General features: G+C 73.6%; 190 protein-coding genes and 6 pseudogenes (1 of these 196 cut by a window edge). 98 read left to right on the forward strand and 98 right to left on the reverse strand.

Features of this window, described 5'->3' with window-relative positions:
• Together ACFV9M_RS13120 and ACFV9M_RS13125 are read left to right on the forward strand one after the other, a co-directional pair.
• Positions 1–288, forward strand: a 288-nt coding sequence (locus ACFV9M_RS13120) for an FMN-binding protein (RefSeq protein ID WP_385102418.1), incomplete at its 5' end; no start/stop codon positions are given.
• Between the two features lies 1 nt (position 289).
• Positions 290–1,027: an FAD:protein FMN transferase gene (locus ACFV9M_RS13125; RefSeq protein ID WP_385073765.1), complete on the forward strand. Its 738-nt coding sequence runs from the start codon at positions 290–292 to the stop codon at positions 1,025–1,027.
• 163 nt (positions 1,028–1,190) lie between these two features.
• Here the strand turns inward: ACFV9M_RS13125 and ACFV9M_RS13130 are convergent, their stop codons facing one another.
• Positions 1,191–3,398, reverse strand: a complete 2,208-nt coding sequence (locus tag ACFV9M_RS13130) for an ArnT family glycosyltransferase (RefSeq protein WP_385073762.1) — start codon at positions 3,396–3,398, stop codon at positions 1,191–1,193.
• A 308-nt stretch (positions 3,399–3,706) separates the two neighbouring features.
• Here ACFV9M_RS13130 and ACFV9M_RS13135 point away from each other — a divergent pair, with 308 nt between their 5' ends.
• The 3 genes from ACFV9M_RS13135 to ACFV9M_RS13145 are packed head-to-tail and all read left to right on the forward strand — an operon-like array spanning position 3,707 to position 6,191.
• Positions 3,707–4,840 (forward strand): ABC transporter ATP-binding protein, encoded by a 1,134-nt coding sequence (locus ACFV9M_RS13135; RefSeq protein WP_385073759.1) that lies wholly within the window; start codon positions 3,707–3,709, stop codon positions 4,838–4,840.
• Positions 4,837–5,523, forward strand: coding sequence for an ABC transporter permease (locus ACFV9M_RS13140; protein ID WP_385073757.1), 687 nt, complete (start codon positions 4,837–4,839; stop codon positions 5,521–5,523). Before ACFV9M_RS13135 ends, ACFV9M_RS13140 begins: the two co-directional genes overlap by 4 nt.
• Entirely contained in the window at positions 5,520–6,191 is a 672-nt protein-coding gene (locus ACFV9M_RS13145) for an ABC transporter permease (RefSeq protein WP_385073754.1), read from the forward strand. The genes ACFV9M_RS13140 and ACFV9M_RS13145 overlap by 4 nt, the downstream gene beginning before the upstream one ends.
• Before the next feature lie 145 nt (positions 6,192–6,336).
• On the opposite strand, the gene ACFV9M_RS13150 is transcribed toward ACFV9M_RS13145, so the two are convergent.
• From ACFV9M_RS13150 to ACFV9M_RS13165, 4 genes are read right to left on the reverse strand one after another with little or no spacing between them, the layout of a single operon-like run.
• Entirely contained in the window at positions 6,337–6,936 is a 600-nt protein-coding gene (locus tag ACFV9M_RS13150; protein ID WP_385073752.1) for an ATP/GTP-binding protein, read from the reverse strand.
• Entirely contained in the window at positions 6,923–7,363 is a 441-nt protein-coding gene (locus tag ACFV9M_RS13155; RefSeq protein ID WP_385073749.1) for a DUF742 domain-containing protein, read from the reverse strand. The genes ACFV9M_RS13150 and ACFV9M_RS13155 overlap by 14 nt, the downstream gene beginning before the upstream one ends.
• Positions 7,364–7,412: 49 nt before the next feature.
• The gene (locus ACFV9M_RS13160; protein WP_385073746.1) at positions 7,413–7,889 is read right to left on the reverse strand and encodes a roadblock/LC7 domain-containing protein; all 477 of its coding nucleotides are present in this window, start codon (positions 7,887–7,889) and stop codon (positions 7,413–7,415) included.
• Entirely contained in the window at positions 7,886–10,879 is a 2,994-nt protein-coding gene (locus ACFV9M_RS13165) for an ATP-binding protein (RefSeq protein WP_385073743.1), read from the reverse strand. Before ACFV9M_RS13165 ends, ACFV9M_RS13160 begins: the two co-directional genes overlap by 4 nt.
• 331 nt (positions 10,880–11,210) lie before the next feature.
• On the opposite strand from ACFV9M_RS13165, the gene ACFV9M_RS13170 reads away from it, so the two are divergent.
• The 3 genes from ACFV9M_RS13170 to ACFV9M_RS13180 all read left to right on the forward strand — a co-directional run bounded on the left by ACFV9M_RS13170 (position 11,211) and on the right by ACFV9M_RS13180 (position 14,408).
• Positions 11,211–12,167, forward strand: coding sequence for an ABC transporter substrate-binding protein (locus tag ACFV9M_RS13170; RefSeq protein ID WP_385073741.1), 957 nt, complete (start codon positions 11,211–11,213; stop codon positions 12,165–12,167).
• Between the two features lie 10 nt (positions 12,168–12,177).
• A complete protein-coding gene (locus ACFV9M_RS13175; RefSeq protein WP_385073738.1) occupies positions 12,178–13,863 on the forward strand; it encodes an aromatic amino acid lyase in 1,686 nt (561 codons plus the stop codon).
• A 128-nt stretch (positions 13,864–13,991) separates the two neighbouring features.
• Positions 13,992–14,408 (forward strand): ankyrin repeat domain-containing protein, encoded by a 417-nt coding sequence (locus ACFV9M_RS13180; protein WP_385073735.1) that lies wholly within the window; start codon positions 13,992–13,994, stop codon positions 14,406–14,408.
• Positions 14,409–14,414: 6 nt separating this feature from the next.
• Here the strand turns inward: ACFV9M_RS13180 and ACFV9M_RS13185 are convergent, their stop codons facing one another.
• The 7 genes from ACFV9M_RS13185 to ACFV9M_RS13215 all read right to left on the reverse strand — a co-directional run bounded on the left by ACFV9M_RS13185 (position 14,415) and on the right by ACFV9M_RS13215 (position 21,108).
• Positions 14,415–15,044, reverse strand: coding sequence for an ATP/GTP-binding protein (locus tag ACFV9M_RS13185; RefSeq protein WP_385073733.1), 630 nt, complete (start codon positions 15,042–15,044; stop codon positions 14,415–14,417).
• The gene (locus ACFV9M_RS13190) at positions 15,031–15,387 is read right to left on the reverse strand and encodes a DUF742 domain-containing protein (protein ID WP_385073731.1); all 357 of its coding nucleotides are present in this window, start codon (positions 15,385–15,387) and stop codon (positions 15,031–15,033) included. The genes ACFV9M_RS13185 and ACFV9M_RS13190 overlap by 14 nt, the downstream gene beginning before the upstream one ends.
• A 1-nt stretch (position 15,388) precedes the next feature.
• Positions 15,389–15,823: a roadblock/LC7 domain-containing protein gene (locus ACFV9M_RS13195; protein ID WP_385073728.1), complete on the reverse strand. Its 435-nt coding sequence runs from the start codon at positions 15,821–15,823 to the stop codon at positions 15,389–15,391.
• A gap of 14 nt (positions 15,824–15,837) precedes the next feature.
• On the reverse strand, positions 15,838–18,417 hold the full coding sequence (locus ACFV9M_RS13200; protein ID WP_385102421.1) for a nitrate- and nitrite sensing domain-containing protein: 2,580 nt from the start codon (positions 18,415–18,417) through the stop codon (positions 15,838–15,840).
• A gap of 74 nt (positions 18,418–18,491) precedes the next feature.
• A complete protein-coding gene (locus tag ACFV9M_RS13205) occupies positions 18,492–19,496 on the reverse strand; it encodes a substrate-binding domain-containing protein (RefSeq protein ID WP_385066545.1) in 1,005 nt (334 codons plus the stop codon).
• A gap of 503 nt (positions 19,497–19,999) precedes the next feature.
• Entirely contained in the window at positions 20,000–20,443 is a 444-nt protein-coding gene (locus ACFV9M_RS13210) for a DUF6114 domain-containing protein (protein WP_385066563.1), read from the reverse strand.
• Complete coding sequence (locus tag ACFV9M_RS13215) at positions 20,440–21,108, reverse strand: DUF6230 family protein (RefSeq protein WP_385066543.1); 669 nt, start codon at positions 21,106–21,108, stop codon at positions 20,440–20,442. Before ACFV9M_RS13215 ends, ACFV9M_RS13210 begins: the two co-directional genes overlap by 4 nt.
• 701 nt (positions 21,109–21,809) lie before the next feature.
• Here ACFV9M_RS13215 and ACFV9M_RS13220 point away from each other — a divergent pair.
• Positions 21,810–22,445 carry a Tat pathway signal sequence domain protein gene (locus ACFV9M_RS13220; protein WP_385066541.1) on the forward strand — a complete coding sequence of 212 codons (636 nt, stop codon included), beginning with the start codon at positions 21,810–21,812 and terminating at the stop codon, positions 22,443–22,445.
• A gap of 431 nt (positions 22,446–22,876) precedes the next feature.
• On the opposite strand, the gene ACFV9M_RS13225 is transcribed toward ACFV9M_RS13220, so the two are convergent.
• Positions 22,877–23,524, reverse strand: coding sequence for a ScbR family autoregulator-binding transcription factor (locus tag ACFV9M_RS13225; protein WP_385066539.1), 648 nt, complete (start codon positions 23,522–23,524; stop codon positions 22,877–22,879).
• 179 nt (positions 23,525–23,703) lie between these two features.
• Here ACFV9M_RS13225 and ACFV9M_RS13230 point away from each other — a divergent pair, with 179 nt between their 5' ends.
• The 4 genes from ACFV9M_RS13230 to cyc2 all read left to right on the forward strand — a co-directional run bounded on the left by ACFV9M_RS13230 (position 23,704) and on the right by cyc2 (position 29,119).
• Positions 23,704–24,600 carry a ScbA/BarX family gamma-butyrolactone biosynthesis protein gene (locus ACFV9M_RS13230; protein ID WP_385066537.1) on the forward strand — a complete coding sequence of 299 codons (897 nt, stop codon included), beginning with the start codon at positions 23,704–23,706 and terminating at the stop codon, positions 24,598–24,600.
• 76 nt (positions 24,601–24,676) lie between these two features.
• Positions 24,677–25,327 (forward strand): ScbR family autoregulator-binding transcription factor, encoded by a 651-nt coding sequence (locus tag ACFV9M_RS13235; RefSeq protein ID WP_385066534.1) that lies wholly within the window; start codon positions 24,677–24,679, stop codon positions 25,325–25,327.
• A gap of 154 nt (positions 25,328–25,481) precedes the next feature.
• Positions 25,482–26,666: a damage-control phosphatase ARMT1 family protein gene (locus tag ACFV9M_RS13240; protein ID WP_385066531.1), complete on the forward strand. Its 1,185-nt coding sequence runs from the start codon at positions 25,482–25,484 to the stop codon at positions 26,664–26,666.
• Positions 26,667–26,863: 197 nt separating this feature from the next.
• Entirely contained in the window at positions 26,864–29,119 is a 2,256-nt protein-coding gene (cyc2, locus tag ACFV9M_RS13245) for a germacradienol/geosmin synthase Cyc2 (protein WP_385066528.1), read from the forward strand.
• Between the two features lie 89 nt (positions 29,120–29,208).
• On the opposite strand, the gene ACFV9M_RS13250 is transcribed toward cyc2, so the two are convergent.
• A complete protein-coding gene (locus ACFV9M_RS13250; RefSeq protein WP_385066525.1) occupies positions 29,209–29,946 on the reverse strand; it encodes a hypothetical protein in 738 nt (245 codons plus the stop codon).
• 97 nt (positions 29,947–30,043) lie between these two features.
• On the opposite strand from ACFV9M_RS13250, the gene ACFV9M_RS13255 reads away from it, so the two are divergent.
• Both ACFV9M_RS13255 and ACFV9M_RS13260 read left to right on the forward strand, forming a co-directional pair.
• A complete protein-coding gene (locus ACFV9M_RS13255) occupies positions 30,044–30,910 on the forward strand; it encodes a LysR family transcriptional regulator (protein WP_385066523.1) in 867 nt (288 codons plus the stop codon).
• Between the two features lie 112 nt (positions 30,911–31,022).
• Complete coding sequence (locus tag ACFV9M_RS13260) at positions 31,023–31,616, forward strand: PDZ domain-containing protein (RefSeq protein ID WP_385066520.1); 594 nt, start codon at positions 31,023–31,025, stop codon at positions 31,614–31,616.
• Between the two features lie 120 nt (positions 31,617–31,736).
• Here the strand turns inward: ACFV9M_RS13260 and ACFV9M_RS13265 are convergent, their stop codons facing one another.
• Positions 31,737–32,492, reverse strand: a complete 756-nt coding sequence (locus ACFV9M_RS13265) for a phosphodiesterase (protein WP_385066517.1) — start codon at positions 32,490–32,492, stop codon at positions 31,737–31,739.
• Positions 32,493–32,682: 190 nt separating this feature from the next.
• On the opposite strand from ACFV9M_RS13265, the gene ACFV9M_RS13270 reads away from it, so the two are divergent.
• On the forward strand, positions 32,683–33,810 hold the full coding sequence (locus ACFV9M_RS13270; protein ID WP_385066514.1) for an aminopeptidase P family protein: 1,128 nt from the start codon (positions 32,683–32,685) through the stop codon (positions 33,808–33,810).
• A 49-nt stretch (positions 33,811–33,859) separates the two neighbouring features.
• On the forward strand, positions 33,860–34,825 hold the full coding sequence (locus ACFV9M_RS13275) for an aminoglycoside phosphotransferase family protein (protein WP_385066512.1): 966 nt from the start codon (positions 33,860–33,862) through the stop codon (positions 34,823–34,825).
• Positions 34,826–35,468: 643 nt separating this feature from the next.
• Here ACFV9M_RS13275 and treZ read toward each other — a convergent pair.
• Complete coding sequence (treZ, locus tag ACFV9M_RS13280; RefSeq protein ID WP_385066510.1) at positions 35,469–37,214, reverse strand: malto-oligosyltrehalose trehalohydrolase; 1,746 nt, start codon at positions 37,212–37,214, stop codon at positions 35,469–35,471.
• Between the two features lie 156 nt (positions 37,215–37,370).
• Between treZ and ACFV9M_RS13285 the strand changes: the two genes are divergently transcribed.
• From ACFV9M_RS13285 to ACFV9M_RS13295, 3 genes are all read left to right on the forward strand, one after another.
• Positions 37,371–37,922, forward strand: a complete 552-nt coding sequence (locus tag ACFV9M_RS13285) for an FHA domain-containing protein (RefSeq protein WP_385066508.1) — start codon at positions 37,371–37,373, stop codon at positions 37,920–37,922.
• A 169-nt stretch (positions 37,923–38,091) separates the two neighbouring features.
• A complete protein-coding gene (locus ACFV9M_RS13290; protein WP_385066505.1) occupies positions 38,092–39,414 on the forward strand; it encodes a M14 family zinc carboxypeptidase in 1,323 nt (440 codons plus the stop codon).
• Positions 39,411–39,896, forward strand: a complete 486-nt coding sequence (locus ACFV9M_RS13295; protein ID WP_385066502.1) for an SSI family serine proteinase inhibitor — start codon at positions 39,411–39,413, stop codon at positions 39,894–39,896. Before ACFV9M_RS13290 ends, ACFV9M_RS13295 begins: the two co-directional genes overlap by 4 nt.
• Before the next feature lie 149 nt (positions 39,897–40,045).
• Here the strand turns inward: ACFV9M_RS13295 and ACFV9M_RS13300 are convergent, their stop codons facing one another.
• From ACFV9M_RS13300 to glgX, 3 genes are all read right to left on the reverse strand, one after another.
• Positions 40,046–41,287 carry a M14 family zinc carboxypeptidase gene (locus ACFV9M_RS13300; RefSeq protein WP_385066499.1) on the reverse strand — a complete coding sequence of 414 codons (1,242 nt, stop codon included), beginning with the start codon at positions 41,285–41,287 and terminating at the stop codon, positions 40,046–40,048.
• Between the two features lie 198 nt (positions 41,288–41,485).
• The gene (treY, locus tag ACFV9M_RS13305; protein ID WP_385066496.1) at positions 41,486–43,834 is read right to left on the reverse strand and encodes a malto-oligosyltrehalose synthase; all 2,349 of its coding nucleotides are present in this window, start codon (positions 43,832–43,834) and stop codon (positions 41,486–41,488) included.
• 129 nt (positions 43,835–43,963) lie between these two features.
• Complete coding sequence (gene glgX, locus ACFV9M_RS13310) at positions 43,964–46,084, reverse strand: glycogen debranching protein GlgX (protein ID WP_385066493.1); 2,121 nt, start codon at positions 46,082–46,084, stop codon at positions 43,964–43,966.
• A 193-nt stretch (positions 46,085–46,277) separates the two neighbouring features.
• On the opposite strand from glgX, the gene ACFV9M_RS13315 reads away from it, so the two are divergent.
• The 4 genes from ACFV9M_RS13315 to ACFV9M_RS13330 all read left to right on the forward strand — a co-directional run bounded on the left by ACFV9M_RS13315 (position 46,278) and on the right by ACFV9M_RS13330 (position 50,796).
• Positions 46,278–47,141 carry a Tat pathway signal sequence domain protein gene (locus ACFV9M_RS13315; protein ID WP_385066490.1) on the forward strand — a complete coding sequence of 288 codons (864 nt, stop codon included), beginning with the start codon at positions 46,278–46,280 and terminating at the stop codon, positions 47,139–47,141.
• Between the two features lie 114 nt (positions 47,142–47,255).
• Positions 47,256–48,608: a copper amine oxidase gene (locus tag ACFV9M_RS13320; protein WP_385066488.1), complete on the forward strand. Its 1,353-nt coding sequence runs from the start codon at positions 47,256–47,258 to the stop codon at positions 48,606–48,608.
• Between the two features lie 102 nt (positions 48,609–48,710).
• Positions 48,711–49,949 carry an SAV2148 family HEPN domain-containing protein gene (locus ACFV9M_RS13325; RefSeq protein ID WP_385066486.1) on the forward strand — a complete coding sequence of 413 codons (1,239 nt, stop codon included), beginning with the start codon at positions 48,711–48,713 and terminating at the stop codon, positions 49,947–49,949.
• Between the two features lie 124 nt (positions 49,950–50,073).
• Entirely contained in the window at positions 50,074–50,796 is a 723-nt protein-coding gene (locus tag ACFV9M_RS13330; protein WP_385066484.1) for a 3'-5' exonuclease, read from the forward strand.
• Between the two features lie 9 nt (positions 50,797–50,805).
• Here the strand turns inward: ACFV9M_RS13330 and ACFV9M_RS13335 are convergent, their stop codons facing one another.
• Positions 50,806–51,675: a phosphotransferase enzyme family protein gene (locus ACFV9M_RS13335; RefSeq protein ID WP_385066482.1), complete on the reverse strand. Its 870-nt coding sequence runs from the start codon at positions 51,673–51,675 to the stop codon at positions 50,806–50,808.
• 193 nt (positions 51,676–51,868) lie between these two features.
• Here ACFV9M_RS13335 and ACFV9M_RS13340 point away from each other — a divergent pair, with 193 nt between their 5' ends.
• The 4 genes and pseudogenes from ACFV9M_RS13340 to mgt all read left to right on the forward strand — a co-directional run bounded on the left by ACFV9M_RS13340 (position 51,869) and on the right by mgt (position 56,276).
• Positions 51,869–52,849 carry a carbohydrate ABC transporter permease gene (locus tag ACFV9M_RS13340; protein WP_385102424.1) on the forward strand — a complete coding sequence of 327 codons (981 nt, stop codon included), beginning with the start codon at positions 51,869–51,871 and terminating at the stop codon, positions 52,847–52,849.
• Positions 52,846–53,679 (forward strand): carbohydrate ABC transporter permease, encoded by an 834-nt coding sequence (locus ACFV9M_RS13345; protein WP_385066478.1) that lies wholly within the window; start codon positions 52,846–52,848, stop codon positions 53,677–53,679. Before ACFV9M_RS13340 ends, ACFV9M_RS13345 begins: the two co-directional genes overlap by 4 nt.
• Positions 53,679–54,965, forward strand: coding sequence for an ABC transporter substrate-binding protein (locus tag ACFV9M_RS13350; protein ID WP_385066475.1), 1,287 nt, complete (start codon positions 53,679–53,681; stop codon positions 54,963–54,965). The genes ACFV9M_RS13345 and ACFV9M_RS13350 overlap by 1 nt, the downstream gene beginning before the upstream one ends.
• Positions 54,966–55,042: 77 nt before the next feature.
• Positions 55,043–56,276 (forward strand): annotated as a pseudogene (gene mgt, locus ACFV9M_RS13355) (macrolide-inactivating glycosyltransferase).
• 105 nt (positions 56,277–56,381) lie between these two features.
• On the opposite strand, the gene ACFV9M_RS13360 reads toward mgt, so the two are convergent.
• Complete coding sequence (locus ACFV9M_RS13360) at positions 56,382–58,631, reverse strand: MMPL family transporter (protein WP_385066474.1); 2,250 nt, start codon at positions 58,629–58,631, stop codon at positions 56,382–56,384.
• A gap of 485 nt (positions 58,632–59,116) precedes the next feature.
• On the opposite strand from ACFV9M_RS13360, the gene ACFV9M_RS13365 reads away from it, so the two are divergent.
• Together ACFV9M_RS13365 and ACFV9M_RS13370 are read left to right on the forward strand one after the other, a co-directional pair.
• Entirely contained in the window at positions 59,117–59,665 is a 549-nt protein-coding gene (locus tag ACFV9M_RS13365) for a DUF1697 domain-containing protein (protein WP_385066471.1), read from the forward strand.
• A gap of 77 nt (positions 59,666–59,742) precedes the next feature.
• The gene (locus ACFV9M_RS13370) at positions 59,743–60,741 is read left to right on the forward strand and encodes a ketopantoate reductase family protein (RefSeq protein ID WP_385066469.1); all 999 of its coding nucleotides are present in this window, start codon (positions 59,743–59,745) and stop codon (positions 60,739–60,741) included.
• Between the two features lie 12 nt (positions 60,742–60,753).
• Here the strand turns inward: ACFV9M_RS13370 and ACFV9M_RS13375 are convergent, their stop codons facing one another.
• The 3 genes from ACFV9M_RS13375 to ACFV9M_RS13385 all read right to left on the reverse strand — a co-directional run bounded on the left by ACFV9M_RS13375 (position 60,754) and on the right by ACFV9M_RS13385 (position 67,006).
• Positions 60,754–61,563, reverse strand: coding sequence for a serine peptidase (locus ACFV9M_RS13375; RefSeq protein WP_385066466.1), 810 nt, complete (start codon positions 61,561–61,563; stop codon positions 60,754–60,756).
• A complete protein-coding gene (locus tag ACFV9M_RS13380) occupies positions 61,560–65,534 on the reverse strand; it encodes a hypothetical protein (protein ID WP_385066464.1) in 3,975 nt (1,324 codons plus the stop codon). The genes ACFV9M_RS13375 and ACFV9M_RS13380 overlap by 4 nt, the downstream gene beginning before the upstream one ends.
• 89 nt (positions 65,535–65,623) lie before the next feature.
• Positions 65,624–67,006: an MFS transporter gene (locus ACFV9M_RS13385; protein ID WP_385066461.1), complete on the reverse strand. Its 1,383-nt coding sequence runs from the start codon at positions 67,004–67,006 to the stop codon at positions 65,624–65,626.
• Between the two features lie 56 nt (positions 67,007–67,062).
• Between ACFV9M_RS13385 and ACFV9M_RS13390 the strand changes: the two genes are divergently transcribed.
• On the forward strand, positions 67,063–68,052 hold the full coding sequence (locus ACFV9M_RS13390) for an ArsR family transcriptional regulator (RefSeq protein ID WP_385066457.1): 990 nt from the start codon (positions 67,063–67,065) through the stop codon (positions 68,050–68,052).
• A 246-nt stretch (positions 68,053–68,298) separates the two neighbouring features.
• Here ACFV9M_RS13390 and ACFV9M_RS13395 read toward each other — a convergent pair whose 3' ends face one another.
• The 15 genes from ACFV9M_RS13395 to ACFV9M_RS13465 form a co-directional block, all read right to left on the reverse strand.
• Entirely contained in the window at positions 68,299–69,039 is a 741-nt protein-coding gene (locus ACFV9M_RS13395) for a sirohydrochlorin chelatase (protein WP_385066455.1), read from the reverse strand.
• Between the two features lie 6 nt (positions 69,040–69,045).
• Positions 69,046–69,951, reverse strand: a complete 906-nt coding sequence (locus tag ACFV9M_RS13400; RefSeq protein WP_385066452.1) for an ABC transporter permease — start codon at positions 69,949–69,951, stop codon at positions 69,046–69,048.
• Positions 69,938–70,747 (reverse strand): ABC transporter ATP-binding protein, encoded by an 810-nt coding sequence (locus tag ACFV9M_RS13405; protein ID WP_385066449.1) that lies wholly within the window; start codon positions 70,745–70,747, stop codon positions 69,938–69,940. Before ACFV9M_RS13405 ends, ACFV9M_RS13400 begins: the two co-directional genes overlap by 14 nt.
• A 12-nt stretch (positions 70,748–70,759) precedes the next feature.
• The gene (locus ACFV9M_RS13410) at positions 70,760–71,866 is read right to left on the reverse strand and encodes an aliphatic sulfonate ABC transporter substrate-binding protein (RefSeq protein WP_385066447.1); all 1,107 of its coding nucleotides are present in this window, start codon (positions 71,864–71,866) and stop codon (positions 70,760–70,762) included.
• Between the two features lie 233 nt (positions 71,867–72,099).
• On the reverse strand, positions 72,100–73,434 hold the full coding sequence (locus ACFV9M_RS13415; RefSeq protein ID WP_385066444.1) for a sulfate adenylyltransferase subunit 1: 1,335 nt from the start codon (positions 73,432–73,434) through the stop codon (positions 72,100–72,102).
• 2 nt (positions 73,435–73,436) lie between these two features.
• Positions 73,437–74,381 (reverse strand): sulfate adenylyltransferase subunit CysD, encoded by a 945-nt coding sequence (cysD, locus tag ACFV9M_RS13420; RefSeq protein WP_385066441.1) that lies wholly within the window; start codon positions 74,379–74,381, stop codon positions 73,437–73,439.
• The gene (gene cysC / locus ACFV9M_RS13425) at positions 74,378–74,938 is read right to left on the reverse strand and encodes an adenylyl-sulfate kinase (protein WP_385066560.1); all 561 of its coding nucleotides are present in this window, start codon (positions 74,936–74,938) and stop codon (positions 74,378–74,380) included. Before cysC ends, cysD begins: the two co-directional genes overlap by 4 nt.
• Positions 74,939–75,000: 62 nt before the next feature.
• Positions 75,001–75,711 (reverse strand): phosphoadenylyl-sulfate reductase, encoded by a 711-nt coding sequence (locus ACFV9M_RS13430; protein WP_385066439.1) that lies wholly within the window; start codon positions 75,709–75,711, stop codon positions 75,001–75,003.
• Entirely contained in the window at positions 75,708–75,890 is a 183-nt protein-coding gene (locus tag ACFV9M_RS13435; RefSeq protein WP_385066436.1) for a hypothetical protein, read from the reverse strand. The genes ACFV9M_RS13430 and ACFV9M_RS13435 overlap by 4 nt, the downstream gene beginning before the upstream one ends.
• Positions 75,887–77,584, reverse strand: coding sequence for a nitrite/sulfite reductase (locus ACFV9M_RS13440; protein WP_385066433.1), 1,698 nt, complete (start codon positions 77,582–77,584; stop codon positions 75,887–75,889). The genes ACFV9M_RS13435 and ACFV9M_RS13440 overlap by 4 nt, the downstream gene beginning before the upstream one ends.
• Before the next feature lie 129 nt (positions 77,585–77,713).
• On the reverse strand, positions 77,714–77,797 hold the full coding sequence (locus ACFV9M_RS13445; protein ID WP_309486338.1) for a putative leader peptide: 84 nt from the start codon (positions 77,795–77,797) through the stop codon (positions 77,714–77,716).
• 127 nt (positions 77,798–77,924) lie between these two features.
• Positions 77,925–78,497, reverse strand: a complete 573-nt coding sequence (locus ACFV9M_RS13450) for a GNAT family N-acetyltransferase (RefSeq protein WP_385066430.1) — start codon at positions 78,495–78,497, stop codon at positions 77,925–77,927.
• 46 nt (positions 78,498–78,543) lie between these two features.
• On the reverse strand, positions 78,544–79,836 hold the full coding sequence (locus ACFV9M_RS13455) for a hypothetical protein (RefSeq protein WP_385066428.1): 1,293 nt from the start codon (positions 79,834–79,836) through the stop codon (positions 78,544–78,546).
• Between the two features lie 767 nt (positions 79,837–80,603).
• Entirely contained in the window at positions 80,604–81,887 is a 1,284-nt protein-coding gene (locus ACFV9M_RS13460) for a GAF domain-containing protein (RefSeq protein ID WP_385066557.1), read from the reverse strand.
• Between the two features lie 302 nt (positions 81,888–82,189).
• Positions 82,190–83,824, reverse strand: a complete 1,635-nt coding sequence (locus tag ACFV9M_RS13465; RefSeq protein ID WP_385066426.1) for an acyl-CoA dehydrogenase family protein — start codon at positions 83,822–83,824, stop codon at positions 82,190–82,192.
• Positions 83,825–84,083: 259 nt separating this feature from the next.
• Between ACFV9M_RS13465 and ACFV9M_RS13470 the strand changes: the two genes are divergently transcribed.
• Positions 84,084–85,250 (forward strand): YihY/virulence factor BrkB family protein, encoded by a 1,167-nt coding sequence (locus tag ACFV9M_RS13470; protein ID WP_385066425.1) that lies wholly within the window; start codon positions 84,084–84,086, stop codon positions 85,248–85,250.
• Between the two features lie 10 nt (positions 85,251–85,260).
• Here the strand turns inward: ACFV9M_RS13470 and ACFV9M_RS13475 are convergent.
• Positions 85,261–85,437: pseudogene (locus tag ACFV9M_RS13475) on the reverse strand (NmrA family transcriptional regulator); the annotation flags it as partial.
• 185 nt (positions 85,438–85,622) lie between these two features.
• On the opposite strand from ACFV9M_RS13475, the pseudogene ACFV9M_RS13480 reads away from it, so the two are divergent.
• Positions 85,623–86,306 (forward strand): annotated as a pseudogene (locus ACFV9M_RS13480) (helix-turn-helix domain-containing protein); the annotation flags it as partial.
• Here the strand turns inward: ACFV9M_RS13480 and ACFV9M_RS13485 are convergent.
• The 3 genes from ACFV9M_RS13485 to ACFV9M_RS13495 form a co-directional block, all read right to left on the reverse strand.
• Positions 86,298–86,693, reverse strand: a complete 396-nt coding sequence (locus ACFV9M_RS13485) for a VOC family protein (protein WP_385066422.1) — start codon at positions 86,691–86,693, stop codon at positions 86,298–86,300. The pseudogene ACFV9M_RS13480 and the gene ACFV9M_RS13485 sit on opposite strands and share 9 nt — an antisense overlap.
• Positions 86,694–86,779: 86 nt before the next feature.
• Complete coding sequence (locus tag ACFV9M_RS13490; RefSeq protein WP_385066419.1) at positions 86,780–87,412, reverse strand: VOC family protein; 633 nt, start codon at positions 87,410–87,412, stop codon at positions 86,780–86,782.
• Between the two features lie 146 nt (positions 87,413–87,558).
• Entirely contained in the window at positions 87,559–88,602 is a 1,044-nt protein-coding gene (locus ACFV9M_RS13495; RefSeq protein ID WP_385066416.1) for a LacI family DNA-binding transcriptional regulator, read from the reverse strand.
• A 499-nt stretch (positions 88,603–89,101) separates the two neighbouring features.
• Here ACFV9M_RS13495 and ACFV9M_RS13500 point away from each other — a divergent pair, with 499 nt between their 5' ends.
• Together ACFV9M_RS13500 and ACFV9M_RS13505 are read left to right on the forward strand one after the other, a co-directional pair.
• Positions 89,102–90,718 (forward strand): carboxylesterase/lipase family protein, encoded by a 1,617-nt coding sequence (locus ACFV9M_RS13500; RefSeq protein WP_385066415.1) that lies wholly within the window; start codon positions 89,102–89,104, stop codon positions 90,716–90,718.
• A 239-nt stretch (positions 90,719–90,957) separates the two neighbouring features.
• Positions 90,958–91,269: a hypothetical protein gene (locus tag ACFV9M_RS13505; protein ID WP_385066412.1), complete on the forward strand. Its 312-nt coding sequence runs from the start codon at positions 90,958–90,960 to the stop codon at positions 91,267–91,269.
• Positions 91,270–91,422: 153 nt separating this feature from the next.
• On the opposite strand, the gene mmuM is transcribed toward ACFV9M_RS13505, so the two are convergent.
• On the reverse strand, positions 91,423–92,358 hold the full coding sequence (mmuM, locus tag ACFV9M_RS13510) for a homocysteine S-methyltransferase (RefSeq protein ID WP_385066410.1): 936 nt from the start codon (positions 92,356–92,358) through the stop codon (positions 91,423–91,425).
• A gap of 354 nt (positions 92,359–92,712) precedes the next feature.
• Between mmuM and ACFV9M_RS13515 the strand changes: the two genes are divergently transcribed.
• Positions 92,713–93,720 (forward strand): family 43 glycosylhydrolase, encoded by a 1,008-nt coding sequence (locus ACFV9M_RS13515; protein WP_385066408.1) that lies wholly within the window; start codon positions 92,713–92,715, stop codon positions 93,718–93,720.
• Position 93,721: 1 nt separating this feature from the next.
• The gene (locus tag ACFV9M_RS13520; RefSeq protein ID WP_385066406.1) at positions 93,722–95,134 is read left to right on the forward strand and encodes an RICIN domain-containing protein; all 1,413 of its coding nucleotides are present in this window, start codon (positions 93,722–93,724) and stop codon (positions 95,132–95,134) included.
• A gap of 12 nt (positions 95,135–95,146) precedes the next feature.
• Here ACFV9M_RS13520 and ACFV9M_RS13525 read toward each other — a convergent pair whose 3' ends face one another.
• Positions 95,147–96,838 carry a rhamnogalacturonan lyase B N-terminal domain-containing protein gene (locus ACFV9M_RS13525; protein ID WP_385066404.1) on the reverse strand — a complete coding sequence of 564 codons (1,692 nt, stop codon included), beginning with the start codon at positions 96,836–96,838 and terminating at the stop codon, positions 95,147–95,149.
• A 200-nt stretch (positions 96,839–97,038) separates the two neighbouring features.
• Between ACFV9M_RS13525 and ACFV9M_RS13530 the strand changes: the two genes are divergently transcribed.
• The 3 genes from ACFV9M_RS13530 (at position 97,039) to ACFV9M_RS13540 (ending at position 100,553) form a co-directional block, all read left to right on the forward strand.
• The gene (locus ACFV9M_RS13530; RefSeq protein WP_385066398.1) at positions 97,039–98,124 is read left to right on the forward strand and encodes a rhamnogalacturonan acetylesterase; all 1,086 of its coding nucleotides are present in this window, start codon (positions 97,039–97,041) and stop codon (positions 98,122–98,124) included.
• 283 nt (positions 98,125–98,407) lie between these two features.
• The gene (locus ACFV9M_RS13535) at positions 98,408–100,141 is read left to right on the forward strand and encodes a DUF2264 domain-containing protein (protein WP_385066395.1); all 1,734 of its coding nucleotides are present in this window, start codon (positions 98,408–98,410) and stop codon (positions 100,139–100,141) included.
• A gap of 40 nt (positions 100,142–100,181) precedes the next feature.
• Positions 100,182–100,553 carry a VOC family protein gene (locus ACFV9M_RS13540; protein WP_385066392.1) on the forward strand — a complete coding sequence of 124 codons (372 nt, stop codon included), beginning with the start codon at positions 100,182–100,184 and terminating at the stop codon, positions 100,551–100,553.
• Between the two features lie 483 nt (positions 100,554–101,036).
• Here ACFV9M_RS13540 and ACFV9M_RS13545 read toward each other — a convergent pair.
• From ACFV9M_RS13545 to ACFV9M_RS13555, 3 genes and pseudogenes are all read right to left on the reverse strand, one after another.
• Positions 101,037–101,492: pseudogene (locus ACFV9M_RS13545) on the reverse strand (helix-turn-helix domain-containing protein); the annotation flags it as partial.
• A 3-nt stretch (positions 101,493–101,495) separates the two neighbouring features.
• Positions 101,496–101,762 carry a DUF6879 family protein gene (locus ACFV9M_RS13550; RefSeq protein ID WP_385066389.1) on the reverse strand — a complete coding sequence of 89 codons (267 nt, stop codon included), beginning with the start codon at positions 101,760–101,762 and terminating at the stop codon, positions 101,496–101,498.
• Between the two features lie 308 nt (positions 101,763–102,070).
• A complete protein-coding gene (locus ACFV9M_RS13555; RefSeq protein ID WP_385066386.1) occupies positions 102,071–102,673 on the reverse strand; it encodes a TetR/AcrR family transcriptional regulator in 603 nt (200 codons plus the stop codon).
• Positions 102,674–102,984: 311 nt separating this feature from the next.
• Between ACFV9M_RS13555 and ACFV9M_RS13560 the strand changes: the two genes are divergently transcribed.
• Entirely contained in the window at positions 102,985–104,112 is a 1,128-nt protein-coding gene (locus tag ACFV9M_RS13560) for a hypothetical protein (protein WP_385066383.1), read from the forward strand.
• Positions 104,113–104,192: 80 nt separating this feature from the next.
• On the opposite strand, the gene ACFV9M_RS13565 is transcribed toward ACFV9M_RS13560, so the two are convergent.
• Positions 104,193–105,515 (reverse strand): jacalin-like lectin, encoded by a 1,323-nt coding sequence (locus ACFV9M_RS13565; protein ID WP_385066381.1) that lies wholly within the window; start codon positions 105,513–105,515, stop codon positions 104,193–104,195.
• Between the two features lie 250 nt (positions 105,516–105,765).
• Between ACFV9M_RS13565 and ACFV9M_RS13570 the strand changes: the two genes are divergently transcribed.
• Positions 105,766–107,484, forward strand: a complete 1,719-nt coding sequence (locus tag ACFV9M_RS13570) for a PHP domain-containing protein (RefSeq protein ID WP_385066378.1) — start codon at positions 105,766–105,768, stop codon at positions 107,482–107,484.
• The gene (locus tag ACFV9M_RS13575; protein WP_385066375.1) at positions 107,481–107,993 is read left to right on the forward strand and encodes a hypothetical protein; all 513 of its coding nucleotides are present in this window, start codon (positions 107,481–107,483) and stop codon (positions 107,991–107,993) included. Before ACFV9M_RS13570 ends, ACFV9M_RS13575 begins: the two co-directional genes overlap by 4 nt.
• Positions 107,994–108,007: 14 nt before the next feature.
• Here the strand turns inward: ACFV9M_RS13575 and ACFV9M_RS13580 are convergent, their stop codons facing one another.
• The 5 genes from ACFV9M_RS13580 to ACFV9M_RS13600 all read right to left on the reverse strand — a co-directional run bounded on the left by ACFV9M_RS13580 (position 108,008) and on the right by ACFV9M_RS13600 (position 115,905).
• Positions 108,008–108,535: a hypothetical protein gene (locus ACFV9M_RS13580; RefSeq protein WP_385066372.1), complete on the reverse strand. Its 528-nt coding sequence runs from the start codon at positions 108,533–108,535 to the stop codon at positions 108,008–108,010.
• Positions 108,536–108,732: 197 nt separating this feature from the next.
• A complete protein-coding gene (locus ACFV9M_RS13585; RefSeq protein WP_385066369.1) occupies positions 108,733–111,621 on the reverse strand; it encodes a glycoside hydrolase family 2 TIM barrel-domain containing protein in 2,889 nt (962 codons plus the stop codon).
• Positions 111,622–111,746: 125 nt separating this feature from the next.
• Positions 111,747–113,045 (reverse strand): extracellular solute-binding protein, encoded by a 1,299-nt coding sequence (locus tag ACFV9M_RS13590; protein ID WP_385066367.1) that lies wholly within the window; start codon positions 113,043–113,045, stop codon positions 111,747–111,749.
• Positions 113,046–113,227: 182 nt separating this feature from the next.
• Complete coding sequence (locus ACFV9M_RS13595; RefSeq protein ID WP_385066364.1) at positions 113,228–114,517, reverse strand: ROK family protein; 1,290 nt, start codon at positions 114,515–114,517, stop codon at positions 113,228–113,230.
• Between the two features lie 143 nt (positions 114,518–114,660).
• Complete coding sequence (locus ACFV9M_RS13600) at positions 114,661–115,905, reverse strand: FAD-binding protein (protein ID WP_385066362.1); 1,245 nt, start codon at positions 115,903–115,905, stop codon at positions 114,661–114,663.
• Between the two features lie 144 nt (positions 115,906–116,049).
• On the opposite strand from ACFV9M_RS13600, the gene ACFV9M_RS13605 reads away from it, so the two are divergent.
• Positions 116,050–117,372 carry a radical SAM protein gene (locus ACFV9M_RS13605; protein ID WP_385066359.1) on the forward strand — a complete coding sequence of 441 codons (1,323 nt, stop codon included), beginning with the start codon at positions 116,050–116,052 and terminating at the stop codon, positions 117,370–117,372.
• A 177-nt stretch (positions 117,373–117,549) separates the two neighbouring features.
• The gene (locus ACFV9M_RS13610; RefSeq protein ID WP_385066356.1) at positions 117,550–119,067 is read left to right on the forward strand and encodes a cellulose binding domain-containing protein; all 1,518 of its coding nucleotides are present in this window, start codon (positions 117,550–117,552) and stop codon (positions 119,065–119,067) included.
• Positions 119,068–119,083: 16 nt separating this feature from the next.
• Here ACFV9M_RS13610 and ACFV9M_RS13615 read toward each other — a convergent pair whose 3' ends face one another.
• The 3 genes from ACFV9M_RS13615 to ACFV9M_RS13625 all read right to left on the reverse strand — a co-directional run bounded on the left by ACFV9M_RS13615 (position 119,084) and on the right by ACFV9M_RS13625 (position 122,465).
• A complete protein-coding gene (locus ACFV9M_RS13615; RefSeq protein WP_385066554.1) occupies positions 119,084–120,730 on the reverse strand; it encodes an alkaline phosphatase D family protein in 1,647 nt (548 codons plus the stop codon).
• A 515-nt stretch (positions 120,731–121,245) separates the two neighbouring features.
• On the reverse strand, positions 121,246–122,175 hold the full coding sequence (locus ACFV9M_RS13620) for an anti-sigma factor RsbA family regulatory protein (RefSeq protein WP_385066353.1): 930 nt from the start codon (positions 122,173–122,175) through the stop codon (positions 121,246–121,248).
• The gene (locus ACFV9M_RS13625) at positions 122,172–122,465 is read right to left on the reverse strand and encodes an STAS domain-containing protein (RefSeq protein WP_385066551.1); all 294 of its coding nucleotides are present in this window, start codon (positions 122,463–122,465) and stop codon (positions 122,172–122,174) included. The genes ACFV9M_RS13620 and ACFV9M_RS13625 overlap by 4 nt, the downstream gene beginning before the upstream one ends.
• A gap of 493 nt (positions 122,466–122,958) precedes the next feature.
• Here ACFV9M_RS13625 and rsgA point away from each other — a divergent pair, with 493 nt between their 5' ends.
• The 4 genes from rsgA to ACFV9M_RS13645 all read left to right on the forward strand — a co-directional run bounded on the left by rsgA (position 122,959) and on the right by ACFV9M_RS13645 (position 128,439).
• Complete coding sequence (gene rsgA, locus ACFV9M_RS13630) at positions 122,959–124,068, forward strand: ribosome small subunit-dependent GTPase A (protein ID WP_385066350.1); 1,110 nt, start codon at positions 122,959–122,961, stop codon at positions 124,066–124,068.
• A gap of 239 nt (positions 124,069–124,307) precedes the next feature.
• Positions 124,308–125,696: a DNA-3-methyladenine glycosylase 2 family protein gene (locus ACFV9M_RS13635; RefSeq protein ID WP_385066347.1), complete on the forward strand. Its 1,389-nt coding sequence runs from the start codon at positions 124,308–124,310 to the stop codon at positions 125,694–125,696.
• A complete protein-coding gene (locus ACFV9M_RS13640; RefSeq protein ID WP_385066344.1) occupies positions 125,683–126,159 on the forward strand; it encodes a methylated-DNA--[protein]-cysteine S-methyltransferase in 477 nt (158 codons plus the stop codon). Before ACFV9M_RS13635 ends, ACFV9M_RS13640 begins: the two co-directional genes overlap by 14 nt.
• A gap of 156 nt (positions 126,160–126,315) precedes the next feature.
• Positions 126,316–128,439 carry a LamG domain-containing protein gene (locus ACFV9M_RS13645; protein WP_385066341.1) on the forward strand — a complete coding sequence of 708 codons (2,124 nt, stop codon included), beginning with the start codon at positions 126,316–126,318 and terminating at the stop codon, positions 128,437–128,439.
• A gap of 104 nt (positions 128,440–128,543) precedes the next feature.
• Here the strand turns inward: ACFV9M_RS13645 and ACFV9M_RS13650 are convergent, their stop codons facing one another.
• Together ACFV9M_RS13650 and ACFV9M_RS13655 are read right to left on the reverse strand one after the other, a co-directional pair.
• On the reverse strand, positions 128,544–129,026 hold the full coding sequence (locus tag ACFV9M_RS13650; RefSeq protein ID WP_385066338.1) for a DUF456 domain-containing protein: 483 nt from the start codon (positions 129,024–129,026) through the stop codon (positions 128,544–128,546).
• A 58-nt stretch (positions 129,027–129,084) separates the two neighbouring features.
• Positions 129,085–130,086, reverse strand: a complete 1,002-nt coding sequence (locus ACFV9M_RS13655; RefSeq protein ID WP_385066335.1) for a winged helix-turn-helix transcriptional regulator — start codon at positions 130,084–130,086, stop codon at positions 129,085–129,087.
• A 455-nt stretch (positions 130,087–130,541) separates the two neighbouring features.
• Here ACFV9M_RS13655 and ACFV9M_RS13660 point away from each other — a divergent pair, with 455 nt between their 5' ends.
• A complete protein-coding gene (locus ACFV9M_RS13660) occupies positions 130,542–132,560 on the forward strand; it encodes a protein phosphatase 2C domain-containing protein (RefSeq protein WP_385102428.1) in 2,019 nt (672 codons plus the stop codon).
• A 91-nt stretch (positions 132,561–132,651) separates the two neighbouring features.
• Positions 132,652–134,394, forward strand: a complete 1,743-nt coding sequence (locus ACFV9M_RS13665) for a pyruvate dehydrogenase (protein WP_385079601.1) — start codon at positions 132,652–132,654, stop codon at positions 134,392–134,394.
• A 29-nt stretch (positions 134,395–134,423) separates the two neighbouring features.
• Here ACFV9M_RS13665 and ACFV9M_RS13670 read toward each other — a convergent pair whose 3' ends face one another.
• Positions 134,424–135,734 carry a helix-turn-helix domain-containing protein gene (locus tag ACFV9M_RS13670; RefSeq protein ID WP_385079599.1) on the reverse strand — a complete coding sequence of 437 codons (1,311 nt, stop codon included), beginning with the start codon at positions 135,732–135,734 and terminating at the stop codon, positions 134,424–134,426.
• Between the two features lie 238 nt (positions 135,735–135,972).
• On the opposite strand from ACFV9M_RS13670, the gene ACFV9M_RS13675 reads away from it, so the two are divergent.
• Positions 135,973–136,593, forward strand: coding sequence for a hypothetical protein (locus ACFV9M_RS13675; protein ID WP_385079596.1), 621 nt, complete (start codon positions 135,973–135,975; stop codon positions 136,591–136,593).
• A 1,059-nt stretch (positions 136,594–137,652) separates the two neighbouring features.
• The gene (locus ACFV9M_RS13680; protein WP_385079921.1) at positions 137,653–138,138 is read left to right on the forward strand and encodes an ATP-binding protein; all 486 of its coding nucleotides are present in this window, start codon (positions 137,653–137,655) and stop codon (positions 138,136–138,138) included.
• A 144-nt stretch (positions 138,139–138,282) separates the two neighbouring features.
• Here the strand turns inward: ACFV9M_RS13680 and ACFV9M_RS13685 are convergent, their stop codons facing one another.
• Both ACFV9M_RS13685 and ACFV9M_RS13690 read right to left on the reverse strand, forming a co-directional pair.
• On the reverse strand, positions 138,283–139,347 hold the full coding sequence (locus tag ACFV9M_RS13685; RefSeq protein WP_385077824.1) for a DUF2637 domain-containing protein: 1,065 nt from the start codon (positions 139,345–139,347) through the stop codon (positions 138,283–138,285).
• Between the two features lie 326 nt (positions 139,348–139,673).
• Positions 139,674–140,531 (reverse strand): (2Fe-2S)-binding protein, encoded by an 858-nt coding sequence (locus ACFV9M_RS13690; RefSeq protein ID WP_385077821.1) that lies wholly within the window; start codon positions 140,529–140,531, stop codon positions 139,674–139,676.
• 159 nt (positions 140,532–140,690) lie between these two features.
• Here ACFV9M_RS13690 and ACFV9M_RS13695 point away from each other — a divergent pair, with 159 nt between their 5' ends.
• A complete protein-coding gene (locus tag ACFV9M_RS13695) occupies positions 140,691–141,509 on the forward strand; it encodes a GntR family transcriptional regulator (protein WP_385077819.1) in 819 nt (272 codons plus the stop codon).
• Between the two features lie 397 nt (positions 141,510–141,906).
• On the opposite strand, the gene ACFV9M_RS13700 is transcribed toward ACFV9M_RS13695, so the two are convergent.
• The 3 genes from ACFV9M_RS13700 to ACFV9M_RS13710 form a co-directional block, all read right to left on the reverse strand.
• A complete protein-coding gene (locus ACFV9M_RS13700; RefSeq protein WP_385077816.1) occupies positions 141,907–142,680 on the reverse strand; it encodes a hypothetical protein in 774 nt (257 codons plus the stop codon).
• 350 nt (positions 142,681–143,030) lie between these two features.
• The gene (locus tag ACFV9M_RS13705) at positions 143,031–144,704 is read right to left on the reverse strand and encodes a PucR family transcriptional regulator (RefSeq protein WP_385077813.1); all 1,674 of its coding nucleotides are present in this window, start codon (positions 144,702–144,704) and stop codon (positions 143,031–143,033) included.
• Positions 144,614–144,838, reverse strand: coding sequence for a hypothetical protein (locus ACFV9M_RS13710; RefSeq protein ID WP_385077811.1), 225 nt, complete (start codon positions 144,836–144,838; stop codon positions 144,614–144,616). The genes ACFV9M_RS13705 and ACFV9M_RS13710 overlap by 91 nt, the downstream gene beginning before the upstream one ends.
• 340 nt (positions 144,839–145,178) lie before the next feature.
• On the opposite strand from ACFV9M_RS13710, the gene ACFV9M_RS13715 reads away from it, so the two are divergent.
• The 4 genes from ACFV9M_RS13715 to ACFV9M_RS13730 all read left to right on the forward strand — a co-directional run bounded on the left by ACFV9M_RS13715 (position 145,179) and on the right by ACFV9M_RS13730 (position 150,311).
• Complete coding sequence (locus tag ACFV9M_RS13715; protein ID WP_385077809.1) at positions 145,179–146,069, forward strand: FAD binding domain-containing protein; 891 nt, start codon at positions 145,179–145,181, stop codon at positions 146,067–146,069.
• The gene (locus ACFV9M_RS13720; protein WP_385077807.1) at positions 146,069–146,647 is read left to right on the forward strand and encodes a (2Fe-2S)-binding protein; all 579 of its coding nucleotides are present in this window, start codon (positions 146,069–146,071) and stop codon (positions 146,645–146,647) included. The genes ACFV9M_RS13715 and ACFV9M_RS13720 overlap by 1 nt, the downstream gene beginning before the upstream one ends.
• Positions 146,648–146,649: 2 nt before the next feature.
• Entirely contained in the window at positions 146,650–149,082 is a 2,433-nt protein-coding gene (locus ACFV9M_RS13725; RefSeq protein WP_385077804.1) for a xanthine dehydrogenase family protein molybdopterin-binding subunit, read from the forward strand.
• Between the two features lie 77 nt (positions 149,083–149,159).
• On the forward strand, positions 149,160–150,311 hold the full coding sequence (locus ACFV9M_RS13730; RefSeq protein ID WP_385077801.1) for an XdhC family protein: 1,152 nt from the start codon (positions 149,160–149,162) through the stop codon (positions 150,309–150,311).
• Here ACFV9M_RS13730 and ACFV9M_RS13735 read toward each other — a convergent pair.
• Both ACFV9M_RS13735 and ACFV9M_RS13740 read right to left on the reverse strand, forming a co-directional pair.
• Complete coding sequence (locus tag ACFV9M_RS13735; protein ID WP_385077798.1) at positions 150,263–151,612, reverse strand: lanthionine synthetase LanC family protein; 1,350 nt, start codon at positions 151,610–151,612, stop codon at positions 150,263–150,265. The genes ACFV9M_RS13730 and ACFV9M_RS13735 overlap by 49 nt on opposite strands.
• A 276-nt stretch (positions 151,613–151,888) precedes the next feature.
• On the reverse strand, positions 151,889–152,329 hold the full coding sequence (locus ACFV9M_RS13740) for an SRPBCC family protein (RefSeq protein WP_385077795.1): 441 nt from the start codon (positions 152,327–152,329) through the stop codon (positions 151,889–151,891).
• 257 nt (positions 152,330–152,586) lie between these two features.
• Here ACFV9M_RS13740 and ACFV9M_RS13745 point away from each other — a divergent pair, with 257 nt between their 5' ends.
• Both ACFV9M_RS13745 and ACFV9M_RS13750 read left to right on the forward strand, forming a co-directional pair.
• The gene (locus tag ACFV9M_RS13745; protein ID WP_385077793.1) at positions 152,587–153,582 is read left to right on the forward strand and encodes a glycosyltransferase family 2 protein; all 996 of its coding nucleotides are present in this window, start codon (positions 152,587–152,589) and stop codon (positions 153,580–153,582) included.
• On the forward strand, positions 153,579–154,178 hold the full coding sequence (locus tag ACFV9M_RS13750; protein ID WP_385077790.1) for an HAD-IIIA family hydrolase: 600 nt from the start codon (positions 153,579–153,581) through the stop codon (positions 154,176–154,178). The genes ACFV9M_RS13745 and ACFV9M_RS13750 overlap by 4 nt, the downstream gene beginning before the upstream one ends.
• Before the next feature lie 18 nt (positions 154,179–154,196).
• Here ACFV9M_RS13750 and ACFV9M_RS13755 read toward each other — a convergent pair whose 3' ends face one another.
• The 5 genes from ACFV9M_RS13755 to ACFV9M_RS13775 all read right to left on the reverse strand — a co-directional run bounded on the left by ACFV9M_RS13755 (position 154,197) and on the right by ACFV9M_RS13775 (position 162,564).
• Positions 154,197–155,645: a family 43 glycosylhydrolase gene (locus tag ACFV9M_RS13755; protein WP_385077787.1), complete on the reverse strand. Its 1,449-nt coding sequence runs from the start codon at positions 155,643–155,645 to the stop codon at positions 154,197–154,199.
• 317 nt (positions 155,646–155,962) lie between these two features.
• Positions 155,963–156,859 (reverse strand): PaaX family transcriptional regulator C-terminal domain-containing protein, encoded by an 897-nt coding sequence (locus ACFV9M_RS13760; RefSeq protein WP_385077784.1) that lies wholly within the window; start codon positions 156,857–156,859, stop codon positions 155,963–155,965.
• A gap of 53 nt (positions 156,860–156,912) precedes the next feature.
• Entirely contained in the window at positions 156,913–158,307 is a 1,395-nt protein-coding gene (locus ACFV9M_RS13765) for an MFS transporter (RefSeq protein ID WP_385077782.1), read from the reverse strand.
• A gap of 308 nt (positions 158,308–158,615) precedes the next feature.
• Positions 158,616–159,407, reverse strand: coding sequence for a S1 family peptidase (locus ACFV9M_RS13770; RefSeq protein WP_385066318.1), 792 nt, complete (start codon positions 159,405–159,407; stop codon positions 158,616–158,618).
• 343 nt (positions 159,408–159,750) lie between these two features.
• Entirely contained in the window at positions 159,751–162,564 is a 2,814-nt protein-coding gene (locus ACFV9M_RS13775) for an AAA family ATPase (protein WP_385066316.1), read from the reverse strand.
• 513 nt (positions 162,565–163,077) lie between these two features.
• Here ACFV9M_RS13775 and ACFV9M_RS13780 point away from each other — a divergent pair.
• The 3 genes and pseudogenes from ACFV9M_RS13780 to ACFV9M_RS13790 all read left to right on the forward strand — a co-directional run.
• A complete protein-coding gene (locus tag ACFV9M_RS13780) occupies positions 163,078–164,748 on the forward strand; it encodes an AMP-binding protein (protein ID WP_385066315.1) in 1,671 nt (556 codons plus the stop codon).
• Positions 164,745–164,987: pseudogene (locus ACFV9M_RS13785) on the forward strand (AMP-binding protein); the annotation flags it as partial. The gene ACFV9M_RS13780 and the pseudogene ACFV9M_RS13785, both read left to right, overlap by 4 nt.
• A 232-nt stretch (positions 164,988–165,219) precedes the next feature.
• Positions 165,220–165,993: pseudogene (locus ACFV9M_RS13790) on the forward strand (glycosyl hydrolase family 5); the annotation flags it as partial.
• Positions 165,994–166,283: 290 nt separating this feature from the next.
• Here ACFV9M_RS13790 and ACFV9M_RS13795 read toward each other — a convergent pair.
• Together ACFV9M_RS13795 and ACFV9M_RS13800 are read right to left on the reverse strand one after the other, a co-directional pair.
• Positions 166,284–167,297 carry an HNH endonuclease gene (locus tag ACFV9M_RS13795; RefSeq protein WP_385066314.1) on the reverse strand — a complete coding sequence of 338 codons (1,014 nt, stop codon included), beginning with the start codon at positions 167,295–167,297 and terminating at the stop codon, positions 166,284–166,286.
• Entirely contained in the window at positions 167,294–167,932 is a 639-nt protein-coding gene (locus ACFV9M_RS13800) for a class I SAM-dependent methyltransferase (RefSeq protein ID WP_385066311.1), read from the reverse strand. Before ACFV9M_RS13800 ends, ACFV9M_RS13795 begins: the two co-directional genes overlap by 4 nt.
• A 351-nt stretch (positions 167,933–168,283) precedes the next feature.
• Between ACFV9M_RS13800 and gcl the strand changes: the two genes are divergently transcribed.
• The gene (gcl, locus tag ACFV9M_RS13805; RefSeq protein WP_385066309.1) at positions 168,284–170,068 is read left to right on the forward strand and encodes a glyoxylate carboligase; all 1,785 of its coding nucleotides are present in this window, start codon (positions 168,284–168,286) and stop codon (positions 170,066–170,068) included.
• Positions 170,069–170,416: 348 nt separating this feature from the next.
• Here gcl and ACFV9M_RS13810 read toward each other — a convergent pair whose 3' ends face one another.
• The 4 genes from ACFV9M_RS13810 to ACFV9M_RS13825 all read right to left on the reverse strand — a co-directional run bounded on the left by ACFV9M_RS13810 (position 170,417) and on the right by ACFV9M_RS13825 (position 173,720).
• Positions 170,417–171,037 (reverse strand): TIGR04222 domain-containing membrane protein, encoded by a 621-nt coding sequence (locus tag ACFV9M_RS13810; RefSeq protein WP_385066307.1) that lies wholly within the window; start codon positions 171,035–171,037, stop codon positions 170,417–170,419.
• A gap of 149 nt (positions 171,038–171,186) precedes the next feature.
• On the reverse strand, positions 171,187–171,435 hold the full coding sequence (locus ACFV9M_RS13815; protein WP_385066305.1) for a hypothetical protein: 249 nt from the start codon (positions 171,433–171,435) through the stop codon (positions 171,187–171,189).
• A gap of 497 nt (positions 171,436–171,932) precedes the next feature.
• Positions 171,933–172,850 carry a 2-hydroxy-3-oxopropionate reductase gene (locus ACFV9M_RS13820; protein WP_385066303.1) on the reverse strand — a complete coding sequence of 306 codons (918 nt, stop codon included), beginning with the start codon at positions 172,848–172,850 and terminating at the stop codon, positions 171,933–171,935.
• Between the two features lie 30 nt (positions 172,851–172,880).
• Positions 172,881–173,720 carry a TIM barrel protein gene (locus tag ACFV9M_RS13825; RefSeq protein ID WP_385066300.1) on the reverse strand — a complete coding sequence of 280 codons (840 nt, stop codon included), beginning with the start codon at positions 173,718–173,720 and terminating at the stop codon, positions 172,881–172,883.
• Positions 173,721–174,080: 360 nt separating this feature from the next.
• Here ACFV9M_RS13825 and ACFV9M_RS13830 point away from each other — a divergent pair, with 360 nt between their 5' ends.
• The 8 genes from ACFV9M_RS13830 to ACFV9M_RS13865 all read left to right on the forward strand — a co-directional run bounded on the left by ACFV9M_RS13830 (position 174,081) and on the right by ACFV9M_RS13865 (position 181,357).
• Positions 174,081–174,332, forward strand: a complete 252-nt coding sequence (locus ACFV9M_RS13830) for a hypothetical protein (RefSeq protein ID WP_385066297.1) — start codon at positions 174,081–174,083, stop codon at positions 174,330–174,332.
• Positions 174,329–174,697, forward strand: coding sequence for a helix-turn-helix domain-containing protein (locus ACFV9M_RS13835; protein WP_385066295.1), 369 nt, complete (start codon positions 174,329–174,331; stop codon positions 174,695–174,697). Before ACFV9M_RS13830 ends, ACFV9M_RS13835 begins: the two co-directional genes overlap by 4 nt.
• A 316-nt stretch (positions 174,698–175,013) precedes the next feature.
• Positions 175,014–175,526: a 2-oxo-4-hydroxy-4-carboxy-5-ureidoimidazoline decarboxylase gene (gene uraD, locus ACFV9M_RS13840; protein ID WP_385066293.1), complete on the forward strand. Its 513-nt coding sequence runs from the start codon at positions 175,014–175,016 to the stop codon at positions 175,524–175,526.
• Positions 175,527–175,528: 2 nt separating this feature from the next.
• Positions 175,529–175,924 (forward strand): hydroxyisourate hydrolase, encoded by a 396-nt coding sequence (uraH, locus tag ACFV9M_RS13845; RefSeq protein WP_385066290.1) that lies wholly within the window; start codon positions 175,529–175,531, stop codon positions 175,922–175,924.
• Positions 175,925–175,928: 4 nt separating this feature from the next.
• A complete protein-coding gene (pucL, locus tag ACFV9M_RS13850; RefSeq protein ID WP_385066288.1) occupies positions 175,929–176,876 on the forward strand; it encodes a factor-independent urate hydroxylase in 948 nt (315 codons plus the stop codon).
• A 116-nt stretch (positions 176,877–176,992) separates the two neighbouring features.
• A complete protein-coding gene (locus tag ACFV9M_RS13855; protein WP_385066285.1) occupies positions 176,993–178,372 on the forward strand; it encodes an 8-oxoguanine deaminase in 1,380 nt (459 codons plus the stop codon).
• A gap of 570 nt (positions 178,373–178,942) precedes the next feature.
• Entirely contained in the window at positions 178,943–180,322 is a 1,380-nt protein-coding gene (locus ACFV9M_RS13860) for a nucleobase:cation symporter-2 family protein (protein ID WP_385066283.1), read from the forward strand.
• A 207-nt stretch (positions 180,323–180,529) separates the two neighbouring features.
• Positions 180,530–181,357: a glycoside hydrolase domain-containing protein gene (locus tag ACFV9M_RS13865; protein ID WP_385066281.1), complete on the forward strand. Its 828-nt coding sequence runs from the start codon at positions 180,530–180,532 to the stop codon at positions 181,355–181,357.
• A gap of 136 nt (positions 181,358–181,493) precedes the next feature.
• Here the strand turns inward: ACFV9M_RS13865 and ACFV9M_RS13870 are convergent, their stop codons facing one another.
• Complete coding sequence (locus tag ACFV9M_RS13870; RefSeq protein WP_385066279.1) at positions 181,494–182,930, reverse strand: MFS transporter; 1,437 nt, start codon at positions 182,928–182,930, stop codon at positions 181,494–181,496.
• Between the two features lie 110 nt (positions 182,931–183,040).
• On the opposite strand from ACFV9M_RS13870, the gene ACFV9M_RS13875 reads away from it, so the two are divergent.
• Positions 183,041–183,475 (forward strand): winged helix-turn-helix transcriptional regulator, encoded by a 435-nt coding sequence (locus ACFV9M_RS13875; RefSeq protein WP_385066276.1) that lies wholly within the window; start codon positions 183,041–183,043, stop codon positions 183,473–183,475.
• 1 nt (position 183,476) lies between these two features.
• On the opposite strand, the gene ACFV9M_RS13880 is transcribed toward ACFV9M_RS13875, so the two are convergent.
• The 4 genes from ACFV9M_RS13880 to ACFV9M_RS13895 are packed head-to-tail and all read right to left on the reverse strand — an operon-like array spanning position 183,477 to position 185,864.
• Positions 183,477–184,160: a hypothetical protein gene (locus ACFV9M_RS13880; RefSeq protein WP_385066273.1), complete on the reverse strand. Its 684-nt coding sequence runs from the start codon at positions 184,158–184,160 to the stop codon at positions 183,477–183,479.
• Between the two features lie 46 nt (positions 184,161–184,206).
• Positions 184,207–184,806, reverse strand: coding sequence for a histidine phosphatase family protein (locus ACFV9M_RS13885; protein WP_385066270.1), 600 nt, complete (start codon positions 184,804–184,806; stop codon positions 184,207–184,209).
• 3 nt (positions 184,807–184,809) lie between these two features.
• A complete protein-coding gene (locus tag ACFV9M_RS13890) occupies positions 184,810–185,016 on the reverse strand; it encodes a DUF397 domain-containing protein (RefSeq protein ID WP_385066267.1) in 207 nt (68 codons plus the stop codon).
• Entirely contained in the window at positions 185,013–185,864 is an 852-nt protein-coding gene (locus ACFV9M_RS13895; protein WP_385066266.1) for a helix-turn-helix transcriptional regulator, read from the reverse strand. Before ACFV9M_RS13895 ends, ACFV9M_RS13890 begins: the two co-directional genes overlap by 4 nt.
• 156 nt (positions 185,865–186,020) lie before the next feature.
• Between ACFV9M_RS13895 and ACFV9M_RS13900 the strand changes: the two genes are divergently transcribed.
• Positions 186,021–186,467: an ATP-binding protein gene (locus ACFV9M_RS13900; RefSeq protein WP_385066264.1), complete on the forward strand. Its 447-nt coding sequence runs from the start codon at positions 186,021–186,023 to the stop codon at positions 186,465–186,467.
• 17 nt (positions 186,468–186,484) lie between these two features.
• Here ACFV9M_RS13900 and ACFV9M_RS13905 read toward each other — a convergent pair whose 3' ends face one another.
• The gene (locus ACFV9M_RS13905) at positions 186,485–187,693 is read right to left on the reverse strand and encodes a pyridoxal phosphate-dependent aminotransferase (RefSeq protein WP_385066260.1); all 1,209 of its coding nucleotides are present in this window, start codon (positions 187,691–187,693) and stop codon (positions 186,485–186,487) included.
• A gap of 81 nt (positions 187,694–187,774) precedes the next feature.
• Between ACFV9M_RS13905 and ACFV9M_RS13910 the strand changes: the two genes are divergently transcribed.
• On the forward strand, positions 187,775–188,407 hold the full coding sequence (locus ACFV9M_RS13910; protein ID WP_385066257.1) for a winged helix-turn-helix transcriptional regulator: 633 nt from the start codon (positions 187,775–187,777) through the stop codon (positions 188,405–188,407).
• A 56-nt stretch (positions 188,408–188,463) separates the two neighbouring features.
• Here the strand turns inward: ACFV9M_RS13910 and ACFV9M_RS13915 are convergent, their stop codons facing one another.
• The 3 genes from ACFV9M_RS13915 to ACFV9M_RS13925 are packed head-to-tail and all read right to left on the reverse strand — an operon-like array spanning position 188,464 to position 192,299.
• Positions 188,464–189,315 (reverse strand): hypothetical protein, encoded by an 852-nt coding sequence (locus ACFV9M_RS13915; protein WP_385066255.1) that lies wholly within the window; start codon positions 189,313–189,315, stop codon positions 188,464–188,466.
• Positions 189,315–190,577, reverse strand: coding sequence for a VWA domain-containing protein (locus ACFV9M_RS13920; RefSeq protein ID WP_385066254.1), 1,263 nt, complete (start codon positions 190,575–190,577; stop codon positions 189,315–189,317). Before ACFV9M_RS13920 ends, ACFV9M_RS13915 begins: the two co-directional genes overlap by 1 nt.
• 54 nt (positions 190,578–190,631) lie before the next feature.
• Complete coding sequence (locus ACFV9M_RS13925; protein ID WP_385066253.1) at positions 190,632–192,299, reverse strand: IucA/IucC family protein; 1,668 nt, start codon at positions 192,297–192,299, stop codon at positions 190,632–190,634.
• Positions 192,300–192,372: 73 nt separating this feature from the next.
• On the opposite strand from ACFV9M_RS13925, the gene ACFV9M_RS13930 reads away from it, so the two are divergent.
• Entirely contained in the window at positions 192,373–193,950 is a 1,578-nt protein-coding gene (locus ACFV9M_RS13930; protein WP_385066252.1) for an IucA/IucC family protein, read from the forward strand.
• Between the two features lie 81 nt (positions 193,951–194,031).
• Here ACFV9M_RS13930 and ACFV9M_RS13935 read toward each other — a convergent pair whose 3' ends face one another.
• Positions 194,032–195,066, reverse strand: a complete 1,035-nt coding sequence (locus ACFV9M_RS13935) for a hypothetical protein (protein WP_385066250.1) — start codon at positions 195,064–195,066, stop codon at positions 194,032–194,034.
• Positions 195,067–195,082: 16 nt separating this feature from the next.
• On the opposite strand from ACFV9M_RS13935, the gene ACFV9M_RS13940 reads away from it, so the two are divergent.
• Positions 195,083–195,889 (forward strand): LacI family DNA-binding transcriptional regulator, encoded by an 807-nt coding sequence (locus ACFV9M_RS13940; protein ID WP_385066248.1) that lies wholly within the window; start codon positions 195,083–195,085, stop codon positions 195,887–195,889.
• A 168-nt stretch (positions 195,890–196,057) separates the two neighbouring features.
• Here ACFV9M_RS13940 and ACFV9M_RS13945 read toward each other — a convergent pair whose 3' ends face one another.
• A complete protein-coding gene (locus tag ACFV9M_RS13945) occupies positions 196,058–196,234 on the reverse strand; it encodes a hypothetical protein (protein ID WP_385066246.1) in 177 nt (58 codons plus the stop codon).
• A 201-nt stretch (positions 196,235–196,435) separates the two neighbouring features.
• On the opposite strand from ACFV9M_RS13945, the gene ACFV9M_RS13950 reads away from it, so the two are divergent.
• From ACFV9M_RS13950 to ACFV9M_RS13960, 3 genes are all read left to right on the forward strand, one after another.
• The gene (locus ACFV9M_RS13950) at positions 196,436–197,581 is read left to right on the forward strand and encodes a serine hydrolase domain-containing protein (protein ID WP_385066243.1); all 1,146 of its coding nucleotides are present in this window, start codon (positions 196,436–196,438) and stop codon (positions 197,579–197,581) included.
• Between the two features lie 275 nt (positions 197,582–197,856).
• The gene (locus ACFV9M_RS13955; RefSeq protein ID WP_385066241.1) at positions 197,857–198,771 is read left to right on the forward strand and encodes a HipA family kinase; all 915 of its coding nucleotides are present in this window, start codon (positions 197,857–197,859) and stop codon (positions 198,769–198,771) included.
• An 8-nt stretch (positions 198,772–198,779) separates the two neighbouring features.
• A complete protein-coding gene (locus ACFV9M_RS13960) occupies positions 198,780–199,064 on the forward strand; it encodes a SelT/SelW/SelH family protein (protein WP_385066239.1) in 285 nt (94 codons plus the stop codon).
• Positions 199,065–199,067: 3 nt separating this feature from the next.
• On the opposite strand, the gene aceB is transcribed toward ACFV9M_RS13960, so the two are convergent.
• Positions 199,068–200,693, reverse strand: a complete 1,626-nt coding sequence (gene aceB, locus ACFV9M_RS13965; RefSeq protein WP_385066236.1) for a malate synthase A — start codon at positions 200,691–200,693, stop codon at positions 199,068–199,070.
• Between the two features lie 267 nt (positions 200,694–200,960).
• Positions 200,961–201,560 (reverse strand): NTP transferase domain-containing protein, encoded by a 600-nt coding sequence (locus ACFV9M_RS13970; protein ID WP_385066332.1) that lies wholly within the window; start codon positions 201,558–201,560, stop codon positions 200,961–200,963.
• A 200-nt stretch (positions 201,561–201,760) separates the two neighbouring features.
• On the opposite strand from ACFV9M_RS13970, the gene ACFV9M_RS13975 reads away from it, so the two are divergent.
• Complete coding sequence (locus ACFV9M_RS13975) at positions 201,761–202,075, forward strand: DUF5955 family protein (protein WP_385066234.1); 315 nt, start codon at positions 201,761–201,763, stop codon at positions 202,073–202,075.
• A 210-nt stretch (positions 202,076–202,285) separates the two neighbouring features.
• On the opposite strand, the gene ACFV9M_RS13980 is transcribed toward ACFV9M_RS13975, so the two are convergent.
• Entirely contained in the window at positions 202,286–203,083 is a 798-nt protein-coding gene (locus tag ACFV9M_RS13980; RefSeq protein WP_385066231.1) for an IclR family transcriptional regulator, read from the reverse strand.
• A 283-nt stretch (positions 203,084–203,366) separates the two neighbouring features.
• Here ACFV9M_RS13980 and allB point away from each other — a divergent pair, with 283 nt between their 5' ends.
• From allB to ACFV9M_RS14045, 13 genes are all read left to right on the forward strand, one after another.
• Entirely contained in the window at positions 203,367–204,704 is a 1,338-nt protein-coding gene (gene allB / locus ACFV9M_RS13985) for an allantoinase AllB (protein WP_385066229.1), read from the forward strand.
• An 80-nt stretch (positions 204,705–204,784) separates the two neighbouring features.
• A complete protein-coding gene (alc, locus tag ACFV9M_RS13990) occupies positions 204,785–205,900 on the forward strand; it encodes an allantoicase (protein ID WP_385066225.1) in 1,116 nt (371 codons plus the stop codon).
• Between the two features lie 263 nt (positions 205,901–206,163).
• Positions 206,164–206,796 carry a dihydrofolate reductase family protein gene (locus tag ACFV9M_RS13995; RefSeq protein WP_385066222.1) on the forward strand — a complete coding sequence of 211 codons (633 nt, stop codon included), beginning with the start codon at positions 206,164–206,166 and terminating at the stop codon, positions 206,794–206,796.
• Between the two features lie 169 nt (positions 206,797–206,965).
• Entirely contained in the window at positions 206,966–208,150 is a 1,185-nt protein-coding gene (locus ACFV9M_RS14000) for a cytochrome P450 (protein ID WP_385066220.1), read from the forward strand.
• 124 nt (positions 208,151–208,274) lie between these two features.
• Positions 208,275–209,012: a GntR family transcriptional regulator gene (locus ACFV9M_RS14005; protein WP_385066329.1), complete on the forward strand. Its 738-nt coding sequence runs from the start codon at positions 208,275–208,277 to the stop codon at positions 209,010–209,012.
• Positions 209,013–209,379: 367 nt separating this feature from the next.
• On the forward strand, positions 209,380–210,384 hold the full coding sequence (locus ACFV9M_RS14010) for a sugar ABC transporter substrate-binding protein (RefSeq protein WP_385066217.1): 1,005 nt from the start codon (positions 209,380–209,382) through the stop codon (positions 210,382–210,384).
• Positions 210,381–211,409 (forward strand): ABC transporter permease, encoded by a 1,029-nt coding sequence (locus tag ACFV9M_RS14015; protein WP_385066215.1) that lies wholly within the window; start codon positions 210,381–210,383, stop codon positions 211,407–211,409. The genes ACFV9M_RS14010 and ACFV9M_RS14015 overlap by 4 nt, the downstream gene beginning before the upstream one ends.
• The gene (locus ACFV9M_RS14020; protein ID WP_385066212.1) at positions 211,406–212,230 is read left to right on the forward strand and encodes an ATP-binding cassette domain-containing protein; all 825 of its coding nucleotides are present in this window, start codon (positions 211,406–211,408) and stop codon (positions 212,228–212,230) included. Before ACFV9M_RS14015 ends, ACFV9M_RS14020 begins: the two co-directional genes overlap by 4 nt.
• Before the next feature lie 86 nt (positions 212,231–212,316).
• Positions 212,317–213,465: an ROK family glucokinase gene (locus ACFV9M_RS14025; protein WP_385066327.1), complete on the forward strand. Its 1,149-nt coding sequence runs from the start codon at positions 212,317–212,319 to the stop codon at positions 213,463–213,465.
• Entirely contained in the window at positions 213,462–214,055 is a 594-nt protein-coding gene (locus ACFV9M_RS14030) for a sugar kinase (protein WP_385066209.1), read from the forward strand. The genes ACFV9M_RS14025 and ACFV9M_RS14030 overlap by 4 nt, the downstream gene beginning before the upstream one ends.
• A 117-nt stretch (positions 214,056–214,172) precedes the next feature.
• A complete protein-coding gene (locus tag ACFV9M_RS14035) occupies positions 214,173–217,016 on the forward strand; it encodes a DEAD/DEAH box helicase (RefSeq protein WP_385066206.1) in 2,844 nt (947 codons plus the stop codon).
• Complete coding sequence (locus ACFV9M_RS14040) at positions 217,016–219,121, forward strand: SWIM zinc finger family protein (protein ID WP_385066203.1); 2,106 nt, start codon at positions 217,016–217,018, stop codon at positions 219,119–219,121. The genes ACFV9M_RS14035 and ACFV9M_RS14040 overlap by 1 nt, the downstream gene beginning before the upstream one ends.
• A 421-nt stretch (positions 219,122–219,542) precedes the next feature.
• Positions 219,543–220,772 carry a cytochrome P450 gene (locus ACFV9M_RS14045; RefSeq protein WP_385066201.1) on the forward strand — a complete coding sequence of 410 codons (1,230 nt, stop codon included), beginning with the start codon at positions 219,543–219,545 and terminating at the stop codon, positions 220,770–220,772.
• A 144-nt stretch (positions 220,773–220,916) separates the two neighbouring features.
• Here the strand turns inward: ACFV9M_RS14045 and ACFV9M_RS14050 are convergent, their stop codons facing one another.
• The 5 genes from ACFV9M_RS14050 to ACFV9M_RS14070 form a co-directional block, all read right to left on the reverse strand.
• A complete protein-coding gene (locus ACFV9M_RS14050) occupies positions 220,917–222,179 on the reverse strand; it encodes a cytochrome P450 (protein ID WP_385066199.1) in 1,263 nt (420 codons plus the stop codon).
• A complete protein-coding gene (locus ACFV9M_RS14055; RefSeq protein WP_385066196.1) occupies positions 222,176–222,793 on the reverse strand; it encodes an ATP/GTP-binding protein in 618 nt (205 codons plus the stop codon). The genes ACFV9M_RS14050 and ACFV9M_RS14055 overlap by 4 nt, the downstream gene beginning before the upstream one ends.
• Positions 222,774–223,133, reverse strand: coding sequence for a DUF742 domain-containing protein (locus tag ACFV9M_RS14060; protein ID WP_385066193.1), 360 nt, complete (start codon positions 223,131–223,133; stop codon positions 222,774–222,776). The genes ACFV9M_RS14055 and ACFV9M_RS14060 overlap by 20 nt, the downstream gene beginning before the upstream one ends.
• Positions 223,130–223,549 (reverse strand): roadblock/LC7 domain-containing protein, encoded by a 420-nt coding sequence (locus ACFV9M_RS14065; protein ID WP_385066191.1) that lies wholly within the window; start codon positions 223,547–223,549, stop codon positions 223,130–223,132. Before ACFV9M_RS14065 ends, ACFV9M_RS14060 begins: the two co-directional genes overlap by 4 nt.
• 116 nt (positions 223,550–223,665) lie before the next feature.
• Entirely contained in the window at positions 223,666–225,543 is a 1,878-nt protein-coding gene (locus tag ACFV9M_RS14070; RefSeq protein WP_385066189.1) for an ATP-binding protein, read from the reverse strand.
• Positions 225,544–226,228: 685 nt separating this feature from the next.
• On the opposite strand from ACFV9M_RS14070, the gene pcaC reads away from it, so the two are divergent.
• The 4 genes from pcaC to ACFV9M_RS14090 all read left to right on the forward strand — a co-directional run bounded on the left by pcaC (position 226,229) and on the right by ACFV9M_RS14090 (position 229,635).
• Positions 226,229–227,530 carry a 4-carboxymuconolactone decarboxylase gene (pcaC, locus tag ACFV9M_RS14075; RefSeq protein WP_385066187.1) on the forward strand — a complete coding sequence of 434 codons (1,302 nt, stop codon included), beginning with the start codon at positions 226,229–226,231 and terminating at the stop codon, positions 227,528–227,530.
• 58 nt (positions 227,531–227,588) lie between these two features.
• Positions 227,589–228,224: an MBL fold metallo-hydrolase gene (locus tag ACFV9M_RS14080; RefSeq protein WP_385066325.1), complete on the forward strand. Its 636-nt coding sequence runs from the start codon at positions 227,589–227,591 to the stop codon at positions 228,222–228,224.
• 38 nt (positions 228,225–228,262) lie between these two features.
• A complete protein-coding gene (locus ACFV9M_RS14085; protein WP_385066185.1) occupies positions 228,263–229,042 on the forward strand; it encodes an exodeoxyribonuclease III in 780 nt (259 codons plus the stop codon).
• Between the two features lie 152 nt (positions 229,043–229,194).
• On the forward strand, positions 229,195–229,635 hold the full coding sequence (locus tag ACFV9M_RS14090; RefSeq protein WP_385066183.1) for a DUF6278 family protein: 441 nt from the start codon (positions 229,195–229,197) through the stop codon (positions 229,633–229,635).
• A gap of 452 nt (positions 229,636–230,087) precedes the next feature.
• Here the strand turns inward: ACFV9M_RS14090 and ACFV9M_RS14095 are convergent, their stop codons facing one another.
• Positions 230,088–230,686: the 3' portion of a hypothetical protein gene (locus ACFV9M_RS14095; RefSeq protein ID WP_385066180.1), read on the reverse strand. The gene runs 163 nt beyond the window's last position; only the last 599 of its 762 coding nucleotides appear in the window; its start codon lies beyond the right edge, outside the window; the stop codon is at positions 230,088–230,090.

A 230,686-nucleotide genomic window follows, 5' to 3' on the forward strand; every position in this document is an offset into this window, starting at 1 on the left:
TCCACGGCCCCCGCGTCCGGCTCCTCGGGGCTGGTCGTGAAGGGCACGACCGTCGCCACCGAGAAGGGTGACGTGCAGGTCGAGGTGACCTTCGAGGGCGACACGATCACCGCGGTGCGGATGCTGAAGCAGCCGAATCACCCGCAGACGACGGCCGCGGTGCCGACGCTGGTCGAGGAGACGCTGCAGGCGCAGAGCGCGGACATCGACACGGTGTCCGGCGCGACCGTCACCAGCGACGGCTACCGGGAGTCCCTCCAGGCCGCGATCGACGCGAAGGGCGCCTGACGTGCACCGCGTGGAACACGTCATGGGATTCCCGGTCTCCCTGCGCGTCGACGACGCGGGCGACCACGACGGCCCGGCGGACGCCGTCTTCGCCTGGCTGCGGGAGGTCGACGAGCGGTTCAGCCCGTTCAGGCCCGGCAGCGAGGTGTCCCGGTACGGCCGGGGCGAGCTGCCGGCCGAGAGGATCGGCGCCGACCTGGCCGAGGTGATCGGCCTGTGCGAGCGGTACCGGGCGGCGACCGGCGGCGCCTTCGACGCCCGGCTGCCCGGCCGGGGGTTCGATCCCTGCGCCGTCGTCAAGGGCTGGTCGGTGCAGCGGGCGGCGGAGCTGCTGGCCGCGGCCGGGGTACGGCGGTTCTGCCTCAACGCCGGCGGTGACGTGGTCGCCGCCGGCGGCCCGTGGCGGGTCGGCGTACGCCACCCCGAGATCGCCGACCGGCTCTGCACGGTGCTGGAGCTGGCCGACGGCGCGGTCGCGACCTCCGCCCGCTACGAGCGCGGCGACCACATCCTCGACGCGCGCACGGGGGCGCCGGCGACCGGACTGCTCAGTGTCACGGTCGTCGCGCCGACGCTGACGGTGGCGGACGCGGTGGCGACGGCCGCCTTCGCGCTGGGCGCGGAGGGCGTCGAGTGGGCGGCCGGGCAGGAGGGCTGCCAGGTCTACGCGGTGGACGCGCGGCGGCGGGTCCTGCGCACGCCGGGGTTCCCGGCGGCGGGGGTGGAGGCGGCCGCGTGAGTACCGGGGCGGGGGTGTCGGCGGTGACGCTGTGGCTGCTGGGGTGGGGCGCGGCCGTGGTCGCCTGGGTGCGGCCCCGGCCCCGGCCCCGGCCCCGGCCCCGGCGCCGGGGCCGGGAGGGGCGGTACGGGGTCGCCGTACCGCCCTCGCGGGGGAGGCGGGCTCAGCCGACGTCGGAGGCGTCCAGCCGGTACAGCCCGCTGTAGTCGCCCACGGCGGTGCCGTGCTTCTCCACCCAGGCCGTGATCTCGCTGCTCGCGGAGTTCTGCCCGCTGTCGCCGACCACGACGTAGTGCAGCTTGCCCGCCTTCACCAGGCTCTTGAGCTTGGCGAGGGTCATGGCCTCGTCGGTGCCCGACCAGCCGCCCATGGAGATCACGGGCTCGCCGGACTCCAGGATGACCGAGGCCGCGGTCTGGTCGGTGGCGACCGCCACGAGCCAGGTGGCGCCGTCCTGGTGCTTCTTCAGGTAGGTGATCATCGCCGAGGACACCTGGGTGCCGCCGCCCATGCCGCCGCCCATGCCGCCGCCCATGCCGCCGCCCATGCCGCCGCCCATGCCGCCGTCCGTGCCGCCGCCCATGCCGCCGTCCGTGCCGCCGTCCGTACCGCCGTCCGTGCCCCCGCCGGTGGACCCGGTCTCGCCCGTGGACCCGGCCTCGGTGGACCCGGTCTCGCCGGTGGACCCGGTCTCGGTGCCGGAGGACGGACCGCCGCCGCCCGACGGGGGCTGACCCGGCTGCTGCCCGTCGCCCGTGCCGCTGCCCGTGCCCGTCGGCGCCTCGCCGCCGGGCCGCTGTCCGCCGCCCCCGCCGCCCATGCCGCCACCGGTGGTGGGGCCGGCCGTCGGATTGGTGCCGTTGGGGGTGGAGGCGGCCGCGGACGCCGCGTACGCGGCCGGACCGGCCAGCAGGGCCACGACCGCCGCGAGAGAGGCGACGGCCGTCAGCCGCTGCCGCCGGGTGAACCGTCCGACCAGCAGCCCGATCACCGCCGCCGCGCCCGCGACCCCGGCCACGACCTCGGCGACCGTGTACGCCGTCCCCGAGCCGGAGACCCGCTGGAGCAGGACGACCGCCCAGACGGTGCTCGCCGCGACCGCCGCCGGCAGCACCCATCCCCACTTCGCCGCCGGGCCCTCGCGGAAGGCGCGGAACAGCATGACCGCTCCGATGCCGGCCAGCGCCGCGATGCCCGGGGCCATGGCGGTCACGTAGTACGGGTGGAAGGTGCCCTCGGCGAGCGAGAACGTCAGGTAGTGCAGGACGAACCAGCCGCCCCAGAGCATGAGGGCCGCCCGCCGGGCGTCGGTGCGCGGGGCGCGCCCGCGCAGCACCAGGCCGCCGATCAGGGCGACCGCGGCGAACGGGATCAGCCAGGAGATCTGGCCGCCCATCGTCTCGTTGAACATCCGGTACAGGCCCGCCTCGCCGCCGAAGCTCGCGCCGTTGCCCTGCGAGCCCGCCGACGAACTCGCCCCGAGGATCCGGCCGAGGCCGTTGTAGCCGACGACCAGGTCCCAGACCGTGTTGTCGGTGGAACCGCCGATGTAGGGGCGCGACGACGCCGGGATCAGGTCGACGACCACCATCCACCAGGCGCTGGAGACGGCGAGGGCGAGCGTGCCGGCGGCGAGGTTGCGGATCCGCCTGCCCAGCGGGGCCCGTGCCGCCCACAGGTACACCAGGAAGAACGCGGGCAGCACGACGTAGGCCTGCATCATCTTCGTGTTGAACGCGAAGCCGATCGCGACGCCCGACCACACCAGCGGCGCCGCCTTCCCGGTGCGCACGGCCTTCAGGAGGGCGGCCGCGCCGAGCAGCATGAGGAAGACCAGGACGGGGTCGGGGTTGGTGTCCCGGGTGATGGCGACCGTGATGGGCGTCAGGGTGAGCGCCAGGGCGGCGATCGTCGCCGCGACCGGGCCGAAGTCCCGCTTCACCATCCGGTACAGCAGAGCCACCGAGCCCACGCCGGCCGCGACCATGGGCAGCGCCAACTGCCAGGTGCCGTAACCGGACACACGGGCCGACAGGCCCATCACCCACAGCGCGAAGGGGGGTTTGTCGACGGTGATGAAACTGCCCGCGTCCAACGCGCCGAAGAAGAACGCCTTCCAGCTCCTGGTGCCGCTGTAGACGGCCGCGTTGTAGAAGGAGTTGCCGGTGACGGAGGTCAGGTTCCAGGCGTACAGGGCCGTGGCCAGCGCCAGGACCGCCCACAGGGCGGGGCGGGCCCAGCGCGGGTCGTCCGGGGCGCCGGTGAACAGCCGGCGCGTACGGGCCGCGAGTCCGCGGGCGGCGGGCGGTCCGGCCCGGTGGCGGTCACCGTCCTCCCGGGCGGGGGCGGGCGGCGGGGCGAGGGTCGTCATGACGCGTACTCCAGGGGGTGTTCGCCCGGGCCGGGCAGGACGGAGGGACGAGGGAACCGGACGCCTCCCGCGTCCGCACCCTCATGGCAGTGACGATCGGGGGCGCGTCTGGGGGATCCCTGAGCCGGCTCTGAGGGGAGGGTGAGAACCAGCGAACTCACAGGAGGGCCACAGGGGGGAGCCGGTGCGGCTCGTGCGGCTCGTCAAAACCCCCGCAACACAAGAGGTCTAGACTCTCCCCGCAACGGCCCGAGCTCACCCGGTCGAGAGCGGGCGGAACTTGCCAGACCCGAAGGGTATTCGGCGTTTTGATACGGATAGATTCAGTCACCAAGCGGTATCCGGACGGCACGGTGGCGGTCGACCGCCTCTCCCTGGACATCCCGGACCGTTCGATCACGGTCCTGGTCGGCCCCTCCGGATGCGGCAAGACGACGACCCTGCGGATGATCAACCGGATGGTCGAGCCCAGCGAGGGCAGGATCCTGCTCGACGGCCAGGACATCCAGCAGCAGCCGGTCGACACCCTGCGCCGCTCGATGGGATACGTCATCCAGAACGCCGGACTCTTCCAGCACCGCACGATCGTCGACAACATCGCCACCGTGCCGCGGCTGCTCGGCTGGAGCAAGGACAAGGCCCGGTCCCGGGCGCGGGAGCTGATGGAGCGGGTGGGACTCGACCCCTCGCTCGCCCGGCGCTACCCCTACCAGCTCTCCGGCGGACAGCAGCAGCGCGTCGGCGTGGCGCGGGCACTCGCCGCCGATCCGCCGGTGCTGCTGATGGACGAGCCGTTCTCGGCCGTCGACCCCGTCGTCCGCAAGGGACTCCAGGACGAACTCCTGCGCATCCAGGGCGAGCTGGGCAAGACGATCGTCTTCGTCACCCACGACATCGACGAGGCCGTCAAACTCGGCACGATGGTCGCCGTCCTGCGCACCGGCGGCCGGCTCGCCCAGTTCGCCCCGCCCGCCGAGCTGCTGTCCGACCCGGCCGACGCGTTCGTCGAGGACTTCCTCGGCGCCGACCGGGGTATCCGCCGGCTGTCGTTCTTCTCCTCCGCCGGCCTCGCCCTGCTCACCGCGCCGATCGTCGCGATCGACGCGAGCGCCGAGACGATCGCCTCCCGGGGGGCCGCGGACGACGTCCCCTACCTCCTCGTCACCGGCGTCGACGGCAAGCCCCTCGGCTGGGGCGAGCCGCGCGACCTGACCGCCGGGAGCATCGACGCCGGCCGACTGCTGCCCTACGGGCGGCCGTTCACGGCCGGCACGGACTCGCTGCGGTCCGCGCTGGACTGCGCCGTGCTCTCGCCCACCGGCTGGGCCGTCGCCGTGGACGCCGAGGGCCGGGCCGCCGGGGTCGTCTCCCAGCAGGCCATCGCCGAGGCGATCCGCGGCGCCCACGCGGAGGGCCGTGACGACGCCAAGGCCCTGCGATGAACCGCTTCTTCGACATCCCCAGCGACCTCCAGCACAGCTGGATCGGCCTCGTCGGGCTGCACCTGCGCGAGGCGCTGCTGCCGGTCCTCGCGGGCCTGCTGCTCGCGCTGCCGCTGGCCCAGCTGTGCGTGCGGCAGCGCTGGCTGTACCCGCCCGTGCTGTGGGTGACGACCGTGCTGTACGCGATCCCCTCGCTGGCCTTCTTCGTCGTCCTCATCGACTACACCGGCCAGACCGAGCTGACCGTGATGATCCCGCTCACCGTGTACAGCCTGGTGGTGCTCGTGCCGGCGATCGTCGACGGCGTCCGCTCGGTGCCGCAGGAGACGCTGGCCGCCGCGACCGCCATGGGCTTCGGGCCCGTTCGCCGCTACCTCCAGGTGCAGTTGCCGATCGCCGTGCCCGCGATCATCGCCGGGCTGCGGGTGGCGACCGTGTCGAGCATCTCCCTCGTCAGCGTCGGCACCCTCATCGGCAACCAGGGCGCCCTCGGCAACCTGCTCCACGACGCCACCATCTACAACCGGCCGGAACTCGCCTGGAACGCGGTCCTCACCATGGGCGTCCTGGCGATGCTCGCCGACGCCCTCCTGGTCGCCGTACGCGCCCTGCTCACCCCCTGGATGCCGAGCGGCACCCGCCGCCCGAGGTCCGAGCCCGCTGTGAAGGACGCAGCCCGGTGAACGTACTCCACTTCGTCAACGCCTTCTTCAGCGACGGCGCCCACTGGAACGGCTACGACGGCATCCCCACCCGGGTGGGGGAGCACGTCCGGTACACGCTCCAGGCGCTCGCCCTCGCCGCCCTCATCGGGCTGCCGGTCGGCCTGGTCACCGGCCACTACGGGCGCGGCGGCACGGTCCTCTCCCTCATCGCCACCGCCGGGCGCGCCCTGCCCACCTTCGGCCTGCTGGTGCTGATGACCATGCTGCTGGGGTTCGGCCTGCTGCCGGTGATGATCCCGCTCGTCGTCCTCGCCGTCCCGCCGATCCTGGTGACGACGTACGAGGCCGTGCGCACCGTCGACCCCTCACCGGTGGACGCCGCGCGCGGCATGGGCATGCGCGAGGCCGGCATCCTGTTCCGCGTCGAACTGCCCGTCGCGCTCCCGCTGATCCTCGGCGGCCTGCGCTCGGCGGCGATCCAGATCGTCTCCACGGCCACCATCGCCGCCTACGTCAGCCTCGGCGGCCTCGGCCGCTACATCGTCGACGGCCTCTACCAGCGCGACTACGAGAAGGTGATCGGCGGCGCCACCCTGGTCGCCGTCCTGGCCCTCGTGACGCTCGCGGTGTTCTGGGCGGTGAGCAGGGCGGCGGTGTCGCCGGGGGTGCGGAGGGGGGCCCAGTAGGCTTTTTGGGCGCTCCCGGGCCCCGGCCTCGTCCGGGGGCCCGCCGCACCCCGGGGTCGCGGCCTCGTCCGGGGTCCCGCCGCACCCCGGGGTCCCGCCGCACCCCGGGGTCGCGCCGCCCCCGGGGTGCCGGCTTTTCGGGCCGTCACCCCTCCGTGCGTGCCAGTGCCTGTTCCAGGACCACCAGCAGGGCGTCCCGGACCGAGCCGCGTTCACGGGCGTCGAAGACCAGGACCGGGACGCCGTCGGAGACGTCGAGGGCCCAGCGGACCTCCTCCAGCGCGTGCTCGACGCGGCCGTCGAAGGCGTTGACGGCCACCGCGAACGGGATCCGCCTGTGCTCGAAGTAGTCGACGGCGGCGTAGCAGTCGTCGAGGCGGCGGGTGTCGACGATGACGAGTCCGCCGACCGCGCCCTCCACGATGTCGTCCCACATGAACCCGAACCGCTCCTGGCCCGGCGTGCCGAACAGGTACAGCTTCAGGGTCGGGTCGATGGTGATGCAGCCGAAGTCCATCGCGACCGTGGTGGTCGTCTTGCGCGGGGTGTGGCTGAGGTCGTCCACGCCCGCCGCGACCTCGGTGATGGCCGCCTCGGTGGTGAGCGGCTCGATCTCGGAGATCGCGCCGACGGCCGTGGTCTTGCCCACGCCGAAGCCGCCCGCGATCACCAGTTTCACCGGCAGCGGCGGCTGTACGGAAGTCTGGCCGGCGGTGTGCCGGACCAGCGGTTCAGTCGGAGTCACGGAGTACCCCCCGGGAGTCGGGGATGGCGCGGAGGCCATCGATGAGCCTGCGCAGGACGGAAGCGTCGTGGGTGGCGCCGGAGTCGGGCACGTGCACCGACAGCTGCCCCGCCGCGCGCAGGTCCTCGGCGAGGACCCGCACCACGTTCAGGTGCAGCCGCAGCCGGGCCGCGATCTCGGCGATCGACTGCGGCACCCGGCAGGCGGCGACGATGTCGTGCTGTTCGAAGGAGAGCAGGTCGAGGGCGTCGAGCCCGGTGGTGGTGGCCACCAGCTGGGTCTCGACGGGCATGGTCCGCCCGGACGACGCCTCACCCGCGCCCGCCACCCGGCCGGCCGTGACCAGGAAGGGCCGGACGGCGGGGGCGGGGCCGACGGGTACGACGCCGTCCTCGCCGGCGCCGCGCGGAGTGCGGCCGTCCGCCATCGGTGGTTCGCTTCCTCTCTGGACCGGCGGTTCTCGCGGTGCCGGCCGGTCAGCGCGACCTGGTGACGCCGACGCTGTTCTTCAGCTCCAGGACCAGCTGGGGGCTGAGCGCGCTGCCGGCGCGGTTGGCGAACACGGTCATCTCGTAGGCGATGTTGCCCAGCTTGGCCTCCTTGTCGGTGACCACGCCGAGCACGGCGCCCGAGCCGATCGCGGAGACCAGCACATGGCCGCCCTCCAGATCGATGATGACCTTGTTCAGACCGCCCAGGCCGTAGTTGCCGGAGGCGCCCGCCGCCAGGCTGGTGATGCCGGACACGATCGCGGCCAGCCGCTCGGAGTCGGCGTGCTCACGCAGCTCCGACACGGCGATCAGCAGGCCGTCGGAGGACACCGCGATGGCGTCCACCACCCCCGCGGTCTCGGTGGCGAAACGGTTGAGCAGCCAGGTGAAGTCGGCTGCGGCGGCCCGCAGGTCGGTCGGGGTGGCGGCTCCGGAGGGAGTCTCACCTGTCGACGTGCTCACTGCTCGGCTCCTTCCGGAGTGTGGTTCTGGTGGTACCCGGGGGTGCGGTGGTGGTCCGCGTGGTCGCTCCGGCCGTTCGGGACGGGCCGGTGGTTCGAGGCGCTCCGGTCGTTCGGGGCGGCCGTCCGGTCGTTCTCTTCGTTCTCTTCGTTCTCTTCGGTGGTGCGCGGGGCGGGGAGACGGTGGTGCTCTCCCGTGCCGCCGCCGCTGTCGCGGTGGGCGCGTTCGACGGCCGCCTCGAACTCCTCCAGCGCGCTGCGGACGGCGTCCGCGTCGGCGAGGGGCACGGTGCGGCGCGCGGCCTGCTGCGCGGCCGCGTCGACGGTCGTCCGGAGCGTGGCCCCCCGGACACGGCGCCGCAGCGGCCGCGCGCCGCCGACGGCATCGGCGGCCTCCGCGGTTCCGGCGGTCTCCGCGCGGCGGGCCGGGGTCCCGCTGCCCTGGCTCTGGGCCACGGACTCGTGCGCGTAAGTGTCCGTGGCCGTGGCCGTGGCCGTGCCCGTGTCTCTGTCCGTGTCCGCGTCCGTCTTGGGGCGGGTCTGGGTCCCGGTCCCGCCCGGGTCCGCACCCGTGCGGGCGTGGACCGGCGGTTCGTCCGCGTGCGGCCCGCGGCCGGTCGCGGGGCCGGGCGCCGGCCGGTGCGGTTCCTCGGCCGTGGCCGCCTCGCGGCGGGGGACCCGGCGTGGGAGGGCGCCCGGTTCGCGGTCGTCCGCCGTCGCGGGCGGCACCGCGAGCGCCGGGGACGGTCCGGCGGACGGGGAGGCGACCGGGGGCGAGGGGACAGCCGGGGACGAGGGGACGGCCGGAGACGAGGGGACAGCCGGGGACGAGGGGGCGGACGACGGGGACGAGGGGGCGGACGACGGGGACGAGGAGGTGGACGACGGGGACGAGGAGGTGGACGACGGGGACGCGGGCGGCTTCTTCGTCGCCGCCGCGTCCACGGCGGACGCGGCGGTCTCCGCCGCCCCCGCGGGTGCCGCCTCCGCTCCGCTCGGCGCGAGCAGCAGCGGGGAGGGGAGTGCCACCTCCGCCGTCACACCGCCGCCGGGAGTGCGGGAGAGGGTGACGTCGATGTCCCAGCGGCGGGCCAGGGCGCCGACCACGAACAGGCCGAGCACCTTCGTCGGGACGAGGTCGAGACGCTCACGGCGGACCAGGCGGGCGTTCTCCTCGGCGAGGCGCTCGGCGCTCATGCCCAGGCCGTGGTCGGCGATGGTGACCGTCGCCCCGTCGTCGTCGGAGTCGACCCCCACCTCGACCGGGCTGCCCTCGGGGGAGAACGACACCGCGTTCTCCAGGAGTTCGGCGATCATCAGCGTCAGGTCGCCGATGATGTCCGGTTCCACCATGGCCTCAGTACCGGCGTGCAGCCGTACCCGCTGGAAGCCCTCGATCTGGCCGAGCGCGGCGCGCACCACGTTGGTGAGCGCGGCCGGGCCGGAGTCGAGGACGGTCTCGCGGATGCCGGCCAGCAGCATCAGGCTGTCGGCGTTGCGGCGCAGACGGACCGCGATGTGGTCGATGGAGTAGAGGCGTTCGAGCAGCGCCGGGTCGGTCTCCCCGCGCTCCACGGCGTCGATCAACGACAGCTGACGTGACGTCAGGTTACTGACGCGGCGTCCGACGTTGCCGAACATCTCGGCGACGTTGCGCCGGCTCAGCACCTGGCGCTCCAGCAGCGCGGCCGCCGTGGTCTGGACGTTGTTGAAGGCCTCGGCGAGCTCACCGATCTCGTCGTCGGCGGTGACCGGCAGCTCGCGCAGCCGCGGCGGCCCGCCCTCCTCGGCGTCGTCGTCCGCCACCCGCGCGAGCTCGCGCCCGGCGACGTCGGCGACCTCCTGCGCGGCGCCGGTCAGCGCCCGCACCGGCCGGATCACCGAGCGGCGCACCAGCACCGCGAAGGCGATCCAGACGGCGAAGCCGAGCAGCGCCAGGCTCAGCAGCAGACCCGCGCGCCACTGTGCGTCGGAGGCGGTGGCGTCGGCGCGGTCGGCGATCTGGTGGATGAGCGAACCGGTGACCTTCAGCCGGGTCTCGGCCTGCTCGTTGTAGAGGTGGTAGGAGTCCAGCGCCTGCCGCAGCGCCGCGCGGATCTCCGCCTTCGAGCCGGCCTGCAGCGCGCTGGGGTCGACGGCCATCTCGGCGTAGTTCTGGCTGATGGTCGCCATCGCGGTGTTGTGCTCGATACCGCCGAACTCGTCGGTCTGCGCCTCGCTCGCGAACCGGGTGAACCGCTCGGCCTGGTAGGCGTACACCTCCTGGGAGCCGACCGCGCCGGTGAACTCGATGAGGGCGTTGCTGTCGCCGGTGCGCGCGGAGAAGACGCCGGTCTCGAAGGCGCCGTGCGCGGCGTCGGCGCGCAGCAGCGAGTCGAGCAGGTTGCCGGTGAAGGTGGTGGCGAGCGCGGAGTTGCGGTCCAGGCCGAGGCCGTCGATGAGGCCGTCGGCGGCTCCCGAGTACGCCGGGTCGATGTTGTCGGCGGGCAGATAGCCCTGCTCGATGGTGCTCCGCAGGCCGGCGAGGCCCTCGATCACCCTCAGGGCCTGCGCCTCACCGGCCGGCAGCCGGTCGGCGAAGGTGTCGCGCACCTGTTGGATCTGGGTGTCGACGTCGAGCTGGGCGACCCGGTAGGCGGAGGTGGAGGGCGTGCCCCCGTCGAAGGACGCCTCGTGCCGTACGGAGAGAAGGACGGCCTGCTGGTGCTCGGCCTGCACCGCGGCGACCAGTTCGGCGACCTGGGAGCTGTCCCGCACCAGTTGGGCGGCGGTCTCGGCGCGGTCGGACTCCTGCACCAGGTCGACGATGAGGTAGCTCAGCAGCAGGGCGATCACCGTCAGCGGCACGCCGACGAGGACGTTGAGCTTGCGCTGGAAGGGCCACCGGTCGGTGACACCCCGCAGGCCTCGGCGGACGGACGAGGATGCCGGGGGTGCCGAGGACGCCGGGGATGCCGAGCCGGCGGGCGCGTCCACCGTGTTCGTGGACACCGGGCCTCCTTCGTGGGGTCGTGCAAGGCGTGCGCGCCGCTGTGGCAGGCGTCAACGTCGGTGACACTATCGCTTCTCTGTGCGAAGGGGTGTGGCCGCACGTCAAGAATCCATTACGAAGGACAGCCCGATCGGGCCACAACTGGCCATGAATCGAAGCCATTCGGTGACCCGAACGCTCTTGACTGATCGAGAAGAGGGTGGATTGGATCGAGTCAGGAGGGGCTCGGCTTCCACTCCTCCCCCTCCTTCTGCTCCTTTTCCCCACAGATTCCCCCGCAGATTCCCCCACTGACTTCCCCATCGACCTCCAGAGCCCGGAACGGGAACCGTGACTTCCAACGCCCACAGCAGCAGGTCCCTCAGGAACCACCCCGGTGCGGCGGCCGTCGCGCTCGCCGCGACGACGGTCCTGCTGGCGGGATGTTCCTCCTCCGACGACACGTCCGACCCGCTCGCCGAGGAGAAGGCCGACGGCAACACCGTCGTCGTCGGTTCCAACAACTTCGCCGAGAGCATCCTGCTCGCCGACATCTACGGCGAGGCCCTCAAGGCCAAGGGCATCAAGGTGTCCTACAAGCCGAACATCGGCAGCCGCGAGACCACCTACGGTCTGCTCAAGAACGGCTCCATCACCGTCCTGCCGGAGTACAACGGCTCCCTGCTGGCCTACCTCGACGCGAAGGCCGAGCAGACGTCTCTGGAGGCGGTCAACGCCGCCGCCAAGGCCAAGCTCGACCCCAAGCTGACGCTGCTGGAGTCCTCGCCCGCCGAGGACAAGGACTCCGTCACCGTCAACCAGGAGACCGCGGAGAAATACGACCTGACGGCGGAGTCGACCCTCGCCGACCTCAAGGACATCGCCCCCGAGCTGGTCCTCGGCGGTTCCCCCGAGTTCCAGACCCGCCAGCAGGGCATGGTCGGCCTGGAGGAGGTGTACGGCCTGACGTTCAAGTCCTTCAAGGCGCTCGACGCCGGCGGTCCGCTGACCCAGGCCGCGCTGAAGAAGAACACGGTGCAGGCCGCGGACATCTTCACCACGGACCCGACCATCACCAAGGAGAAGTTCGTCGTCCTCCAGGACCCGGAGAACCTCTTCGGCTTCGCGAACGTGACCCCGCTCGTCTACAAGAGCGGGCTCTCCGACGAGGGCGTCGACGCGCTGAACGCGGTCTCCGCCAAGCTGGACACCAAGACCCTGCTGGACCTGGACTCCCAGGTGCAGCTGGAGAGCAAGGACCCGCTGGACGTCGCCAAGGCGTGGCTCAAGTCGGTCGGCCTGGGCTGACGTACGCGGATTGGACACGACGGCACCCGGACCGGCCCGGGTCCCTCCCGCACCGGAGGACACCCGGGTCGTCCTGAACGGCACCACCCTCACCGTCGGCGGGCTGATCGCGCTCGCCGACGGCGCGGCCGTGCCCGCGGTGGCCCCCGAGGCCCGCGAGCGGGCCGCCCGTTCCTGGCACACGGCCCAGCGCCTGGCCGCCGCAGGCCGGCTCTACGGCCGCGGCACCGGCGTCGGCGCCCACCGGGCGGTGACCGTCGACGCCGACGACGAGTCGGCGCACGGCCTGCGCCTCCTGCGCAGCCACGCCGGCGGCGCGGGCGCCCTCCTGCCCGCCCGCCAGGTCCGCGCGATGCTCGCGATCCGCGCCAACCAGCTCCTGGCCGGCGGCTCCGGCATCCACCCCTCCTTCGTCGACGCGCTCACCGAGGCGCTCCGCCTGGGCGTCCACCCGGCCGTCAACGAGTACGGCGCCGTCGGCACCGGAGACCTCACGGCCCTGGCCCAGACGGGCCTGACCCTCATCGGCGAACGGCCCTGGCCGGCCGGCCGGCCGGAGAGCCGGCGGCACGGCGTACCGGGCGGCGGCCCGGCGGACGCCCCGGACGGTCTCCTCGACGGCCGCCCCACCGCGGGCCTGTACGACTGGCTGGACAGCCGCCCGGCCGACCGCCGGGCCCCCGGCCCCACCGGCCGGACGCACGACCCGGCGGCCGGAGAGCCGGACGCGGGCAGCGGGGGCGCACCGGACCGGCTCCCCGCCCCCGTCACCCTGCGCCCCGGAGACGCCCTCGCCCTCCTCAGCAGCAACGCCCTGGCGCTGGCGCAGGCGGCACTCGGCCGGCACGCGCTCGACGTGCTGCTGCGGGCCACGCACGCCGTGGCCGCCCTGTCCCTCGCCGGGGTCTCCGGTTCCGCGGAGGCGTACGCCGCACCCGTGCACGCCCTGCGGCCCTACCCGGGTGCCGCCCGTGCCGCCGGTGAGGTACGACGCCTGCTGGGGCTGCCCGACCGCCCGGCCGGTCCCGGCCGCCGTATCCAGGACCCGTATGGCTTCCGGGCGTTCCCCCAGGTCCACGGCTGTGCCCTCGACGCCGGCGAGAGGCTGCGCGAGGTCGTCGAGGTGGAGATCAACTGCGCCTCGGAGAACCCCGTCGTGCTGCCCGACGGCACCGCGGCCTACCACCACGGCGGCTTCTTCGCCGCACCGCTCGGCCTGGCCGTGGAGGGCGCCGGACTCGCCCTGCTCCAGACCGCCCGGCTCTCCGCCGCCCGCCTGGCGGCGCTCGGCGACCCCCGGCTGACCGGTCTGCCCGCGTTCCTCGCGGCGGGCCCCGCGAGCAGTTCGGGCACGATGATCCTGGAGTACACCGCCAACTCCGCGCTCGCGGAGCTGCGGACGTGCGCGGCCCCCGCCTCGCCGGGGCACGCCGTCCTCTCGCACGGCCTGGAGGAGGCCGCAGGCTTCGCCGGGCAGGCCGCCCGCCAGCTGCTGCGCGCGACCGACGCCTACGCCACCGTCCTGGCCTGCGAACTCGTGGTCGCCGTACGGGCGTTGCGGCTGCACCCGGTCCGTCCGCAGGTCGCCGCCTTCACCGTGGCGGACGCCGCGCTGCCCGACGGGCTGGACGACCGCCCGCTGACCGCGGACGTGACCGCGGCCGCCGAACTGCTGCCGTGGCTGGCGCGGTTGTGACGCTTCCCCCTCCCCCGGCGCACCGGAGCCACTGTCCGCCCGTGGACGCGTGAACAGACGTCAGACGGAGGAAACCGTGAACCGACGCAGACGGAGGAAACCGTGAACCGACGCAGACGGAGGAAAGCGTGAACAGACGCAGGCAGAAGAAACTGACGCTGCGGCTCGTGACGGCGGCCCTGCACGGCGAGGCCGCCGAGGTAGACGCGCTGCTGCGGGCCGGGGCCGACCCGGCGGCGGGGGACGCCGACGGTACGACACCCCTGTACCTGGCCTCGGTCGAGGGATTCGCCGGGATCGCGGCACGGCTGCTCGCCGCCGGTGCGCCGCCCGACGCCGAGAGCGCCGGCCCCGGTTCGGAGGGAACGCCCCTGTGCGCGGCCGCCGCCTGGGGCCACACCGACACCGTCCGCACCCTCCTCGCCCACGGCGCCGATCCGAACCTGCGCGAGGATCACGGCACGGGGATGACCCCACTGGAGTGGGCGACCCGGGAACCTCATCCGGAGACGGTCGCCGTGCTGCGTGCCGCGGGAGCCCGCTGACGGCGGTCAGTCCGCCGGACCCGGCCGGGGCGCGACGCCCGCGATCACCCGCTCGATCACCCGGTCGACCAGCGCGATCAGCACGTCCCGGCACGATTCGCGCTCCCGCGCGTCGCACAGCAGCACGGGAACGTCCGCGGGCAGCGCCAGCGACTCCCGGATCTCCCGCGCGGGGTAGGGGTGCAGGCCGTGGAAGCCGTTGACCCCGACGACGAAGGGGATGCCGCGGCGTTCGAAGAAGTCGATCGCGGAGAAGCCGGACTCCGGCCTGCGCACGTCGATCAGGACCACCGCCCCCAGGGCGCCGACGGCCAGGTCGTTCCACATGAACCAGAACCGCTGCTGGCCCGGGGTGCCGAAGAGGTACAGCACCAGGTCACCGCCGATGGTGATCCGCCCGAAGTCGAGGGCCACCGTGGTGGTCCGCTTCTCCTCGATGCCCTTCAGGTCGTCGACGTCCAGCCCGGCGACGGTCAGCGGCTCCTCCGTGCGCAGCGGCGCGATCTCACTGACCGACCCGACCAGGGTGGTCTTGCCGACGCCGAACCCGCCGGCGACGAGGATCTTCACCGTGTCGGGCGCGGCGACCGGGTCGTGCGTCCCGGCCGTCCCGGCGGTGGCATCAGCTGCGGCCAAGGCCGTCCCTCACTTTCTGCAGCAGCTCCAGGTCCGGGGTGGCGCCGAGGGGACGCGGCGGGCGGGCCGTGATCAGGCCCGCCTCCAGCAGGTCGCAGAGCATGATGACGACCACGCTCACCGGCAGGTCCAGCCGGGCCGCGAGCTCCGCCACGGCCATCGGCCGGGCGCACAGCCGCAGGATCCGGGTGTGTTCCGGCTGCGGCCGCACGGCCCGCTCGGGCGGCGGGTCGACCGCGGTCACCGTCGTGATGAGGGTGAAGTCGGCGCGGCTGGGCCGGGTCCGCCCCCCGGTGAGTGTGAAGGGCCGGACGAGCCGGCCCGTTGCGTCGTCTTCGCTCACCTCACCCGCCGTTGGTGCGCACGGCCGGGCCGATCCCGGTCCGCGGCGCCGCGCTGAGGTGCTCACCGATCTTCTTCACCAGCATGTTCATCTGGTACGCCACCACACCGACGTCCGCCTTGGAGCCGGTGAGCACGACGAGATGGGCGCCCGGCCCGGCCGATGTGAGGATCAGGTAGGTGTGGGCCATCTCGATGAGCGCCTGGCGCACCGGACCGCCGCGGAAGTCCATGCTGACGCCCTTGCTGAGGCTCATCAGGCCGGACGCGGTCGCCGCCAGCCGTTCGGCGTCCTCGCGGGGGAACCCGGTGGACTTGCTGACCACCAGCCCGTCCTCGGAGAGCACGACGGCCTGGTGCACGTCGGCGACCCGGTCCACCAGATTGGTGAGCAACTGGTCGAGCTGGGTGTTCGTGGCGGGGGCGGGGTGTGTCATCGCGGTGTCCTTCATCAGCGGTCGGCGGGCGGTGTCGGGGTCTGGGAGGGGTCCGCGGCGGTGACCGGCGGGCCCGGGTCGGGCACGGCGGCCGTCTCCCCGGGGTGCGTCTCCCCAGGGCCGGACAGCGGCATGCCGGAGTCGTCGCGCGCCCGCAGCGTGCCGCGCTGGAACCCGGCGAGGGAGGAGGCGGCGCGCTCCGCGCTGAAGTCGTCGTCGGGGCAGCCGTCCGCCTCGACGGGCCCGGGAGCCTCGCGCAACTCGTCGGCGAGGCTGGTCTGCGGCACCCGGCGGGGCAGCGGGGCGAGGCCGCCGGGGCGGTCGGGCGCCGCCCCGGCCGGGTCCGTCGCCGCCCCCCGCGCCCGCGCCCCCGCGCCGGCCGGGGAGGCGCGGCGCGCGACGGACGTACCGTCCGACGGACCCGGCGTACCGTCCGACGGACGCGGCGTACCGTCCGACGGACCCGGCGCACCGTCCGACGGACCCGGCGTGGTGGCGCGGGCACGGTCCGCCGGGCCGACCGTCTGGTCCGCCGGGCCTGCCGTCTGGTCCGCCGGGCCGCCCGCCTGGTCCGCCGGGCCGTGCTCCCTGGCCGACGCGTCCGGAGCCGTGTCCGCCGCCGCGCGGGAGGCACCGGTCTCCAGCGGCTCGGAGTCGGGGCACCCGGGGACCACGATGTCGTGCGGGACCAGCACGATCGCGGTGGTCCCGCCGTACGGGGAGTCGCGCAGGGTCACCGCGATGCCGTGCCGGGTGGCCAGCCGGGCGATGACGAACATGCCCAGCCGCAGATCGTCGGCGAGCGCCATCACGTCGAACTGCGGGGACACCGCCAACTGCGCGTTGAACGAGGCGTAGTCCTCCTCGGACAGGCCCAGACCGCGGTCCTCCACCTCGATCGCCAGGCCCCTGGCCACCAGCGCGGCACGCACCACGACCGGGCTCGGAGCGGCCGAGTAGGAGGTCGCGTTGTCGATGAGTTCGGCCAGGAGATGGATCAGGTCCGCAACGGCGGGCGGGGCGACGGACACCTCCTCCTCGGTCCGCACCTCCACCCGCCGGTACTCGGCGACCTCGCCGACGGCGCTGCGCAGGATGTCGATGAGCGCCACCGGCTCCGACCAGCTGCGTCCGGGCCGGCCACCGCTGATGATCACGAGGTTCTCCTCGTAGCGTCGCAACTGGCTGGCCGTGGAGTCGAGTTCGTACAGCCCGTTGAGGACCTCCGGGTCCTGGTGCCGGCGTTCGAGCGCGTCGAGCTTGCTGAGCTGGAGGTTGACCAGGTTCTGGCTCTGCCGGGCGATGCCCAGGATGACCTTCTGGAAACCGCGCCGGGTGTCGGCGAGTTCGACCGCCGTGTGCACGGCGGTGCGCTGCGCCGTGTTGAACGCCGCCGCCACCTGCCCGAGTTCGTCGCCGCCGTAGTCCAGCGGAGGGGTCGCCGAGTCCACGTCGACAGTCTCCCCCCGGTCCAGCCGGGCCACCACGTCCGGGAGCCGGTCGTGCGCCAGGCTCAGCGTGGCCCGGCGCAGGCCGCGCAGCCGCCGCAGCAGCGAGCGGGTGATCCGCCAGGACATGCCGACGCACAGCAGCAGCGCGACGAGCCCGCCGGCGCTCAGGGACGCGGCCGTGACCAGCAGCGCGCGTGCCTCGTCCGCGCTGGCCCGCAGCAGCGCCGTGGTCTGCTGCCGGATCAGCTCCGCGTACTGGTCGGACACCTCGGTGAGTGCGGCGCGCCACTCCTTGCGCACGTCCGGCAGGGCGATGTCGCCGTTCCCGCGCCGGTTCGCGCGCGCCGCGAGCACCTCGTCCTCGACGGCCTCGAGGGTCCGCCACTCCTTGCTCCGCAGGATCCTCTCGGTCCGGGTCTTCGCGTCGCCGGTGAGCAGGGGGACGATCTGGTCCCGCACGATCCAGCGGCGCGCGTGCACCGTCTCGGCGAACGCGGCCCACTGCTCCTCGTCCATCCGCCGCTCAGGCCCGGCCAGGGTGAGGTACAGATCCTCCTCGGAGACCAGTTCGGCCGCGTGCTCCAGGGCGACCAGCGGTCCGGCCCGCGAGGTGAGGTCGCCGTCGTCGACCTGGGAGAGCTCCTGGAAGGCGTGGATCTGGTCGTCGATGATCGACGTGTACTGGTCCAGTGCCTGCGCGGCGGTGATGTCGACGGGATCGTCCACCTGGCCGCGGTAGTACTCCAGGCTGCCCACGGACGCGACGACCGAGTACATCCGGTCCCGCACACGGGCGGGTGCCTGCTGGATGTCGTCCGCCTGGGTCACCAGCTGGGCGACCGCCGCGTCCGTCCTCCTGCGCTGCGCCTCCAGCGGGGCCCGGGAACCGTCGGGGTCGGCCAGCCACACGGCCGACAGGCTGCGCTCCCGCTGGAGCGCGAGCGTCGCCTCGGTGCCCATGGCGCCGGTCGACCGGCTCAGTTCGGTCTGCGCGCGCAGCCGCAGCCCTTCCGAGAACATCTGGATCGTCGTCACGCCCCACATGGCGGTGAGGGTGACGCCGGGCACCAGCGCCAGGAGGATCAGGGAGAGACGTATGGAGCCGAGACGGCGGCGGCGCCGGGCACCTGTCCGTGGAGGCATGGTCGTCCTTGGGCGATGAGCGGGCAGGGGTGAGCGGCGAGAGGGGGAGCCGGGGTCGGGGCGGACGCCCGCTGTCAGCGGGTTCCGGCGGTGGCGAAGCGCGCGACCTCGGCGACGTTGGTCTTCGTGACGAAGGCCGGGCCAGTCAGCACGGGCGCGACACCGCCGCCGCTGACGTTGCCGTTGGTCCGGTACAGCCAGAGCGCGTCCACGGCGAGGTATCCCTGGAGGTACGGCTGCTGGTCCACCGCGAACTGCACGCTGCCGTCGCGTACGGCGTCGACCAGGTCCTCGTCGAGGTCGAAGGTGGCGACCTCGGCCCCGCTGTCCGCCGTGCCGGCCGCCCGCACCGCGGCGAGCGCGAACTGGGCGCCGTTGGTGACGACCTCGTCGATGCCGGGCTCCTGGCGCAGGCGTGCCGTCACGGCGGTGGTCATCGCGGTCATGTCGGTGCCGTCGACGTAGAGCATCTCGGTCGTGCCGGCGAACGACTTCTTCACGCCGGCGCAGCGCGCCTCCAGGGCGATGTTGCCCCGCTCGTGGATGACGCACAGGGCGTGCCGCGCGCCGAGGGCGTCGAGCTTGTCGCCGACGGCGCGGCCGGCGACGCTCTCGTCCTGGCCGAAGTACTCCAGCAGCCCCGTCGAACGCCAGGCGCCGATCCCGGAGTTCAGGCCGACCACGGGTATGCCCGCCGCCTCGGCCTCGGCCACGGGGCCCTTCATCGCCTGCGGCTTGGCGAGGGTCAGCGCGATGCCGTCGACCTCGTCCCGGACCGCGTCCCGCACCAGCTCGGCCTGTCCGGCGGCGTCGGCGTCGCTCGCGTAGGTCAGCTCGACGCCGTCCTTGGCCGCCGCCGCCTCGGCGCCCTTGCGCACCAGTTCCCAGAAGGCGTCACCCTTCCCGCCGTGGGTGACCAGGGCGATCCTGATCCGGTCGCCGGTCCGGTCCGCCGCCTGCGCCCCGGACGACGCGTCGGAGCAGCCGGCCAGGAGCAGACAGCAGGCCGCGGCCAGGGCGGCGAGCCGCGCGGGTCTCCGGGAAACCGAGGAGCGGCGGGCGGGGAGGGGAGTGTTCACGGGGGACTGCACCTCGGTGTGCACGGCGGAGCAGGGGACGGGCGCGAGTCGCCGCCGGAGCGAGGGGGTGCACCGGGGAGAGGCTTTCGCTGGCTCGGAGCCAACCGCGTGTGACCGCCGGTAGTCAAGTGAACAACCACTTGGCGTGAGGTGCCGGTGCCGCATTGTGATGTGGGAGGACGCCACGAGCGAAAAGGCTTGCGCGGACAGTGAGGTGAGGGGGCGTCAGCGCCGGGTGGCCGGGTGGCCGGGTGGCCGGGTGGCCGGATGGCGGGATGGCGGGATGGCCGGGTGGCCGGATGGCCGGATGGCGGGATGGCCAGGTGACGGGGTGGCGGGGTGGCCGCGCGGGCGCCGGTTGCCGGCTCCGGGCGGTGCGACCTCCGGGCAGCGGGTGCCGGGCGGCGCGTGCCGGCTCCGGGCGGCGGGTGCCGGGGCCGGGCGGGACGACCGCCGGGCGGCGGATCGTACGGCCTCGGCACCCGGCCCCGGCAGGAGCGCGCTCAGGCGGGTTCGCCCGCCCCCGGCAGCGGCATCGTCTCCGTGCCGGTCCGGGCCTTGGTGGCGGCCCGTGCCTCCTTGCGGCGCCGCCGACGGCTCCGGCGCGGCCCCTGGTCGGGGAGCCAGCCGAAGGTCAGACAGCTGCCCACGACCCCGAGGAGCAGGCCCACGAGGAAGCCCCCGAGGTTCGAGGTGAGCCAGGTGCCCAGGGAGAGCAGGACGCCGATGATCGAGTAGAAGAGGCGCTGCGACGGATTGAACAGGATCAGCAGCCCGACCAGCAGCATCAGGGTCGGCAGGAGGTATCCCGCCAGGCCCTGCATCCCGATGTGCAGGATGACCGGGAGCGGAGCCTTCATGGTCACCAGGATCTCCGCGCCGCCCAGGACGAGCAGCAGCCCGCCGGCGAAGGGCCGCTGCCCCCTCCACCGCCGGAAGCGGGTCACTGCGGGCAACCCTTGCTCCCGAACCTCATGTGCAGGTCGGGCAGTTTGAAGACGGCCGCGGTGGCGGCGTAGTTGTGCTGGTAGAGGTCGGTGATGACGACCTTCTCCGCCTGCTGGCCGTAGACGCCCGGGTTGCCGCGGGTGTCGACCTTGTCGAAGGTACTGGCGTCGCGGCCGATCTCGATGTTGTCGAACGAGGCGTTGCCGGTGATGTCGTCGGAGTCGATGGCCAGGTTCTCCACGCTGACCTTGGTGTCCTTGTCGCCGGCGGTGAGCACGAGCTGGATGCCGCCGAGGTCGACGCTCTGGCAGAGGTTGGTCAGCTTGCCGTTCTTCACCACCGAGGTGACGACGAGGACCTGACCGCCGGTGTCGCCCTGGTTGGGGCTGTCCTCGATCATGTGGTCCAGCGAGCCGAACTGCGCGAAGCCGTCGCCTTCGAGCTTGTCGGCGGTGACCACGAACGGCATGCCGGAGATGGCGAACTGCACGCCCAGCGCTCCCTGGGCGGTGAGGACCGCGAGCGCCGCGGCGACGAGGGTCGCCGGCACCGCCATCACGGCGGCCCGGCGCAGCCGGACCCGGCCGTGTCTGTCTGCGGAACCGCGCTCCGGGTTCTCGGGGGTGTTGTCGTCGGACGACGTGACGTCCGGGGACGAGGCCATGTCTGCTCCCAGTGGCAAAAGTCATGCGTGTCGGGCATCAGTGGCACGTTGTCCTGGCGCGGACAGCGGCTGCCGCGCACGTCTCCTCGCAACTCCCGGAAGCCACGCGGGCTTTCACGTTACGCGGCAGTAGCCAATTCGGAAGTTACCGATGGTTACACCAAGGGGTCAAGGGAGATGTGGAAAAACGGTGTCCCTCGTGTGTCACCTGCGGGACGACTCGCCCACGGGCCGGTCGCATATATCTGTCGGCCTGTCGACTTCGGTTCAACTGCTTGACTCTGACGAAACATCAGGTTTACAACTCTCGTGGCTCAAGCCCGGATCCGTGGCGCCGGATCCGCCGCGCGGCGACACCGTCCGCGCTCCCGGACCCAAGGCCCGGCCGTCGTTCGCCGGCGGCCGGGCCGCCCGCCAGTACGGGTACATCCGCCCGGGCATCCAGCACGGGCCGCACGCGCCCCGAGTCCGATCTCTCCAAGGCGCCGTCACGGCCGCTTCCCCCCTGCCGGCCGCGTCCGACGCCCTTTCCGCTGTCGGTCCGTCACGTACGGAGAAGGCGTCACGGGCCGGCACCGGCGGACGCGGGACGCGCCCCGGGACCACCACCCTCACCAGTGCGCCGTCAACCCCCCACCAGTGCGCCCTCATCGCCATCGCATCTCTCGCACGCAACCCCACACAAGAAGAGAGGCACCCGCATGCGCATCCGCTCACTCCTCGCCCTCGCCGGTACCGTCACCGCCCTCTCCCTGACGGCGGTCACCCCCGCCTCCGCGGCCGGCGCGGTGCTCACCACCACGGCCGGCGACGTCGCCGTCGGCAGCGTCCTCAGCGCGTCCCTGGCCAGCGGCACCAAGGCCACCTTCTACTCCAGCGCCACCGGCACCAGCGGTGTCTCGTGCACCTCGTCCAGCTTCTCCGCCACCGTCACCGCCAACCCCACCGCGCCCGGCACCGCCACCGAGTCCCTCACCGCGCAGACCTTCAGCGGCTGCACCTCGAACGTCGTCGGCGTGCTCGGCGTCACCAGCATCACGGTCAACAACCTGCCGTACACCGCGGCCGTGTCCTCCGGCGGAGCCCTCGCCGTGTCCCCGCCCTCCGGCTCCAACATCCGCACGACCGTCGTCCTGAGCACCCTGCTGGGCAGCGTCTCCTGCGTCTACGAGGGACCCAGCCTGGCCGGCACGGCGAGCAACACCGACAACAGCATCGCCTTCGGCAACCAGCCGTTCACCAAGCTGTCCGGCTCGACGCTCTGCTTCTCCAACGCCTACTTCACCGCCAAGTACGCCCCGGTGACCACCGGCGGCCTGGCCGTCACCGTCAACTGAGCACCGTCCGGCCGGACCCGGCGCCCGGCGAACGGGCCGGGCGCCGCCCGGCCGGACTCCGCGCCGCCGCAGGCGCGGCACCAGGGCGGCGCCGCCGGTGAGCAGCGGCTCCGCGGCGGCCCCGCCCGCCGGCGGCGGCGCGGACGGACCCGCACCCGCACCCGCACCCGCCCCGGTGGCCTCCGCCACCGGGGCACCTGCGGGTACGGCAGCGGAGGCGGACGCCGCCACGAAGGAGCACGAGGAGTAGGTGTCCGGGGTGCCGCTGTTCTGCCGGACCGTGTACAGCACCTGACGTCCCGTCCGGGCGGCGGGCGGCGTCGCCGTGACGCGGTAGGCGCCGTCCGCCAGCGCCGGGTCCCCGACCTCGGCGAACGGGCGCGCCGGCGGATCGGACCAGGCCGGCGGCCGCGTGATCCGAGAGGCAGGCCTCAGGAAGCCGCCCGCTCCAGCGAGGCCAGCACACGTTCCCCCCGGTCGGCCCGGGCGTCGAGACCGGGGAGCAGGCCGGGCACCGCGACGCTCGGCAGGATGTGCGCCCACATGACCGACAGCCGTCCGGCGAGGTCGGCGCGGTCGGTCAGGGCCCGGGACATCAACTGGATCCCGGTGAAGGTGCCCACCAGCAGCTCCACCGTCTCCCGCGGCTTCACCGTCGGCAGCAGCTCGCCGCGTTCCCGGGCCAGTTCCAGCAGCTCGGTCAACCGCTCGGCCCACTGCCGGAACGGCTCGCCGTGGTCGACGCCGGACGGCGTCTCCTGGTCCACCGCCAGCCGTACGCTGCCCCGCAACAGGGCGTTGCTCAGCAGCCGTTGACCCACCACGAACGTCATGTCGACGATCTCCTGCAACTTGCAGGGCTGCGGCGGGACCGCGCCGAAGGGGATCTGCTCGGCGAGCACCGCCTGGGCGAGGGACTCCTTCGACGGGAAGTGGAAGTACAGGGCGCCCTTGGTGACTTCGGCGCGCTCCAGGACCATCGCGATCGTGGTGGACGTGTAGCCGTGCTCGTCGAAGACCGCGCCGGCCGCTTCCAGGATCGCCCTGCGCGTCCTGATCGCGCGCTCCTGTTTCGCCATAAGAGCCCCTTCACGGCGCCGAGACGGCACCTTCCCGCGATCACGCGCGGTTTCAGCCCGATCATAGGATGCCGTCGACTGATCTCATTGAAAACAAACCGGTCGCCTCGTACTCTAACGCTCACCGGAGCGGGCGGTTCGCCGTCTGCCGTGGCCTTCGGGGGACCGTAGGGAGAGACATGACTCGACCGCGGCAGCTTGCCGACGTCCCCGCCCTGACGGCAACCGTGCCACGCCAACTCGTCCACCGCGCCGCCGTCGCCGAGACGCTCCTCACCGGCTGGCGGCGCACCGGGGCCGACCGCTTCTCGGTCACCGCCCAGTGGCCCCGGGCGCACGGACTGCACGTGTCGTCCGACTGGTCCGCGTACGACCCGCTCCTCGTCGTCGAGACGATCCGGCAGAGCGGCACGCTGATCACCCACGCCGAGTACGGCGTGCCCCTGGACCACCAGTTCGTGCTCCAGGAGTTCGAAGTCGGCACGGTCGCCGCGCAGTTGGCGGTGGGCGCGCTGCCCGCGGAGCCCCAGGTCGACGTCGTCTTCACCGACGTCCAGTACCGCGGACGCCGCCCCTCCTCCGTCCGCTACACCGCGCACGTCCTGCGCGAGGGCGAGCGCGTCGCCACCGCCGACGTCGCCTTCATCTGCGTCGGCGGGCCGGTCTACCGCAGGCTCCGCGGCGGCCGCACCCCGGACACCGTGACCGCCGTACCCGTGCCGGCGGGCCTGACCGCCGCCGTCGTCGGGCGCGCCCTGCCCTCGGACGTCGTCCTGGCCGCCACCGGCCGGCCCGACCGCTGGCAGCTGAGAGTAGATACCGCACACCCCGTTTTCTTCGATCACCCCCTCGATCACGTCCCCGGAATGCTGCTGCTGGAGGGCGCCCGCCAGGCCGCCCGGCTGAGAACGGGCCCCGCGCGGGCGCCGGTCGCCTACCACGCGCACTTCCACCGGTACGCGGAACTGGACGAACCGGTATGGATCGAAGCGATGGGAGCGCGGGGCGCGGACGTGCAAGTCCTCGGCGTCCAGGGCGAGTCGGCTGTCTTCGAATGCCTCGTCGGGACCGCGTGAGGGTGAGCTATTGTGTCCCAGGGGCAAGAAACAAACGGCATGACCCGTTCTTTACCGGCCCGGGAGAATCCAGTCGATGGCGAGGCAGCTACGTGCCGAACAGACCCGCGCGACGATCATCACGGCAGCGGCCGACCTGTTCGACCAGCAGGGCTACGAGTCGACCAGCCTGAGTGACATCGTCGAGCACGCCCAAGTCACCAAAGGAGCCCTCTACTTCCACTTCGCGGCCAAGGAGGACCTCGCCCACGCCATCATGGAGTTGCAGTCCCAGGCCTCCCGCCGGGTGGCCGGTGAGATCGACGGCCGGGGCTATCCCTCCCTCGAAGCCCTGATGCGCCTCACCTTCGCCCTCGCCCGGCTGTCGGTGGAGGGTCCCGTGGCCCGCGCCGGCCTGCGGCTCGCCACCGGAGGCCCGCTGGTCCGGCCGCCCGTGCCGCACCCCTTCGCCGAGTGGCAGGACCTGGTCAACCGGCGGCTGGCGGGCGCGGTCAGGGAGGCCGACATCCATCCGGACGTCGACGTGGACGCGGTCGCGCACTCCCTGGTCTGCTTCTTCGTCGGCACCCGCGTGGTGGGCCGCTCCCGCGAACCGAACGCACGCCTCCCGCGCCGTATGGCCGAGATGTGGCACGTCCTGATCCGCGGACTCGTCCCGGTACCGCGCCGCCCCCGCTACCTGACCCTCGCGGTCCGGCTGGAGCGGGAGGTCATGGCGGTGGTGTGAGCGGGGCCCGGGGCGGTGGCGCCCGGCGGCGGAGGGGAGTGGGACCTGACGGCGGGGGCGCACGGCTTCCCCGGTGGCGCCGACCGGGGCGCGCGCGCCGTCGACGCCGTACGCCCCCGCAGGCGCGGCCCGCCGGGCGGATACGGTGAGCCGTATGCCCGACACCCCCGCCCCGCCCGTGCTCACCGGGGACGAGCCCGGCTCCTTCCCCCACGGTGTCCTGGCCGAACGGCACCCCGCGATCATCCGGCAGGTACGCGACGCCCTCCCGTACGGACCCGACGTCCACCGCGCCCTGGACGCGCTGCTGGCGAGCTGCGCCGGGGGCGTGATCGAACCGCTCCCCGCCGACGCCCACGACCGGGACCGGTGGCGGGCCTGGGGGCTCGACACGTACGCGGGACGCTCCTGGTTCGAGGTGCCGTGGCTGTGGTCGGAGAGCTACTTCTACCGGCGGCTCCTGCACGCCGTCGGATACTTCGGCCCCGGCCCCTGGCAGGGCGTCGACCCGTTCCGCCCGGCCAAGCTCGCCGAACTCGACGCGTCCGAGACGGACGAGGAGCTCGCCGCGCTCGACGGTCTCGCCGCCCGCCCCGTCGAGGAACGGGGCCGGGCACTGCTGCACGGCTCGCTGTGGGGCAACCGCGCCGACCTCGGCTTCCGGCTCTCCGACGCCGGGGCGCGGGAACGGGCCGCCGCGCCCGCACTGGTCGCCGACGACAGCGAGGCCCTCCGCCCGCTGCTGGCCCCGTCCCGGAACGCCACCGGGACCCTGTGCCTGGTCGCCGACAACGCGGGCCGCGAACTGATCCCCGACCTGCTCCTCGCCGCCCACCTCCTCGCCCACGGTTCTGTCGCGCGCGTGGTCCTGCACGTCAAGCCCTGCCCCTACTACGTCTCCGACGCCACCACGGCCGACGTCGTCGACGCGCTGCGCCGGCTGACGGCCGCGCCGGGCGAGGCCGCCTCCTACGGCCGGCGCCTGTGGGCTGCGATGACGGACGGCCCCCTCACGGTCCGCGCCCACCCCTTCGCCGCCGCCCCGCTGCCGTACGACCGGATGCCGGACGACCTGCGCGCGGAGTTCGCCGCCGCCACCCTGACGATCACGAAGGGCGACCTCAACTACCGCCGGCTCGTGGGCGACCGGCCCTGGCCCGCGACGACGCCCTTCGCGGACGTCACCGCGTACTTCCCCGGTCCGGTCGCCGCCCTGCGCACCCTGAAGTCCGACGTGGTCACCGGTCTGCCCAGGCACACCGAGGCCGCGCTGGACGCCGCGGAGGGCGGGCGGTGGCGGACGGGCGGCACCCACGCGCTGATCCAGGTCAGGACGTGACACCGCCCGCGCCGCACACCTTCCCGCGGCCGCGCCCGCCCCACGGTCACCGGCGGCGGCACCCGGACGGCCGCCGGGGGCGCGCCCCGGACGCCCACCAGGGGCGCGCGTCTCGCGTTTCCCGGCACGTTCACGCGATGGTGTGATCATGTGCCGCCCCGGGGATGCCCACGGGAGGCCGCGGGTAGGGCCCGGCCATGACTCAGCCGTTCGAACTCCCGCACTTCTACATGCCGTATCCCGCGCGGCTGAACCCGCATGTCGAGGAGGCCCGCGCCCACTCGACGGCGTGGGCGCGCGAGATGGGCATGCTGGAGGGATCGGGGATCTGGGACCAGGCCGACCTGGAGGCGCACGACTACGGCCTGCTGTGCGCCTACACCCACCCCGACTGCGACGGCCCCGCCCTGTCGCTGATCACCGACTGGTACGTGTGGGTGTTCTTCTTCGACGACCACTTCCTCGACATGTTCAAGCGCACCCCGGACCGTGCCGCGGGCAAGGCACACCTGGACCGGCTGCCGCTGTTCATGCCGCAGGACCTGTCGACCGCGGTGCCCGAGCCGCGGAACCCGGTCGAGGCGGGCCTGGCCGACCTGTGGGCGCGTACGGTGCCGGTGATGTCCGCCGACTGGCGCCGCCGGTTCGCCGTCGCCACCGAACACCTGCTCAACGAGTCGATGTGGGAGCTCTCCAACATCGACGAGGGGCGCATCGCCAACCCCGTCGAGTACATCGAGATGCGCCGCAAGGTGGGCGGCGCCCCCTGGTCGGCCGGCCTCGTCGAGTACGCGACCGCCGAAGTCCCGGACACCGTCGCGGGGACCAGGCCGCTGCGGGTGCTGATGGAGACCTTCTCCGACGCCGTCCACCTGCGCAACGACCTCTTCTCCTACCAGCGCGAGGTCGAGGACGAGGGCGAGAACAGCAACGGCGTGCTCGTCCTGGAGACGTTCTTCGGCTGCACCACCCAGGAGGCCGCCGACACCGTCAACGACATCCTCACCTCCCGCCTCCACCAGTTCGAGCACACGGCCCTCACCGAAGTGCCCGCGCTGGCCCTGGAGAAGGGGCTGCGGCCCGACGAGACCGCCGCGATCGCCGCCTACACCAAGGGACTCCAGGACTGGCAGTCCGGCGGCCACGAGTGGCACCTGCGCTCCAGCCGCTACATGAACGAGAACGCGACCTCGACACCCCTCTGGCAGGCGCCGAGCGGGCCCGGCACCTCCGCCTCCGACGTCGGCGCGCTGCTCGCCTCGGCCGCCGCCGACCGCCTGCGCGCCCACACCCACGTGCCGTACCAGAAGGTCGGCCCGTCCCGGCTGCCCGACTTCCACATGCCCTTCCCGTTGCGGCTGAGCCCCCATCTCGACGGAGCCCGGCACCGCCTCGTCGAGTGGAGCCACCGCATGGGCATCCTGACGGAGGGCGTCTGGGACGAGGACAAGCTCGACGCCTGCGACCTCGCCCTGTGCTCGGCCGGCCTCGACCCCGACGCCACCCCCGAGGCCCTCGACCTCAGCGCCGCGTGGCTGGCGTTCGGGACCTACGGCGACGACTACTACCCGCTCGTCTTCGGCCACCGCCGCGACCTGGCCGCCGCCCGCCTGACCACGGCCCGGCTCTCCGCGTGCATGACCGTCGACGGTGAGCAGCCGCCCGTCGTCCTCGCCAACGCCATGGAGCGCTCCCTGATCGACCTCTGGGCCCGCACCACGGCCGACATGACCCCGGACCAGCGGCGCACCCTGAAGGACTCCGTCGACGCGATGACCGAGAGCTGGGTGTGGGAGGTGGCCAACCAGCTCCACCACCGCGTCCCCGACCCGGTCGACTACCTGGAGATGCGGCGCGCCACCTTCGGCTCCGACCTCACCCTGAGCCTGTGCCGCATGGGCCACGGCCCCGCCGTCCCGCCGGACATCTACCGCAGCGGCCCCGTCCGCTCCCTGGAGAACTCCGCCATCGACTACGGCTGCCTGATCAACGACGTCTTCTCGTACCAGAAGGAGATCGAGTACGAGGGCGAGGTCCACAACGCGATCCTCGTCGTGCAGAACTTCTTCGGCTGCGACTACCCGGCCGCGCTCGGCGTCGTCCACGACCTGATGACCCAGCGCATGCAGCAGTTCGAGCACGTCGTCGCACAGGAACTGCCCGTCCTCTACGACGACTTCGACCTGTCGGCCGAGGGCCGCGCGGCGATGGACGGCTATGTGGCCGACCTGCGCAACTGGCTGTCCGGCATCCTGAACTGGCACCGCGAGGTCGACCGCTACGAGTCCGCCTACCTGGCCCGCCGGGCCCACGGCTTCCTGCCGGACCGCCCGCCGGCCCTTCCCGTGCCGCCCGCCGCCGCCCCCGCCCCCGGCGTCCAGCCGCTGTCCGGCGTCCGCTCGGTGTTCGCCGCCCCCGTGGCGCCGGCCGCCCCCGTCCTGCCGGTGGGCTGACGCCTCACCCTCGCTGACGCCTCACACCGGCTGAGGCCTCACCCGGGCTTGCGCCTCACACCGTCTGAGGCCTCACCCGGGCTTGCGCCTCACACGGGCTGACCCGCCGACCGGCGTGTGGCGTGCTCGGCCGCGGCTCGTGCCAGCCCCCGGACCATCGGGTGCGGGCGCGAGCCGTCGCCGTACAGCTCCGGCTGGAAGAGGGAGGTCAGGAAGAAGGGGTGGCCGGGGAGCTCCGCCATCCGTACGGCGCCCGTCGCGTCGCGCCCGGAGAACCGCAGGCCGTGGGCGCTGAGGGTGTCGAGATGGCGGGACGGCCCGTAGTGGCAGGAGTAGCGCTCGACCGAGCGGTCCGCCCCCGACAGGGAGTGGGCGAGCGAGCCCGGCTCCAGCAGGACGGTGTCCTCGTGCCCCGCGAGGGAGCAGGCCAGGGGCTCGATGAGGAAGTCCGCGGCGCCGGGGTCGTTCTCGGCGTGCGCCACGTGCGGCAGCCCGCAGACGTTCCGGGCGAACTCCAGCAGGGCGTGCTGGAAGCCGCCGCAGGTGCCGAGGAAGGGGATGCCCTCCTCGCGGGCGGTGCGGATCGCGGCCAGTACGCCCGCTTCGCTCCGGTAGGGGCTGCCCGGCACCACCCACACCGCGTCGAAGCCGCGCACGGCGTCCGCGGCCTCGGCGTCCGGCGAGGAGATCCAGTAGGCGTCCAGGACCAGCCGGTCCCGGGAGGCGAGGGCGTCCAGCAGGAGCGGGACACGGGTGTGCGAGACGACGTTGGGGGAGTGGTCGCCGACCAGGGCGACCTTGGCGATCTGAGCTGCGCTGTCGGTCATGCCCCCATCCTCGGAGCGGCCCGCGCTTCACGTCCAACGATGATTCCTGCACTCTCCATAAGCAGAACTGATGCGGCGGCCTGGGACCCTGACTCCCATGGACCCGCACCTCCTGCGCACCTACGTCGCCGTGGCCCGACTCGCCTCCTTCTCCGCGGCCGCCCGCGCGCTCGGCTACACCCAGTCGGCCGTGTCCCAGCACATCGCGGCCCTCGAACAGGACCTGGGAGCCCCGCTGCTCACCCGCCGCCCCGTCGCCCCCACGGCGGCCGGCGAGCGGCTCCTGGAACACGCCGGCCCGCTGCTGCTGCGCCTGGACGCCGCCCGCGCGGACGTCGCCCGGATGGCCGCCGCGCCCGCGCACGGCCTGACGCTGGCCACCTCGCCGACCGCCCTCGTCCCCGCGGCGGCGGCCGCCCTGCCGCCCGCCGGGGTGACGCTGCGGGTCCTCGCCCGGGACGAGGTGCCCGCCGCCGTCGCCGCGGGCACCGCCGACCTGGGCCTCGTCGACGGCCCGGCCGCCCCCAGCGACCCCCTCCGCCTCCCCGACGTGGCCCCGCTGACCACGTACGGCGTTCTGGAGGAACCGGTCTGCGTGCTGCTGCCCGCCGGCCACCCGCTGGCCCGGCGCCCCGGCCTGCGCCTGGGCGACCTCGCCGACGCACGCTGGATCGACGCCCCCGACACGGGCCTGCCCCTGCCCGCTCTGCGGGCCGCCCACGGCGGCCCCGGCTTCCGCCCCGCCCTGCGCTACGACGGCACCGACGTCCGCGTCCTGACCGCCCTGGCCGCGGCCGGGCACGGCCTGACCCTCCTGCCCCGCTCGGCGGCGACCGGCGTGCCGGGGGCGGCCGCCGTCCCCCTCACCGCGCCCCGCCTCGTCCACCGGGTGGAACTCGTGCACTCGGGGACGCCGACGGGCGCGGCGGCGGCCCTGGCGCGGGTGCTGTCCGCGCGGGGGTGAGTGCCGGGCCGGACGGCGGCCCACCGCCCCCGGCCGGCCGTCAGTCTCACTCGTTCGTGGCTCGTGGTGCGCCGGTGCGCCGGGTAGAGCACCAGCCGGAGGCGATCGATCGATGGAACAGATGGCGTTGCGTCCCAAGCCCATGCCCGGCCAGGAGCCCGGCGACGACCGCTCCGGCGGCCCGGCCCACCGCCCGCACGCCGCGCCCCGGCGCGGCCGGCGGCTGACGACCCTGCTGCTCGGCCTGTTCGCCGGCGCGGTCCTGGTCCTGTCCGGTGTCGGGCTCGGGACCGTCGGGGCGAGCGTGGTCGCCATGAGCAGACTGGCCGAGCTGCAACGGCAGGCCGCGCAGCACGGACCGGGGGGCCCGGGCGCGGCGTCGGCCCCGGACCGCCCGGACCCGTCCGCTTCGGCCGGGCCCCCCACGGCACGCGGCTCCACCGGCGCCACCTTGGGGGTGGAGGCCGTGGACGCGGAGAAGGCGGGCGCCGAGATCGTCGCCGTCCACGTCCCCGGCCCCGGCTACACGGCCGGACTGGTGCGCGGCGACGTCCTGCTGGTGTTCGGCCGTACCCGTGTCGACTCGGCGACGGACCTGGCGCGGGCGGTCGGCAAGGCACGGCCGGGCCGTGAGGTGACACTGACGGTCCGGCACGAGAGCGGGGGGTACCAGCAGTTGACCGTGGTCCCGGGGGTCGTCACCTGACCGGGAGCGTCCCCCGGCCGCCCGGCGGCGTCACCGGGCTGTCCGGCGGCGTCACCGGGCCGCCCGGCAGCGTCCCCCGGTCGTCCGGCGGCGGCCCCGCGCGCCGCCGGACGCGCGCGGTCAGACGACCACCCGGAAGTGGCTCGTGAGCCGCCGCTCGTCGTCCAGGACGTGGAAGGCCAGCCCGACCGGCGCTTCCCGGTCGGCCACCTGGTCGCCCTCCCACGGCAGCCGCAGCGTCCATGTCACCCCGGGCCCCACGACCAGCGGCCGGCCGGCGAAGGCGGTGGCGGCCGGTGTGTGGGCGTGGCCGGTGATGATCCCGGCGATCTCCGGCCGCCGCTCCAGGAGCGCGGCCAGCCGGCCGGGATCGCCCAGCCGGTACTTGTCGGGCAGGGGGTGGTGCAGGGTCACCGGCGGGTGGTGCAGGGCGAGCAGGGCCGGCACGTCCCCGCCCAGCTCGTCGAGGGTCTGCTCGATCCAGCCGTACGTCTCGTCCGTCAGGGCCCCCTCGTCCTCGCCGGGGATGCTGGAGTCGCACATCAGCACCGCACCGCCGTCGAACACCTGGACGCTGTTGACCGGTCCGTCGGCGGGCGGTTCGCCGAGCAGGGCCTTGCGGTAGGGCGCGCGGCGGTCGTGGTTGCCCGGGCAGGTGAGCACCGGGTAGGGGCCGTCCGGGTCGCCCAGGCCGAGGATCCGCGCGGCCTCCTCGTACTCCGCCTCCGTCCCGTGGTCCGCGATGTCGCCGGTGACCAGCAGCGCGTCCACCCTCCCCGGCAGGCTCCGGAGCCGGTCGCGCACCCGCTCCGCCCGCTCGGTGGCCCGGGCACTGCCGTCCAGGTGCAGATCGCTGATGTGGGCGAGTACGAGCACGGTGGTGAGCCTTCCTGACGTGATGGACTAACGGAACTTGGCGATCTAACCATTAGCGGTAATGGCATGGCAATCCTCAACCATTAATCCCGTCGTCGTCCGTGTCGACCGGCTCGCGTCGCCCCCGCTGTCCGGGCAGGATGCTGCCCGTAGCCCCACGCCGCGAAAGAAGCCCGTCAGGGAGGCCCGGATGACCGGCAGCACGCCCGCGCCCTTCACCGCCGACGACTACCGGGCCCGTATGGAGCGGGCCGCCCGCGCGGCCGGCGGCGCGGGACTGGCCGGCCTCCTGGTGGCGCCCGGCCCCGACCTCGTCTGGCTCACCGGCTACGCTCCCCCCGCGGCCACCGAACGGCTCACCCTGCTCGTCCTCGCCCCCGGCCGGGACCCCGTCCTCGTCGTCCCCACCCTGGAGGCCCCCGACGCCGCGAAGGCGACCGGCGCCCCCGCCCTGGCCCTGCGGGACTGGACCGACGGCACGGACCCCTACACCACCACCGCGGCCCTCCTCGGCGCGGGCGGACGGTACGGCGTCAGCGACAACGCCTGGGCGATGCACCTGCTCGGCCTTCAGAAGGCCCTCCCCGGCAGCTCCTACGCCTCCCTCACCGACGCCCTGCCGATGCTGCGGGCCGTCAAGGACGCGGCCGAGCTGGAGCTGATGGCCGCGGCGGGAGCGGCCGCCGACCGCACCTTCGAGGAGATCCGCACGGTCCCCTTCGCCGGCCGCAGGGAGTCGGACGTCGGAGCCGACCTCGCCGGCCTGCTGCGGCGCTTCGGCCACTCCCAGGTCGACTTCACCATCGTCGCCTCCGGCCCCAACGGCGCAGACCCGCACCACGAGGTCGGCGACCGCGTCATCGAACACGGCGACATGGTCGTCCTCGACTTCGGCGGCCTGAAGGACGGCTACGGCTCCGACACCTCCCGCACCGTCCACGTCGGCGAACCCACCGACGAGGAGCGCCGGATCCACGACCTCGTGCGCGAGGCCCAGGAGGCCGGCTTCCGGGCGGTCCGGCCCGGCGTCGCCTGCCAGGAGGTCGACCGGGCCGCCCGCGCGGTCATCGCCGACGCCGGCTACGGCGCGTACTTCATCCACCGCACCGGCCACGGCATCGGCGTCACCACGCACGAGCCGCCGTACATGATCGAGGGCGAGGAACAGCCCCTCGTGCCCGGCATGTGCTTCTCCGTCGAACCCGGCGTCTACCTGCCCGGCCGTTTCGGGGTCCGCATCGAGGACATCGTCACGGTGACGGAGGACGGCGGCCGTCGCCTCAACGACACCACCCGCGAACTGGTCATAGTGGACTGAACCCCCGCAGGAGTCCCCGGCACCCACCCCGAACGGCAACGGCGCGACCATGACCCAGGCACCCACCCCCACCGCGGACACCGTCCGCCGGCTCGTCCGCGACCTCCTCAAGGAGAGCGCCGAGAACACCCGGGGCAGGAACGGCGCGGGCGGCGCCGCCGGCCCCGACGTACGGCCCGTCCACGAGGAGGCCGGCGGGCAGTGGACGTGGTGGGTCGGCACCCGGTATGTGCTGCGGCTGGCCCCCGACCGGGACGCGGCCGTCCGCCGGCGCCGCGAACTGCGGCTGCGCGACCTCGTCCGCCCGCACCTCCCCGTCACGGTGCCCACGAGCGTCGCCCACGGCGAGTGGTCGCCGGGCCTGACCTGCACCCTGGACACCAGGGTGCCCGGCGGCACCGGCGAGGAGCACGAGGTGTCGGCCGTCGGCGAGGCCGACCTCGCCGGACTGCTCACCGGACTGCGCGAGGTGCCGCTCCGCCAGGCCGAGACCCTCGGTGTGCCGCGCACCGCCCCCCGCTCGCTGGAGGCGCTGCGCCGCATGGCCGTGGCCGCCGCGGAACACCTCGCCCACGCCGACGAGTTCGATCCGGCCCGCCTGCACCAGCTCACCCCGCCGGGAGCGGCCCAACTGGCCGCCCAGCCCGCCACCGCCGTCCTCGTCCACCACGCCCTGCGGGGCGAACACCTGGTCGTCAGCGCCGACGGCCGGGTACGCGGCGTTCTCGCATGGACCGGGGCGGTCCTCGGCGACCCCGCCGAGGACATCGCCGGCCTCGCGCTCGCCGTGGGCTCCGGCGCCGCCGTCCGCGCCGCCACCCTCGCCGGCTACGGCGCCCGCCCCTGCCTGCGCGGCCTCTGGCTCGCCCGCTGCGACACCGTCGTCCACCTCGCCGAACGCCTCGACGGCAGCGGCACCGCCCCCCTGCCCCAGCTCCGCACCCGACTGCGCCGGGCCTGGGAGACGATCCTGCTGGAGCGGGTGACGGAGTTCCGGGGGGACGACGAGGCCTAGCCAGCGGCGCTCGAGCGGTCGAACAGCGCCGGCGCTGAACAGTTGATGTACGTGGCGCCGTTTCGCGACCGGTCCATGTAGTACGCGGTCGCTGTCGCACCCCTGGTCCGGAGCCGGAGTGAGTCCCGCAAGGCGATGACACCCGTAGCGATCACGGGTAGACCGAAGAGGACCACGGCAACCAGTCCACCCATGCCGTCTCCACTGCTCGTGGACGTTCGTGCTTCGTCCGACTGATCGATGAAGATCCGCACACCGTATGTCACGGCCCCGGAGTGCGGGAATGGTCACGGATCCTCACATCCCGTGCTGCACCGGAGCAGACCTACGAGCCAGGGAGTCGATAACACGAATCTGTCCAGGAAGCTTAGTGAGACATTGGACTGGGGGTCTCGCGAGGAGCGGCCAGAGCTGATTAGGCTGCACGTTTCCGAGTAGCCGTCTGGTGAGCGAGTACGTCGTCGGAGGGTGACGGATGCTCAGAACGGGTGGTTTCGTAGACGGCATAAGGGCAGGGTTTACCGACCCAACCGCATACACACCCGGCTTCTGGTAGCGGTAGCGACGGAAACACCCACGGAATTTCCCGTACAACCGTGTACGCCGACGGAACAGCACTCCCCGGTCTGCGGGCCCCCGGCCGCTACTCCTGCTCAAGCACCACACACGACTCCCCGGGCACATGCAGCAACCCGTCCGTCCCCGCAGCCGTCACCGGCTCCCAGGCCGCCAGGACGCGGGCGGGGCGTGACCCCAGGGGGATCGCCGCCGTCTTCCTGCCGAGGTTCACGGCCACCCGTACGTCCCCGCGCCGGAAGGCCAGCCAGCGGGCCTGGGGGTCGTGGGCGACCTTCAGGTCGGTGAGGTCGGGGTCGGTGAGGTCGGCCTGGGCGTGCCGCAGGGCGATCAGTTGGCGGTACCAGTCCAGCACGCGCGCGTGGGGCTCGCGCCGCGGCTCGGACCAGTCCAGGCAGGACCGGTCGCGCGTCGCCGGGTCCTGTGGGTCGGGCACCTCCTCCTCGGCCCAGCCGTGCGCGGCGAACTCCCGCCGTCTGCCCCGCCGTACGGCCTCCGCGAGGTCGGGGTCGGTGTGGTCGGTGAAGAACTGCCAGGGGGTGCGGGCCGCCCACTCCTCGCCCATGAAGAGCATCGGGGTGAAGGGGGCGGTGAGGACCAGGGTGGCGGCGCAGGCCAGCAGGCCGGGGGAGAGGGTGGCCGACAGGCGGTCGCCCTGGGCGCGGTTGCCGATCTGGTCGTGGGTCTGGCTGTAGCCGAGGAGCCGGTGCGCGGGCAGTCGGGTGCGGTCCAGGGGGCGGCCGTGGTGGCGGCCCCGGAAGGCGGAGTACGTCCCGTCGTGGAACCAGCCGCCGGTGAGGGTCTTGACGAGCGCGGCGAACGGGTCGCGGGCGAAGTCGGCGTAGTAGCCCTGGGACTCGCCGGTGAGGGCGGTGTGCAGGGCGTGGTGGAAGTCGTCGTTCCACTGCGCGTGCAGGCCCAGGCCGCCCTCCCGGCGGGGCGTGATCAGCCGCGGGTCGTTCAGGTCGGACTCGGCGATCAGGAACAGCGGCCGGCCCGTCTCGGCGGCCAGGGCGTCCACGGCCGCCGACAGCTCCTCCAGGAAGGGGTACGCGCGCGTGTCGGCCAGCGCGTGCACCGCGTCCAGGCGCAGCCCGTCCAGCCGGTGGTCGCGCAGCCACGCCAGCGCGCTCTCCAGCAGGTACGCGCGGACCTCGTCCGAGCCGGGCGCGTCGAGGTTGACGGCGGACCCCCACGGAGTGTGGTGCGTGTCGGTGAAGTACGGGCCGAAGGCCGGGAGGTGGTTGCCGGACGGGCCGAGGTGGTTGTGCACGACGTCCAGGACGACGCCGAGCCCGAGGTCGTGCGCCCGGTCCACGAACCGCTTCAGCGCCTCCGGCCCGCCGTACGGCTCGTGCACGGCCCACGGCGAGACACCGTCGTAGCCCCAGCCGTGCCGGCCCGGGAAGGGGCACAGGGGCAGCAACTCGACGTGTGTGACGCCCAGTTCCGCGAGGTGCCCGAGCCGCTCGGCGGCCGCGTCCAGGGTGCCCTCGGGGGTGTAGGTGCCCACGTGCAGCTCGTACAGGACCGCGCCCCGCAGCGGGCGGCCCGGCCACGGCGTCCGCCATGTGAAGCGCGACGGGTCGACGACGGCGCTCAGGCCGTCGGGGCCGTCCGGCTGACGCCGGGAGCGCGGGTCGGGCAGGACGGGGCCGTCGTCCACCGCGAAGCCGTACCGCGAGCCGTCCGCGGCCTCCGCCTCGCCGGTCCACCAGTCCGCCCGCCCGGGATCACGCTCCAGCGCGCGCGTGGCGCCGTCGCACTGGAGCGTCACTCGTTCGGCCTGCGGTGCCCACACCTCGAACTGCACGGACGGTTCCCCTTCGTCTGCTCACCGTGATCCCCAGCCCTCCCATCGTGCTCCACCCGCGGTGGATCCGCCGGGCGAACACCCGGGCACGCGCGCGAGGAGCACGGTTTTCCCGTTTTCTGGACACCCGGGGTTCACTGACCGACAATCACCAGCGTGACGTCGTCCTTCGAGTTCAACACGTACCCCGCGCGGCTGTCCGACGCGGAGCGCGACAGGGCGCTGAAGGTGCTGCGTGACGGCGTCGCCGTGGGCCGCCTGTCGCACGACACGTTCATCCGGCGGATGGAGCTGGCGCTCGCCGCCCGGCGCTCCGACGAACTCGCCGCCCTCACGGCCGACCTGCCCCGGGAGAACCGTTTCTCCCGGGCCGTCTTCGGCACCGTCGAGGCCGTCTCCGGCTTCACCGTCCGGCTGCGGCGGGCCTGGCAGGCCGAGCGGCTGCCCAAGCTGCTCCTGCCGCACCCCGGCACCGAGCACACCCTGCGCATCGGCCGGGACCCCGCGAGCGGCCTGCGGCTGACGCACGAGAGCGTCTCCCGCGTGCACGCCGAACTCCGCCGCCAGGGCGGCATGTGGGTGCTGCGCGACCTCGGCTCCACCAACGGCACGACCGTCAACGGGCGCCGCGTCATCGGCGCGGCCGTCGTCCGGGAGGGCGACCAGGTCGCCTTCGGACAGATGGCGTTCCGCCTCTCGGCGAACTGAACACCGGTCCAAGGCCTCCCAGGCCGGGCGGTGTTGACGTACCCCCCGCGTCATGACTCACTGTGCGTACACCGCCCACTCCCGGTGAACCGGTGAACCGGCGAACCGGCGAACCGACGGCGCCCCGACGCGGAGGTGTGCCCTGCCGCAACTCTCGCGCTACCCGACCGTGGACGAGATCGCGGCCCGCGCGGCCGCGCTCGCCGCCCGCCGGCCCGGGGACGCCCGGCTGCGCCGCGTCGGGGTCTCCCGCGCGGGCACGCCTTTGTGGCTGCTGTCCGTCGGGCACGGCACCCGCCAGGCGCTCGTCGTGGCCGGACCGCATGCCAACGAGCCCGTCGGCGGCGCCACCGTCCTGCGGCTGGCCGAACGCGCCCTCGCCGACCCCGGCCTCACCGAGGGCGCCGACGCCACCTGGAACCTGCTGCTGTGCCTGGACCCCGACGGCCTGCGCCACAACGAGGGCTGGCTGACCGGTCCGTACACCCTCGACCGCTACTTCCGGCGGTTCTTCCGCCCCGGCTTCCTCGAACAGCCCGAGTGGCTGCCCGAGGGAGCGGCCGCCGCAGCGCTGCCCGAGACCCGGGCGCTGCTCCGCCTCCAGGACGAGCTGAAACCTTTCTTCCAGTGCTCGCTGCACGGCGTCGACGTCGGCGGCGGCTTCGTGGAACTCACCCGCGACCTGCCCGGACTCGCCCAGCGGACGGCCCACGCCGCCGCCCGCCTCGGCATCCCCCGCGAACTCGGCCCCTACGACACCCTGTACTGGCCCCGCCTGGGACCCGCCGTCTACCGGATCCCGCCGCCGCGCCCGCGCGACCTGGCCGCCGCCATCACCGAGGCCGCCGTCGAGTCGACCTGGTACCACCCGCACCGGTACGGCACGGTCACCGCCGTCGTCGAGGCGCCCATGTGGGGGGTCGCCGCCGTCGAGGACGCCTCCCCGCCCGCCGACCGGGACGCGGCGCTGCGCACGGTCAGCCGGACCCTGCGGCACGACACCCGCCTCCTGGAACGCCTCCTCACCCGGGTACGGCCCCACCTCCCCGGCACCCCCGACGCGGCGCGCCTGCTCGCGCCGGTCGACGACTACCTCCTGGTCTGCCCCGGCCTCGCCACCGCCTGGGACCCCGACACCGCCGATCCCGCCCACCCGCTCCCGCCGCTCAGCACCGCCCATCTGACCGCCCTGCGCATCGCCGGCCGCCGCATCGCCGTCCGGACGGCCGGCCTGCTGCACCAGCTCGTCACCGGCGCCGGAGACGGCCCGGCCGGGGCGCTGCCGGAACTGGACGGGCTCATCGACCGGTGGTGCGCCGACTACCACGACGGCTGCCGGGCGCGCTGGATCCCCGTCGCCCGCCAGGTGGAGTACCAGGTGCGGGTCGTGCTCGCCGCGTTCGAACTCGCCGGGCGCCGCGCCACCGGTCCCGCACGATCGGGTGAGCCGGACTGGGGAAGCCGGCCCGCCGTGCCGATGCACCGGGAATGAGGTACTTCCCCACACACCCCCTGCTCGGCGTCCTCCCCGCCGCCACCGCCCTCCTCCTCGCCGCCGTCGCCCCGGCGCCGGCCGCCGCGCCCCGCGACGGGCTGCCCGGCGACTGGGTCCGGCTGACGGTCACCGGGGGCGGCCCCCGCTCCGCCGGCACCCGCGCCACCGTGCTGCTGTGCGACCCGCCCCGGGGCCACTCCCGCGCCGCCGAGGCCTGCGCCGACCTCGACGCGGCGCGCGGTGACATCCGCTCCATCCCCGCCAGGGACGGCATCTGCTCCCTGGTGTACGCCCCGGTGACCGCCGAGGCCCACGGGCGGTGGAAGGGCCGCACCGTCACGTACACCGAGGACTTCGCCAACGCCTGCGTGATGCACGCGGAGACGGGCGCCGTGTTCGCCCTGGACGACGAGCGGGTGCCCGGCCTTCCCGGTCTTCCGCCCGCCCTCCCCGGTCCTGCCGAGCGGTCGGGGGACTGACCTTCGCGGTACGCCTAGGGGCTTCCCGTAGGCGGGCGGGAAGCCCCGGGGAGCGTACGGCCGTGTGCGCACCCGTCCACCTGTGCAGCCGTAGCACCTGTGCACCTGCGTGTTTCGCGTACTGCCTGCGGTCTGCCGCGTGCCCGCGCCTACGCCGCGCCCTCGCGCGCGTGCAGCGCCGCCGCCACGACCGTGCGGGACTGGTGCTCCACCTGGTGCTCCACGGGCACCCAGCGGGCGCGGAAGCGTTCCGCGAAGGACTCGCTCCAGGCCGCGACGAGGTGCTCCAGCCGGGGGGCCGCCCGGTCCTCGCGCTCCCGCAGGACCCGCCACAGCATCGCCGCCGCCCGCAGCGGCAGCCGCCGGGCGAAGGCGTCCACGCTGCCGACGTACGCCATCGTCGTGCCGGCCGGTGGGGTGTGGGTCAGGTCCGCGGCCAGGCCCGGCACCAGCTCCAGTCCCCACCGGGCCGCTCTGAGCAACGGCCCGTCCACCCCCTCCAGGCGCGGCAGCGCCTCCGCCAGCACCCGTTCCACCTCCCGCGCGTCCCGCAGCAGCCGGTGCGCCAGGTGCCGGATCGCCACTGCCGGGGCGGGGTGCGGGGCGGGGTCGTCCACCATGTCGCTCGCCCACATCGGCACCTCGACGACCGCGGTCAGACCGCCGTAGCGGTGGGCGTGGTACCAGGTGCTGTGCCGGGCGTCGTCCGGCATGCTCGGGTACGCCGCGCCCGCCCCCGGCTCCGGCATCACATGCACCCCGGGTCCGGACGCCGGCCAGCCCGCCGCGTCGGAGGCGCCCGTCTCCACCGGGATGTGCAACTGCGCCGCCGACTTGGCGAACGGCTCGGCCAGACCCGGTATGTCCTTCGTCAGCTGCACCCAGCTGCCGCCCAGATCGGTGCCGTGCAGCGTCACCTGGAGGTAGGGCCGCAGCTCGTCGATGACCCGGGTCAGCGCGCGCGTCTCGGGCGGCAGCCGGTCCGGCGGGAGGACGGCGGGCGACCACTCCGGCTGCTCCGGGCCCGCGGGCCGGAAGAAGCCGAGGTGGTAGTCGAGCAGGCTGCGCGGCGCCGGGGCGTGGTGCAGGCTCGCCCCGTCGGGGTCGGCGCACAGCAGGAAGTGCCAGGACACGCCGTCCCGCAACTCCCGCTCGTGCACGACCCGTTCGGCGAGGACGAGCAGGGTCGGCCCGCCGGCCGGCTCGTTCGCGTGAGCGCCGGCGACCACCAGCACCGCGCGGCGCGCACGGCCCACGGACAGCAGGTGCAGCGGCCGTCCCGCACGGGAGAGCCCCACCCGGCGCAGCGCGCACAGGCCGGGTTGGATCGCGGTCAACGACCCCGCGAGCGAGGTCAGTTCGCTCACCGTGGGATAGCGCTGCTCCGGCACCAGACAAACCCCCGTCACGTCAGCCCGGCCTTCGCCATCCGCAGTACCCCATGGACGCCCCGCGCTGTCAAGAACGCCCAGGGGGAGCCTCCCCGGGGCGCCCGGATGCGCGTACCGGACCGCGTCGGTGCGGCCGGGCGCGCTCGCGGCGCTTCCGACGGATCTCCGCGGCAGTCGCGGAAAACCATCCCAAGCGTCCTAGTCGGGCACCCGCTCCAGCAACGCCACCGGCAGCCGGGCGAACAACTCCTCCACGCGCGCGTGCCCGCTGAACTTCCGTCCGCCGTCCAGGACGTCGGCCCACCGCCCCGGCGGCAGCGCGAGCCGGGTGTCCCGCCAGCCGCCCGCCTCCGCCAGCCGCAGCGACAGCCGCGTCACGGCCGTGACGACCTCGCCGGAGCGCGCGAACGCCAGACAGTGCCCGGCGGCCGGCCCCTCGGCGGTCAGCGGCGCGTACGTCGCCGACTCCCCGAAGACCTCCGGCCGCCGCCGGCGCAGCCGCAGCGCCGCCGCCGTCACCTCGCCCTTGGCACCGGGATCCTCCGGCGGCAGGAACACGGGCCGGCGGTTGTCCGGGTCCACCAGGGCCCGGTACTCGCCCTCCGTGCCCTGGTAGACGTCCGGCACCCCCGGCATCGTCAGGTGCACCAGCGCCGTGCCCAGCACGTTCGCCCGGATGTGCGGCTCCAGCGCCTCCCGCAGCGCGGCCACCCGCTCGCCGGGCACCCCGCACGGCCCCGCCGCGACGAACGCGGCCACCGCCTCCTCGTACGGCGGCTCCTGCTCCGTCCAGCTCGTGTACAGCCCCGCCTCCCGCACGTGCTTGAGCAGCGCCTCCCCGACCCGCTCCGGGGCCGCCGGCCCGAGCCCGAACACCGTCTGCCAGGCCGCCCACGCCGTCTGCCCGTCCGGCACGGTCTCCTCGGCCCGCGTCACCTGCGCGAGGACCTCCTCCCAGCGCCGCGGGCACTGCGACAGCACGGCCAGCGCGGCCCGCACGTCGGCGCTGCGCTTGGTGTCGTGCGTCGACACGACCGTCCCGGTCACCGGCCAGTCGCGCTGCACGCGCGCGCAGTAGGCGTGGAACCGGTCCGGGGACACGCCCGGCCGGCCCGGATCGCCGCCCACCTCGTTCACCGACAGCAGCGGCACGTACCGGTAGAACGCCGTGTCCTCGAGGGCCTTGGCCCGCAGCGCGGACGCCGTCTGCGCGAACCGCGTCCGGAACTCCACCGCCGCCGGCCCCGAGCCCCCGCCCAGCACCAGGGCGCGCACCACGTCGACCGCGCCCGCCTCCTCGGGGACCACGAAGGCGTGCCGCGCCTGACCGGCGGCCTCCTCGGTGACCACGGCGGACGCGTCACCCGAGGCGTACGGCCGGTACACCTCCAGCCGTACCAGCAGCTCCTCCAGGGCCGTGCGCAGCGCCCAGGGAGCCCGGTCGCGCAGCGCCGGGTCCGGGGAGGCGGCGCACACCCGCACCGCCGTCCGGGTCAGCCGGTCCAGCTCGGTGGCCAGCTCGTGCGCGAGCACCCCGTACGCCGCCCGCCGGGCCGTCGCCGCCCACTCCCCGCCCCGGTCGGTCTGCGGGGCCGCGAAACGCCGGTACAGCGCGAGCAGCTCCCCGGCACCGTCCGGGTCGGTGAAGAGGCCGTCGACGTGGCGCAGGGCGTCGTAGCCCGTGGTGCCGGCGACCGGCCAGGAGTCGGGCAGGCGCTCCTCGTCCGCGAGGATCTTCTCCACGACCGTCCAGCGGCCCCCGCTCGCCCCGTGCAGCCGCTCAAGGTAGGTGTCGGGGTCGGCGAGGCCGTCGGGGTGGTCGACGCGCAGCCCGTCCACCACGCCCTCGTGCAGCAGCTGGAGGATCTTCGCGTGCGTGGCCTCGAACACCTCGGGGTCCTCCACCCGCACCCCGATCAGCTCGGAGATGCTGAAGAACCGCCGGTAGTTGAGCTCGGTGCGGGCCAGCCGCCACCACACCGGCCGGTACCACTGGGCGTCCAGCAGCTGGGGCAGCGGCAGGTCCTCGGTGCCCTCGCGCAGCGGCAGCTCGTGGTCGTGGTAGCGCAGGACACCGCCGTCGACGCGGAGCCGGCCGAGTTCGTCGCCGACCGGTCCGCCGAGCACCGGCAGCAGCAGCTGGCCGTCCTGCGCCTCCCAGTCGATGTCGAACCAGCGCGCGTACGGCGACCTGGGGCCCTCCCGCAGCACCTCCCACAGGGCCCGGTTGTGGCGCGGGGCCACCGCCATGTGGTTCGGCACGATGTCCACGACCAGTCCGAGCCCGTGCTCCCGCGCGGTGCGGGACAGCGCCCGCAGGCCCTCCTCCCCGCCCAGCTCCTCGCGCACGCGCGTGGGGTCCACGACGTCGTACCCGTGCGGGGAGCCGGGCACGGCCTCCAGCACGGGCGACAGATGCAGGTGCGACACCCCCAGCGACGCCAGGTACGGCACGGCCGCCGCCGCGGCCGCGAACGGGAACGCCGGCTGCACCTGGAGCCGGTAGGTGGCCGTGGGCACGACAGGGGCGGTGCGCTCAGAGGTCATGCAGACCTACGTACCCGCCCCGCCTCTGATCGTGTCACCGCACCCGCCAGGTGGACGGACACCGGCCCACCGGACGGACGCCCGACCGCGCGCCCGGTGGACCGCCCGGTGGGCGGGGCCGGGCCCGGCCTAGGCGGGCCGCTGGAGCACCGTCATGCCGCGGTCCACCAGGGTCAGCCGGTCCCCGGCCGCGACCTTGGCGCCCCCGCCCCGCGCCGGCGCCGCCGGGTCCGCCGTGTCCACGACCACCTGCCACTGCCGCCCGTGGTCGACCGGCACCACGAACTCCAGCGGCCGCGGCGAGGCGTTGAACATCAGCAGGAACGAGTCGTCGGTGATCCGCTCCCCGCGCGCGCCCGGCTCGGAGATCGCGTTGCCGTTGAGGAACACGGTCAGCGCCGACGCCTGCGCCGAGTTCCAGTCCCGCTGGGTCATCTCCTTGCCCTCGGGGGTGAACCAGGCGATGTCGGACAGCTCGTCGTGGGTGCCCTCCACGGGCCGCCCGTGGAAGAAGCGGCGCCTGCGGAAGACGGGGTGCTCCTTGCGCAGCCGGACGAGCGCCCGGGTGAACTCCAGCAGGTCGGCGCCGCCGTCCTGGCCGGGGTCGGGCCACCGCACCCAGGACAGTTCGCTGTCCTGGCAGTAGGCGTTGTTGTTGCCGCGCTGGGTGCGGGCCATCTCGTCGCCGTGGCTGATCATGGGCACGCCCTGGGACAGCATCAGCGTGGCGAGGAAGTTGCGCATCTGGCGGGCGCGCAGCTCCAGGACCGCCGGGTCGTCGGTGTCGCCCTCCGCACCGCAGTTCCAGGACCGGTTGTGGCTCTCGCCGTCGCGGTTGTCCTCGCCGTTGGCCTCGTTGTGCTTGTGGTTGTAGGAGACCAGGTCGTGCAGGGTGAAGCCGTCGTGGCAGGTCACGAAGTTGATCGAGGCCAGCGGGCGGCGGCCGTCGTCCTGGTAGAGGTCGGAGGAGCCGGTCAGCCGGGAGGCGAACTCCGCGAGCGCGCGCGGCTCGCCGCGCCACAGGTCCCGCACGGTGTCGCGGTACTTGCCGTTCCACTCGGTCCACAGGGGCGGGAAGTTGCCCACCTGGTAGCCGCCCTCGCCGACGTCCCACGGCTCGGCGATCAGCTTCACCTGCGAGACGACGGGATCCTGCTGCACCAGGTCGAAGAACGACGACAGCCGGTCCACCTCGTGGAACTGGCGCGCCAGGGTCGCCGCGAGGTCGAAGCGGAACCCGTCGACATGCATCTCGGTGACCCAGTACCGCAGCGAGTCCATGATCAGCTGGAGGACGTGCGGGGACCGCATGAGCAGTGAGTTCCCGGTGCCCGTGGTGTCCATGTAGTAGCGCGGATCGTCGGTCAGCCGGTAGTACTGCGGATTGTCGAGGCCCCGGAACGACAGCGTCGGGCCCAGGTGGTTGCCCTCGGCGGTGTGGTTGTAGACCACGTCGAGGATGACCTCTATCCCGGCCTCGTGCAGCGCCCGCACGGCCGACTTGAACTCCAGGACCTGCTGCCCGCGGTCCCCCCAGGAGGCGTAGGCGTTGTGGGGGGCGAAGAAACCGATGGTGTTGTAGCCCCAGTAGTTGTTCAGGCCCATGTCGACCAGACGGTGGTCGTTGACGAACTGGTGTACGGGCATCAGCTCCAGTGCCGTGACGCCCAGCTCGGTGAGGTGTTCGAGGATCGCCGGGTGCGCGAGGGCCGCGTAGGTGCCGCGCAGTTCGTCCGGCAGTCCGGGGTGGCGCATCGTCAGGCCCTTCACATGGGCCTCGTAGATCACCGTGTGGTGGTACTCGGTGCGCGGGCGCCGGTCGTCGCCCCAGTCGAAGTAGGGGTTGACCACGACCGACGTCATCGTGTGGGGGGCCGAGTCGAGGTCGTTGCGCCGGTCGGGGGAGCCGAAGTGGTAGCCGTACACCTCCTCGCCCCACCGGATCGAGCCGCTGATCGCCTTCGCGTAGGGGTCGAGCAGCAGTTTCGCCGAGTTGCAGCGCAGCCCGCGCTCCGGCGCGTACGGGCCGTGCACCCGGAAGCCGTAGCGCTGCCCGGGCATGATGCCCGGCACGTACGCGTGCCGCACGAACGCGTCGCTCTCGCGCAGCTCCACGGCCGTCTCGGAGCCGTCGTCGTGCAACAGACACAGCTCCACTCGGTCCGCGGCCTCGGTGAAGACCGCGAAGTTCGTACCGGCGCCGTCGTACGTGGCGCCGAGGGGATATGCCTCTCCAGGCCAGACCTGCATGGATACGACTCTTTCAGGTGTGCCGCCCCGCTGGGGGTGCCTTGGCATCGAGTCTCCCGGAAAGTGAGGGAACCATCTGTGACGTATGCCCCTCTTACCCGTCGACCGGTGTATACGCCGGAAATCGGTGTGTGCCGAACCAGTGGGGCAGAAATCACGTACTCCCGGGGCCATGGGGGAGTAGGGGGAAGATGTGCGCACGACAGTGCGCCGCCACCTGGGCAAGGTGGTGGCAGGCGCGGGCCTCGCGCTGACCGCGACGGCCGCGATGATCGCGATCACCCTGCCGGGTACGGCGGGGGCGGACGGGACCGGAGGGAGCATCGGGCAGGCCGCTGGACAGGCGGCCGCGGAACAGGAGACCGGACAGGGTACCGGGCAGGGTACCGGGCAGGGTGCCGGGCGGCAAGGCGGTTCGGCCGCGGTGGAACCCGGCGTCGTCCAGGAGGCGCCGGCCGAGGGCGCCCGGGGCGAGGGCCGCGATCCGCTGACCGACGACGAGACCGCGCGCGCCGAACGGATCGCGCTCAGCCGGCAGCTCTTCGACGCCGGTGAGGACGTCGACGGCGACCGCGGGCCGCAGCGCCTGAGCGTCGACCTGGCCGAGCCGGCCGCGGCCGAGGCCGACGACCCGGACGCGCCCCGGCGCGCCGAGGTGACGTTCTACGACTACAAGGACGACACCCTCGTCACCCGGACCGTCAACCTCGACACCGGCACGGTCGAGAGCACCGGCACCCAGCAGGGCGTCCAGCCGCCGCTCAACGCGGCCGAGGAGGCCGAGGCGGTCCGGCTGCTCCTCGCCGACCCGCTGGGCGCGGGCCTGAAGGCCGACTACAAGGACGCCACCGGAGGGGAACTCACCTCCCCGGACCAGCTGGTGCCGTTCGGCATGGTGTACCGCGCCTCACCGGGCGCGCAGCCCGCCGCCTTCGACGCGTGCGGTGTCCACCGCTGCGTGCGGCTGCTGCCGAAGGTCAGGAACGGACCGTGGATCGACGCCCGGTCCCTGCTGATCGACCTGAGCGCCCGCAAGGTCGGCAGGCTCACCGGCTGAGGCCGCCCGCGGGTCCGGTCGGCGGGCTCACCGGCTGAGCCACCCGTCCGTTCGTCCGCTGAAGCTCGACACCTTCACCGTCCGCCGCAGGAACGCACAGGAAGTCATCTCCTCATGCGCGTCAAGTCCGTGAACAGCGGCCCTCGGCCGCGGGGCGCCGGCCGTGCCCGCAAGGCCGCGGCCCTCGGCCTGTCCGTGGTCGCGCTGGCCGCCGCCGCGTCGGCCGGCGGCGCCGGCCCGGCCGCCGCCCGGCCCGAGGCCGCCCCGGCGGCCGCCGCCGCCGAGTGCAGCGCCGCCTACCGCATCCAGCAGAAGCTCACCTCCGGCACCACCTGGCGCATGTGCTGGCGCCACGAGGCGAAGTCCGGCATCGTCCTGGAGGACATCTCCTATCAGCCGCCCGGTGAGTCCCGCCCGATCCGCGTCCTCAACAGCGCCCGGATCGCCCAGATCCACGTGCCGTACGACGACGGCAAGAACGAGTACAACGACATCACCGACTTCAACTTCGGCAACGGCATGGTGAACCTCGCCCCCGGCGAGTGCCCCGGCGGCACCATCAAGACGGTGAAGGTGCCGGAGGCGTACAACTCCGAGACCCCGAACGTCAAGGGCCTGTGCACCACGACCCGCGCGCACGGGCACGCCTACCGCATGCAGACCGACTCGGGCAAGGTCCACCAGGCCCAGGGCAAGGACCTGCTGGTCTACAGCGTCAACAAGGTCGGCTGGTACGAGTACATCACCGAGTGGCGCTTCTCCGACGACGGTGCCATCGGCATGAACGTCGGCGCCACCGGCAGCCTCTCCCCCTTCGACTACGACGCCGGGGACGGCCGGGGCTGGCCGCTGGGCAAGGGGGCCAAGGCGTACGCCACCAGCCACAACCACAACGTGTTCTGGCGGCTCGACTTCGGCCTCGACGGCTCCTCGAAGACGAAGGTCGAGCAGTACGACTCGAAGGTCAGCCCGCCCGCCTCCGGACGGCCGGGCCCGTCCAACAAGACCACCCGCACCACCGTCACCAAGGAACGCGCGGGCGACGCGGCGAACATGCGCTGGTGGCGCGTGGTGAGCACCGCCGGCAAGAACAAGGACGGCCACCCGCGGTCCTACGAGATCGTCACCGGAGCCGGCACCACCTACCCGGGGCGCGCCTTCACCCGGCACGACGTCTACTTCACCCAGTACAACCCGTGCGAGCAGTACGCCAGCAACAACGTGCGCGACTGCGGCAGCCCGCGGCACGGCTACTCGGTGGACAAATGGGTGAACGGCCAGACCCTCACCCACCCCGTGGCCTGGGTCAACGTCGGTTTCCACCACGTCGCCCGGGACGAGGACCAGCAGCCCATGCCGGTCCACTGGCAGGGATTCTCCCTCGCCCCGCGGGACGTCACCGCTATGAATCCGCTCACTCCGCGCGCCCTCGCGGGCGAGAACGGACGCCCCGACGGCGGTAGTTGAGAAACGACCTGTCCATCCGGCTGCACCGCCCACCGCTCCCGGAGTACCCTTCCTTGATCGTTGGGACGGGGAGTGCTCGGGGGAGCGGAAGGCGGTGCTTGGGTGGGCTCGGGAGGGCTGGAACTGCCCCCTGGTGACGAGGGTCACGAGGGAGGCTCCTCCACAGACGTCCCGCCCGGCACGGTGTCGCTGGCCCGGCCGATGGAGGGGGCGATCGGGCCGGAGCTGGACTGGGACGCCGACGCCTGGCGCGAGGTGCGCACCCGCGCCCAGCGGGCCGGCCGGGCCTACATCTGGCTGAACCTCGTCGAACAGCGGCTGCGCGCCGTCGTGGCCGCCGTGCTGCGGCCCATCTACGAACCCGTCCACGGCGACGACTGGGTGGTCGCCGCGGCCGGCCCCGCCGGACAGGAGTGGGTGCAGCGCGCGGTCGCCGTACGCGAGGTCAGCCGGCGCAAGGGCTATCTGCTCGACCCGGCCGACGACAACGTGATCTCCTTCCTGACGCTGCCGCAGCTGCGCGAGCTGATGGTGCAGCACTGGCCGTGCTTCGAGCCGTACTTCGACGACCGCCGGGACGTCGAACTCGCCCTGGACGAGCTGGAGGTCACCCGCAACGTCGTCTCCCGCAACCGGGCGCTGTCCGAGGCCGTGCTGAGCCAGGCCGAGCGCGCCTCCGCGCGCCTGCTGGAGATGCTCGGCACGGGCGGTGACGTGCCCTCCGCGCGCCGGCTGCCCGTCGACGCCGTCGAGGACCTGGTGGGCGACCGGTACGCGGACGTGGTCGCCGTCCACTCCGACCGGGTGCGGCTGCTGCGCCGGTTCCCCGCCGAGGACATCTTCGACGGCGCCCGCCGCCTCGACGCCATCGGCATCGGGCTCAACCTGCTCGTGCAGAACTTCTCCGGCCGCCGGCTGGTCCGCCTCGCCGAGACCGGCGCCCGGGTGCGGCTGCTCTTCCTCAACCCGGCCTCCAGCGCGGTCAAGCGCCGCGAACGCGAGCTCGGCATGAAACGCGGCGAGTTGAGCCGGGCCGTGGAGATGAACATCCTGCACATGCGCCGGGTGCGCTCCCGGCTGCGCGACCCGGGCGCCTTCCAGATCCAGGTCTACGACGAGACCCCCCGCTTCACCGCCTACCTCGTCGACGGCGACGGCTCCGACGGCGTCGCGGTCGTCCAGTCCTATCTGCGGCGCATGCGCGGCATGGAGGCGCCGGTGCTGGTGCTGCGCAACGGCAGCCGGGTGGTCAAGTCGGACGAGATCGACGAAGGCGGACTCTTCGCCGCCTACCGTGAGGAGTTCGAGCTGGCCTGGGCGGATTCACGGCCGGTGTCCTGAAACGTCCCGGTGCCCGTCGGGGGGCGCGGTCCGCCCCGGAAGCGGAATGAGATCCTCTGATTGTCAGTGGCGCATGGGAGGGTGGAAGCCACTGGGGGAAGCACCACCAAGAAGGGGGGCCACCATGGCCTGGCACCGGGAGCTGCTGATCGGCTTCGACCTGGAGACGACCGGGACGGATCCGCGCGAGGCGCGCATCGTCACGGGAGCCGTGATCGAGGTGAGGGGCGGACAGGTCCTGGGACGCCGGGAGTGGCTGGCGGACCCGGGCGTGGAGATCCCGGCGGAGGCCGTCGCGGTCCACGGGATCAGCACCGCGCGGGCGGCCGCCGAGGGCGACCCCGCCGACCGGGTCGCGGACGCCCTCGCGGACGTCCTGGTGACGTACTGGCGGACGGGCGTCCCCGTCGTCGCCTACAACGCCGCCTTCGACCTGACCCTGCTCTCCGCCGAACTGCGGCGGCACGGGCTGCCGTCCCTGCGCGACCGCCTCGGCGGCCTCGACCCGGCCCCGGTGGTCGACCCGTACACCATCGACCGCCGGGCCGACCGCTACCGCCGCGGCAAGCGCAACCTCGAAGCGGTCTGCGCCGAGTACGGCGTCCCCCTCGACGCGGCGCACGACGCCTCGGCCGACGCCCTCGCCGCGGCCCGGCTCGCCGGCGCGATAGCCGAGCGCCACCCCAAGATCGCGGCCCTCGGCCCGGCGGAGCTGCACCGCCGCCAGATCGAGTGGTACGCCGAGTGGGCGGCGGACTTCCAGGACTTCCTGCGCCGCAAGGGCGACGCCGAGGCGGTGGTCGACGGGACCTGGCCGGTGCGGGAGCTCGCGGGCGAAAGGGTCTGACCGCCCGTCTCAGAAGGGGTACCAGCGCACCGCCTCGTCCCCGTCCCGCAGCGACGCCACCCGGCGTTCGAACTCGGCCAGCGCCCGGGGGTTGGTGGGCGCGTGCTGGGCCACCCAGGCGCAGCTCGCCGTCTCCCGGGCCCCGCGCAGGACCGCGCAGCCCTCCCACTCCCGAACATCCCAGCCGTACGCGTCGGTGAAGGAGTCGTAGGCCTCGGCGGGCAGGCCGTAGCGGTCGCGGGAGAGGGCGAGCACGACCAGGTCGTGCTCGCGCAGATCGGCGGAGAAGGTCTCCAGGTCGACCAGGGCGGGCCCGTCCGGCCCGACGTGGACGTTGCGCGGCAGCGCGTCACCGTGGATCGGGCCGGGCGGCAGATGCGGGGTGAGCGCGGCGGCGGCCGCGGCGAAACCGTCGCGGCGCCGGCGCAGGAAGGCCGCGTCCGCCGGGTCGACCGCGTCGCCGGCCAGCCGCAGCCAGCGCTCCACACCGGACAGCAGATCGCGCGGGGGCAGGTCGAGGGAGGCGGCAGGGGAGGGCAGGGCGTGCACGACCCGCAGCAGTCCGGCCAGATCGCGGGGCTCGGCGGGCCGTACCGGGTCGGGCAGCCGGTGCCACACCGTCACCGGATGGCCGTCGACCAGCAGCGCCTCCGGTCCGGCCGCCCGCACCGCGGGGACGCCCGCCTCGGCGAGCCACACCGCGATCCCCACCTCGCGCCGGGCCCGGTCCAGGAGTTCGGCGTCCCGGCCGACCTTCACCACCAGGTCCCCGGCGGCGAACACCGCGTTCTCGCCCAGGGCGAGGAGCCGCGCGTCCCGTGCCGGGCCCGGCGCCACCCCCGCCGCGGCCAGTACCTCCCGCGCGCGTGCCTCGTCCATCGTCCGCCTCCGTGTCGTGTGCCGCCGTGTCGTGTGCCGCAGGGGCTCGGTGGATGCCGCCGGCCGCCCGCCGACGGGCCGTGTCCGACCCCGGGGACGGCGCCGGAATCCGGCCGCCCGACGGCCAGTCTCGCATTCGCACAGGTGGGGCGGTGCGCGCGGTGCCTTGACGGCGTACCGGCCCTTCACGACCATGGCGGAGCCCGCCGGAGCCGCCGGGAAGGGGGATCGCTTCGTGCCGACGACGACCGAGGAGAGCCGTACGGTGCGCCGTGCGCCCGGCACCGGCCCGCCGGTCCGGCGCACCGGCAGCCCCGGCGCCTGGTTCCTCGTCCTGCCCGCGCTGATCCCGGTCCTGGTGCTGAGCGCCGGCCCGCTGCTGTACGGGATCCTGCTGGCGTTCACCGACGCCCAGTCGGGCCGGACCACGCCGACGCGGTGGATCGGCGCGCTCAACTTCCGGGACCTGTGGCACGACACGCTGTTCTGGGAGTCGTTCCGCATCGGGCTGGTGTGGGCGGTCGGGGTGACCGTCCCGCAATTCCTGCTCGCCCTCGGCCTGGCCCTGCTGCTCGACCAGGAGCTGCGGCTGCGCTGGCTCGCCCGCGCCCTCGCGATCGTCCCCTGGGCGATGCCCGAGGTCGTCGTCGGCATCATGTGGCGGCTCGTCTACAGCCCCGACGCCGGTGTCCTCAACGAGACCCTGCGCGACCTGGGTCTCGGCGACGGGCGGGACTGGCTGGCCGGCCTGTCCACCGCCCTGCCCGCGGTGATCGCCGTCGGCGTCTGGGCGGGCCTGCCGCAGACCACCGTCGCCCTGCTCGCCGGGCTCCAGAACACCCCGCGCGAACTGCACGAGGCCGCCGCGGTCGACGGCGCGGGCGCCTGGCGCCGCTTCCGCACGGTCACCTGGCCCGCGCTGCGCCCCGTCGCCCTCGCGATCACGGCCCTGAACTTCATCTGGAACGTCAACTCCTTCGCCCTGGTCTACGTCCTGACCAGCGGCGGCCCCGGCGGCCGCACCCGGCTTCCGATGCTCTTCGCCTACGAGGAGGCCTTCCGGTACGGGCAGTTCGGCTACGCGGCGGCGATGGGATGCGTGATGGTCGTGGTGATCTCGGTACTGCTCGCCCTGTTCCTCGTGGGCCGGCTCAAGGGGGGCGACGAGACATGAGGACGAGCACCGCGGGCCGGGCCGGCCAGTACCTCGCCCTGCTGGCCTATCTCGTCTTCCTGGCCTTCCCCTTCCTGTGGCTGGTCTCCACCGCCTTCAAGTCGCCCAGGGAGCTGGGCGGTCTGCACCCGTCGTGGATCCCGGCGGACCCCACCCTCGCCAACTTCCGGCAGGCCTTCGAGGAACAGCCGCTGCTGCGCGCCGCGGGCAACTCCCTGCTGTCCGCCGCCGGGGCCGCGCTGATCGCCGTCCTGCTCGCGACACCGCTGGCGTACGCCGTCGCCCGCCGGCGCACCCCGCTCGCGCGGGCCGCGACGGGCTGGGTGGTGGTCAGCCAGGCGTTCCCGCTGGTGCTGGTGATCGTCCCGCTGTTCCTGGTGCTGAAGAACCTGCGGCTGATCGACTCCCTGGCGGGGCTGGTCATGGTGTACGTGGTGTGGGCGCTGCCGTTCGCGCTGTGGATGCTCGTCGGATACGTGCGCGCGGTGCCCGTCGAGCTGGAGGAGGCGGCCGCCGTCGACGGGGCCGGACGGCTGCGCACGCTGGTGTCGGTGACGGCGCCGCTGCTCGCGCCGGGGATCGCGGCGACCGGGCTGTTCGCCTTCGTCACCGCGTGGAACGAGTTCTTCTTCGCGCTGGTGCTGCTGAAGTCGCCGCGGAAGCAGACCCTGCCGGTCGTCCTCACCCACTTCATCGGAGCCGAGGGCGTCGCCGACCTCGGGCCGCTGGCGGCCGCCGCCTTCCTCGCCACCCTTCCCTCGCTCGTCGTCTTCGCGGTGATCCAGCGGCGGATCACCGGCGGGATGCTCGCCGGGGCGGTGAAGAGCTGATGCGCGCGGCGGCCGCGGGCGTCCTGGCCCTGGTCCTGCTGCTGGCCGGCTGCGCGGGCGGCGACGGCGACGGCGACGGCGACGACGGCCCGGTCACCCTCCGGTTCCAGTCCCTGGCCTGGCAGGACGAGTCCGTCGAGGCCAACAGGGAACTGGTGGCGGAGTGGAACGCGGCCCACCCGGACGTCCGGGTGGAGTACGTGCAGGGAAGCTGGGACAGCGTCCACGACCAGCTCCTCACCTCCTTCGAGGGCGGTGAGGCACCGGACGTCGTCCACGACGCCTCCGACGACCTCGCGGACTTCGCCTACGGCGGCTACCTCGCCGACCTGACCGGCCTGCTCTCCGAGCGGCTCAAGGCCGACATCCCGCCGCGCAGTTGGGAGACGACGACCTTCGGGGACGGCGTCTACGGCGTGCCCTTCCTCCAGGAGCCGCGCGTCCTCATCGCCAACGCGACCTGGCTGAGGGAGTCGGGGGTGCGCATCCCGACGCCCGAACGGCCCTGGAGCTGGACGGAGTTCCGGGAGATCACCGAGCGGCTCAGCGGCGACGGCCGGTACGGCGTGGCCTGGCCGCTGAAGGACCCCGTCTCCGCCACCCTCAACCTCTCCCTGTCGGCGGGCGGCCGGCTCTTCCACCGGGGCGCCGACGGCAAGGTCACGGTCCGCTTCGAGGAGGGCGACGAGGTCGTGCCGCGCACCGTCCACGACCAGGTCGGCGAGGACGGCAGCGCCCCGGGCTCGCTGCTGGGCAGCGGCGGCTCCGACACCCTGCCCGGCTTCTTCGCCGGCAAGTACGCGATGGTCCCGCTGGGCTTCTCCTACCGCCAGCAGATCGTCCAGCAGGCCCCCGAGGGCTTCGACTGGCAGGTGCTGCCCGCCCCGGCCGGCGCCGACGGTCTCACCCAGGGCGTCAGCCCGCAGACCCTGTCCATCGCCGAGGACAGCCCGCACAAGGAGTTGGCGGCCGCGTTCATCGACTTCCTCCTCCAGCCGCCGAACATGGTGCGGCTGGCCCTGGGCGAATGGATGCTGCCCACCGGCACCCGGGCCCTCGCCGATCCGGCCCTGCGCACGACCGAGGACGACTGGGCGACCGGCACCGCGCTCGCCGACGGTCTGCGCCCGGCCCCCGCCCAGTCCGTCCGCGGCTATCCGGAGTGGAAGGACAAGGTCGCCACCCCCGCCTTCCAGGAGTACTACAGCGGAGCGATCGGCCTGGGCGAGCTGCGGCGACGGCTGGAGGAGGACGGGAACCTGGTACTGGCGCGCTACCAGCGCTGACCTGGCTGACCTGGCTGACCTGGTCGACCTGGCGGTTCGCGCCGGTCATGCGCACCCGGTGGCGGGGGTGAGCGCTAATTCGATTGTACGAGACGTATCGTCTCGCTTACGGTCGACGGTATGACCGCTCCCGCCCACATCGCCATGTTCTCCATCGCCGCCCACGGCCATGTGAACCCCAGCCTGGAGGTGATCCGGGAACTCGTCGCGCGCGGGCACCGCGTCACCTACGCCGTCCCGCCCGCCCTCGCCGACAAGGTCGCCGGGACCGGCGCCGAGGTGAAGCCGTGGCACTCCACCCTGCCCTCGCCCGACGCCGACCCGTCGGCCTGGGGGACCACCCTCCTCGACAACGTGGAACCGTTCCTGGACGACGCGATCCAGGCGCTGCCCCGGCTGACCGAGGCCTACGCCGGGGACGAGCCCGACCTCGTCCTGCACGACATCGCCTCCTACCCGGCCCGCGTCCTCGCCCACCGCTGGGGCGTGCCCGCGATCTCCCTCTCGCCCAGCCTGGTCGCCTGGGAGGGCTACGAGGAGGAGGTCGCCGAGCCGATGTGGGCCGAGCCGAGGAAGACCGAACGCGGCCGGGCCTACTACGCCCGCTTCGGCGCCTGGCTGGCGGAGAACGGGATCACCGAGCACCCCGACTCCTTCGCCGGCCGGCCCGCCCGCTCCCTGGTCCTCATCCCCAAGGTGCTCCAGCCGAACGCCGACCGGGTCGACGAGCGGGTGTACAGCTTCGTCGGCGCCTGCCAGGGCGACCGCCGTGCCGAGGGCACCTGGACGCGGCCCGCCAAGGCCACCAGGGTCGTCCTCGTCTCGCTGGGCTCGGCCTTCACCAAGCAGCCCGACTTCTACCGCGCCTGCGTGGCGGCCTTCGCGGACCTGCCCGGCTGGCACCTGGTGCTCCAGATCGGCCGGCACGTCGACCCGGCCGAACTGGGCGACGTGCCCGCCAACGTGGAGGTGCGCTCCTGGGTCCCGCAGCGGGCGATCCTCCAGCAGGCCGACCTGTTCGTCACCCACGCCGGGGCGGGCGGCAGCCAGGAGGGGCTGGCGACGGCGACCCCGATGATCGCCGTACCGCAGGCCGCGGACCAGTTCGGGAACGCGGACATGCTCCAGGCGCTCGGCGTCGCCCGGCACCTGCCGGCCAAGGAGGCGAGCGCCGAGACCCTGCGGTCCCTCGCCCTCGCCCTGGTCGACGACCCCGAGGTCGCCCGGCGGCTGACGGAGATCCGGGCCGGCATGGCGCGGGAGGGCGGCACGCGCAGGGCGGCCGACCTCATCGAGGCCGAACTGCCTTAGCGGCACGCGCGGGGAGCGGCGCGTGCCGCTACGGCGGCGCGCGCGTGGGGGCCCGTCGACTCCCCTGTGGTCGACGGGCCCCCGGCCGGAGGAAGGCCGCGCGCGTCAGACCCGTACGGGCTCGCCCTCGTCGTCGTGCGTCGCCGGCGCGGCGACGGCGTCCGGCGCCTCGTCGTGGGTGAGGTCGGGCAGCCGGTGCAGCCACTTGGGCAGGTACCAGTTGCGCTCGCCCAGCAGCGCCATCACCGCCGGGAGCAGCACGCCCCGGATGATCGTCGCGTCGATCAGGACCGCGGCCGCGAGGCCCACGCCCATCTGCTTCATGGACTGCATGGACAGCGTGCCGAAGATCGCGAAGACGGCGACCATGATGACGGCGGCGCTGGTCACGACACCCGCCGTGGTGACGACGCCGTGGGAGATCGCGTCCTTCGTCGTCCTGCCCCGCAACCGTGCCTCACGGATCCGGGAGACCACGAACACGTGGTAGTCCATCGACAGCCCGAACAGGATCACGAAGAGGAACAGCGGCAGCCAGGTGACGATGGCGCCGACGCCCTCCGCGCCCACCAGGGACGCGCCCCAGCCGTGCTGGAAGACCGCCACGAGGATGCCGTAGGCCGCCCCCACCGACAGCAGGTTCAGCACGATCGAGGTGAGCGCGATCGTCAGCGAGCGGAACGACAGCAGCATCAGCCCGAAGGCGAAGACCACGACGAAGGCGAACACCGGGACGACGGCTCCGGCGAGCTGGTCGTTGAAGTCCTTCGAACCGGCCACCTGCCCGGTGATCGGCGCCTCGACGCCGTCGACCGCGCCGAGCGTCGCCGGCCGCACCTCGTCGCGCAGCGTGTCCAGACTCGCGCCCGCCTTGTCCAGGTCGGAGCCGCCCACCAGCGGCACGTACACGAAGGCGACGTCCTGCGCGTCGTGCAGCTTGATCTCGACGGGGCCGCGCGACGCGCCCGAACTGACCGCCCGCTCACGGAAGTCGGCCAGCGCCGCCTGCACCTCGGGCCCGTTGATGTCCTTCGCCCTGACGACGACCTCGGCCGGTTCGGAGCCGCCGGGGAACGCCTCGTTGAGCCGGTTGTACGTCTGGACGATGGGCAGCGAGTCGCCGAACTCCTGGTCCAGGGTGAGCTGCTGGGTCTTCATGCCGAGCGCCGGCGCCGCGACGGCGAGCAGGGCGCCGGTCGCGACGGCCACGGAGACGACGGGCTTGGCGAGCACGCCCTTGAGGACGGCCGTCCAGAACCGGCTCCCGCCGTCGCCGCCGTTGCCGCGGCGGCGCAGGAAGGGGATCCGGCCCTTCTCGACCCGCTCGCCCAGCAGCGACAGCAGCGCGGGCAGCACCGTCACGGAGCCGACCATCGCCACGGCCACCACCATCAGCGAGGCCAGGCCCATCGCCTCGAACTCGGCGAGCCCGGTGAACAGCATGCCCGCCATCGCCACGCACACCGTCACCCCGGAGACGACGATCGCGCGGCCACTGGTCGCCGCGGCGATCCGCAGCGCGGTCCGCGCGTCCCGGCCTGCGGCCCGCTCCTCACGCTCCCGGCGCAGGTAGAACAGGCAGTAGTCGACGCCGACGGCCAGACCCACCAGCAGCATCACGGAGTTCGCGGTGTCGCTCATCGGCATGACGTGGCTGACGACGCCCATCAGGCCCATCGTCGCCACGATCGCGGTGATCGCCAGCAGCACCGGCAGCAGCGCCGCGACCAGCGCGCCGAAGGCGATGAGCAGAATGCCGAGGGCCACCGGCACCGCGGAGTACTCGGCCTTCTGGAAGTCGTCCCCGAACGCGTCGTCGAACGTCTTCATCATGCTGGCGCCGCCGATCTCCTCGATCCGCAGCGACGCGTGGTCCTCCTGTACGCCCTCCACGGCCTTCAGCACCGGCTCCACCCGCTCGCCCGCGGTGGCGGAGTCGCCCCTGATGTCGAACTGCACCAGCGCGCTGCGGCCGTCCTCGGAGATGGTCCGCGTGTCGTACGGCGAGGTGACGTCGGTGGCCTCGCCGGTGTCCTCGACGGCCGTGACGACCGCCTCGACGGCCGCGCGGAACTCGGCGTCGGTGGCCTTCAGGCCGCTGTCCTTCGCCTGGACGAGGACCGTCTCACCGGCCGGCTCCTCGATCCCGGCGTCCTCGACGATCCGGGCGGCGGTGTGCGTCTCGCCCTTGAGCTGGTCGCTGTCGTCGACGTCGACCCGGCCCGCCGCCGACCCGAGCCCCATGGCCAGGACGACGAACAGCACCCAGATGCCGACGGCCGCCCAGCGGTGCCGGGCGCTCCAGCCGCCGGCCCGCGCGGCGATGCCCCGCACCCGTGAATCTCCGTTCCCCATGACGGGCTGCCCCCCTCGAGGTGCGGTGACGGCCCCCTGCCGCCACCTTCCGCTTCGACGGTAGGGGCGGCATAAGGCCATCTCGTCGTGCTGCCCGGTGACGTACCGGCCGCACGGCTCCTCCCCTCGGACCCCGGTGTCTCACCGCACGGGAGGAGGCGGGCCCTTACATCTATGCCGGCCCTCTCGGGGGTCGTGATCAGGGAAGCGGCACGGTTGTCCGGTCCGTCCGGCAGCGTTCCCCTTTGTCATTACGCAACCTTGTCGAACAAGTCACAGATGCCGGCAGGGGTTGATCGACGAGCCGCCTGTCGGCCAGAGTTTCGCGCAACCCCGTCCCGCCGGACCGGGCCCCACGCCCGTCGCGCCCACCCCCACGGGGCGCGACGGCCGCCGTGGAACCCCTGCCGCACTGATCCGCGCGGTGGTCGGACCACCCTGATTTCCGATCCGGGATTCCTGATCCGGAAGACTAGGGTGGCCGGATGACGACGACGTACGCGGCACTGCTGCGAGGCATCAACGTGGGCGGAGCCCGGAAGGTCCCGATGGCCGACCTGCGCAGCCTCCTGGAAGGCCTCGGACTCGGCGGTGTGCGCACCCATCTCCAGAGCGGCCAGGCCGTCTTCTCCTCCGGTCACGGGGACGAGGACACCCTCGCCGCGGAGATCGCGGGCTCGATCGGGACGCGGTTCGGGTTCGGCGTCGACGTGATCGTCCGCGACCACGCCTATCTGAAGGCCGTCGCCGAGGCCTGCCCCTTCCCGGCCGCCGGCCTGGAGGCCAGACAGCTCCACGTCACCTACTTCTCCGCCCCCGTCGAGCCCGACCGCTTCACCCACATCGACCGAGCCGCCTTCCTGCCCGAGGAGTTCCGCCTCGGCGACCGCGCCCTGTACCTGTACGCCCCTGACGGCCTGGGCCGCTCCAAGCTCGCCGAACAGCTCTCCAAGCCCCGCGTGAACAAGGGGCTGATCGCCACCACCCGCAACTGGAACACCGTGGTCAAGCTGGTGGAGCTGACCGGGGAGTGACCCCCGCCGCGGGGCGGAGGCCCGCTCCGCCGCGCCCTGGTGACGGGTCGTCCGGCCGGCTGTGCGAGGCTCGGCCCATGCGCTACGTCATCATCGGGGCAGGGGCGGTCGGCGGAGCCGTCGGCGGGCGGCTCGCTCAGTCCGGTCAGGAGGTCGTGCTGGTCGCGCGCGGCGCGCACCACGCGGCACTGCGCGAGGGAGGGCTGCGGCTGAGGGTGCCCGAGGGCGAACTGGTCCACCGGCTGCCCGTCGTCGACGGGCCCGCCCCGCTCGGCACCCTGCGCGCCGACGACGTCCTCGTCCTCGCCGTCAAGACGCAGGACAGCGAGGCCGCCCTCCGGGCCTGGGGGCCGGCGCCGGTCGCGGGCGGCGGCACGGCCGCGGAACGGCTGCCGCTGGTCTGCGCGCAGAACGGAGTGGAGAGCCAGCGCCTGGCCCTGCGCCGCTTCCGGCACGTCTACGGCGTCTGCGTGTGGCTGCCCGCCACCCATGTCCGGCCCGGCGTCGTCACCGCCGCCGGCAGCCCCCTCACCGGCGTCCTCCACCTCGGCCGCCACCCGCACGGCACCGACGACACCGCCCGCCGTATCGCCGCCGACCTGGAGAAGGCGTATTTCGAGGCGCCGGTCGTCCCGGACGTGGCGCGCTGGCAGTACGCCAAGCTGCTGTCCAACCTGGGCAACGCCCTGGAGGCGGTCAGCGGCCCGGTCGAGGGCGAGGAGGCCGTCGCGCTGTACCGGAGGGTGCGGGCCGAGGGCGAGGCCGTGCTGCGGGCCGCCGGGATCGCGTACGTGGGCGAGGCGGAGCAGGCGGCGGTGCGCGGGGACAAGGTCACCCAGGTGCCGCTGGACGGCGTGACGCGCGGCGGCGGCTCCTCGTGGCAGTCCCTCAGCCGGGGCGCCGGCAGCATCGAGGCCGACTACCTCAACGGCGAGATCGCGCTCCTGGGCCGCCTCCACGGCGTACCGACACCGCTGAACGACCTGCTGCAGCACCTCGCCAACGAGTTCGCCCGCCTGCGGAAGGCGCCCGGTTCCCTGCCGGTGGCGGAGCTGGTGCGCCGGGCGGGTCCGTGACGGGACGGGGCGTCAGCGGCTCAGTACCGTTCCGGTCACGCTCGGGTGCCTCAGGCAGTCCAGGACGCTGTGCGGCCACCAGCGCGCGACGCTGATGTCCGGCAGCTGATCGACCTCCGGGAAGACACGGGCGAGTTGCCCCTTCGGCACGGCTACGAAGTCCCCGACGTCCGCGACGTTCACCCAGCGCCGCACGGTGGCGGGCCTCGCGCCGACACCGCCCTCCGGCGCCGGGTCGAGCCGGTGGAACACGGCATGGGGGAGGGCGAGGGGTGAGCCGAGCGTGAGGAGGAGCCGTACGTCGAGTTCGTCACCGAGGCCGTGCAGGACCTCGTAGGCGACGACGCTGCCCAGGGAGTGGGCGACGACGACCTCGGGGCGGTGACGCAGGAGAGCCTCCCGGACGCGCTCGCGCACGGCGTCCCGGCCGCCGTCGAAGTAGCGGGCGACCTCCGGGAAGAACAGCTTGACCGTCTTCTCGACCACCGCGGGGCTCTCCCCGCTGCGCTGGGCCACCTCTCCGCAGATCCAGCGCAGCCATCCGGTGGCCCGCCCCTGGACCCCGTCCGGGGCGACACCCCAGGCGAGCGCCCACTGCTCGACGAGAGCGACCTCGGCGTCGTCGAGGCCGTCGAACCCGCCCTCCCCCTGCCGCCGGCTGCGGAGCAGGTCGGCGTAGTAGGCGGTGTCGAGGTCGAGGGAGGGGCCGGCGGCGCCGAGGGCTTCCAGCCAGTCGCCGCGGAGCCGTTTGGCGCCGAGGACGGGGGTGGTGTCGACGGCCTTGTAGTTGCGGACACCGTGGATGCCCAGGACTCGGGTCATGCGGGGGTCTCCTCCGGGGTGTCGGGGCAGTCGTAGACGGCGATGCCGCCGTTGAGGGCGACGAGGAGTCTGTCGGAGCCGACGAATCCGAGAGCCTCGGGGGAACCGGGCAGCGGGATACGGTGGGTGACGCGCAGCGTGGCTACGTCCCACACCCTGACGGTGTAGGCATCCGAGCCGGTTTCCCGCCCGCCCAGCGCGAACCTCCGGCTGTTCGGGGAGAACGCGAAGGACGGCCGGTACGGACTGCCGAGGCGCAGGATGTCGTTCGTCGGCGATGTGGGGCCGAGGCGGACGACGTGGACGCGGTCGCCGCCGGCCACGGCGACGACGGTGCGGCTGTCGGGGGAGAAGTACAGATCCGCACTGGGGTTGCTGCGGCCGATGGGCACGGTTTCCAGCCGTTGGCCGGTGAGGGAGTCGTACAGGTTCAGGACGTCGTCCTGATCGACGGCGGCCACGAGACGGCCGTCCGGTGAGGCCACTGCGTCGACGGAGTGGAAACGGGGCAGTGGGGGCACGGCCGTGTCCCGCGCGAATCGCTTCCACAGACGCAGTCGGCCGTCGGAGTGCGCGCTCACCAGGAGCCTGGGATGCGCGGGATGGAAGAAGGCTCCGAGGATGTGATCGAGTGACTCGACGAGTTTGACCTGTGCACCGGTCGCGACCTCGATGACCTGTACGGTGCTCCAGTCGGTGACGGCGAGCAGGGATCCGTCCTGGGAGAAGGTCACCCTGCCGAAAAGATGCGTGCGCAGCGGGATCCGGGTGGTCCTGCGCAACGTGTCGTACGACCACAGCGTGATGGCGTCCGTGTGGAGCAGGGCCACGAGGCGGTCGTGGGGGGTGAAGGCGACGGCCGCGGTCTCCAGGTGGGTGAGGGGCACCGGCTGCCAGGTGTCCGTGTGCCAGAGGGTCGTGCCCTCCTCACCGCACACGGCCAGCAGGTGTCCCTCCGGACTGAACAGGACCTGGCTGGCCGCCCTGCTCCCCGGGAGCCGTTTCGCCTCGGTCGGGCCGCCGTCGCCGATGTCCCAGACGGAGACGTCGAGTTCCCTGCTCGCGACGGCGAGCATCCGTCCGTCCCGGGAGAAAGCCAGGGCGGAGGGCGTGCCCGTGCGGCACGTGTCCTCCTCCCAGGGTCTTCCGAGGAAGACGCGATGGTGTACGTCCCAGAGCTGCACGTTGCGTGTCCAGGTGGGTGCCGAGAAGGCCAGGAACCGACCGTCCGGTGAGAAGGCGACGCGGTTGACCGAGGCGCCGAGCGCCGCGCCGGGTACGCGTGCCACCTGCCGCCAGGTCTCCGTCTCCAGGAGTTGCACACTGCCGTCCGTGGTGATCGCCAGGAGGTCCCCGCCGGGGGAGACGGCAAGGCTGCTCGAGAAGCCCGCCGCTGTCTGGATGAACTGGGAGCTGTCGTCGACCCGGCCTCCGATGGCCCAGCGGAGCGAGTGGGCCGCCTCCTCGGGCTGGAGCGCGACGTCCGCGACGATGCCGCTGAAGAGCGCGCACTGGTCCGGCATGCCGAGCCGGTCGGCGTCGTAGAGGAACACCGAGGCCCGGTCGGCGGCACTGCGCAGATCGCGGTGGGCCTGCCAGGACGCGCTGAGGAGGCGACGGTGGACGGCGGCCTCCTCCGAGTGGCACAGGTCGATGGCCCGGTGATCCTCACGCGGGTCGAAGCGGATGACGAAATACGGATCCGTGAGGAGGGCCTCGGCGACCTCCGGGGCGTCGGCGGCCATGACGTGTCCCAGGGCGTGCTGCAGTACGTAGGGTTCGGCCAGGTGCCAGCGGTCCGCGGACCGGCCCTCCGGCCCGGCCGCGAACGGTTCCACGATCTTCGACAGCAGACTGCGTTCGAGCGCGAGACTCTCCTGCCCGTCCACCGGGTCCGAGCCGCTCGGGTGGTCGCGGAGGTAGTCCGCGAGTCCCTGCTGGAAGATCCGGTACAGCGTCTTGCTCTCGCGGTCGGCGCCGGTCCGCAGGTACGGCGACGCCTCGCGCAGGGTCTTCTCGAGTTCGGCGTCGGTGATGTCGTGGGCGTTCAGCGCTCCGAGGCACCGGCGCAGGGTCACCCGTGGCATCCCGTCGCCCTTGGAACGGGCCAGGACGGCGAGGACCGCACGAGCCGCCGGGTGTTCCGTCAGGACGGCTTCCAGCAGTTGCGGCAGGTCCGCGGACGCCTGTCCGCCGTAGGCCTTGGCGATCGACTCGTTCTCCGGCAGAGTGCGGAGCGTCAGCAGGTAATGGGTGTACAGCCCGGCAAGGAGGAAAGGGCCCCACGGGCTGTCCTGACGCAGACCGCCGACGATGTTCTTGGCTCCCAGCTTGGCCAGAAGCACGACGAACTCCGCCGACGGGCCGGTCGTGTACACCTCGGCGGTTCTGAGCAGCCGCTCGATGTAGCGGCGTACGTCTTCTTCCGTCGTCGCGGGATCGGCGCTGTCCAGGTCGATGCGCTCGCCGGTCAGCTCGGCCATCTGGATGTCGAAGTACAGGGCGTCGACCACCTCGCGCCGGCCACCGAACAGGACCCGGCAGGGTGCGGCCGACGACCGGTCGCGTCGTTTCCCGGGTGCGACGAGTACGGCGACGAGGTCCAGCACCGACTGGGGGTCGCTGCTCTCGTCCACCGCGTCGATCACGACGAGCCGCTTCTTGCCCTCCTGCTCCAGCGCCTTCCGCAGGAGCTCGGGCGTCCAGCGGACCTCCTCCTGCTCCTCCGCCTTGTCCGTCCTGTCCGTATTCTCCCCGGGGTCCTCCTGCTCGTCCTCCTTCGGCAGGGCGAGGTCCGCCAACCGTACGATCCTGTCGACCAGTTGCTGTCCGGACCGCTGCCGGGCGTGGACCGCCACCACGTCGGGCACCTCCGGCAGACCCGGACCGGCGTGTGCCCACAGATCGTGGCAGCGGTCCCTCAGTTCGGGATGGGCCGCGCACACGATCAGTCCCAGCAGGCCGGACTTCCCGGCGCCTGCCGCGCCCGTCACGGTCAGCAGTGGGCCGTCGCCCGCCTGCCACTCCACATAGCGCCGCAGTTCCGCCGCACGGCCCGAGAAGAAGCCTTCCGTGCCATTCGCCGAGACGAGTCCGCGCCCCGAGGCGCGATCGTAGAAGTAGACCGCGTCCTCGACCTCCTCGCCCGCGGCGATCCTGGTGCCGAGGTCCTTGCGCAGGTCCTCCTCGCCGGGGACGTAGCCCAGGGAGCGTCTGCGCATACGGACTTCGTCCGCGGTGAGGCCGACCTTCTTCGGGTTCGGCAGGAACGGCCAGTCCCCGTCCCCCTGTTCGAGGTTGAAGCCGAGGGAGATGCGCCATGAGGGCTTGATCTGGCGTCCCACGGCGATGAGTTGGCGGACGAACTCGGTGAAACTCACGGAGTCGTCGTTGAGGGTGTAGTCCTCGTCCCTGATCTGCTGCAGAGCCGTGGTGATCCAGTGGCTGAAGCGGCCCTGCTCCGTCGGCAGACTGCTGATGGTCGCGCCCAGCGCCCACACGCCCCGCTCGGCGTTCTGCTCGGCGAGTGACTGCCGTCCCGTCGCGGCCCCCGCCGAGCAGGTGTCGACGAGGAAGACCACCCGGCGCCGGTTCCCGTCCCGCTCGATCTCCTGCTGCGCCTTCTCGATCCACCGGTCGATGTCGACCACGCGATCGTCGCGCGCCACGAGCCCCAGCCGGCCGTTGCGGTCCCGGTGCCCGTGTCCGATCAGATGGACGACGGAGATGTCGGCCTGGTCGCGGTCGTCGACGAGCCGACGGCGCAGCAGGGCGTCGATCTCCCCCTCGGTTCCGTCGAGACAGGGTGGCTCGACCTTCACCCCGAACGGGTCGAAGGCCCACTGGACGTCGGCCATCCGCGTGGAGACGAAGTCGAGCTCCTCCATGGTCGAGCCGTCCTCGAAGCTGCCCACTCCGATCGACAGCAGGGAGACGGTACGAGCTCCCCGGTGGTCGTGCTGCCTCTCCAACCCGTCTCCCCCAACAACGCGGTTGCGACTCCGGGAGCCCCCGCCCCGGTCTTCCGACGCTACAGGATCCCGCTTCCTCCCACGACCCGTCAGCAACCCTCTCCCCGCCACCCGTCCCGTCCCGCCCACCGCACCGCGGGCCCCACCGCGAGGCCCGCCGCCGCGAACAGCACGCCCAGCGCCGCCCAGCCGGCCGAGCCGTGCCGGATCGCGGTGACCGTGACCAGGGCCGGGCCCGCCATCATCCCGGCGGACGTGCCCGCCCCGAAGACGCCCTGGTAGACGCCGTGGGCGCGGGCGTCGGCGAGGGCGTAGCCGAGGGTCCAGGCGCCGGCCGCGGCGAGCACCTCGGCCGTGACGTGGACGACGGCTCCGGCGGTGAGGGCGAGGACCGCCCACACCGGGGTCAGGCCCGCCGAGAGGGCGTAGACCGCGCAGGCGGCGGCCAGCAGCAGCCCGGCCAGGCCCATCGCCCGCACGGCGGACGGCACTTGGGAGAAGCGGCGGGCGACCCGGACCTGGAGCAGGGCCACCAGCACGCAGTTCACGATCATCAGCAGGGCCGCCGTCCAGCGCGGCGCCTCGGTGCGCTCCACGATCCACAGCGGCAGGCCCACCTCGGAGAGCGTGTACTGCACGACCAGGACGGCGTTCAGGACGGTCACCGCGAGGAACGGCAGGTCGCGCACCGCGCGCCAGCGGTCGGCGGCCGGCGCGTCCGCGGCGAGCGGCGCGCGGTCGACGGCGTGCGGAGCCAGAGGAAGCCCTGGGATCAGCAGTGCGGGCCCCGCGAACGACAGCGCGTTCAGCACGATGATCGTCATGTACGCGCCCCTGGTGTCCAGTTGCAGGGCGACCGCGCCGAACAGGCCGCCGACGGCCATGCCCACGTTCGTCACCATCCGCAGGTACGCCCGTGCCTCCACCCGCGTCGCCGCCGGCAGCACATCCGCGTACAGCGCGCCCTGCACGCCGCGCGAGGCCATCTGCAACCCGGTCGCGCAGACCACGGCGAGGAGGAAGCCCACGTACGAGTGCACCAGCACGTACGCGGCCGTCGCGACCCCCGTGCCGGCCCACAGCAGCGCGGCCACCCGCCGGGCGCCCCACCGGTCCGCCGCCCGCCCCGCGGGCACCCCGGCGGCCACGCCGACCAGCCCCGCGCCGGTCATCCCGAGCCCGACGGAGGTCGCGTCGAGGCCGACGATCCGGGTGAAGTACAGGACGCCGAGCGGGAAGTAGAGGCCGTTGCCCAGGGAGTTGACGAGGGTCAGCAGGGAGGCGCGGCGCAGCACGGGGCCGACGGGCAGCAGCCCGGAGGCCCGGGTGGCGAGGGGGGTGGCCGTGGAGTCCGGGGGGCCGCCGCCGTCGGAACCCGGGGGAGCCGCAGGAACGGGGGAAGCCGGGGAGCCGGGCGCGGCGGAGGCGGCGTCGGAGCCCGAGGAGGCCGAGGAGGCCGGTGTCGTGGTCATGCGGACAGCGAACCCGGCGGCGGTCCGGGCCCGGCATTGATTTAGCGTGCCACTCAATGATCGAGTTCCGCTTCACCGTCGACGACCTCGCCACCACCTCTTTCGCCTACTCCCCGCTCCAGGAGGCGGTGTTCTCGCTGCGCTGCCTGCACGACCCGGCCCGCTACCCCCACCACCGGCCGTGGCTGCGCCGGATCCGCTCCCGCCTCGACTCCCTCGACCCCGAACTGCTCGCCGCGCTCGTGGCCCCCTGGCTGTGGGTCCCCGACTTCCTCACCCCGCGGCCCGACCGGGCCCGCCCGGCCTTCGCCGACGAACTGGAGCGGGTCCGGGCGACCGCGCCGGACGTCGTCGCCGCCGACCTGCGCGCCACCTACCGGAGCGAGGACGCGCTGCCGCCCGTCGTCGCACGGGGCCTCGCCGACCCCGCCGCGTTCCTCGCCCGCACCGCGGACGCGCTCGACGCCTACTGGCACACCTGCCTGGCCGCACAGTGGTGGCCGCGCGCGCAGAGCATCCTGGAGGCCGATCTCGCGTACCGCGGGAGGGTGCTGGCCGAGCAGGGCGCCGGCGCGCTGCTCCAGGGACTCGACGACCGTCTCACCTGGACCGGCAGCCACCTGCGGCTGTCCACGCGGGACTTCACGGTCCCGGCGCCCTGGGCCGGTGTCGGCATAGAGGGACGGGGCATGGTGCTGCTGCCGACGCTGTTCGCCCGTGGCGCCCAGCCCCTGATCGACCCCTCACGGCCCCCGGTGCTGATGTATCCGGCGCGCGGCCGCGCCACCCTCTCCGAGACCCGGCCCCCCGCCCCCGACGACGCCCTGGCCCGCCTGCTGGGACGCCCCCGCGCCCGGCTGCTCCTGCTGCTCGCGGAACCGGCCTCCACCACCGAGCTCGCGCACCGGCTGGACGTCACCCCGGGAGCCGTCAGCCAGCACCTCGCCGTCCTGCACGACGCCGGCCTCCTCAGCCGTACCCGCAGCGGCCGGCTCGTACGGTACGCCCGTACCCGGCTGGGCGACGAACTGTGCCACCGGCCGTGAGCTGTGCCGCCGGGCCGACGGGCCCGGCCGGAGGGACCCGTGAGTTGTGCCGCCGGGCCGACGGGCCCGGCCGGAGGGACCCGTGAGCTGTGCCGCCGGGCCGACGGGCCCGGCCGGAGGGACCCGTGAGCTGTGCCGCCGGCCCGACGGGCCCGCCCGGAGGGGCCCGTGAGTTGTGCCGCCGGCCTGGTGGGCCCGGCCGGAGGAACCGTGAGCTGTGCCGCCGGCTGCCCCGGGAACAGACGCCTACGCGCCGATGGCCGTCAGCCGGGGCACCCGAGCCGCGTCGTAGCGCTCCAGCAGCAGCCGCGCCACCTCGGGCGCCGGGCCCAGCACCTCGGCGAGGACGTCCGCCCCGGCCGCGCCCCGCGCGATACGGTCCGGCAGGAAACCGGGGGCCAGGACGTACGGGGCGACCGCCACCGTCGAGCAGCCCAGCTCCCGCAGCTCGCGCACCGCGTCCTCGGTGCGCGGCAGGGAGGCGGAGGCGAACGCGGGCCGCACGGCGCACCAACCGGTGTGCCACCACTCCCGCGCGATATCTGCGATCACCGCGATCGCCTCCGGGTCGGTGGACCCCGCCGAGGCCAGCACGACCCCGGTGGAGGACCTGTCGGCGGGCGACAGCCCCGCCTCGTACAGCCGCCGTTCCAGCGCGGACAGCAGCAGCGGCGACGGTCCGAGGACCTCCGCCTGGCGGATCCGCAGCCGCGGCGGCGCGTCCCGCAGGACCGCCGGGATGTCCGCCTTCGCGTGGAAGGCGCGCGTCAGCAGCAGCGGCAGCGCCACGACGTCCTGGACGCCCTCCGCCGCCAGGGACTCCAGCACCCCCTGCACCGACGGGACGTTGAAGTCCAGGAAGCCGGTCTCCACGCGCAGCCCCGGCCGCAGCGACCGCACCCGGCGCACCAGGGCGTGGACGGTCGCCGCGTGCCGCGGATCGCGGCTGCCGTGGGCGATGACGAGGAGAACCGGCTCTCTGCGCATGGGAGGTCAGCCCTTCACCAGCAGGCCCCGGCCGCGCAGCACCCGCCGCTCCAGGGGACTGAAGATCAGCAGGTCGATCGCGATACCGACGAACAGGATGAGGATGATCGCCTCGAAGACCATCGACATGGAGCTGGCGTTGCGGCCGTTCTCCAGCAGCGCGCCCAGGCCGATGCCCAGGTCGGGGGAGGAGGCGATGATCTCCGCCGCCATCAGCGAGCGCCAGGAGAAGGCCCAGCCCTGCTTCAGACCGCTCAGGTAACCGGGGAGCGCGGCCGGCAGGACGATGTGCCAGGCCCCCTTCATCCCGGTCGCGCCCATCGTGCGGCCCGCCCGCAGGAACAGCGGCGGCACCTGGTCGATGCCGGAGACCAGGCCGTTGGCGATGGAGGGGACCGCGCCGAGCAGGATCACCGCGTACATCATCGAGTTGTTCAGGCCCAGCCAGATGACGGCCGGCGGCACCCAGGCCACCGACGGCAGCGACTGGAGCCCGGACAGGATCGGCCCGATGGCCGCGCGCACGAACTTCACACGGGCCACCAGCAGCCCCAGCGGGGTGCCGATGGCGAGCGCCAGCAGGAAGCCCAGCAGACCGCGCGAGACGCTGGTCCAGATGTAGCCGAAGAACCTGCCCTCCAGCCAGGCGTCGCGGAACTCGCCGCCGACGTCGGCGGGCGAGGGCAGCTTGGTCGGATCGTCGACGACCTTGAAGGAGATCAGGGCCTGCCAGACCACCAGGACCACCGCGACGGCGACGATCGGCGGAAGGATCTTGCTGACGAAGGTCTGACGGAAGGACGTACGGCCGGTGACACCGGTCTCCAGGGCGTCCAGGCCCGCCTCGACCGAGGCGGTCTGCCGGTCGCTCTCGGCACGCTCGTCCGTCGTCTTCGTCTCAGTGCTGGCCATGACGGCGGATCTCCCCACGCAGGACTTCTGTGATCTCCAGGGACAGTTCGGCCACGGGGGCGTCCTCGATACGACGGGGCTGCGGAAGGCCGACCGTCCACTCGCGGGCCACCCGGCCGGGCCGGGAGGAGAGCAGGATGACGCGCTGCGCGAGCCGTACCGCCTCCCGCACGTTGTGCGTGACGAACAGGACCGACAGCCCGGTCTCCGACCAGATGCGGGTCAGTTCGTCGTGCAGCACGTCCCGGGTGATGGCGTCGAGGGCCGCGAACGGCTCGTCCATCAGCAGCAGCCGGGCGTCCTGCGCGAGGGCGCGCGCCATCGCGACGCGCTGGCGCATACCGCCGGACAGCTCGTGCACCCGCTTGCCGTACGAGCCCTTCAGCCGGACCAGTTCGAGCAGTTCCTCGGCCCGGTCGCGCCGCTCGTTCTTCGCGACCCCGCCCAGCTTCAGGGCGAGTTCGATGTTCTTGCCCGCGGTCAGCCACGGGAACAGGGCGTGCTCCTGGAACATCAGAGCGGGACGCCCGTCGGTGCTGATGCCGCCGGCGGTGGGCTTGTCGAGCCCCGCCACCAGGTTCAGCAGTGTGGACTTGCCGCAGCCCGAGGCACCCAGGAGGGTGACGAACTCGCCCGGCGCGACATCGAGGCTGATGTCGTCCAGGACGAGTTGCTGCCCCGCGGGCCCGGCGAAGGACTTCGAGACGTGCTCGATGCGGGCGGCGTACTCCACCGACTCGGCGCTGTCCGCCTTGACGAGGGTGGTGGCCATGGTCGTCACCTCCTGGGAACTCATCCGACTTGGGGTCTACTCGGCGCCGAGGCCGGCGTCGTCGACGGTGCTGTCACCCTCGGCCGCGAGGACCTTGTTCAGGAGGGTGAGGTCGTAGATGCCGTCCAGCTCCGGGTCCTCCAGCAGACCGGCCTGCACCGCGTGCTCCGCCTCGGTCTTGAGGGTGGAGGCCAGCGGGTCGTCGGTGAACCGGATGGACTCCCACGCCGGGTCCAGGACGTCCGCGGGCAGCGCCGCGCCGGAGTCCGACTCCAGCTGCGCGTTCGCCGCGGTCTTCGCCTCGTCGGGGTGGGCACTGATGTACGCGTTGGTCTCGACCGACGCCTTCAGCACCGCCTCGACGGCCTTCGGGTGCTCGTCGAGGAACGTCTGCGACACGATGATGTTCGTGATCACGAACTTCTCGTCGGGCCACAGGTCCGCTTCGTCGAGGAGCACCTCGGCGCCCTCGGCGACCAGCTTGGAGGCGGTGGGCTCGGGGACCCAGGCGCCGTCGATGGAGCCGGACCTGTAGGCGTCGGGGGTGGTCTTGTTGTCGGTGCGGACGACGGAGACGTCGCCCTTGCCGCTCTCGGCGTCGACCTTCCAGCCCTGCTCCGCGATCCAGTTGAGGAAGGCGACGTCCTGGGTGTTGCCGAGCTGCGGGGTGGCGATCTTCTTGCCCTTGACGTCCTTGACGGACTTGATCTTGTCCGGGTCGACGACGAGCTTGACACCGCCGGAGGCCGAACCGCCGATGATGCGGAGGTTCTCGCCCGCGGACTTGGTGTAGCCGTTGATGGCGGGGGAGGGGCCGATCCAGCCGATGTCGATGGAACCGGAGTTGAGGGCCTCGATCTCGGACGGCCCCGCGTTGAAGACCTGGTACGTGGCCTTGGTGGCGCCCAGGGCCTTCTGGAAGTAGCCCTTGTTCACCCCGACGAGCGCGGTCCCGTGGGTCAGGTTGCCGAAGTAGCCGATCTTCACGGAGTCGAGACCGTCGATCTTCTCCGCCCCGGCGGCGATCCGCTGGGCGGACGACGCGTCCTGGGCCCTGGACCCGTAGCCGCAGGCGGCGAGGGCCAGCAGGGGGAGGACGGCCATCACCGCGAAGGCACGGCGGAGGCTGGGTGTGGCAGGCACGGGAGGTGTTCCTCTCGTTGGCCCGGCGGTCACGGTGTTGCGGGTCGTGGCCGGGGCTTCGGCAAACATTTTCGTCTCGTCCGGGGCGGTGCTCGGCGGGTGAGGGCGCGCGGAGATCGCGTGGACCTCACCGCGCACCTCGCGCCACTTTGCTCTGCCCGCTGTGGAGGGGGCGGCCGCTGCCGACGCGGCCGTCCTCCGTCGCGGACATCGCGCAGTGGCCGGTGGTCACGTCAGAAGTCCCATCCGTCGTCGTCGGCCTCGTCCTTGACGGGATCGGGGGCCGCGAACGACTCGCCGACCATGCCCGCGGTGAGCGTGGTGCCGTCGCTGGGGTCGATCAGGATGAACGAGCCCGTGCGGCGCGAGTCGGCGTAGGAGTCCACCGGCAGCGGCTCCGCGGTGCGGATCTTCACCCGGCCGATGTCGTTGGCGACGAGCTGCCCCGGGTGCGGGTGCAGGGAGAGGTCGTCGAGCGTGAGGCGGGACGGGATGTCCTTGACGATCGCCTTGACCGTGCGGGTGCCGTGCTTGAGCAGCACCCGGTGGCCGACGGTCAGCGGCTGGTCGGCGACGTGGCACACGGTGGCCTCGACGTCCTGCGTGGTGGCCGGCGCGTCCTTGCTCGGCACGATCAGGTCGCCGCGCGAGACGTCGATGTCGTCCGCGAGCAGCAGCGTCACCGACTGCGTCGTCCACGCCACGTCGACGGCCTCGCCCAGCAGGTCGATCCCGGCGACCGTCGTCGTCCTCCCGGACGGCAGGACGGTGACCTGCTCGCCCACCCGGAACGAGCCGGCGGCGATCTGGCCCGCGTAGCCCCGGTAGTCCGGGTGCTCGGCGGTCTGCGGCCGGATCACGTACTGCACGGGCAGCCGCGCGTGGCAGTGCGCCAGGTCGTGGCTGACCGGGACGGTCTCCAGGTGCTCCAGGACGGTCGGGCCGCCGTACCAGTCCATGGTCGCGGACGGCTCCACCACGTTGTCCCCGGCGAGCGCCGAGATCGGGATCGCGGTGACCTCCGGCACGCCCAGCTCGGTCGCGTACGCCGTGAACTCCTCGGCGATGGCGGCGAACACGGACTCCCGGTAGTCGACCAGGTCCATCTTGTTCACGGCGAGCACGACGTGCGGGACGCGCAGCAGGGCCGCGATCGCCGCGTGCCGGCGGGTCTGCTCGACGACGCCGTTGCGCGCGTCGACCAGGATCACCGTCAGCTCGGCCGTGGAGGCACCGGTGACCATGTTGCGGGTGTACTGCACGTGGCCGGGCGTGTCGGCGAGGATGAACCGGCGGCGCGGGGTGGCGAAGTAGCGGTACGCGACGTCGATGGTGATGCCCTGCTCGCGCTCGGCGCGCAGGCCGTCGGTGAGCAGCGCGAGGTCGGGGCCCTCCGCGCCACGGCTCGCCGAGGCGCGCTCCACGGCCTCCAGCTGGTCCGTGAGGATCGACTTGGAGTCGTGCAGCAGCCGGCCGACGAGGGTGGACTTGCCGTCGTCGACGGAGCCGGCGGTGGCGAACCGCAGCAGGGTCGTGGCCGAGAGTTCCTCGGTCGTGGTCGTGCTCATGCTTAGAAGTACCCCTCGCGCTTACGGTCTTCCATCGCGGCCTCGGAGAGCTTGTCGTCGGCGCGGGTGGCGCCGCGCTCCGTCAGCCGGGACGCGGCGATCTCGGCGATGACGTGCTCCAGCGTCACCGCGTCGGAGTCGACGGCGCCCGTGCAGGACATGTCGCCGACGGTCCGGTAGCGGACGAGCCGCTTCTCGACGGTCTCGCCGTCCTTGGGCCCGCCCCACTCGCCGCCGGTCAGCCACATGCCGCCGCGCCGGAACACCTCGCGCTCGTGGGCGAAGTAGATCTCCGGCAGCTCGATCCCCTCGCGGGCGATGTACTGCCAGACGTCCAGCTCGGTCCAGTTGGACAGCGGGAACACGCGGACGTGCTCACCGGGGGCGTGGCGCCCGTTGTACAGGTTCCACAGCTCGGGGCGCTGACGGCGGGGGTCCCACTGGGAGAACTCGTCCCGCAGGGAGAACACCCGCTCCTTGGCGCGGGCCTTCTCCTCGTCGCGGCGCCCGCCGCCGAAGACCGCGTCGAACTTCTCCGACTGGATCTTCTCCGTCAGCGGCAGGGTCTGCAGCGGGTTGCGGGTGCCGTCCGCACGCTCCTTGAGCACCCCCCGGTCGATGTAGTCCTGCACCGAGGCGACGTGCAGCCGCAGGTTGTGCTTGGCCACCGTGCGGTCGCGGTACTCGATGACCTCCGGGAAGTTGTGCCCGGTGTCCACGTGCAGCAGCGAGAACGGCACCGGCGCCGGTGTGAACGCCTTCAGCGCCAGGTGCAGCATGAGGATCGAGTCCTTGCCGCCGGAGAACAGGATCACCGGGTTCTCGAACTCGCCCGCCACCTCGCGGAAGATGTGCACCGCCTCCGACTCCAGCGAGTCGAGGTGGCTGAGGGCGTACGGGCTGGCCGTGCCCTCTTCGCCCCCCTTGGTCTCGGTGACGGCCGTCACGCCAGTCCCCTCTCGCTGAGCAGCGCGTAGACCGACGCCGCGGACTCCTGCACGGTCTGGTTCTGCGACTCGATCCGCAGATCCGGTGACGCGGGCACCTCGTACGGGTCGTCGACGCCGGTGAGGCCGGACAGCTCGCCCGCCGCCTGCTTGGCGTACAGGCCCTTGACGTCGCGCTCGCTGCACACCTCGATGGGGGTCGCCACGTGCACCTCCACGTAGGCCGTCCCGCTCGCCTCGTGCCGCTTGCGGACCGCGTCACGGCTGTCGGCGTACGGCGCGATCACCGGCACCAGCGCCTTGACGCCGTTGCGGGCGAGCAGGTCGGCGAGGAAGCCGATGCGCTGCACGTTGGTGTGCCGGTCCTCGCGGCTGAAGCCGAGGCCCGCCGAGATGAACTCGCGGATCTCGTCGCCGTCGAGCACCTCGACGAGGTGGCCTTCCTCGCGCAGCCGGCCGGCCAGCTCGTACGCGATGGTGGTCTTGCCGGCACTCGGCAGACCCGTGAGCCAGACGGTGGCTCCGGTCGTCACGTGATTCTCCTGGGTCGCAGTGATCGCTTCTGTAACAGCAGTAGCAACAGGAGCTGTGGGAGTCGTATGAATGACCTTGGTGCTCGTCATCCGTGCAGCCCGCACTCGGTCTTGGCGCGGCCCGCCCAGCGGCCGGCGCGCGCGTCCTCGCCCTCCAGGACCCGGCGGGTGCAGGGGGCGCAGCCGACGGAGGTGTAGCCGTCCATCAGCAGCGGGTTGGTCAGGACACCGTGTTCGGCGACGTAGGCGTCGACGTCGTCCTGGGTCCAGCGGGCGATGGGGGAGATCTTGACCTTGCGGCGCTTCTCGTCCCAGCCGACGACCGGGGTGTTCGCCCGGGTCGCGGATTCGTCGCGGCGCAGTCCGGTGGCCCAGGCCCGGTATCCTCGCAGGCCCTCCTCCAGCGGCTGGACCTTGCGGAGCTTGCAGCACAGGTCCGGGTCGCGGTCGTGGAGCTTGGGACCGTACCGGGCGTCCTGCTCGGCGACCGTCCGGCGCGGGGTGAGGGTGATGACGTTCACGTCCATCACGGCCTCGACCGCGTCCCGGGTGCCGATGGTCTCGGGGAAGTGGTAGCCGGTGTCCAGGAACACCACGTCGACGCCCTTGCGGACGCGGGACGCCAGATGGGCCACCACGGCGTCCTCCATGGAGGACGTCACACAGAACTCGTCGCCGAAGGTGTCCACGGCCCACTGGAGGACCTCCAGCGCGGAGGCGTCCTCCAGGTCGCGTCCCGCCTGCTCGGCGAGTGCCTTCAACTCCTCTTCGACACGGGCTTCCTGAGCCGTCGTCATATCCGGTCATCCCCTCCGTTGTCGGCTCGCTGAACGCCGCGGGCGAGCAGCCCGAGGTACTTCAGCTGGAATGCGCGGTTGCACGCCGCGCATTCCCAGGCGCCGTGGCCCTGCTCGCTGGGACGCAGGTCCTCGTCGCCGCAGTAGGGGCAGTAGAAGGGAGCCGCCCGCTCGCTCATGACAGGGCCTCCTCGTCGGCCCGGGCCGCCCAGGCGGCGAACCGCTCGCCGTCCTCGCGCTCCGCCTGGAAGCGCTTCAGGACGCGCTCGATGTAGTCGGGCAGCTCCTCCGAGGTGACCTTCAGGCCGCGGACCTTCCGGCCGAAGCCGGCCTCGAGGCCGAGCGCGCCGCCGAGGTGCACCTGGTAGCCCTCGACCTGCTCGCCGCGGTCGTCGAGCATCAGCTGGCCCTTGAGGCCGATGTCCGCGACCTGGATGCGGGCGCAGGCGTTCGGGCAGCCGTTGATGTTGATGGTGAGCGGCTCGTCGAAGTCCGGGACGCGGCGCTCGAGTTCGTCGATCAGGGCGGAGCCGCGCGCCTTGGTCTCGACGATGGCCAGCTTGCAGTACTCGATGCCGGTGCAGGCCATGGTGCCGCGCCGGAAGGGGGAGGGCTTGGCGGTCAGGTCCAGCGCCTCGAGGGCCTCGACCAGCGACTCGACCTGCGCCTCCTCGACGTCCAGCACGATCATCTTCTGCTCGACGGTGGTGCGGACCCGGCCCGAGCCGTGGGCCTCGGCCAGGTCGGCGATCTTCGTCAGGGTGGTGCCGTCGACGCGGCCCACGCGCGGGGCGAAGCCGACGTAGTAGCGGCCGTCCTGCTGCCGGTGCACACCGACGTGGTCGCGCCAGCGCTCCACGGGCTGGGCGGGGGCGGGGCCGTCGACGAGCTCGCGCTTGAGGTACTCGTCCTGGAGCACCTGGCGGAACTTCTCCGGGCCCCAGTCCGCGACCAGGAACTTCAGCCGGGCGCGGTTGCGCAGCCGCCGGTAGCCGTAGTCGCGGAAGATGGAGACGACGCCCTCGTGGACGTCCGGGACCTCGTCCAGCGGGACCCAGGCGCCGAGCCGGACACCGATCTTGGGGTTGGTGGACAGGCCGCCGCCGACCCACACGTCGAAGCCGGGGCCGTGCTCGGGGTGGACGACGCCGACGAAGGCGACGTCGTTGATCTCGTGCGCCACGTCCAGCAGCGGCGAGCCGGAGATCGCGGTCTTGAACTTGCGGGGCAGGTTCGAGAAGGCCGGGTTGCCGATGATCCGGCGGTGGATCTCCTCGATGGCCGGGGTGCCGTCGATGATCTCGTCCTCGGCGATGCCGGCCACGGGCGAGCCGAGGATCACACGCGGCGTGTCACCGCAGGCCTCGGTGGTGGACAGGCCGACCGCCTCCAGGCGGTTCCAGATCTCCGGCACGTCCTCGATGCGGATCCAGTGGTACTGGACGTTCTGCCGGTCGGTGATGTCCGCGGTGCCGCGCGCGAACTCCTGCGAGATCTCGCCGATCACGCGCAGCTGCTGGGTGGTGAGCCGGCCGCCGTCGATACGGACCCGCAGCATGAAGTACTTGTCGTCCAGCTCCTCCGGCTCCAGGATCGCGGTCTTGCCGCCGTCGATCCCGGGCTTGCGCTGGGTGTAGAGCCCCCACCAGCGCATCCGGCCGCGCAGGTCGTTGGGGTCGATCGAGTCGAAGCCCCGCTTGGAGTAGATCGTCTCAATGCGCGTCCGCACGTTGAGACCGTCGTCGTCCTTCTTGAACTGTTCGTTGCCGTTGAGCGGGGTGAAGTGACCCACGGCCCACTGACCCTCACCGCGGTGACGGCTCACCTTGCGGCGGGGCGCGGAGGCGGCAGGGTTCTGCGGGGTGGCGGCCATGGTGAATACGTCCTTCGGGACAGGCGGAATGCGACGCTGACCTGCGCGTACGGGCGCATGGGCATACCTGCGCGCCATTGCGCGGGCGGGAAGTGCTGGAAGGGAGGTTGTCGGCGGTGCTGCGGCTCGTCAGCTCGCCGGACAGATGGCGCTGGACATGCGGCCGAGGTCGACGTGCCGCCGACTCACCAAGGCAATTCCAGTTCCAGACATGACGGAAGCGTGTCACGGCGATCTGGACACAGTCCAGCTTCGTCCGTCATGTGGACACCCTTGTCCCGAAGGGTGAGACAAGGGTGGTCTCGGTCACATGTGCCGCACGGTGTCTTGTCCGCGCAGGTCAGGCGGGGTATGCGCCCGGCCAGGGGCCCGGGCTGGCGCTCTCGGTCTCCTCCTCGACCTTGGTGTCGAAGAGCCGGAAGCCTCGACGCAGGTAGTTGTCCATCGCGTACTCGCCGTCCTTGCTGCATGTGTGCAGCCACACCCGCTTGGTCGGCGGCAGCGTGGGCCGGCGGTCCCCCAGGTCCCAGGCGCGGGCCGCGCCGTACGACAGCAGGTGTCCGCCGATCCGCCGGCCGCGGAAGGCGGGGATCAGACCGAAGTAAACGATCTCCACCACCCCGTCGTCCCCCGCTTCGAACTCCACGTACCCGGCCGGCGTGCCCCGGTCGTAGGCCACCCAGGTCTCCAGGCCCGGCCGCTCGAGGTGCTCCAGCCAGCGCGCGTGGCTCCAGCCCAGCCGGTCGGTCCAGCGGATGTCGCCGCCGACGGAGGCGTACAGGAAGCGGCTGAACTCGGGCGAGGGGACCTCGGAGCGGACGATCCGGACGTCGCCCTCGGGTGCGGCGGCCGGCAGCAGGTCACTCGGCGCGGTCTGCTCCAGGGACCAGGTGGTTACGGGAATGTTGGTCATGCCGGTCAGGGAACCATCCGTTCCGCCGGTCTGTCGATTGCGTCCGTCACTTCGCCGACCGGTCGACGGAGGCCAGGGGCAGCGCGAACAGCACCTGCCCGGACTGTGTCCAGACCTCGCCGGTCCGCGCCGAGTAGGAGAGGGACTCGGTGCGGGTGCTCCAGCAGGTGCGGCTGCCGTCGGCGCCGCACGTGGCGCCCCGTGCCCCGTCGGTGTCCTGCCGCCACAGCGTCCCGTGCCTGCGGTCCGCGGCGGCCGCCCGGGTCAGGTACCAGGCCGAGCCGTGCGCCAGCACGCCCCGCACCCCGGTCGCCTTCGTGCGGTACGCCTCGGTCACCCGGACCCGTCCGGCCGCGTCGGAGGCGAGCAGCCCGGTGCGGCCGGGTGCCGGGTCGAGGGCGTACCGCCACAGCCGGGCGCCCCGGTCGCTGTCGTCGAGGGTCCACTCCCCGGCGACCAGGGTGTCGGGGGCGGTGCTGCGGTCGAGGGAGACGGTGGCCGGGCGCGGGGCGTCCGCACCGCCGTCCAGCCGGTAGGAGGCGACGGCGGGCAGGACGTAGCGGTGGCCGTACGCCGACCAGCCGCCGGGTACCCGCCCGATCGCCGGGCCGGCGACGGTGGCGCGCTGGACGCGGTTCAGGTCGTACACGTACAGCGCGGTGCCGTCCTCCTCGTCGGCGGTGACCAGCAGTTTGTCCTCGGACCAGGCCATGCCCGAGACGTGGGAGACCAGCCCCCGGTAGTCGTGGCCGCCGTCGACCGGTACGGCGAGCAGCGCCCAGGTGTAGGCGAGGCGGTCGGGGTCGCCCGCGTCGACGAAGGCGACCCGGGCCAGGCCCCGGTCGGCGCTCGGGCCGGTGCTGCGCGACCAGCCGGAGAGGATCACCCGGTGCGCGCCCCACAGCCCGTCGTCGTCGGCCTCGCCGGAGGTGGTCACCGCGCCCGGCCGCCAGCCCCGGGTGTCCTCGGTGTCCCAGCAGTAGGCGTGCGTGGCGCTGGGCGAGACGGGCAGCGCCCGCCGCTCCGCGTCCGTACAGCCGGCCGCGTCGCGCAGGGTGCGGTCGGCGTCGCCGAGCACCGCGCCGACGCCGACCGGCGGACCCATCTCCGCGGCGAGCCGGTCCAGCGAGGCCCGCGGCACCAGGTCCTCCGTCAGCCGCAGGGCTTCGGTGTCGGTGGAGGCGGTGAGCGGCTCCAGGGCCCCGGGGCCGTCCGTGACCGTCGCCTGGGAGGCGCTGATCATGGTGGCGGCGGCGGTGAGCGCCAGTGCCGTTCCGGTCAGGAACGCGCGCAGTGCCCTGCCCCGCCTGCGGCGGCGATGTCGGCCACGATGTGTCATTCGTCCTCCCGAGGCGGGCCAACTGCGCCTGTTGATCCGTACGTTGACCGAGGAGCAGGTGGGGTGACCCGTAGGGGGATGCTACGGCAGTCGGCGCCCGCCCGGGCCCGGACCTCGCACATGTGCGGAAGTCGCCGCGACACGCGCGGGCGCACGGCATGAAAAATGGGGGTGCGAGCGCCCCGCGGCACGAAATCCGCAGCCACGGCGACCACGCCGCGAAAGCCCTGGCCAGGGCGGGTGAGCCGCGCCCCGGGGGCGCCCGGGACGCGGGTGCCGGGGCCGGCGCGGAGACCACGGCCGGCGCACGCGGGTTCGACGGTCGGCGGTCCCTGCGATGTCGGCGATCTCGGCGGTCCCTGCGATCTTGGCGGTCCCTGCGGTCCCTGCGGTCCCTGCGGTTCCTGCGGTTCCTGCGGTTCCTGCGGTTCCTGCGGTTCCTGCGGTCCCTGCGGTTCCTGCGGTTCCTGCGGTTCCTGCGGTTCCTGCGGTCCCTGCGGTCCCTGCGGTCCCTGCGGTCCCTGCGGTTCCTGCGGTCCCTGCGGTTCCTGCGGTCCCTGCGGTCCCTGCGGTTCCTGCGGTCCCTGCGGTCCCTGCGGTCCCTGCGGTCCCTGCGGTCCCTGCGGTCCCTGCGGTCCCTGCGGTCCCTGCGGTCCCTGCGGTCCCTGCGGTCCCGGGTAACGGGGTGTCGGGGGAACGGGACGATCGCGGACGCCGGGGCAGGCCGTGGGCGTGGCACGACGGTGGGCGTGGCGCGGTGGCGATCATCAGGACACCGGGTCCGTCGCCCGCGCCTCGGTCACCGCGGGCGCCGTGGAGTGCGGCAGGAGGTCCCTCGGGTCGTCCGGCAGGAGCACCGCCACCTCTGCGTCCTCGGAGAACCGGTAGGGCCGGTGCTCCAGGAGCTCCCCGAGATACCGCCGCACCCGGGACAGCTCGGCCCGGACGGTCACCGTCCGCCCCGGGTCGCCGAACACGTCCGCCGCCAGCCCCGCCGCGCTGCGCCCGCCCCGGTGCACCGCCAGCAGATACAGCAACTCGGCGTGCCTGGGGCTGAGTTCGTGTGACCACGACCCCGCCCCGCCGGTCACCGCCACCGACCAGCGGCGCGGCCGTGTCACGTCCAGCTCGATCCGGGTGGTGCCGCGCGGCAGCGGCTCCGCGGCGCCCTCCAGCGCGCGCACCAGCCAGCCCCCCGCCAGCGGCTCCACCGAGCACGGCCCCAGCACCGGCAGCCACCGGCGGCCCGGCGAGGACGACCTGGGCAGGGTGATCCGGGCCGTGTACGGCATCCCGCTCACGGCCGCGGTCCAGCCGTCCCGGTCCACCACCGCCGCCCGGCCGCCGATCCGGGCCAGCACCGGCGCCGCCACCGCCCGCAGCCGCTCCAGCGCCCCCAGGTGCAGCTCGCGCAGCTTCGCCTCGGCGAGCTTGGCCACCGAGCCGACCCAGGCGAGTGTGGCCGGATGCATCGTCTCCAGCGGCCCGCTCACGTCCACCACGCCCAGCAGCCGGCCGTCCCGCGGATCGGTGATCGGGGCGCCGGCGCAGGTCCACGCCGCGTGCGAGCGCACGAAGTGCTCGGCCGCGAACACCTGGACGGGCCGGCGCACCACCGCCGGTGTCCCGATCCCGTTGGTCCCGACGACGTCCTCCCGCCAGTCCGCGCCCAGCTCGAAACCCAGCCCGTCGGCCCTGCGCAGCACCGGGGAACTGCCCTCCCGCCACAGCACCCGGACCTCGTCGTCGGCGACGACCATGATGTGGTGGGCCGCGTCCGCCACCGACAGCAGTCCCTCGCGCAGCACCGGCAGCACCTCCCGCAGCGGTGACTCCTCGCGGCGCCGGCGCACCTCCTCCGGGCTGAGCAGCCCGGCTCTGAAGTCGTGCTCGGGGTCCACGCCGCTGCGCAGCATCCGCTCCCAGGACTGCTCGATCACGGGCCGGGGCGGGATCCTCGTCCGCCGGCCGGAGAGCTTGGCGTCGCGCACCTCGTTGAGCATCCGCGCCGCCCGCGCGGCGTCGACGGCCGCGAGCTGCGGCACGGTCATCGGCGACTTCGCCACTGGGGCCTCCCGGTGAACACACAGGCACAGGACCGGGTGTCAAGCTCCTGCGCCGACTGTTTCCGGTCTCACTCGGTGTCCCATCTTGCCGTCCGCACGTCACGGAGGGGCACACTCCGGACAGCGAGTCCGACCCGTTGCAACCCTCTGCAACCCTGGCCAACATCCACTCGCTGTCCAAAACTTGTGGCGTGCCGTCCCGAGCGGCGTCACTGGCCTCGCAGGGCCATGCGGCGGGGGTGGTGCCGTGTCGGCGCAGCACCACCCCCGCATCTGTCCGCCGCAGGTCAGACGAGTGGCCGGGCCCGCTCCACCAGCCCCGCCAGGTCCAGGCTGTGGGGCAGCGTGCCGAAGGCCGCCCCGGCGTCCCCGCCGAGCCGCGACGCGCAGAACGCGTCGGCGACCTCCGGCGGCGCGAACCGTACGAGCAGCGCACCCTGGAGCACCCGTGCGAACCGCTCCGCCAGCCGCCGCGCCCGCGCCTCGGCCCCCTCCAGGTCGGCCAGCTCGGTCAGCAGGTCCTTGATCGCCGCGTCCAGCCGGTGGTCGGCGCCGCGTGCCCGACCCACCTCCCGCAGATACGCGTCCAGCGCCTGCGGCTCCCGGCGCAACGCCCGCAGCACGTCCAGCGCCTGGACGTTGCCCGCGCCCTCCCAGACGGAGTTCAGCGGCGACTCGCGCACCAGCCGCGGCATCCCCGACTCCTCCACGTACCCGTTGCCGCCCAGGCACTCCGCCGCCTCCACCGTCACCGGCGTGCAGCGCTTGGTCACCCAGTACTTCGCGGCCGGCACCGCGATCCGCAGCAGCGCCCGCTCCTGCTCGCCGCCGTCGTCGTAGGCCGCCGCCAGACGCAGCCCGAGCGTCGTGGCCGCCTCCGACTCCAGCGCGAGATCGGCCAGGACATTGCGCATCAGCGGCTTGTCGATGAGTTTCCCGCCGAACGCCTCGCGGTACGCGCAGTGGTGCACCGCCTGCGCCACGGCCGCCCGCATCAGACCCGCCGAGCCCAGCACGCAGTCCAGCCGGGTCGCCGCGACCATCCCGATGATGGTCCGCACCCCGCGCCCCTCCTCGCCGACCCGGCGCGCCCACGTCCCGTCGAACTCCACCTCGGCGGACGCGTTCGACCGGTTGCCCAGCTTGTCCTTCAGCCGCTGGAGCAGGAACGGGTTGCGGGTGCCGTCCTCCAGCACCCGGGGGACGAGGAAGCAGGTCAGCCCCTCCGGCGCCCGGGCCAGCACCAGGAACCCGTCGGACATCGGCGCCGAGCAAAACCACTTGTGGCCGGTCAGCTCGTACGTCCCGGCCTCGGCGAGCGGCCGCGCCGACGTCGTGTTCGCCCGGACGTCGCTGCCGCCCTGCTTCTCCGTCATCCCCATGCCGAACAGCGCGCCCGCCTTCAGACGGGCGGGCCGCAGCTCGCGCTCGTAGAGCGTCGACGTCAGCCGCGGCTCCCACTCGGCGGCCAGCTCCGGATCGGTCCGCAGGGCGGGCACGGCCGCGTGGGTCATCGACAGCGGGCACCCGTTGCCCGCCTCGACCTGCGTCCACACCACGAACCCCGCCGCCCGCCGCACATGCCCGCCCGGCCGTGCCCACGCCGACGTGAGCCCGGCGCCCACGCCCTTGCCGAGCAGCCGGTGCCAGGCCGGATGGAACTCGACCTCGTCGATCCGGTGACCGTGACGGTCGTGGGTCCGCAGGGTGGGCGGGTTCTCGTTCGCCTGGATCGCCCACTCGTGGAGCTGCGCCGACCCGGCGGCCCGGCCCAGGGCCGACAGATCCCCGCGGGCCTCGTCCAGCAGTTCCGGATCGAGATGCCGCTCCACGGCGTCCACCAGGGCCCGGTCGGCGCCGTAGACGTCGTACCCGAGCAGCGGCGGAGGCTGGTTGGTCACGGTGTGCGTGCTGCCTGCCATACCGCGAACGTACCCCGGGGCGGACCGCTCATGACCACCGGACGCCGTCGGCCTCACGCGCGCGTGCCCGTGACCATCCGGACGCCGACGGTCTCACGCGCGCGTGCCCGTGACCATCCGGACGCCGACGGCGGGCGCGGGCGCGTGCCACGCCCGTGGCGGGGCCGGGCACCGAGCCCGGGTGCCCCGCGCCGGCGGCGACCGCGACCGGGTCCCACCGGAGGTGAGCGCAGCCCCGTACGGCGGATACCTTTAGGGCGTGCAGCCAGCAAGTCAGCCTTCCGAGCGGCCCGAGGTCCACTTCGGGCGTCTCCACCGCGCGCGTGCCCTCTACAGCAACGTCTCCAAGCGCAGGACCGCCTGGCTGCTGCTCAAGGACACGGTCAACTCCTGCATCGAGTACCGCATCCTCGGCCTCGCCGCGGAGGCCGCCTTCTTCACCCTGCTGTCCGTGCCGCCGCTGCTGCTCAGCCTCATCGGCCTGCTCGGTTACGTCGACGACTGGACCGGCACCGACACCATCAGCAGCCTGGAGAGCAACCTCCTCGACGCCTCCCGCACCGTCCTGTCGGACAAGGGCGTCGCGCAGATCGCCCAGCCGATCCTCGACGACGTGATGGCCGGCGGCCGCCCGGACGTCATCTCCATCGGCTTCCTGTTCGCCCTGTGGTCGGGGTCCCGCGCGGTGAACGTCTTCATCGACACCATCACCGTCATGTACGGGCTGGACGGCGTCCGCGGCATCGTCAAGACCCGCCTGGTGGCGTTCCTGCTGTTCATCGCCGCCCTGCTGATCGGGTCGGTCGCGCTGCCGCTGATGGTCGCCGGGCCCGACGCCGTCGTCCGGATCGTGCCGTGGTCGACGACGGTCGTCCAGGTCCTGTACTGGCCGGTCGTGATCGTCCTGTCGATCGCCTTCCTGACCACGCTGTACCACGTCTCCGTGCCGGTGCGCTCCCCGTGGATCGAGGACGTGCCCGGCGCCCTGGTGGCCCTCGCGATGTGGGTGCTGGGCAGCTTCCTGCTCCGGATCTACCTCCAGAGCACCATCGAGGGCGCCACCATCTACGGCTCCCTCGCCGCGGCCGTCGCCGTCCTGCTGTGGATCGGCGTGTCCGCGTTCGCCGTGCTCGTCGGCGCCGCCGTGAACGCCGCCATCGACCGGGTCTGGCCGGCCGCCGCGACGGCCGCGGCGCGCGCCGCCAACGAGCGGCAGCGCCAGGAGGAGGCCGCGGAGTACGTCGCCCGCATGGCCGCGGCCCGCGCGCACGAGGACCCCGACGACCCCGACATGCCGTCCGAGTTCCCCGAGCGGTGGTCGCGGTTCCTGCCGCCGGAGGACGTGACGGGCCGGCTGCGCGCCCACGCGAAGACCTTCCCCAAGGGGAGCGGGAACGGGGAGGAGCCCCCGCCCCCCGAGAAGTGAACGCCCGGCGTCACGCCCAGGTGCCCGCCGCCGCTGCCTCCTTCGCGCACTCCGCGAAGCCGCGCGGCTCGCGGCCCAGCACCTGCCGCACCCCGTCCGTGAGGTGCGCGTTGCGGCCGTCGAGCAGGTCCTCGAACAGCTCGACGAGGAAGTCGGCCTCCTGCGCCGGCGCACCGAACCCGACCAGGGTGAGCGGGTCCCGCTCACGGCGGGCCGACGAACCTGGCCAGGAGGTCGTCCTGGACCGTCTGCTCGACCTGCTCGTCATCGCCGCCCCGCGGGCCCGGTCCGCCCGGCCGGAGGCGGCGGCGCCGGCCGGGTACCGGTCGATGACCGCGGGCCGGGTGAGCCGCGGCGGCGTGCCGTGGCCCCGTGTACGCGGAACGTCCCTCCCGGCTGCCCGGCGCGGTCGTGTGGACGAACACCCCGGCGGGCGACAGCGTGTGCCCCGTCCTGCCCGACGGCTGCATGGACCTGCTCTGGAACGGCGGCGCCCTCCTGGTCGCCGGCCCCGACACCCGCGCCCACGTCCCCGACGGACCGCCCGCGAGCTGGGCCGGTCTGCGGTTCTACCCCGGCACGGCGCCCGGTCTCCTCGGCGTGCCCGCCCATGAGCTGCGCGACCGGCGCGTGGACCTGGCCGACCTGTGGCCGGCCGCCCGGGTACGGCGGCTGCGCGCCCGCGTCGAGGCCGCCGCGCACCCGGCGACGGCACTGGAAGACCTCGTGCTGGAGCCGGCGGGCCCGGACGGGGCGGCCGGGCCCGACGCCGCGCTGCGCCGCCTGGTCACCGGCCTGGCGGCGGGCCGCCCCGTCGCCGCGCTCGCCGACGAACTCGGTCTCGGCGCACGCCGGCTGCACCGCCGTTCACTGACCGCCTTCGGCTACGGACCCAAGACCCTGGCCCGGGTCCTGCGCCTCCAGCGCGCCCTCGCGCTGGCCCGCGGGGGCCTTCCGTACGCCGCCACCGCCGCCCGCGCCGGCTACGCCGACCAGGCCCATCTGGCCCGCGAGGTACGGCAGCTGACCGGCACGACGCTGACCGGGCTACTGCGGCAGCGGCGCGAACAGGTCGACCCCGTTGCCGTCGGGGTCGTGCACGACGGCGTACCGCTGGCCCCAGAAGGCGTCCCACGGCTTGAGCTCCCCGTGGTACCCGGCGCCCACCAGCTCCTCGTACACGGTGTCCACCTCCGCCGGACCCTCGCACCGCAGGGCGAGTGAGGCCCTGCCGCCGCCGGCCGGCGCGCGCCAGGCGGGGTGGAAGGACCGCACGGTCTCCTCGGTGTCCAGCAGCAACCGCGGTCCGCCCGGCGGCCCGGCCTCGGCATGCGGCTCCCGCTCGGCGCCGTCGGGGAACGCGAACCCGAGCCGGCGGTAGAAGGCGACGGAGGCGGCCATGTCGGAGACGACCAGGCCGATGGCATCGAATCGTGGAGTCATGGGGCCACCGTAGGCAGCCGGCGCGGGGCCGGTCTTGAAGGAAACGGACACCTGCCGGCCGCTCGCACGGGCAGGTGTCCCCTCCGTCAGGTGAAGGTCACCGGCCCGCGCGGTGTGTCCAGCGTGAAGGAGAGCCCCACCGGACCCTCGGCGATCTCGAGGCCGGTGCCGAACGCGGCCAGCAGGGGACGGATCCCGTCGGGGTCGGGCGCGGTGGCCGACACCTCCAGCAGCGGGGTCACGGGCAGGCCCGAGGCGGTGGGGTGGACCGTGGAGCCCCAGTCGATCAGGAAGGGGACCAGGCCGGAGGGGTGGGGGTCGCCGCCCTCGGTCAGCCGCCACTCCAGCAGCGTGCCGTCGGGCCGGCGCCGGCTCATCGCCCGTACGTCGCCGGGGTCGTAGCCCTGCGCGCGGGCGGCCGCGACCGTGCCGTCCAGGTCGGGCACGGCGATCGCCCAGGTGACGGTCCGCGGGGTGCCGATCCCGTCGACGCCGAAGGGGCGGGGGCCGGGCGGATCGGGCTGCCCCGGGTCCGGTCCGATGATCTCCAGGTAGGCGCGTCCGCCGAGGCCCACCAGGTGGTTGCGGGTACCGAGTCCCACATGCGCGCCCCCGGGGGCGGGCGCCACTCCGGTGCGCCGGGTGAACTCGGCGACCGTCGCCGCCAGATCGGGGGTCGCGAGGACGAGGTGGTCGAGCCGCGGAGGAATGGTGTTCATCCCGCCCGAGACTACGCGCCCCACCGCCCGGTGGAGCGGGGTGCGTTGCGGGTCGGATCCCGGCCCGCACAGGGTCGGCCCGCATGACCGACCGCCTGCCCGGTCCCCGGCGACGGCACCCGCTCCGGCGAGCCGGGACCGGTGTCTCACCCGGCCGGGGCCGCCGTGCTCGCCCGCTCCACCAGCCGCGTCGACAGCTCCGTGCGGGTCCCCTCCGGGCGCTCCCCGTCCATCATCCGCACCAGCAGCCGCAGGGCGGTCGCCGCCATCTCCGCCAGCGGCTGGCGCACGGTGGTCAGCGCCGGCGTGGTCCAGCGGGCCTCGGGGAGGTCGTCGAAGCCGACCACGCTGACGTCATGCGGCACCCTCGATCCCCGTTCCGCCAAGGCCTCGTAGACACCGAGCGCCATGTGGTCGGAGCAGACGAAGACGGCTGTCGGCGGCTCGGGCAGATCGAGGAGTTCATGCATCCGGAGGCGGGCCACGGTCTGGTCGAAGCCGCCGTGGCGGAGGTACTCGGGGCGGTGGGCGACGCCCGCCGCGGCCAGCGCGGAGCGGTAGCCGGCCACCCGCGCGTTGCTGCACATCCTGCGCCGCGGACCGGCGATCACGGCGATCCGCTCGTGCCCGAGGGCCAGCAGATGCTCGGTCGCGGTCACCCCGCCGTGCCAGTTCGCCGCGCCCACCGACACCACGCCCGGCGGAGGCTCGACCAGCGGATCGATCATCACGTACGGGATGCGGTGCTGCTCCAGCCACAGGTACTGGGAGTCCGTCAGCTCGGCGAGGTTGAACAGCACCCCCGCCGAGCCGCGCGCGGCGAGCTTGTCCAGCCAGCCGCGCTGCGGACGGCCCGCCCGGGTGCGGGAGAGCGCGGCGGAGACGACGACGTCCAGGCCGGCGTCGTGCGCCGCCTCCTCCACACCGTGCAGCACCGCGCCGGACAGGGAACTCTCCAGCGAGTCCACGACCAGGTCCACCAGCCGGGGCGGCTTCGTGGCGTCGAAGCGCGGTCTGCGCACGTAACCGAGCCGGTCCAGGGCCTCGGTGACGCGGCGTCGGGTCTCGGGCGCCACGTCCTCACGGCCGTTGACCACCTTGGAGGCGGTCGGCACGGACACGCCCGCCTCCCGGGCCACGACCGCCAGCGTCGGTCCGGCCGTCATGCTCGCACTGCCCGTGCGGACCATCGGGAACCACCTCTCCGGCCCGCCCGAGGGCCAGCGAAAGTTCGACCACCGCCCTTTCGGAGCCGATCCAGCCCGACGGCTCGCAGAAAGCGCTTGCTATCCTAGGTGCGCCTCAGCGTGTCGGGAAGACACCGGGAACGGGATCGAACATCTCCGTCGTCGCGAGGAAATGCCGGGAGCGGTCGCTCCCAGGACGGCTGCCGGGACGGTGCAGCCGCCCGCGTCGTCGGCTCCCACGTGGCGGGCGCGCCGCCGACTCCCGCGTGGCGGACGCCCGCCGGCTCCCGCGTAGGCGGGCGCGTCGCCCGGACGGCCCAGGGCGTCGGTCCCGGCCGTGGCGGGGCGACGGTCGGGACCGGCAGCGGCCCGACCAGGCCGGTTCGGGCGCCCCGAGGCACTCCGCACGGCTCCGCGGGAGGTCCGTGCGCCGGAATACCGGGCGTCGCTGTGGTGCTCTGGTGGTACCGGCGGACGATCGCGGCGAAGGGCTGGTGGGCTCATGACGGCAGGCCGGACGACCCCCGCGGCGGCGAACCGGGCGGACCCGGTGGTCCGCACCCCGTACGGAGCCGTGCGCGGTCGCCACGAGCAAGGCGTCGCCGTCTTCCGCGGCATCCCCTACGCCGCGCCCCCCTTCGGACCCCGCCGGTTCCGGCCGCCCGAGCCGCCCGAGCCCTGGGACGGCGTCCGCGACGCGGGCGCCTTCGGGCCGACGGCGCCGAAACCGCCGTACTCCGAGGCCTTCGCGCGGTACCTGTCGGATCCGGTGGTGGACGGCGACGACTGCCTCAACCTCAACGTGTGGACGCCCGAGCCCGGTCCCGGCGCCCGGCTGCCGGTCGTGGTGTGGCTGCACGGCGGCGCACTGACCAGGGGTTCCTCGGCGGTGCCCGTGTACGACGGGCGGCACTTCGCACGGGACGGGATCGTGTTCGTCTCCGTCAACTACCGGCTCGGTGTGGAGGGGTACGGCCTGTTCCCGGACACCCCCGCCAACCCCGGCCTGCGCGACCAGCTCGCCGCGCTGCGCTGGGTGCACGAGTCGATCGACGCCTTCGGCGGCGACCCCGGACGGGTCACCCTGGCCGGCCAGTCCGCGGGCGCCATCAGCACCGGTGCCCTGATCGCCGCGCCCCAGGCGCAGGGCCTGTTCCGGCGGGCCGTCCTGCAGAGCGGCGCACCGGAGGCCTTCGAGCGGGACAAGGTGCGGCGCATGGTCCGCCGGATGGCCAACCGGATGCGGATCCCGGCCACCGCGGAGGCGTTCGCCGCCGTCGACCGCGAGCAGTTGCTGCGCGCCCAGGCCGACGTCAGCCGGCTCAGCAGCCCGGTGCTCGGCGGGCCCGCCTTCGGCATCGTCATCGACGGCGACCTCGTCCCCCGCCACCCTCTGCAGGCCCTCGTCGACGGCGACGCGGCGCGTGGCGCCGACCTGCTGCTGGGCTGGACCCGCGACGAGTACCGGCTGTGGCTGGTCCCGGGCGGCCTGCTGGAACGCGTCGACCGCCTCGGCGCCGTCGCGCTGGCCGGCGCCATGGCCCGCTGCCACTGCGGTCACGACGTGCCGCGCGGCTACCGCGCCCTGCGACCGGAGGCCGGCACCGCCGAGACCGTCGGCCAGATGGTCACCGACCACCTGCTGCGCCTGCCCCTGCACCGTCTGGCCGACGCCCGCCCCGGCTCGTCGTACGTGTACGAGTTCGCCTGGCCTTCCCTGCGGCCCGGCCTCGGCTCCTGCCACGCCCTGGAGCTGGGCTTCGTCTTCGACACCGGGGACGCGCCCGAGTCCGCGAAGCTCGCGGGCGAGGGCGCCCCCCGGGCACTGGCCGACGCGATGCACCGGGCCTGGGTGCGGTTCGCGGAGACCGGCGACCCGGGCTGGGAGGCCTGGGACGCGACGCACCCCGTGTGCGTCTTCGGTGACGGCGACCGTGTCGCGCACACCGTCCACGGTCCGCGCGACCGGGAACTGGCCCTGTGGGCGAACGACTCCACGGCCACGCCGCCCGCGTCTCCCGCCTCGCCGGACGCGTTGACCGCCCGCCCCCTGCGTGCGACCGAACTCCGGTCGGCGGTCCGCCGCCTGCGCCGCGTCGGCGGGGTCCGCCGCCACTGACCACCTGGCGCCGTCGCCTCCGGCCACCGCCACTGACCACCTGGCGCCGTCGCCTCCGGCCGCCGTCGCCTCCGGCCGCCGTCGCCTCCGGCCACCGTCGCCTTCGGCGGCCGTCCCGTATGCCGGTCGTCGCGTCCGCCCTCCGGCCGTTCCGATCCCCGTGTCGTCCGGGTGGGTGCTCCAGCCTGACGGCTCGACCACGTCTGCCATGCTGTCCCTCTCACGGGGACGGGGGACGCGTGACCGAGCCGATCGCCGGATGGATCTGGGGCCGCAACCTGCGGGCCTTCCTCGAGTTGCTGTCCGGCTACGCCGGATACGCCTTCGACGAAACCGACTGGGAAACCATCGAAGCCGGCGTCCAGGACACCGACGACGAGGCGCCCGACAGCTGGTACTCGTATCCCCTGGTGGGCACGGACGCGATCTTGGAGGTCGCCCTCGCTCAAGCCGTCGGCGGCCAGGAAGTGTCCGTCAGCGTCACAGGAACCAGGACGCATGAGCTACGGCTCCGAGCCGACACGCTCCTGTCCGCTTTCGCCAGCGTCTGACAACCGGCATGGACGTTCGCAGCACACGACGTCCCCCTGCCGATCGACGGCTGGGACGCCCGAGGTCCGAGGTGTCTTCCGGTGCCCGGCCGCCGTGCGCCGTCCGCCTCCGTCCGCCCGCACCTGCCTGCATTCCGGTCGTGACCGCCGCGCCTACCCCGCCGTCAGCGTCCGCGCGATCGACGTGATCGCCTCCGGGCCCACCCGGCAGCAGCCGCCGATGAGCCGGGCGCCCGAGTCCCGCCACCCGAGGACCTCTTCCGGGGCGAAGGTGGGGCGGCCGTCCCAGGCGCGGGCCCGGGCGTCCCAGGTCTCGCCGCTGTTGGGGTAGACGACGACCGGCTTGCCGGTCACGCGGGCGGCGATCTCGACCGCGCCGTCGACGTCCTCGGGCGCGCAGCAGTTCACGCCGACGGCGATGACCTCCTGCGCGTCCGCGACCAGGGTGAACGCCTCCTCCAGGGGCTGCCCGGCGCGGGTGCGGTCGCCCGCGACGGAGTACGACAGCCAGGCCGGCACGCCGAGCCCTCGCACCGCCCGCAGCAGCGCCTCGGCCTCGTCGGTGTCCGGGATCGTCTCCAGGGCCAGTACGTCGGGTCCGACGGCGGCCAGCACTTCCAGACGGGGCCGGTGGAAGGCCTCCAGCTCCGCGACGCTCAGCCCGTACCGGCCCCGGTACTCGGAGCCGTCGGCGAGCATCGCGCCGTACGGCCCGGCCGAGGCCGCCACGTACAGCGGCCGCCGCACGCCCCTCGCCCACGCCTGCTGCGTGGCGTCCAGCGCCAGCTCGACGCTCACAGCGATGAGCTCGGCCGCCTTCTCGCGCTTGATCCCGCGCCTGGCGAAGCCCTCGAAGGTGGCCTGGTAGCTCGCGGTGATCGCCACGTCCGCGCCGGCGAGGAAGTACGCGAGGTGCGCCTCGGTGACCGCCTCGGGCCGCTCCGCCAGCAGCCGCGCCGACCACAGCTCGTCGCTCAGGTCGTGCCCCGCGGACGCCAGCTGGTTGGACAGGCCGCCGTCCAGGATGACCGGCCCGGCCGCGAGGGCCTCGGCGAGGGGGGCGGAGAATTCGGGGATGTCGCTGGTCATGTGACGACGCTAGTCGACGCGTCCGCACACGACCTCCGTCGTCCGCTGCGTGAACGGGACGCCCACCATGCGGACAGCGGTGCGGGCGCGCCCGCCGGCCCCGCGGGGCGACCGGCGGCGGGGACCTCCGTCCCTGGCCGCCCGCCCGCCACCGCCGGCGGCGCGCGGCAGCAGGGGCGGCATCGCTCCCGCCCCCACTGGCGCCCGGCGGCAGGGGGACGTCGCTCCCGCCCCCACTGGCGCCCGGCGGCAGGGGGGCATCGCTCCCGCCCCCCGCCCCCCCCACACGGCCCCCGTCGTACCCGTTGACCCGCTCCCACCCCGCCCTTACGTTTTCGGCGTTCGTCATCCCACATGCCGTTCGCAGTATCGAACGACACTCCGGCGAGAGGCCACCCCGTGCACCCCAACCCCCTCGTCCCGCACCGCGCCGACCCGCAGGTCCACCGCCACACCGACGGCCACTACTACTTCACGGCGACCCACCCGGACTACGACCGCATCGTCCTGCGCCGCTCCCGCACCCTGGCCGGTCTCGCCACCGCCGCCGAGTCCGTGATCTGGCGGGCCCACCCCACCGGAGACATGGGCGCGCACATCTGGGCGCCGGAGCTCCACCACATCGACGGCGCCTGGTACGTCTACTTCGCCGCCGCGCCCGCCGACGACGAGTGGGCGATCCGCGTCTGGGTGCTGGAGAACACCGCCGCCGATCCGTTCGAGGGCACCTGGACGGAGAAGGGCCGCGTCGAGACGGCCTGGGACACCTTCTCCCTGGACGCCACCACCTTCACCCACCGCGGCACCCGGTACCTGGCGTGGGCCCAGCAGGACCCCTCCCTCGGCGGCCACAACACCGTGATCCTCCTCTCGGCGATGGCCGACCCCTGGACGCTCGCCGGACCCCAGGTGCGCCTGTCCGCGCCGGAGTACGACTGGGAGTGCCGGGGCCACCGGGTCAACGAGGGCCCGTACGTCCTCAAGCGCCACGGCCGGGTCTTCCTCACCTACTCCGCGAGCGCCACCGACCACCGCTACTGCCTCGGTCTGCTCACCGCCGACGCCGACAGCGACCTCCTCGACCCCGCCGCCTGGACCAAGTCCCCGGTCCCGGTGTTCACCACCAGCGAGGCCAACGGCGTCTACGGACCCGGCCACAACGCGTTCACGGTCGCCGAGGACGGCGAGACCGACGTCCTGATCTACCACGCCCGCTCCTACCGGGAGATCGACGGCGAACCCCTGGACGACCCCAACCGCCACACCCGGTTCCAGACGTTCGGCTGGAACCCGGACGGCACCCCCGATCTCGGCGTCCCCGTGGCGGACACGGCCGCCGACACCGTGAAGGAGAGTGCGTGACATGAGACGTGCGTACGCGATCCTGCTCGCCCTCTGTCCGGCGCTGGCCGGCGCCCTCGCCGGCGCCGGACCGGCCCAGGCCGCACCGCAGACGATCGCCAACGGCACGCAGTTCGCCGACACGGCCGGCAGCCCCGTGCACGCCCACGGCGGCGGCGTCCTCAAGGCCGGCTCGTACTACTACTGGTTCGGCGAGCACCGCAACGCCGACAACACCTTCCGGTACGTGGACGCCTACCGGTCCACCGACCTGAAGAACTGGGAGTTCCGCAACCACGTCCTGACCCAGGCGAGCGACCCGGAGCTGGCCACCGCCAACATCGAGCGCCCGAAGGTCGTGTACAACGCCTCCACCGGCAAGTACGTGATGTGGATGCACAAGGAGAACGGCACCGACTACAGCGAGGCCCGCGCCGCCGTCGCCGTCTCCGACACCGTCGACGGTAACTACACCTACCAGGGCAGCTTCCGGCCGTTCGGCACCTACATGTCCCGTGACATCACGACGTTCGTCGACACGGACGGCACCGGCTACATGGTCTCGGCGGCCAACGAGAACTACGACCTGCACCTGTACAAGCTGACCGCCGACTACCTCGGCGTCGACAGCCTGGTCGCCAACCCCTGGGCGGGTGGTCACCGGGAGGCCCCGGCTCTCTTCAAGCGGGGCGGTGTCTACTTCATCCTGACCTCGGGCGCCACCGGCTGGAGCGCCAACCAGCAGCAGTACGCCACCGCCACCTCCCTCGCCGGCCCGTGGAGCTCGATGACGAACGTCGGCGACTCGACGGCGTACGGATCGCAGACCGCGTACGTTCTGCCGGTGACGGGATCGTCGGGCACCTCCTACCTCTACCTGGGCGACCGCTGGGGCAACTCCTTCGGCGGCACCGTCGACGACTCCCGGTACGTGTGGCTGCCGCTGGCCTTCCCGACCACGACCTCGATGTCGATGTCCTGGTACCCGGAGGTCACGGTCGACGCCACGGCCGGGACGATCAGCGGGACGAGCGCCACCTACCACACGCTGATCGCCCGGAACAGCTCCAAGTGCGCGGACGTGCCGAACCAGTCCCTGTGGCAGGCCGTCGCGATCAGCCAGTACACCTGCAACGGCGGCACCAACCAGAAGTGGTGGTTCAAGGACCTCGGCACCGGCTACCACCAGCTGGTGGGCCGCGGCAGTTCCCTGTGCCTCCAGGAGAACTCCACCGACGTCACCCAGGAGAACTGCTCCGCCGGCGCCACCGCCCAGCAGTGGAGTCTGACCGCCTCCGGAAGCTACTGGCTGGTCAAGGCCCGCACCACCGGCGAGTGCCTGGACGTGAACGGCGCGTCCACCGCCAACTCCGCCGCCGTCATCACCTACACCTGCAACGGGGCGGCCAACCAGCAGTGGACGCGCGGTACGTGACGTCCCCCCGCGTCAGGCCAGCAGGTCGATCGCGTCGATCGAGGTGCCCGCGCTGAGATAGGCCGTCGTCCCCGAACCGCTCACCACGTCGATCCTCAGCACGTTGTACTGGCTGGTGTCCGTGAGCCAGGCACTCGCCGGAACGCTGTAGGTGAACGTGTGGTTGTTGCCCCGGTAGGACCCGTTGGTCAGCGACCGGGTGCTCGGCTGCGTGGGCGGGGAGGGGATCGACGACGTCCAGGCGCCGTTGACGACGACCTGCGGACGGCCGTTGGCGTAGGCCGTCGTCACTCCGATGCGCAGCGTGTGCGCGGCGGCGGCCTGGGCCGCGGTCAGCTTGAAGTACACCAGCAGTCCGCTGTTGACGTCCTTCCAGAGGTAGCAGGGGAAGGCCGAGGTCTCGGTGCCGCTGCCGATGACGACGTTGCCGGTCCAGGCCGAGGCGCGCACGTCGGAGGGATGGGCGTACGTCATCAGGTCGGCGTTCTTGAAGCCGCTGGGCGTGCCGTTCCAGTCGTTGATCCGCCAGATCGCGCTCGCGTTGCTCGGATCGTTCGAGGAGGGGATCGCGAGGGTGTTGAGCGTGGTCGTTGCGCCGGCGGACACCGTCACCGATGTGGTGTACACCGCCAGCTCGCCCTTGAAGACGGTCAGCGTGTACGTCCCCGGCAGGACTCCGGCGATCGAGAAGTATCCGTCCGAGGAGCGTGCCGAACCCCAGTACTGCGCCGCGGAGTTGGCGATCCCCACCGTGTAGGCGTACGCCGTGTTCCGCCCGGTGATCCCGACGCCCGCGACCCGGCCGCGGCCGCCCGAGGCCACGTAGCCGGACAGGCCGAGCGAGTCGGCCCACGACGTGGTGAGGGTCCCCGGGTACAGCGAGGAGGAGGGCGCGCCGCCGTCCGTGAAGGCGATGACGTACGGGCCCTGGAGGCCGTAGCGCTCGGACTCGGTCTGGTTCTGGCCGTAGTACAGGATCTCGTACAGGCCGCCGCCGTCCGCGCTCTGGTGGCGCAGCAGCGAACGGTAGAAGGGCCCGCCGGAGGCCTTCTCGTGGTTGCTGCGCACGATCCACAGGCCGACGCTGCCGGTCGTCCAGCCGATGTAGTCGTAGTCCATCACCCGCAGCTTCGAGTAGTGCTTCGAACGGGTCTGGCCGTCGGACTTCGCGAACACGTCCGAGGCCTCGATGGTGGTGGGCGCGTAGGTGTAGGAGTCGGGCTCGTCGTTGAGGAACAGGCCCGCCTTGACGCGCACGATGTAACGGGTGGCGCTGACCGAGCTGTCGGCCTTGTCGGTCCACAGGTAGATGTTGTTCTCGCCGCTGCGGGCCGCGTAGTAGTGCTTGAGCGTGCCGTACGTGACGGAGATCAGGATCGTCGAGCCGGACTGGGCGATGGTCACCGTCGAGGTGCCGAGGCCGGACTCGATGTGCGAGTTCTTGCCGTCGTAGCCCTGGTACTCGACGCCCCGGTAGACCAGCGAGGTCAGGTCGCCGTTGGTCTTGCCGACCTTGAAGACCAGCTGGGCGCCGGTGTCGACGACGTAGTTCGAGCCGTCGTCGCTGTAGCCGAAGGCCGCGGCGGACGCGGGGGCGGCGAGCGGACCGGCGAGCGCGGCCGAGCCGGCGGCGGCCGTGACGCCGACGGTGCCGAGTACGAAGGTGCGGCGTCGGACCGGCCGGTGGCTCTCGGATCCGGACATGGGGGTGCCTCCTTCGGGAGGTGTGGGGGTACGGGGGGTGCGGGTGATGGGTCAGCGTGGCAGTTGAATCGATTTCGCGAAAGGGCTTTCACACGCGTGGAGTTGGCGATTGTTGGATTTGAGTCAAGGGTCTAGAAAGCGCTTGCCGGAGGCGGTACCGTCCAGCCGCCAGCCCTGTCACCCGTGACCGAGGAGCCGCAGTGAGACGTTTCACCCCAGCCGTGCTGGCGGCGCTGACCCTGACCACCGCCCTGACGGCCGTCCCCGTCGCCCAGGCCCACGACGGCGGCCCGGGCCTCGGCATCGAGAACTGCGCCGCCACCGCCTGCCACTTCGACGTAGCGCCCGGCACCTACGACGTGACGGTCCTCCTCGGCGGCGAGGCGGCGTCGAGCACCGCCGTCAGCGGGGAGACCCGGCGCTCCCTCCTGCCCGAGACCGCCGTCCCGGCCGGCGAACGCGCCGCCCGCGGCTTCACGGTGAACGTCCGCACCCCCGAGGGCGAACCCACCGGCGCCGACGGGACCCCCGGCCTGGACCTCGTCCTCGGCGGTTCGGCCCCCGCGCTCGCGGACATCCGCGTCACCCCGGCCCGCCTCGCCGACGCCCGGCCCTCCTCGCGCGGCGGGACCTCCGCCACCCGCCAGATCTTCCTGGTCGGCGACTCCACCGTCTGCGACCAGCCCGGCGACCCCTACTCCGGCTGGGGGCAGCAGCTGCCGCAGTACCTGCGCAAGGGCGTCTCGGTCGCCAACTACGCGGACTCCGGGGAGAGTACGGTCACCTACCTGGGGAACCCGCAGCTGTGGGCCACCGTGCGGCCCCAGATCCGCCGCGGCGACCTGGTGCTCGTCCAACTGGCCCACAACGACAAGACGACCGACGAGGCGACCTACCGGGCGAACCTGGAGACGCTGGTGGCGGGGATCCGCGAGAAGGGCGGCGAGCCGGTCCTCGTCACGCCGATCGTGCGCCGCTGGTTCAACGCCGACGGCACGCTGAACAACGGCACGGCCCTGCTGGTCAACGGCCTCGGCGTCGACCACCCGGCGGTGATCCGCGAGGTCGCCGCCGCCCAGGACGTCCCGCTGATCGACCTCACCGCCCTGACGAAGGCGCTGGTCGAGTCCCTGGGCGTCGAGGGATCCAAGGCGCTGTACCTCTACAACGAGAAACGGGACAACACCCACACCTCCGCGTACGGGGCCACCGTGTACGCGGGCCTGGTCCGCGACGCGCTCCTCGACCTGCGTCTGGTGCCCAGGGGCAAGGTGCGGGTGGGATGAGCCCCTGGGGGCGCCCCGACCGGAACCGGGACGCCCCCAGGCCCTGGCCTTGCCGCCTTGCCGGGGGGCGGGACACCTCCATAGGCTCTGGCCTTGCCGGGGGCGGGATACTTCACAATTCCAGGTTCTGGTCTTGCCGGGGGCGGGATACCTCCAGGTTCCGCCTCCCGCCTCGCAGCGGGACGCCCGGCAGCGCGACGCCCGGCACCGGAACACCCCGCGACGCCCCGGCACCGGAACGCCCGGGGCCGGCCGGTCCCGGCCCCCGACGGAGAGAGCGCCGATGCACCTGCCCCCGCCCGACCACGACCTCAGCCCCCGCACCGGCTACACCCGCGCCCACTGGGTGGCGGCCGCCGACGCCCTGCTCGCCGCCGTGGAGTTGTACGCCACCGAGGACCGCGCCCTCTACCACCTTCCCGGCGACCGCGAGAGCTGGTCGGGCCGTCTCTCCGACGGCCTGGAGGGCTACGCCCGCACCTTCCTCCTCGCCGCCTTCCGCCGTGACGAGACGGCCCTGGAACGCTACGCGGAGGGCCTCGCGGCCGGCGTGTCCGGCGTCTGGCCGCGCATCGAGGACCACGGCCAGCCGCTCGTCGAGGCGGCCTCCATCGCGCTCGCCCTGCGGCTGACCCGGCCCCTGCTGTGGGACCGCCTGGACGACCGCGTACGGCAGCGGGCGGCCGGCTGGCTCGCCGACGCGCTCACCGCCCGGCCGTACCCGTGCAACTGGGAGCTGTTCCCGGTGACGGTCGGCGGTTTCCTGGACGCGGCCGGCTGCGCGACGGACGCCGCGCGGGAGGCCGTCGAGCGCGGCCTGGACCGCATCGAGCGGTGGTACGTCGCCGACGGCTGGTACACGGACGGCCAGCGCCGCGCCTTCGACTACTACAACGCCTGGGCGATGCACCTCTACCCGGTCCTGCACGCCTGGCTCGCCGACGACCCCCGCCTGCTCGACCTCTACGGCGGCCGGCTCGCACGCCACCTCGCCGACCACGCCCGCCTGTTCGGCGGCGACGGCGCCCCGGTGCGCCAGGGCCGTTCCCTCACCTACCGGTTCGCCACGGCGGCCCCCCTCTGGCTCGGCGCCCTGACCGGACACACCCCGCTGCCGCCCGGCGAGACCCGACGGCTGGCCTCCGGCGCCCTGAAGTACTTCCTGGAGCGGGGCGCCGTCGACGGACGGGGCCTGCTGACCCTCGGCTGGCACGGCCCCGACCCGACCGTCCTCCAGGGCTACTCGGGCCCCGCCTCCCCGTACTGGGCGAGCAAGGGCTTCCTCGGTCTGCTGCTCCCGCCCGAGCACGCCGTGTGGACGGCGCCGGAGACGCCGGGCCCGGCCGAGCGCGCGGACGCGTCCACCCCGATCGCCGCTCCCAACTGGCTGCTCCAGTCGACGCGTTCGGACGGCGTCGTCCGCCTCCACAACCACGGGAGCGAGGACGTCCGCTACGACCCGTACTACACGCGGCTCGCCTACTCGACGGTGACGGCGCCCTCCTCGTCGTACGACAACAGCGTGATCGTCGGGGACGACCCGAGCCGTACCGGCATCGAACCGCTCGGGGTGGGCGAGGGCTGGGCGGCGTCCCGGCACACGGGGGGCGGCGGAGCGCGGGTGACGAGCGTGGTGCTCGTGCGCGGGGCGGCCGAGGTGCGCGCCCACCTGGTGACGGGGGCCGCGCCGGGCACGCCGGTACGGGTGACCGGGTGGGCGGCGGAGGGGCAGGCGCGCGCGGAGACCGTGCCCGTCCTCGGGCTGGGGGAGTCGCTGGCCGGGACGACCGGCGACGGCGACAGCCTCTTCGTCGCCCTCGCCCGGCTGACCGCGGAACCGGATCCCGTCCCGCTGGCGGAGACCGTGTCGGTCCGGGGGGAGGGGCCCCACGGGCTCCACGTCCGCTGGAGCGAGGGCCCCGCGGTCCGGGTGGACCTCTCGGGGGACACCGTACGGGTGGTCGTCGAGCCCCCCGACACCAGTGCCGTCGCCGATGCCGTCGCCGATGCCGTTTGATCTCGTTGCCCGGCGTCGGGGACTGCACGAGAATCCCCGCATGACTTCCCTGATCCGCCATGTGACGATCGACAGCTCCGACGCTCACGCGCTCGCCGGTTTCTGGTCGCGAGCCCTCGGCCGACCCCTCCACGCGGACGGCGATCCGGGTGATGAGTGGGCGCTGATCGAGGGCGCGGGCCTGCTCTTCGTCACCGTCCCCGAGGGCAAGACGGTCAAGAACCGCATCCACTTCGACCTCGAACCGCAGGACCGCACCCGCGACGAGGAAGTCGACCGTCTGATCGCCCTCGGCGCCACCCTGGTCGACGACCGCCGCAACCCCGACGGCACCGGCTGGGCGGTCCTCACCGACCCGGAGGGCAACGAGTTCTGCGTGGAGCGGAGCGCGGGGGAGCGGGGACAGGGCTGACGGGGCCGGACTCAGAGCGGAAAGGCCCGCCCGTGCGCCACGGGGAACGACGCACGTGCGGGCTGCTCATACTCGGTGGCAGACGGGCCAGGACTCGTTGGCCGGGTCGTCCAGCCATGCGTGTTGGCCGTGTGCGTCGACCGTGAGACCGAAGCGGGTCACGCCGGGAGATCCCCGGCTCCTCCACCACCGGTAGGCGTCGGTCACCTCGTCCCACAGATGCCGGGGCCCCGACTGCCAGACGGAGGCGTGCCGCTCCCCATCCCTGAACATCACGCACGCCCAGGACTTGTCCGCCAGACCGTAGAACCAGACGGGCCGCGCACCCTCCCGCTTCTGCGCCACGGCCTGGAGACACCGGAACACCCGGAGGCCGAGCACGAACGGCAGGTCCGTGAACCGGCCGGTGACGAACTCCTCCTCCGTGATGTCCGTGGTGCCGCGCTCCGCCTCGTCCAAGGGGCCCGCCGACATGTGGTCGACGTCCGCTACGTCGTCGATCTCGACCCGTCTACGCTGGACCGCCCGCAACACGTCTTCCGTGTAGCCGTACGTCTGGAGGAGTCCGGGAACGAGCCCGGGCGAGTACGAGCGGAACCAGCGGGTCCGCTCGTACAACGGCAAGCGGGCTTCTTGCGCCTGTCGGAGCCCTGCACGCTCCATCCGGCACCATTCCACGAACATGCCCTCTACGGCCCGGAGAGAGGCGATCAGGTCATCTGTTCGGTCCACCGCGCCGCAGGCCCGGCACCAGGCTCGAATGTCGTCGGCAGACGGTTGAGTCTTCGCGGTCGAGATCCGGGACACCTTGGACGGGTGCCAGCCACACGCCGCCGCGAGTGTCTTGCCGTCCAACCCGGCGTCCTTGCAGATCTCGCGGAGACGATCGGCAAGGACTTGCCGGGCTGTCTGAACGCTTGATGATTCTGAGGCAGGCATGGCTCAGACCGGTCTGACCGGCTTGTACTCCTCGTGCGGCGTGGCCCGCTCCCAGACCGTTTCGAAGGCCGTGCCGACCAGTTCCACGACGGCCGGTTCCGTGCGCCATTCACGGTCGATCACCTCTCCGATTCCGGAGAAGTACGTGAACAGCACTGAGGAGTTGTCGAACATCCACACGTCGGTTCCGGGGAGCGGGATGTCCCCTGCCTTGCGCCGCGGCAACCATCGGACCAGCTCGCCGGCCGCGACGTTGGGGAACGTTGCCAAATTGTCGGCGAGTCCGTGTCAGGTGTGTTCGGGATGATCCCGAGGAAGCGTAGCCGCATGCCTTCTCCCTGCGCGAAGGCGATCGCGTCCGATTGCATGACCTTCACCCGTGTGATGGAGGGCGTCAAGAGGGGACATTCGTACGGTACTTGGCCGAAGTGATCACCCTGGTCGGACGGCCGGCTGAGTGCTCCACAACCGGTCGCGGGTACGCGAGGCGGCCGGGCGGAGGCGCTGCCCGGGCGAGCCGGTGCGGAGCCGGGGCCAAGCAACCCGTCGGCCCTGGTGTCGAAGGCGAGGACGCGGGCTCAGCCCTCCTCCTCCCCCTCCCCCTCCTCGCGCGGCCAGTGGACGAGGGCCGTGTGCAGGGCGTCGACCGCCTTCTCCCACGAGCGCCGGACGTCCCGGGGTGCGCCGAAGCCGCCGCCGGCCTCCAGGGCGCAGTAGCCGTGGAAGGTGCTGCGCAGCAGGCGGACGGCGTCGGTGAGGTCGGGTTCCTCCAGGCCGTAGGCGCGGAGCATGCCGTAGGTGATCTCGGCGGTGCGGCGGAAGGCGGGGGCGTCGGCGACGAGGTCCCGGTCGACCTGGTCGACGGGGATCTGCGTCGCGGCGTACCGTCCCGGATGCCGGAGCGCGTACTCCCGGTAGGCCCCGGCGAACCCGGCGAGCGCCTGCCGGCCGGCGCGCCCGGCGACGGCGTCGGCGATGGCGTCGATCATCTCGCCCCCGGCGAGGAGCGCGACGCGGGTGCGCAGGTCCTGGAGGTTCTTGACGTGCGAGTAGAGACTCGCGTCCTTGACGCCGAAGCGGCGGGCCAGCGCGGAGAGCGTGACGTTGTCGAACCCGACCTCGTCGGCGAGATCGGCGGCGGCCACGACCAGGCGGTCGACGGTGAGGCCGGCTCGGGGCATGGGGTCGCCTCACGGGTAGGGGAACGGGGTCTTGGGGCAGGTCAGGGGAATCCTAGAGGGTGCCGGGAAGCTGTCGCTTCGTGGCAGTTGTGCCGTGATCATGCTCACTTCACCCGGAGGACACCTGTGAACGGCTTGTGCTTCCGCCGGGAGATCCCTTAGATCTTCCCCACTCGTGATCATTTCGGGGTGGGTGGTTCTTCCCGGTCTCGCTCCCGGTCGGAGGAACCCGGTCGAAGGAACCCGGTCGAAGGAACCCGGTCGAAGGAACCCGGTCGGAGAACCCGGTCGGAGGAAGGGAACACAGCAGCGTGGTCGGCAGATCCCCCGAAGAGCCCGAGGGCGGCTCGTCCCTGTCCGACGACGCGTTGCGCGCGTTCCTGGAGGAGAGCGAACGCGGCGCGGCCTCCGCCCCCAAGGAGCCGTCGGCCCGCGCGCGGATGGTCACCGAGCGGCTGCGGCGGCAGGGCGAGCCGGAGGGGTGGCGTACCGGGCCCGCCTGGCGGGAGCTGGACGGACGGGCCGCTCGTCGCCGGAAGCTCTGGTCCGTCCTGGGAGTGGCCGCGGCGCTCGGTCTGCTCGCCGTCGCGCTGAAGCCGTCGTTGCTGCCCGGGGACCTCCTCGGCGTGGGGGAGCCGGAGGCCGTCGCGGCCTCGCCCCTGCCCCCGGAGACGGCCGCGCCGACCGGCGCGCCCGCCGAGGCCCCGGAGGAGACCCCCACCCTCGACCGGCCGTTCGCCGGCTCCCCGGCCCTCGGCTGGGCCGACGGCGAGGCCGGTGTCGTCCTGCCGGCCGCGCGGGCGGTGGGCTCCGTCCCCGAGGAGCGGGTCGAGCAGGCGCTGCGGCTGACCAGGAAACTGCTGGTCGGCGCCAACCTCGACGAGGAGACGCTGCGCGGCGGACGCCCCACGGCCGCGTTCGCGGTGCTCGACCCCCTGCAGCCGGAGCTCGTCGAGCACCTGGACACCTCCCTGCGCGCCCCCGACGAGGACCACGACCCGCTGGAGCTGTTCAGCCGCTTCGACCCCGAGGAGGTCCGGCTCGTCGGCGACGTGGTCAAGACGCGCGGCCGCATGACCTTCGGGAAGGGCGAGTACGGCGGCGTCGCCGTGCACGCCGACTACACCTTCGTCTATCCGGTCGTCCGCACCGACGGCTCGACCGAGGTCACCCGCACGATCGTGCGCCGCGTGATCGACGCGGAACTCGCCGACCCGGCGCGCTACCAGGTGACGTCCGGCCGGCTGCTCGTCCGCCATTACGACCAGGAGCTCGCCAACTCGGCCTGCGAGGTCCACGACGGCTTTCTGCACCCGCAGTTCGCGACCGCCGAGCCGACGGGTCCCCGGCCCTCCGGCCCGGCCACCGACCCCTACGACCGCAGCAAGGAGGTCGGCGCCGACGCCTTCGAGGGCTGCGGAACGGTGACCCGCGTCTGACGGCGGGCACGCGCGGCGGGCTCCGTCCGGACGGCCCTCACAGGGGCGGCCCGGACGGACTCCCCGGGGGCGCGCCGGGCTCAGCCGATCGGCGCGTACACCACGCCCAGCTTGTCCACCTCGTCGCCCGCGCGGCCCGTGAAGCCCACGATCTGCCGGCCCGACGGAGCGGTGAAGGTCCTGGTGTCCGTGGTGGCCGTGCCGGCCGACAGGGTGCGGCCCCGGTCCGTGGTGAAGGAAGCCGAGGAGATCCTCGTCAGGCCGTCCTTCTGACCCTGGCTCAGCTGGACGCTCGTGAGGTGTTCGCCCGCGCCCAGGGTGAGGGACGCCGCCGTGCCGCCGGTGCCGCCGTGGGTCAGGGTGGTGCCGCCGTCGTGCGTCAGGGACACCGCGTCCAGGCGCGAGCCGCCCCTCAGGGTCAGCGTGCGGGGGGAGACGGTCGCCGGCAGGTCGTCCGCGTCGTTGAAGGCCGTACCGTGCGGGCCGCCGAAGAAGTCGCTCGCGCTCAGCTCCGGGTCGAGCGTGTACGAGAAGCCGGCCGTGTGCGGGAAGTGGTCGGAGAGGTTGCCGCCCGCGGAGTCCAGGAAGGCCGCCCACTCGTTGTGGTAGCCGGTCGCCGTCAGGGAGATCAGCGGACCGCTCCGGTAGAGGATCTTGTCCACGACCTCGCAGCCGTCCGTCGGCGCGGTGGCCGGGCAGAGCAGCGCGTCCGCGCCCTGCGTCGGCGGGGTGCCGCCCTTGACCAGGTCCACCCACGCGTCCGTCAGGCCGTTCTCGGTGACGAGGGTGCGGATGTTGTCGCCGGCACGGGTGTAGCGCGTGTTCGTGTCCCCCATCACGATCACCGCGTTGCCGGCGGAGTTCTCCTGGACGAAGTCCGACAGCTGCTGGACGTTGGAGCGGCGGGCGGCCAGCGCCTCGTCCGTGTCACCGGCGTTGGTGTGGACGTTGTAGAGGTCCACGAACGCGCCCTCCGCCAGGCGGACCCGGGCCAGGGTGAAGCCCTTCGGCGTCAGGCAGTCGGTGCCGGTGCAGTCGTTCCAGCGGACGCGCTCGAAGTCCTCGAAGGGGAGGTCCGACAGGGTGTTCAGGCCGTCGCCGATGCCGGCGCCGCCGCTGGTGGCCGTACGGTACGGGTGGTCGTCGCCCGCGTACAGCGCCGCGTGGTAGTTGAAGTCCTCCTGGACGTTGACGAGGTCGTAGGCGCCCAACCGGGGCGATATCAGCGGGGTGTTGGTCGCCGGGTGACCGGAGCTCAGGCCTTCGGGCAGGCCGGCCACGTTGTACGTCAGTACGGTGAACGTGCCGGTGGTGGTGGCGGCCGCGGCGGGCGTCGCGCCGGTGCCGGCGAGGCCGGTGAGGGCCAGGGCGGCGGCCGCGAGGGTGCCGAGGAGTCGTCTCATGGCGGGAGCTCCGAGGGAGGCGGGGAACGGGCGGGAAGATGAACACTGCTCGCGAGCGATGGCCAACAGTGTGAGCTTCAGGGGCAGTTGAGGGAACAGTGGGAGACGGGGCGAGCCGGACGCGTCCGCGCCGGTCGCCGCTCACCTAAAAGCCGTTCAAGGTTCATCTTTTGGCTCGATCCTCCCCACGCGGCGCACTCGCGCCGCGCGGACGTCAGCCGCGGACGGCAGCGGCAACCAGGAGGACACCATGGGGCACGGTCACGCGCACGGGCACCACCATCACCACCACGGACACGACCACGGACACGACCACGGCACCCCCGGCGCCGCGGCGCTGCCCGCCGCCTTCGACGCCTCCGTGCCCGACGACGCCCTCAGCCCGGAGCAGCAGTCGCGCCGCGGCCTGCTGCGCCGCGCCGGTCTGCTCGGCGCCGGCCTGACCGCCGCCGGCGTCCTCGGCCGCGCGGCCGAATCTCCCGCGTACGCCGCCACCGGCGGCCGCCGCAGCGACGGCTTCCTCTGGCTGGCCGGCGACCACCACATCCACACCCAGTACAGCAGCGACGGCAAGTACCGCGTCGTGGACCAGGTCCGGCAGGGCGCCCGGCACGGCATGGACTGGCTGGTCATCACCGACCACGGCAGCGCCACGCACGCCAAGATCGGTGTGGAGAAGGTCAACCCGGACATCAAGGAGGCCCGTTCCGCCCACGAGGACACCCTCGTCTTCCAGGGCCTGGAGTGGAACATCCCGGGCGCCGAGCACGGCACCGTCTTCGTGCACCCCGGCAAGAACGAGGTCTCCGTCCTCAAGCAGTTCGAGACCGACTACGACGGCAGCGTGAAGAGCGCCTCCGACTCCACGCCCGCCAACGAGGCCCTCGCCGTCGCGGGCCTGGCCTTCCTCGGCGAGCAGGTCCGCCGCCGCAAGGTCAAGGACGCGCTGATGCTCGCCAACCACCCGGCGCGGCGCGGTGTCGACTCCCCGCACGAGATCCGCGCCTGGCGGGACGCGACCGACCCCGGTCACCAGATCGCCGTCGGTTTCGAGGGCGCCCCCGGCCACCAGGCCGCCGGCCTCCCCGCCCCCCTCGGCCCGGCCCGCGCCCGCGGCATCTACGACAACAACCCCAGCGCCAACTCCTTCGCCGGCTATCCGCTGGAGAGCTACCGCACCTGGGGCGGCTTCGACTGGATGACCGCCACCGTCGGCGGCCTGTGGGACAGCCTCATCGCCGAGGGCAAGCCCTGGTGGATCACCGCCAACTCCGACTCCCACCAGGTGTACGCCGACACCGCCGTACGCGGCACGGGCGGCGACTTCGCCACCGACGGCAGGTACGCGGACCCGGTCTACGGCGGGCAGATCGACATCACCCAGGGCGACTACTGGCCCGGCCAGTACAGCCGCACCCACGTCGGCGCCGACGGCTTCTCCTACGCCGCCGTCATGGACGGCATCCGCGCCGGCCGCGTCTGGGTCGACCACGGGCAGCTCGTCAGCGGCCTCGACGTCCGCGTGAGCGGCGGCAGCCGCTGGGCCACCCTCGGCGGCGCCCTGCACGTCAAGAAGGGCACGGACGTGACGCTGACGGTCGACGTCGCCCTCGCCGGCGGCCCCAACTGGGCGGGCTTCGTCCCGCGGCTCGCGCGGGTCGACGTCATCCAGGGCGAGGTCACGGGCACCGTCACCGACCAGGACACCTTCACCGCGCCGACGGCCAAGGTCGTGAAGTCCTACGAGGTGAACAAGTCCACCGGCACCGTCCGGCTCACCTACCGGCTCGGACGCGTGGAGGAGCCGCTGTACGTCCGTCTGCGCGGCACCGACGGCAACCGCTCCGCCGTCGGCGCGATGGGCGCGGCCGTGGACCCGGCGGGCCCGGCGATCGACGTCGTCGGCGACGCCGACCCGTGGCGCGACCTGTGGTTCTACTCCAACCCCGTGTGGGTCCTGCCGTCGTGAACCGGTACGTGCTCACGGTGGACGCCGGTCCGCGCGACCTGCGCGCGGCCGATCACCTGCTCCGCACGCTCGCGGCCGAGCTCGCCCTCGACGAGGGCGTGTTCGGCTGCACCCACCTCGTGCGGGGCGACCGGCCGCACGTCGCCGTCTCCCTCGCGCTGCGGGAGGAGGCGGTCGCGGCGGCGGTGCGCGGGCATCTCGCCGCCCGCGGGTACGAGCCGGCCGACGGCGCCCCGGACTCCGTCGGCCGGGCGGTCCTCTACCCCGGGGCGGACGCCCTGCGGGGCACGATGACGGTCGCGGAGGTCCTGTCCGTCTCCGCGATCGACCGGGTGGCGGTGCTCGGAGCCGCGGCGCGGCCGGCGCCGGACGCCCGGCTGGTGACCCGGGACCACGTGCGGCCCCAGTGGCACGACGGGGAACTGGTCCTCACCGCCATGCCCGCCGTCGGCGGCACCCTCGTCCCCTTCGAGGTGCCCGACCCGACACCCTGCTGCGCGGACCACTGAGGTCACCGCCGGTGCTACAGCCCGTGCACCGCCGAACGGGCCCGGGTGACGAAGTCCGTCAGCGACAGCCAGAAGGGGTCGTAGTACTGGTCGAACGAGGAGAGGGCGGTGGGGTCCCCGGTGATGGCCGCCTCGAGTGCCCGGTAGGGCGGCCTGGTCGACAGCCGCAGGTTCTCCGCCGCCTCGGCCACGTCGTCGGGCCCTTCCAGGGTGATGACCCAGATGAAGTGCCGCAGCTTCGGATACTCCTCGCGCAGACCGGCCCTGACCTCCTTCAGGGCGGGCAGCTGTTCGCTCCGCGGGGCCGCCGACTGGTGGATGTCCGAAATCCTCCAGTACAACTCGGCCATTCTGTGGGCCTGTTCGATGAGGCTGACATAGGCGGTCCGGCGTGCCTCGCTCACCCGGACCGCACGCTGGGTCCGCTCGGCCGTGTGCGCCTGGATCTGGGCCGCGCGGGCGGTGCCGCGGCTGGTGACCCAGCTCGCCAGCACGGCCGTACCCGCGGTCAACGAGGAGATCCACAGGGCGGAATCGGTCATGCGGTCGATCCTTCCCCGCGCCGCCGGGCACGATGGCTCCGCCGTCGACCGGCACGCGGCGACCACCATGGTTTCGGCCATCCCGCGGTGCCATCAGAACAGCGGCCGGGCCCGGGACGGCGGGTGACGGCCGGGCGCGGGGCAGCGGGTGACGGCCGGGGCCGGCCGGGTGGTGCGCGGCCGGCCCCGGGAGCGGGTCAGGCGCGCACGTCCGGGCCGGTCTGCGCGAACACGAAGGAGAACGCGGCGGGCGCGACGTCCAGGAAGTACCGGGGCAGCGGCCCCGGACCGCAGGACTGCGAGCCGATGCCGTGCTGGCCGTGGTCGAGGTTGACCCACACCGTCCCGCCCGGCACCAGGTCGGTGCGGTGCCGCGCCGCGTCCAGCTGCTCGTTCGTCCAGCGCCGGGCGCTGAACCAGAACGCCGGCTCGCCCTCGATCCGCAGCCCGCCGAGCTCGGCCCAGCGGACGTCGGCGCGGGCGCCGTTCTCCTGCGGACGGACGTACGGCGTCTGGAGGTCGTCGACGGTCGACCGCCAGCGGCCGACCCGCGACGCCGACCGGGTGTCCGGGTACGCCTCGCCGGGGCCGCCGCCGAACCAGGTCACCGCGTCCGCCTCGGTCAGCCCGAAGCGCACCCCCAGCCGGGGCAGCGGCACCGTCCAGCCGCCCTCGGGGGTCACGGAGACGTCCAGCCGCACCCGGGTGCCGTCCGACGTCCACCGGTGGACCACCGACAGACCCACCTCCGACGCGGCGGGCGCCACCCGGGTCCGCACCGTCAGCGCGTCCTCACCCGGCTCGACCGCGTCCACCCGGTGCCGCATGCGGTGCAGGCCCAGCTTGCGCCACAGCTCGCCGTACCGGACGTCGGACTGCCACGCCGCGCCCTCGTCGTTGTCGGTGAGCGCCCGCCACACGTCCAGCCGCAGCCCAGTCACCGCCACGGCCCCGATGGCACGCGGCTCGCCCGTGCGGGCGTCGAAGACGGCCGGGCCCAGGCTGATCAGGCCGTCGCCGGCCGCCGGTGCCCCGGTCGCGGCCACCGCCGGCCGGGCCCGCGGCGCGAGCGGCACCTGGCCCCACGCCACCTCGTGGCCGCGCGGCGCCCACGCCGTGTCCTCGGCCAGGACGGCCCGCACCGTCCAACCGGTCTCCGCCCCGGCCCGGACACCCTCCGGCGGCTGACCCAGCTTCACCTCCGCCGACTCGCCCGCCGCGAGCGCCGGCACCGGCAGCGGGCCCGACGCGACCGTCTCGCCGTCCGACTGGAACGCCCACTCGAAGGCCAGCGCCGACAGGTCGGCGAAATCCTGCCGGTTGGTGACGCGCACGGTGCCGTCCGCGCCGTCGCCCGTGATCGCGACCGGTTCGATCACCTTCTTGTACTCGACGAGGCCGGGGGAGGGGGCGCGGTCGGGGAAGAGCAGGCCGTCACAGACGAAGTTCCCGTCGTGCAGCTCCTCGCCGAAGTCGCCGCCGTAGGCGTAGCCGTACCGCTCGTCCTCGATGCCGTGGTCGATCCACTCCCAGACGAAGCCGCCCTGGATCCGCTCGTGCGCCTCGAACAGCCGCTGGTAGTCGGCGAGGCCGCCGGGGCCGTTGCCCATGGCGTGGCCGTACTCGCACAGGAGGAAGGGCAGCGCGCGCCGCCTGAGGGTGCCGCCGTCGAGGCCGCGGCCGATCCGCTCGACCTCGTCGTGGAAGGCGTACATGCGGGAGTAGACGTCCGTGTCGCGGCAGTCGATGTCGCCCTCGTAGTGCACCAGGCGCGAGGTGTCACGGGCGCGGATCCACTCGGCCATCGCGGTCAGGCCGCGTCCGGTGCCCGCCTCGTTGCCCAGGGACCACATCACCACCGACGGGTGGTTCTTGTCCCGTTCGACCATGCGGGCGGCGCGGTCCAGCAGGGCCGGGGTCCAGCGGTCGTCGTCGACGGGGTTGTCCCGCCAGTCCTGCTCGACGAAGCCGTGCGTCTCCAGGTCGCACTCGTCGATCACCCACAGGCCGTACTCGTCGCACAGGTCCAGGAAGGCCGGGTGCGGCGGGTAGTGGGAGGTGCGGACGGCGTTGACGTTGTGCCGCTTCATCAGCAGCACGTCCTCGCGCATGGTCCCCAGGTCGAGCGCGCGGCCGGTGCGCGGGTGCCACTCGTGCCGGTTGACGCCCTTGAACAGGACGGGCCTGCCGTTCACCTTGATCAGGCCGTCCTCCAGGACGACCGTACGGAACCCGATCCGCAGGGGGACCCGCTCGCCCGCCGTCACCAGCTCACCGTCGTACAGCCGGGGCGTCTCGGCGCTCCACGGCTCGACCGGCACCGTCACCGTCGCGCCCGTCACGACGTCGATGTCCAGCGCGGGCACGGTCACCCGCCCGTCGACGTCGGAGTCGACGCGCAGGGTGCCCGCGCCCGTGACGTGGTCGTAGGAGGCGTGCACGAAGAAGTCGCGCACACCGCCCGCGGGCCGGTGCAGCAGTGTCACGTCACGGAAGATGCCCGGCAGCCACCACTGGTCCTGGTCCTCCAGGTAGGAGCCCGCCGACCACTGGTGCACCCGGACCGCCAGCACGTTGCCCGAAGCCCTCAGCAGCTCGCCGACCGCGAACTCGTGCGGCAGCCGCGAGCCCTTGAACTCGCCGAGCTCCGTGCCGTTCAGCCAGACCCGGGCACAGGACTCCACGCCGTCGAAGCGCAAGGCGGCGTCGCCGTCGGCGAGGTCGGGCCAGTCGTCGGGCAGGTCGAACACCCGCAGGTGGTCGCCGGTCGGGTTCTCGGTGGGGACGCGGGGCGGGTCCACGGGGAAGGGATAGAGGTGGTTGGTGTAGATCGGGGCGCCGTGCCCCTGGAGGACCCAGTGCCCGGGGACCGTGACCTCGGCCCAGTCGCCGGCGTCGTGCCCCTCCGCGGCGAACGAGTTGTCCTCGGCGTCGGCCGTCGCCGACAGGCGGAACCGCCAGCTGCCGTTCAGGGACAGGGACTTCGCGTCCGACGAGGCGTACCAGGCGCGGGGCGCGAGGGCCCCGCGGCCCGGCGAGACGTCCTCGACGTAGCCGGCGGACGGGGAGGTGGTGCGCAGGGACATCGGTCTCCAGGTCGTGAGTCGTGGGCCGTGAGGTGTGGGTCGTGAGGTGTGGGTCGTGGGCCCTGAGGTGTGGATCGTGGGCGGTGGGCGGTGGGCGGTGGGCGGTGGGCGGTGGGCGGAGGGCGTCAGCCCTTGATGCCCGTCCGGGCGATCCCCTGCACCAGCCAGCGCTGGAGGAAGAGGAACACGAGCAGCAGGGGCAGCAGGGAGAGGGCCGTGGCCATGAAGATCAGGTGGTAGTTGACGGTCTGGTTGGTCATGTACGACGACAGCGCCACCTGCACCGTCCAGGCGCTGGGGTCCTGGCCGATGACCAGCGGCCACAGGAAGGAGTTCCAGCCGTTGATGAAGGTGATCGTCGCGATGGCCGCGAAGAAGTTGAGCGAGTTCGGCACGACGACGCGCCAGTACGCGCCCCAGTGGTTCAGTCCGTCCACGCGCGCCGCCTCCTCCAGTTCCTTGGGGAACCCCAGGAAGTACTGCCGGAAGAGGAAGCAGGTGAAACCGCTGAAGAGGCCCGGAACGATCAGACCGCGGTAGGAGTCGATCCAGCCGAGGGAGGACACCAGGACGAAGCCGGGCACGAACGTGACGGCCGTCGGCACCATCAGCGTGAACAGGACGGCGTAGAACACCTTAGCGGCGTGCCGGTAGGGGATCCGGGCCAGTCCGTAGCCGGCCAGGGAGCACACCAGCAGGGTAACGGCCGTGTGCAGCACACCGACGACCAGCTTCCCGAGGCCCTCGACGACACCGTCCGTGTGGCAGGCGGGCCGGTTCCGGTCGTCGAGGGTGTCGGCGCCGGCCGCCCAGATCATCGGGCGGATGACCGCCTGGAGGGTGTTGCCGAGGTAGACGCCCTTGACCTTGTCCGTGGTGAGCTCGGCGGCGGCCGCGATCAGCTCGTCGAGGGTCTGCGGCACGCCCACGCCGGCCTTCTCCAGCAGCGACCTGCGGTAGAAGAAGAACTGCGGGTCGTCGATCATCCGGACGCCGTAGACCTTGCCGTCGACGGTGTGCGACCGGATGTCGGCCTGGTTGAAGTCGTCCCGGACCGGCTCGACGAGGTCGGTGAGGTTCGCCACCTGACCGCTCTTGACGAGCTGTATCTGCGGGTGGAACTCGAAGAGATCGGGCGCGTCGTCCGTGAGCAGGCTCGCGAAGAGCTTGCTCTCGAAGTTCGACCCGGTGATCCACCGGGTCGTCACCTCCGCCCCGTCGTACGCGGCCGCGTACTTCTTGATCGCCTGCTCGGTGCCCGCCTCGCCGTACGCGTGGAAGTACTGCACGAGTCCGCCGCCCGCACTCCCGCCGCCCCGACCGTCGTTGCTCCCGCAGGCGGCCGGCGTGCCGGCGGCGGCCAGGCCCGTGGCGGTCCGCAGCAGTGATCGGCGGGACCAGTTGCTGTTGCTCAGTGCCGACATGGTGACGTCCTTGTCTCGAGTACGGCTGAGGCGTGCTACGGCATCGGCGCCAGGTGGCTCGGAAAGGCGTTGCGGGCGGGACGTTAACCTTCGGCTAATGCTTCGGCAAGGGGTTGGACGAAGCCGGTCCGAAGCGTTGCGTGACGTTCGGGATACCAGACGTGACGGGCGGGGGCGTGGTGTCAGGAACTCGGCCTGGTACGGCTTCCGGCGCCGGCGCCGCCTCCGCCGGCGCTGCCTCCGCCGGCGCTGCCTCCGCCGGCAGCGCGCTGCGCGCTCCGCTGCCCGACGGACCGCAACGCCCCTTCGAGCGCGAACGTCGCCGCGCCCAGGCAGACCGGGTCGCCGGGGATCGGGGAGAGGACGACGGCGGTCGCGGCCAGCGGCCGGCGCAGCGCGTGCCGGGCGACGGCCTCGCGGACCTCGTCGAGCAGGGGCTCGCCGAGCCGGGCGGCGACCCAGCTGCTCAGCACGACGACCTCGGGGTTGAGCAGGTTGACCAGGTCGGCGATGCCCGCCGCCAGGTAACGGGCGGTGTCCCGGACCACCTTGACGGCCACCGGATCCTCGGCGGCGACCGCACGGGCCAGCGCGTCGACCGTGGCGGTCTGGTCCTCGGGGTGCAGCAGCGGGCTGCGCGGGCTGAGTTCGCGCAGGTTCCGCATGATCCCCGGCGCGCCGACGTACGTCTCCACGCAGCCGTGGTTGCCGCAGTGGCACAGCCGTCCGTCGAGGACGAGCGTGGTGTGCCCCCACTCGCCGGCGCTGTTGCTGACCCCCCGGTGCACCCCGCCGCCCAGCACCAGGCCCGCGCCGACCCCGGTCCCGAGGTTGACGACCACGGCGTCGCCGTGCCCGCGCGCGGCCCCGAACCACAGCTCGGCCACGGCGCAGGCGCGCAGCGGATTGTCCAGGTGGAGCGGGTGGGCGATGTGCGCGGAGAGCAGGTCGAGCAGCGGCACGTCGTGCCAGTCCCAGTTGGGCGCGTACTCGCAGACGCCGGTGTCGCGGTCCACCTGCCCCGGCACGCTCACCCCGACGCCCAGCACCCGGGCCGGCTCCACGCCGGCCCGCGCGGTCACCGCCCCGACGGCCGCCGCGACATGGCCGACCACCTGTTCCGGCCGGCTCTCCCCGGGGCGCATGTCCTCCTCGGCGCGGGCCAGGACGTTCAGCGCGAGGTCGAACAGCTCGACACGGACGTACGTCTCCGCGATGTCCACGCCGATCAGCGTGCCCCCGGACGTGTTCACGGCGACGAGACCCCGCGGGCGGCCGCCGGCCGAGTCCTCGAACCCGACCTCGGTGATCATGCGCAGATCGAGCAGTTCGCCGACGAGGGTGGCGACGGTGGCGAGGCTGAGGCCGGTGGCGGCGGCCAGCTCCTGCCGGGAGGTGGGCGACCGGGCGATGATCTGGCGCAGCACCTCGTAGCGGTTCGCGGTGCGGATGTCGCGTGACGTGCGCTTCACCGCAGAGGCCCCTCCCGTCCGTGTGGCCGCGCCGGAGCGGTCGGGCACCGGTGCGGCGTCAGGCTATGGCGTGCGGACGCAGTTCGACAAGGCCTTAAGAAAGGGGCTGTACAAAGTCCCGGCGGTCCGCGCGCGCCGGTTCCTCAGCCGCCGAGGACGTCCGCGACGAACGCGTTGGTGAAGGCCCCCGCCGGGTCCAGCTCCCGCGCCAGGGACCGGAAGTCGCCGATCCGCGGATACCGCCCGCGCACCACGCCGGCCGGCACGGCGAAGACCTTGCCCCAGTGCGGGCGCGGCGCGAAGGGCTCCAGCGCGGCCTCCAGCTCCCGCACGACGGGGAGCACGGCCCGGGTGTCCTCGACCCAGGTGAAGTGCACGGCGACACAGTCGTGTCCGTAGGCCGGGCTCAGCCACTGCTCGTCGGCGGCGACGGTGCGCACCTCACACGTCTGGAGCACGGGGGCGACCGTCCCCCGTATCCCGTCGATCGCGCGCAGCACGTCGACGGCGTGCTCCCGCGGCATCAGGTACTCGCTCTGCAGTTCGCTGCCGCTGCTCGGGGTGAACTCCGCGCGGAAGTGCGGCAGCCGCTCGTGCCACGGCCCCGGCACCCCGAACTGCTGCGTGCAGTTGACCGCGGGCATCCCCGGCACCGGGTGCAGCGCCTCGGTGGCCGGCGCGGCCCACGGGAAGCCGGCGAGCGGCTGGTCGGTGCGCCGCTTCAGCCACACCTGCCGGAACCCGGGCGCCCGCCAGTCGGTGAACAGGCTGACGCTGTACGCGGCCGCCGCCACGGCCCCGAAGTCCAGCCCCTCGAGGGGCAGCTCCGTGAAGACGTGCTGCTCGACGTCGAAGGCCGGCTCCAGGTCCAGGGTCAGCGCGGTCACGACGCCCAGGGCGCCCAGCGCGGTCACGGCCCCGCCGAACCGCTCGTCCCCCCGCCCGATCACGACCGTGGACCCGTCCGCCGTCACGATCTCCACCTCCCGCACGGCGGCGGCGAGCGGCCCGTTGCGCACCCCCGACCCGTGCGTGCCGGTCGCCACCGACCCGGCCACCGAGATGTGCGGCAGCGAGGCCATGTTCGCCAGCGCGAGCCCGTGCGCGTGGACCCGCCGCGCCAGCTCGGCGTAGCGCACGCCGCCTCCGACCCGTACGGTCCGCGCCGCCGTGTCGACGTCGACCTCGACGGGCAGGGCGTCCAGCGACAGCAGCACCCCGCCGTCGCCCGGCTCGGCGATCTCGTTGAAGGAGTGCCCGCTGCCCAGCACCCGCACCCGTGCGCTCCCCGCGACCAGTGAGCGCAGGGCGGCGAGCGTGGGCGGCCGGTGCAGCTCCTCGGCCGCGAAGGTGATGTTGCCCGCCCAGTTCGTCACGGTCTCGCCCATGCCGTCGCCCCTCCCGAGGAGAACCAGAAGCCGTATGCCCAGGTGAACCTACCGTGCCGGCGGCACAGGACCCCCCGCCCCCGCCTCCCGCCGGGCGGGGGCATACCGTGAGGAGTCGTACGCCTGAGCCGGGAGGAGACACGGATGGGCAGCCGTACCGCGCTGGTCGAGGATCTGATGGAGCGCTTTCCGCATGTGCCGCGGGAGGCGGTCTTCAAGGAGGACCTGCTGCGCGGGGGAGTGGCCTTCGACCCCTCCGCCCTCAGCGACAACGAGTCGGGCGAGGTCAAGCCGAAGTCGTACTTCATCTTCTCCTTCGACCACGGCACCCTCCCCGAACTGGGCGAGGCCGCGCTGCGGCGCCCCCCGGAGGAGATCATCCTCACCGGCGGCCCCTACGACCTGCGGCGGACGGTCGTGTCGGTGCGGGTGAACCCCTCCTCGCCGTACCGGGTGGCCGCGGACGACGAGGGGCTCCTCGGGCTCTACCTCGACGGGAAGCGGATCGCCGACGTCGGGGTGCCGCCCATGCCCGAGTACTACCGGCACACCCTGTCCAACGGGAAGTCCGTGATGGAGGTCGCCCCCACCATCCAGTGGGGCTACCTGATCTACCTCACCGTCTTCCGGGTCTGCCAGTACTTCGGCGCCAAGGAGGAGTGCCAGTACTGCGACATCAACCACAACTGGCGCCAGCACAAGGCGGCCGGCCGGCCCTACACGGGCGTCAAGGACGTCGAGGAGGTGCTGGAGGCCCTGGAGATCATCGACCGGTACGACACCGCCAAGGCCTCCACCGCCTACACCCTCACCGGCGGCGCCATCACCAAGACGGTCGCAGGCCGGGACGAGGCCGACTTCTACGGCCACTACGCCAAGGCCATCGAGGAGCGCTTCCCGGGCCGCTGGATCGGCAAGGTCGTCGCCCAGGCCCTCCCGCGCGACGACGTGCAGCGCTTCAAGGACTACGGGGTGCAGATCTACCACCCCAACTACGAGGTGTGGGACCGCCGCCTGTTCGAGCTGTACTGCCCGGGCAAGGAGCGCTACGTCGGCCGCGACGAGTGGCACAAGCGCATCCTGGACTCCGCGGAGGTCTTCGGCGCCCGCAACGTCATCCCCAACTTCGTCGCCGGGGTGGAGATGGCCGAGCCGTTCGGCTTCACGACGGTCGACGAGGCCATCGCGTCGACGACGGAGGGGCTGCGCTTCTTCATGTCGCACGGCATCACCCCGCGCTTCACCACCTGGTGCCCGGAGCCGACCACCCCGCTGGGCAAGGCCAACCCGCAGGGCGCGCCGCTGGAGTACCACATCCGGCTGCTGGAGGCCTACCGGGCCACGATGGACGACTTCGGCCTGTCCTCGCCCCCCGGCTACGGCCCGCCCGGCCCCGGGCGCGCCGTCTTCTCGGTCAGCTCGTTCATGGACAGCCTGCCGGCGAAGGAGCCGTCGGAACTTCGTTAGGCTCTGTCGCGGCCCGGGCGGGGGAGCCGCCGGGGCCCGTCCGGGCTGTCCTGACATCCGCACAGGGCGCTTGTCAGTTGTGCGGGACATGTGAAAAGCTCGGGCCCTGCCGCGAGGTTCCCCCCAACTCCATTGCATTCAGGGTGAGTTGACCTCGCCTGTGGATGCAGGAGACTCATGCCCGACCTGCCGATCCCGAGGGACGCCGCCGAGGCCGCGCTGTTCTCGGAGTGCTGGGACGCCGTGCTGTCGTACGCCGACCTGTGCACGTCCGGCTCGACCGCGGCCAACCAGCTGGCCCGCGAGGCGTTCGCGCTCGGTATCCGCGAGGCCCGTGCCGCCGAGGACGGGTCCCGGCACAGCGTCGGCCGCCGCGCCTCCCGGCTGCCCCGGATCCCCCAGCTGCTGACCGCCGTGCGCACCACGGCGGCCGCCTGGGAGGCGCAGGGGCAGGGCCACCGGCTCGACCCCGATCTGCGGCTGTGGCTGAACTCGGAGAGGGCCGCACGTTACACCGGTCCGCCCCTGCGCCGCCCGATCGCGCTGCGCGGGCTGCGCGACATGCAGGAGCCGGACGCGGCGCTGCTGTGGCTGGCGGAGGTGGAGGCGCTGCCGCTGCGGGCCGTCGCCCGCCGGCAGGGTCTGGACCCGGCCGCCGCGACGGAGGAACTGAACCAGGTCCGCGGCCTGTTCCGGGACCGCTGCCACCGCAACCACCTCGACACACCGATGGACGCCGAGTGCCGCAGCTACGTCCGGCTGCTCGACGCCGTCACCCGCTCGCCCGTCGCCGACACCCCCGAGGACCTCTCCCGGCACCTCGCCACCTGCGTGGAGTGCGCGGAGGCCGCCGCCTGCCTGCGCCTGCACGGCGGCGGGCTGCCCGCCGCCCTGGCCGGCGGAGTCATCGGCTGGGGCGGCCTCGCCTACCTGGAGCGCCGCCGCCGCGCCGCCGAGGTCCGCATGGGCGCCGGCCGCCCCGACGCGCCCGACCCGGACGGCCAACCGGCGGACGCCGCCGCGAGCCGGGCACGCGTCCGGCGGGGCGGGCTGCTGCTCGCCGCCGGGCTCGTCTCCGCGCTGGCCCTCGCCGTGACGCTGATGCCGTCCGGCGGTGGCGGCGACAGCTCCGCCCAGGACGGCGCGCCCGCCGGCGGCAGCCCCGTCGCCGGCCCCTCCGCCTCCGCCCCCTCCTCCTCGCCGTCGGCCGTCGTGCCCGGCCCGTCGGCCCCCTCCGGCTCCCCGGACCCGTCCACCGGCTCCCCGGCCCCCGAGTCCTCGGGCGCCGGCTCGCCCACGGCGAAGGCCCCCGACCCGGAACCCCAGGGCACCACCTCGGCCACCGCCGGCACCGGCGGCACCGGCGGCACCGGACAGGCGGTGGCCTGCACGGCCAGCTACGACCTGGTCAACCAGTGGCCCGACGGCTTCCAGGCCACCGTCACCGTCACCACCGACCGGGCCCTCAGCTCCTGGAGCGTCGCCTGGTCCTTCCGCGACGGCCAGCGGGTCGACCAGATGTGGGACGCGGGCTTCTCCCAGGACGGCTCCCGCGTCACCGCGACCGCCGCCGACTACAACCGGGCCGTCCCCGCCGGAGGCTCCCTCTCCTTCGGCTTCCTCGCCACCTGGCAGGACCGGAACACGGCACCGTACGGCTTCAGCCTCGACGGGATCGGCTGCGCGGCGTCCTGAACGGTGCCCCCAGGACCTACACCGGCACGAGCCCCGGGTTGCCGGCCTCCGTCACGAAGGACGCGGCCGTCGAGACGGGGGCGTCCGGAGTGGTCACCGCGGCGACCGTCCGGAAGTCGGCCCGGGCCAGCGCCTGGTCCAGCCGGACCCGCACATAGCCGCGGCGGCCGTCGTAGAACCTCAGGTGGGGGTTGGCGGTCAGGTACGTCTGCCAGTTCGCGGGGCGTTCGGCGCCGTCCCTGCCGCTGGCGATCGACGTGGCGACGATCTCGGTGCCCAGGGTCCGCGACGCCGGGTCGTCGAAGTCGTCCTTGATGTCGAAGGCGTACCCCACGTGGACGTCCCCCGTGAGGACCATCAGGTTCTCCACCCCCGCCGACCGCGCCCCGGCGAGGATCCGGGCGCGGGAGGCGCGGTAGCCGTCCCAGGCGTCCATCGACATCACCGCCTGCGCGGTGAGGTCCAGCTTGCGCTGGGAGAAGCAGACCTGCTGCGGCATCACGTTCCACAGCGCCTGCGACGCCCGCCACCCGTCGATCAGCCACCGCTCCTGCGCCGCCCCGGTCATCGTGCGCGCCGGGTCGTCCGACTCGGGTCCGGGGACGTGCTTGCCGTCGCCGTAGGCCTGGTTGGAGCGGTACTGGCGGGTGTCGAGGACGTCGAACTGGGCGAGGGTGCCCCAGTGCAGCCGGCGGTGGAGCCGCATGTCGGGCCCGACGGGCTGCTGTGCGGCACGCAGCGGCTGGTGCTCCCAGTACGCGCGGTACGCGGCGGCCCGGCGCAGCAGGAACTCGGCCGTCGGGCTGCCGTGTTCGTCGACGGCGCCGGCGTAGTTGTTCTCGGTCTCGTGGTCGTCCCAGGCGACCACGAAGGGGTGGGCCGCGTGGACGGCCCGCAGGTCGGGGTCGCTCTTGTAGAGGGCGTACCGCAGCCGGTACTCCTCCAGGGTGACGGTCTCCCTGTCGAACGCGTCGGGCAGCACCAGGTCGGTGTAGCCGCGGGCGCCGCCCGCGGAGTTCACGGCGTACTCGTAGAGGTAGTCCCCGAGGTGGAAGACGACGTCCACGTCCTCCTGGGCCAGATGCCGGTGCGCCGTGTAGTACCCGTCGTGGTACGCCTGGCAGGAGACGGCGGCGAACGACAGGGACGCGACGGCGGAGGAGGGCGCGGGCGCCGTGCGGGTGCGGCCGGTCTCGCTGATCCAGGTGCCCGTCCTGAACCGGTACCAGTACGTCCGGCCGGGCTCCAGCCGGTCGACGTCGACGTGGACGGTGTGGTTGTACTCGGGTAACGCCAGGGCCGTACCGCTGCGCACGACCGTGGCGAACCGCTCGTCCCGCGCCACCTCCCACGCGACGGAGACGGACTGCCCGGCCAGCCCCCCACCCACCTCGTAGGGGGCCGGAGCCACCCGCGTCCACAGGACCACGGCGTCCGGCAGCGGGTCCCCGGAGGCGACGCCCAGGGTGAACGGTTCCCGCGAGATCCGCGCCCCGTCGAGCTCACGGGCCGCCGCCGCGCCCCTCGCGGGCACCTGGCCCGCGAAGGCCATGGCCGTGGCGGCGGCGCCGATCGTCAGGAAGCGCCGGCGTCCGAAGTGCCGTGCGGCGGCACGTGGTTCGTGCGGATCGCGGCGGTGGGCGGGGCCGTGACGTCCCCTCAGGTCGTGATCGTCGCCGTGCGCGGTGAGGGGCGGCGCGGTGCTCGGGGGCTGTTCGGCGGTGAGGGGCGGCGCGGTGCTCGGGGGCTGTTCGGCGGTGAGGGGCGGCGCGGTGCTCGGGGGCCGCTCGGCGGTCAGGGGCCGCGCGGTGCCCGGGGGCCGCGGGGCGCTCAGGGACCGATCGGCGGTCAGGGGTTGCTCGGCGCTCGGGAGCCGCTCGGCGCTCGGGGGCAGGGCGGCGGCGCTCACGAGCCGCTCGGTCAGGGACGTTGCCGGCAGGGGGGTGTGACGGCCTGTCGGGCGCATCGGCCTGGGCTCCCGGGGGCATGGGTGCGTCTGCGGCCCACGGGCCGGAGCCTGCGGGCGGCAGGCATCTAGATGCTAAGCAGACAAAGTTCATAAATCCGGCAGGCGTGGCGGCGGCCCTCCGGCCGAGTCCCCGGCGGTCCGGGAAGCCGCCCGGCCGGGCGGTCCTCCGGCCGTGCGACGGGCGTGGTGGCCGGCCGGAGGGAACCGGGTCAGTAAGTGAGGTAGAAGCGGACGGTGGTGCCCGCCTCGGAGGTGTGCACGCGCACCAGGTCCGCCACGTAGTGGACCAGCATCAGGCCCCGGCCGCCGATCTGCCCCCGCTCGGGCGGCCTGCGCCCGGCGAGCGGATCGGTCAGCCGTCCCTCGTCGCGGACCTCGCAGACCACCTGCCCGCCCTCGGCCCAGAGCGCCAGCGTCCCGCGTCCGCCGCCGTGCACCACGCTGTTGGTGGTCAGCTCCGCCACCGCCAGCTCGGCGTCCTGCAGCCGCTGCCCGGCCAGGCCCAGCCGGGCGGCCCGGTCCACGGCGAAGTGACGGACCGTCGGCAGCTCCTCGGCCCCGAAGGCATGGACGGCGGCGTCGGCGGCGGGCACCAGCGCCTCGTTGTAGCGGGCGACGACGGCCTGCCAGTCGTAGACGTCACTGGGCCGTTCGCGGCCGCCGGCGATGACGGTGGGATGGGTGACCCGGGCGTCGGCCAGGACCGCCGCGTCCAGACGGGACTCGTCGTACGGACACAGGATCGTCACCGCGCGGCCCTCGAAAGCGGCGTTGATGAGCGCCTCGTGCTGCGCGCACGCCGGGTACTCCACCGTGCTGCGCTCCGCCCAGATCGGCTCGCCGATGATGCGCACCCGGCTCTGCCGATGGGCGTCGGCGAACGCCTTGAGGACGCCGGGGATGATGCGCCCCGGGTTGCGGCCGGCCTCGGTCATGTCCAGGAGGCGGACGTCCCGGGCGTCCGCGCCCAGCCCGGACCTGATCAGCTCCAGCTGAGGACCGGGCACCGCCACCGCCACGGGCTCACCCGCGGCCAGGCCGTCCCGGACGAACGACACGGTCTGCTCGGCGTACTCCTGCCCGGTGCGGTAGAAGAGTGCCGGGTGGGCGAACACCTCGTCGCCTGCCATGGAGCTCATCGGGGCGCCACCTCGATCCCGCGCAGGGCCGGCCAGAACAGTGCCAGCACCCGTGGCACCTGGGGCGGCGGATGCTCCACCACCATCCGTCCGCGCGGCAGGTTCATGGCCGTGACCGCGAGCGCCGACACCCCGGCCACGTCGACGAACCCGACGCGTGACAGCTCCACGTACGACACGTCCGTGTGCCGCCGGGCCAGTTCGGTGAGGGCCGCCTCCCAGGAGAGGCGGGTGGCGACACTGATCTCGCCGCTGACGCATATTCCGGAACGACCGGACAACGGGCTCACCTCCAGCACGGCCCCGCCATGCACCGGAGCACGTTCCCCCCTGTCGTGTGCGGCCTCCACACTCGGTCTCCTCAACGGTCCGCCACCCGCCGTCCCGGCGGAGTCCGACGGAAGACGACCCATTCCGGACAGGCAGCCTACCGTGCCGTCCGGGCACGCCGGTTGCGGCGTCAGCCCGCGGCCGTTCGGTGTCCAGCGCGTCGCCGGACGGCCGGTGACCCGTACGGCGCCCGCGTTCTCCCGCCGGGGCGTTATCCGATCGCGCCGGGTGGCCCGGCCCTCCTATGATGGGCCTCGCTTCACACGGGGGCGGGAGGCCGCCGCCGACAGCCGTACGAGGAACGGGAGGTGTGACCGATGACTGTCGCCACGAAGGGTGCTGTCCGCAGCGACCAGACGCTTGTCCACTCCACCTCCGCGGTCTCCGGCTGACCACCTGTCACTTCCGCGCGCTCCCGCGCGCCACCCGGGACCGCCCTGTGAAGGGCCCTCCTTGAACCTCGTCTCCACCTCGCCCTCCCCGCACCTCCCGCACCCGCTCGCCCGCTACGGCTGGGACGGGCACTGGGAGGCCGAGTTCACCGGCCACGCCGAGCGGGGCCTGCTGCCCGGCCGTGTCGTCCGGGTCGACCGCGGGCAGTGCGACGTCGTCACCGCCGACGGTGTCGTACGGGCGGACACCGCGTTCGTCACCCCGCACGACCCCCTGCGGGTCGTCTGCACCGGCGACTGGGTCGCCGTCGACGCCCACGGCACCCCGCGCTACGTACGGGCGTGCCTGCCGCGCCGTACCGCCTTCGTGCGCTCCACCTCCTCCAAGCGGTCCGAGGGGCAGATCCTCGCGGCCAACGCCGACCGCGCCGTCATCGCCCTGTCCCTGGCCGTCGAACTCGACCTCGGCCGGGTCGAGCGGTTCCTCGCCCTCGCCTGGGAGTCCGGCGCCCAGCCGGTCGTCGTCCTCACCAAGGCCGACCTCGTGCCCGACCCGGCCGTACGGGCGTACCTCGTCGAGGACGTCGAGCGCAGCGCGCCCGGCGTGCCCGTCCACACCGTCAGCGCTCTCGCAGGCGAGGGCGTCCGGGAGCTGACGAGCGCCCTCGGCGGGGGCACCGCCGTGCTGCTCGGGGCCTCCGGCGCGGGCAAGTCGACGCTCGCCAACGCGCTCGTCGGCGAGGACGTCATGGACGTCCAGGCCACCCGCGACCTGGACGGCAAGGGCCGGCACACCACCACCACCCGCAACCTGCTGACGCTGCCCGGCGGCGGGGTGCTCATCGACACGCCGGGACTGCGCGGCGTCGGGCTCTGGGACGCCGGGCACGGCGTCGGCCAGGTCTTCTCGGAGATCGACGCACTCGCCCGCGACTGCCGCTTCCACGACTGCGCCCACGAGTACGAGCCCGACTGCGCGGTCGTGGCCGCCGTCGACACCGGCGACCTGTCCCCGCGCCGCCTGGACAGCTACCGCAAGCTCGTCCGCGAGAACCAGTGGATCACCGCCAAGTCCGACGCCCGGGTTCGCGCCGACGTCCGGCAGGACTGGAAGCGCAAGCAGGCCGAGGGCCGGGCGGCCGGACGCGCCAAGCGCGGGCAGTGGCGGTGACGGCACGGCGGCCGGCGGGGGTGGCCCCCGCCGGCCGGCGGGAGCGGTGAGCGGCGGCCGGCGGGAGCGGCGGTCGGCGGTCGGCGGGGGTGGTGAGCGGCGGTCGGCGGTCGGGGGGGGCGCGGGGGGTGGGTCGGGGGGGGTGGGGGGGGGGGGGGTGGGCGGGGGCCGCCCGCCGCCCACCACCACGTCCGAATCCCGCTGGCGGCGCCCTCCCCCGGGGGCGAAGACTGGGACCCGTGAAGGACGAGGAGACCAGGTACGAGGCGGTGCGCAGCCGGGACGCCCGGTTCGACGGCACGTTCTTCTTCGCCGTCGAGACCACCGGCATCTACTGCCGGCCCAGCTGCCCCGCCGTCACACCGAAACGACGCAACGTGCGGTTCTTCGCGACGGCCGCCGCCGCACAGGGCGCGGGGTTCCGGGCCTGCCGGCGGTGCCGCCCGGACGCCACGCCCGGCTCGGCCGACTGGAACGCGCGGGCCGACGTGGTCGGGCGGGCCATGCGACTGATCGGCGACGGGGTCGTCGACCGGGAGGGCGTCGCCGGACTCGCCGTACGCCTCGGCTACAGCGCCCGCCAGGTGCAGCGGCAGCTCACGGCCGAGCTGGGCGCCGGTCCCGTCGCCCTCGCGCGGGCGCAGCGCGCGCACACCGCGCGGGTGCTGCTCCAGACCACCGGCCTGCCGGTCACCGAGATCGCCTTCGCGTCGGGCTTCGCGAGCGTCCGGCAGTTCAACGACACCATCCGGGCCGTGTACGCGCTGACCCCGACCCGGCTGCGGGACGCCGCCCCCCGGCAGGGCCGCACGGCCGACCCGGGCGTGGGGATCCCGCTGCGGCTCGCCCACCGCGGCCCGTACCACGCGGCCGCCGTGTTCGACCTGCTGCGACGGGAGGCCGTCACCGGCGTCGAGGAGGTCGACGGCCCGCCCGGCCGCCGCACCTACCGCCGCACGCTCCGCCTCCCCTACGGCACCGGGATCGCCGCCGTCGAGGAACGGACGGGCTCCGCAACCGCCTCCGCCGTCCACCCCGGCGGCTGGCTCCACGCCCGGCTGCACCTCACCGACCCGCGCGACCTCACCACCGCCGTCCAGCGGCTGCGGCGGCTGTTCGACCTCGACGCCGACCCCTACGCCGTCGACGAGCGGCTCGGCACGGACCCGCGGCTCGCCCCGCTCGTCGCCGCCCGGCCCGGACTGCGCGCGCCCGGCGCCGCCGACCCGGACGAGTACGCGGTGCGGGCGCTGGCGGGCCGGGAAGCGACCGCACACCTGGTGGCCGCCCACGGCAAGGCCCTGGACGCCCCCAGCGGAAGCCTCACCCACCTCTTCCCCGAACCGGCGGCCCTCGCCCAGGTCACCGGCCCCGTGGGCACCCTCGCCACCGCCCTCGCCGACGGCACCGTACGCCTCGACGCGGGCGCGGACCGGGACGACGCCCAGGCGGCGCTGCTCGCGCTGCCCGGCCTGGACGGGCGCACGGTCGCCGACGTCCGGGCCCGGGCCCTCGGCGACCCCGACGTCGCGCCGCCCGGCGCGGACGTCCCCGACGCCTGGCGTCCCTGGCGGACGTACGCCCTCCACCACCTGCGCGCAGCGAAGGAAACCCATGTACTGGACTAGCGTCGACAGCCCGCTCGGCCCCCTGCTCCTGACCGCCGCCCCGGACGGCGCGCTGACCTCGCTGTCCGTGCCCGGCCAGAAGGGCGCACGGCCGGTCCCGGACGGCCGGCGGCACGACCGCGGGCCCTTCCGCGCGGCCGAGGAACAGCTCGCCGCCTACTTCGCCGCCGAACTCAAGGAGTTCCACCTGGAGCTCCGGGCCGAGGGCACCGCCTTCCGGGAGCGGGTGTGGGCCGCCCTCGACACCGTCCCCTACGGCGCCACCGCCACGTACGGCGAGATCGCCGCCCTGATCGGCGCCTCCCGCCCCGCCGTACGGGCCGTAGGGGGCGCCATCGGAGCCAACCCCCTGCTGATCGTGCGCCCCTGCCACCGCGTCATCGGCGCCGACGGCTCCCTCACCGGCTACGCGGGCGGCCTGGAGCGCAAGGTGCGGCTGCTGGGGCTGGAAGGGGCGTGGTGAGGGTGTGTCAGGGCACTGCGGGTGCGGTCCGGGTTCCGGTCGGATCCTCTCGGTTTCGCACATCAGTACATAGAAAATAGATCCGGTTCTGTCGGTGCCCCCTGTTAGCCTCCAGCCACCCGAACGGCACAGCTTTTCCACGAGGGAGGGGTGGGCGTGAGACGTCCGAAGAGCAGGGAGAACCGCCGAAGACACGGTCGGCTCGCCGTGGTGGGACTGCTGGCGGCAGGCGCCCTGGGCGTGCCGGGTGTCGCCCTCGCGGCCGAGAACCTTCCGCCGCACCAGCCGCTGGTACAGGACCTGATGACCGACTCCCAGGCGTGCACGGCGGGGTCCGGCAAGGCGTACGTCCCCGAGCCGCCGACCGTCAGCGCCGTGCTGTACGACCCGGAGGAGGACGAACAGCCCGCCGAGGGCAACAACGTCAAGGGCGAGTTCGAGGCCTGGTGGACCGGCCCGGACGGGGTCGAGCAGCGCCGTTCGTACACCACCTCTGAGCGTCCCTCCGGGTACCGGCAGCAGTGGCGGTTGCCCGACGACGTACCCGCCGGCACCACGGTGTCCTGGCACGTCCGCGCCGACGACGGCACCGCGACGTCCGCCTGGAGCTCCGAAGGCGCCGGTTTCGCCTGCGAGTTCGAGCAGGACACCGAGAACCCCGCCGCGCCGACCGTCAGCTCCGCGGAGTACCCCGACGACGGCGCGTGGCACGACGGCGTCGGTGTCTACGGCACCTTCACCGTGGACTCGCCGTCGCCCGACGTGACGTCCTACGTCTACGGCTTCCTCGGCGGCCCCGAGGAGGTGACCGTCCGGCCCGCCGAGCCCGGTGGCGCCGCCGCGATCCGCCACCTGCCGCTCACGTCCGGGCCGCACTACTTCAGCGTGCGCGCCGTCGACCGCGCCGGACGCAGCAGCACCACCGTCACCCACCTCTTCAGGGCCACGTCGGGCCGTGCCCCGGTGGCCCGCTGGACCCTCGCCGACGCGCAGGGCGCGACGACGGCCGCCGCCGAGACCGGCCCGGCGGCCTCGGCCGGATCCGGAGTGACCTTCGGATCGACGGCACCATGGGGGACGGAGCTGGCGACGACGGCCGAGCTGGACGGCGGGGGGCAAGCCTTCCTCACCCCCGACGCGCAGGTGATCGACACCCGGGGCACGTTCGCGGTGGGCGCCTGGGTGCGCCCGGCCCGGACCGACCGCGCCATGACCGTGGCCGGCCAGGATGCGGGCGGCACCACCGCCTTCGACCTCGGCCTGCGCCACCAGGACGACAGGCCCGTGTGGTCCCTCACCGTCGGCGGGGCCCAGGTGACCGGCGGAGCACCGGAGACCGGCGAATGGGCCCATCTGCTGGCCATGTACGACGCCGAGACCGGCCAAGCTCTGCTGTACGTCAACGGTGAAGCCGTGGGCACGCCCGTCCAGGTCACTCCGTCCGAGTCCACCGGGCCGTTCCAGATCGGGCGGAGCCGGCACGGCGACGGCTACCGGCAGCACTGGCAGGGCGCCGTCGGCGACGTCCGCGTCTACGACCGGGTCGTGGTCCCGGAGGAGATCACCGACCTGGCCTACCGCAAGCCCACGCTGCTCGGGCGCTGGTCCCTGGAGACCGCGTCGGACGGCCTGAGCCCCGAGGCTAACGGGGGCGCTCCGCTGCGGCTCGGCACCGGAGCCTCGATCCACCGGGGGCCGGACCTCGACTGCGACCTCGACCCGGGCTGCTACGTCCCCCACGCCCTTGTCGGCGACGGTCACCTGCAACTCGACGGTGAGACCGGGTACGCGGCCACCGACGGGCCCGTCGTGGACACCTCCGACAGCTTCACCATCAGTGTCGTCGTCCGTCTCGCCGACGCCGAGCCGTCGGGTCCGATGACGGTGCTCTCACAGCCCGGCCGGCACACCGACGCCTTCAAGGTGCGCTATGTACCGGCGCTGCACGCCTGGCAGCTGGTCGTGCCGCACGAAGACGCGGCCGGGGCCCCGGAGAGCGTGGTGTCCCAGGTCGTGACCCTCTACGGCAGTCAGGGGCCAGGGCAGCGGCTGACCGTGGTGTACGACGATGCGACCGACCGCATCAAGCTCTACGTCGACGGCTCCACGAGCGCCGGCGCCACCGCCGGCCTTCCCGTCGGCCGGCCCGGCTCGGGTGCCCTTCAGGTCGGCCGGGCCATGTCCGGCGACGGGTGGGGCGAGTACCTGCGCGGCGACGTCGACGAGATCCGGGCCTATCAGGGCGCTCCGAGAGACGGCGGCGTCCTCCAGCTGGGCTGAGGCGTCGGCCGGTCCCCGCCCCTGCCGAGCAGACCGCAGGGGGGTTGCCCCGGATCCCCCGCGTGCTGGCCGCACGCGGGGACCCGCGCCCCTACGGCCGTGCCTCACCCCCACAGCACCGCGCCCAGCCACGCCCCCATGACCAGCAGGCAGGTGAAGAGTTCCGCGAGGACGCTGGAGCCGCCCGCGCGCATCGCCGTGCGCAGCGACGCGCGGGCCGCGTCGGACCGGCCGAGGCGCAGGCGCTCGGCGAGGTAGCCACCGCCCAGGAACCCCGGGATCGCGCCGAACACGGGCAGCAGGAAGAAGCCGAGGAACGCCCCCGCACCCGCGTACACCGCCATCCGCCGGGTGGCGCCGCCCACCCGCAGCCGGCGGGGCGGCAGGGCCCAGCGCACCACCTGGGACAGGAACAGGGCGACCGTCGCACCCACCAGCACCGCCCAGGCGACCGGCTGCGGGTCCTTCAGCGCCCACCACAGGACCGCGGCCCACACCAGCCACGACCCGGGAACACCGGGCACCATCACTCCGCACAGGCCGAGCAGGATGACCAGGCCGACCAGCAGGAGTTCCCACACGCCCATCTGCCCAGCCTGCCGGAGACCGGGCGAAGGCGCAGGTCAAGGCGGGCGCCCGGGGGCTCTAGTGGTCCCGGGTCACCCATCCGCGCTCGTACGCGTGCCAGCCCAGCTGGAGCCGGGTCGTCACGCCCGTCAGCTCCATCAGCCGCTTCACCCGGCGCTGTACGGTCCTCAGGCCCAGGCCGAGCTGTTTGGCGACGCTCGCGTCGGTCAGGCCGGCCAGCAGCAGGGACAGGATCTCCAGATCGGCGGCGTCGGGGCCGTCGGGGCCGTCGGGGCCGTCGGGGTCCCGCTCGGCGACGCCTCCCGCGCCGAGCCGCAGCGGCAGTGCCTCCCGCCACACCGACTCGAACAGCCCCGACAGCAGCTCCAGCAGCCCGCTGGCGTGCACCACCAGCGCGGCGGGCTCCGCCGAGCGGCCGGTGAGCGGCACCAGGGCGAGCGAACGGTCCGCCACGACGAGCTTCGTCGGCACCCGGTCCACGACCCGCACCTCCTCGTCCCGGCCGAGCGCGGCCGCCAGCTCCGTCACGCCGTCCGGCTGGTCGAGGACCGCCCGTTCCAGCACCACGCGGTAGCGCACCCCGCGGGCCGCGGCCCGCTCCTCCGCGTCGTTCTCCACGCCGGTCACGGCCACGGGCGTCCCGGTGACCAGCGCGCACACCTCGTCGCTCGCGCCCAGCTGGATCTGCAGGAAGCGCTGCGCGACCGCCGCCGCGCCCGTCACCACCTCGACCAGATCGTGCACGGACGGCTCGGCCTCCGCCGCCCGGTACTCCTCCGCCAGCAGCGCCGCCGCCAGCTCCGCCTGCTCCAGCTCGTGCCGCCGCTGGGTGAGCAGCGCGGCCAGGGCCACACCGGGCGGCGCGGCGACCCAGCGGCCGGCCCGACCCGACGACTGCGCGACCAGCCCGTGCCCCTCCAGCCGGCGCAGCGCGCGCTCGGTGTCGTGCTCGCCCAGGGCCAGCCGGCGCGCGAGGTCCGGTACGTCGGCGGCGCCCACGGACACCAGCGCCCGGTACGCCGACTCGTGCATCCCGTCGAGCCCGATCGCTCCCAGCATCCGCCCTCGTCCTCCCCGACCGCCCGTCGTCCGTGGCGGGAAGCCGCCACGGCGTGATCCCGCCGCCGCACATCATCGCCCTACCCGGGGTCGCTCTGCCAACGTGTGGCACGGTGGCCACCGGTGATCATCCGCTGCCGCCGGGGTGAGCATCCGTCACAGCGGATCTCGATTCGGGGCGTACACATGTGACCGTCGGCCGCATCGGCACGGCGTCGGCGGGCACCCGGAACGTGACGCGGGCTCATGACGCGCAGGGGCGCCCAGGGGATCTGAGCCCGGGTCACCCGAGGTCGCCGGGCGGTCCTCCCGTGGGGGGTGGGACCGCCCGGCGGCCTCCCCACCCACCCCGTCGCACCCCCGTTCGGGAGGTCGCCCGTCGGGGCTCCCGCAGGCCGGTCGCATTTTCCCGATGCCCCGTTCCCCCGGGGCCCGTGCGGTGGACAATCGGGGACATGAGCCAGCAGGGGGGTAGGCCCACCGGTCACGAGGACGACTGGTGGGGGCAGTTGTACGACGACTCCGCCGAGGACCACGGGCCGGCGGCGGCCGGCGACTCGCTCGACGACCGCTTCGCGTCGGCGGCGGGGACGGTGCGCCCCGCGGAGCCGGCGCTGGACGGAACCGACGCGGATACGGCGGCCGACCGGACGCGCGAGCGCGCGCGCGAGGACGAGGGCGAGGACGCGTCCGGGGCGGCGGCGGTGCCGGGAACCCGCTCCGCGCCGGCCGCCGAGCGTCCGGACCAGGAACAGCAGGGCGAGCGCGCCGGGCAGGCGGACTGGTGGGCGCGGGGAGAGGCACCGCCGCCCGCCGCCGCTCCGCCCCGGCCGGCCGCCCCTCCGACGCCGACAGCGGCGGTCCCGCCGCCGCGCACCGGCCCCGCCGCCGGTCCGGCCTCCGGCCCGCGCAGGCCGAGCGCCGGGCCGGGTGCCGCTCCCGCCGCCGGGCCGGGTGCCGGCCCCGCCGCCGGTCCGGACACCAGTCCCGTCACCGAGCCGCCCCCCGCTCCCGCCCAGCCCCCCGTCGATCCGCCCCCGCCAGGACGCCGACACGCCCCCTGGGAGCCCCCGTCGGCCGCGCCGCCCGGTCCCACCACCTTCCCGCCCGGTCCGTTGCCCCCGGGCTTCGACCAGCGATCGGCCCGGCGCCCCGCCCCCCCCGCCCCCTTCGGCTGCACCCCCCGGGAGCCGGTGGCGGAGCCCGCCCCCGCCTCCGAGTCCGCCCCCGAGCCCGTATCCGCCCCCGAGCCGGAGCCCAAGCCGATGCCGGAGACCGCGTCCACCCCCTCCCCTCCCCAGCCGGCACCCTCCGCACCCCCCGCACCCCCCGGCACCCACCCCCCACGCCCTCCCGCCCCCGTACAGCCCTACGCGCCCCCCGCGCTCCCGCACGACCCCACCGCCTCCGCCACCGGCACGGCGGCCTCCTTCCCCCCGGCCGTCACCGCGCCGCGATCCGCGCCCCGGCACGCCGAGCGGCCCACCGTGCAGCCCTACGTCGGATCCGGGCCGCCCACGTACGACGCCGAGCCGACCGCGCTGCCGCCCGCCGATCCGGACGCGCTCGACGACGTGGTCGCCGACACCGTGCTGGACGGTGCCCGGTACGGGGCCTGCACGCTGCGGGCCGCGTCCGTGCGGGGCGACTCGGCGCGCTACCGGGGCGAGCCGCGCCGCGACGCGCTCCTCACTGCGCGTTTCGGCACCGGCGAGCAGGCGCTGCTGCTGGTCGCGATGGCGACCGGCGCCCGGGCCACGCCGGGGGCGCACCGGGCGGCCGCCGAGGTGTGCCGGTGGATCGGGCGGGCCGTGGGCCGCAGTCATGTCCGGCTCGCGGAGGACATAAGGGCCGGCCGGCGCGGCGATCTGAAGTCGGGCCTGCACCGCCTCACGGACCGCAGCCTCGGCCGGCTCCGCGCCGGCGCCGCCGAACAGGGCCTGGAGCCGCAGGAGTACGCGGCCACCCTGCGGTGCCTGCTGCTGCCCGCCGACCCGGCGTGCCGTACGCGGGTCTTCTTCGGGGTCGGACCCGGCGGGCTGTTCCGGCTGCGGGACGGCGCGTGGCAGGACATCGAACCGCGGGTCGGCGAGGTCGCCGGCGAACCGGTCGTCGGTTTCGGCTCCCCGCCGGCCGAGACCCCCGAGGGCGACCGCCTCACCATGGACCTGGGCATCCCGACCCCGCCGAACCCGTACGGGCCGGCCTCCGGGCCGGCCTCCGGGCCGGCCTCGGGGCCGGCCCGTGAACCGTTCCGCTTCCGGGCCTCCGTGGCCCGCCCGGGTGACACGCTCCTGCTGTGCACCGGCGGCCTCGCCGACCCGCTGCGCGGTGAGCCCGCGCTCCTCGGCCACCTGGCGCAACGGTGGTCCGAGGCCGCCCCGCCCGGCCTGGCCGCGTTCCTCGCCGACACCCAGGTGCGGGTCAAGGGGTACGCCGACGACCGTACGGCCGCCGCGGTCTGGGAGGCATGACGGCTGGGAGGCATGACGGCGTCCGCTGTGGATTCATGGAACCCGGAGGGTCCGAGGGGATCTACGGATACCGAAGGGGCACGAGAGCACCATGGCCAAACAGAACGTCGCCGAGCAGTTCGTCGACATCCTCGTCCGCGCCGGGGTCACCCGCCTGTACGGCGTCGTGGGGGACAGCCTGAACCCGGTGGTGGACGCCGTCCGCCGCCACGCGGGCATCGACTGGGTCCACGTCCGCCACGAGGAGACCGCCGCCTTCGCCGCGGGAGCCGAGGCCCAGATCACCGGGAAGCTCACCGCCTGCGCGGGTTCCTGCGGGCCGGGCAACCTGCACCTCGTCAACGGCCTGTACGACGCGCACCGCTCCATGGCACCCGTGCTCGCCCTGGCCTCCCACATCCCCTCCAGCGAGATCGGCCTCGGTTACTTCCAGGAGACCCACCCCGACCGCCTCTTCCAGGAGTGCAGCCACTACAGCGAACTCATCTCCAGCCCGAAGCAGATGCCGAGACTGCTGCACACCGCCATCCAGAACGCGGTCGGCCGCAGCGGCGTCAGCGTGGTCTCGCTCCCCGGCGACATCGCCTCGGAGCCCGCTCCCGAGCGGACCGCCGCGACCGCCCTCGTCACCAGCAGGCCCACCGTCCGCCCCGGCGACGAGGAGATCGACCGGCTGGTCAGGATGATCGACGCGGCCGACAAGGTCACCCTGTTCTGCGGCAGCGGCACGGCCGGCGCGCACGCCGAGGTGATGGAGTTCGCCGAGAAGATCAAGTCCCCGGTGGGACACGCCCTGCGCGGCAAGGAGTGGATCCAGTACGACAACCCGTACGACGTGGGCATGAGCGGCCTCCTCGGCTACGGCGCCGCCTACGAGGCCACCCACGAGTGCGATCTGCTGATCCTGCTCGGCACCGACTTCCCGTACAACGCCTTCCTGCCCGACGACGTGCAGATCGCCCAGGTCGACGTACGGCCCGAGCACCTCGGCCGGCGCTCCAGGCTGGACCTGGCCGTCTGGGGCGACGTGCGCGAGACCCTGCGCTGTCTCGTCCCGCGCGTGCGGGAGAAGAGGAACCGGCGCTTCCTCGACAAGATGCTGAAGAAACACGCCGAGGCGCTGGAGGGCGTCGTCAAGGCCTACACCCGGAGGGTGGACAAGCACGTCCCGATCCACCCCGAGTACGTCGCCTCCGTCCTCGACGAACTCGCCGACGACGACGCGGTCTTCACGGTCGACACCGGCATGTGCAACGTCTGGGCGGCCCGCTACATCTCGCCCAACGGGCGCCGCCGCGTGATCGGTTCCTTCTCCCACGGCTCGATGGCGAACGCGCTGCCCATGGCGATCGGAGCCCAGTTCACCGACCGGAAGCGGCAGGTCGTGTCGATGTCCGGCGACGGCGGTTTCACCATGCTGATGGGGGACTTCCTCACCCTCGTCCAGTACGACCTGCCGGTGAAGGTCGTCCTCTTCAACAACTCCTCGCTCAGCATGGTCGAACTGGAGATGCTGGTCGCCGGGCTGCCCTCGTACGGCACCACCAACAAGAACCCCGACTTCGCCGCCGTCGCCCGCGCCTGCGGCGCCCACGGGGTGCGCGTCGAGAAGCCCAAGGAGCTCGCCGGCGCGCTGAAGGACGCCTTCAAGCACAAGGGCCCGGCCCTGGTCGACGTCGTCACCGATCCCAACGCGCTGTCCATCCCGCCCAGGATCAGCGCCGAGATGGTGACCGGGTTCGCGCTGTCCGCGTCGAAGATCGTGCTGGACGGCGGAGTCGGCCGGATGCTCCAGATGGCCCGCTCCAACCTCCGCAACGTCCCGCGCCCGTAGGGCGGAGGCGCAGCCCCGGTGGGCCGGCCCTACCCGTAGGGCACCCAGCGGCGGGCGGAGGTGTCGTACGTGTGGCGCGGCAGGCCCTCGATGGAGCGGGTGCGGAACGGGCGGCCGCGGTCGTCGACGCGGACCGTACCGGCGCGGCCCTGGGAGGACCAGTCGAGCTCCAGGTACCAGGAGCAGTCGCAGCCCCGCGCCGACGCGGTCACCAGCAGCACCTCGGGATCCTCGGCGGACACCCGGTACGGCAGCCGGACCGCCGGGACCGGTGTGCCGGAGTCGTTGCCGGGGACCGCGCGGGCGACGGGCCGGTCCCGGTCCAGGTCGACGGCGAAGTGGCGGGGGCTGACCGCGCCGCCGCAGCCCTGGTCCATGGCGTAGGCGTTTCCCGGCGCGGGCTCGGTGCGGCCGACGACGCGGACCCGCAGCGCGGTCAGGACCACGGCCGCGGAGCTGCGGCCCTGCACCGAGATCTCCACGGTGGTCTCCCGTCCGTGCACGGCCCCCTGTGCCGCGGCCCAGGCCCCGGCGTCCTGGGGCGCCGGGGGCGGCGGGACCCGCGCGGGCGGCTCGGCGAGGACGTAGTCGTGACCGCAGCCGAGCGCCCAGGCGTGGGAGTCGGCGGTCCAGGCGAGGGGCACGGCCGTGGTCACCGACTCCCACGCCTGGGCGCTCGGGGACGGCCCGCCGGTGCCGGGCGTGGACGGGGACGTGACGGAGCGGGACGGGGAGCCCGACGACGTGGAGGCCGTGGAGGCCGTGGAGGACGTGGAGGATGTGGGGGAGGTGGGGGAGGGGCGGTGCGGGGCCGCCGGGGCGGTCGTCCGCGAAGGGCCGGCGGCGGACGGCCCGGACCCGGCCTCGGTGGCGGGCGGGTGGTCGGCGGGCAGCGCGGACAGCGCGCCGAGCGTGGCGACGAGGGCGCAGGCCAGGCCGCCGAGCAGCACCGGGACGCGACGGCGGTGCCGGGCGGGGGCCGGCGCGACGGCGGTGTCCCCGGGGCGCGGCGCGACGGGCACGTCGGCTTCCGCCCCGGCCGTCTCCGTCGGGCGCGGGGAGTTTGCCGTCCGGGGCCGCTGCCGCGCCGCCACCGCCAGCAGCCAGCGCCGGTGCAGCTCGAGCCGCTCCGGCGGTGACGCCCCGCAGAACTCCGCCAGCCGCTCCACGGGCGCGAAGTCCTGGGGTACGGCCTCCCCGGCGCAGTAGCGGTGCACGGTGGAGGTGTTCATGCCGAGCCGGCGTGCCAGGGAGCCGTAGCTCCGCCCCGTCCGCACCTTGAGTTCCGTCAGCAGGGCCGCGAACTCCGCGACTTCGTCCCCACGGTCACCGGTCGACACTGTTCTCCCGCGCTCACCCAGACCCGTCCCGGCCCGGGACGGCATCCCAGGCACTCATGTACCTGCACGTCAGAGGGCCTGGGACGGTTCCATGCCGGGCGGCCGGGCTCCGGAGCTTGCCGCCGGCCGCCGCGACCGCCGATGCTCGGGGTGTCGCCGCCGAGCAGGCCCGGACCGACCATCCGCGCCACCGGCGCCACGCCCTCCCACCCACACCCGATCCGCACGGGGGACACCCATGTCCAAGCGCATCCGCACAGGCGCCCTCACCGCCCTCGCCGCCGCGGGCCTCGCCCTCGGCACCGTCCTCGCCGTACCGGCCGGCGCCGCGCCGCCGACGCCCGGCTTCCTCGCGGCCGGGGACCTGCCGCCGCACCCGTCGTCGTCCTGGACGGCCGGCAGGGTCACCCGCGGCGTACCCGCAGCGGTGGAGGCGGACCGCTGCCTGGGCCGGGCGCTGCCGGGCCACGCCGCCGCCTGGCACCGCGGGTTCCGCACCGACTTCGACACGGGCGCCCGTCAGATCACCGTCGTACTGAAGGACACCCGCGCGGCGAAGAGCCTGGTCTCGCGCCTGAACAAGGACATCGCCTCCTGCCCGGCGCGGATCGAGCGGGCCGACCCGGAGACCGACGCCGCCCGCCGGGACTACGGCACGCTGGACGTGGAGGAGGGCGCCCGCGTGCACGGGCTGCACACCGAGACCTCCTGGGGAGCCTCCGACATCCGGCTCCTCTCCGTCGGCCGGGACGGCCGGACCGTGACGGTCGTGGACTGGGGGCAGATGGGCGACTTCGGCGACGCGCCGGTGAAGGCCTTCAAGAAGACGACCACCCGCGCCGTCGACAAGCTCCACTGACGGCCGTCGGAAGGCGAACGGCCGTCGGAAGGCGAACGGTGGTCGGAAGGCGAACGGCCGTCGGAAGGGGAACGGCGGTCGGAAGGCGAAATGGCCGTCGGGAGGGGAACGGCCGCCGGAAGGCGAACGGCCGCCGAAGGAGGGGACGGTCACCGGAAGAGGGCGGCCGCCGACGAGGACAGGGCCGCCGCCCTCCCGCCACGGGGGTCGGGAGGGCGGCGGCCCGCACGCGCGACGCCGACGGGTGTGCCCGTTCGGGCACCGCCGGATTCCGGCCAACTTCGCGAGCCGGGTCAGGGCGGCGGCGAGGAGGAGGGATTCGCCGGACCCGGAGCGCGGGCCGGGCCCGCCGGGCCCGGCCCGCCGGCGCCCGCGGAGTCCCTGGCCGGGGTCTCGCGCCCCACCCCTTCCCGGCCTACGGCCGGATCGGCAGACACGTGTCCGCCGGGCGGCCCACTCCGGGCGGTCGGTACGCGCCGGGCCGCCTAGGCGCGACGACGCGCGGGACGGCCACGGACGGCGGCCGTCCCTGACGGGCGGCGCCGGTGCACGTCCCGCCCGGGCCCGCCCGGGCCGTCGTACGGCGGCTCCGTCGCGCGGGCCGGGGCCGCCGCCTGTACACGGCGGCGGGACGGCCGTCTCCACCCGGCGCCCCTCCCATCCCCCGCGCCACCGCCCACCCGGCCGCGGCCACCGCGTCGACCAGGCTCTTCCCGCGCCAATCCGTGCACGAGGAGCGGGTGGGCCCGCCCGGAGACGTGGGCCGGGCCCGGAGGCCTGGTGGCCCCGGGGCCGACCCCCGCGCCCGTCCTCCCGGGGGGACGGCACCGGCGGCACCCGGGCCCGGCGGCGGACGCGGCGAACGCCGCGCAGACGGCGCACGCACCGCCGCGCCCCGCGCCGCCGGTCCCGGCCGTGATCCGGGCGGGGGCCCGGGGCCGTGGCCGAACACCTGGGCGTCGACGATCCGGCATGACTGGCCCCGGGCCCACGGGGCAAGCATCCCCGTGAACGTGTTCGAGCAGGGGGGAACCGACAATCGGCACGCGGGCGGGGGTCATGAAGAGGCAGGCACGAGGCAGCGGTGCGACCGTGATCGCGGACACCTCGGCGGAGCAGACGGCGGAGGACGGGGCCGACGGCGCCGAGGGGCACGCGCGGGCGCCCCAGTTGCGGCGCAGACTGGGGCGGGCGGACCTGAGAGCCGTCCCCGAGACACGGCGGGCGCTGCGCGAGATGCTGCGGCACTGGGGCCGGCCGGGACGCACGGACATAGCGGAACTGCTCACCAGCGAGCTCGTCACCAACGCGCTCGTCCACACCGATCACGACGCGGTCCTCACGGCGACCGTGGGACCGGCCGGCCTGCGGGTCGAGGTACGGGACTTCGTCTCCCGCCCCCCGCAGCCGCGCCCGGCGGAAACCCACGGCGGTACGCACGGCCGGGGCCTGCTCCTGGTGCAGTCCCTCGCGGACGCCTGGGGCGTCCGGGCCCACGGGGTCGGTAAGGCGGTGTGGTTCGAGCTGGAGGCGGGAGCGGCCTGAGACGACGGGACCGGGGCGACGGGACCGAGGCGACGGGACCGAGGCAACGGGACCGGGGCAACGGGACCGGGGCGACGGGACCGAGGGAACGGGAAGGGGGCGCGGCCCGTATGGCCGCGCCCCCTTCCCGTTACCGCTCACCGGTCAGCCGAACTGCTGCTCCAGGTCCTTGAGCTTGCGCTCCAGGGAGTCCAGTCGCGGCAGGGCCATGGTGTCGTCCTCCGCGGTGAGGTCGACGGTGAGTGCGTCGGAGCCGTGGCGGACGGGCTGGAGGGAGGGGCGCGGCCGGCCCGGCAACTGCTCGGTCGAGTTGGCTATGGCAGGCTCCGCGGGAACGCGCTCGGAGGTGGCCCGCTCCAGGGTCGCCTGGGCCTCCAGCTGGCGGGTGCCACCGCCACCGCCACCACGGCCGGGCCAGCGGCCGTGGCCGCGGCTGATCGCCTTCAGCTGGGCCCGCTCGACACGCTGCTGCTCGCGACGGCGCAGCTTGGTCTCCTCCTTGCGGGCCTTGTCGTCGCGGACCTCCTCGACGGCCTCGTCCAGGCTGCGCACGCCCTCCAGGAGCATCAGCGACCACGCCTTGTAGGTCTCACGGGGAGCCCGCACCCAGCGCACCACGCGGATCTGCGGCAGCGGACGGGGCACCAGGCCCTGCTCGCGCAGCGCGGCGCGGCGGGTCTGCTTCAGCGCGCGGTCGAAGAGCACCGCGGCGGACAGGGACATGCCCGCGAAGAACTGCGGAGCGCCGTCGTGACCGAGGCCGCGGGGCGCGTGGACCCAGTTGAACCAGGCGGCGGCACCCGCGAACGTCCACACCAGTATCCGGGAGCCGAGCGCCGCGTCACCATGGCTGGCCTCGCGCACCGCGAGGACGGAGCAGAACATGGCCGCACCGTCGAGGCCGAAGGGGACCAGGTACTCCCAGCCGCCGGAAAGGCTCAGGTTTTCGCGGCCGAAGCCGACGAGTCCTCGGTAGGAGAGCGCGGCCGCCACGGCGGCGCAGCAGAACAGCAGAACGTAGGAGGCGATTCCGTAGACGGCTTCCTTGCGCCTGCGCCGCTCCTCGCTGCGCTCCCACGAGTCGTCCGCGCTGGTGTCCTTCCCCGAGGAGTTCTTGCCGCGCCGGAGCACCGCCACCGCCGCCAGCATGCCCAGGAGCAGTACGGCGCCCGGAAGCAGCCAGTTCAGCGATATGTCGGTCAATCTCATCTGGGGTCCCTTGCATTGGGATAGGGCGTAACGCCCGCCATAGTGGACCAATCCCGCCAGCCCTCAGGGGGTTTCGGGGCAAGAGGCCGCCAAGGAGGTGCAAGGGGATGCCCAGGGCGACGTTCTGCTCGAACTGCCGCGTGAGGGGCGGGAGTTGAGTTCTAATAAGACTACCCGCACGGGTGGTTCCGCGAAAAGTTCCTGTGCCGGGTGAGGAGATTGTGAAGTACCTGTGACCGGGCGGGAGTCTCGTTCGGGTGATCTTACGGGACCCCGGTGGGCGGGTCGTCCCGGGGGGTGCTCCCGGGCGGCGCCCTGAGGGGTGCTCAACTCGTGGCGGTGGCCGTGAGCTTGGAGACGCGGTCCGCGTCGCAGGTGCGCGGGCAGGTGGCGCAGGTGTCCGCGGGGCGCACCGTGTAGAACATGCAGCAGCTCGCCCGGTCGCGGGTGGGCAGCGCCTGTCCGTCCGGTCCGGTCAGCTCGCGGAAGGCCGCCGAGCCGACGTACGGCCGGGTCGCGCCCGGCAGCAGCAGTTCGAGCTCGAACCGCGCCCGCTCCTGCTCGCCCTCGCCGAGCAGGTGGGCTATGTACCAGAGCCCCTCCACGACCTCGTCCGTGATCATGCCCCACAGGGCGCGGCCGCGCCGCCGCGCGCGCGGAGCGAAGCCGGCCAGGACCGGCTCGTGGTGTTCGGCGACCGCCGCCCGCACCTCCGCCCGCAGCGCCTCCTCGTCGGCGACCACCCGGGCGCCGGGCAGCGCAGCCGCCGGGTCGCCCGGCAGGCAGGCGAACGAGGCGGGCGCGCGGACGGCCATCCGCATGCCCTCGCCGGTGCGGTCGTACGACACGTGGGTCACGGGGAAGCGGGGCACGCGGCGGTGCAGGAACCACGGGACGGTGACGAGCAGGCAGGCGGGCCAGGCGTACCGGTGCAGTCCGAAGCTCGCGACGACGTCCGGGCGGGCCTTCTGCCCGTAGTCGCGCAGCACCTGGGCGTCGTCCCAGGCCAGGAAGGACTCCAGGGCCGGTCCGCCCTCGGCGAGTTCGGCGGCCGCTACCCAGCCGCCGCCGCGGGGCGCCGGTTTCCCGTCCTCCAGCTCCGTGACGGTGAAGCCCGGGAAGACCTCGGTGAGGCGCATGTAGGCGTCCGTCACGGCCGAAGCGGCCGAAGGGCGTACGGGCATGCCGGAACCACCGATCCATGAGTACTGAGAGGTAAGCCTAACCTTACTCAGTATGGGGCGGATTTGAACTGGCGGCCAGTACGCCTAAGGTGCTTGACGGGCGAGTAACAACCCGCCGTAATGACCCCAAGTACCGACACGTCCCTCAGGAGGACCCCCGTGGAGCGGAGCGCGCAGGGCTTTGCCGGGACGGGGATCCCCGAAGGGCGCGGCGGATCCGCCGGCGTGCCGGGCGTCCCGTGCGCGGCGGAGCGTGAACGGGGCGTGGCGGGCCCCGTCGGGAACGCGTCCCCGCCCGGGGCGGTGCGCGGTGAGCACACCCACGGCGAGGTGCCCCTCCCGCCGCCGCGCCCCGTCGTCCAGCGCGCCTCCGTGCGCGGCCAGATCCTCGACGCCCTGCGCACCGCGCTCGTCGCCGGCGACCTCACCCCGGGCGAGGTGTACTCGGCACCGGTCCTCGGCGAACGCTTCGGGGTATCCGCGACCCCGGTCCGCGAGGCCATGCAGCAACTCGCCCTGGAGGGCGCCGTCGAGGTGGTGCCCAACCGGGGCTTCCGGGTGGTCGTGCGCGGCGCCCGCGAACTGGCCGAACTGGCCGAGGTGCGCGCGCTGATCGAGGTCCCCGTGATGCTGCGGCTCGCCCGCACGGTCCCCGCCGCCCGCTGGGCGGACCTGCGCCCGCTCGCCGAGGACACCGTCCGCGCCGCGGCCTCCGGCTGCCGCGCCACCTACGCCGAGGCCGACCGCGCCTTCCACCGCGCCGTCCTGGCCCTGTCCGGCAACGAACAGCTCGTCGGCATCGCCGAGGACCTGCACCGCCGCTCCCAGTGGCCGCTGGTCGGCGGCCCGGCCTCCCGGGGCCGCGCGGACCTCGTCGCCGACGCGGCGGAACACACGGCCCTGCTGGAGGCGCTGACCGCGGGCGACCTGGACGTGGTGCGGGCCCTGGTACGGGAGCACTTCGCGGGCGCGGGCTGACCGCGCCGGTGGCAGCCCCCTCAGGCCCCCGGCGCGGTCGGCGCCGCCGGGCCTCTGGCGCGCGTTCGCGCTTCTTCGGACGGCCGCCTCTGGCGCGCGTTCGCGCTTCTTCGGACGGCCGCCTCTGGCGCGCGTTCGCGCTTCTTCGGACGGCCGCCGCTCCGGAGTGCTCGACAGCCGCGCGGACGGTGCTCCAGGAGACGCGCGGCTGCCCGCACGTGCCGCGCCCCGGGCGACGGGGACCCGCGGCAGCGGGCCGGGGCGGGCCGGGGCGGGCCGGCGGCGTGGGCGTCCGGGCGCCCGAGGGCGGCCCGGCACGCGCGTGCCGAGGCCGGCCCGGGTGTGAGAGCGGCGGCCCGGTGCGTGTGCCGGGCCGCCCGGACGTGCGTCAGGTCCGCTATGCCGTCGCCGCCGGTGGGATCAACTCCCGTGCCAGCCAGGTGGGTACGCCGCCGAGCAGACGGAACAGCCGGCGGGCCTCCTCCCTCAGCCGGGACGCCTCCGGCTCGGTCTCCGCGTCCGCCAGGGAGGCCAGGGCCGGTGCCGTGCCCACCAGGTAGCCCAGCTCCTCCCGGATCCGCAGGGACTCGGCGAAGCCGTGCCGCGCCTCGGACAGTTCGCCGTCGCGCAGGGCGAGGCCCGCGAGGTGGCGCCAGGTGAAGGAGAGCAGCAGGGCGTCGGAGTGGGCCGCGGCGGCCGTGTGGGCGCGCCGGTAGGCGGCGCGGGCGGCCTGCGGGGAGCGGGCGATGTTCTCGGCGAGCAGGCCGCGCCGGAAGTCCAGCAGCGCCCGGCCCGGCGCCTCCGGAGGGATCAGCGCCGCCGCCCGCCCGAGCGCGGCCCGCGCCTCGTCGACCCGGTCGCGCACCCCGTGCACGGTCGCCGCGTACGCCAGGTGCCCGCGTTCGCAGGCGGCGGCGCCCCGCTCCTCGTCGGAGTGCGCCAGCGCCTCGGCCGTCCGCAGGGCGTCCTCCGCGTCCTGCCAGCCCTGCTCGGTGTACAGGCACCGCTCCACGAGCAGCCCGGCCCGCTGGATGGCGCCCGCCGCGGTGCCCGGTGGGAGCAGGGCCGCGGCGTCGGCCCAGCAGCCCCGCGAGCGCAACCGCCATACCGCGGTCTGGAGGGGATCGTCACCAGCGGTCGTTCCGTTACCAGACATGGCGGCATACGCCACGTTGCCCTCCCCAAGGTCCGGTCCTTCGGCTCAGCCCGGGGTCACGGGACGCGGCGCGCGTTCCCCGGGAGGGGGCGGCCTCGGCGCTGTCGCCGGCCGCCGGTGCTCCGCACCGACGCCCGCCTCCGCCCCGAGGCCGCACGCACCAAGCCCCGCTCACCGGCGTCACCAGGCACCGTCCCTCCTCGTCGGCCTGATCCGGAGGGCAGGCCCAAGCGCGCCGTCGAGCTGTGAGTGGTGGCCGCATCTCAGCACGACTGGCCCGGCCGGGCCAAGGGGGCGGGTGAAGGATTTCACAAAGTCGTGGGACTCCCGGGCCGCACAGGTTTCGGCCCGCGACCGCCGATCCGTCAGCTCATCCGCAGCGCCAGGAAGAAGTCCAGCTTGTCCTCGAGCCGCGACAGGTCACGGCTCGTCAACTGCTCGATCCGGCCGACCCGGTAGCGCAGCGTGTTGACGTGCAGGTGGAGCCGGGAGGCGCACCGCGTCCAGGAGCCGTCGCAGTCCAGGAACGCCTCCAGCGTCGGGATCAGCTCCGCGCGGTGGCGGCGGTCGTAGTCGCGCAGCGGGTCCAGCAGGCGGGCGGTGAAGGCCCGGCGGACGTCGTCGGGGACGAACGGCAGCAGCAGCACATGGGAGGCGAGCTCCTGGTGGCCCGCCGCGCACACCCGGCCGGGGCGGGCCGCCGCCACCCGGCGGGCGTGCCGCGCCTCCTCCAGGGCGCCGCGCAGTCCCTCCGCCGAGTGCACCGCCGCGCTGACGCCCAGCGTGACCCGGCCGTCGTCGTCCAGGCCCGCCGACAGCGGCTCCCGGACGGCGGCGAGGAGGGCGTCGGCGAGGACGCCCGGCTCCGGGCCGTCGTGCCCGGTGGAGACCGCCGGGAGCGGGACGAGGGCGACGGCCTCGTCCCCGATGTGGGCGACGGCGATGCGGTCGGAGGGCTCGGGGCCGGTGGCGCGCGGGTCGATCAGGATCTCCTCCAGCAGCGCCTGGGCGACCGGACCGCCCTCGATCTCCCCGCCCTCCCACTCGGCGCTCGCCACCACCACCTGCCAGTGCGGGGCGGCCCCGAGACCCGGCAGCAGCACCGGCGCCGCCACCCGCAGCCGCGCCGCGATCTCGGCCGGGGCCGCGCCCGTCTGGACCAGTTCCAGCACCTCCTGCGCGAGCCGCCTGCGCACGGTGCGCGCCGCGTCCCGCCGGTCCCGCTCGACGGCGATCAGCTGGGTGACGCCCTGGAGCAGGTCGAGGCGCTCCTCCGCCCAGTCCCCCGCGTCCGCCTCGACGGCCAGCAGCCACTCCGACAGCACCGTCTCGCGCGCGTCCCGCGGGACGCGCGCCGTCCGGCCGCCGGAGCGGACGGGGAAGAGGGAGTACGTCGTCCGGCCCATGACCACCCGGTGCGGGCCGCGGCGGCCGGTGCGGGCGGCCGCCAGGTGCTCCGCGGCGAGTTGCGCGCACACCTCGGGCGCCGGGCCGGGGCCGGACACCTTGGGGCCCGCGATGAGCCGCCCGGTGGGGGAGAGAACCCAGGCGCGCAGGTCCAGGTCGGAGCCGAGCAGGTCCAGGACCACGTCGGGGCCGCCGCCCGCCGGGCCCGAGGTCATCATCCGCCGGTGCCGGTCGACGACGGCCGCGAGGTCCCCGGCGCGCTCGCCGGACACCTGCCGGACGACGTGCTCGGTGATCGTCGCGAACGCCACCGACTCGTGCACCGCGAACAGCGGCAGCCGGTGCCGGGCGCAGGCGGTGACCAGATCGTCCGGCACCCTGCCGAGCTCGGCCTCGCCGGCGGCGAGCGCGGTCACCCCGGCCTGCGCCAGGATCCGCACGAAAGGCTCCGAGTCCGCCGCGTCCCGCCGCCAGGCCAGGCCCGTCAGCACCAGCTCACCCCCGGAGAGGTAGCGGCTCGGGTCCCGCAGGTCGGTGGTCATCACACCCCGTACGGTGCGGTCCAGCTCGTCCTCGCCGCCGAGCAGCCGCAGGCCCAGCGCATCGGTGTCCAGCAGTGCGCGCAGCCGCATTCTCGTCGCCGCCGTTCCTTGTCTCGAAAATCCACGAAATCTACGAAGTCCACGAAGTCCACGAAGTCCACGAAGTCCACGAAGTCCACGAAGTCCACGAAGTCCACGAAGTCCACGAAGTCCACGAAGTCCACCAAAAACCACGATGAAGCGTGAGGGGCCGACCGGGGTCGTCGGGTCGAGGAGGTCCGCCGACGGGTTCCGGGCCCTCCTCAGCCGCATTCTGTGCTTGCCGGGCTGTTTCCCACGTTTCCACAGGAAAACCGGGAGGTTACTGATGGCCTCCGTTCATACGAATCTACAAGATGCCCGCCTCGACCAGCGAACTCCTTCATGGTTTCCGTGACTGACCCCGTCGGAGTACGCGGCGGTGTACTGACTCCACAGCGCGTGAACAGGACATGAGCGAGCCGGGTCCGCCGCACCCGATGCTGGCTCGATCCGAACACCACGAGACCAGGAAGAGAGCCGGTCATGGACTTCCTTCGCCCCGCCAGCTGGGAGGAGGCGCTCGCCGCGAAGGCCGAGCACCCCACCGCTGTGCCGATCGCGGGCGGCACCGATGTGATGGTCGAGATCAACTTCGATCACCGGCGGCCCGAGTACCTCCTCGACCTGGGCCGTGTCGGAGACCTCCAGGAGTGGGAGGTCGGCGAGGACAGCGTGCGGCTCGGCGCCTCCGTCCCCTACACCAGGATCATGGAGAACCTGCGGGCGGAGCTGCCCGGCCTGGCCCTCGCGTCCCACACCGTGGCCTCCCCGCAGATCCGCAACCGCGGCGGCGTCGGCGGCAACCTCGGCACCGCCTCCCCGGCCGGGGACGCCCACCCCGCGCTGCTCGCGGCCGGCGCCGAGGTCGAGGCCGAATCGGTGCGCGGCAGCCGCCGCATCCCCATCGACGACTTCTACACCGGCGTGAAGCGCAACGCGCTGGCGCCCGACGAACTGATCCGCGCCATCCACGTCAAGAAGGCCGACGGACCCCAGCAGTTCTCCAAGGTCGGCACCCGCAACGCCATGGTCATCGCGGTCTGCGCCTTCGGCCTCGCCCTGCACCCGCGGACCCGCACGGTCCGCACCGGCATCGGCTCCGCCGCCCCCACCCCGGTCCGGGCGACGACGGCCGAGGACTTCCTGAACGCCGCGCTCGACGAGGGCGGCTTCTGGGACAACGGAAAGATCATCACCCCGTCGGTCGCCAAACGGTTCGCGGACCTGTGCGCCGCCGCCTGCAACCCGATCGACGACGTCCGGGGCACGGCGCGCTACCGCCGGCACGCGGTCGGCGTCCTGGCCCGCCGCACCCTGACCTGGACCTGGGAGTCGTACCGCGGCACCCGCCGCGCCGTCGAAGGAGCCGTGTGATGCGCGTCCACTTCACCGTCAACGGACGACCGCAGGAGGCGGACGACGTGTGGGAGGGCGAGAGCCTCCTGTACGTGCTGCGGGAGCGCCTGGGCCTGCCCGGCTCCAAGAACGCCTGCGAGCAGGGCGAGTGCGGCTCGTGCACGGTCCGCCTCGACGGCGTGCCGGTGTGCGCGTGCCTGGTCGCCGCCGGGCAGGCGGAGGGCCGTGACGTCGTCACCGTGGAGGGCCTGGCGGAGTACGCCGCACAGCGCTCCCGCCCCACCGGCGCCCGCGGCGGCACCTCCCTCGACGAGGCCCGGCGCTGGGACGCCAAGGGGGACACCGGCGCGCGGACCGGCGAGGGCACCGCACTCTCCCCGGTCCAGCAGGCCTTCATCGACGCCGGCGCCGTCCAGTGCGGCTTCTGCACGCCCGGTCTGCTGGTCGCCGCCGACGAGATGCTGGAGCGCACCCCCGACCCGTCCGACGCGGACATCCGCGAGGCGCTGTCGGGCAACCTGTGCCGCTGCACCGGCTACGAGAAGATCATGGACGCGGTCCGCCTGGCGGCCGCCCGGCAGGGAGAGGCGGTCTGACGATGTCTCCCGACGGCGCCCCCATCGGCGCCCCCACCAAGGTCACCCAGGGTTCGCAGACCCGCGGCGGCATCGGCGAGTCCACCCTCCGCCCGGACGGCATCCTCAAGGTCACCGGCGAGTTCGCGTACTCCTCCGACCTGTGGCACGAGGACATGCTCTGGGGCCAGATCCTGCGCTCCACGGTCGCCCACGCCGAGATCGTCTCCCTCGACACCGCCGAGGCCCTCGCCACCCCGGGCGTGTACGCCGTCCTGACGTACGACGACCTGCCGGCCGACGTGAAGCACTACGGCCTGGAGTTCCGGGACACCCCCGTCCTCGCCCACGGCAAGGTCCGCCACCACGGCGAACCGGTCGCCCTCGTCGCCGCCGACCACCCGGAGACGGCCCGCCGCGCCGCCGCGAAGATCAAGGTCGAGTACCGGGAGCTGCCCGTCGTCACCGACGAGGCCTCCGCGACCGCGCCGGACGCGATCCTGGTCCACGGGAACCGCACCGACCTCCCCCAGTCTCAACCTGGTTCGACCGGGGGGACCCCCATCATCGGCCACGTCCCGCACCCGAACATCGTCCACCGCCAGCCGATCGTCCGCGGCGACGCCGACGCGGCCGCCCGGCGGGCCGACGTGATCGTCCGGGGCGAGTACACCTTCGGCATGCAGGACCAGGCCTTCCTCGGCCCCGAGTCCGGTCTCGCCGTGCCCGAGGAGGACGGCGGCGTCCACCTCTACATCGCCACCCAGTGGCTCCACTCCGACCTGCGCCAGATCGCCCCCGTCCTCGGCCTGCCCGAGGAGAAGGTGCGGATGACGCTGGCCGGCGTCGGCGGCGCGTTCGGCGGCCGCGAGGACCTGTCGATGCAGATCCACGCCTGCCTGCTGGCACTGCGCACCGGCAAACCCGTCAAGATCGTCTACAACCGTTTCGAGTCCTTCTTCGGCCACGTCCACCGCCACCCCGCCAAGCTGACCTACGAGCACGGCGCCACCCGCGACGGCAAGCTCACCCACGTCAAGTGCCGGATCGTCCTGGACGGCGGCGCGTACGCCTCCGCCAGCCCCGCCGTCGTCGGCAACGCCTCCTCCCTCGGCATCGGCCCCTACGCCGTCGACGACGTCGACATCGAGGCCCTCGCCCTCTACACCAACAACCCGCCCTGCGGCGCCATGCGCGGCTTCGGCGCGGTCCAGGCGTGTTTCGCCTACGAGGCGCAGATGGACAAGGTGGCGAAGGAACTGGGGATGGACCCGGTGGAGTTCCGGCAGCTCAACGCGATGGAGCAGGGCACGGTCATGCCGACCGGCCAGCCCGTCGACTCCCCGGCCCCGGTCGCCGAGCTGCTGCGCCGCGTCAAGGCGATGCCGATGCCGCCGGAGCGCCAGTGGGAGAGCAGCGAGGGCGCCGACGTACGGCAGCTGCCCGGCGGTCTGTCCAACACCACGCACGGCGAGGGCGTCGTCCGCGGAGTGGGCTACGCGGTCGGCATCAAGAACGTCGGCTTCTCCGAGGGCTTCGACGACTACTCCACCGCCCGGGTCCGCCTGGAGGCCGTGGCGGGCGAGCCCGTCGCCACCGTGCACACGGCCATGGCGGAGGTCGGCCAGGGCGGTGTCACCGTCCACGCGCAGATCGCCCGCACCGAGCTGGGCGTCGACCAGGTGACCATCCACCCGGCGGACACCCGCGTGGGCAGCGCCGGCTCGACCTCGGCCTCGCGTCAGACGTACGTCACCGGCGGGGCCGTGCGGAACGCCTGCGAGCTCGTCCGCGAGCGGGTGCTGGAGATCGGGCGCCGGAAACTCGGCTCCTGCCACCCGGCCTGGGCCACCGCCGAACTGCTGCTGGAGGGCGGCAAGGTCGTCACCGACGGCGGCGAGGTCCTGGCCGACCTGGCCGACGTGCTCGGCGACGAGGCCGTGGAGGTCGAGGAGGAGTGGCGGCACCGGCCGACCGAGCCCTTCGACCCGCGCACCGGCCAGGGCAACGGACACGTCCAGTACTCCTTCGCCGCCCACCGGGCCGTCGTCGAGGTCGACACCGAGCTAGGCATGGTGAAGGTCGTCGAGCTGGCCTGCGCCCAGGACGTCGGCAAGGCGCTCAACCCGCTGTCCGTCGTCGGCCAGATCCAGGGCGGCACCATCCAGGGCCTGGGCATCGCGGTGATGGAGGAGATCGTCGTCGACCCGAAGACCGCGAAGGTGCGCAACCCCTCCTTCACGGACTACCTCATCCCCACCATCCTCGACACGCCGACCATCCCCGTCGACGTCCTCGAACTCGCCGACGACCACGCCCCGTACGGGCTGCGCGGCATCGGCGAGGCCCCCACCCTGTCGTCGACCCCGGCGGTCCTCGCGGCGATCCGCGACGCGACGGGCCTGGAGCTGAACAGGACGCCGGTCCGGCCGGAACACCTCACCGGGACCGCGTGACGGCCGCGGCGGCTGCCGCGTGCGTCAGCCCCGCCGTGGAACACCGTCCACGCGACAGCAGACAAGGAGACCGAGACATGCTGGACATCGCCGAGGAGCTGAACCGGTGGGTCGAGCAGGGCCGTGACTTCGCCGTCGCCACCGTCGTGGCCGTCGGCGGCAGCGCACCCCGCCGGCCGGGTGCCGCGCTCGCGGTGGACACCGACGGCACGGCGATCGGCTCCGTCTCCGGCGGCTGTGTGGAGGGCGCGGTGTACGAGCTGTGCCGGCAGGCCCTCCAGGACGGCGAGCCGGTGCTGGAGCGCTTCGGCCACAGCGACGACGACGCCTTCGCCGTCGGCCTGACCTGCGGCGGGGTCATCGACGTCCTCGTCACCCCGGTCCGGGCCGCGGACCGGGTCCGTCCGGTGGTCGCGGCCGCGCTGGCCGCCGCGGCACGCGGCGAGGCGACGGCGACGGCCCGGATCACCGCGGGCCCGCCGGACCTCGTCGGCCGCGCCCTCCTGGTCCGCCCCGACGGCTCCCGCGACGGCGGTTTCGGCGCCCACCCCGAGCTGGACCGCACGGTCGCCGCCGAGGCCGGCGCCTTCCTGGACGCCGGCCGCACCGGCAGCCTGGAGATCGGCGCGCAGGGCTCCCGCTGCGGGGCCCCGCTCACCGTGTTCGTCGAGTCCTCCGTACCGCCGCCGCGGATGATCGTGTTCGGCGCGATCGACTTCGCGTCGGCGCTGGTGCGCGTCGGCAGGTTCCTCGGCTACCGGGTCACCGTCTGCGACGCGCGCCCGGTGTTCGCGACGCGGGCGCGCTTCCCCGACGCCGACGAGATCGTCGTCGAGTGGCCGCACACCTACCTGGAGCGCACCGGCGTGGACGGCAGGACCGTCCTGTGCGTCCTCACCCACGACGCCAAGTTCGACGTCCCCCTGCTCCGGCTCGCCCTGCGCCTGCCCGTCGCCTACGTCGGCGCCATGGGGTCGCGCCGCACCCACCTCGACCGCGAGGAACGGCTGCGGGAGGCCGGCGTCACCGAGCTGGAGCTGGCGCGGCTGCGGTCACCCATCGGCCTCGACCTGGGCGCCCGGACGCCCGAGGAGACCGCGCTGTCGATCGCCGCGGAGATCGTCGCCGCCCGGCGGGGCGGCAGCGGGGTCCCGCTGACCGGCGCGCACACGCCGATCCATCACGACGTGACGCCGCTGCCGCCGGGGCGGATCGGATCGGTCGCCTGAGGCGGCACCGCGATCCGGCGCACCGTCGGCTGGTCCGGCCAGGCGAACGCGTAGTGCGGATCGCCCGACTCGCTCAGCCGCACGAAGCGCAGCAGCTCCCGCACGATGCCCGCGGTGCCCGCGCCCCAGCCGGTGCGCGGCTCCAGGGTGCTCGGGGTGACCCGGTGCTCGACGTTCGACCAGTGCGCCCCGCCGGCGTCCCGGGTGGCGCGGGCGAGCAGGTCCGCGACCAGGACGCGGGCGAAGCCCGGGGCGTCGCCCTGCTCGGCCATCCGGTCGCAGGTCAGCGCCAGGACGCCCGCCGTGCCGCAGCAGCGGGCGTTGTTGTCCCAGAACCCCGGCCGCAGCCGGCGCGGCAGCCCGGAGTGCGTCACGGTGTGCCAGCAGCGGTCCGCCAGCGCCTGCCAGGAGGGCTCGGCCAGGACGTCCCGCAGCAGCCGGAAGACCTGAGCGTCACCGGCCGGCCCGTGGCACCAGCCGTAGCTGTACCGCTCGATCAGGTCGGGCAGGTGCTGCGGGTCGGAGTGCGGCACCAGGAAGCCCTCCGGGCCCGCCTCGTCACGGGCCACGAAGCCCGACGCCCCGGCCCGCGCCAGGTCCGTGAAGTCCGCACGGCCCGTGGCCGCTCCCACGGCGGCCAGCCCGTACACGATTCCGAGGGTGCCGTGCGAGAGGTGGTGCAGCCGCGCCTCCACACCGGGCCGGTGCGCCCACTGCACGCCCCCCGCGACCTCCTCGGCCGTCCGCGCGTACGGCTCCAGCGCGAGCACCGCCAGTTCGGGGTCGCCGGCCGCGAGCGCGCCGAGGCCGATGCCCGCGTTGCCGCCCATCAGCTCGAACAGCTCACCCCAGCGCGTCCCGTCGAAGCGCTCCCGCACCCGGGCCAGGGCCCGGTCGGCGGCCCGGCCGGACGCGGCGTCGCCCAGCTCGCGGTGGACGGCCCGCAGCACCAGCGCCACCCCGGTGCGCCCGAAGTACAGCGAGTCGTCCCGGCATTCCTCGGCCGCGACCGCCAGGCTGCGGGCCGCGCGCAGGGCGGCGTCCCCGTAGACGTCGTCCCCGAAGTGCCGGCGTGCCTCCAGCAGCGTCGGCACGATCCCGGCGGTGCCGTCGTAGAGCATCGCCTCGACGGTGGTGTCCGAGGGCCGGGCCGGCCAGCCGAGGCCGCCGCCCGCCGTCTCCCGCGCCACCCCCAGCAGCCAGCGCAGGCCGTCCACCGCCAGCGTCTCGACCTCGTCCACCGCCGGTGTGGAGTCCTCGTCCACCGCCTGCGCCGCCCCGCCCCTGTCCACCGCTGTCATGGCTCCACCCTGGCACGGGCCAGGGCACCTGCCCAGGGGAACGGTCGGGGAGCCGTCACGGGGCGCGACGCGGCACGGGGCGGCAGCGGTGGCGCGCGGTGGACGCGGCGGCACGGAAGCGGCAGGCGCGGCGGCACGCGGCGGCACGCGGCGGCGCGGAGCAGCACGGTCCGCCCGGGCTCCCGGCCGAGCCGTGTCGGCGCCCTGCCGACGCCGGCGAGCGGGGTGTGGTGCGGCGCCGGCGTGCGGTCGCGGCGCGCGGTCGTCCGCACCCCGTCACGGGCGGCGCAGCAGACGGTTGGCCGCCCGCCCGAACACCACCCGGCCCGCGGTCCGCAGCAGCGGATCGCACAGGGACGGCAGCGGCCGCAGCCGGAGCTCCTCGCGCCAGACGACCCGGGCCCGCCCGCCCGGCCCGGGCCGCACCTCGATCTCGGCCCAGCCCCGCACCACGCGGCCGCGCTTCTCCAGCCGGCACAGACCCGGCTCGTCCTCGGCCGGAGGACACCAGACGGTGACCTCCATCCGGTCGTCGACGGCGAACGGTCCGACCCCGGAACGGGCCACGAACACCGTGCCCACGCGGGTCGGCCCCGGGGTGACCACGGTGACGCGGGTGAGGGGCACCACGTCACCGTGCCGGGGCCACTCGGTGAGCCGGCGCCAGGCCTCCTCAAGGGGGAGCGGCGCCGTACGTTCGAACTGGAAGGTGACCACGGAGAGATCGTAGGGACTCCCGGCGGCCCGGCGGCAGGTTCCCCGGCGGCTCACACACTTGGCCCAGTCGGGTGCCGGCGGCCGAGCCCGCCCGAGTCCGCCTCCGCGGACGCGGGCGCCCGCCATGCCTGTCCCACCCCACCCCACCCTGCCGCGCCGCGCCGCGCCGCGCCGCGCGGGTTTGAGGTGGTGGTCATCTGGCACCCGGGGAGTCCGGAGGCCGTCCACCCGCCGTCCGGGCGGAGGAAGGCGTACGCATGACCGCCTACACCGTCGTGATCCCGACCCGCGCGCGGGCCCCGCTCGCCGACTGCCTCGCCGCGCTCGCCGCCGCCAAGGGGCCCGCGCCGGCCGAGATCGTCCTCGTCGACGACCGGCCCGAGCCCGGACCGGCGCCGCTGGAGCACCCCTTGAGCGTCCTGGGAGACCTGCGCGAACGCACCACCGTGCTGCGCGGCGCCGGAAGCGGACCCGCCGCCCGGAACGCCGGCCTGCGCGCGGCCCGTACGCCCTGGGTCGTCCTGCTGGACGACGGCGTCCAGGTCGGACCCCACTGGGGCGAGCAACTGGCAGACGACCTGGCCGACGCCACCCCGGACACCGCCGGGGTACAGGGCGTGCTGGCCGTGCCCCTGCCGGGCGGGCGCCGCCCCACGGACTGGGAGCGCACCACCGCGGGCCTCGCGCGCGCCCGCTGGATCACCGCCGACATGGCCTACCGCACCGAGGCGCTCAAGCAGGCCGGCGGCTTCGACGAACGCTTCTGCCACCCCTTCCGGGAGGACACCGACCTCGCCCTGCGGCTGCTGGACGCCGGCTGGCGCATCCGGCAGGGGCGGCGCACCACGCGCCGTCCCGTCCCGTCCGCCGGCCGCTGGGAGTCCCTGCGCGCCGAGCGCGGCAACGCCGACGACGCCCTGATGCGGCGACTGCACGGACCGGACTGGCGGCACCGGGCGTTCGCGCCGCGCGGCCGGATCCGCTCCCACCTCGCGACCACCGCCGCGGGACTGGCCGCCGGCGCGTACGCCGTGTCCGGCCACCGCCGGTCCGCCGCGGCCGCCGCGCTCGGCTGGGCGCTGGGCACCGGCGCGTTCGCGTGGGCGCGCATCGCGCCCGGCCCGCGCACCGGCCACGAGGTCGCCACCGTGCTCGCCACGAGCGTGCTCGTCCCGCCCGTGGCCGCCTGGCACCGGATCAACGGCATTTGGCGACACCGCCGTGCCGCGCCCTGGCAGGAGGTGGCGCCGTGAACCGCGTCCGCGTCGTGCTCCTCGACCGCGACGGCCTGCTCGTGGAGCACGTGCCGCACAACGCCGACCCCGGCCGGGTCCGCCCCGCCCCCCACGCCCGCGAGGCGCTCGGCCTGCTCCGCGCGCGGGGCGTGCACACCGGCGTCCTCACCCATCAGCCGGGCGTCGCCCGCGGCCTGCCGACCCAGGCCGACCTGCGCCGCGTCGACGAACGGATCGAAGACCTCCTCGGCCCGTTCGACGTCTGGGCGGTCTGCCCGCACGGCCCCGACGACGGCTGCCACTGCCGCCCGCCGCAGCCCGGTCTGGTGCTGTGGGCCGCCGGGCGCGTGTGCACGCCACCGGAGCGGATCGCCGTGATCGCCACCACCCCGGACGCCGTCGAGGCCGCGAGCCGGGCCGGCGCCCACGGCATCCTCGTCCCCGCCCCGGCGGCGGACCCGCGGCGGACGGCGTCCGCCGCGCACGTCGCCCCGGACCTCCTCACCGCCGTGCGCGGGGTGCTGACCGGGCCGCCGAGGCAGCATGTGCCGGCGGACGAACGGGCGATCGCGCGGGCGTACCGGGAGGCCCGGGACGAGGCCGGACGGCCCTGAACCGCCCTGCCCCGTGACTCACTGGGCGTAGTACGTGGCGTCCGCCCGGTCCGTCGCGGTGCCCGGCGTCTGCACGTACAGCAGGTAGTCGTAGTGCCGGATGTAGCGGCCCGCGTAGTTGTACGACTCGTAGGAGACGCCCGCCGTGTCGGCGAGGCCCGCCCGCCGGTGGAACGTGGCGTCGGACGCGAACTGCGCCGTGCCGTCGTTCTTCTCCAGCCACACCTCGAAGGTGCGGTGCCGCAGGTAGTAACCGGGGAAGTCGGCCGACTCCAGCGACACCGTGCCGCTGCCCGCGAGGCCGGTCACCACCCGGAACTGCGAGTCCGCGAGCGGGCTGACGTCCGCCTCGACGCGGGCGCGGTACTCCCAGTGGCGGACGAAACGGTCGGGGACGTTGTACGAGGAGAACCGCTGCGGGGTGACCCCGTCGGCGACCGGGATGCCGAAGTCGGGGGTGCCGTCGGCCTTCCAGTACAGCTTCTGCACGCGGGTACGGCGGTTGGGGTCGGCGAGCGGGTCGCCGGTGATGTCCTTGTAGCTGCGGTCGTGGTAGACGAGGATGTCCGACCTGCCGTCCTCGGACACGGTGAACGAGTTGTGGCCCGGCCCGTACTGCGAGGTCGCGTCGTTCGACCGGAACACCGGCGACGGGCTCTTCGTCCAGGAGGCGGGGTCGGTGAGGTCGGCGGTCGAGGACGCGGTCAGCATCCCGATGCAGTAGTTGGCGTCGGTCGCGCTCGCCGAGTAGGTCAGGAACACCTTGGCGCCGTGCTGGATCAGCGCCGGGCCCTCGTTGACCTTGTAGCCGACCGTCTCCCAGGACAGCGTCGGCTGCGAGATCTCCGCCGGAGTGCCGGTGATCGTCCAGGGGTTGGCGAGCCGGGCGACGAAGAGGCTGGTGTTGTTGTCCTCGGCCGGGTTGCGCTGCGCCCAGGCGAGGTAGCGGACGCCGCCCACGACGAAGGTGGTGGCGTCGAGGGAGAAGCTCTCCCACGTGGTCCTGATCTGCCCCTTCTCCGTCCAGGTCGCGGTCAGCGGGTTGGCTCCGGTGCCTTCCAGGACGTACATGCGGATCGCCCACACGTCGTCGGTGGCGCCGGCCGCGAAGTACACGTACCACTTGCCGTCGATGAAGTGGATCTCCGGTGCCCAGATGTGGGCGCCCATGACCCCGCTGGTGTGCTTGGTCCAGATGGTGACCTCCTGGGCCGTCGACAGGCCCTGGAGGGTCGTCGCCCGGCGCAGCACGATGCGGTCGTACTCGGGGACCGTCGCGGTGAAGTAGTAGGAGCCGTCGGTGTGTCTGACGATGTGCGGGTCGGCCCGCCGCTCGGCGATCGGGTTGGTGTACGTCACGGCGGGGGAGTCGGGGACGGCGGCCCGGGCGGTGGCGCCCGGTCCGGTGAGGGCGGCCGTGAGGGCCACGAGGACGGCCAGGAGCAGCCGGACGGCGATACGTCGCAAAGGAGTTCTCCAGGGGGAGGGGAGGAGGGGGCACGTGGTGGGTACGAGCCGCCGCTCCTTCGTCCGTGATGTCGAACGCGGTTCGCGAATTCGGCCAGAACTTAAGGGTTGGGCATGCTCCCGTCAATGAGTTGGACAGGACCCGCCTCGGCGGACGCCCGCGACGCCCGCGACGCCCGCCACGCCCGCCACGCCCGCGACGCCTGCGGATCGGTGCGGTCGCCCCGCGCGGCGCGGCCGCCCGCGCGGGGCAGTGCGTCCCGTCTCGCGCGGGGCAGTGCGTCCCGTCCCGCGTGGGTCAGTGCGTCTCGCGCGGGTCAGTGTGTCCCGCGCGGGTCAGTGGTCTCCAGCAGGGCGCGGGCCGTGCGGCGGGCGGGCTCCGCGGTCTCCTCGGCGACGCGCCGGAAGGTGTCCTGGGCGGGGCGGGCCGGCCAGGCGGGGGGAAGGTGCCGGGCAGGCAGCCGGGGGTCTGTGCGGATGGTCTCCAGCCACTCGCTGACCAGGCGGAGCCGCGTGCCGATCGGGTCGTCCCCGGCTCCGGCGCTCAGCTGGGCGGTCCACCGCTTGTCGAAGGTGACGTAGCGGGCGGCGATGCTCTCCAGGTCCCAGGTGTCGCGGACCATCAGCGCGATGTCGGTGGCCTCGTCGGCCCGGGCGTGGAAGATCTTGACGTGGGCGGTGAGTCCGAGTTCCGCGATCAGGGCGGAGACGTCGACGTGTCCGGGCGCGATCCACAGCCCGCTGTACAGCGCGCCGAACCCGGACCAGGTCAGCCGCGAGCGCAGGTCGTGGCGCTGGCGCTTCCAGGAGTCGGGCAGGGAGAAGCCCAGCAGGGTCCAGGAGCCGTCCCAGTCGTCGTTGACGGCGCCCTGCGTCCAGATGCGGGTGCGGCCGTCCTCCAGTACGCGGGTCGCCTGCGGCGTCAGCCCGAAGTACATCCTGCGGCCCTCCCGCTGGCGCCGCAGCATGCCCCGGTTGACCATACGGGTCAGCGTGGAGCGCACGGCCTGTTCGCCGACGCCGACGCGGCCCAGGACGTCGATGATGCTGCCCGAGTAGACGCACAGGTCCCCCTCGTCCAGCACGTGGTTGCCGAAGAAGGCGAGCATGAGTGACTGCGGGCGCGGCTGCGGCCCGTCCGCGGTGTCGCCGCCCGGGGCGTCCCCGCCCGCGCTGCCGTCGTCCGAGGGATCCAGGATGTCGTCGTCCTCCACGGTGGAAAGCGTACGGCCGTCCACCGGCGGCGCGGCGGGCGGCCGTACGGCGTTCACCGGCCGTCGGCGGTGCGGGTGCCGGGCAGTACGGGGAGGTCGGGGAGGACCTCCTCGGCGCGGGCGCCGGCGGGCTGTTCGGCGGGGCCGGCGAGGGAGGCCCGGCTGGTCTCCCGCACACAGCACACGGTCAGCGCGGTGACGACGGCGCCCCCGCACAGCAGCAGGGCGACGGGCGTGCCGCTGCCGCTGCCGGCCACCAGGCCGCCGGCGATCATCGGGGAGAAGCCGGCGCCGATGAGCGTGGCGCCCTGGTAGCCGAGGGACGCGCCCGTGTAGCGCACCCGGGTGCCGAACATCTCGGTGAGCAGGGCGCCCAGCGGGCCGTACATCGTGGACTGGGCGACGCCGTGCCCGAGGACCACGGCGAGGATCAGCAGCCCGGGCGACCCGGAGTCGACCAGCGCGAGGACCGGGAAGGCCAGCACCGCCGAGGCGACGGCCCCGGCGAGGACGACCGGGCGGCGGCCCACCCGGTCGGAGAGCGCGGAGGCGCACGGCAGGACGACGAGCGCGACGCACGCGGACACGGTGAGCGCGGTGAGCACCTGCGGGCGGGCGTAGCCGATGCCGGTGGCGTACGAGATCAGGTAACTGGTCAGCAGGGACTGGGCGGTGAACGCGCCGATGCCCACGCAGCAGGCCAGCAGCACGGGACGCGGGTGCCGCAGCACCTCCAGGACCGGCAGCCGTGCCTCGGCGCGGTCCTTCTTCACCTCGGTGAACAGCGGGCTCTCCACCACCTTGAGCCGGACGAAGAGCCCGACCCCGAGCAGCACCACGCTCAGCAGGAACGGCACCCGCCAGCCCCAGGCCGCGAACTCGTCCCGGGGCAGGGCGACCACGAGGGTCACGACGACGGTGGACAGCAGGGAGCCGAGCGGGGCCCCCATCTGCGTGAAGCTGGACCACAGGCCGCGGCGCCGCTCGCCGGCGTGCTCGACGACCATCAGGGTGGCGCCGCCCCACTCGCCGCCGATGGCGATGCCCTGCACGACGCGCAGGGTGATCAGCAGGACCGGCGCCCACACGCCGACCGTGCCGTACGTGGGCAGCAGGCCGATGAGGAAGCTCGCGCCGCCCATCAGGCCCATGGTGAGCAGCAGCATGGACTTGCGGCCGAGCCGGTCGCCGAAGTGCCCGAAGACGACGCCGCCCACCGGGCGGGCCACGTAACCGGCGGCGAAGGTGCCGAAGGCGGCGATGGTGCCGACGGCGGGGTCGGCTCCCGGGAAGAACAGCTCGCCGAAGACGAGGGCGGCGACCGTGCCGTAGACGAGGAAGTCGTAGAACTCCACGGCGGTGCCGAGCAGCCCGGAGAGGGCGACCCGGCGGAGCCGGCGGAGGCGTTCGGGGCTCGGAGGCGGTGGGGCGACGGGGGACGGGGACATCGCGGTCTCCCTTGACCGGGGGAAGGACACCGCGAAAGTAGGCTCACAATCGACTGTCGTCAAGAAAGTGCACAACATCGAATGCCGGGCCTCCCCGGTCCAGGACATGGAGAGGGGGGGGGGGGGGGCGCCCGGGGGGGGGCGCCCCCCGCCCCCGGGGGGGGGCCGGGGGGGGGGGGCGGGGGGTTTCGGGGGGCGGCGGGGCCCCGGGGGGGGGGGGGCGGGGGGGGGGGGGGGGGGGGGGGGGGGGGGCCCCCCCCCCCGCCCCCTGGTCGTGCACCTGAGGGGTACTCAGGAGTTCTTCCGGGTCACGAGGCGACCTGTGCCGCCACGAGGCTGGAGAAGGTGGTCAGCCGGGTGTACACACCCGGGTAACCGGCCTCCGCACAGCCCTCGCCCCAGGAAGTGATGCCTGCCAGGACGCCCCCGATGAGCAGGGGACCGCCGCTGTCGCCCTGGCAGGTGTCTACGCCGCCGGAGGTGTATCCGGCGCACACCATGTCGCTCGCGACGAAGTCGGAGCCGTAGGAATTGCCGCAGCTGGAGTCGGACACGATCGGGACGGTCGCGGTCCGCAGCTGGTTGGAGGAGCTGCCGCCCGAGGAGGTGGTCCCCCAGCCGAGGACGCGGGCCGTGGTGCCGGCCGCGTACACGCCGGTCTGGCTGGAGGTCACGTACGACGCCGGCGTGTACGACATCGACGTCGACAGGGTCAGCACGGCCACGTCGTCACCGTTGGTGGCGTCCGTGTAGTCCGGGTTGATCCAGATCCTGCTCACCCGGCTGACCGTGCCGTTGGTCCCGTTGAGGTACGTGCGGCCGCCGACGACTCTCACGCTGCTGGTCGTCTCGCCGACCATACAGTGCGCGGCGGTGACCACCTTGGTGGGGGCGACGAGCGTGCCGCCGCAGAACTGGTTCTGCGAGGCGTCCGTGATCTGCATCATGAACGGGTACGCCGTCGTGGTGGTCGTCGTACCACCGACGATCGGCTGGGGGGCTGCGACAGCGGTGGGGGCGCTGAGCAACGCCGTCGCGGCGGCGGCAGCGGTCGCGGCCACGACGGCCGCGGTCTTCTTCGCACGGATGAGCCCGAACATGGATCTCCTTGCTGGGGAAGTTGCCGGTGGGGGGTCGCACGGGTGTGGGGGTGTACACGGGGGCGGGCGCCCTTCCCACTCGGACGGAGCCGGGAGTGGGGGAGGGGCCGTTCCCCGTGTGACCGGGCGAGCGGCACGCCCCTTACGCTAGGGGCCGGACCCTCGTCTCCCAATGAGGGAACCCCCTAAGGGAGTTGGGGAGGGAAAACCCTCGGTCGCCGCTCGGCGAACCCCGCGCGACACACCGCGCGCGGCAAACCCCCGCGCGGGAGACCACGCGCGGCGAACCCCGCGCGGTCCACCCGTGCCGTGAGCCCGCGCTGGCAGTTAACCCGCGGAATCGCTACTTCGCGTGACGCCCCGCCGCCAGTCGGACGATGTCCACCCGCGAGCGGATCCCCAGCTTGCGGTAGACCCGGGTCAGGGTCGCCTCCACCGTCTTGACGCTGATGAACAGGCGCGCGGCGATCTCCCGGTTGGTCGCGCCCTCCATGACCAGCGCGGCGACCTGACGCTCCATCGCGGCCAGTCCCTCCAGCGCCGGCACGGGCGGCTCCACCGGCCCGGCCCCGGCCCCGGCCGCCGCGGCCGCGACCGCGGCGTCGACCTGCCGCAGCCACGGCAGCGCCCGGCACCGCCGGAACAGCCGCGCCGCCTCCTCGTACGCCGTCGGCCCGGGCCGCCCGGTGCGCAGCCGGGCCAGCGCGAACGCGGCCCGCGCCTCCTCCAGGCCGTACCCCAGCCCCGCCAGCCGGTCCTGAACGGACGTCAGACGGGCCACCGCGCCCTCCTGGTCGCCGCGCGCCGCCCGCACCAGCGCCTCCGCCCGGTCCAGGACCGCCAGAACGCCCTCCCGGCCCAGCCGCAGCGCGTGCGCCCGGGTGACGTCGATGACGTCCTGCGCCTCGCCCGGCTCACCGATACGGACCAGGGCCTCGGCGAGATCGCCCTGCCAGCGGCCGCGTGCCGGGTCGGTGATGCCCATGCCCTGCTCCAGCTCCCGCACCCGGCGCAGGCTGGCGACCGCGCCCGCCGCGTCCCCGGCCACCGACTGGGCGTAGCCGAGCGCGGCCAGGGCCCGGGAGAGGTACATCTGGTCGCCGTCCTCCTCGGCCCGGTCCGCGGCCTCCCGGGCCAGCGCCAGCGCCCGGTCGACATCGCCGCCGGAGGCCTCCGCGAGGGAGGTGAGCATGGCGGAGGCGCCCAGGCCGATACCGGAGTCCCGGGCCAGGCGCAGGCTGTCGCGGGCCAGGTCCAGGGCGCGTCCGCAGTGCCCGGAGCGCAGTTCGGTGTCGGCGAGGAAACGCTGGAAGTGCACCTCGCTCTCGACCATGCCGCGCCGGCGCGCCTCGCGCAGCAGCGCCGTGATGGTCGAACGTGCCTCGGGCAGCTGGTCGCTCATCAGCAGCCAGCGGAACCGGGCGGTGCCGGCGCCGTTGTGGTGACAGGCCACATAGGGGTCCTGAGGCTCCTTCAGCGCGCGCTTGATGGTCGCGGGCGCGTCCGGATGGCCCATCAGGGTCTCGGTCGAGGCCTGGAAGGACAGCGCCATCAGCTCGGTGCGCCGGTCGCCGCCCCGCGCCGCCAGGTCGGCGGTGTGCGCGGCCTCCTGCCGGGCCTCGGCGAAGTCGCCCTCGACGACCAGCTTGCGCCAGGCCAGCCGGTAGTGGACCAGGGCGAGCAGCCGCGGGTCGTCGCCGGCGTCGGCGAGTGCCTGCGGGAAGGCGGCGTCGACCTCGCCGAGGGACTGCCCGGCCGCCTCGATCACCACCTCCCAGGCCCGTACCCGCTCGGCGGGCACCGTGGCCCGGGTCAGCACCTCGCGCGCGATGTCCCGGGCGAGGTCCACCTCGCCGGCGGTGATGGCGTCCTCCGCGGCCTGCAACCGGTGCCCGTCCGGGCCGGGGGTGCCGTCCGGCGGGGCGTGCCGGGCCGCGAGCAGACCGAGCGAGGCCGCCACCGAGGGGGCTCCCCGGTCCCGGGCCAGCGCGGCGGCCTCGGCCAGGCGGGCGGCCACCTCCGGGTCGGTGCCGGTGGTCGCCAGGGCGAGGTTGCGGGCCCGTTCGATCGGATCGGAGGCCGCCGTGGACAGCGCGGCGTGCGCGGCCCGCCGTTCCTGCGCGGGCGCCTCCGCGTACAGCGCGGCCGAGATCAGCGGATGCGCGAACCGTACGGCCGGGCCCTCCGGTTCCGTCGCCAGCAGCCCGAGGGACGCCGCCCGGGCGGTCTCGGCCTCGGCGTTCTCCCGGCCGGCCGCGTGCAGCAGTGCCAGGGTGGGGCGGGCGCCCGCGCTGGCGACGAGCAGGGTGCGACGGGCCTCGTCGGAGAGCATCTCCAGACGGCTGAGCACCAGGGCGCGCAGCGAGGTCGGCACGGGCAGCGGCTCACCCGGGCGCGGCGGGGTCGGGCTCTCGCCGAGGGCGCGGCCCAGTTCCAGGGCGAACAGCGGGTTGCCGCCGCTGGTGCGGTGGATCTCGCGGACCGTGGAGCGGGGCAGGTCGGTGTAGCCGCGGTGGTCGAGCAGGGCGGAGACCTGGGCGCGGGAGAGCGGGTTGAGGCGGACGGCGAGGGTGTCGGGCGGGGACGCGCGTAGCTGGCGGTCGTACTCCTGCCCCTCCGTCCGGACCGCGCAGAGCAGCTGGACGGGCGTGTCACCGAGCCGGCGGGCGGCGAAGCCGAGGAGTTCGGCGCTGGCGGAGTCCAGCCACTGGAGGTCGTCGGCGACAACCAGGACGGGACCCGCGGCGGCGAGGGCGCGCAGCGCGGACAGCACGGCCAGCCGCAGGGCGAGGCCGTCGCGTTGCAGGGTCGATTCGCCGCGGCCGGTCAGGGCCGCCTCCAGGGCGGTGCGCTGGGCGGCGGGCAGCCGGTCGGAGACCTCGTCGAGGACCAGGCCGAACAGATCGGCCAGGGCCAGGAAGGGGAGGTGGGATTCGGACTCGGTGGCCGAGCAGCGCAACACGGTGCGGGCCGTCTCGCCGTAATCCGCGGCCAATGCCCGCAGCACGGTCGATTTCCCTATTCCGGCCGGGCCGTGCAGCAGCACGCTGCCGCCGCGCGCCAGCTGCTCACGGGCCGCCGTGAACAGCTCCTCCCGGCCGACGACCAGGTCGGGGCGGCGGCTGGCAGACTCCTTGAAGTCCCGTCGCACGGTCACCGCTCCCTCCGAGTGTCGTGTCCGGGGCAAATTCTAGGCATTGGCGCATTGAAATTCGGAGGGACGGCATGGTGAGGGAGACAACAGCCGGCGCATACGGCAATTCGTCGCGGCGCGCTGTAACGGACGGACGCCGGGGGCGGGCCCGCCACGGCCCCGACGGACACCACCCGGCCTGCCTGCCGACGCCCTGCCCGGCCTGCCTGCCTGCCTGCCGACGCCCTGCCCGGCCGGCTGCCGGCGTGCCTGCTCGGCCGGCTGCCGGCGCCCTGCCCGGCCGGCTGCCGGTGTGCCTGCTCGGCCGGCTGCCGGTGTGCCCCCCGGGCGGCACACCGCTCACGGCCGTGCCCGCGCCGCCGCCAAGAGGTCCCGTGCCGCGTCCGCCGCCACCTGCCCCCTCCTCGCGGGCCCGTCCGCCGACGTGACCCCCGTTCGGGGGTAGTGAGACCCGCATCACGGATTACACGATGGCGGGGAGCCGCCCGGCAGTGGTCCGGGACCTAGGAGGAACAGATGACGACGCCGACGGAACAGTTCCGCAGGGCCAGGGACTTCCTGCTGGAACACCGCGAGGACTACGCCACGGCCCACCGGGACTTCGCATGGCCCCGGCCCGAGCACTTCAACTGGGCCCTGGACTGGTTCGACGCCATCGCGGACGGCAACGACCGCACCGCCCTGCACATCGTCGAGGAGGACGGCTCCGAGGTCCGGCTCTCCTTCGCCGACCTCTCCGAACGGTCCGACCGGGTCGCCAACCTGCTGCGCGAGCGCGGTGTCGAACCCGGCGACCGGATCCTCGTCATGCTCGGCAACCAGACCGAGCTGTGGGAGACCGCGCTGGCCGCGATGAAGCTGCGCGCCGTCGTCATCCCCGCCACCCCGCTGCTCGGCCCCGCCGACCTGCGCGACCGCGTGGAGCGCGGGCAGGTCCGGCACGTCGTCGTACGGGCCGGGGACACCGGCAGGTTCGACGACGTGCCCGGCGACTACACGCGCCTCGCCGTCGGCGGGGTGCCCGAGGGCTGGCAGCCGTACGAGGACGCGTACACCACCTCCGCCGAGTTCCTGCCCGACGGCCCGACCCTCGCCGACGACCCGCTGATGCTGTACTTCACCTCCGGGACGACGGCCCGCCCCAAGCTGGTCGAGCACACGCACGTGTCGTACCCGGTCGGGCACCTCGCCACCATGTACTGGATCGGGCTCCGGCCCGGCGACGTGCATCTGAACATCTCCTCGCCCGGCTGGGCCAAGCACGCCTGGTCCAACCTGTTCGCGCCGTGGAACGCCGAGGCGACCGTCTTCCTGCACAACTACACGCGCTTCGACCCGGCGCGGCTGATGGCCGAGATGGACCGCGCCCGCGTGACGACCTTCTGCGCTCCGCCGACCGTCTGGCGCATGCTCATCCAGGCCGACCTCACCCAGTTGCGCACCCCGCCGCGCGAGGCCGTGGCGGCGGGGGAGCCCCTGAACCCCGAGGTCGTCGAACGGGTACGGCGGGCCTGGGGCGTGACGGTCCGGGACGGTTTCGGCCAGACGGAGACGGCCGTGCAGATCGCCAACAGCCCCGGCCAGCCACTCAAGACCGGCTCCATGGGCCGCCCCAGCCCGGGCTACCGGGTGGAACTGCTCGATCCGGTGTCCGGCGTGCCCGGCGCGGCGGAGGGCGAGATCGCGCTCGACCTGTCGCAGCGGCCGGTCGGCCTGATGACCGGTTACCACGGCGACCCCGACCGCACGGCGGAGGCCATGGCGGGCGGCTACTACCGCACGGGCGACATCGGCACCCGGGACGAAGACGGATACATCACCTATATCGGACGCGGTGACGATGTCTTCAAGGCGTCCGACTACAAGATCAGTCCCTTCGAGCTGGAGAGCGCGCTGCTGGAACACGAAGCCGTCGCCGAGGCGGCCGTCGTCCCCGCCCCCGACCCGCTGCGGCTCGCCGTGCCCAAGGCGTACGTCGTCCTCGCCGAGGGCTGGGAGCCCGGCCCCGGCACCGCGAAGGCGCTGTTCGAGCACTCCCGCGAGGTCCTCGCGCCCTACAAGCGCCTGCGCCGCCTGGAGTTCGCGCCGCTGCCCAAGACCGTCTCCGGCAAGATCCGCCGCGTCGAACTGCGCGAGGCCACGGCGGCCGGCTCGGCCGCGGAGTACCGCGAGGAGGACTTCCGGTGACCCCGGCGGCCCCGGCGGCCTCCTACGCGCACGGCACCGGCACGACCCCGCTGCTCGGCGACACCATCGGCGCCGACCTGGACCGGACGGCGGCTCGGTGGCCGGACCGGGAGGCGCTCGTCGACGTGCCGTCCGGCAGGCGCTGGACGTACGCCGAGTTCGTCGCGGACGTGGACCGGCCGGCCTGCGCCCTGCTCGCGAGCGGCGTCGCCAAGGGCGACCGCGTCGGCGTCTGGGCGGGAAGTGGAGCTGCGGGAGCGTACGGGACCTGACGCTCCGCCGGCCCGTCGGGGCCGAGCGCGTCGGACGGACGTCGACGCGCTCGGTCCCGACGGGTTGTCAGGAGTGCGGGCGGGCTCCTACAGTCCCCAGCACACGCTGTTCATGGGAGCGCTCCCATCGATCGGGAGCCGGGGGTGCTCCCGGTGTCGCGTCAACGATCCGGTTGTCCCTCCCAGAGAGGCCCCCCACATGCAACCGTCACCGCACCGCCCCCGGACCGCGCGCGGACTGCTCGGCGCGCTGCTCACCGCTCTCGTCACCCTCACCGCCCTGCTGGCCGCCGTGCCGTCCGCCGCGGCCGACACCACGATCTGCGAGCAGTACGGATCGACGACGATCCAGGGGCGCTACGTCGTCCAGAACAACCGCTGGGGCACCAGTTCCCCCCAGTGCGTCACCGCCACCGACACCGGCTTCCGGCTCACGCGGGCCGACGGCTCCGTGTCCACCGGCGGCGCCCCGAAGTCGTACCCTTCGGTCTTCAACGGCTGCCACTACGGCAACTGTTCGCCCGGGACCGAGCTCCCCGCCCAGGTCGGCGGCATCGCCGGCGCACCCAGCAGCATCTCGTACGGCTATGTCGGCGACGCCGTGTACAACGCGTCGTACGACATCTGGCTGGACCCGACGCCCCGCACCGACGGGGTGAACCGGACCGAGATCATGATCTGGTTCAACCGGGTGGGCCCGGTCCAGCCGATCGGCTCCCCGGTCGGCACGGCCACTGTGGCCGGTCGCACCTGGGAGGTGTGGACGGGCGGCAACGGCTCCAACGACGTGATCTCCTTCGTCGCCCCGTCGGCGATCTCCGACTGGAGCTTCGACGTCATGGACTTCGTCCGGGAGACCGTCTCCCGGGGCCTGGCCCAGGACACCTGGTACCTGACGAGCGTCCAGGCCGGGTTCGAGCCCTGGCAGAACGGTGCCGGGCTCGCGGTGAACTCCTTCTCGTCGACCGTCGAGTTCTCGTCGTCCGTCGAGTTCTCGTCGACCGTCGAGTCCTCGTCGACCGTCGAGACCGGCGCACCGGCCGCGACCTGACGGACCCGCCGCGCGTTCCCGCTCCAGAACGCGCCCCCGCCCCCAGTTCCCCAGTTCCCCAGTTCCCCAGTTCCCCAGTTCCCCAGTTCCCCCCAGTCCCCCCACCCCCAGTCCCCCCGCCCGTCCGGCGGCACCCTCCCCGGACGGGCGGGGGCTCCACGTGTGCTCTCCGCTCAGTCACCGCCCCTGCGCCCCGCCTGGGATCAGCGCTTTCAGACAGCCGCCTGCACTGCCCTCAAAAACTCCGCCCACGAGGACACGTACCGGCCCGGCAGGGCATTCTTCAGGGTGAGTTGGAGCGTACGGCGCAGAGGATGGGGCGACTGCGCGATTGCCTCGTTACGCCTGGCCAGACGGGCGAGTTCTGCCTGGGTCGGTAGCCGATCGCTCTTGGCCCCGTTGCACGTCGCGTGCGCGGGTGCGAGGTTCCACAGGGCGTCCAGATCCGGGCCATGCCAGGAACCGACGCCACCGAGTCGAAGCATCAGGGAGAACGGGAACACGTGATCGACGGCTACGGCGTCGTTCGGGCCCAAGACCTCGTCACAGAGCAGGCAGCGGCCGTGTTGGAAGCCCACCGTGGACTCGACGATGCCGGTCACCGAACGGCGTCGTCGCCTGTCGGTGATCTTCAGGGTGTCCCAGTCGACGGCGACCCCCTCCTCGACCAGGCTGCGGCCGACGCCCGCTGCGAAGGAGCTCTCCACGATGCTCCAGCGCGCGTCCAACTCGGCAGCCAGGCCGGCGGCCTGCTCCGACTGTGCCAACCTGAGCAAGTCGGGAGTCAGGCGCACCACGCGCTGTCGCCCCGACCCCGACAGCTCATAGAAGGTATGAGGTACCGCGGTGTCGCCGCGCAGGTTGTGGAACTTGCGCATCACCATCGCCGGTATCGAGCGCACCGCGGCCGCCACCAGCCGCTCGGTAGGGCGTCCGTCGCCCAGCGTGGCAGCGCTCTCCTGCGAGGCGACGGCGAGGAAGTCGTTCTCTCCCCACTCCGCGGCCTGGGGCGCCTGCGGGCTCCGCGCCAAGTGGCTCACGATGCTGAAGCTGTAGGCAATGGCCAGATCGGCAAGCGGGACGGCCTCCTGCCCGTGCCGCCCGAACTCCAGCAGGGACTGGCCGAGGGCGAACTTGTAGGTGCGCGAGTTGGCCCCCATCAGCACCGCCAGGCGCCAGGACGCACGCGCCGAGGCGTCCTGGGCATAGAATTCCCGCCCGTTCACTCGTCCCCCTTGCGCAGGGCGACGGTCTGCCACCGGACCCGGGCGCGGCCGAGCCGGTCCTCGCCCTCCTCCACCAGCCTGACCAGCCGTAGCCCCGCTCGCTCGCCGTCACTCACGACCGCCTCGGCGGGCACGTCGTACATCACACGGTCCGTCGGCGGGGTGCCACGCCGAAGGGAGATCACCAGCAGTCCCGCCGGGGTCAGAAGTGCGGCCAGCCGATGCATCGCTCGCCCACGTGCGGCCGGCGGCAGGTGCATCCACACCGCGGACAGCAGCGCCAGGTCGAAGGTCCCTGACACACGGGACAGTTCGGGTACGGAATCCTCTGCCCAGCAGATGTTCTCGCTCGGGTTCAGCCGCTGTGCGACCTCCCGCAGCTCGCGCACCGGCTCGACGGCGAGGACCCGGTAGCCGCGTCCCGCCAGCGCCGCAGCGTCCCGCCCGGTGCCCGCCCCGACATCCACCACCGTGGCCGGGGCCGGCGGCAGCAGATCCAGAACCCCACCGTGCACCTCCTCGAAGGTGACGCTCCCGTACCGCTGCGCCAGGCGTCCGGCGTTGTGCGCGTAGTACGGCTGGACTGCCGAAGGCGGCGCGCCGCGTTCGGATGAGTTCTCCCCTGTACCGACCATGACCGAAAGCTACGTGAGCGCACTGACAACGCCCGGTGCCCGCGACCGCAGCGACTGGTGATCACCTCGCGGAGAACCACCATGCCGGCCCCACCGCCGTGACGACCGTCAGCAGCGTCGCCGGTGAGGCCCGGATGGCCGTCGGCGCGCGAAGAGGTGTCAGGCGTCGGCCGGCGGCCCGCCCGCCCCTCGCCGCCTTCCGTCCGCCCGTCTCTTGACGGTCTCCCGCCACCCTCCTACATTGCTTCCAGATAGTAGAAATCTTTTTCCGCAATGCGAAATTCGCAGCGGAGGTGCTCGCCGCAGGGCGCGACGGCGGAGCGCGTCCGACAGCCGAAGCTGGAGATCTCGATGGCTCGAATGACCGCTGCCCGCGCGGCAGTCGAAATCCTCAGGCGCGAGGGCGTCACCGCCGCGTTCGGTGTCCCCGGTGCGGCGATCAACCCGTTCTACGCGGCCCTCGAGGCATCCGGCGGCATCGCCCACACGCTCGCCCGCCACGTCGAGGGCGCCTCGCACATGGCGGAGGGGTACACCCGCGCCCACCCGGGCAACATCGGCGTCTGCGTCGGCACGTCGGGACCCGCCGGCACCGACATGATCACCGGCCTGTACTCGGCCATCGGCGACTCCGTCCCGATCCTGTGCATCACGGGCCAGGCCCCGACCTCCGTGATCCACAAGGAGGACTTCCAGGCCGTCGACATCGCCTCGATCGCCAGGCCGGTGACCAAGATGGCGGTGACCGTCCTGGAGGCCGCCCAGGTGCCCGGCGTCCTCCAGCAGGCCTTCCACCTCATGCGCTCCGGCCGCCCCGGCCCGGTCCTCGTCGACCTGCCGATCGACGTCCAGCTCACCGAGATCGAGTTCGACCCGGACACCTACGAACCGCTGCCCGTCTACAAGCCGGCCGCGACCCGCGCCCAGATCGACAAGGCGCTCGGCATGCTGAACGCCGCCGAACGCCCGCTGATCGTCGCGGGCGGCGGTGTCATCAACGCCGACGCCTGCGACCTCCTGGTGGAGTTCGCCGAGCTGACCGGAACGCCGGTCGTGCCGACCCTGATGGGCTGGGGGGCGATCCCCGACGACCACGACCTGAACGCGGGCATGGTCGGCCTGCAGACCTCGCACCGCTACGGCAACGCGACCTTCCTGGAGTCCGACTTCGTCCTCGGCATCGGGAACCGCTGGGCCAACCGCCACACCGGCGAACTGGACGTCTACACCGCCGGCCGCACCTTCGTCCACGTCGACGTCGAACCCACCCAGATCGGCAGGATCTTCGCCCCCGACTACGGCATCGCCTCCGACGCCAAGGCGGCCCTGGAGCTGTTCGTCGAGGCGGTCCGCGAGCTGAAGGCGGCCGGCACGCTGCCCGACCGCTCCGCCTGGGCCGCCGCGGCGCAGGAGAAGCGGGCCACGCTCCAGCGCCGTACGCACTTCGACGACATCCCGATCAAGCCGCAGCGCGTCTACGAGGAGATGAACAAGGCCTTCGGCCCGGAGACCCGGTACGTCTCCACCATCGGCCTCTCGCAGATCGCCGGCGCGCAGATGCTGCACGTCTACCGGCCGCGCCACTGGATCAACTGCGGCCAGGCGGGCCCCCTCGGCTGGACCGTCCCGGCCGCCCTCGGCGTCGCCACGGCCGACCCGGAGGCGACCGTCGTCGCCCTCTCCGGGGACTACGACTTCCAGTTCATGATCGAGGAACTGGCGGTGGGCGCGCAGCACAAGATCCCGTACGTCCACGTCCTGGTCAACAACTCCTACCTGGGCCTGATCCGGCAGGCGCAGCGCGCCTTCGACATCGACTTCCAGGTCAGGCTGGAGTTCGAGAACATCAACTCGCCCGAGCTGGGCGTCTACGGCGTCGACCACGTCAAGGTCGCCGAGGGCCTCGGCTGCAAGGCGATCCGCGTGACCGACCCGAACGACCTGGGCGCCGCCTTCGAGCAGGCCAGGAAGCTCGCCGCCGAGTTCCGGGTGCCGGTCGTCGTGGAGGCGATCCTGGAGCGCGTCACCGACATCTCCATGAGCGTCACCAACGACATCGGCAACGTCGTGGAGTTCGAGGAGACCGCCACGGAACCGGGGCACGCCCCGACGGCGATCAGGACGCTGAAGGTCTGACGCGCCACCGCCCGTGCGGCGGGAGCCGTCCGGGAAGGGCCCGGATCAGCACCCCTGGAGGACGAACGCGGCCCCGTACTCGGCTCCGGCGTACGGGCGTCCGGCCAGGCGCGTGCGGAGTCCCGGGCGCGGCGCCCGAGCCGCCCCCGCGGCCCGACGTCACGGACTCCGGCGCCCGCAGCGGCCCCAGCGCCCGCAGCGGACCCGGCGTGCGCAGCGGCCCCAGCGCCCGCAGCGGCCCCGGCGTGCGCAGCGGCCCCAGCGCCCGCAGCGGACCCGGCGTGCGCAGCGAGCGCGGGGCCGGACGGTCCGCCAGGCAGCGCCGGGCCCCGGCCCACCGCGCTGCCGTCAGTCCGAGCCGCCGCCCCCGCCGCCGCAGGAGTACGGGGCGCCGCCCGTGCCGCCGCCGCGGGGCGACCGGGAGTGGAACCCCCTGTCCGCCACCCGGGCCCGGCCGACCAGTCCCGCCCGCAGGGCGAAGCGGGGGAAGAGCACCCGCAGGGCCGCCTCGCCGTGCAGTGCGACGGCGAGCAGTCTGTCGTCGTCCGTCAGGCCCCGCCGCTCCGCCGGCAGGGCGTGCCGCTCCCGCAGGGCACGTACCTGGCGGCGGGCGGCGCGGGTCGGGCCGAGCAGCGGGTAAGCCAGCAGACCGGCCTCCGCCAGCGGAATGCGCATCAGGGCCACCGCCAGGCGGACGTCCGGCCGTCTCACCAACTGCCGCAGCCCGCAGGGCTCGGCGAGGGACGCGCGCACGGCGCTCTCCAGCGGCGGCGGGAGGGGAGGCGGCGACTGCCCCGGAACCGTGTCCGCGACAAGCGGTTGCGGCGCCCTCATCGTCCCCGGCCGGCCCGGTTCCACCGCACCCCGCAGATGGAGGCCGACCACGGCGACCGTGACGGCGGCGCGCGGGCCGCCCCGCAGCAGTGCGACCTCGTGCGGCTGGAGCCGGATGTCCGTGTCCTCACTCATGGCACACCCCCTGGAGCGGAGCCCGCCGCCCCCGTGCGGGCGGGCCCCGCGTGACCAGGGTGTGCCCGGTCCCAGCGGGAGTCGAATCCTGCTGAACCGAGTTCAGAGGTTGATTTGAGGTGGGGGCCGCCCCCGCTCCGGGACCGGCCCTACGGCTCGTGGTGCTGTGCGTGGTGTTCCGACAGCCCCGGCCAGTCGTCCGGGCCACCGCCCTGCCACTCGATGAGGTCGCTCTCCTCCACCTCGATCCGGTCCAGGTCGGCCAGCCGGAGGATCTCGACGACGTCGTCGAGGTGGGTGGCGAGCCCCAGGGTGACGTCACCTGCGGTGACCCGGCGCGAGCCGTCCAGGGCCGGGGGATGGACCACGATGTGCGGGTACTGCGTCGTATCGCCCATGCCTTCAGGCTGCTGCGGGCCGGGCGGATGCGCACGCCGGAGGGCCTTGGAGGGCCTCGGAGGGCTCGGAGGGAACCGGAGGGGAACCGGAAGGAGCCCCGGGCGGGAAGGAGCCCCGGCGGCGCATCGCGCTCCCCCACGGTCATGGGGACCGGTGGGGGAGCGCGGGGAGGGTGTGGCCGTCCGACGGCGCGAGGCCGGGCGCGACAGGACGTTCGCGCCGCCGGACGGGGTACCGGGAGGCCGTCGAGGGCCGGGACCGCGGCGGATGCGACGGAGCCGGGGTGTCCTCCCTCTGGCCGGGAGGGCACCGCGGTCCTTCACCACCGCACTGGCTCGCACGCCGCCGCGGTCCTCGCCCCGCCCGCCGCGCACCCCGCGATCACCTCTCATCCGGATCGCGCGGTGGCGGCGGGTCACGCGCACGGGATCACGGCCTCCTGCCGATCCCGTGCGCGGGCCGGGAGTTCAGTCCTCGCGCAGGGCGAGGCCGGGGGTCAGACCGGGGCGCCGGACAGGCGCTCCACGGCCCGCAGCAGCGCCGAGTGGTCCAGGCCGCCGTCGCCCTGCGCGCGCAGGCTCGCCACGAGCTGGGCCACCACGGCGCCGACCGGCAGGGCCGCGCCGACGGCGCGGGCGGCGTCCGTGACGATGCCCATGTCCTTGTGGTGCAGGTCGATGCGGAAGCCCGGCGTGAAGTCGCGCTCCAGGAAGTTGTCCTTCTTGCGCGTCAGCACGGTCGAGCCGGCCAGACCGCCGTTGAGGACGTCCAGTGCCGCCTTCAGGTCCACGCCCGACTTCTCCAGGAAGACCACGGCCTCGGCGCACGCCTGGATGTTCACGGCGACGATCAGCTGGTTGGCGGCCTTCACGGTCTGGCCCGAGCCGTGCGGACCGCACAGCACGATGGTCCTGCCCAGTGCCTCGAAGACCGGCCGGGCCTCGTCGAAGTCGGCCCGCTCGCCGCCGACCATGATGGACAGCACCGCCTCGACCGCGCCCGCCTCACCGCCGGACACCGGCGCGTCCAGCACGCGGATGCCCTTGTCCCGCGCCGCCTTCGCCAGGGCGACCGAGGTCTGCGGGGTGATCGAGGACATGTCGATCAGCAGCGCGCCGGAGCGCGCGTTGTCGAGGATGCCGTCGGGGCCGTACGCGATGGCCTCGACCTGGGGGGAGGCGGGCACCATCGTGATCACGACGTCGGCGTCCCGGACGGCCTCGGCGATCGAGCCCGCCGCGGTGCCGCCGGCGGCGGTCAGGCGGTCCAGCTTCTCCCGCTCCAGGGTGAAGCCGGTGACGTCGTAGCCCGCCTTGATCAGGTTCTCCGACATGGGGGAGCCCATGATGCCGAGGCCGATCCAGGCGATCGCCGGGCGGGTCGGGTGGGAGCCGACTGCGGGGTGGTTGCTCATGGTGAGGGTGCCTCTCGGTGACGGGGGTGTTCAGCGGGCGGCGCGCGCCTCGGCCGGGAGCCAGTCGAACGCCTCGGAGCTCGGACGGTCGCCCGGCTTGTACTCCAGCCCCACCCAGCCCTCGTACCCGGCCTTCGCCAGCTGGTCGAGGAGGTCCTCCAGGGGGAGCGAGCCGGTGCCGGGGGCGCCGCGGCCGGGGTTGTCGGCGATCTGGACGTGTCCGGTCCGCGCCGCGTACCGCTCGATCACCGACGGCAGGTCCTCGCCGTTCATGGACAGGTGGTAGAGGTCCATCAGGAACCGGGCGTTGCCGAGGCCGGTGGCCTCGTCGACCCGGTCCACGACCCCTACGGCGGCCGGTGCCGACACCAGCGGGTACAGCGGTGACTCGGGGCGGTTCAGGGCCTCGATCAGCAGGATCGCGCCGATCCGGTCGGCGGCCCGCGCGGCGAGCGCCAGGTTCTCCAGGGCCAGCGCGTCCTGCTCGGCCGGGTCCACGCCGTCGACGCGGTTGCCGTAGAGCGCGTTGAGCGCCGCGCAGCCCAGCGACTCGGCGAAACCGGCGGCCACGTCGATGTTGGCGCGGAACCGCTCCGACTCCTGGCCGGGGACCGACAGGGCGCCGCGGTCGGGGCCCGGGAGCCGTCCGGCGTAGAAGTTCAGGCCGGTGAGCCGTACGCCCGCGTCCTCGATCGCCGTCCTCAGGGCGTCGAGCTCGGACCGCTCGGGCGTGGGGGAGTCGACCCAGGGCCACCACAGCTCGACCGCGGTGAAGCCGGCCGCGGCGGCGGCCGCGGGGCGCTCCAGGAGCGGGAGTTCCGTGAAGAGGATCGACAGGTTGACGTTGAAGCGCTGGTCTGCGAATCCCATCGGGTGCCGCGCTCCTTCCGTGTCTCTTGCCGGGTGTGGCTTGATGCTTGATGGACTCGATTTCCATAATGCGGAAATGTGTTTTTGCTTATTGGAAGATTGCCGCCGGGTGTCGTGGCTTGTCAAGAGGTGCGGACGCCACCCGGGCGGCCGCGCGTCCGCTGTGGGAGTGCCGCCGGGCGGCCGCGCTTCCGCTGTGCGGAGACCGCCGGGCCCGACGGCCCGATGGCCTCGCGGCGCGGTCCGTTAAGGTCGGGGTCCGGGCGGCGGGAACCGGTTCACGACCGCGTGCCGGGCCCGGATCCGCCCTCCCCTCGGAGGGCCGTCATGACGCGCAGGTCAGAGAGGTATGTGGGCGCGATGCGTCTGAGAGTTGAGTTCACCACCGAGCCCTTCGACCTCGACGAGGCACCCGCGCACGCGCTGGTCGCCCGCGAGGTCGTCGAAGCCGCCGACCTCGACGCCGTCGACGTCGGTCCGTTCGGCAACACCGTGGAGGGCGGCGCCGACGTGGTTCTGAACGCCGTGGACGCCCTGCTGCGCCGGACCCTGGCGGCCGGCGCCACCCGGGTCTCCCTCCAGGTCAACGTCCTCGGGGAGGGCGAGAAGTGACCGGCGCCGGGGACGAGCCCTTCATCGCGGCGGTGAAGCCGCTGGTCGACGCCATGGGCGGCGAGATGCTCCCGCCGGACGAGGCCGGCCCCGACGACGTCGTCCTGGCCTGGGCGGGCGCCGACGTCGTCGCCGTACGCCTGCCGCAGCTCGCCGACTCGCTCGACCACATCCTGGCCGCCATGGAGCGCAAGAAGGGCAAGCCCCTGGCGGACCTGGACCGCAAGGCCAAGCAGGAGGTCGTGCGGACGCTCGAGGCGCGCGGCGCCTTCTCCGTCCGGCACGGCGTGGAGACCGTGGCGAGCGCGCTCGGCGTGAGCCGCTTCACGGTCTACAACTACCTCAACCGGGAGAAGGGCAACTGACCGGAAGCGCGCCGCCGGGGGCGGGGGCGGGGTCGGGGGTGGTGTCGGGGGTGGTGTCGGGGTCGGGGTCGGGGTTGGCGCCGGGGGGCGGCGGCCCTGCGTGCGGCCCCGGACGTGTGTCCGCGGGCCCGGACGTGTGCCTGCGGCCCCGGACGTGTGCCTGCGGGCCCGGCCGGGCGCGGCCGCGGCTCCCGGAGGCGTCCCCCGGGTTTCGTTACCCGGAATTTTCAACAAAGTGTTGACGGGGTGTTTCTGATGGGCGTTAGCTAGCCGCAGCCCGTTCAGCACGAAGGCCCACGCGGCCACGGAGGCTCCCGTGACGTCGACTTCCCTGCCCCCGGGGCTGGCCCGGTTCAACGCGCTCGAGGAGTCCGCGGCCTCCGCCGCGCTCCACGAGGCGTGCGCATCGACCGCCTGGGCCGGCCGGCTGCTCGCCGCCCGCCCCTACGCCACCGCCGACGCCCTCTACGCCGCCAGTGACGCCGCCATGGCCGAACTGACCGCGCGGGACCTCGCGGAGGCGATGGCCGGGCACCCGCCGATCGGCCGCCCCAAGCCGGGCGACCCCGCCTCGGCGCGCGAACAGCGCGGCATGGCCGGCGCCTCCGACGAGCTCAAGGCGGAGATGCTCGAACTCAACCTGGCCTACCAGGAGCGGTTCGGCCACGTCTTCCTGATCTGCGCCACCGGCCGCACCGGCGAGCAGATGCGCGACGCGGTCAAGGAGCGGATCGGCAACTCGCCGGAACAGGAGCGGGAGATCGTCCGCACCGAGCTGGGGAAGATCAACCGCATCCGGCTCGCCCGACTCGTCGAAGAGGACGCCTGACCATGAGCACCAGCACCACCGCCTCCGTGTCCACGCACATCCTGGACACCAGCGCCGGCCGCCCCGCCGAGGACGTCGCCGTCCGGCTCTCCGCCCGCACCGGGCGCGAGGCCGACTGGCGGGCGCTCGGCGGTTCCGCGACCGACGCGGACGGCCGGTGCAAGGACCTCCCGGCGCTGCCGGAGGGGACCACCCACGTACGGCTCGACTTCGCCGTGGAGCCGTACTTCGCGAAGAAGAAGCAAGCCGATGCGCAGCAGGACGCCCCCGCGAATCGGGACAGCGGTGCCGTGTTCTTCCCCGAGGTGGCGATCACCTTCGCCGTGAACCCCGGCGAGCACTACCACGTACCGCTGCTGCTCAACCCGTTCGGCTACTCCGTTTACCGAGGGAGCTAGCTAGATGACCGCCCATTCCCGCCCTGCCCGCCCTGTCGTCCTGGGACAGAACCAGTACGGCAAGGCCGAGAACCGAGTCGTCAGGATCACGCGGAACGGCGCCACCCACCACATCAAGGACCTCAACGTCTCCGTCTCGCTCAGCGGCGACATGGAGGAGGTCCACTACTCCGGCTCGAACGCCAACGTCCTGCCGACCGACACCACCAAGAACACGGTGTACGCGTTCGCCAAGGAGTACGGCATCGAGTCCGCCGAGCAGTTCGGCATCCACCTCGCCCGCCACTTCGTCACCTCGCAGGAGCCGATCCACCGGGCCCGCATACGCATCGAGGAGTACGCCTGGGAGCGGATCGCGACCTCCGACGCGGACTCGGGGACCGTGGGCGCCGACGAGACCGGGCACTCCTTCGTCCGCAGGGGCCAGGAGACCCGGCTGACGCAGATCACCTACGACGGAACGTCGTGGGAGGTCGTCTCGGGCCTCAAGGACCTCGTCGTGCTGAACTCGACCGACTCCGAATTCTGGGGCTTCGTCAAGGACAAGTACACGACCCTGCCCGAGGCCTACGACCGCATCCTGGCCACCCAGGTCACCGGCCGCTGGCGCTTCGGCTGGTCCGACGACGAGCAGGAGATGCCGGACTGGGAGACGTCCTACGAGCGGACGAGGAAGCACATGCTCCAGGCCTTCGCCGAGACCTACTCGCTCTCGCTCCAGCAGACGCTCTACCAGATGGGCGCGCGCATCATCGACCGGCGCGACGAGATCGACGAGGTCCGCTTCTCCCTCCCGAACAAGCACCACTTCCTGGTCGACCTGGAGCCGTTCGGGCTGAAGAACGACAATGAGGTCTACTTCGCCGCCGACCGCCCGTACGGCCTGATCGAGGCCACCGTCCTGCGGGACGGCTGCGAGGCGCGCATCCCGGTGGACCTCACCAACCTGTAGGCCCCTCCTCTCGGCACCCGTGGCCGGGGGCCCGCGTCCCCGGCCACGGCACTCGAACTCCCCAGGGTCCTGCCGTGCCCACTCCACTGCCGAACCTCAGCGAACAAGGACGAACCATGGCAGCAGACCGGCGTATCGTCATCGAGAACTGCGCGATCGCGACCGTCGACACCCACGACACCGAGTACGCGGACGGTCACGTCGTCATCGCCGGCAACCGCGTCGAGTCGCTCGGCGCGGGCCGGGCCCCCGAAGGCCTGGCGGACGTCGCCCGCCGTATCGACGCCACCGGACACCTGGTCACCCCCGGCCTGGTCAACACCCACCACCACTTCTACCAGTGGATCACCCGGGGCCTGGCCACGGACCACAACCTCTTCGACTGGCTCGTCGCGCTCTACCCCACCTGGGCGCGCATCGACGAGCCGATGGTCCGCGCGGCCGCCCAGGGCTCGCTCGCGATGATGGCCCGCGGCGGCGTCACCACCGCCATGGACCACCACTACGTCTTCCCCCGGGGCACCGGCGACCTCTCCGGCGCGATCATCGGCGCCGCCCGCGACATGGGCGTGCGCTTCACCCTCGCCCGCGGCTCCATGGACCGCAGCGAGAAGGACGGCGGCCTGCCCCCCGACTTCGCCGTCGAGACCCTGGAAGGCGCCCTCACCGCCACCGAGGCAACGGTACGGCAGCACCACGACGCCTCCTTCGACGCGATGACCCAGGTCGCCGTCGCCCCCTGCTCCCCGTTCTCCGTCTCCACCGAACTGCTCCGCGAGGGCGCCGCACTGGCCCGCCGCCTCGGGGTGCGCCTGCACACCCACGGCTCGGAGACGGTCGAGGAGGAGAAGTTCTGCCGCGAGCTGTTCGGCATGGGCCCCACCGACTACTTCGACTCCACCGGCTGGCTCGGCGAGGACGTGTGGATGGCGCACTGCGTCCACATGAACGACTCCGACATCGCCGCCTTCGCCCGCACCGGGACCGGCGTCGCCCACTGCCCGTCCTCCAACGCCCGCCTCGCCGCCGGCATCGCCCGCGTCCCCGACATGCTCGCGGCCGGCGTCCCCGTCGGCCTCGGCGTCGACGGCACCGCCTCCAACGAGTCCGGCGAACTCCACACCGAACTGCGCAACGCCCTCCTCGTCAACCGCCTCGGCCCCCACCGCGAGGCCGCCCTGAACGCCCGTCAGGCACTGCGCCTCGGCACCCACGGCGGCGCCCGGGTCCTGGGCCGGGCCGCCGAGATCGGCTCCCTGGAGCCGGGCAAGCTCGCCGACCTGGTGCTGTGGAAGCTGGACACCCTCGCCCACGCCTCCATCGCCGACCCGGTGACCGCCCTGGTGTTCGGCGCGGCCGCCCCGGTCACCGCCTCCTTCGTGAACGGCCGTCAGATCGTCGAGGACGGCCGCCTGCTCACCGCCGACGAGGACGCCATCGCACGCGCCACGCGCGCGGAGGCGCGGCGGCTCGCCCGGATCGCCGCACAGGGCTGAGCGGCCGAAAGCTTCGGCCGTGAACTCCAGCCGTGAACTCCGGCCGTGAACTCCGGCCGCAACTCCGGCCGCAACTCCGGCCGTGAAACCCGGCCGTGAATCCCGGCCGGAAACTCCGGCCGCAACTCCGGCCAGAAACTCCGGCCGAGGGGGACGGCCCTCGACCGGACGCCGTGACCGGGGCGCGCGTGGACGCGCGCGCCCCGGGCCGGTTCCCTGCCGTCCGGTATCCCCGGGCCGGTTTCCTGCCGTCCGGTATCCCCGGGCCGGTTCCCTGCCGTCCGGTATCCCCGGCCGATCCCCTGCCGTCCCGTACCCCGGGCTGATCCCCTGCCGTCCCGTACCCCGGGCCGATCCCCTGCCGTCCCGTACCCCGGGCCGGTTCCCTGCCGCCTCGTACCCCGGGCCGGTGCCCGCCGTCCCCTGTCCCGGGGCGGCCCCCTTCGTCCCGTTTTCCCGGTCCCTCCCCGCTCTCGACTTCGCTCGAGAGCGAGGTGCCCCCCTTACCGCGCACCACCTCCCTGAAACCCACGCCAGAGCTGCCGTGAAACCGACCGGAGGAGAGCCGCCGTGTCCGCCCACCCTGTCGACGAGAAACTCCCCGCCCTGAAAATGGCGACGAGCGGCCTGCAACACGTGGCCGCCATGTACGCGGGGGTCGTCGCCCCGCCCCTGATCGTCGGCGCGGCCATCGGCCTCACCGGCACCGACCTCACCTTCCTCACCGGCGCCTGCCTCTTCACCGCGGGCCTCGCGACCTTCCTGCAGACCCTGGGCATCTGGAAGATCGGCGCCAGGCTGCCCTTCGTCAACGGCGTCACCTTCGCCGGCGTCGCCCCCATGACGGCCATCGTCGCCTCCACCGAGGACAGGTCCGACGCCCTGCCGGTCATCTTCGGCGCGGTGATCGTCGCCGGACTGCTGGGCTTCCTCGCCGCCCCCGTCTTCTGCAAGGCGGTCCGCTTCTTCCCGCCCGTCGTCACCGGCACCGTGATCACCCTGATCGGTGTGTCCCTGCTGCCCGTCGCCTTCGGCTGGGCCCAGGGCCCGGATCCGGCGGCGGACGACTACGGGTCGGCGACGTACCTCGCCCTGGCGGGCGTCACCCTGCTGCTCGTCCTGCTCCTGCGCCGTTTCACCCGGGGCTTTGTCAAGCAGATAGCCGTCCTGCTCGGCCTGGTCGCCGGAACGCTGGTGGCGATCCCGTTCGGAGTCACCGACTTCGGCCCCGTCGCGGACGCGGACGTGGTCGGCTTCCCCACCCCCTTCCACTTCGGCGCCCCGCAGTTCCAGCTCGCCGCGATCCTGTCGATGTGCGTGGTGATGGTGGTCTCGATGACCGAGTCCACGGCGGACATGCTGGCGCTGGGCGAGATCGTCGACCGTCCCGTGGACGAGCGGACGATCGCGGCCGGCCTGCGCGCCGACACCCTCGGCTCCGCCCTCAGCCCCGTCTTCAACGGCTTCATGTGCAGCGCCTTCGCCCAGAACATCGGGCTCGTCGCCATGACGAGGATCCGCAGCCGCTTCGTCGTGGCGGCCGGCGGCGGCTTCCTGGTCCTCATGGGCCTGTGCCCGGTGGCCGCCTCGCTCATCGCCGTCGTACCGCGCCCGGTCCTCGGCGGGGCGGGCGTGGTCCTGTTCGGGTCGGTGGCGGCGAGCGGCATCCAGACCCTCGTCCGGGCCGGTCTGGACAAGGACAACAACGTCCTGATCGTCGCCGTCTCCCTCGCCGTCGGCATCGTCCCGATCACCGCGCCGGAGTTCTACCACGCCTTCCCGGAGACGGCGAGGATCGTCCTGGACTCGGGCATCTCCACCGGCTGCGTGACGGCCGTCCTGCTCAACCTCGTCTTCAACCACCTCGGCACGAGCCGCGACGCGCAGGACGTGACCCATCCGATGGAGGCGGGGGAGGAGATCGCCGGAGTACCGGCGAAAGCGATCTGACGCGAGCCCGGTCCGGCCTCCGGCCGAAGTGCTCCGGTTCACAGACGTTGGATAGGGTCGGACCGCTTCGGACACCGGAGCCGTACCGCGCCGCGGCAGGCGGCACCGAGCGCCGCGACCGCACCCCCCACGGGGTGCCGCCGCACCCGCCGGCCGCCGCGGGCGCACCAGCCGCGGCCGTGGGCCGCGAGTCGAATGGGGTGGGGAATGTCCAGACACCGGCTGTCCAGAAGAGGCCGCTACATCGCATGGTCGACGGCGGGCGCCGTCGTCGTCGCCGGCGCCGGGATCGCGGCGCAGACCTCGATGGCGGCCACGGCCTGGCCGGCGCAGAAGACCTACACGGGCCGGGCGTTCGACACCTGCACGGCGCCCTCCCTCGCGGCGATGAAGGCCTGGAACACCGGCTTCTACGGTGCCGCCGCCGTCTACATCGGCGGCAAGAACCGCGGCTGCGCCCAGCCCAACCTGACCGCGTCCTGGGTGAAGTCGGTCAACTCCCTCGGCTACAAGCTCATCCCGCTCTACGTCGGCGCCCAGCCGCCCTGCCAGACCGGCACGAACCCGGAGAAGTTCACCGCCGCCACGGCCGCCTCCCTCGGCGTGAGCAACGCGGGCGACGCGGTCGCCAAGGCGACGGCGCTCGGCATGAAGGCCGGCAGCGCCGTCTACCTCGACATGGAGCCCTACGACATCACGGACAAGGCGTGCAACGACGCCGTCCTGACCTACGTGCGCTCCTTCACCAAGACCCTGCGCGCGAAGACCTACCGCGCCGGCTACTACGGCTTCAGCAGCTCCAGCGCCAAGGCCATCGCCACCGCGACGGACAAGACGGACCTGCCGGGCAACCTCTGGTACGCGCTGTGGGACAAGAAGAACACCACCACCACGGACTGGCCCTGGGACCCCAAGCTGTTCACCAACCACAGCCGCGGCCACCAGTACATCGTCAACAGCAAGGAAACCCGCGGCGGCTACACGATCACGGTCGACCGCAACGCCTGGGACGCCCCCGTCGCCATCGTCGGCTGACCTGACGCCGACGGCCGGCACGCACCGGCCGGCCGTGTCACCGTCGGGGGTGCGGCGGGGCGGAGCGGGTTGGTCCCGCCCCGCCGTACCCCGGTGTCCCGCCCCGGACGCTCCACCGCACCCGTGCGGGACCCGCTCACTCCGCGGTCCGCCGCTCCCGCAGGACCGCCGCCGCCAGCGCCAGCGCCGCCAGGGAGACGACCGCCGCCACCCGGAACGCCAGCCGGTAGCCGTCGGCCGTGGCCGGGACCGGGTCGGCGCCCGTGCCGATCAGGTGCTCGGTCCGGCTCGCCGCCAGCGTCGACAGCACCGCCAGGCCCAGCGAACCGCCGACCACCTGGGTGGTGTTGAAGAGCCCGGAGGCCAGTCCGGTGTCGTCCTCCCGCACGCCCGCCATGGCGAGCCCGGTCAGCGCGGGCATCGCCGCGGCGAAGCCGACGGCCAGCAGCAGCAGCGGCGGCAGGACGTCGGCCGCGTACGAACCCTCGGCCGGGACGCGGCCCAGCAGTGCCGTTCCGGCGGTGATCAGGACCAGCCCGGCCAGCAGCACCCGGTACGCGCCGAACCGGGCGATCGTGCGCGCGGACAGGCCCAGCATCAGCAGACCGATCGCGACCGGCGCCGGCAGGAACGCCGTACCCGTCGCCAGCTCGCCGTAGCCCAGGACGCGTTGCAGGTACAGCGCGCCGATGAACTGGAAGCCGTACATCGTCGCGATCATCAGGAGCTGCACGGCGTTCGCCCCGCTGAGCAGCCGCGAGCCGAACAGCCGCAGCCGCAGCAGGGGGCGGGCGGCCCGGGCCTGACGCAGCACGAACGCCGTGAACAGGACGACGGCGAGCAGCGCCAGGAGCACCGTGCCGGTGACGCCCCGGTCGCCGGCGCCGACGATGACGTAGACGGTGAGCATGAGGGCGCCGGTGACCAGGGCCGCGCCGGGGTAGTCGGCGCCCTTGCCGAACCCGGCGCCCTGCTCCGGCGCGAGCACGCGGACGGCCGCGAGCCACGCCAGCACGCCGATCGGCACATTGATGAGGAAGATCCAGTGCCAGTCCAGGAGTTGGGTCAGCGCCCCGCCGAGGAAGGTGCCGAGCGCGCCGCCCGCCGCGCCGATCGCGCTGAACACCGCTATGGCGCGCGCCCGTTCGCGCGGCTCCGGGAAGAGCGCGACCAGCATGCCGAGGACGACCGCCGAGGTCATCGCCCCGCCCACGCCCTGCAGGGCCCGCGCCGCGATGAGCGTCGACCGGCCGGTGGCGACCCCGCACAGCACCGACGCCGCCGTGAAGACGGCCAGGCCCGCCGTGAACATCCGCTTGCGGCCCACGAGGTCGCCGAGCCGGCCGGCCAGCAGGAGCAGACCGCCGAAGGCGATCAGATAGGCGTTCACCACCCAGGCCAGGCCGGGACCGCTGAAGCCCAGGTCGCTCTGGATCGCCGGCATCGCCACGGTGACGATGTTGCCGTCCAGGATCGTCATCAGCGTGCCCGCGCACAGGACGACGAGGGACGCCCAGCGGGAGTGCGTCCGGGAGGGGGGTGTCGGGGTCTGGGACTGGACCGTGGTGGACATGGCCTGCCGGCCTCCGCATTCTCCGTAGGAACCGTACGTGCCCTAGGTGCACGTCTTGTAACGGAGAACATCGTGGGTGACCATGGGAGCAGGTGTAAGGAGGCAGTCGGATGTCCCAGAGGAACACCGGTGTTACCCCGCAGGTGGTGAACGCGCACGCCTGCCCGGTGCGAGAAGTCCTTGACAGGGTCTCGGGCAAATGGAACGTGCAGATCCTCGTCGCCGCGGCGCAAGGACCCATCCGCTTCACCGAGTTGGAGCGCGGCATCGAGGGCATCAGCCGCCGCATGCTCACCCTCACCCTGCGCAACCTGGAGCGCGACGGCCTCGTCACCCGCACCGTGCACCCGACCGTGCCGCCGAAGGTCGAGTACGCGCTCACCCCGGTCGCCCACGAGTTGCACGGCACCCTGCAACGCCTGACCGACTGGGCGGAACGCAACCGGGTCTACATCGCGGAGTCCCGCGCGGCCTACGACACCGAGCACCGGCCGGACCTGGTCGACGTGCGGACCGCGCGGCCGGCCGGGCGGCCGACCGCGTAGCTCACGCCCGGCGGGGGGACGCCAGTACGTAGCGCGCTCTGGTGCGGGGGTCGGTGTGCTCGCCCGCCTGCCAGCCCGCCTCCTCCAGGGTCGCCGCGCAGCCCCGCAGTGCCGCGTCGTCCGGGCCGTGCACGGCGACGGCCTCCGGCTGCGGGGTCGGGCGCACCCGGTAGCCGTCGTCGTCCGGCCCGGCGGGGCGGTGTCCGGCGGCCTCCAGCGCGAGCGCGGCGGCCCGCACCAGATGCGTACGCTCCCAGCCGCACGGCCGGTCCACGGCGCCGTCCGGGTTGGTCATCCTGCGCAGCTCCAGCAGCCCCTGCCAGGCGCTGCGCACCTCACGCGCGCGCGACGGCCCGCCGTCCGGCCGCTCCTCACCGCCGACGCGCGCGGCGAACACGCCGTCGGCGTCCGCGGGCGGGGATGCGGGCGCGGGCGGGCCGGGCGGCAACGGCCGGGACGCGGAGGACACAGAGGACGCGGGGGACGCAGACACCCCGTCCGCCCCCTCCCGTGTCCGGTGCCCCGCCGGCGTGAGGAAGTGATCGTGCGGCGGGCGCGGGTGCCGGAAGGCGAGCCCTCGTGCGACCAGGGCCGCGAGCTGCGCCTCCGTGCCCCTGAGGCGCCCGGTGACGGGATCGGCGGCGTCGATCACCCGCCGCTGGGCGGCGGTCGGCGGTCGGGTCACGAACGTACTCCCTCCAGTGCTGGGGCTCTCCCCACCACCTCGAAGGCTACGACCCGGGTCTGACATTCCAGGCGGCGATCACCGGCCGCGCGTGCTCCGTGCCCAGCCGGCACAGCGTCCCGGTCGCCAGTTGGAAGTGGGCGCCCGCGGCGGGCGGCAGCCCGAGCCACCGTGCGGTGAGGACGCGCAGGAAGTGCCCGTGCGCCACCAGCACCACACACCCCTCGGTGTTGGCGAGCGCCGCGTCCACCTTGGCGAGCATCCGGTCGGCGCGCTCCCCGACCTGCTCCGGCGATTCCCCGGGATGCTCCGGCGGCCCCGGCGCGACCCCGTCCGTGAACAGGAACCAGCCCGGCCGCTCCCGCTGGATCTCGACGGTGGTCACGCCCTCGTACCCGCCGTAGTCCCACTCCCGCAGATCGGGGTCGACCCGCACCTCGTGCAGCCCGATCAGCTCCGCCGTCTCCCGCGCCCGCTGCGAGGGGCTGGCGAACGCGGCCCCGATCCGGTGCGAGCGGATCAGCGGCACCAGCCGCCGCGCCTCCTCCCGGCCGTGCTCGGTCAGCGGAACGTCCGTCGATCCGGTGTGCCGGCCGGAGCGCGACCAGGCGGTCTCTCCGTGCCGGACGAGAAAGAGATCACCCATGCGTCACAGGTTCGCACAGGTCCCGGCGTACGCGATGAAGGCGGCCCATTCGTGGGACCCGAAGGCGAGTCGGGGGCCGTGTCCGTGCTTCGAGTCGCGTATGTGGACGGTGGCGGGGGTGAGGGCGACCTCGACGCACTCAGGGCCGTCGTTGCTGCTGTAGCTGCTCTTGAACCACTCCAGTGGAGCTGCGGACGAGGTGGGCGTCATGTTTCCTCTCCCAGGACTTTCTCAATGAAGGCCAGTGACTCCCGGGGGGTGAGAGCCTGCGCCCGGATCATTCCATAGCGCATCTCCAGGATCTGGACCTCCCTGGTGTCGCTGATCAGGTGGCTGTGCAGCTGGGCTTCTGAGTGCCCCACTGTCTTGCCCTCACTGAGTTTCAGCAGTTGCAGCGAGCCGGCCATGCCTGCGTGGTCCTCACGGTCCGTGGGCATCACCTGGATCTCGACATGCCTGAGCGCGCTGATCTCCAGAAGATGTTCGAGCTGCTGGCGCAACACCATTTTGCCCCCGATGGGTCGTCGCAGTGTCACCTCTTCCTGGACGAAGCTGAGGAGCGGTGAGGGCAGGCGCTCGAAGACGGACTTCCGTGCCATCCGCGCGGCGACGTGACGGTTGATCTCGTCCTCTGTGTACGTTGGCCGCCGCATCGCGTACAGGGCTTCCGCGTACTCCGGGGTCTGCAACAGACCGTGGATGTGGTGGCTGGCGTAGGCACCCAAGTCAACTGCCTGCGCCTCCAACTTCGCCAAGTCCCGCACCTTCTTCGGATACCGGGCCTCCTCCACGTCCTTCCGCAGCCCGGCGATCAAGCCGCCCGCCCCGAGGACCTCGTCCGCCGCCTCCAGGAACTGCGGCTTCGGGGCCCGCCGCCCCCGCTCCACCGAGGACACCTGCTCCTCGCTGTACCGGATCGCCGTGCCCAGCTCGGCCTGGGTCATCCCCTGCCGCTCCCGGCACATCTTGATGACCTTGCCGACGGTCCGTAGCACCGCCGTCGACTCCTCGTCGTCGACGCGTGGTTCCTCGGCGTCTCCCTGTCCCGTCGCGCCCATTTCGGACACCTCCTCGTGCCGTTGGTCCCCAACTCCGCACCGGCCCCGCGCGTCACGCGTCGCCGTCCGGACAGAGCCGTACAGCGATCGGACAGTGACGCTGCGTACCGCCGTCGCTGCTGTTCAGAGTAGAGTCGCGCGACCACGCTGAGTGACATGAATGTGGAGATTGCCCAGACCGCCCCTACCGCCCGTCACTTCACCGTCCACCTCTCCGCCACCCCCGGAGGCGCCCGCCTCGCGCGCCGGCTGGCAGCCGGACAACTCGACGCCTGGGGCTGGCCCCACGCCACGGACGCGAACGGCACGGTCGCGCTCCTCGTCGCCGAACTCGCGACGAACGCCGTACGGCACGGCCGGGAGAGCGGCCGCGACTTCAGGCTCCGCCTGACGCTCCACCCGGAGGACGCCACCCTCCGCATCGAGGTGACGGACGCCCGCCCCGGCCGCCGTCCACCCACTCCAGGAACGCTTCGACCGCCCGCCGCCGACGCGGAGTCCGGCCGGGGCCTCCACCTCGTCGAGGCCCTGTCGAGTCACTGGGGAGCGACGTGGGGGGACGGGTACACCAAGACGGTGTGGTGCGAGGTCGTGCTCGGGTGAGTGTCACCCGGGGACGGCTACTGCCGGTACCCGCCCAGGAAGCGGCCGATCCGTCCGATCGCCGCCTCCAGGTCCTCCGCGTGCGGCAGGGTGAGGATGCGGAAGTGGTCGGGGGTGGGCCAGTTGAAGCCGGTGCCCTGGACGACCTGGATCTTCTCGCGCAGGAGCAGGTCGAGGACGAACTTCTCGTCGTCGTGGATCCGGTGCACCTTCGGGTCCAGGCGCGGGAACGCGTACAGGGCGCCCTTGGGCTTCACGCAGGAGACGCCGGGGATCTCGTTGAGCCTCTCGAAGACGACGTCCCGCTGCTCGCGCAGCCGGCCGCCGGGCGCGGTCAGTTCGTGGATGGACTGGCGGCCGCCGAGCGCGGCCTGGATGGCGTACTGGGCGGGGGCGTTGGGGCACAGGCGCATGGAGGCCAGCATGGTGAGGCCCTCCAGGTAGTCCCTGGCGTGCTGCTTGGGACCGGTGACGACCAGCCAGCCGGAGCGGAAGCCCGCCACCCGGTAGGTCTTCGACAGGCCGCAGAAGGTCAGCACGACCAGGTCGGGCGCGAGGGCGGCGGCCGAGTGGTGCACGGCGTCGTCGTAGAGGATCTGGTCGTAGATCTCGTCGGCGAACACCATCAGGCCGTGCCGGCGGGCCAGGTCGAGGATGCCCTCGAGGATCTCCTTCGGGTAGACGGCGCCCGTGGGGTTGTTCGGGTTGATGATCACGACCGCCTTCGTCCGGTCGGTGATCCTCGACGCCATGTCGTCCAGGTCCGGGTACCAGTCGGCCTGTTCGTCGCAGAGGTAGTGGACCGCCTTGCCGCCGGCGAGTGTGGTGACGGCTGTCCACAGCGGGAAGTCGGGGGCGGGGATGAGGATCTCGTCGCCGTCCTCCACCAGTGCCTGGACGGCCATGGAGACCAGCTCGGAGACGCCGTTGCCGAGGAAGACGTCGTCGACGTCGACCTCCAGGCCGCGGTTCTGGTAGCGCTGGGCGACCGCCCGGCGGGCGGAGAGGATGCCGCGGGAGTCGGTGTAGCCGTGCGCCCGCGGAAGCATCCGGATCATGTCCTGGATGATCTCCTCGGGCGCCTCGAAGCCGAAGAGCGCGGGGTTGCCGGTGTTCAGGCGGAGCACGCTGTGGCCCGCCTCCTCCAGCGCGTTGGCGTGCTCGATCACCGGGCCGCGGATCTCGTAGCAGACCTCGCTGAGCTTGTTCGACTGCCGGAACTCCATGCGCCCCTCCGGTATCTGGTGTTGCTTGGTTTTACCAAGTTCCAGCTTGGAAAGTCCAATGACATGTCTAGACTGCGTCGCATGTCACCTCGCCGAAGCTACGACCAGTACTGTTCCGCCGCCCGCGCGCTCGACGCCGTCGGCGACCGCTGGACCCTGCTGATCGTCCGGGAGCTGCTCGCCGGCCCGCGCCGCTACACGGACCTGCACGCCGACCTGCCGGGCGTGAGCACGGACGTACTCGCCTCACGGCTGAAGGACATGGAGCGCGACGGACTGGCAGGCCGGCGCCGGCTGCCGCCGCCCGGAGCGGCCTACGTGTACGAACTCACCGGACGCGGCCGGGAGTTGCTGCCCGTCCTGCAAGCGCTCGGGGCGTGGGGGCAGGCGGAGCTGGGGGAGCGGCGGCCCACCGACGCCGTCCGCGCCCACTGGTTCGCGCTGCCCCTGCTGCGCGCGCTGGACGGGGTGGAGGCGGGGATCGTCGAAGTCCACCTGGAGGAGGGGGACTTCCATCTCCACGTCGGTGCCGGGGAGGGGCCCGTGTACGGCGACGGGCCCGCGCCCGGGGAGCCCGACGCCCGGCTCACCCTGGACGGGGAGACCTGCGCGGCGCTGGCGCGGGGCGAGGCGCGCCTGCTCGACGCGGTGCGCGACGGGCGGATCGCCGTGGACGGCGACGGCATCCTGGCGAAGGCGCTGCGGGAGGGGTGAGACGGGCGGAAGGCCCACCGCGGGTCGTGCGGTGGGCCTTCCGGGGGGCGGGAACGTCAGGCGCCCGGCGGCACCCCGGCCGGGCGTCCCGACCCGCGCGTGAGCGCGTAGCCGCCGATGCCGGCGAGCGCCGCCAGCACGCCGCCCACCGCCGTCCACACCCAGCGGTCCGACCACCAGCCGGACGACCAGCCGTCGTCCGGCTCCAGGCTCGACAGCACGGCGGAGTCCGAGCCGTCGTCGTCCTCCTGCGCCGCGGAGGTGACCGCGACGCCGGGCACCAGGGGCTTGGCCAGCCAACCGTCCACCGCCGCCGACCCGCCGATGTCCTTGGAGTCCACCCGCAGTTCGGTGCTCACCGGCAGACCCAGGTCGGCCGCCTTCAGGCCGACGGCCGTGAGACGGACGTAGTACGTGCCCGGCAGCGGGTCGTTCGCCCACTCCTCCGACCAGGCGCGGACCGTGCGCAGCACACAGGCCACCTCGACGGACCCCGCGCCCTGGGCGGCGGTGCGCGTCTGGGCACCGTACTGGCAGGCCTGGCGGCGCCGCAGACCGTCGTACACGTCGATCTGCCAGGTCTGGGCGACGTGCTCGTCCGGCAGCTTCACCGTCGCCCGCACGGTGGGGCGCTGTCCCGCGTCCGCGGGGAACGACCAGTACAGGTAGTCGCCGGTGGAGGCGCTCGCGGTGGCGGTCTGCCCCTGCTCGACCTCCGTCGCCGTACGGAACGACGTACCGGCCGAGGTCGGCGCGGAGGCGTCGTCGGACGGGCTCGCCGAGGGGGTGGAGTCGGCGGCGGCCGGACCCGCGGCCAGCCCCAGCGCCAGCAGTGCGGTGCCCAGCACCTTGGTCATCCGCACCCGTGTCATCCGGACCCGTGTCATCCGCACCCGTGTGATCCGCATCAGTTCGTCCTCCACACCGCGACACGCCAGCGCGACAGCCAGCCCCACAGCAGACCGGCGAGGAAGCCGGTCAGGATCAGTGCGCCGAGCAGCCACCAGCCGCGGCCCAGGCCGAAGGAGGCCACATCGTCCGCCTGCGACGGGCCGTCGACGACGTCCACGGTCAGCTCCAGCGGCAGGCCGGGCGTGGTCTTCACGCCGGCGCCGGCCGAGAAGGAGTTGGTCACCTGGAGGCACACCGTCTCGGCCGGCGCGTCGTCCTCGTCGCTCTCCGCCGTCGGATGGCGCAGACCGGTCGAGACGACGTCCGTACGGCCGTTGCCCGCCGCCTCGCCGCGCACGATCTCCCGGCCGTGCGTCGTGACCGCCCGCAGCAGCACCCCGTAGTCGGGGTTCACGGTCCGGTCCGCCGACACGCTCACCGAGGCGCGCAGTTCCTGGCCGGGCTCGACCTCCACCCGGTACCAGCGCTCCTGGCCGAACTCCTCGCGGTCGGTGTACAGACCCGACGCCAGCGTCGGCGCCTTCGCGCAGGAGGCCGCGCCCTGCGTGGCGACCGGCGTCACCACGGGGTCGGCCGCGCGGTCCACCAACTGGTTCACCTTGTCGGTGAGTTCGTCGGTGTGCTCGACCGAGGTGTAGGTGCCGCCGGTCGCCTCGGCGATGCAGCTGAGCTGCTGCCGCATCTTGGTGTTGGGCACCAGGCCCAGGGTGTCGATGGTCAGGCCGATGCCCTTGGCCGCGATCTCGCGGGCCACCTCGCACGGGTCGAGCGGCGCGCAGGTGTCCTCGCCGTCACTGATCAGCACGATGCGCTTGGAGCCGGTGCCGCCGTCGAGGTCGTCGGCCGCCTTCAGCAGCGCGGGGCCGATCGGCGTCCAGCCGGTGGGGGACAGGGTCGCCACCGCCGTCTTGGCCTCGGTACGGTCCAGCGGGCCGACCGGGTAGAGCTGCGCGGTGTCCTTGCAGCCCGTCTTCTGGTCGTCGCCGGGGTAGTTGGCGCCCAGCGTGCGGATGCCGAGCTGGACCTCCTCGGGGGTCGCGTCCAGCACCTCGTTGAACGCCTGCTTGGCCGCGGCCATCCGCGTCCCGCCGTCGATGTCCTTGGTCCGCATCGAACCACTGACGTCGAGAACCAGGTCGACCTTCGGCGCGCCCGCTGTGGTCTCGTCGGCGACCGCCCCGGCCGGGAACGCGATCCCGGCCGCGAGCGCGGCGAGCAGGGCACCCACGCCCGCCGCCAGCCGTTGTGTTCTGATCATCGGCGGATCCTATTGATCAGAGGTGTCCGCCCACAAAACGGGGGCCGCCCCGCGTCAACCCTGTCCGTGAACCAGCGGATTGGGCAGCAGCGTCCACCGGTCGCCGGCCACCCCCGGCGACAGCCGCATCAGCGTGAGCGCCTTCACCGGCAGCGGCTCCCCGCACAGCGCGCCGAGGTCCGGTGTGGACGGCACCTCCCGCACCGCCGTCTCCAGCACCGCCCGCAGCGCGTCCCGGCCACCGGCCGTGCCCGCCAGCGCGCCCGCCACCAGCGAGCCGAACAGCTTGCGCCGCAGCGCCGTCACGTCGTCCGTGAGGATCCGCTCCGGCAGGTCCCGCACCGGCAGCCCGTGGCGGGCCAGCCGCGCCGGGCTGACGCGGATGTCGGCGAGATCCCGGTAGACCAGCCGCAGCGGCTCACCCGACGCCGACAGCACGACCAGCAGGTTCTGCCCGTGCGCCTCCAGCGCCACCCCCATCTCCAGCAGCCGCAGCCCCACGGTGAGCGCGAGCGCGGCGAACCGCGCCGACCAGTCGGGCGACGCCGCCAGGCGCGTGGTGGCGAGGGCGGCGACCGGCACGACGTGCTCGCCCGGCCCCGCGTACGCGGCCGGCGGCTCGCGCAGCACGGCCGCGAGGTCGGGGGAGTGGGCGGTGACCGCGCCCAGCGTGCGGGTGACGTGCAGCAGCCCGTCCGTGCGCTCCGCCAGCGCCTCGCCGAACGCCGACAGGGCCGCGGAGGCGGTGATCGAGCCGATGGAGATGTCCCGCACCGAGGACGTCAGCCGGGTGCTCAACGCGGTCTTCACATGCGGCCCGTCCGGCAGCGCGAGTGTCCGCAGCGACATCAGCGGATGCGCCGCGAGCCCCTCCCGGGACGACAGCTTGAGCACGTGCTGCGCCTGCCACGGGTGCACCGGGATCACCAGCCGCTCACCGTCCCGCAGCGAGGACGGCCACACCCCCGACACCAGGCACTCACCGGCCGGCACCGGCAGCAGCCCCAGCCGTACCGAGGACGGCCGGTGCTCCGGCGCGTACGCCAGCTGCTCGGCCACCGAGAAGCCCGGCCGGGCGCGGCAGTTCGGGTGGTACGGGTGCCCGTCGACCACCCGCTGCTCCCACTCCCAGTCGTGCGCGGTCCACTCGGTGGCGTGCGTGGGCGACTCGGGGATGGCGTGCGTGGTCGACTCGGCAGCGTCCGTGGTCCACTCGGGGGTGGCGTGCGCGGTCCGCTTGGGTGCGTCCGTGGTCGGCTCGGGGGCGTGGGAGGTCCACTCCATCGAGTGAGGGCCAGACTCGCCCTGCGCGGCCCGCGACAGCGCCAACGACGCGGCACTGTGACCGAGTTCGGCCGCGAAGCCGCTGCCGTGCGGCACCGAGAGGTCGCTCATCAGGCGCGCGGGATCGTCGTACCCGACCTCCCGGCCGTTCCCCGCTCCGGCCAGCCGAACGGCCGTCACATACGCGGCGGTCGTGTACGGGTCGGGGTGCGGGCCGTGCAGCCGGCGGCCGTCGGCCAGATGCAGGACGAGGCCCTCCCGGCCCTGTTCACGGCGGACGATCCACGGCAGTGGCTCATGGGCGAGCGCCCGCCACAGACGGGTCAGCACGGCCGCGCGGGCGCCGGGCAGCGCGGCCGCGAACCGCGGTCCGAGCGCGGGACGCACGGCGGCGAGCTCGGCGGCCAACTCGGCTTCCGCGGTGGGGGGATGGTGCACGGGGGTCTCCTCGAGTACGAGTAGGACGTCGGGGCGGGCCACGACGCCAGCGATACTGGACGTCTCCGCCCGCATGAACCGTAGGGAACGAGTACAACGCGTGGACCTCATCCCCCCGCCCGTCGGGGCCGTGGCGCCGGCCGGCCGCACCGCACCCATGGGCCCGGAAGCCCTCGCCGACGCCCACGCCGCCGCGCCGCTGCTGAACTGCCTGCTGCGCGAGGTGGCCGAGCCTCTTGCGGCGGGTGACGGACGGCTCGCGCACCGGCTGCCCTCCGGCCGTACGCTGCGCGTCCGCGGCGCCCGGCGCCCCGCCGAACCCGAGGTGTACGCGGCGGGCGCCTGGCACCGCCTCGACCACACCGCCCTCGTCGCCCTGGTCGCCGAGGAACTGCGCCGGCACACCGGACTCGCCAACGACGAGCTCCCCGCCGAGATGCTCGCCGGCAGGGACGCCGTGGCCGCCCTGCTCACGGCACGCGCGCGGGCCGTCCCGCCCGCCGACCCCTACCTGCGGTCCGAACAGTCCCTCGTCACCGGCCACCCCCACCACCCCGCACCCAAGGCGCGCGGCGGCGGCCCGGCCGCCGACTGGCTGCCGTACGCCCCCGAGGCGCACGCCCGCTTCCCGCTCGCCCTCCTCGGTCTGCGCGAGGACCAGGTCGTCGAGGAGGGGGACACCTCCGCGCTCGACGCCCTCGGTGAGGCCCCGGCCGGCTACCGGCTGCTGCCCGCCCACCCCTGGCAGCTCGACCTGGCCGCCCCCGCCCTCGCGCCCGCCTTCGCCGACGGCCGTCTGGTCCGGCTCGGCGCCACCGGGCCCGAGACGTGGCCGACGGCCGCCGTGCGCACGCTGTACGCACCCGGGCAGGACCTGTTCCTGAAGTTCAGCCTCGACGTGCGCATCACCAACGACATCCGCCGGCTGTGGCGCCACGACCTGCTGAAGCTGCGGCGGACCGACGCGGCCGTCACGGAGGCTTTCGCCGCGCTCGGCGGCCCGGCGGCCTGGCTGAGCGACCGCGGCTACCGCACCGCCGCGTTCGCCTTCGAGGAACTGGCCGTCCTGGTCCGCGACGGCCTGCGCGACCACGTCCTGCCCGGCGCGACCCCCCTGCTCGCGGCGAGCCTCGTGGAGGGGTCGGTCGCCGGCCGCCCCGGCGGCTCACCCGACGGCCTGCCGGCCGACGGCGCGGACCCGGTGGCCTGGTGGGAGGCGTATCTGGCCGCCGTCGTCCCCCCGGCGCTGGCCGCCTTCGCCGACCACGGCGTCGTCCTCGAGGCCCACCTGCAGAACACGCTGGTCGCCGTCGACGCCGCCGGCCTCCCGGTGCAGGCCCTGTTCCGGGACGCCGAGGGCGTCAAGCTGCTGCCGGACGTGCCCCGCGCCGCCGGCTGGGAACGGCTCGTGTACTGCCTGGTCGTCAACCACCTCACCGAGGTCGCCGCCGTCCTCGCCGAACGGCATCCCGGCCTGGACCCCTGGCCCGCCGCCCGCCGCGAGCTGGCCCGCCACGACCTCCCCGAGGCCCAGGCCCTGCTCACGGCACCCACCCTGCCCGGCAAGACGAACCTCCTGCTGCGCTGGACGGACGCGGACGGCGCCGACGCCCGCTACCTGCCCCTGCCGAACCCCCTGGCCGGCGCGTGAGCTGACACACCCCGCCCGGCTGAGCGCTTGCGGGAGGACCGCCACCCCGCCCCGCGACAGCCGTCGGCGGAGGGGAGCCGGCTACGACGACCGTGAACGCGCGGCGCCGGGCGTGGCGGAGGACGGCGTGAGCCCGGGGCCGGGCACGCACTCGGTGGTGCCGTCCGGGAAGCGGACCACCACCGTGCCGTCCTCCCGCACCCGTACCTCGGCACCGGCGCGGACGGCACGGAGGTCCGCGCCCAGGGCCGGGTCCGCCGTGAGGACCACGAGGCTGGCCAGCAGCAGTGAGCCGCCGGGATGGCGCCCGGTCAGGACCGGGACGGCCGAGTGGCGGCCGTAGGCGTTGTGGCCCTCGGCACGGACGACCTCTCCGCGACTGCCGGCGAGCGTGTCCGTCCAGCCGGACAGGCCGGCCAACAAGCTGGTGAGGCCGTCCTCGCGGTGGACGACCGCCCAGTCCGGGCCCGCCTGCGCGGCGGGAGGCGCGTCGTCGTCGGCGACCGCCCAGCCGCCTTCGCGCACGAGGCTGCCGGCGGGTGCCCGGACAAGGTGCAGCCGCACCTCCCAGGGGCCGTGCACGACGCCGACGGTGGTGATGCGCTCCGGTGCGTCCTGCGCCTCCTGTGCCTCCTGTGCGTGCCGTGCTTCCTGCGTCTCCTGTGCTTCCCGTGCGTCCTGCGTGTCCTGTGCGTCCTGTGTGTCCCGCGCGCCGGTCGCGGGGGTGTGCCAGGACGCCGCCCGGCGTCCCTCCGCGTACAGCGGATGGATACGGTTCCGGCGGGACGGTCCGGAGCCGCCCACCAGGGCGATGTGGTTGTCGGGGCCCGGCGCGGAGCCGTCCGGCGGGGTCTCGGGGGCGGGGGCGGTGGCGGTGGAGTAGGCGAGGCGGTCGTAGTGCGGGGTGCCCTCGGCGGCGGCGGGAGCCGGCGGGAACCGGTCGCGGCCGTGGTTGACCGGCCGCCGGACCCTGGAGGCGGAGGGGCGGCTGCGCCGGGTGCGGGGCGGCGCCGTACTGACGACGCCGGGCCCCGGCACCCCGCCGCCCGCGGCGACGCCGTCCGCCGCGCCCCCGGCGGCCGAACGGACCCTGGGGCTGCTGGTCCCGTCGGCCACGTACTACTACCCGCGCGTGGTCGCCGGGGTCCAGGCCGTCGCGGCCGAGCGGGGAGCCCGCGCGGTGATCAGCCTCAGCGACTACGCCCACGGGGACGCGTCGGAACGGGTCGAGGAGCTGCGGGCCTCCGGCGCCGCCGGGCTGCTCGTCGCCTCTCCCGAGGGCCACGACCTGTCGGCCGGCACGCTCGAGCGGCTCGCGGCCACCGGGCTGCCGTTCGTCCTGATGGAGCGCCGGCCCCACGACCCCTTCGCCTCCTGCGAGTTCGTCGCCACCGATCACCGGCAGGGCGCCTTCGCCGCCGTACGGCACCTCGCGGGGCTCGGGCACACCAAGGTGGGCCTGTTCACCAACGGCAGTCCCACCGCCGGCCTGGTGCGCGAAGGGCACGAGGCGGCCGTAGGGCGGCTGGCGCTGGAGGCGGATGTGCCGGTGTACGACAGCGGCCGCCCCACCATGGGCTCCGCGGAGGCCGCCGAACACTACGACCGGTTCGTCGAGGAGTGCCTGTCCGGCGGTGTGCGGGCGGCACTCGTGCTGTCCGACCACGACGCGATCGAGCTGATGCGACGTCTGCGCGTCCGCGGGCTGCGCACACCGGACGACATGGCGCTGATCGCCTACGACGACGAGATCGCCTCGCTCGCCGACGTCCCCCTGACGGCCGTGGCGCCGCCCAAGCACGAGCTGGGCGAACAGGCCGCGCGGCTGCTCCTGGACCGCCTGGACGCCCCGGACCCCGACAGCGTTCCCGTGCGCCGGCTCTTCCTTCACCCGCGTCTGGTGGTCCGGTCCTCCTGCGGGGCCGCCGCGGGGGCCTGACCCGGAGGCGACGGCTTCGGCCGCTGCGACTCCTGTCGGACAGCGCACCCGCACGCGACGCGGCAGGCACCGAAACGAAGCATGACGCATCGTTCTCCGGTGCGCGCAACGACACGTGACCGGCGGCCGGACGGTCGCAGCAGGTGACCGCGGACCGGACGGGGCAGGTCAGGCTGCCCGGCCGTGGCCGGGGGTATCGGCGGCGGCCCGCAGGGCGCGTACCGTCTCCGGATGGTCGGCGACCGCGTCGCGGTTGCGCAGCGGGCAGTCGATGCGCTGCGTCAGGTGGCCGTGTTCGCGCTCCAGGGCGGTGACGGTGCGCTCCGCCGGCTCTCCGATTCCCATGCGTTCGAGGCTATGACGCCGCCCACGGATCCCGCCGCTTGACCTTCACATTGGTGTGAGGGTACGAGACTCGCGGGGCGGCCGTGCGACGCGGCCGCGGTTCCCACCCGGTGGCGGGTCCCGGGCCGTCGGAGCCCTGGCCCGCCGCCGGCCGGTCCGTGAGAAGAGGACCCGCTCCACGCGGGCGGAAAGGCAGTGGCCATGACCGATGTCCAAGGCACCCACGAGCCGCGTTTCGAGGCCGTGCGCGCCGCGTTGCAGCAGAACCTGGACTCCGGCGAGGAACTCGGAGTCTCGCTGGTCGTCGACATCGACGGTGAGCACGTCGTCGACCTCTGGGGCGGATTCCGCGACCCCGCCCGCACCGTCGCGTGGGACGAGAACACCCTCACTAACGTGTGGTCCACGACGAAGACCGTCACCAGCCTCGCCGCGCTCATGCTCGTCGACAGCGGCGACATCGACCTCCGCGCACCGGTGGCGAGGTACTGGCCCGAGTTCGCCGCCAACGGCAAGCAGGACGTCGAGATCCGGCACCTGCTCTCGCACACCTCCGGAGTCGCCGGCCTGGACCAGCCGGCCACGGTCGCCGACCTCTACGACCACGAGGAGGCCGCCGCCCGCCTCGCCGCGCAGGCCCCGTGGTGGCGGCCCGGCACGGCGTCCGGCTACCACGCCTTCACCTACGGGCACCTGATCGGCGAGGTCGTCCGGCGCGTCACGGGCCGGACCCTGAAGGAGTTCGTCGCGGAGGAGATCGCCGAGCCGCTCGCCGCGGACTTCCAGATCGGGGCGGCCGAACGGGACCTGGGCCGGATCGCGGACGTGGTCCCGCCGCCCCCCTTCCTCTTCCTCGGCGCGGACCCGGACCGGGACAGCCCCGCCTGGAAGGCGCTGAACGGTCCCGCCGTGGACGCGGCCGTGGCCAACACCCGGCAGTGGCGGGCCGCCGACATCGGCGGGGCCAACGGCCACGGCAACGCCCGCTCCGTCGCCCGGATCCTCTCCGTCCTGGCCCGTGGCGGCGAGGCCGACGGCATCCGGTTGCTCGGCGAGAAGACCATCGACACCGTCTTCGACGTCCAGGCGGACGGCGTCGACCTGGTCAACGGGCTCCGTATGCGCTGGGGCACCGGCTTCGCCCTGCCGCAGCCGCGGACGTTCCCCTGGATCCCCGAGGGGCGCGTCGCCTTCTGGGGAGGCTGGGGCGGCTCCATGATCATCATGGATCCGGACCGCCGTATGACCATCTCCTACATCATGAACCGGATGGCGCCGGGCATCCTCGGCTCCGAACTCAGCGCCGCCTACGTCCGGGCCGTCTACGACGCCGTTGCCGTCCCGTAGCGCCGGCGTCACCGCACCACGACGCGGCTGGGCATGGCGCGACGGCTCGGACACTCGTCCCAGGCTGTCACCCTTGGTTACTATGCTCACTTCATGCCGGAGGCCGGAGGCAAGGGCCGCACCGGAAGGACGGACCGCCGAGGAGACGGGGAGACGGGGATGCCGGTCCGGACTCCCAGATTCTCCCCAGGGCTGACCGGGGCGGATTCCCGGAGTTTCACCGCGTGGGAGCTCGTCGTGGAATGTGAGGCAATCAAGCCGTGGAGCCTTCGAAAATGTTGAGAGAGGTCGTCGCGACCCGCTACATCGAACCCCTGCGCTCCGGCGGTTCCGTCCCCGCCCTCGTCGAGGCCGACGACCTCGGCACGTACGTCGTGAAGTTCACCGGCTCCGCGCAGGGCCGCAAGGCGCTGGTCGCCGAGGTGATCGTGGGCGGGCTGGCGCGGGCGCTGGGGCTGCGCTTCCCCGAGCTGGTGCTGGTGCGCTTCGACCCGGCGATCGCCGAGGAGGAGCCGCATCAGGAGGTGCGGCAGCTGCACCGGGCGAGCGCGGGCGTCAACCTCGGCATGGACCACCTGCCGGGCGCCGCGGACTTCACCCCGGAGGTCGCCCGGCACTTCCGGGTGGATCCGCTGGAGGCGGGCCGGATCGTCTGGCTGGACGCCCTCACGGTGAACGTGGACCGCACCGTCCACAGCTCCAACCTGATGGTCTGGCCGACGCTGGGCACCGTCCCGCCGCGCCTGTGGCTGATCGACCACGGCGCGGCGCTCGTCTTCCACCACCGCTGGGACGGCGCCGACCCCGCGAAGGCCTACGACTTCCGCCACCACGCCCTCGGCCACTACGCCCCCGACGTGCGGGCGGCCGACGCCGAGCTGGCGCCGAAGGTGACCCGGGACCTGCTGCGGGACATCGCGGCCGAGGTACCGGACGCCTGGCTGACCGCCGAGGAGGGCTTCACGACGCCGGACGACGTCCGTGCGGCCTACGTGGACCACCTCCACGCGCGCGTGGAGGCCTCCGAGGCCTGGCTGCCCGACGGCTTCCCGACCCGGGAGGAACTCGCCGCCGAGGAGGCCCTCAGGGCGGCACGAACCCAGCAGGGCCGCCCGGACTGGCTCAAGCGGGTCCCCGACCTGCACGGCAAGCCGGCGGCGGAACAGGATTGGTCGGTGCATCTGGGATGACGGACGGGATGACGGACACACAGCGGGTCGAGATCGAGTACTGCACCCAGTGCCGCTGGCTGCCCCGGGCCGCCTGGCTGGCGCAGGAGCTGCTGACGACCTTCGAGGCCGAGCTGACGGAGCTGGCGCTCAGGCCGGGCAGGGGCGGGGTCTTCGTGGTGCGGGTGAACGACGAGGTGGTGTGGGACCGCCGCGAGCAGGGCTTCCCGGAGCCGACGGCCGTCAAGCGGGCCGTACGCGACCGAGTGGCCCCGGGGAGGTCCCTGGGCCACTCGGACACTCCGGCACCCTGAGGTTCAGCCCTTGAGCTGCTCGTAGGCGGGCAGGGTGAGGAAGTCGGCGTAGTCCTCGTCGAGCGCGACCTCGAGCAGCAGGTCGTGGGCCTGCTGCCAGTGCCCGGCGGCGAACGCCTCCTCGCCGAGTTCGGCGCGGATGCTCCGCAGCTCCTCGGCGGCGACCTTGCGGGCCAGCTCCGGCGTGGCCTTCTCGCCGTTCTCGAACTCGACGCCCGCGTTGATCCACTGCCAGATCTGCGAGCGGGAGATCTCGGCGGTGGCCGCGTCCTCCATGAGGTTGAAGATGGCGACCGCGCCGAGGCCGCGCAGCCACGCCTCGATGTACCGGATGCCGACCTGCACGGCGTTGACGAGGCCGTCGTACGTCGGCTTCGCGTCCAGCGAGTCGATCGCGATCAGGTCGGCCGCCTCGACGTCGACGTCCTCGCGCAGCCGGTCCTTCTGGTTCGGCCGGTCGCCGAGGACCTTGTCGAAGGACTCCATGGCGATCGGGACGAGGTCGGGGTGGGCGACCCAGGAGCCGTCGAAGCCGTCGTTCGCCTCGCGGTCCTTGTCGGCGCGGACCTTCTCGAAGGCGACCTTGTTGACCTCCGGGTCGCGGCGGGAGGGGATGAAGGCCGCCATGCCGCCGATGGCGTGCGCGCCGCGCTTGTGGCAGGTGCGGACGAGGAGTTCGGTGTACGCCCGCATGAACGGGGCGGTCATCGTGACCGCGTTGCGGTCGGGCAGCACGAACCGGGCGCCGCCGTCACGGAAGTTCTTCACGATGGAGAACAGGTAGTCCCAGCGGCCGGCGTTCAGCCCGGAGGCGTGGTCGCGCAGTTCGTAGAGGATCTCCTCCATCTCGTACGCGGCCGTGATCGTCTCGATCAGGACGGTCGCGCGGACGGTGCCGTGGGGGATGCCGACGTACTCCTGCGCGAAGGTGAAGACGTCGTTCCAGAGGCGGGCCTCCAGGTGCGACTCGGTCTTCGGGAGGTAGAAGTAGGGGCCCTTGCCGAGGTCGAGCAGGCGCTGGGCGTTGTGGAAGAAGTAGAGGCCGAAGTCGACGAGGGCGCCGGGGACCCGGGTGCCGTCGGCGTCGGCCAGGTGGCGCTCGTCCAGGTGCCAGCCGCGCGGACGCATGACGACGGTCGCCAGCTCCTCGTTCGGACGCAGGGCGTACGACTTCCCCGAGGCCGGGTCCGTGAAGTCGATGTCCCGGGTGTACGCGTCGATCAGGTTGAGCTGGCCCAGGACGACGTTCTCCCAGGTCGGGGCGGAGGCGTCCTCGAAGTCCGCGAGCCAGATCCGGGCGCCGGAGTTCAGCGCGTTGACGGTCATCTTGCGGTCGGTGGGGCCGGTGATCTCGACCCGGCGGTCGTCGAGGGCCGCGGGGGAGGGGGCCACCTTCCAGGAGTCGTCCGCGCGGACGGCGGCGGTCTCCGGGAGGAAGTCGAGGGTGGAGGTGCGGGCGATCTCGGCGCGGCGCTCCGCACGGCGGGCGAGGAGTTCGTCGCGGCGCGGCGTGAACCGGCGGTGCAGCTCGGCCACGAAGGCGAGGGCCGCGGGGTTGAGGACCTCCTCCTGCCGGGGCAGGGGCTCGGCGTCGACGATGGCCAGCGGGGACGGCGCTGGTGCGGACATGAGCTGTCACTTCCTTCAGCGAGCGGGGCACCGGGTGCCAGGAGACCCGGGTGGGGCGGAGGGCACCCGTGGGCGGCGCGGAGCCGTCGCACGCGGTCGGGGGCCGCCGGTGCCGTCGGCCGCCGGGAACCGCCGAGCGCTGCCGGGTGCCGGCGAGTGCTTCTGGTCAGTGGATACTAGTTTCCTCATCGTGGAAGTTCAATGGTTTGTTGATGTCGAGATTCTCCGGGTCGAGGCAGGGGAGGCGCCGCGTGCCACCCCCTTCACTCACTCCAGGCGCGCCAGGTCCTCGGAGGTGTCGATGTCGTACGGGCTCGCCACGTCCCCGCACTCGACCAGCCGCACCGCCGCGTCGTGGGCCTTCAGGTAGACGCGTGCCCCCCGGTCGCCGGTCGCGGTCGACGCGATGCCCGCCCAGTGCGCGGCGCCCAACAGGACCGGGTGCCCGCGCACCCCGTCGTAGGCCGCCGCCACCAGCGACGACTCGTCCTCGTACGCGGCGAGCACCCGGGCCACCGCCTCCGCCCCGATGCCCGGCTGGTCGACCAGCGAGACCAGCGCGGCCCGCGCCCCCGTCCCGGCCAGCGAGGCGAGCCCGGCCCGCAGCGAGGACCCCATGCCCAGCTCCCACTCCGCATGGGCGACCAGTACGCATCCGTCCAGCCGCGCCCGCTCCCGTACGGTGTCGGCGGCGGCCCCCAGGACCACGTGGACGCGCGCGCAGCCGGCCGCGCGCAGCACCTCCACCGCGTGCTCCACGAGCGGCCGGCCCCGGTGCGTCAGCAGTGCCTTGGGGCGCCCGCCGAGCCGGCGCCCGCCGCCCGCCGCGAGGAGCAGCCCGGCGACCTCGTCCTCCGTGTGCGTCATACGCGTGTGCGTCATACGTTCTGCATACCTGACGCGGCGACGGCCGCGCGGTTTCCCAGGGCTGAATTTCGGTCCGCGTGGTGGCGCGCCGCGCGGCGGTGGCGTTTACTGGCCCGCGCGTCCCGCGGTGCCCGACCCGCGCCCGGGGCGGGGTGGGGACACGAGCGCTTGCGCACAGGGGTGTGCCAGGGGGGAGAGCTGTGTTGCGGAGCATGGGGCAGAGGTCGGTGACCGGCAGCGACGAGGATCCGAGGGTGGCGGAACTGCGGACCGCGGTGTCCCGGCTGCGCCGCGGACTCGCCGCGCTCCCGGCCGAGTTCCCGGACCGGGACATCGCCGAGGACGAGCTGGCCGCCCTCGCCGCGATGGCGGCCCACGGGACCCCGGAGATTCCCCGGCTGCGCCGCTCCCTGCTGCTGATCGCGGGCGCGATCGGGTCGGTGAGCGCGCTGTCGCGCGGCCTGTCGGACGTACGCGACGCCGTGGAGCTGTTCGGGCGGTCGCCGCGGGGGTGAGGCGGCGCGTCGCCGCGGGGGTGAGGTGGCGCGTCGCCGCGGGCCGAGGCTCTGCCGTCGCGGCGGGGAGGCGGCGGGACGGTTTCCTGGTACGGGCGGGGGCCGGTGTCCCGGCGCGGGCGGGGGCCGGTGTCCCGGCGCGGAAGGAGGCCGGTGTCCCGGCGTGAACGCGGGCCGGTGTCCCTGCGCGGATGCGGGCAGGTGTCGCGGCTAGGCGGCCGGGCCGGAGTTCGTCAGCGCCTCCGACAGTTCCGCCGCCACCTGCTGGAGGACCGGCACGATGTTCTCCGTGGCGGCCTCGGTGACGCGGCCGGCGGGGCCGGAGATGGAGATGGCCGCCGCGGTGGGGGAGTCGGGGACCGGCACCGCGAGACAGCGGACGCCGATCTCCTGTTCGTTGTCGTCGACCGCGTAGCCCTGGGCGCGCACGTCCCGCAGGGCGGCCAGGAAGCCGTCCGGGGTGGTGATGGTCTTCTCGGTCGCGGCGGGCATGCCGGTGCGGTGCAGCAGGGCGCGCACCTCGTCGTCCGGGAAGCCGGAGAGCAGTGCCTTGCCGACGCCCGTGGAGTGCGGCAGGACCCGGCGGCCGACCTCCGTGAACATCCGCATCGAGTGCTTGGACGGCACCTGTGCCACGTACACGATCTCGTCGCCGTCCAGCAGCGCCATGTTCGCCGTCTCCCCGGTCACCTCGACCAGGCGGGCCAGATAGGGGCGGGCCCAGGTGCCCAGCAGGCGGGAGGCGGACTCGCCGAGGCGGATCAGACGGGGGCCGAGCGCGTACCGGCGGTTGGCCTGCTGACGGACGTATCCGCAGGCCACCAGGGTGCGCATCAGCCGGTGGATGGTGGGCAGGGGCAGCCCGCTGCTCGCGGACAGCTCGCTCAGTCCCACCTCGCCGCCCGCGTCCGCCATCCGCTCGAGCAGGTCGAAGGCGCGCTCGAGGGACTGGACCCCTCCGCCGGCGGACCTGGCGGAGTCGGTGGTGCTGGCGCTGGACGTCGGCACGGCGCGTTCCTTTCGAAACTGGCGGGAAGAGCTGAAGCCTACCCGGCGGTCGGTTGACTCCCCGCTTGTGCGTAGCTACGTTCTGCCTGCCGGAAGTGTAATTCCGCGTTGTGGAAGCGTCCAGACCGGTGCCGCATGGGGCACCGTGGAGAAGTGCGCGCTTGACGGCGGTGCGACCGGGAGTGAAGACTCCTTCAACAGAACGTTGAATTCCGTTACGTGGAAGTCACGCGGGAGTAACTCCCGTATTGCGGAAGCAGAACGGCGGCAGAGAGGGGTCCGGGTGTCCGACGCTGAACTGGTGCTGCGCTCGACGCGCGTCATCACTCCGGAAGGGACCCGCGCCGCCTCGGTCGCGGTCCTCGCCGGCACCATCACGGCCGTCCTGCCGTACGACGCCGAGGTGCCGGCGGGCGCCCGGCTGGAGGACCTCGGCGACGACGTCCTGCTGCCCGGCCTGGTCGACACCCACGTACACGTCAACGACCCCGGCCGCACCGAGTGGGAGGGGTTCTGGACCGCCACCCGCGCGGCGGCGGCCGGCGGCATCACCACCCTCGTCGACATGCCGCTCAACTCCCTCCCGCCGACCACCACCGTCGACCACCTGCACACCAAACGGCGGGTGGCCGCCGACAAGGCGCACATCGACGTCGGCTTCTGGGGCGGCGCCCTCCCCGACAACGTCAAGGACCTCCGCCCGCTGCACGACGCCGGCGTCTTCGGCTTCAAGGCCTTCCTGTCGCCGTCGGGCGTGGACGAGTTCCCGCACCTGGACCAGGACGGACTGGCCCGGTCCCTCGCCGAGATCGCCGGCTTCGACGGCCTGCTGATCGTGCACGCCGAGGACCCCCACCACCTCGACGCCGCCCCGCAGCAGGGCGGCCCCCGGTACGCCGACTTCCTGGCCAGCCGTCCCCGCGACGCCGAGGACAGCGCCATCGCGACCCTCATCGCGGCCGCGAGGCGCCTGCACGCGCGCGTGCACGTGCTGCACCTCTCCTCCGCCGACGCGCTGCCGCTGATCGCCGCCGCCAAGGCGGAGGGCGTCCGCATCACGGTCGAGACCTGCCCGCACTACCTGACCCTGACCGCCGAGGAGGTCCCGGACGGCGCCAGCGAGTTCAAGTGCTGCCCGCCCATCCGCGAGTCCGCCAACCGCGACCTGCTCTGGCAGGCCCTGGCGGACGGCACGATCGACTGTGTGGTCACCGACCACTCCCCGTCCACGGCCGACCTCAAGACCGACGACTTCGCGACGGCCTGGGGCGGCATCTCGGGACTCCAGCTGAGCCTCGCGGCCGTGTGGACGGAGGCCCGTGAGCGCGGCCACGGCCTGGAGGACGTCGTCCGGTGGATGTCCGCCCGTACGGCCGCCCTCGCCGGCCTCTCCCACAAGGGCGCGATCGAAGCGGGCCGCGACGCCGACTTCGCCGTCCTCGCCCCCGACGAGACCTTCACCGTCGATCCGGCGGCGCTCCAGCACCGCAACCGCGTCACGGCGTACGCCGGAAAGACCCTCCACGGCGTGGTGAAGTCCACCTGGCTGCGCGGCGAACGCATCGCCTCGGACGGCGAGTTCACCGAGCCGAAAGGCCGGCTCCTCACCCGAACCCCCTGAGTCGCGGGGGCGCCCGACCCGCGCCCGCCGACCCCACCCGCACCCGCACCGGCCGACTCCGAAAGGCAGACCTGATCACCGTGACGGCGATAGAGAGCTTCACCGGCGACGCGAACCCCTACGGCGGCGGCGACCCGTACGCGGACTACCGCACCGCCGACTTCCCCTTCACCCGGTACGCCGACCTCGCCGACCGGCGGCTCGGAGCCGGGGTCGTCGCGGCCAACGACGAGTTCTTCGCCCAGCGCGAGAACCTGCTGGTGCCCGGACCCGCCGAGTTCGACCCGGAGCACTTCGGCCACAAGGGCAAGGTCATGGACGGCTGGGAGACCCGCCGCCGCCGCGGTGCCTGCGCCGAGCACCCGTGGCCGACCGCCGAGGACCACGACTGGGCGCTCGTCCGCCTCGGCACGCCCGGGGTGATCCGGGGCATCGTCGTCGACACGGCCCACTTCCGCGGCAACTACCCGCAGGCGGTGTCGGTCGAGGGCGCCTCGGTGCCGGGCTCGCCGTCCCCCGAGGAACTCCTCGGCGACCACGTGAAGTGGACGACGCTGGTCCCGCGCACGCCGGTCGGCGGCCACGCGGCGAACGGTTTCGCCGTCTCGGTGGAGCAGCGCTTCACCCACCTGCGGCTCAACCAGCACCCCGACGGCGGTATCGCCCGCCTGCGCGTGCACGGGGAGGTCGTACCCGATCCCGAGTGGCTGACCGTGCTCGGCACCTTCGACGTCGTCGCCCTGGAGAACGGCGGCCGCGTCGAGGACGCCTCCGACCTCTTCTACTCGCCGGCGAGCAACACAATCCAGCCGGGCCGCTCCCGCAAGATGGACGACGGCTGGGAGACCCGCCGCCGCCGTGACCGGGGCCACGACTGGATCCGCTACCGCCTGGCCGCGCAGGCGCGGATCCGCGCCCTGGAGATCGACACGGCGTACCTGAAGGGCAACAGCGCCGGCTGGGCCTCGGTGTCGGTCGAGGACGGCGAGAGCGGCGAGTGGACGGAGATCCTGCCGCGCACCCGTCTCCAGCCCGACACCAACCACCGCTTCGTCCTGCCGGCCCCGGCGGTCGGCACGCACGCGCGCGTGGACATCCATCCCGACGGCGGCATCTCCCGCCTGCGCCTGTTCGGCTCCCTCACCGAGGCGGGCACGGCGGCGCTGACGGCCCGCCACCAGGAGCTCGGCGGCTGAGCCGGCCACCGGCACCGTGCACACCCCGGCGGGAACGGGGACCCACGCGCGGTGGCTCGTGCGGCGTGGCCCGTGCGGGGTGGCTCGTGCGCGGTGGCCCGTGCGGCGTGGCCCGTGCGGCGTGGCCCGTGCGCAGTGGCCGGCATGCGGTGACCGGACCGGGAGGCGCGCCGATGAGTTGCGGGCCCGGGCAGGGTCTGCCCTGATGGCAGTGGACCCCATCCGAGCACGGCAATCCGAGCACAGCAAGGAGGGCACCCGCCATGGGCAAGCTCGTCCTCACCGGCTTCGTCACCCTCGACGGTGTGCACCAGGCGCCCGGCGGCCCCCGCGAGGACACCCGCGGCGGCTTCGAACAGGGCGGCTGGAGCGTGCCGTACGGCGACGACGACTTCGGCCGGTTCGTCGACGAGGTCTTCGACGGCGCCGGCGCCTTCCTCCTCGGCCGCCGCACCTACGACATCTTCGCCGCCCACTGGCCGAAGGTGACCGACCCGGCCGATCCGGTCGCCTCCCGGCTGAACTCCCTGCCGAAGTACGTGGCCACCGCGAGGGCCCTCACCGACCCCGTGTGGCCCGGGACCACGGCGATCCCCGGCGACGACCTCGCCGAGGAGGTCACCGGCCTCAAGCAGCGCACCGACGGCGAGCTCCAGGTCCACGGAAGCGGCGCGCTGGCCCGCGGCCTCCTCGCGCTCGACCTCGTCGACACCGTCCACCTGCTGACGTTCCCGGTCGTGCTCGGCGCCGGCCGGCGCCTGTTCGCCGAGGGCGTCCCGCCGACCGCGTTCCGGCACCGGGGCGGCCGGATCACCGCCGCGGGCGTCTCCATCCAGACGTACGACACCGACGGGCGCCCCCGCTACGGCACGTACGAACTTCCGGACGGCGTCTAGGTTCGACCTGCTCGTGGGCGGTCGTCGGCGGCGGCTGCTCCCTGGTGCTCGGGCCGGTCCCGCGGCTGACGGCCCGTCGTGCCGCGCCCGCTCCGCGACACCCCTTCGAAGTGCCCTGGCACTGATCGGGACCCTCGCGCGTTGAGGCAGTGACGGCAGGGGGAACGTGATGACCGATGTGATCGATCTGGAAGCCTTCGGCGAGGAGTTCCGGCGCGACCCGCACGCGGTGTACGCGCGGCTGCGGGAGCGCGGCCCGGTGCACCGGGTGCGCCCGCCCGGATCCGACGGCACCTACGAGACCTGGCTCGTGGTCGGTTACGAGGAGGCGCGTGCCGCGCTCGCCGACCCCCTGCTGGTCAAGGACGGGGAGCGGATCGGCTTGACGTTCATGGACGAGGAGCTGGTCGGCAAGCACCTGCTGATCACCGACCCGCCGCAGCACACGCGGCTGCGGTCCCTCGTCTCCCGCGCGTTCACCGTGCGCCGGGTCGAGGGGCTGCGCCCGCGCGTGCGGCAGATCACCGACGAACTGCTCGACGCGATGCTGCCGCGCGGCCGCGCCGACCTGGTGGAGTCCTTCGCCTACCCGCTGCCCATCACCGTCATCTGCGAGCTGCTCGGCGTCCCCGAGATCGACCGTGCGGCGTTCCGCGAGATGTCGACCGAGGTGGTCGCCCCCACCAGCGGGGACACCGCTCACGACGCGTTCGCGCGGCTCGGCGGCTACCTCACGGAACTGATCGAGGACAAGCGGTGCGCCGGGCCGGGCGGCGATCTGCTCAGCGACCTGATCCGCACCACCGCCGAGGACGGCGACCGGCTCTCGGTCGAGGAACTGCGCGGCATGGCGTTCCTCCTGCTCATCGCCGGCCACGAGACGACGGTCAACCTCATCACCAACACCGTCCACGCCCTGCTCACCCACCCCGCCCAGCTGGCGGCCGTGCGCGCCGACCCGGCCCTCGTCGACGGTGTGGTGGAGGAGACCCTGCGCTGGGAGGGGCCGGTGGAGAACGCCACGTACCGGTTCGCCGTCGAGCCCCTGGAGATCGCGGGCGTGGCGATCGGGAAGGGCGATCCGGTGCTGATCGGCCTGGCTGCCGCCGACCGCGACGCCCTGCGCTACGAGGATCCCGACCGGTACGACGTCCGCCGTGACCCGCGCGGCCACCTCGCCTTCGGCCACGGCGTCCACTACTGCCTGGGGGCGCCCCTGGCCCGCCTGGAGGCCCGCATCGCCCTGAGCTCCCTGCTGGAGCGGGCGCCCGCCCTCGGCCTGGACGGTCCGTCCGGCGAGTGGCTCCCGGGCATGCTGATGCGCGGACTGCGCAGCCTGCCCGTGCGCTGGTAGGGGACGCCGCGGCAGCGGTCCACGGCACCGGACCATTTGTCCGGACAACCGAACTACACAACTTCCCGTCAACCGGTCGCGGAGCTACGCTCGGCCCGTGCCGAAATCAGGAGTGGACCCGACCGTGCAGCTGGACCTCCGTGTGGACCGGAGCTCTCCGGTGCCGCTGTACTTCCAGCTGTCCCAGCAGCTCGAAGCCGCCATCGAGCACGGCTCGCTCACCCCCGGCAGCCTGCTGGGCAACGAGATCGAGCTCGCCGCCCGGCTCGGCCTGTCCCGCCCGACCGTGCGCCAGGCGATCCAGTCCCTGGTCGACAAGGGCCTGCTGGTGCGCCGCCGGGGCGTCGGCACCCAGGTCGTGCACAGCCAGGTCAAGCGTCCGCTGGAGCTCAGCAGCCTCTACGACGACCTGGAGGCGGCCGGTCAGCGCCCCGCGACGACGGTCCTGGTCAACACCGTCGTCCCCGCGTCCGCCGAGGTCGCGGCCGCCCTGGGCGTCGCCGAGGGCGAGGAGGTGCAGCGCGTGGAACGGCTGCGTCTCGCGCACGGCGAGCCGATGGCGTACCTGTGCAACCACCTGCCCCCCGGTCTGCTCGACCTGGACACCGCGCAGCTGGAGGCCACCGGTCTGTACCGGCTGATGCGGGCGGCCGGCATCACCCTGCACAGCGCCCGCCAGTCCATCGGCGCCCGCGCCGCGACCGCCGCCGAGGCCGAGCGGCTCGGCGAGGAGCAGGGCGCGCCGCTGCTCACCATGCAGCGCACCACCTTCGACGACACGGGCCGCGCGGTCGAGTTCGGCGACCACATCTACCGCCCGACCCGCTACTCCTTCGAGTTCCAGCTGCTCGTGCGGTCCTGAGGGCGACGCCCTCGGCGGTCGTCCTGTCCGGGAAAGTGGTCCTGTCCGGGAAAGTGGTCCTGTCCGGGGAAGTGGTCCTGTCCGGGGAAGTGGTCCTGTCCGGGGAAGTGGTCCTGTCCGGGGAAGTGGTCCTGTCCGGGAAGTCGTCCTGTCCGGGAAGTCGTCCTGTCCGGGAAAGGAGACCTCCCGTCCGGACGGCAGGCCGTGCGGCGCGACCTGATGTCCGGACAAGGTGACCGCGTCGCGGTCCCCGGCCGTGGAGCGGCCGTCCCCGTGTTCGATACTGGGGCGTTTGCGTCCGGTGAGCGATCACCGGGCGGATGCGCACGACAGATACGACAGAGCACGGCAAGAAGGGCACGGCCTCGTGGCACGGTTTCGGACCTGGGCAGGGATCGCATTGGCGGGGGCGCTCTGCGTGTCCCTCGCGGGGTGCAGCAGCACCGGGGGCAAGCGCGCCGAGGACGCCCGCGAGGCCGCGGCGGCCGAGGGGAAGGCGGCGGTGGACACCCCCCGCTGGACCATCGCGATGATCACCCACTCGGGAGACGGCGACACGTTCTGGGACATCGTCCAGAGCGGCGCCGAGCAGGCGGCCCTCAAGGACAACATCGACTTCCTGTACTCCCACGACGACGAGGCCCAGCAGCAGGCGCAGCTCGTCGACGCGGCGGTCGACAAGAAGGTCGACGGCATCATCGTCACGCTCGCCAAGCCGGACGCCCTCAAGGCCGCGGTGGCCCGCGCCGTGAAGGCGGGCATCCCCGTGGTCACCGTGAACTCCGGATCGGCCGAGTCCGAGGCGTTCGGCGCGCTCACCCACATCGGCCAGGACGAGACGATCGCCGGCGAGGCCGTCGGCGAGGAGCTGAACCGGCGCGGGAGGAAGAAGGCGCTCTGCGTCCTGCACGAGCAGGGCAACGTCGGTCACGAGCAGCGCTGCGACGGCGTCGCGTCCGCCTTCACCGGAACGGTCTCCGACCTCTACGTCAACGGCACCAGCATGCCCGACGTGCAGTCCGCGATCGAGGCCAAGCTCCAGGCGGACCCCTCGATCGACACCGTCGTCACCCTCGGCGCCCCGTACGCCGACACCGCGGCGAAGGCCCGGCAGGCCGCCGGCAGCGACGCCGAGATCGACACCTTCGACCTCAACGCCAAGGTCGCCGCCGGCCTCACGGACGGCACCCTCGGCTTCGCCGTCGACCAGCAGCCCTACCTCCAGGGCTACCAGGCCGTCGACCTGCTGTGGCTGTACCGGTACAACGGCGACGTCCTCGGCGGCGGGCAGCCGGTGCTGACCGGCCCGCAGATCATCACCGAGGAGCAGGCGGACGAGCTCGCGGAGTACACCGAGCGGGGCACCCGATGAGCGCGCTCACCGACGAAAGGATTCTCCGGACGTCTTCGCTGCGCCGGCTGCTCGCCCGCCCGGAGCTGGGCTCGGTCGTCGGCGCGCTCGCGGTCTTCCTCTTCTTCGCCGTCGCCGCCGACAGCTTCCTGCGCGCCGCCAGCCTCAGCACGGTCCTGTACGCGGCCTCCACGATCGGCATCATGGCGGTCCCGGTCGCGCTGCTGATGATCGGCGGCGAGTTCGACCTCTCGGCCGGTGTCCTGGTGACGTCCTCGGCGCTGATCTCGTCGCTGTTCAGCTACCAGATGACGGCGAACGTCTGGGTGGGCGTCGGGGTGTCCCTGCTGGCGACCCTGGCCATCGGCGCCTTCAACGGCTTCGTCCTCACCCGCACCCGGCTGCCCAGCTTCATCGTCACCCTGGGCACCTTCCTGATGCTGACCGGCATGAACCTCGGCTTCACCAAGCTGATCGACGACACGGTGTCGACGAAGAGCATCGCCGACATGGAGGGCTTCCCCACCGCCCGCGACGTCTTCGCCTCGACCCTGACGATCGGCGACGTCAACTTCAAGATCACCATCCTGTGGTGGCTCGCCCTGGTCGCGGTGGCCTCCTGGATCCTGCTGCGCACCCGCGCCGGAAACTGGATCTTCGCGGTGGGCGGCAACAAGGACGCGGCCCGCGCCGTCGGCGTCCCCGTGGACCGCACCCGGATCGGCCTCTACACGGGCGTGGCCTTCGGCGCCTGGGTCTGCGGCCAGCACCTGCTGTTCAGCTACGACGTCGTCCAGTCCGGCGAGGGCGTCGGCAACGAGCTGATCTACATCATCGCGGCCGTCATCGGCGGCTGCCTCATCACCGGCGGTCACGGCAGCGCCATCGGCTCGGCGGTCGGCGCCCTCCTGTTCGGCATGACCAGCAAGGGCATCGTCTTCGCCGAGTGGAACCCCGACTGGTTCAAGTTCTTCCTCGGAGCGATGCTGCTCCTCGCGACCCTGCTCAACGCCTGGGTCCGCAAGCGCGCGGAGGCCACCAAATGACGGACACGACGGAACGCGCGGCACTGGTGGAGCTGTCCGGCGTCGGCAAGCGCTACGGGAACGTACGCGCCCTCGAAGGCGTCTCGCTGGAGGTCCACCCGGGGGAGATCACCTGTGTCCTCGGCGACAACGGCGCGGGGAAGTCGACCCTGATCAAGATCGTCGCCGGACTGCACCGGCACGACACCGGTGTCCTCCGCCTGGACGGCGAGGAGACCACGCTGTCCTCCCCGCGCGAGGCCCTGGACCGCGGCATCGCCACCGTCCACCAGGACCTGGCCGTCGTCCCGCTGATGCCCATCTGGCGCAACTTCTTCCTCGGCTCCGAGCCCCGCAGGGGCACGGGCCCCTTCAAGCGCCTGGACGTCGACCTCATGCGCCGCACCACCCGCGCCGAACTCGCCCGCATGGGCATCGACCTGCGGGACGTGGACCAGCCCATCGGCACCCTCTCGGGCGGCGAACGCCAGTGCGTGGCCATCGCCCGGGCGGTGTACTTCGGCGCGAAGGTCCTGGTGCTCGACGAGCCGACGGCGGCGCTGGGCGTCAAGCAGTCGGGCGTGGTCCTGAAGTACGTGGCCGCGGCCCGGGACCGCGGTCTGGGTGTCGTCCTCATCACCCACAACCCCCACCACGCCTACCTGGTCGGGGACAGGTTCGTGCTGCTCAAGCGCGGCACGATGGTGGGCAGCCACCCGCGCGACGGGATCACCCTCGAGGAACTGACGCGGCAGATGGCGGGCGGGAACGAGCTGGACGACCTGCGGCACGAGCTGGAGCGCACCCCGCGGGAGCGCGGAGAACCAGGCGACCGGCCCTGACCCGGCCGCGCCCGGCGACCCGGCTGCGATCCCCTCACCTGCCCGTTACGCCACCCAGGGGGAGCGTGAGGCAGAATCGGGCCTTGATGAGCACCTACGGCAACTTCACCGCCCCCATCGGCTCCCGCCGCGCGCCGGCGCTCCGCACCGTGGGCACCCGGGAACGCCGCTCGCACCTGACCGCGCCCCGCGTGCCCACGGTCGGCATCGACATCGGCGGCACCAAGGTGATGGCGGGCGTCGTCGACGCCGACGGCAACATCCTGGAGAAGGTCCGCACGGAGACCCCGGACAAGTCCAAGAGCCCCAAGGTCGTCGAGGACACGATCGTCGAGCTGGTCCTGGACCTGTCCGACCGGCACGACGTCCACGCGGTCGGCATCGGCGCGGCCGGCTGGGTCGACGCCGACCGCAACCGCGTCCTGTTCGCCCCCCACCTGTCCTGGCGCAACGAGCCCCTCCGGGACCGCATCTCGGCCAGGCTCTCCGTGCCCGTCCTCGTCGACAACGACGCCAACACCGCCGCCTGGGCGGAGTGGCGGTTCGGCGCCGGCCGGGGCGAGGACCACCTGGTGATGATCACCCTCGGCACCGGCATCGGCGGCGCGATCCTCGAGGACGGCCAGGTCAAGCGCGGCAGGTACGGCGTCGCCGGCGAGTTCGGGCACATGCAGGTCGTGCCCGGCGGACACCGCTGCCCGTGCGGCAACCGCGGCTGCTGGGAGCAGTACAGCTCCGGCAACGCCCTGGTCAGAGAGGCCAAGGAGCTGGCCGCCGCGGACTCGCCGGTGGCGTACGGGATCATCGAGCACGTCAAGGGGCAGATCGGGGACATCAGCGGCCCGATGATCACCGAGCTCGCCCGGGAGGGCGACGCGATGTGCATCGAGCTGCTCCAGGACATCGGCCAGTGGCTCGGCGTCGGCATCGCCAACCTGGCCGCCGCCCTCGACCCGTCGTGCTTCGTCATCGGCGGCGGCGTCTCGGCCGCCGACGACCTGCTGATCGGCCCCGCGCGCGACGCGTTCAAGCGGCACCTCACCGGCCGCGGCTACCGCCCCGAGGCCCGCATCGTGCGCGCCCAGCTCGGCCCCGAGGCCGGCATGGTCGGCGCCGCCGACCTGGCCCGCCTGGTCGCCCGCCGCTTCCGGCGCGCCAAGCGCCGCCGCGTGGAGCGCCACGAACGCTACGAGCGGTTCGCGGAGGCCGCCCGCCGGGCCAGGGACACCGCATGACGGCCTCGCTGCCGCACCAGGCCGCGCCCCCGCAGGAGCAGTCCCGCACACCGGAGACCCGGGGGCACGTGATCCGCCGCCGGGCGCTCACCCTGCTCATCATCGTGCTGCTCATCGGCGTCCCGGCCGGCTACCTGGTGATCTCCGCCAACCAGAGCCGCGACAGCGGCAAGGACAAGGAGGCGAAGTACTCGGCGACCGGCCTCACCGAGGGCTGGCCGTCGAAGGTCCAGCGCCGCCTGTACCAGGTGCCGGTCCCGCACCCCGCGAACAAGGTCGCCTACTACGAGACGAACAACTGGCGGACCAGCCGTCTCTACGTGCAGTTCCAGACCACGCACGCCGGCCTCGACGCCTTCCTCGCGGAGCTCGGCCTGACCCGGACCGCCCTGGAGAAGGACGAGATCACCATCAGCGAGCGCGACCGGAACGTCACCGGCTGGCGGTTCGCCGGACCCGGCTCCCGCGACGGCGACTACCTCGGCTTCGTCCGCGAGCAGGAGGACCCCGATCCGACGCTGGACGTGGTCGTGAACACCGCCAACCCGCTCTATCCCATGGTGTACGTCGTCTCCCGCACGGTTCCCTGACCGCGCGGTTCCCCGACCGTACGGGCCCGGCGCGGGTGCCGGGCCCGATTGTCAGACCCCGCCCGTAGAGTCGGAGACGACTGATCCGACACCACGGGCGGGAGGTGGAGACCGCGTATGCCCCTGAGCGACACGACCGCGCCCACCGCCGGGCACCCGGCCGCCGAGCCGCTCGGCGTGCGGCTCCCCGCCGTCTTCCTGCCCGCCCCCCTCCCGCGCGACGGCCGGATCGCGTTCTGGGACCCGCAGGACGGCCCCCTGCCCACCGCGGCCGGCGCCGACGCCACCGAACTCACCGTCGTACGGCGCCATGGATCCGGCGTCCGCCGCCGCCCGGCCCCCGCGCTGTCGCTGCCGCTCGACACCGCGCTGCCGCTCCTGGTGCGCGCCCGCCGCGACCCCGCCGCCCACCCCGCGACAGCCTGCTGGGGCGCGGCCGCCCTGCACGCGCTGCGGCTCGCCGCCCGCGGCCGCCTGCTGCCCGGTCTGACCCCCACCGGCCACGACGCCTGGCGGGCGGGCCCGCTCGACCCGGAGGACATCGCGCACCTGCGCGCGATCGCCGCGGCCCTGCCGTACGAAGGGCACGCCGTCCCGCTGCCCGGCCCCGGACCGCTGCGCCTGCCCCGTCCCGAATCCCTGATGCGGTCCTTCCTGGACGCCGTCGCGGACACCCTGCCCCGCACCCCCGCCGCGCCGTACGCCTGCGGGAAGCCCTTCGCGGACCGCCGGCCGCAGCGGCTGCCCGGCGCCCACGACTGGGCGGCGGAGGTCGCCGCCGGCATGGACGCGGGCGTACGGATCTCGCTGCGACTGGACCTGTCCGCCTACGACCTGTTCGACGACGGCGAGGGGGCGCGCCGCGCGGGCGCCGCGATCGTCCAGGTGCACAGCCTCGCCGACCCCACCCTCGTCACCGACGCCACGGCCCTGTGGGCGGGCGAGGCGGACGGCGCCTTCGGCCCTCGCGCGCGGGTCGACGCCGCCCTAGCCGTCCGGCGCGCCGCCCGCGTCTGGCCGCCGCTCGCCCGCCTCGCCGACCAGGACGCACCCGACGTCCTCGCCCTCTCCGAGGACGAGCTCAGCGACCTGCTGGGCGTGGCCGCTACCCGCCTCGCCGCCGCCGGGGTCGCCGTGCACTGGCCGAGGGACCTCGCCCAGGACCTGAGCGCCACCGCGGTGGTACGGCCCGCGCCGGGCTCCGCGACCGACGGCACCGGCTTCTTCGAGAGCGAGGAACTGCTCCGGTTCCGCTGGCAGCTGGCGCTCGGCGGCGACCCCCTCAGCGAGGCCGAGATGGACGCGCTCGCCGAGGCCCACCGCCCGGTCGTCCGGCTGCGGGACCGGTGGGTCCTCGTCGACCCCGCCCTCGTCCGCAAGGCCCGCAAACGCGAACTGGGTCTGCTGGACCCGGTCGACGCCCTGTCCGTCGCCCTCACCGGCACCGCCGAGGTGGACGGCGAGAGCGTCGAGGCGGTCCCCGTCGGGGCCCTGGCCGTCCTGCGCGACCGCCTCACCGCCGGGGTGCGCCCCGCCGAACCGCCGCCCGGCCTGCACGCCACCCTCCGCGACTACCAGCTGCGGGGACTGGCCTGGCTGGACCTCATGACCTCCCTCGGCCTCGGCGGCTGCCTCGCCGACGACATGGGCCTCGGCAAGACGGTCACCGTCATCGCCCTGCACCTGAAGCGGGCCCGCCCCGAACCCACCCTGGTGGTCTGCCCGGCCTCCCTCCTCGGCAACTGGCAGCGCGAGATCACCCGCTTCGCGCCCGGCGTGCCCGTCCGCCGCTTCCACGGCGCCGACCGCTCCCTGGACGACCTGAGCGGCGGCTTCGTCCTCACCACGTACGGCACCATGCGCTCGGCGGCCCCCACGCTCGCCCGGCAGCCGTGGGGCATGGTCGTCGCGGACGAGGCCCAGCACGTCAAGAACCCGTACTCGGCGACGGCGAAGGCCCTGCACACCCTCCCGTCCCCCGCGCGCGTGGCGCTCACCGGCACCCCCGTGGAGAACAACCTGTCCGAGCTGTGGGCCCTCCTGGACTGGACGACCCCCGGCCTCCTCGGCCCCCTGAAGTCCTTCCGCGCCCGGCACGCCCGCGCGGTGGAGAACGGCGAGGACCAGGAGGCGGTGGAGCGCCTCGCGCGGCTGGTCCGCCCCTTCCTGCTGCGCCGCAGGAAGTCCGACCCCGGCATCGTCCCCGAGCTGCCGCCCAAGACCGAGACCGACCACCCCGTCCCCCTCACCCGGGAACAGGCCGCGCTGTACGAGGCGGTGGTGCGCGAGTCGATGGCCGCGATCGGCACGGCGGACGGCATCGCCCGGCGCGGCCTGGTCCTCAAGCTCCTGGGCGCCCTCAAGCAGATCTGCGACCACCCGGCCCTCTACCTCAAGGAGGAGTCCCCCGCCACCGGCGACGCCCTCGCCGCCCGCTCCGGCAAACTCGCCCTCCTCGACGAACTGCTGGACACCCTGCTCGCCGAGGACGGCTCGGCCCTCGTCTTCACCCAGTACGTCGGCATGGCCCGTCTGATCACCGCCCACCTGGCCGGCCGCGCGGTCCCCGTGGACCTCCTCCACGGCGGCACCCCGGTCCCCGAGCGCGAGCGCATGGTGGACCGCTTCCAGAGCGGCGCGACGCCCGTCCTGGTCCTGTCGCTGAAGGCGGCCGGCACCGGCCTCAACCTCACCCGCGCGGGCCATGTCGTCCACTTCGACCGCTGGTGGAACCCGGCCGTGGAGGAACAGGCCACCGACCGCGCCTACCGCATCGGCCAGACCCAGCCCGTCCAGGTCCACCGCCTCATCACCGAGGGCACCGTCGAGGACCGCATCGCCGAGATGCTGGAGTCCAAGCGCGCCCTGTCCGACGCGATCCTCGGCACCGGCGAGGCGGCCCTGACGGAACTGACCGACCGTGAGCTGTCCGACCTGGTCCGGCTGCGGAGGGAGGCGTGATGGAGGAGCGGGACGCCCGCCCGGCGGACGCGGCACGCCGGGCCCTGCGCGCGGCGCGGGCACGGCCGCAGGAGCAGGAGCCCGCCCCCCGCGGGCCCCGGCCCGGTGACGCCGCCCGTGCCGCGCTGCGGCGTGCGGCGGACACCCCCCGAACGGACACGGACGGGGACACCCCCGCGAAGGACGCCGACGTTCCTCCCGCGGCCGCCCCCGCGACGGGCTCCGCGGCAGCCGGCGAGCAGCTCCCCCCACCGCCGGCGACCGGCTCGCGGCCCGGCGACGTCGCGCGCGCGGCGCTGCGGGCGGCCCGCGCACAGGCACGGCAGGGCACGGACGGCCCCGGCGGGCCCGAGGGAAGCGGGGGGCCGGGGGGAGCCGGAGGGCCCGGGGGAGCCGGGGGAGCCGGGGGAGCCGGGGGAACCGGGGGACCCGGGGGGCCCAAGGCCCGCACCGCCACTCGCCGGTCCTTCCGGACGAGCGCACACCCCACGCCCGCCGGACGCCCCGGCCGGACGCCCGACACCGTCGCCGACGACCGCGCGCGTCACGTACGGGACTTCCTCACGGGCGCCTTCCGGATGCCGCCCGAGGATCAGACCGGATCCGAGGATCAGACCGCGTCCGGGGAGCAGACCGTTTCCGGGGACCTGGCCGTGCCGGAGGGCCTGGCCGTTTCCGAGGATGTGACCGTTCCTGAGGACCTGATCGTTCCCGAGAACCTGGCCGTTCCCGACGATCCGACCGTTGCCGAGGACGCGACCGTCATCGCGGATCAGTCCGCACCGTCCAGATCCTCCTCCTCCTCCTCCTCCTCCTCCCGCACGCCCCGTTCCATGGCCGCGCCCTCGCGGGACGGCGACCTCCGGCGTACCTTCCCCGCCTTCCCGGCCCGGACGACCGGCGCGGACGGCGGCTTCGCCGAGACCTGGTGGGGCGACGCCTGGGTCACCGCGCTGGAGGAGGGCGCCCTGGACGCCGAGCGCCTCGCCCGCGGCCGGCGTTACGCCGAGCGGGGGAACGTCGACGCCATCACGGTCACGCCCGGCCTGGTCCTCGCGTACGTGCAGGGCAGCCGCCCCCGCCCGTACCGGGTGCAGGTGCGGCTGCGCACCCTGGGCGACGACGACTGGGAACGCTTCCTCGACGCGGCCGTCGAGCGTCCCGGGCACATCGCCGCGCTGCTCGACAAGGAGATGCCCGCGTCGCTCGCCGGGTGCGGGGTGCCGCTGCTTCCCGGCCCCGGTGACCTGGAGCCGCACTGCAGTTGCCCCGACCGCGGTCATCCCTGCAAGCACGCCGCCGCCCTCTGCTACCAGACCGCGCGTCTGCTGGACGCCGACCCGTTCGTGCTGCTCCTGCTGCGCGGGCGGGGCGAACGCGAACTCCTCGACGCGCTGTCCCGCCGCAACGCGACCCGGGCCGCCCGTGCCGCCCAGGAGCGGGAGCCGGAGCCGGTGCCCGGCGTCCGCGCCACGGAGGCCCTCGCCGTCGCGCGCCCGCTCCCGCCCCTCCCGGCCCCGCTGCCCCCGCCCCCGCACCCCGGCCAGCCCCCGGCCTACCCCGCCGTCCCGGACGGCCCCGACTCCTTCGCGCTGGACCAGCTCGCCACCGACGCGGCCGCCCGCGCCCACGCCCTGCTGACCACCGGCCAGGACGCGACCGGTGGACTGACCCTCTGGCAGGACGCCGTCCGCATCGCCGCGTCCCGGCCGGGCTCGGGGCTCACGGCGTCCACCCGCGCCCTCTACTCCTCCCTCGCCTCAGCCGCCGGCCGCACCCCGGCAGAGCTGGCACGCGCGGTCGCCGCCTGGCACCAGGGCGGCCCGGACGGGCTCGCCGTCCTGGAGGAGCCCTGGGACCCGCCGGCCGGACGTTTCGACCGGGCCCGCCCCCTCCTCCTCGCCGCCGACCTGCCCGCCTTCCGCCCCTGGCACAACCACCTCACCCACCCCCGCGGCCACGTCCAGCTCCGCCTGGGCCGCGACGGGCTGTGGTACGCCTACGAGTCGGAGCCGGGCCACGACGACTGGTGGCCGCGCGGCACACCCGACCCCGACCCGGTGGGCGCCCTGACCGGCCTCGGAGGCCCCGGCGACACCCTCTGACCGACCCTGGCGCCGTACGCCGCCTTCCCGTAGCCGCCTTGCCGGGCACTCCGCCTTGCCGGGCACTCCGCCTTGCCGGGCACTCCGCCTTGCCGGGCACTCCGCCCTGCCGGGCACTCCGCCCTGCCGTACGCCGCCCTGCCGTATGCCGCCCTGCCGTATGCCGCCTTCCCGCGCACCTGCGGACGACGTCACATCCGGTGTGGAACTCCGCGGCCCGGTGCCGCAGGTGCCCTGGTCGATGGCGGGGTTCGCGGTCCGTCACGATGTCCGAGCCGTCGAACGGCACAGGACCACCACGCCGGGACGGTTTTCGGCCAACACTCGTGCATAGCGGAAGAGGCGACCGGGGCGGGCTGTCGCGGGTGCCGGTTGATCAATAATCTTGGCCGGTACATCCGTTACCGCCCGAGGGAGCTCCATGCCCACCGCGCAGCAGCAGGTCCCCGACATCCTCTCGCCCGAGTTCGCCGCGGACCCCTACCAGGCCTACCGCGTGATGCGCGAGAGCGCTCCGCTGTTCTGGCACGAGGCCACGCAGAGCTACGTCATCTCGCGCTACGAGGACGTGGAGCGCGTCTTCAAGGACAGGGACGGCGAGTTCACCACCGAGAACTACGACTGGCAGCTCGAACCCGTGCACGGCAGGACGATCCTCCAGCTCAGCGGGCGGGAGCACGCGGTGAGGCGGGCGCTCGTCGCCCCCGCCTTCCGCGGCAGCGACCTGCAGGAGAAGTTCCTGCCCGTGATCGAGCGCAACTCCCGTGAGCTGATCGACGCGTTCCGGCACACCGGATCCGCCGACCTGGTGGCCGACTACGCGACCCGCTTCCCGGTCAACGTGATCGCGGACATGCTGGGCCTGGACAAGGCCGATCACGCCCGGTTCCACCGCTGGTACACGTCCGTCATCGCCTTCCTCGGCAACCTCTCGGGCGACCCCGAGGTCGCCGCGGCGGGGGAGCGGACCCGGGTCGAGTTCGCCGAGTACATGGTCCCGATCATCCGGGCGCGCCGCGACAACCCCGGTGACGACCTGTTGTCCGCGCTGTGCGCCGCCGAGGTCGACGGCGTGAGGATGAGCGACGAGGACATCAAGGCCTTCTGCAGCCTGCTGCTCGCCGCGGGGGGCGAGACGACGGACAAGGCGATCGCCGGCATCTTCGCCAACCTCCTGCTCCACCCCGAGCAGCTGGCGGCCGTCCGCGAGGACCGCAGCCTGATCGCCCGCGCCTTCGCCGAGACGCTGCGCCACACGCCTCCCGTGCACATGATCATGCGGCAGTCGGCCACCGAGGTCACGCTCAGCAGCGGTGTCATCCCGGCCGGCGCCACCGTCACCTGCCTGATCGGGGCCGCGAACCGGGACGAGAGCCGCTACCGCGATCCGGACCGGTTCGACATCTTCCGCGAGGACCTGACCACGACCACCGCCTTCTCGGCCGCCGCCGATCACCTCGCCTTCGCGCTCGGCCGGCACTTCTGCGTCGGTGCCCTCCTCGCGAAGGCCGAGGTCGAGATCGGTGTCGGCCAGCTCCTCGACGCCATGCCCGACATACGCCTCGCCGACGAGGCCGACCTCGTGGAACAGGGCGTCTTCACCCGGGGCCCGCAGGCCGTGCCGGTGCGGTTCACCCCCGTCGGAAGCTGATGTTCCGTACAGGTCGCGCGGACCGGACCGCCGTTCCGCGCCGCCGAAGGGCCGGGCGGCAGGCCGGCGGTCTGCGCGGTCTGCGCGGGCGCTTCCCCGCCGGGAACGACCCGCCCGGGGAGGCCGTCCGCCCCGGGCGGTGCGCTACTGCACCACCGGGGTGAACTCCACCGGCAGGGCGGTCAGGCCGCGCATCCAGATGGACGGCCGCCAGGTCAGTTCCTCCGGCTCCACGGCGAGGACCAGGTCGGGCAGGCGCTCCAGCAGGTTCTCGACCCCCGTACGGGCCATGACGTCGGCCAGCAGCGGGGCCGGATAGGGGCACCGGTGCTCCCCGTTGCTGAACGACAGGTGCGCGGCGTTCTCCGCCCCGACGTACGATTCCGGCCAGATCTGCGGATCGGTGTTGGCCGCGGCGAGACCCAGCACGACGCAGTCACCCGCCTGGATCCGCCGTCCGCCGAGCTGGGTGTCGCGCACGGCCCAGCGGCCGATGAAGTTCTGCGTCGGTGTGTCGAGCCAGAGCACCTCGTTCAGCGCCTCGCCCACACTGAGCCGGCCGCCCGACACGCTCAGGGCGAACCGCTCGTCGGTGAGCAGCAGCCGCAGCGTGTTGCAGATCCAGTTGGCGGTCGGCTGCTGCGCCGCGGCGATGATGGTGATCAGGTCCTGGACGGCCTCCTCGTCGGTCAGTCCGGCCGGGTGCAGCAGCATGCGCGAGGTGACGTCCGGGCCCGGGCGCTCCCGCTTCTCCTTCACCAGCTGCTGGATCCGCTCGGCCACCCGCATGTAGGCGGCCACCGGATCCTGGCCCTCGGTCGCGTCGAGGGAGATCTGCAGATCCTCCACGAGCCGCTGGGTGTCCTCGCCCGTGTGCGGCATCCCGCACATCTGGACGACGGCGCGCATCGGCAGCGCGTGCGCGTACGCGCTCATCAGCTCGGCCTGACCGCTCCCGGCGAACGACGCGATGAGCTGGTCGGCGATCTGCCGGCACTCGCGCGCCAGCTCGAACTGGTCGACGCCCTCCAGGGCGTCCGTGATCACCTCGGACCGCCGCCGGTGCTCCTCGCCCTCGGTGAACAGCACCGAGGGCTGATACCCGACGAACGGCAGCAGCGGCCAGTCCGCGGGGATGTTCTTCCACTGGTTCCAGCGCCGCGAGTCGCGTGCGAACAGCTCGTCGTGGCTCGTCACATAGCTGACCTCGGAGTAGCCGAGCACCAGCCAGGCGGGGATGTCCCCGTCGAGCAGCACGGGCGCGACCGAGCCGTGCTCCCGGCGCAGGGCCCGGTAGAGCCGCGAGGGATCCTGCTGGTACTCGAGGCCGGCCAGGGGCACCGCGCCCGTGTGGGCGGGGCAGCCCGGGGGAGCCGCGTGCGGGGGAAGGGGTCCGGTGTCGGTCACGGTGTCTTCTCCTGGGCCATGGCCATTTCGTAGAGGTGGTCCACGAGGGTGATCAGCACGTCCTTGCCCGACGACCTGACCCGGGCGTCGCAGTCGACCAGCGGCACGTGCGCGGGCAGGGCGAGCGCCTGGCGGATCTCGTCGAGGGAGTACCGGTTCGGCTCGTCGTCGAACCGGTTGACGGCCACCACGAACGGTGTCTTGTGGTGTTCCAGCCGGTCTATCGCGTACCAGGAGTCGTCCATCCGGCGCGTGTCGACGAGGACGACCGCGCCGAGCGTGCCGGAGAAGAGCCGGTCCCACAGGAACCAGAAGCGCTCCTGGCCCGGAGCGCCGAACAGGTACAGGATCATGCTCTCGTTGAGACTGATCCGGCCGAAGTCGAACGCCACCGTCGTGGTGGTCTTCGCCGCCACCTTGTTCGTCTCGTCGATGCCGACACCCGCCTGCGTCATCACCTCCTCGGTGTTGAGCGGACGGATCTCGCTGACCGAGCGGACCAGAGTCGTCTTGCCGACCCCGAAGCCGCCCACGACGACGATCTTCAGGCCTGTCTCGGCGGCATCGGACAGCGGTGTGCGCACGGAAGGCAGCTCAGAGGTTGCGGAGCCCATGGAGCACCTCCTTGAGAAAGGCGGAATCGGGGAGTGAGGAGGCGGCGGACCGTGCCGCGGGCGGTTGGCGGACGGTGATCCGGCTCATCGCGAGCAGGTCGCCGAGCAGGATGCGCACCACCGTGATCGGCAGCTTCAGCTCCGCGGCGATCTCGACGACGGCCGTCGGATGCCGGCACAGTTCCAGGATCCGCGCGTGCTCCGACTGCATCCCGGCGGTGGGCCGGCACTCGCTGACCACCAGGGTGACCAGGTCGAACGCGTCGTCCGCACGGCTGCGCCCGCCGGTGACCGTGTAGAGCCGGTCGGGATCACCCGTGTCCACGGGCCGGCGTATCACGACGATGTGCTCCCCTGCGCGCTCTCGCGGGGCTCGGCCCGCAGGTGCTCGCCGATCTGCTCGACGAGCTCGGTCATCTGATGCCCCACCACGCCGGGGTCGGCGTCCTCCTCGGCGAGGACCGCCAGATGCGCGCCTTCGCCCGCCTGCACGATGAAGAGCTGACCACCGTGGAACTCGGTCATGGAGTGCCGCACCCCACCGCTCCCGTCACCGAACTCGACGGACGCCCCCTGGGCGAGGGACTGCATGCCCGAGCAGATGGCTGCCAACTGGTCGGCCTGGTCGAGCGCCAGGTGTTCGGTCCAGCACAGCTTCAGGCCGTCCCGGGACAGGACCAGCACGTGCCGAGTGCCGGGGGTGCGCTCCAGAAGGCCCTGCAGAAGCCAGGTGAGGCTGTTGTCGGTGGTCTGCATGGTAGGTGATGGGACGGTGGTGTCCTAAGACGCCGGTTGCCGGCCCGTTCCTCCAATCTCACGAGCTTGAGCGGGAAGTGTGGCGCCATGGCTCCGACGCCGGAAGGGACGTGATGCTACTGACCGGTCCGTGGCCCGGAGCCGGGGCGGGGGTCGGGGTCGGTCCCGGGCCCGTCGGCGCCACCGGCGGAGGTGCGCCCGCTGTGGAAGGCCCCGAAGCGCGAGCCGGCGTCACGCCCCGCCGGACGTGTCCGTCCCGGGGTGTCGTCGGACTCGGGGGAATCGGCCGTCGCCCTGCGCTGGTGACGTTCGCGCTCGGCCTCGGCCATCGTACGGCCGGGGGCCCGGACGGGAAGACCGTTCGGGGTGGCCGCCAGGGGACTGCGGGGGGCTTCCTGGCCGGAGACCTCCGCCGGGGCGGCGGACCGGACCGCGGGAGCCGGCCGCGCGGCCGGGGCGGGCAGTTCGGCCGCCGCGGGCCGCGAGCCCACGGAAGGGCGCGAGCCCACGGAAGGGCGTGAGCCCGCTGAGGGGCGTGAGCCCGCTGAGGGGCGTGAGCCCGCCGCGGGCCGCGTGGCCGGCTCCCGCGGCCCGGGGACGGCGTCCGCGACGGCGGTACGGCCCGCGGTCTCCCGCGGTGCGGCATCGCTCCGCTGCGCGAGCAGGTTCAGGGGCAGCAGCACGACGACGCCGGTGCCTCCGCGCGACGACGGCCGGTAGTTGACGCTGATGCCGTACTTGAGGGCCAGACGCCCGACCACGGCCAGACCGAGCCGCGTGCCCTGCAACGAGGCGAGGTCCGTCACACGGCCCGCCACGGCCTCCTCGGCGCGTCGCATCGCCGCGTCGGCCATCTTCAGGCCGCTGTCCTCGATCGTGACGATCAGCCCGGCGCTGTGCTCCTCGACGTAGATGTGGACCTCGTCGATCGGCGGCGAGAAGTTGGCGGCGTTGTCCGCCAGCTCGGCGAGCAGGTGCATGACGCCTTCGGCGGCGAAACCGGAGACGGCGGCGTTCGAGGAGCAGTGCAGCCGTACGCGCTGATACGCCGCGATCCGGCCGGCCGCACCGCGCAGGATGCTCTCCATCACGATCGGCTTGTTCCACGCGCGGCTGGACCGGCCGCCCATCAGCAGCGCCAGCCGGTCGGTCATCAGGCCCAGCTGGGACGTGCTGTGATCCAGCTTCAGCAGGTCGCCGAAGACCTCCTCGCCGTGCCGCTCCTGCATCTCCCGCAGGTCGGCGAGCATGCTCACGGTCTTGGCCTGGACGCGGCTGAGGGCCTTCGCGGAGGCGGCCTGCGCGGCGGCGGCTCGCCGCTCGCTGTGGGCGAGTTCCCGGATGAACGATTCTGTGGGTGTCCGCAGCACGGAGGAGGGGGGCCATTCCAGCCGGGCCAGTACGGTGTCGGCCGAGCTGCCCTCCCGCAACTGCTCGACCACGGCGGGCAGCATCTGCTGCGCCACCCGGTCCATCTCCTGGGTGATCCCGTCCAGTTCGTGCCGGGCGCGTCGCCGTTCGGTGTCCGCGGCGGTGGCGTACCGCACGGCCTGCTCCATCGCGGAGGCGAAGGCCTGGACGACCTGAAGCAGCCGCGGATCGGAGGGCGGGGACACCTTCGCCAGGGCGTCACGTGCCCCCTCGCCCTCCCGCAGCCGGTCCAGGAGAGCGGGCAGGGTGACGTTCACCAGATGCGCCGACTCCGCCGACTGCTGCGCCGAGTGGGCGCTCATCCGGGCGACTTCGGTTTCCCTCGCGGCGGCGGACCGGCGGGTCCGCCTGATCAGCACGGCGCAGACGACGACGGTGACCGCGACGCAGGCCCAGGCGACCAGAGCCGCGACCACCGTCCAGGTGCGGGCGGCGGCAGGGGCCGCAGCCATGGCCGCGCCCGCGGCCGCGCCGGCCACCAGCAGCACGGTCACGGGCACGGCCGACGAGGTCTGGGGCACTTCGGCTGACCGACGCTGACTGGGAGATGCAGGCACAGACATTCCGCGGTTCCTCGGTCCTCGAGAGCAGGAAGAACGGGTCGACCGACACACGACGGCCGCAGGCCCGGAAGGAAGGGGGAAGACGTGCTCCTCCGATCCGGGTACCGGCACATGCTAGTCATGCCGCCGGTGACGGCCATCTCACGGGCCGCGCGGCCCTGCCGGGGGCGCCCCCGCTGCGAAGCCGCCCGCTGATCGAGACCACACAGGAAGGACGCAAGGGCGCATTCCCGCCGAAGTCGACGGCCCGCAGCCGGTGTTTCCCGGCCGTCACCGCCCGAAAACCGTCGTTCGCACGGAGTTACGGCCAGGGAGGGCCGTCAGTTTCCGGCCAACGCGGCGATGTTCGGGCCCGCCGTGACCCCAAGGGCACGCGAGGAAATCACACGTCCCCCACACAATCCCCTTCACCGGCACCGGTGCTCACCCCGGCTCCGGCCGCGTCCCGTCGGACGGGCCGACGGCGTCGTGGTGGGACGGGCCGGCGGCGTTGTGGTGGACGGGCGCGGCAAGGCGCGAACGGCCGAGTGAGGCTCCGCCATCGCGTACCGGCCCATGGCCATCCCCATGACCCATGACCCATGACCCCATGACCACTGCGGGGCCTGTCGCCGCGAGGGCGACGGAACCCGCTAGGTTCGCCCCGGCTATGTGAGATTTCGTGATACGTGAGAGGGTCAGACGGGTGAGCGAGACAGTACCGAACACCCTGCAATACCGCTTTGACGGGCCAGAAGACGCTCCGGTCCTCATCCTGGGTCCCTCCCTGGGCACCACATGGCACATGTGGGACCGGCAGGTGCCCGAACTGGCCGAGCAATGGCGGGTCTTCCGCTTCGACCTGCCCGGTCACGGCGGTGCCCCGGCCCACCCGGCGGGCTCCGTCGCCGACCTGGCCGCGCGGCTGCTGGCCACCCTCGACGCGCTCGGCGTGCAGCGGTTCGGCTACGCGGGCTGCGCGCTCGGCGGCGCGGTCGGCGTGGAGCTGGCCCTGCGCCACCCCGAGCGGGTCGCCTCGCTCGCGCTGATCGCGGCCTCGCCGCGGTTCGGCACGGCGGACGAGTTCCGGCAAAGAGGCGTCATCGTCCGCACCAACGGCCTCGACCCCATCGCCCGCACCTCGCCCGACCGCTGGTTCACCACCGGCTTCGCGGCGGCCCAGCCCGCGATCACCGACTGGGCCGTGCAGATGGTGCGCACCACAGACCCCGGCTGCTACATCGCGGCCTGCGAGGCGCTCGCCTCGTTCGACGTGCGTGCCGAACTCGGCCAGGTCGGCGTGCCGACCCTGGTCCTCGTCGGCTCGGACGACCAGGTCACCGGCCCGGCCGAGGCGCGCACCCTGGTGGCCGGCATCCCGGACGCCCGCCTCGCCGTCGTCCCCGGCGCCTCCCACCTGGTGCCCGTGGAGCAGCCCGCCGCCGTCACCGACCTGCTGGTCCGGCACTTCTCCACCGCCTGGCAGCCCGCCTACGACCACAGCACGGGCCAGACCGCCGTACCCGGCGTCTCGCTCCGGCAGGTACCGGCGGTGCCCCCGCAGGCCGCGCCCATCGCCGAGATCGCGCCCGCGCCCGTGGCGGCGCCGCCGCAGGCGACGGGCCGCCCCGACCCCTACGACGCGGGGCTGAAGGTGCGCCGCGAGGTGCTCGGCGACGCCCACGTGGACCGGGCCCTGTCGCAGGCCGACGACTTCTCGGGCGACTTCCAGGAACTCGTCACCCGCTACGCCTGGGGCGAGATCTGGGACCGCCCCGGCCTCGACCGGCGGTCCCGCTCCTGCGTCACGCTCACCGCGCTGGTGGCCGGCGGCCACCTGGACGAGCTCGCCTTCCACACCCGTGCCGCGCTGCGCAACGGCCTCACCCCCGACGAGATCAAGGAGGTCCTGCTCCAGGCGGCGGTCTACTGCGGCGTACCGGCGGCGAACAGCGCCTTCCGGGTGGCGCAGCAGGTCATCCGCGACGAGACGACGCCCACCGAATGAACGCAGGGTCCGCCGGGGGCAGGATGGACCCATGACGCCCACGAAGCCCACGAAGCCCATCAAGCTCACGAAGAAGTCGCACGCCTGTGTCCGCCTGGAGAAGGACGGACGCACGCTCGTCATCGACCCGGGCGGGTTCACCGAGGAGGACGCCGCACTCGGCGCGGACGTCCTCCTCGTCACGCACGAGCACCCCGACCACTTCGACGAGGCCCGGCTGCGGGCGGCCATGGAAGCCGGCCCGGGCACCGAGATCTGGACCCTGAGGTCCGTCGCGGAGAAGCTCGCGGCGGCCTTCCCGGGCCGCGTCCACACCGTCGGCCACGGCGACACCTTCACCGCCGCCGGCTTCGACGTCCAGGTCCACGGCGAACTGCACGCCGTGATCCACCCGGACCTCCCGCGGGTCACCAACGTCGGCTACCTGATCGACGGCGGCCGCGTCTTCCACCCCGGAGACGCGCTCACCGTGCCCGACCACCGGGTGGAGACCCTCCTGGCCCCGGTCCAGGCCCCCTGGAGCAAGATCTCCGAGGTCATCGAGTACGTCCGCGAGGTCGAGCCGCAGCGGGTCTACGACATCCACGACGCCCTCCTCACCGACCTTGCCCGCCCCATCTACGACACGCACCTCGGCAACCTGGGCGGCGCGCCGCACGACCGGCTGGCGTCCGGGGCCTCGGCGGAGCTCTGAGGACGGCGTTGTCACACGCTCCGGGTAGGTTGTGAGGCATGCGCATCGCGACCTGGAACGTCAACTCGATCACCGCCCGCCTGCCGAGGCTCCTGCCCTGGCTGGAGAGCAGCGGCACCGACGTGCTCTGCCTCCAGGAGGCCAAGGTCGCCGAGGAGCAGTTCCCGTTCGACCAGCTGCGCGAGCTGGGCTACGAGGCGGCGGTCCACGCCACCGGCCGGTGGAACGGCGTGGCGGTGCTCTCCCGCGTCGGCCTCGAGGACGTCGTCAAGGGCCTGCCCGGCGATCCCGGCTACGACGGCGCCCCGGAGCCCCGCGCGATCTCCGCGACCTGCGGCCCGGTCCGCGTCTGGTCGGTCTACGTGCCGAACGGCCGCGAGGTGGACCACCCCCACTACGCCTACAAGCTCCAGTGGTTCGAGGCCCTCAGGGCCGCCGTCGCCGGTGACGCGGCGGGCAGCCGCCCGTTCGCCGTGCTGGGCGACTACAACGTGGCGCCGACGGACGACGACGTCTTCGACCCGGCCGCCTTCGAGGGCTCCACCCACGTCACCCCCGCCGAGCGCGCCGCCCTCGCCTCGCTGCGCGAGGCGGGCCTGGCGGACGTGGTACCGCGCCCCCTGAAGTACGAGCACCCCTTCACGTACTGGGACTACCGCCAGCTCTGCTTCCCCAAGAACCGCGGCATGCGCATCGACCTCGTATACGGCAACGCCCCCTTCGCCAAGGCCGTGCAGGACGCCTACGTCGACCGTGAGGAGCGCAAGGGCAAGGGCGCCTCGGACCACGCGCCGGTCGTCGTCGACCTGGAGGTGTAGTGGCGTACTCCCGGCGGCGCCCCGCCCGTTGACCTGCGGACCGCCCTACCGATCACGCACTCGCCGCACCGCACCGGACGCAGCGCCCGTGATCGGCACGACGGCCCGCGCGCCTGTGGTGTGCGTGGCGGTACGAATGTCAGGCTGGTTCCATGGAGATCCCCTTTCTTGGCAAATGGCGCAAGAGGCGTGACCCCTCCGTCGGTGTGGCGGTGTTCCCCGAGCACGGCGACGGACCGGGCGGCTACGGCGATCTCCTGGCCGAGTGCGAGCTGCTGCGCTCCCTGGCGGGACGGGAGGGCGCGGCGCTCGACGACACCGCCGCCTCGCTGGAGACGCTCGACCAGCTGGTGCCGCGCTGGCGCGACGACGACGAACTCCTGCCCTGGCTCGGCAACGACGCCGGGCTGTACCTCGGCACGGTCGTGGTGCGCACCGTGCCCGGCGCCGGCTGGCGGATCCGGCCCGACGGCCGCCCGGTGGTCCGTCTCGCCTCCGGCCGAGAGATCGACGTCGTCTCCGACGGACAGGCCTGGGCCGCCCACGGCGTCCCCGAACTGTCCCAGGTGTACGCCGAGGTCGCGGAAGCCTGAGCCGGCGGCACCGAGCCCGGCCCCGAGCCCGTCACCGCCCCGCTCCTCACCGGCCCCCCGGCGCCCGCCCGGCAGTCACCAGTCCCCGTTCGCCGGCCGTTCCCTCGCGCGGAACCTCGGCTAGCATGGTCCGTTCATCCTCGCGGTCGGACACGCGCCGCACCGCACCGGGGATGTGCAGGGCGCTCACCTCGGCCGCCGCCGCGGCGGGGGTGCCGGCGCCGGGTGGGAGCTCCCACGGCCCTTCGGCCGCGGGGGCGGTGGTCCACAGAGCTCCATCCGTCCGGCCGCGCGGCCGGAGATCACTGCTCGCGCAGGGGAACGACCCGATGCCACGGGGCGTTCCGGCGGGGAGAAGGTCAGCCGCGCGCCGGACGGGTCGTGCTCGAGGGCACCGGCAGTACGGGCCGACGACCGGCGGACCGGCGAACCGGTGAAGCGGGAAACCGGACTCAGGACGCCCGGTGTGAGGTCCGCGCGGCGGTCGCCTGCGCCGGCAGCGGAGCCTGGGCCGCCCGCGTCACGTCCGAGACCAGCTCGACCACGTCCGGGCCGTACGCCTGCGAGTTGACGACCTTCAGCAGCAGCACGAAGGTGCTGTCGCCGTGTTTGCGGTGCAGCCGCTCGTGGTGGCGGGCGAGGTAGCGCGTCGCGGCCTGGTTGTTGATCGAGCGCTGCCCGCAGAACAGGAACACCGGCCGTGTCCCGCGCCGCTCCCCGGCGGTCAGCCGTGCCAGGATCACGTACTCGGCGCGGCCAGGCTCCATCCGGTAGCGCTCGCTGCCGATCTGGAACGCCCCCCGGTCGGGCCCGGGTTCGGCGTCCACGTTGACGCGGATACCGGGCAGCAGCGAGGCGAGGTGGGCCATCATCCGGCGGTTGGAGGCCGGGCCGCCCACACAGAACTCGGTGCGTTCGCCGAAACCCTGCCGGGCGGCGTCGTGGGCGATGACCTGCGCGTGCGCGTTGCAGTCCTTGACGAGTGCGGACAGTTCGAGCAGCGCGAACACGTCGTAACGCGTCACTGTCAACTCGGGTCCGCCCGCGTCCC

This window comes from Streptomyces sp. NPDC059895, assembly GCF_042731035.1.
Taxonomy (GTDB): Bacteria; Actinomycetota; Actinomycetes; order Streptomycetales; family Streptomycetaceae; genus Streptomyces.

Bases quoted from the DNA above. Each gene is read 5' to 3' on its own strand.
- glgX (WP_385066493.1), bottom strand. From the start codon at position 46,084: ATGCAGGTCTGGCCTGGAGAGGCATATCCCCTCGGCGCCACGTACGAC.
- ACFV9M_RS14030 (WP_385066209.1), top strand. From the start codon at position 213,462: ATGACGGCCTCGCTGCCGCACCAGGCCGCGCCCCCGCAGGAGCAGTCC.
- ACFV9M_RS13800 (WP_385066311.1), bottom strand. From the start codon at position 167,932: ATGGTCGGTACAGGGGAGAACTCATCCGAACGCGGCGCGCCGCCTTCG.
- ACFV9M_RS13905 (WP_385066260.1), bottom strand. From the start codon at position 187,693: ATGGAGTTCCGGCAGTCGAACAAGCTCAGCGAGGTCTGCTACGAGATC.
- ACFV9M_RS13345 (WP_385066478.1), top strand. From the start codon at position 52,846: ATGAGGACGAGCACCGCGGGCCGGGCCGGCCAGTACCTCGCCCTGCTG.
- ACFV9M_RS14000 (WP_385066220.1), top strand. From the start codon at position 206,966: ATGACCGATGTGATCGATCTGGAAGCCTTCGGCGAGGAGTTCCGGCGC.
- ACFV9M_RS13960 (WP_385066239.1), top strand. From the start codon at position 198,780: ATGACGGACACACAGCGGGTCGAGATCGAGTACTGCACCCAGTGCCGC.
- ACFV9M_RS13340 (WP_385102424.1), top strand. From the start codon at position 51,869: ATGGCGGAGCCCGCCGGAGCCGCCGGGAAGGGGGATCGCTTCGTGCCG.
- ACFV9M_RS13360 (WP_385066474.1), bottom strand. From the start codon at position 58,631: ATGGGGAACGGAGATTCACGGGTGCGGGGCATCGCCGCGCGGGCCGGC.
- ACFV9M_RS13620 (WP_385066353.1), bottom strand. From the start codon at position 122,175: ATGAGCTCCATGGCAGGCGACGAGGTGTTCGCCCACCCGGCACTCTTC.
- ACFV9M_RS13780 (WP_385066315.1), top strand. From the start codon at position 163,078: ATGACGACGCCGACGGAACAGTTCCGCAGGGCCAGGGACTTCCTGCTG.
- ACFV9M_RS13225 (WP_385066539.1), bottom strand. From the start codon at position 23,524: ATGGCGAAACAGGAGCGCGCGATCAGGACGCGCAGGGCGATCCTGGAA.
- ACFV9M_RS13220 (WP_385066541.1), top strand. From the start codon at position 21,810: ATGCGCATCCGCTCACTCCTCGCCCTCGCCGGTACCGTCACCGCCCTC.
- ACFV9M_RS14085 (WP_385066185.1), top strand. From the start codon at position 228,263: ATGCGCATCGCGACCTGGAACGTCAACTCGATCACCGCCCGCCTGCCG.
- ACFV9M_RS13855 (WP_385066285.1), top strand. From the start codon at position 176,993: ATGGCAGCAGACCGGCGTATCGTCATCGAGAACTGCGCGATCGCGACC.
- ACFV9M_RS13140 (WP_385073757.1), top strand. From the start codon at position 4,837: ATGAACCGCTTCTTCGACATCCCCAGCGACCTCCAGCACAGCTGGATC.
- ACFV9M_RS13215 (WP_385066543.1), bottom strand. From the start codon at position 21,108: ATGGCCTCGTCCCCGGACGTCACGTCGTCCGACGACAACACCCCCGAG.
- ACFV9M_RS13520 (WP_385066406.1), top strand. From the start codon at position 93,722: ATGAGACGTGCGTACGCGATCCTGCTCGCCCTCTGTCCGGCGCTGGCC.
- ACFV9M_RS14070 (WP_385066189.1), bottom strand. From the start codon at position 225,543: ATGTCTGTGCCTGCATCTCCCAGTCAGCGTCGGTCAGCCGAAGTGCCC.
- ACFV9M_RS13810 (WP_385066307.1), bottom strand. From the start codon at position 171,037: ATGAGTGAGGACACGGACATCCGGCTCCAGCCGCACGAGGTCGCACTG.
- ACFV9M_RS13440 (WP_385066433.1), bottom strand. From the start codon at position 77,584: ATGGCCGCCACCCCGCAGAACCCTGCCGCCTCCGCGCCCCGCCGCAAG.
- ACFV9M_RS13350 (WP_385066475.1), top strand. From the start codon at position 53,679: ATGCGCGCGGCGGCCGCGGGCGTCCTGGCCCTGGTCCTGCTGCTGGCC.
- ACFV9M_RS14040 (WP_385066203.1), top strand. From the start codon at position 217,016: ATGGAGGAGCGGGACGCCCGCCCGGCGGACGCGGCACGCCGGGCCCTG.
- ACFV9M_RS13715 (WP_385077809.1), top strand. From the start codon at position 145,179: ATGGACTTCCTTCGCCCCGCCAGCTGGGAGGAGGCGCTCGCCGCGAAG.
- ACFV9M_RS13720 (WP_385077807.1), top strand. From the start codon at position 146,069: ATGCGCGTCCACTTCACCGTCAACGGACGACCGCAGGAGGCGGACGAC.
- ACFV9M_RS13680 (WP_385079921.1), top strand. From the start codon at position 137,653: ATGAAGAGGCAGGCACGAGGCAGCGGTGCGACCGTGATCGCGGACACC.
- ACFV9M_RS13405 (WP_385066449.1), bottom strand. From the start codon at position 70,747: ATGAGTTCCCAGGAGGTGACGACCATGGCCACCACCCTCGTCAAGGCG.
- ACFV9M_RS13335 (WP_385066482.1), bottom strand. From the start codon at position 51,675: ATGGACGAGGCACGCGCGCGGGAGGTACTGGCCGCGGCGGGGGTGGCG.
- ACFV9M_RS13250 (WP_385066525.1), bottom strand. From the start codon at position 29,946: ATGACCGACAGCGCAGCTCAGATCGCCAAGGTCGCCCTGGTCGGCGAC.
- ACFV9M_RS13660 (WP_385102428.1), top strand. From the start codon at position 130,542: ATGAGCCAGCAGGGGGGTAGGCCCACCGGTCACGAGGACGACTGGTGG.
- ACFV9M_RS13605 (WP_385066359.1), top strand. From the start codon at position 116,050: ATGGGCAGCCGTACCGCGCTGGTCGAGGATCTGATGGAGCGCTTTCCG.
- ACFV9M_RS13195 (WP_385073728.1), bottom strand. From the start codon at position 15,823: ATGACACACCCCGCCCCCGCCACGAACACCCAGCTCGACCAGTTGCTC.
- ACFV9M_RS13900 (WP_385066264.1), top strand. From the start codon at position 186,021: ATGAATGTGGAGATTGCCCAGACCGCCCCTACCGCCCGTCACTTCACC.
- ACFV9M_RS13825 (WP_385066300.1), bottom strand. From the start codon at position 173,720: ATGGGATTCGCAGACCAGCGCTTCAACGTCAACCTGTCGATCCTCTTC.
- ACFV9M_RS14065 (WP_385066191.1), bottom strand. From the start codon at position 223,549: ATGCAGACCACCGACAACAGCCTCACCTGGCTTCTGCAGGGCCTTCTG.
- ACFV9M_RS14045 (WP_385066201.1), top strand. From the start codon at position 219,543: ATGCCCACCGCGCAGCAGCAGGTCCCCGACATCCTCTCGCCCGAGTTC.
- ACFV9M_RS13585 (WP_385066369.1), bottom strand. From the start codon at position 111,621: ATGTCCCTGCGCACCACCTCCCCGTCCGCCGGCTACGTCGAGGACGTC.
- gcl (WP_385066309.1), top strand. From the start codon at position 168,284: ATGGCTCGAATGACCGCTGCCCGCGCGGCAGTCGAAATCCTCAGGCGC.
- ACFV9M_RS13365 (WP_385066471.1), top strand. From the start codon at position 59,117: ATGACGACGACGTACGCGGCACTGCTGCGAGGCATCAACGTGGGCGGA.
- ACFV9M_RS13705 (WP_385077813.1), bottom strand. From the start codon at position 144,704: ATGCGGCTGCGCGCACTGCTGGACACCGATGCGCTGGGCCTGCGGCTG.
- ACFV9M_RS13875 (WP_385066276.1), top strand. From the start codon at position 183,041: ATGTCCCAGAGGAACACCGGTGTTACCCCGCAGGTGGTGAACGCGCAC.
- ACFV9M_RS13830 (WP_385066297.1), top strand. From the start codon at position 174,081: ATGCGTCTGAGAGTTGAGTTCACCACCGAGCCCTTCGACCTCGACGAG.
- uraH (WP_385066290.1), top strand. From the start codon at position 175,529: ATGAGCACCAGCACCACCGCCTCCGTGTCCACGCACATCCTGGACACC.
- ACFV9M_RS13570 (WP_385066378.1), top strand. From the start codon at position 105,766: ATGGGGCACGGTCACGCGCACGGGCACCACCATCACCACCACGGACAC.
- ACFV9M_RS13525 (WP_385066404.1), bottom strand. From the start codon at position 96,838: ATGTCCGGATCCGAGAGCCACCGGCCGGTCCGACGCCGCACCTTCGTA.
- ACFV9M_RS13765 (WP_385077782.1), bottom strand. From the start codon at position 158,307: ATGTCCCCGTCCCCCGTCGCCCCACCGCCTCCGAGCCCCGAACGCCTC.
- ACFV9M_RS13395 (WP_385066455.1), bottom strand. From the start codon at position 69,039: ATGCGCAGAGAGCCGGTTCTCCTCGTCATCGCCCACGGCAGCCGCGAT.
- ACFV9M_RS13955 (WP_385066241.1), top strand. From the start codon at position 197,857: ATGTTGAGAGAGGTCGTCGCGACCCGCTACATCGAACCCCTGCGCTCC.
- ACFV9M_RS13485 (WP_385066422.1), bottom strand. From the start codon at position 86,693: ATGACTCCACGATTCGATGCCATCGGCCTGGTCGTCTCCGACATGGCC.
- treY (WP_385066496.1), bottom strand. From the start codon at position 43,834: ATGACCTCTGAGCGCACCGCCCCTGTCGTGCCCACGGCCACCTACCGG.
- ACFV9M_RS14015 (WP_385066215.1), top strand. From the start codon at position 210,381: ATGAGCGCGCTCACCGACGAAAGGATTCTCCGGACGTCTTCGCTGCGC.
- ACFV9M_RS13970 (WP_385066332.1), bottom strand. From the start codon at position 201,560: ATGACGCACACGGAGGACGAGGTCGCCGGGCTGCTCCTCGCGGCGGGC.
- ACFV9M_RS13590 (WP_385066367.1), bottom strand. From the start codon at position 113,045: ATGTCGGCACTGAGCAACAGCAACTGGTCCCGCCGATCACTGCTGCGG.
- ACFV9M_RS14025 (WP_385066327.1), top strand. From the start codon at position 212,317: ATGAGCACCTACGGCAACTTCACCGCCCCCATCGGCTCCCGCCGCGCG.
- ACFV9M_RS13415 (WP_385066444.1), bottom strand. From the start codon at position 73,434: ATGAGCACGACCACGACCGAGGAACTCTCGGCCACGACCCTGCTGCGG.
- ACFV9M_RS13495 (WP_385066416.1), bottom strand. From the start codon at position 88,602: ATGGTCCGCACGGGCAGTGCGAGCATGACGGCCGGACCGACGCTGGCG.
- ACFV9M_RS13490 (WP_385066419.1), bottom strand. From the start codon at position 87,412: ATGAACACCATTCCTCCGCGGCTCGACCACCTCGTCCTCGCGACCCCC.
- ACFV9M_RS13945 (WP_385066246.1), bottom strand. From the start codon at position 196,234: ATGGGAATCGGAGAGCCGGCGGAGCGCACCGTCACCGCCCTGGAGCGC.
- ACFV9M_RS13515 (WP_385066408.1), top strand. From the start codon at position 92,713: ATGCCGTTCGCAGTATCGAACGACACTCCGGCGAGAGGCCACCCCGTG.
- ACFV9M_RS13885 (WP_385066270.1), bottom strand. From the start codon at position 184,806: ATGGGTGATCTCTTTCTCGTCCGGCACGGAGAGACCGCCTGGTCGCGC.
- mmuM (WP_385066410.1), bottom strand. From the start codon at position 92,358: ATGACCAGCGACATCCCCGAATTCTCCGCCCCCCTCGCCGAGGCCCTC.
- ACFV9M_RS14055 (WP_385066196.1), bottom strand. From the start codon at position 222,793: ATGGGCTCCGCAACCTCTGAGCTGCCTTCCGTGCGCACACCGCTGTCC.
- ACFV9M_RS13565 (WP_385066381.1), bottom strand. From the start codon at position 105,515: ATGAGACGACTCCTCGGCACCCTCGCGGCCGCCGCCCTGGCCCTCACC.
- ACFV9M_RS13465 (WP_385066426.1), bottom strand. From the start codon at position 83,824: ATGGCAGGCAGCACGCACACCGTGACCAACCAGCCTCCGCCGCTGCTC.
- ACFV9M_RS13430 (WP_385066439.1), bottom strand. From the start codon at position 75,711: ATGACGACGGCTCAGGAAGCCCGTGTCGAAGAGGAGTTGAAGGCACTC.
- ACFV9M_RS13385 (WP_385066461.1), bottom strand. From the start codon at position 67,006: ATGACCACGACACCGGCCTCCTCGGCCTCCTCGGGCTCCGACGCCGCC.
- ACFV9M_RS13950 (WP_385066243.1), top strand. From the start codon at position 196,436: ATGACCGATGTCCAAGGCACCCACGAGCCGCGTTTCGAGGCCGTGCGC.
- ACFV9M_RS13370 (WP_385066469.1), top strand. From the start codon at position 59,743: ATGCGCTACGTCATCATCGGGGCAGGGGCGGTCGGCGGAGCCGTCGGC.
- ACFV9M_RS13820 (WP_385066303.1), bottom strand. From the start codon at position 172,850: ATGAGCAACCACCCCGCAGTCGGCTCCCACCCGACCCGCCCGGCGATC.
- ACFV9M_RS13540 (WP_385066392.1), top strand. From the start codon at position 100,182: ATGACTTCCCTGATCCGCCATGTGACGATCGACAGCTCCGACGCTCAC.
- ACFV9M_RS13275 (WP_385066512.1), top strand. From the start codon at position 33,860: ATGACCCAGGCACCCACCCCCACCGCGGACACCGTCCGCCGGCTCGTC.
- ACFV9M_RS13655 (WP_385066335.1), bottom strand. From the start codon at position 130,086: ATGCTGGGAGCGATCGGGCTCGACGGGATGCACGAGTCGGCGTACCGG.
- ACFV9M_RS13500 (WP_385066415.1), top strand. From the start codon at position 89,102: ATGACGGCAGGCCGGACGACCCCCGCGGCGGCGAACCGGGCGGACCCG.
- ACFV9M_RS13870 (WP_385066279.1), bottom strand. From the start codon at position 182,930: ATGTCCACCACGGTCCAGTCCCAGACCCCGACACCCCCCTCCCGGACG.
- ACFV9M_RS13445 (WP_309486338.1), bottom strand. From the start codon at position 77,797: ATGTCTGGAACTGGAATTGCCTTGGTGAGTCGGCGGCACGTCGACCTC.
- ACFV9M_RS13890 (WP_385066267.1), bottom strand. From the start codon at position 185,016: ATGACGCCCACCTCGTCCGCAGCTCCACTGGAGTGGTTCAAGAGCAGC.
- ACFV9M_RS13690 (WP_385077821.1), bottom strand. From the start codon at position 140,531: ATGCCCGTACGCCCTTCGGCCGCTTCGGCCGTGACGGACGCCTACATG.
- ACFV9M_RS13600 (WP_385066362.1), bottom strand. From the start codon at position 115,905: ATGGGCGAGACCGTGACGAACTGGGCGGGCAACATCACCTTCGCGGCC.
- ACFV9M_RS13295 (WP_385066502.1), top strand. From the start codon at position 39,411: ATGAGGTACTTCCCCACACACCCCCTGCTCGGCGTCCTCCCCGCCGCC.
- ACFV9M_RS13270 (WP_385066514.1), top strand. From the start codon at position 32,683: ATGACCGGCAGCACGCCCGCGCCCTTCACCGCCGACGACTACCGGGCC.
- ACFV9M_RS13375 (WP_385066466.1), bottom strand. From the start codon at position 61,563: ATGACCCGAGTCCTGGGCATCCACGGTGTCCGCAACTACAAGGCCGTC.
- ACFV9M_RS13610 (WP_385066356.1), top strand. From the start codon at position 117,550: ATGCCCGACCTGCCGATCCCGAGGGACGCCGCCGAGGCCGCGCTGTTC.
- ACFV9M_RS13910 (WP_385066257.1), top strand. From the start codon at position 187,775: ATGTCACCTCGCCGAAGCTACGACCAGTACTGTTCCGCCGCCCGCGCG.
- ACFV9M_RS13665 (WP_385079601.1), top strand. From the start codon at position 132,652: ATGGCCAAACAGAACGTCGCCGAGCAGTTCGTCGACATCCTCGTCCGC.
- ACFV9M_RS13235 (WP_385066534.1), top strand. From the start codon at position 24,677: ATGGCGAGGCAGCTACGTGCCGAACAGACCCGCGCGACGATCATCACG.
- aceB (WP_385066236.1), bottom strand. From the start codon at position 200,693: ATGTCCGCACCAGCGCCGTCCCCGCTGGCCATCGTCGACGCCGAGCCC.
- ACFV9M_RS13240 (WP_385066531.1), top strand. From the start codon at position 25,482: ATGCCCGACACCCCCGCCCCGCCCGTGCTCACCGGGGACGAGCCCGGC.
- ACFV9M_RS13865 (WP_385066281.1), top strand. From the start codon at position 180,530: ATGTCCAGACACCGGCTGTCCAGAAGAGGCCGCTACATCGCATGGTCG.
- ACFV9M_RS13130 (WP_385073762.1), bottom strand. From the start codon at position 3,398: ATGACGACCCTCGCCCCGCCGCCCGCCCCCGCCCGGGAGGACGGTGAC.
- ACFV9M_RS13675 (WP_385079596.1), top strand. From the start codon at position 135,973: ATGTCCAAGCGCATCCGCACAGGCGCCCTCACCGCCCTCGCCGCCGCG.
- ACFV9M_RS13555 (WP_385066386.1), bottom strand. From the start codon at position 102,673: ATGCCCCGAGCCGGCCTCACCGTCGACCGCCTGGTCGTGGCCGCCGCC.
- ACFV9M_RS13460 (WP_385066557.1), bottom strand. From the start codon at position 81,887: ATGACCGTGCCGCAGCTCGCGGCCGTCGACGCCGCGCGGGCGGCGCGG.
- ACFV9M_RS13260 (WP_385066520.1), top strand. From the start codon at position 31,023: ATGGAACAGATGGCGTTGCGTCCCAAGCCCATGCCCGGCCAGGAGCCC.
- ACFV9M_RS13400 (WP_385066452.1), bottom strand. From the start codon at position 69,951: ATGGCCAGCACTGAGACGAAGACGACGGACGAGCGTGCCGAGAGCGAC.
- ACFV9M_RS13320 (WP_385066488.1), top strand. From the start codon at position 47,256: ATGCGCGTCAAGTCCGTGAACAGCGGCCCTCGGCCGCGGGGCGCCGGC.
- ACFV9M_RS14020 (WP_385066212.1), top strand. From the start codon at position 211,406: ATGACGGACACGACGGAACGCGCGGCACTGGTGGAGCTGTCCGGCGTC.
- ACFV9M_RS13455 (WP_385066428.1), bottom strand. From the start codon at position 79,836: ATGACACATCGTGGCCGACATCGCCGCCGCAGGCGGGGCAGGGCACTG.
- ACFV9M_RS13580 (WP_385066372.1), bottom strand. From the start codon at position 108,535: ATGACCGATTCCGCCCTGTGGATCTCCTCGTTGACCGCGGGTACGGCC.
- ACFV9M_RS13650 (WP_385066338.1), bottom strand. From the start codon at position 129,026: ATGGGCGTGTGGGAACTCCTGCTGGTCGGCCTGGTCATCCTGCTCGGC.
- ACFV9M_RS13450 (WP_385066430.1), bottom strand. From the start codon at position 78,497: ATGACCAACATTCCCGTAACCACCTGGTCCCTGGAGCAGACCGCGCCG.
- ACFV9M_RS13230 (WP_385066537.1), top strand. From the start codon at position 23,704: ATGACTCGACCGCGGCAGCTTGCCGACGTCCCCGCCCTGACGGCAACC.
- ACFV9M_RS13745 (WP_385077793.1), top strand. From the start codon at position 152,587: ATGACCGCCTACACCGTCGTGATCCCGACCCGCGCGCGGGCCCCGCTC.
- ACFV9M_RS14035 (WP_385066206.1), top strand. From the start codon at position 214,173: ATGCCCCTGAGCGACACGACCGCGCCCACCGCCGGGCACCCGGCCGCC.
- ACFV9M_RS13200 (WP_385102421.1), bottom strand. From the start codon at position 18,417: ATGCCTCCACGGACAGGTGCCCGGCGCCGCCGCCGTCTCGGCTCCATA.
- ACFV9M_RS13390 (WP_385066457.1), top strand. From the start codon at position 67,063: ATGATCGAGTTCCGCTTCACCGTCGACGACCTCGCCACCACCTCTTTC.
- ACFV9M_RS13815 (WP_385066305.1), bottom strand. From the start codon at position 171,435: ATGGGCGATACGACGCAGTACCCGCACATCGTGGTCCATCCCCCGGCC.
- ACFV9M_RS13435 (WP_385066436.1), bottom strand. From the start codon at position 75,890: ATGAGCGAGCGGGCGGCTCCCTTCTACTGCCCCTACTGCGGCGACGAG.
- ACFV9M_RS13735 (WP_385077798.1), bottom strand. From the start codon at position 151,612: ATGACAGCGGTGGACAGGGGCGGGGCGGCGCAGGCGGTGGACGAGGAC.
- ACFV9M_RS13725 (WP_385077804.1), top strand. From the start codon at position 146,650: ATGTCTCCCGACGGCGCCCCCATCGGCGCCCCCACCAAGGTCACCCAG.
- ACFV9M_RS13255 (WP_385066523.1), top strand. From the start codon at position 30,044: ATGGACCCGCACCTCCTGCGCACCTACGTCGCCGTGGCCCGACTCGCC.
- ACFV9M_RS13895 (WP_385066266.1), bottom strand. From the start codon at position 185,864: ATGGGCGCGACGGGACAGGGAGACGCCGAGGAACCACGCGTCGACGAC.
- pucL (WP_385066288.1), top strand. From the start codon at position 175,929: ATGACCGCCCATTCCCGCCCTGCCCGCCCTGTCGTCCTGGGACAGAAC.
- ACFV9M_RS13930 (WP_385066252.1), top strand. From the start codon at position 192,373: ATGAACCGTAGGGAACGAGTACAACGCGTGGACCTCATCCCCCCGCCC.
- ACFV9M_RS13915 (WP_385066255.1), bottom strand. From the start codon at position 189,315: ATGCGGATCACACGGGTGCGGATGACACGGGTCCGGATGACACGGGTG.
- ACFV9M_RS13640 (WP_385066344.1), top strand. From the start codon at position 125,683: ATGTACTGGACTAGCGTCGACAGCCCGCTCGGCCCCCTGCTCCTGACC.
- ACFV9M_RS13730 (WP_385077801.1), top strand. From the start codon at position 149,160: ATGCTGGACATCGCCGAGGAGCTGAACCGGTGGGTCGAGCAGGGCCGT.
- cyc2 (WP_385066528.1), top strand. From the start codon at position 26,864: ATGACTCAGCCGTTCGAACTCCCGCACTTCTACATGCCGTATCCCGCG.
- ACFV9M_RS13535 (WP_385066395.1), top strand. From the start codon at position 98,408: ATGCACCTGCCCCCGCCCGACCACGACCTCAGCCCCCGCACCGGCTAC.
- ACFV9M_RS13330 (WP_385066484.1), top strand. From the start codon at position 50,074: ATGGCCTGGCACCGGGAGCTGCTGATCGGCTTCGACCTGGAGACGACC.
- ACFV9M_RS13920 (WP_385066254.1), bottom strand. From the start codon at position 190,577: ATGATCAGAACACAACGGCTGGCGGCGGGCGTGGGTGCCCTGCTCGCC.
- ACFV9M_RS13770 (WP_385066318.1), bottom strand. From the start codon at position 159,407: ATGTTCGGGCTCATCCGTGCGAAGAAGACCGCGGCCGTCGTGGCCGCG.
- ACFV9M_RS13995 (WP_385066222.1), top strand. From the start codon at position 206,164: ATGGGCAAGCTCGTCCTCACCGGCTTCGTCACCCTCGACGGTGTGCAC.
- ACFV9M_RS13685 (WP_385077824.1), bottom strand. From the start codon at position 139,347: ATGAGATTGACCGACATATCGCTGAACTGGCTGCTTCCGGGCGCCGTA.
- ACFV9M_RS14090 (WP_385066183.1), top strand. From the start codon at position 229,195: ATGGAGATCCCCTTTCTTGGCAAATGGCGCAAGAGGCGTGACCCCTCC.
- ACFV9M_RS13155 (WP_385073749.1), bottom strand. From the start codon at position 7,363: ATGGCGGACGGCCGCACTCCGCGCGGCGCCGGCGAGGACGGCGTCGTA.